At 63.2% G+C, this 224,203-nt stretch carries 219 protein-coding genes, 2 tRNA genes and 7 pseudogenes (2 of these 228 only partly in view); 113 read left to right on the top strand and 115 right to left on the bottom strand.

Going from position 1 to position 224,203, the window contains the following annotated elements:
- The 3 genes and pseudogenes from AC0V7N_RS05945 to AC0V7N_RS05935 form a co-directional block, all read right to left on the bottom strand.
- Positions 1–19: pseudogene (locus tag AC0V7N_RS05945) on the bottom strand (LON peptidase substrate-binding domain-containing protein) (it extends 652 nt beyond the left edge of the window).
- 123 nt (positions 20–142) lie between these two features.
- A complete protein-coding gene (gene trxA / locus AC0V7N_RS05940; protein ID WP_475455588.1) occupies positions 143–1,150 on the bottom strand; it encodes a thioredoxin in 1,008 nt (335 codons plus the stop codon).
- Positions 1,151–1,231: 81 nt separating this feature from the next.
- Positions 1,232–1,729 (bottom strand): prolyl-tRNA synthetase associated domain-containing protein, encoded by a 498-nt coding sequence (locus tag AC0V7N_RS05935; RefSeq protein WP_475455586.1) that lies wholly within the window; start codon positions 1,727–1,729, stop codon positions 1,232–1,234.
- A 211-nt stretch (positions 1,730–1,940) separates the two neighbouring features.
- Between AC0V7N_RS05935 and AC0V7N_RS05930 the strand changes: the two genes are divergently transcribed.
- Positions 1,941–2,015: transfer RNA gene (locus AC0V7N_RS05930), tRNA-Gly, on the top strand.
- 97 nt (positions 2,016–2,112) lie between these two features.
- On the opposite strand, the gene AC0V7N_RS05925 is transcribed toward AC0V7N_RS05930, so the two are convergent.
- Positions 2,113–2,802 (bottom strand): hypothetical protein, encoded by a 690-nt coding sequence (locus AC0V7N_RS05925; protein ID WP_475455584.1) that lies wholly within the window; start codon positions 2,800–2,802, stop codon positions 2,113–2,115.
- Complete coding sequence (locus tag AC0V7N_RS05920) at positions 2,799–2,939, bottom strand: hypothetical protein (RefSeq protein ID WP_475455582.1); 141 nt, start codon at positions 2,937–2,939, stop codon at positions 2,799–2,801. Before AC0V7N_RS05920 ends, AC0V7N_RS05925 begins: the two co-directional genes overlap by 4 nt.
- Positions 2,940–3,219: 280 nt before the next feature.
- Here AC0V7N_RS05920 and AC0V7N_RS05915 point away from each other — a divergent pair, with 280 nt between their 5' ends.
- Entirely contained in the window at positions 3,220–3,510 is a 291-nt protein-coding gene (locus tag AC0V7N_RS05915; protein WP_475455580.1) for a helix-turn-helix domain-containing protein, read from the top strand.
- A 78-nt stretch (positions 3,511–3,588) separates the two neighbouring features.
- Here AC0V7N_RS05915 and AC0V7N_RS05910 read toward each other — a convergent pair whose 3' ends face one another.
- Positions 3,589–4,392 (bottom strand): SapC family protein, encoded by an 804-nt coding sequence (locus AC0V7N_RS05910; RefSeq protein ID WP_475455578.1) that lies wholly within the window; start codon positions 4,390–4,392, stop codon positions 3,589–3,591.
- A gap of 343 nt (positions 4,393–4,735) precedes the next feature.
- On the opposite strand from AC0V7N_RS05910, the gene AC0V7N_RS05905 reads away from it, so the two are divergent.
- On the top strand, positions 4,736–5,008 hold the full coding sequence (locus AC0V7N_RS05905; RefSeq protein WP_475455576.1) for a DUF6916 family protein: 273 nt from the start codon (positions 4,736–4,738) through the stop codon (positions 5,006–5,008).
- 290 nt (positions 5,009–5,298) lie between these two features.
- On the opposite strand, the gene AC0V7N_RS05900 is transcribed toward AC0V7N_RS05905, so the two are convergent.
- The 6 genes from AC0V7N_RS05900 to AC0V7N_RS05875 form a co-directional block, all read right to left on the bottom strand.
- Positions 5,299–5,835, bottom strand: coding sequence for a GNAT family N-acetyltransferase (locus AC0V7N_RS05900; protein WP_475455574.1), 537 nt, complete (start codon positions 5,833–5,835; stop codon positions 5,299–5,301).
- 12 nt (positions 5,836–5,847) lie between these two features.
- Entirely contained in the window at positions 5,848–7,158 is a 1,311-nt protein-coding gene (locus tag AC0V7N_RS05895) for a PLL family lectin (RefSeq protein WP_475455572.1), read from the bottom strand.
- A gap of 29 nt (positions 7,159–7,187) precedes the next feature.
- A complete protein-coding gene (locus AC0V7N_RS05890; protein WP_475455570.1) occupies positions 7,188–7,712 on the bottom strand; it encodes a phage tail protein in 525 nt (174 codons plus the stop codon).
- A 9-nt stretch (positions 7,713–7,721) separates the two neighbouring features.
- Positions 7,722–8,225 carry a phage tail protein gene (locus AC0V7N_RS05885; protein ID WP_475455568.1) on the bottom strand — a complete coding sequence of 168 codons (504 nt, stop codon included), beginning with the start codon at positions 8,223–8,225 and terminating at the stop codon, positions 7,722–7,724.
- Positions 8,226–8,237: 12 nt separating this feature from the next.
- Positions 8,238–8,744 (bottom strand): phage tail protein, encoded by a 507-nt coding sequence (locus tag AC0V7N_RS05880; protein ID WP_475455566.1) that lies wholly within the window; start codon positions 8,742–8,744, stop codon positions 8,238–8,240.
- Positions 8,745–8,895: 151 nt separating this feature from the next.
- A complete protein-coding gene (locus tag AC0V7N_RS05875; protein ID WP_475455564.1) occupies positions 8,896–21,819 on the bottom strand; it encodes a right-handed parallel beta-helix repeat-containing protein in 12,924 nt (4,307 codons plus the stop codon).
- A 317-nt stretch (positions 21,820–22,136) separates the two neighbouring features.
- Between AC0V7N_RS05875 and AC0V7N_RS05870 the strand changes: the two genes are divergently transcribed.
- The gene (locus AC0V7N_RS05870) at positions 22,137–22,718 is read left to right on the top strand and encodes an invasion associated locus B family protein (RefSeq protein ID WP_475455562.1); all 582 of its coding nucleotides are present in this window, start codon (positions 22,137–22,139) and stop codon (positions 22,716–22,718) included.
- 345 nt (positions 22,719–23,063) lie between these two features.
- Entirely contained in the window at positions 23,064–24,305 is a 1,242-nt protein-coding gene (locus AC0V7N_RS05865) for a M24 family metallopeptidase (protein WP_475455560.1), read from the top strand.
- A 180-nt stretch (positions 24,306–24,485) separates the two neighbouring features.
- Here AC0V7N_RS05865 and AC0V7N_RS05860 read toward each other — a convergent pair whose 3' ends face one another.
- The 8 genes from AC0V7N_RS05860 to AC0V7N_RS05825 form a co-directional block, all read right to left on the bottom strand.
- Entirely contained in the window at positions 24,486–25,418 is a 933-nt protein-coding gene (locus AC0V7N_RS05860; RefSeq protein WP_475455038.1) for an IS110 family RNA-guided transposase, read from the bottom strand.
- 234 nt (positions 25,419–25,652) lie between these two features.
- The gene (locus tag AC0V7N_RS05855; RefSeq protein WP_496627754.1) at positions 25,653–27,026 is read right to left on the bottom strand and encodes an amidase family protein; all 1,374 of its coding nucleotides are present in this window, start codon (positions 27,024–27,026) and stop codon (positions 25,653–25,655) included.
- A gap of 240 nt (positions 27,027–27,266) precedes the next feature.
- Positions 27,267–28,211: an IS110 family RNA-guided transposase gene (locus AC0V7N_RS05850; protein WP_475450385.1), complete on the bottom strand. Its 945-nt coding sequence runs from the start codon at positions 28,209–28,211 to the stop codon at positions 27,267–27,269.
- 208 nt (positions 28,212–28,419) lie between these two features.
- Complete coding sequence (locus AC0V7N_RS05845) at positions 28,420–29,508, bottom strand: Gfo/Idh/MocA family protein (RefSeq protein ID WP_475455556.1); 1,089 nt, start codon at positions 29,506–29,508, stop codon at positions 28,420–28,422.
- 70 nt (positions 29,509–29,578) lie between these two features.
- Entirely contained in the window at positions 29,579–29,803 is a 225-nt protein-coding gene (locus tag AC0V7N_RS05840; RefSeq protein ID WP_475455554.1) for a hypothetical protein, read from the bottom strand.
- A complete protein-coding gene (locus tag AC0V7N_RS05835) occupies positions 29,740–30,741 on the bottom strand; it encodes an ABC transporter substrate-binding protein (protein WP_475455552.1) in 1,002 nt (333 codons plus the stop codon). The genes AC0V7N_RS05840 and AC0V7N_RS05835 overlap by 64 nt, the downstream gene beginning before the upstream one ends.
- A gap of 71 nt (positions 30,742–30,812) precedes the next feature.
- Complete coding sequence (locus tag AC0V7N_RS05830) at positions 30,813–31,667, bottom strand: ABC transporter permease (protein ID WP_475455550.1); 855 nt, start codon at positions 31,665–31,667, stop codon at positions 30,813–30,815.
- The gene (locus AC0V7N_RS05825; protein WP_475455548.1) at positions 31,664–32,491 is read right to left on the bottom strand and encodes an ABC transporter ATP-binding protein; all 828 of its coding nucleotides are present in this window, start codon (positions 32,489–32,491) and stop codon (positions 31,664–31,666) included. The genes AC0V7N_RS05830 and AC0V7N_RS05825 overlap by 4 nt, the downstream gene beginning before the upstream one ends.
- Before the next feature lie 311 nt (positions 32,492–32,802).
- On the opposite strand from AC0V7N_RS05825, the gene AC0V7N_RS05820 reads away from it, so the two are divergent.
- Positions 32,803–33,744: a MurR/RpiR family transcriptional regulator gene (locus AC0V7N_RS05820; RefSeq protein ID WP_475455546.1), complete on the top strand. Its 942-nt coding sequence runs from the start codon at positions 32,803–32,805 to the stop codon at positions 33,742–33,744.
- 198 nt (positions 33,745–33,942) lie between these two features.
- The gene (locus tag AC0V7N_RS05815; RefSeq protein ID WP_475455544.1) at positions 33,943–35,733 is read left to right on the top strand and encodes an NAD(P)-binding domain-containing protein; all 1,791 of its coding nucleotides are present in this window, start codon (positions 33,943–33,945) and stop codon (positions 35,731–35,733) included.
- Between the two features lie 151 nt (positions 35,734–35,884).
- Here the strand turns inward: AC0V7N_RS05815 and AC0V7N_RS05810 are convergent, their stop codons facing one another.
- Together AC0V7N_RS05810 and AC0V7N_RS05805 are read right to left on the bottom strand one after the other, a co-directional pair.
- Complete coding sequence (locus tag AC0V7N_RS05810) at positions 35,885–37,117, bottom strand: amidohydrolase/deacetylase family metallohydrolase (protein WP_475455542.1); 1,233 nt, start codon at positions 37,115–37,117, stop codon at positions 35,885–35,887.
- Between the two features lie 43 nt (positions 37,118–37,160).
- A complete protein-coding gene (locus AC0V7N_RS05805; RefSeq protein WP_475455540.1) occupies positions 37,161–37,526 on the bottom strand; it encodes a RidA family protein in 366 nt (121 codons plus the stop codon).
- Positions 37,527–37,739: 213 nt separating this feature from the next.
- Here AC0V7N_RS05805 and AC0V7N_RS05800 point away from each other — a divergent pair, with 213 nt between their 5' ends.
- Positions 37,740–38,225, top strand: a complete 486-nt coding sequence (locus AC0V7N_RS05800) for a hypothetical protein (protein WP_475455538.1) — start codon at positions 37,740–37,742, stop codon at positions 38,223–38,225.
- On the opposite strand, the gene AC0V7N_RS05795 is transcribed toward AC0V7N_RS05800, so the two are convergent.
- Positions 38,222–39,295, bottom strand: a complete 1,074-nt coding sequence (locus tag AC0V7N_RS05795; RefSeq protein WP_475455536.1) for a peptidase C39 family protein — start codon at positions 39,293–39,295, stop codon at positions 38,222–38,224. The two genes, AC0V7N_RS05800 and AC0V7N_RS05795, sit on opposite strands and share 4 nt — an antisense overlap.
- A 76-nt stretch (positions 39,296–39,371) precedes the next feature.
- Positions 39,372–40,007 (bottom strand): methyltransferase family protein, encoded by a 636-nt coding sequence (locus AC0V7N_RS05790; protein ID WP_475455534.1) that lies wholly within the window; start codon positions 40,005–40,007, stop codon positions 39,372–39,374.
- 260 nt (positions 40,008–40,267) lie between these two features.
- Between AC0V7N_RS05790 and AC0V7N_RS05785 the strand changes: the two genes are divergently transcribed.
- From AC0V7N_RS05785 to AC0V7N_RS05745, 9 genes are all read left to right on the top strand, one after another.
- Positions 40,268–40,525, top strand: a complete 258-nt coding sequence (locus AC0V7N_RS05785) for a hypothetical protein (RefSeq protein ID WP_475455533.1) — start codon at positions 40,268–40,270, stop codon at positions 40,523–40,525.
- A 145-nt stretch (positions 40,526–40,670) separates the two neighbouring features.
- Positions 40,671–41,465 carry a COG4705 family protein gene (locus tag AC0V7N_RS05780; RefSeq protein ID WP_475455531.1) on the top strand — a complete coding sequence of 265 codons (795 nt, stop codon included), beginning with the start codon at positions 40,671–40,673 and terminating at the stop codon, positions 41,463–41,465.
- A gap of 104 nt (positions 41,466–41,569) precedes the next feature.
- Complete coding sequence (locus AC0V7N_RS05775) at positions 41,570–42,253, top strand: winged helix-turn-helix domain-containing protein (RefSeq protein ID WP_475455529.1); 684 nt, start codon at positions 41,570–41,572, stop codon at positions 42,251–42,253.
- Positions 42,250–43,629, top strand: coding sequence for a sensor histidine kinase (locus tag AC0V7N_RS05770; RefSeq protein WP_475455527.1), 1,380 nt, complete (start codon positions 42,250–42,252; stop codon positions 43,627–43,629). The genes AC0V7N_RS05775 and AC0V7N_RS05770 overlap by 4 nt, the downstream gene beginning before the upstream one ends.
- Positions 43,630–43,761: 132 nt before the next feature.
- Entirely contained in the window at positions 43,762–44,367 is a 606-nt protein-coding gene (locus AC0V7N_RS05765) for a hypothetical protein (RefSeq protein WP_475455525.1), read from the top strand.
- A gap of 1 nt (position 44,368) precedes the next feature.
- Positions 44,369–45,031 (top strand): ABC transporter ATP-binding protein, encoded by a 663-nt coding sequence (locus AC0V7N_RS05760; protein WP_475455523.1) that lies wholly within the window; start codon positions 44,369–44,371, stop codon positions 45,029–45,031.
- Positions 45,024–45,707: an ABC transporter ATP-binding protein gene (locus tag AC0V7N_RS05755; RefSeq protein ID WP_475455521.1), complete on the top strand. Its 684-nt coding sequence runs from the start codon at positions 45,024–45,026 to the stop codon at positions 45,705–45,707. Before AC0V7N_RS05760 ends, AC0V7N_RS05755 begins: the two co-directional genes overlap by 8 nt.
- Positions 45,704–48,358, top strand: coding sequence for an ABC transporter permease (locus AC0V7N_RS05750; RefSeq protein ID WP_475455519.1), 2,655 nt, complete (start codon positions 45,704–45,706; stop codon positions 48,356–48,358). Before AC0V7N_RS05755 ends, AC0V7N_RS05750 begins: the two co-directional genes overlap by 4 nt.
- A 231-nt stretch (positions 48,359–48,589) precedes the next feature.
- Complete coding sequence (locus AC0V7N_RS05745; RefSeq protein ID WP_095202603.1) at positions 48,590–48,844, top strand: DUF1344 domain-containing protein; 255 nt, start codon at positions 48,590–48,592, stop codon at positions 48,842–48,844.
- A 91-nt stretch (positions 48,845–48,935) separates the two neighbouring features.
- Here the strand turns inward: AC0V7N_RS05745 and AC0V7N_RS05740 are convergent, their stop codons facing one another.
- The 5 genes from AC0V7N_RS05740 to AC0V7N_RS05720 form a co-directional block, all read right to left on the bottom strand.
- A complete protein-coding gene (locus AC0V7N_RS05740) occupies positions 48,936–49,487 on the bottom strand; it encodes a phosphatase PAP2 family protein (RefSeq protein WP_475455516.1) in 552 nt (183 codons plus the stop codon).
- Positions 49,488–49,503: 16 nt separating this feature from the next.
- Positions 49,504–50,667: a glycosyltransferase gene (locus tag AC0V7N_RS05735; protein WP_475455514.1), complete on the bottom strand. Its 1,164-nt coding sequence runs from the start codon at positions 50,665–50,667 to the stop codon at positions 49,504–49,506.
- On the bottom strand, positions 50,664–52,196 hold the full coding sequence (locus AC0V7N_RS05730) for an ArnT family glycosyltransferase (RefSeq protein ID WP_475455512.1): 1,533 nt from the start codon (positions 52,194–52,196) through the stop codon (positions 50,664–50,666). Before AC0V7N_RS05730 ends, AC0V7N_RS05735 begins: the two co-directional genes overlap by 4 nt.
- Positions 52,197–52,296: 100 nt before the next feature.
- Positions 52,297–52,449, bottom strand: coding sequence for a hypothetical protein (locus AC0V7N_RS05725; RefSeq protein ID WP_475455510.1), 153 nt, complete (start codon positions 52,447–52,449; stop codon positions 52,297–52,299).
- 168 nt (positions 52,450–52,617) lie between these two features.
- The gene (locus AC0V7N_RS05720; RefSeq protein WP_183464419.1) at positions 52,618–53,046 is read right to left on the bottom strand and encodes an Lrp/AsnC family transcriptional regulator; all 429 of its coding nucleotides are present in this window, start codon (positions 53,044–53,046) and stop codon (positions 52,618–52,620) included.
- A 124-nt stretch (positions 53,047–53,170) separates the two neighbouring features.
- Here AC0V7N_RS05720 and AC0V7N_RS05715 point away from each other — a divergent pair, with 124 nt between their 5' ends.
- Both AC0V7N_RS05715 and AC0V7N_RS05710 read left to right on the top strand, forming a co-directional pair.
- Entirely contained in the window at positions 53,171–54,274 is a 1,104-nt protein-coding gene (locus AC0V7N_RS05715; protein ID WP_475455508.1) for a saccharopine dehydrogenase family protein, read from the top strand.
- Between the two features lie 228 nt (positions 54,275–54,502).
- Entirely contained in the window at positions 54,503–55,573 is a 1,071-nt protein-coding gene (locus tag AC0V7N_RS05710) for an ISAs1 family transposase (RefSeq protein ID WP_496627753.1), read from the top strand.
- A gap of 30 nt (positions 55,574–55,603) precedes the next feature.
- On the opposite strand, the gene lpdA is transcribed toward AC0V7N_RS05710, so the two are convergent.
- The 4 genes from lpdA to AC0V7N_RS05690 all read right to left on the bottom strand — a co-directional run bounded on the left by lpdA (position 55,604) and on the right by AC0V7N_RS05690 (position 60,909).
- Positions 55,604–56,998, bottom strand: coding sequence for a dihydrolipoyl dehydrogenase (gene lpdA, locus AC0V7N_RS05705; protein WP_475455504.1), 1,395 nt, complete (start codon positions 56,996–56,998; stop codon positions 55,604–55,606).
- Between the two features lie 346 nt (positions 56,999–57,344).
- Entirely contained in the window at positions 57,345–58,658 is a 1,314-nt protein-coding gene (locus tag AC0V7N_RS05700) for a dihydrolipoamide acetyltransferase family protein (protein ID WP_475455502.1), read from the bottom strand.
- A 1-nt stretch (position 58,659) separates the two neighbouring features.
- Positions 58,660–59,673 carry an alpha-ketoacid dehydrogenase subunit beta gene (locus AC0V7N_RS05695; protein WP_027046082.1) on the bottom strand — a complete coding sequence of 338 codons (1,014 nt, stop codon included), beginning with the start codon at positions 59,671–59,673 and terminating at the stop codon, positions 58,660–58,662.
- 3 nt (positions 59,674–59,676) lie between these two features.
- A complete protein-coding gene (locus AC0V7N_RS05690; RefSeq protein WP_475455500.1) occupies positions 59,677–60,909 on the bottom strand; it encodes a 3-methyl-2-oxobutanoate dehydrogenase (2-methylpropanoyl-transferring) subunit alpha in 1,233 nt (410 codons plus the stop codon).
- Between the two features lie 334 nt (positions 60,910–61,243).
- On the opposite strand from AC0V7N_RS05690, the gene AC0V7N_RS05685 reads away from it, so the two are divergent.
- Both AC0V7N_RS05685 and holA read left to right on the top strand, forming a co-directional pair.
- Positions 61,244–62,182 carry a hypothetical protein gene (locus AC0V7N_RS05685; RefSeq protein WP_496627752.1) on the top strand — a complete coding sequence of 313 codons (939 nt, stop codon included), beginning with the start codon at positions 61,244–61,246 and terminating at the stop codon, positions 62,180–62,182.
- Between the two features lie 55 nt (positions 62,183–62,237).
- Positions 62,238–63,280, top strand: a pseudogene (gene holA, locus AC0V7N_RS05680) (DNA polymerase III subunit delta).
- A 44-nt stretch (positions 63,281–63,324) separates the two neighbouring features.
- On the opposite strand, the gene AC0V7N_RS05675 reads toward holA, so the two are convergent.
- A complete protein-coding gene (locus tag AC0V7N_RS05675) occupies positions 63,325–64,113 on the bottom strand; it encodes a DUF2182 domain-containing protein (protein WP_475455494.1) in 789 nt (262 codons plus the stop codon).
- 33 nt (positions 64,114–64,146) lie between these two features.
- Positions 64,147–64,773 (bottom strand): DUF1326 domain-containing protein, encoded by a 627-nt coding sequence (locus tag AC0V7N_RS05670; RefSeq protein ID WP_475455492.1) that lies wholly within the window; start codon positions 64,771–64,773, stop codon positions 64,147–64,149.
- A gap of 484 nt (positions 64,774–65,257) precedes the next feature.
- Here AC0V7N_RS05670 and AC0V7N_RS05665 point away from each other — a divergent pair, with 484 nt between their 5' ends.
- A complete protein-coding gene (locus tag AC0V7N_RS05665; RefSeq protein WP_475455490.1) occupies positions 65,258–65,527 on the top strand; it encodes a hypothetical protein in 270 nt (89 codons plus the stop codon).
- A gap of 126 nt (positions 65,528–65,653) precedes the next feature.
- Here the strand turns inward: AC0V7N_RS05665 and AC0V7N_RS05660 are convergent, their stop codons facing one another.
- The 5 genes from AC0V7N_RS05660 to mnmE all read right to left on the bottom strand — a co-directional run bounded on the left by AC0V7N_RS05660 (position 65,654) and on the right by mnmE (position 71,809).
- Positions 65,654–66,541, bottom strand: a complete 888-nt coding sequence (locus AC0V7N_RS05660; protein ID WP_475455488.1) for a ParB/RepB/Spo0J family partition protein — start codon at positions 66,539–66,541, stop codon at positions 65,654–65,656.
- Positions 66,542–66,622: 81 nt separating this feature from the next.
- Complete coding sequence (locus tag AC0V7N_RS05655) at positions 66,623–67,423, bottom strand: ParA family protein (RefSeq protein ID WP_080680871.1); 801 nt, start codon at positions 67,421–67,423, stop codon at positions 66,623–66,625.
- A 55-nt stretch (positions 67,424–67,478) separates the two neighbouring features.
- Entirely contained in the window at positions 67,479–68,111 is a 633-nt protein-coding gene (gene rsmG, locus AC0V7N_RS05650) for a 16S rRNA (guanine(527)-N(7))-methyltransferase RsmG (protein ID WP_475455485.1), read from the bottom strand.
- Positions 68,108–69,979 carry a tRNA uridine-5-carboxymethylaminomethyl(34) synthesis enzyme MnmG gene (gene mnmG / locus AC0V7N_RS05645; protein ID WP_475455483.1) on the bottom strand — a complete coding sequence of 624 codons (1,872 nt, stop codon included), beginning with the start codon at positions 69,977–69,979 and terminating at the stop codon, positions 68,108–68,110. Before mnmG ends, rsmG begins: the two co-directional genes overlap by 4 nt.
- Before the next feature lie 498 nt (positions 69,980–70,477).
- Positions 70,478–71,809 (bottom strand): tRNA uridine-5-carboxymethylaminomethyl(34) synthesis GTPase MnmE, encoded by a 1,332-nt coding sequence (gene mnmE / locus AC0V7N_RS05640; RefSeq protein WP_475455481.1) that lies wholly within the window; start codon positions 71,807–71,809, stop codon positions 70,478–70,480.
- A gap of 60 nt (positions 71,810–71,869) precedes the next feature.
- On the opposite strand from mnmE, the gene AC0V7N_RS05635 reads away from it, so the two are divergent.
- Positions 71,870–73,888, top strand: a complete 2,019-nt coding sequence (locus tag AC0V7N_RS05635; RefSeq protein WP_475455479.1) for a thioredoxin domain-containing protein — start codon at positions 71,870–71,872, stop codon at positions 73,886–73,888.
- 195 nt (positions 73,889–74,083) lie between these two features.
- Here the strand turns inward: AC0V7N_RS05635 and rho are convergent, their stop codons facing one another.
- The 3 genes from rho to hemE form a co-directional block, all read right to left on the bottom strand.
- Positions 74,084–75,349 (bottom strand): transcription termination factor Rho, encoded by a 1,266-nt coding sequence (gene rho / locus AC0V7N_RS05630; RefSeq protein ID WP_475455477.1) that lies wholly within the window; start codon positions 75,347–75,349, stop codon positions 74,084–74,086.
- A gap of 232 nt (positions 75,350–75,581) precedes the next feature.
- A complete protein-coding gene (gene hemJ / locus AC0V7N_RS05625; RefSeq protein ID WP_475455475.1) occupies positions 75,582–76,070 on the bottom strand; it encodes a protoporphyrinogen oxidase HemJ in 489 nt (162 codons plus the stop codon).
- A 65-nt stretch (positions 76,071–76,135) separates the two neighbouring features.
- Positions 76,136–77,167, bottom strand: coding sequence for a uroporphyrinogen decarboxylase (gene hemE / locus AC0V7N_RS05620; protein WP_475455473.1), 1,032 nt, complete (start codon positions 77,165–77,167; stop codon positions 76,136–76,138).
- A gap of 405 nt (positions 77,168–77,572) precedes the next feature.
- Between hemE and AC0V7N_RS05615 the strand changes: the two genes are divergently transcribed.
- The 5 genes from AC0V7N_RS05615 (at position 77,573) to dnaQ (ending at position 81,473) form a co-directional block, all read left to right on the top strand.
- On the top strand, positions 77,573–78,394 hold the full coding sequence (locus tag AC0V7N_RS05615; RefSeq protein ID WP_475455471.1) for a pyruvate, water dikinase regulatory protein: 822 nt from the start codon (positions 77,573–77,575) through the stop codon (positions 78,392–78,394).
- 273 nt (positions 78,395–78,667) lie between these two features.
- Positions 78,668–79,267 (top strand): Maf-like protein, encoded by a 600-nt coding sequence (locus AC0V7N_RS05610; RefSeq protein WP_475455469.1) that lies wholly within the window; start codon positions 78,668–78,670, stop codon positions 79,265–79,267.
- Positions 79,260–80,102, top strand: coding sequence for a shikimate dehydrogenase (locus AC0V7N_RS05605; protein WP_475455467.1), 843 nt, complete (start codon positions 79,260–79,262; stop codon positions 80,100–80,102). Before AC0V7N_RS05610 ends, AC0V7N_RS05605 begins: the two co-directional genes overlap by 8 nt.
- The gene (gene coaE / locus AC0V7N_RS05600; RefSeq protein ID WP_475455465.1) at positions 80,099–80,680 is read left to right on the top strand and encodes a dephospho-CoA kinase; all 582 of its coding nucleotides are present in this window, start codon (positions 80,099–80,101) and stop codon (positions 80,678–80,680) included. Before AC0V7N_RS05605 ends, coaE begins: the two co-directional genes overlap by 4 nt.
- Positions 80,681–80,774: 94 nt before the next feature.
- Complete coding sequence (gene dnaQ / locus AC0V7N_RS05595; RefSeq protein ID WP_475455463.1) at positions 80,775–81,473, top strand: DNA polymerase III subunit epsilon; 699 nt, start codon at positions 80,775–80,777, stop codon at positions 81,471–81,473.
- Here dnaQ and AC0V7N_RS05590 read toward each other — a convergent pair.
- From AC0V7N_RS05590 to AC0V7N_RS05555, 8 genes and pseudogenes are all read right to left on the bottom strand, one after another.
- Positions 81,468–82,421 carry an alpha/beta hydrolase gene (locus AC0V7N_RS05590; RefSeq protein WP_475455461.1) on the bottom strand — a complete coding sequence of 318 codons (954 nt, stop codon included), beginning with the start codon at positions 82,419–82,421 and terminating at the stop codon, positions 81,468–81,470. The two genes, dnaQ and AC0V7N_RS05590, sit on opposite strands and share 6 nt — an antisense overlap.
- 12 nt (positions 82,422–82,433) lie before the next feature.
- Positions 82,434–83,114, bottom strand: a complete 681-nt coding sequence (locus AC0V7N_RS05585) for an isochorismatase family protein (RefSeq protein ID WP_475455459.1) — start codon at positions 83,112–83,114, stop codon at positions 82,434–82,436.
- A 307-nt stretch (positions 83,115–83,421) separates the two neighbouring features.
- A complete protein-coding gene (locus AC0V7N_RS05580; RefSeq protein ID WP_475455457.1) occupies positions 83,422–84,726 on the bottom strand; it encodes a M24 family metallopeptidase in 1,305 nt (434 codons plus the stop codon).
- 327 nt (positions 84,727–85,053) lie between these two features.
- Positions 85,054–86,022 (bottom strand): GlxA family transcriptional regulator, encoded by a 969-nt coding sequence (locus AC0V7N_RS05575; protein WP_475455455.1) that lies wholly within the window; start codon positions 86,020–86,022, stop codon positions 85,054–85,056.
- A gap of 301 nt (positions 86,023–86,323) precedes the next feature.
- Positions 86,324–86,681, bottom strand: a pseudogene (locus AC0V7N_RS05570) (integrase core domain-containing protein); the annotation flags it as partial.
- A 46-nt stretch (positions 86,682–86,727) separates the two neighbouring features.
- Positions 86,728–87,908 (bottom strand): annotated as a pseudogene (locus AC0V7N_RS05565) (trans-sulfuration enzyme family protein).
- Positions 87,905–89,344, bottom strand: a complete 1,440-nt coding sequence (locus AC0V7N_RS05560; RefSeq protein ID WP_475455451.1) for a pyridoxal-phosphate dependent enzyme — start codon at positions 89,342–89,344, stop codon at positions 87,905–87,907. The pseudogene AC0V7N_RS05565 and the gene AC0V7N_RS05560 overlap by 4 nt, the downstream one beginning before the upstream one ends.
- A gap of 286 nt (positions 89,345–89,630) precedes the next feature.
- On the bottom strand, positions 89,631–90,032 hold the full coding sequence (locus tag AC0V7N_RS05555) for a RidA family protein (RefSeq protein WP_475455450.1): 402 nt from the start codon (positions 90,030–90,032) through the stop codon (positions 89,631–89,633).
- Between the two features lie 158 nt (positions 90,033–90,190).
- Between AC0V7N_RS05555 and AC0V7N_RS05550 the strand changes: the two genes are divergently transcribed.
- Complete coding sequence (locus tag AC0V7N_RS05550; RefSeq protein WP_475455448.1) at positions 90,191–90,523, top strand: hypothetical protein; 333 nt, start codon at positions 90,191–90,193, stop codon at positions 90,521–90,523.
- Positions 90,520–91,167 (top strand): isochorismatase family protein, encoded by a 648-nt coding sequence (locus AC0V7N_RS05545; protein ID WP_496627751.1) that lies wholly within the window; start codon positions 90,520–90,522, stop codon positions 91,165–91,167. Before AC0V7N_RS05550 ends, AC0V7N_RS05545 begins: the two co-directional genes overlap by 4 nt.
- A 76-nt stretch (positions 91,168–91,243) precedes the next feature.
- Here the strand turns inward: AC0V7N_RS05545 and AC0V7N_RS05540 are convergent, their stop codons facing one another.
- Positions 91,244–91,597, bottom strand: a complete 354-nt coding sequence (locus AC0V7N_RS05540) for a winged helix-turn-helix transcriptional regulator (protein WP_475455444.1) — start codon at positions 91,595–91,597, stop codon at positions 91,244–91,246.
- Positions 91,594–91,794 carry a hypothetical protein gene (locus AC0V7N_RS05535; RefSeq protein ID WP_496627750.1) on the bottom strand — a complete coding sequence of 67 codons (201 nt, stop codon included), beginning with the start codon at positions 91,792–91,794 and terminating at the stop codon, positions 91,594–91,596. The genes AC0V7N_RS05540 and AC0V7N_RS05535 overlap by 4 nt, the downstream gene beginning before the upstream one ends.
- Before the next feature lie 226 nt (positions 91,795–92,020).
- Here AC0V7N_RS05535 and AC0V7N_RS05530 point away from each other — a divergent pair, with 226 nt between their 5' ends.
- Positions 92,021–92,479: a DJ-1/PfpI family protein gene (locus AC0V7N_RS05530; RefSeq protein ID WP_496627749.1), complete on the top strand. Its 459-nt coding sequence runs from the start codon at positions 92,021–92,023 to the stop codon at positions 92,477–92,479.
- Between the two features lie 14 nt (positions 92,480–92,493).
- On the opposite strand, the gene AC0V7N_RS05525 is transcribed toward AC0V7N_RS05530, so the two are convergent.
- The 3 genes from AC0V7N_RS05525 to AC0V7N_RS05515 all read right to left on the bottom strand — a co-directional run bounded on the left by AC0V7N_RS05525 (position 92,494) and on the right by AC0V7N_RS05515 (position 95,116).
- Positions 92,494–93,837: an FAD/NAD(P)-binding protein gene (locus AC0V7N_RS05525; RefSeq protein ID WP_475455440.1), complete on the bottom strand. Its 1,344-nt coding sequence runs from the start codon at positions 93,835–93,837 to the stop codon at positions 92,494–92,496.
- Between the two features lie 31 nt (positions 93,838–93,868).
- Positions 93,869–94,345, bottom strand: a complete 477-nt coding sequence (locus tag AC0V7N_RS05520) for an RrF2 family transcriptional regulator (protein WP_475455438.1) — start codon at positions 94,343–94,345, stop codon at positions 93,869–93,871.
- Positions 94,346–94,921: 576 nt separating this feature from the next.
- Positions 94,922–95,116, bottom strand: coding sequence for a LuxR C-terminal-related transcriptional regulator (locus AC0V7N_RS05515; protein ID WP_475455436.1), 195 nt, complete (start codon positions 95,114–95,116; stop codon positions 94,922–94,924).
- 504 nt (positions 95,117–95,620) lie between these two features.
- On the opposite strand from AC0V7N_RS05515, the gene AC0V7N_RS05510 reads away from it, so the two are divergent.
- Entirely contained in the window at positions 95,621–96,265 is a 645-nt protein-coding gene (locus AC0V7N_RS05510) for a LysE family translocator (RefSeq protein ID WP_475455434.1), read from the top strand.
- A gap of 24 nt (positions 96,266–96,289) precedes the next feature.
- On the opposite strand, the gene AC0V7N_RS05505 is transcribed toward AC0V7N_RS05510, so the two are convergent.
- On the bottom strand, positions 96,290–96,886 hold the full coding sequence (locus AC0V7N_RS05505) for a hypothetical protein (RefSeq protein WP_475455432.1): 597 nt from the start codon (positions 96,884–96,886) through the stop codon (positions 96,290–96,292).
- 164 nt (positions 96,887–97,050) lie between these two features.
- Positions 97,051–98,292: a YadA-like family protein gene (locus tag AC0V7N_RS05500; protein ID WP_475455430.1), complete on the bottom strand. Its 1,242-nt coding sequence runs from the start codon at positions 98,290–98,292 to the stop codon at positions 97,051–97,053.
- A 470-nt stretch (positions 98,293–98,762) separates the two neighbouring features.
- Here AC0V7N_RS05500 and AC0V7N_RS05495 point away from each other — a divergent pair, with 470 nt between their 5' ends.
- Both AC0V7N_RS05495 and AC0V7N_RS05490 read left to right on the top strand, forming a co-directional pair.
- Positions 98,763–99,323 (top strand): hypothetical protein, encoded by a 561-nt coding sequence (locus AC0V7N_RS05495; protein WP_475455428.1) that lies wholly within the window; start codon positions 98,763–98,765, stop codon positions 99,321–99,323.
- A 3-nt stretch (positions 99,324–99,326) separates the two neighbouring features.
- The gene (locus AC0V7N_RS05490) at positions 99,327–99,989 is read left to right on the top strand and encodes a helix-turn-helix transcriptional regulator (protein ID WP_475455426.1); all 663 of its coding nucleotides are present in this window, start codon (positions 99,327–99,329) and stop codon (positions 99,987–99,989) included.
- 289 nt (positions 99,990–100,278) lie between these two features.
- Here AC0V7N_RS05490 and AC0V7N_RS05485 read toward each other — a convergent pair whose 3' ends face one another.
- A complete protein-coding gene (locus AC0V7N_RS05485; RefSeq protein WP_475455424.1) occupies positions 100,279–100,686 on the bottom strand; it encodes a hypothetical protein in 408 nt (135 codons plus the stop codon).
- A gap of 373 nt (positions 100,687–101,059) precedes the next feature.
- Between AC0V7N_RS05485 and tauA the strand changes: the two genes are divergently transcribed.
- The 9 genes and pseudogenes from tauA to AC0V7N_RS05440 all read left to right on the top strand — a co-directional run bounded on the left by tauA (position 101,060) and on the right by AC0V7N_RS05440 (position 108,648).
- On the top strand, positions 101,060–102,073 hold the full coding sequence (tauA, locus tag AC0V7N_RS05480) for a taurine ABC transporter substrate-binding protein (RefSeq protein WP_027041102.1): 1,014 nt from the start codon (positions 101,060–101,062) through the stop codon (positions 102,071–102,073).
- A gap of 115 nt (positions 102,074–102,188) precedes the next feature.
- Entirely contained in the window at positions 102,189–102,962 is a 774-nt protein-coding gene (locus AC0V7N_RS05475) for a taurine ABC transporter ATP-binding protein (RefSeq protein WP_475455422.1), read from the top strand.
- On the top strand, positions 102,959–103,819 hold the full coding sequence (locus AC0V7N_RS05470; protein WP_475455420.1) for an ABC transporter permease subunit: 861 nt from the start codon (positions 102,959–102,961) through the stop codon (positions 103,817–103,819). The genes AC0V7N_RS05475 and AC0V7N_RS05470 overlap by 4 nt, the downstream gene beginning before the upstream one ends.
- A gap of 25 nt (positions 103,820–103,844) precedes the next feature.
- Entirely contained in the window at positions 103,845–104,033 is a 189-nt protein-coding gene (locus AC0V7N_RS05465; protein ID WP_475455418.1) for a hypothetical protein, read from the top strand.
- Between the two features lie 143 nt (positions 104,034–104,176).
- Positions 104,177–104,620, top strand: a pseudogene (locus tag AC0V7N_RS05460) (transposase family protein); the annotation flags it as partial.
- Positions 104,621–104,883: 263 nt separating this feature from the next.
- Positions 104,884–105,831 carry an aliphatic sulfonate ABC transporter substrate-binding protein gene (locus AC0V7N_RS05455; RefSeq protein WP_496627748.1) on the top strand — a complete coding sequence of 316 codons (948 nt, stop codon included), beginning with the start codon at positions 104,884–104,886 and terminating at the stop codon, positions 105,829–105,831.
- Between the two features lie 75 nt (positions 105,832–105,906).
- On the top strand, positions 105,907–107,070 hold the full coding sequence (gene ssuD, locus AC0V7N_RS05450) for an FMNH2-dependent alkanesulfonate monooxygenase (RefSeq protein WP_475455414.1): 1,164 nt from the start codon (positions 105,907–105,909) through the stop codon (positions 107,068–107,070).
- Positions 107,067–107,843 carry an ABC transporter permease subunit gene (locus tag AC0V7N_RS05445; protein ID WP_475455412.1) on the top strand — a complete coding sequence of 259 codons (777 nt, stop codon included), beginning with the start codon at positions 107,067–107,069 and terminating at the stop codon, positions 107,841–107,843. The genes ssuD and AC0V7N_RS05445 overlap by 4 nt, the downstream gene beginning before the upstream one ends.
- 7 nt (positions 107,844–107,850) lie before the next feature.
- Positions 107,851–108,648, top strand: coding sequence for an ATP-binding cassette domain-containing protein (locus AC0V7N_RS05440; protein ID WP_475455410.1), 798 nt, complete (start codon positions 107,851–107,853; stop codon positions 108,646–108,648).
- A gap of 326 nt (positions 108,649–108,974) precedes the next feature.
- Here the strand turns inward: AC0V7N_RS05440 and AC0V7N_RS05435 are convergent, their stop codons facing one another.
- Positions 108,975–109,151, bottom strand: a complete 177-nt coding sequence (locus tag AC0V7N_RS05435) for a hypothetical protein (protein ID WP_475455408.1) — start codon at positions 109,149–109,151, stop codon at positions 108,975–108,977.
- Between the two features lie 310 nt (positions 109,152–109,461).
- Here AC0V7N_RS05435 and AC0V7N_RS05430 point away from each other — a divergent pair, with 310 nt between their 5' ends.
- From AC0V7N_RS05430 to AC0V7N_RS05415, 4 genes are all read left to right on the top strand, one after another.
- Positions 109,462–109,830, top strand: a complete 369-nt coding sequence (locus AC0V7N_RS05430; RefSeq protein WP_095205058.1) for a septal ring lytic transglycosylase RlpA family protein — start codon at positions 109,462–109,464, stop codon at positions 109,828–109,830.
- 233 nt (positions 109,831–110,063) lie between these two features.
- A complete protein-coding gene (locus AC0V7N_RS05425) occupies positions 110,064–111,341 on the top strand; it encodes a polyhydroxyalkanoate depolymerase (RefSeq protein WP_475455406.1) in 1,278 nt (425 codons plus the stop codon).
- Positions 111,342–111,500: 159 nt separating this feature from the next.
- Complete coding sequence (locus AC0V7N_RS05420) at positions 111,501–112,121, top strand: transglutaminase-like cysteine peptidase (RefSeq protein WP_475455403.1); 621 nt, start codon at positions 111,501–111,503, stop codon at positions 112,119–112,121.
- Positions 112,122–112,549: 428 nt separating this feature from the next.
- Positions 112,550–112,798, top strand: coding sequence for a hypothetical protein (locus AC0V7N_RS05415; RefSeq protein WP_475455401.1), 249 nt, complete (start codon positions 112,550–112,552; stop codon positions 112,796–112,798).
- A 94-nt stretch (positions 112,799–112,892) separates the two neighbouring features.
- Here AC0V7N_RS05415 and AC0V7N_RS05410 read toward each other — a convergent pair whose 3' ends face one another.
- The 4 genes from AC0V7N_RS05410 to AC0V7N_RS05395 all read right to left on the bottom strand — a co-directional run bounded on the left by AC0V7N_RS05410 (position 112,893) and on the right by AC0V7N_RS05395 (position 115,748).
- A complete protein-coding gene (locus tag AC0V7N_RS05410; RefSeq protein ID WP_475455399.1) occupies positions 112,893–113,261 on the bottom strand; it encodes a helix-turn-helix domain-containing protein in 369 nt (122 codons plus the stop codon).
- A 25-nt stretch (positions 113,262–113,286) separates the two neighbouring features.
- On the bottom strand, positions 113,287–113,817 hold the full coding sequence (locus AC0V7N_RS05405) for a Smr/MutS family protein (RefSeq protein ID WP_475455397.1): 531 nt from the start codon (positions 113,815–113,817) through the stop codon (positions 113,287–113,289).
- Positions 113,817–114,914 carry a murein transglycosylase A gene (gene mltA, locus AC0V7N_RS05400; RefSeq protein WP_475455395.1) on the bottom strand — a complete coding sequence of 366 codons (1,098 nt, stop codon included), beginning with the start codon at positions 114,912–114,914 and terminating at the stop codon, positions 113,817–113,819. Before mltA ends, AC0V7N_RS05405 begins: the two co-directional genes overlap by 1 nt.
- Before the next feature lie 126 nt (positions 114,915–115,040).
- Entirely contained in the window at positions 115,041–115,748 is a 708-nt protein-coding gene (locus tag AC0V7N_RS05395) for a Tim44/TimA family putative adaptor protein (RefSeq protein ID WP_183464464.1), read from the bottom strand.
- Between the two features lie 224 nt (positions 115,749–115,972).
- Between AC0V7N_RS05395 and AC0V7N_RS05390 the strand changes: the two genes are divergently transcribed.
- The 6 genes from AC0V7N_RS05390 (at position 115,973) to AC0V7N_RS05365 (ending at position 122,088) form a co-directional block, all read left to right on the top strand.
- The gene (locus AC0V7N_RS05390) at positions 115,973–116,482 is read left to right on the top strand and encodes an FxsA family protein (protein WP_475455393.1); all 510 of its coding nucleotides are present in this window, start codon (positions 115,973–115,975) and stop codon (positions 116,480–116,482) included.
- 359 nt (positions 116,483–116,841) lie between these two features.
- A complete protein-coding gene (gene secB / locus AC0V7N_RS05385; protein ID WP_475455391.1) occupies positions 116,842–117,348 on the top strand; it encodes a protein-export chaperone SecB in 507 nt (168 codons plus the stop codon).
- A 528-nt stretch (positions 117,349–117,876) separates the two neighbouring features.
- Entirely contained in the window at positions 117,877–119,517 is a 1,641-nt protein-coding gene (locus AC0V7N_RS05380) for an ABC transporter substrate-binding protein (protein ID WP_475455389.1), read from the top strand.
- A 230-nt stretch (positions 119,518–119,747) separates the two neighbouring features.
- Entirely contained in the window at positions 119,748–119,975 is a 228-nt protein-coding gene (locus AC0V7N_RS05375) for a hypothetical protein (RefSeq protein WP_475455387.1), read from the top strand.
- A gap of 695 nt (positions 119,976–120,670) precedes the next feature.
- The gene (locus AC0V7N_RS05370) at positions 120,671–121,261 is read left to right on the top strand and encodes a hypothetical protein (protein WP_496627747.1); all 591 of its coding nucleotides are present in this window, start codon (positions 120,671–120,673) and stop codon (positions 121,259–121,261) included.
- 35 nt (positions 121,262–121,296) lie between these two features.
- On the top strand, positions 121,297–122,088 hold the full coding sequence (locus AC0V7N_RS05365) for a pentapeptide repeat-containing protein (RefSeq protein ID WP_496627746.1): 792 nt from the start codon (positions 121,297–121,299) through the stop codon (positions 122,086–122,088).
- A gap of 2 nt (positions 122,089–122,090) precedes the next feature.
- On the opposite strand, the gene AC0V7N_RS05360 is transcribed toward AC0V7N_RS05365, so the two are convergent.
- The 3 genes from AC0V7N_RS05360 to AC0V7N_RS05350 form a co-directional block, all read right to left on the bottom strand.
- Positions 122,091–122,615 carry a hypothetical protein gene (locus AC0V7N_RS05360; RefSeq protein WP_475455383.1) on the bottom strand — a complete coding sequence of 175 codons (525 nt, stop codon included), beginning with the start codon at positions 122,613–122,615 and terminating at the stop codon, positions 122,091–122,093.
- A gap of 319 nt (positions 122,616–122,934) precedes the next feature.
- On the bottom strand, positions 122,935–123,741 hold the full coding sequence (locus AC0V7N_RS05355) for an SIR2 family protein (RefSeq protein ID WP_496627745.1): 807 nt from the start codon (positions 123,739–123,741) through the stop codon (positions 122,935–122,937).
- 47 nt (positions 123,742–123,788) lie between these two features.
- The gene (locus tag AC0V7N_RS05350) at positions 123,789–124,784 is read right to left on the bottom strand and encodes a ParA family protein (protein WP_475455379.1); all 996 of its coding nucleotides are present in this window, start codon (positions 124,782–124,784) and stop codon (positions 123,789–123,791) included.
- A gap of 613 nt (positions 124,785–125,397) precedes the next feature.
- Between AC0V7N_RS05350 and AC0V7N_RS05345 the strand changes: the two genes are divergently transcribed.
- Positions 125,398–125,664 (top strand): hypothetical protein, encoded by a 267-nt coding sequence (locus AC0V7N_RS05345; protein WP_475455377.1) that lies wholly within the window; start codon positions 125,398–125,400, stop codon positions 125,662–125,664.
- A 128-nt stretch (positions 125,665–125,792) separates the two neighbouring features.
- On the opposite strand, the gene lepA is transcribed toward AC0V7N_RS05345, so the two are convergent.
- Positions 125,793–127,598: a translation elongation factor 4 gene (gene lepA / locus AC0V7N_RS05340; RefSeq protein ID WP_496627744.1), complete on the bottom strand. Its 1,806-nt coding sequence runs from the start codon at positions 127,596–127,598 to the stop codon at positions 125,793–125,795.
- Positions 127,599–127,805: 207 nt separating this feature from the next.
- Between lepA and AC0V7N_RS05335 the strand changes: the two genes are divergently transcribed.
- From AC0V7N_RS05335 to msrA, 5 genes are all read left to right on the top strand, one after another.
- A complete protein-coding gene (locus AC0V7N_RS05335; protein ID WP_475455375.1) occupies positions 127,806–128,882 on the top strand; it encodes a TadE/TadG family type IV pilus assembly protein in 1,077 nt (358 codons plus the stop codon).
- Positions 128,883–129,128: 246 nt separating this feature from the next.
- Positions 129,129–129,455, top strand: a complete 327-nt coding sequence (locus AC0V7N_RS05330) for a hypothetical protein (protein WP_475455373.1) — start codon at positions 129,129–129,131, stop codon at positions 129,453–129,455.
- Positions 129,456–129,563: 108 nt separating this feature from the next.
- Positions 129,564–130,268 carry a DUF1223 domain-containing protein gene (locus AC0V7N_RS05325; protein WP_475455371.1) on the top strand — a complete coding sequence of 235 codons (705 nt, stop codon included), beginning with the start codon at positions 129,564–129,566 and terminating at the stop codon, positions 130,266–130,268.
- 86 nt (positions 130,269–130,354) lie between these two features.
- A complete protein-coding gene (locus tag AC0V7N_RS05320) occupies positions 130,355–130,678 on the top strand; it encodes a hypothetical protein (RefSeq protein ID WP_475455369.1) in 324 nt (107 codons plus the stop codon).
- Positions 130,679–130,815: 137 nt separating this feature from the next.
- Entirely contained in the window at positions 130,816–131,541 is a 726-nt protein-coding gene (gene msrA, locus AC0V7N_RS05315) for a peptide-methionine (S)-S-oxide reductase MsrA (protein WP_475455367.1), read from the top strand.
- Between the two features lie 38 nt (positions 131,542–131,579).
- On the opposite strand, the gene AC0V7N_RS05310 is transcribed toward msrA, so the two are convergent.
- From AC0V7N_RS05310 to AC0V7N_RS05300, 3 genes are read right to left on the bottom strand one after another with little or no spacing between them, the layout of a single operon-like run.
- The gene (locus AC0V7N_RS05310; protein WP_496627743.1) at positions 131,580–132,086 is read right to left on the bottom strand and encodes a hypothetical protein; all 507 of its coding nucleotides are present in this window, start codon (positions 132,084–132,086) and stop codon (positions 131,580–131,582) included.
- 59 nt (positions 132,087–132,145) lie between these two features.
- Positions 132,146–132,433 (bottom strand): hypothetical protein, encoded by a 288-nt coding sequence (locus AC0V7N_RS05305; protein ID WP_475455363.1) that lies wholly within the window; start codon positions 132,431–132,433, stop codon positions 132,146–132,148.
- Entirely contained in the window at positions 132,411–132,683 is a 273-nt protein-coding gene (locus AC0V7N_RS05300; protein WP_095202994.1) for a DUF4242 domain-containing protein, read from the bottom strand. The genes AC0V7N_RS05305 and AC0V7N_RS05300 overlap by 23 nt, the downstream gene beginning before the upstream one ends.
- 242 nt (positions 132,684–132,925) lie before the next feature.
- Between AC0V7N_RS05300 and AC0V7N_RS05295 the strand changes: the two genes are divergently transcribed.
- Positions 132,926–135,514, top strand: coding sequence for an ATP-binding protein (locus tag AC0V7N_RS05295; protein ID WP_475455361.1), 2,589 nt, complete (start codon positions 132,926–132,928; stop codon positions 135,512–135,514).
- A 230-nt stretch (positions 135,515–135,744) separates the two neighbouring features.
- On the opposite strand, the gene AC0V7N_RS05290 is transcribed toward AC0V7N_RS05295, so the two are convergent.
- From AC0V7N_RS05290 to AC0V7N_RS05280, 3 genes are all read right to left on the bottom strand, one after another.
- Entirely contained in the window at positions 135,745–136,749 is a 1,005-nt protein-coding gene (locus AC0V7N_RS05290) for a cytochrome d ubiquinol oxidase subunit II (protein ID WP_475455359.1), read from the bottom strand.
- A gap of 4 nt (positions 136,750–136,753) precedes the next feature.
- Positions 136,754–138,115 (bottom strand): cytochrome ubiquinol oxidase subunit I, encoded by a 1,362-nt coding sequence (locus AC0V7N_RS05285; RefSeq protein WP_475455357.1) that lies wholly within the window; start codon positions 138,113–138,115, stop codon positions 136,754–136,756.
- A gap of 466 nt (positions 138,116–138,581) precedes the next feature.
- Entirely contained in the window at positions 138,582–139,070 is a 489-nt protein-coding gene (locus AC0V7N_RS05280; RefSeq protein ID WP_475455355.1) for a MarR family winged helix-turn-helix transcriptional regulator, read from the bottom strand.
- A 59-nt stretch (positions 139,071–139,129) separates the two neighbouring features.
- Here AC0V7N_RS05280 and AC0V7N_RS05275 point away from each other — a divergent pair, with 59 nt between their 5' ends.
- From AC0V7N_RS05275 to AC0V7N_RS05265, 3 genes are all read left to right on the top strand, one after another.
- Positions 139,130–140,092, top strand: coding sequence for a quinone oxidoreductase family protein (locus tag AC0V7N_RS05275; RefSeq protein ID WP_475455353.1), 963 nt, complete (start codon positions 139,130–139,132; stop codon positions 140,090–140,092).
- Positions 140,093–140,210: 118 nt separating this feature from the next.
- On the top strand, positions 140,211–141,137 hold the full coding sequence (locus tag AC0V7N_RS05270; protein WP_475455351.1) for an ABC transporter ATP-binding protein: 927 nt from the start codon (positions 140,211–140,213) through the stop codon (positions 141,135–141,137).
- The gene (locus AC0V7N_RS05265; RefSeq protein WP_475455349.1) at positions 141,134–141,895 is read left to right on the top strand and encodes an ABC transporter permease; all 762 of its coding nucleotides are present in this window, start codon (positions 141,134–141,136) and stop codon (positions 141,893–141,895) included. The genes AC0V7N_RS05270 and AC0V7N_RS05265 overlap by 4 nt, the downstream gene beginning before the upstream one ends.
- Positions 141,896–141,922: 27 nt before the next feature.
- Here the strand turns inward: AC0V7N_RS05265 and AC0V7N_RS05260 are convergent, their stop codons facing one another.
- Positions 141,923–142,393 carry a tetratricopeptide repeat protein gene (locus AC0V7N_RS05260; RefSeq protein ID WP_475455347.1) on the bottom strand — a complete coding sequence of 157 codons (471 nt, stop codon included), beginning with the start codon at positions 142,391–142,393 and terminating at the stop codon, positions 141,923–141,925.
- 26 nt (positions 142,394–142,419) lie between these two features.
- Positions 142,420–143,457 carry a phosphatidylglycerol lysyltransferase domain-containing protein gene (locus AC0V7N_RS05255; RefSeq protein WP_475455345.1) on the bottom strand — a complete coding sequence of 346 codons (1,038 nt, stop codon included), beginning with the start codon at positions 143,455–143,457 and terminating at the stop codon, positions 142,420–142,422.
- 441 nt (positions 143,458–143,898) lie between these two features.
- Between AC0V7N_RS05255 and AC0V7N_RS05250 the strand changes: the two genes are divergently transcribed.
- From AC0V7N_RS05250 to AC0V7N_RS05240, 3 genes are all read left to right on the top strand, one after another.
- Positions 143,899–145,086: a flavin-containing monooxygenase gene (locus AC0V7N_RS05250; RefSeq protein ID WP_475455343.1), complete on the top strand. Its 1,188-nt coding sequence runs from the start codon at positions 143,899–143,901 to the stop codon at positions 145,084–145,086.
- A gap of 73 nt (positions 145,087–145,159) precedes the next feature.
- Positions 145,160–145,645, top strand: coding sequence for a MarR family winged helix-turn-helix transcriptional regulator (locus AC0V7N_RS05245; protein WP_475455341.1), 486 nt, complete (start codon positions 145,160–145,162; stop codon positions 145,643–145,645).
- A complete protein-coding gene (locus AC0V7N_RS05240; protein ID WP_475455339.1) occupies positions 145,642–146,322 on the top strand; it encodes a GNAT family N-acetyltransferase in 681 nt (226 codons plus the stop codon). The genes AC0V7N_RS05245 and AC0V7N_RS05240 overlap by 4 nt, the downstream gene beginning before the upstream one ends.
- A gap of 36 nt (positions 146,323–146,358) precedes the next feature.
- Here AC0V7N_RS05240 and AC0V7N_RS05235 read toward each other — a convergent pair whose 3' ends face one another.
- Together AC0V7N_RS05235 and AC0V7N_RS05230 are read right to left on the bottom strand one after the other, a co-directional pair.
- Positions 146,359–146,583 (bottom strand): hypothetical protein, encoded by a 225-nt coding sequence (locus AC0V7N_RS05235; RefSeq protein WP_475455337.1) that lies wholly within the window; start codon positions 146,581–146,583, stop codon positions 146,359–146,361.
- Between the two features lie 137 nt (positions 146,584–146,720).
- Positions 146,721–148,724 (bottom strand): PhoX family protein, encoded by a 2,004-nt coding sequence (locus AC0V7N_RS05230; RefSeq protein WP_475455335.1) that lies wholly within the window; start codon positions 148,722–148,724, stop codon positions 146,721–146,723.
- Positions 148,725–148,999: 275 nt separating this feature from the next.
- On the opposite strand from AC0V7N_RS05230, the gene AC0V7N_RS05225 reads away from it, so the two are divergent.
- Entirely contained in the window at positions 149,000–149,605 is a 606-nt protein-coding gene (locus tag AC0V7N_RS05225; RefSeq protein ID WP_475455333.1) for a hypothetical protein, read from the top strand.
- A 182-nt stretch (positions 149,606–149,787) separates the two neighbouring features.
- On the opposite strand, the gene AC0V7N_RS05220 is transcribed toward AC0V7N_RS05225, so the two are convergent.
- Complete coding sequence (locus AC0V7N_RS05220) at positions 149,788–150,450, bottom strand: response regulator (protein ID WP_475455331.1); 663 nt, start codon at positions 150,448–150,450, stop codon at positions 149,788–149,790.
- A pseudogene (locus AC0V7N_RS05215) lies at positions 150,447–151,837 on the bottom strand (sensor histidine kinase). Before AC0V7N_RS05215 ends, AC0V7N_RS05220 begins: the two are co-directional and overlap by 4 nt.
- A 168-nt stretch (positions 151,838–152,005) precedes the next feature.
- On the opposite strand from AC0V7N_RS05215, the gene AC0V7N_RS05210 reads away from it, so the two are divergent.
- From AC0V7N_RS05210 to AC0V7N_RS05195, 4 genes are all read left to right on the top strand, one after another.
- Positions 152,006–152,344: a hypothetical protein gene (locus AC0V7N_RS05210; RefSeq protein ID WP_027054900.1), complete on the top strand. Its 339-nt coding sequence runs from the start codon at positions 152,006–152,008 to the stop codon at positions 152,342–152,344.
- A gap of 27 nt (positions 152,345–152,371) precedes the next feature.
- Positions 152,372–153,073 (top strand): phosphatase PAP2 family protein, encoded by a 702-nt coding sequence (locus AC0V7N_RS05205; protein ID WP_475455326.1) that lies wholly within the window; start codon positions 152,372–152,374, stop codon positions 153,071–153,073.
- A gap of 306 nt (positions 153,074–153,379) precedes the next feature.
- Complete coding sequence (locus AC0V7N_RS05200; protein ID WP_063169634.1) at positions 153,380–153,658, top strand: helix-turn-helix domain-containing protein; 279 nt, start codon at positions 153,380–153,382, stop codon at positions 153,656–153,658.
- Between the two features lie 67 nt (positions 153,659–153,725).
- Positions 153,726–155,486, top strand: coding sequence for a SulP family inorganic anion transporter (locus tag AC0V7N_RS05195; RefSeq protein WP_475455323.1), 1,761 nt, complete (start codon positions 153,726–153,728; stop codon positions 155,484–155,486).
- Positions 155,487–155,558: 72 nt separating this feature from the next.
- On the opposite strand, the gene AC0V7N_RS05190 is transcribed toward AC0V7N_RS05195, so the two are convergent.
- The gene (locus tag AC0V7N_RS05190) at positions 155,559–156,281 is read right to left on the bottom strand and encodes a haloacid dehalogenase type II (protein WP_475455321.1); all 723 of its coding nucleotides are present in this window, start codon (positions 156,279–156,281) and stop codon (positions 155,559–155,561) included.
- Between the two features lie 81 nt (positions 156,282–156,362).
- Positions 156,363–157,289 (bottom strand): DMT family transporter, encoded by a 927-nt coding sequence (locus AC0V7N_RS05185; RefSeq protein WP_475455319.1) that lies wholly within the window; start codon positions 157,287–157,289, stop codon positions 156,363–156,365.
- Positions 157,290–157,497: 208 nt separating this feature from the next.
- Between AC0V7N_RS05185 and AC0V7N_RS05180 the strand changes: the two genes are divergently transcribed.
- Complete coding sequence (locus AC0V7N_RS05180; RefSeq protein ID WP_475455317.1) at positions 157,498–158,388, top strand: LysR family transcriptional regulator; 891 nt, start codon at positions 157,498–157,500, stop codon at positions 158,386–158,388.
- A 31-nt stretch (positions 158,389–158,419) separates the two neighbouring features.
- Here the strand turns inward: AC0V7N_RS05180 and AC0V7N_RS05175 are convergent, their stop codons facing one another.
- From AC0V7N_RS05175 to AC0V7N_RS05160, 4 genes are all read right to left on the bottom strand, one after another.
- Positions 158,420–159,046, bottom strand: coding sequence for a DNA-3-methyladenine glycosylase (locus AC0V7N_RS05175; RefSeq protein WP_475455315.1), 627 nt, complete (start codon positions 159,044–159,046; stop codon positions 158,420–158,422).
- Positions 159,025–159,405, bottom strand: a complete 381-nt coding sequence (locus tag AC0V7N_RS05170) for a nuclear transport factor 2 family protein (RefSeq protein ID WP_475455313.1) — start codon at positions 159,403–159,405, stop codon at positions 159,025–159,027. The genes AC0V7N_RS05175 and AC0V7N_RS05170 overlap by 22 nt, the downstream gene beginning before the upstream one ends.
- 94 nt (positions 159,406–159,499) lie before the next feature.
- Positions 159,500–159,730 (bottom strand): hypothetical protein, encoded by a 231-nt coding sequence (locus tag AC0V7N_RS05165; protein ID WP_496627742.1) that lies wholly within the window; start codon positions 159,728–159,730, stop codon positions 159,500–159,502.
- Positions 159,652–160,359 carry an SMP-30/gluconolactonase/LRE family protein gene (locus AC0V7N_RS05160; protein ID WP_496627741.1) on the bottom strand — a complete coding sequence of 236 codons (708 nt, stop codon included), beginning with the start codon at positions 160,357–160,359 and terminating at the stop codon, positions 159,652–159,654. The genes AC0V7N_RS05165 and AC0V7N_RS05160 overlap by 79 nt, the downstream gene beginning before the upstream one ends.
- A 114-nt stretch (positions 160,360–160,473) precedes the next feature.
- On the opposite strand from AC0V7N_RS05160, the gene AC0V7N_RS05155 reads away from it, so the two are divergent.
- Together AC0V7N_RS05155 and AC0V7N_RS05150 are read left to right on the top strand one after the other, a co-directional pair.
- Positions 160,474–161,268, top strand: a complete 795-nt coding sequence (locus AC0V7N_RS05155) for a helix-turn-helix domain-containing protein (RefSeq protein ID WP_475455309.1) — start codon at positions 160,474–160,476, stop codon at positions 161,266–161,268.
- Between the two features lie 256 nt (positions 161,269–161,524).
- Entirely contained in the window at positions 161,525–162,901 is a 1,377-nt protein-coding gene (locus AC0V7N_RS05150; protein ID WP_475455307.1) for an adenylate/guanylate cyclase domain-containing protein, read from the top strand.
- A gap of 80 nt (positions 162,902–162,981) precedes the next feature.
- Here AC0V7N_RS05150 and AC0V7N_RS05145 read toward each other — a convergent pair whose 3' ends face one another.
- Genes AC0V7N_RS05145 through AC0V7N_RS05135 form a run of 3 tightly spaced genes read right to left on the bottom strand, consistent with a single transcriptional unit; the run spans position 162,982 to position 165,275 of the window.
- Positions 162,982–163,809 carry a YiiX/YebB-like N1pC/P60 family cysteine hydrolase gene (locus AC0V7N_RS05145; protein ID WP_475455305.1) on the bottom strand — a complete coding sequence of 276 codons (828 nt, stop codon included), beginning with the start codon at positions 163,807–163,809 and terminating at the stop codon, positions 162,982–162,984.
- Between the two features lie 51 nt (positions 163,810–163,860).
- On the bottom strand, positions 163,861–164,805 hold the full coding sequence (locus tag AC0V7N_RS05140; protein WP_475455303.1) for a CHAD domain-containing protein: 945 nt from the start codon (positions 164,803–164,805) through the stop codon (positions 163,861–163,863).
- Positions 164,802–165,275, bottom strand: coding sequence for a CYTH domain-containing protein (locus AC0V7N_RS05135; protein ID WP_496627740.1), 474 nt, complete (start codon positions 165,273–165,275; stop codon positions 164,802–164,804). The genes AC0V7N_RS05140 and AC0V7N_RS05135 overlap by 4 nt, the downstream gene beginning before the upstream one ends.
- Positions 165,276–165,363: 88 nt before the next feature.
- On the opposite strand from AC0V7N_RS05135, the gene AC0V7N_RS05130 reads away from it, so the two are divergent.
- From AC0V7N_RS05130 to AC0V7N_RS05115, 4 genes are read left to right on the top strand one after another with little or no spacing between them, the layout of a single operon-like run.
- On the top strand, positions 165,364–166,089 hold the full coding sequence (locus AC0V7N_RS05130) for a DUF1956 domain-containing protein (protein ID WP_475455301.1): 726 nt from the start codon (positions 165,364–165,366) through the stop codon (positions 166,087–166,089).
- A complete protein-coding gene (locus AC0V7N_RS05125) occupies positions 166,086–167,039 on the top strand; it encodes an HlyD family secretion protein (protein WP_475455299.1) in 954 nt (317 codons plus the stop codon). Before AC0V7N_RS05130 ends, AC0V7N_RS05125 begins: the two co-directional genes overlap by 4 nt.
- Positions 167,036–167,956 (top strand): ABC transporter ATP-binding protein, encoded by a 921-nt coding sequence (locus AC0V7N_RS05120; protein ID WP_475455297.1) that lies wholly within the window; start codon positions 167,036–167,038, stop codon positions 167,954–167,956. Before AC0V7N_RS05125 ends, AC0V7N_RS05120 begins: the two co-directional genes overlap by 4 nt.
- On the top strand, positions 167,953–169,089 hold the full coding sequence (locus tag AC0V7N_RS05115) for an ABC transporter permease (RefSeq protein WP_475455295.1): 1,137 nt from the start codon (positions 167,953–167,955) through the stop codon (positions 169,087–169,089). Before AC0V7N_RS05120 ends, AC0V7N_RS05115 begins: the two co-directional genes overlap by 4 nt.
- 47 nt (positions 169,090–169,136) lie before the next feature.
- On the opposite strand, the gene AC0V7N_RS05110 is transcribed toward AC0V7N_RS05115, so the two are convergent.
- From AC0V7N_RS05110 to AC0V7N_RS05100, 3 genes are all read right to left on the bottom strand, one after another.
- A complete protein-coding gene (locus AC0V7N_RS05110; protein ID WP_475455293.1) occupies positions 169,137–169,457 on the bottom strand; it encodes a hypothetical protein in 321 nt (106 codons plus the stop codon).
- 229 nt (positions 169,458–169,686) lie between these two features.
- Complete coding sequence (locus AC0V7N_RS05105; RefSeq protein ID WP_475455291.1) at positions 169,687–170,664, bottom strand: threonine/serine dehydratase family protein; 978 nt, start codon at positions 170,662–170,664, stop codon at positions 169,687–169,689.
- 296 nt (positions 170,665–170,960) lie between these two features.
- Positions 170,961–171,284, bottom strand: a complete 324-nt coding sequence (locus AC0V7N_RS05100; RefSeq protein WP_475455289.1) for a hypothetical protein — start codon at positions 171,282–171,284, stop codon at positions 170,961–170,963.
- A gap of 173 nt (positions 171,285–171,457) precedes the next feature.
- Here AC0V7N_RS05100 and mbfA point away from each other — a divergent pair, with 173 nt between their 5' ends.
- The gene (gene mbfA / locus AC0V7N_RS05095) at positions 171,458–172,441 is read left to right on the top strand and encodes an iron exporter MbfA (RefSeq protein ID WP_475455287.1); all 984 of its coding nucleotides are present in this window, start codon (positions 171,458–171,460) and stop codon (positions 172,439–172,441) included.
- A gap of 151 nt (positions 172,442–172,592) precedes the next feature.
- Here the strand turns inward: mbfA and AC0V7N_RS05090 are convergent, their stop codons facing one another.
- The 3 genes from AC0V7N_RS05090 to AC0V7N_RS05080 all read right to left on the bottom strand — a co-directional run bounded on the left by AC0V7N_RS05090 (position 172,593) and on the right by AC0V7N_RS05080 (position 173,575).
- Entirely contained in the window at positions 172,593–172,937 is a 345-nt protein-coding gene (locus AC0V7N_RS05090; RefSeq protein ID WP_475455285.1) for an antibiotic biosynthesis monooxygenase family protein, read from the bottom strand.
- Positions 172,934–173,266, bottom strand: coding sequence for an NIPSNAP family protein (locus AC0V7N_RS05085; protein WP_095776169.1), 333 nt, complete (start codon positions 173,264–173,266; stop codon positions 172,934–172,936). The genes AC0V7N_RS05090 and AC0V7N_RS05085 overlap by 4 nt, the downstream gene beginning before the upstream one ends.
- A 93-nt stretch (positions 173,267–173,359) precedes the next feature.
- Complete coding sequence (locus AC0V7N_RS05080) at positions 173,360–173,575, bottom strand: DUF1127 domain-containing protein (protein ID WP_475455282.1); 216 nt, start codon at positions 173,573–173,575, stop codon at positions 173,360–173,362.
- A 68-nt stretch (positions 173,576–173,643) separates the two neighbouring features.
- Here AC0V7N_RS05080 and AC0V7N_RS05075 point away from each other — a divergent pair, with 68 nt between their 5' ends.
- On the top strand, positions 173,644–174,318 hold the full coding sequence (locus AC0V7N_RS05075; protein ID WP_496627739.1) for a helix-turn-helix domain-containing protein: 675 nt from the start codon (positions 173,644–173,646) through the stop codon (positions 174,316–174,318).
- Between the two features lie 250 nt (positions 174,319–174,568).
- Complete coding sequence (locus AC0V7N_RS05070; RefSeq protein WP_475455278.1) at positions 174,569–175,519, top strand: IS481 family transposase; 951 nt, start codon at positions 174,569–174,571, stop codon at positions 175,517–175,519.
- A gap of 35 nt (positions 175,520–175,554) precedes the next feature.
- On the opposite strand, the gene AC0V7N_RS05065 is transcribed toward AC0V7N_RS05070, so the two are convergent.
- From AC0V7N_RS05065 to ku, 3 genes are all read right to left on the bottom strand, one after another.
- Positions 175,555–176,520 (bottom strand): IS481 family transposase, encoded by a 966-nt coding sequence (locus AC0V7N_RS05065; protein ID WP_475455276.1) that lies wholly within the window; start codon positions 176,518–176,520, stop codon positions 175,555–175,557.
- A 243-nt stretch (positions 176,521–176,763) separates the two neighbouring features.
- Complete coding sequence (gene ligD, locus AC0V7N_RS05060) at positions 176,764–179,271, bottom strand: DNA ligase D (RefSeq protein ID WP_496627738.1); 2,508 nt, start codon at positions 179,269–179,271, stop codon at positions 176,764–176,766.
- Positions 179,272–179,283: 12 nt separating this feature from the next.
- Positions 179,284–180,153, bottom strand: a complete 870-nt coding sequence (gene ku, locus AC0V7N_RS05055) for a non-homologous end joining protein Ku (RefSeq protein WP_475455274.1) — start codon at positions 180,151–180,153, stop codon at positions 179,284–179,286.
- Between the two features lie 377 nt (positions 180,154–180,530).
- On the opposite strand from ku, the gene AC0V7N_RS05050 reads away from it, so the two are divergent.
- From AC0V7N_RS05050 to AC0V7N_RS05030, 5 genes are all read left to right on the top strand, one after another.
- Entirely contained in the window at positions 180,531–180,671 is a 141-nt protein-coding gene (locus AC0V7N_RS05050; protein ID WP_013892047.1) for a hypothetical protein, read from the top strand.
- Between the two features lie 179 nt (positions 180,672–180,850).
- Positions 180,851–181,321, top strand: a complete 471-nt coding sequence (locus AC0V7N_RS05045; protein WP_475455271.1) for a thiol-disulfide oxidoreductase DCC family protein — start codon at positions 180,851–180,853, stop codon at positions 181,319–181,321.
- Between the two features lie 24 nt (positions 181,322–181,345).
- Positions 181,346–183,058, top strand: a complete 1,713-nt coding sequence (locus AC0V7N_RS05040; protein WP_475455269.1) for a saccharopine dehydrogenase family protein — start codon at positions 181,346–181,348, stop codon at positions 183,056–183,058.
- 348 nt (positions 183,059–183,406) lie between these two features.
- On the top strand, positions 183,407–183,775 hold the full coding sequence (locus tag AC0V7N_RS05035; RefSeq protein WP_475455267.1) for a YciI family protein: 369 nt from the start codon (positions 183,407–183,409) through the stop codon (positions 183,773–183,775).
- Between the two features lie 7 nt (positions 183,776–183,782).
- The gene (locus AC0V7N_RS05030; protein ID WP_475455265.1) at positions 183,783–185,027 is read left to right on the top strand and encodes an RNA polymerase sigma factor; all 1,245 of its coding nucleotides are present in this window, start codon (positions 183,783–183,785) and stop codon (positions 185,025–185,027) included.
- A gap of 3 nt (positions 185,028–185,030) precedes the next feature.
- Here the strand turns inward: AC0V7N_RS05030 and AC0V7N_RS05025 are convergent, their stop codons facing one another.
- From AC0V7N_RS05025 to hrcA, 6 genes are all read right to left on the bottom strand, one after another.
- On the bottom strand, positions 185,031–185,657 hold the full coding sequence (locus AC0V7N_RS05025; RefSeq protein WP_475455263.1) for a glutathione S-transferase family protein: 627 nt from the start codon (positions 185,655–185,657) through the stop codon (positions 185,031–185,033).
- A gap of 415 nt (positions 185,658–186,072) precedes the next feature.
- A complete protein-coding gene (gene cysK / locus AC0V7N_RS05020) occupies positions 186,073–187,053 on the bottom strand; it encodes a cysteine synthase A (protein ID WP_475455261.1) in 981 nt (326 codons plus the stop codon).
- A 198-nt stretch (positions 187,054–187,251) separates the two neighbouring features.
- Positions 187,252–187,869, bottom strand: a complete 618-nt coding sequence (locus tag AC0V7N_RS05015) for a LysE family translocator (protein WP_475455259.1) — start codon at positions 187,867–187,869, stop codon at positions 187,252–187,254.
- 286 nt (positions 187,870–188,155) lie between these two features.
- Complete coding sequence (locus AC0V7N_RS05010) at positions 188,156–189,523, bottom strand: PQQ-dependent sugar dehydrogenase (RefSeq protein WP_475455257.1); 1,368 nt, start codon at positions 189,521–189,523, stop codon at positions 188,156–188,158.
- Between the two features lie 90 nt (positions 189,524–189,613).
- Positions 189,614–189,811, bottom strand: a complete 198-nt coding sequence (locus AC0V7N_RS05005) for a hypothetical protein (RefSeq protein ID WP_027041026.1) — start codon at positions 189,809–189,811, stop codon at positions 189,614–189,616.
- 40 nt (positions 189,812–189,851) lie between these two features.
- Positions 189,852–190,937, bottom strand: coding sequence for a heat-inducible transcriptional repressor HrcA (gene hrcA, locus AC0V7N_RS05000; protein WP_172221674.1), 1,086 nt, complete (start codon positions 190,935–190,937; stop codon positions 189,852–189,854).
- Between the two features lie 200 nt (positions 190,938–191,137).
- Between hrcA and rph the strand changes: the two genes are divergently transcribed.
- The 6 genes from rph (at position 191,138) to AC0V7N_RS04970 (ending at position 195,018) form a co-directional block, all read left to right on the top strand.
- Entirely contained in the window at positions 191,138–191,854 is a 717-nt protein-coding gene (gene rph, locus AC0V7N_RS04995) for a ribonuclease PH (RefSeq protein WP_475455255.1), read from the top strand.
- 182 nt (positions 191,855–192,036) lie between these two features.
- Positions 192,037–192,447 carry a VOC family protein gene (locus AC0V7N_RS04990; protein ID WP_475455253.1) on the top strand — a complete coding sequence of 137 codons (411 nt, stop codon included), beginning with the start codon at positions 192,037–192,039 and terminating at the stop codon, positions 192,445–192,447.
- Entirely contained in the window at positions 192,447–193,094 is a 648-nt protein-coding gene (gene rdgB / locus AC0V7N_RS04985) for an RdgB/HAM1 family non-canonical purine NTP pyrophosphatase (protein WP_475455251.1), read from the top strand. Before AC0V7N_RS04990 ends, rdgB begins: the two co-directional genes overlap by 1 nt.
- Positions 193,091–194,254, top strand: a complete 1,164-nt coding sequence (gene hemW, locus AC0V7N_RS04980; RefSeq protein ID WP_475455249.1) for a radical SAM family heme chaperone HemW — start codon at positions 193,091–193,093, stop codon at positions 194,252–194,254. The genes rdgB and hemW overlap by 4 nt, the downstream gene beginning before the upstream one ends.
- A 113-nt stretch (positions 194,255–194,367) precedes the next feature.
- Positions 194,368–194,691, top strand: a complete 324-nt coding sequence (locus AC0V7N_RS04975) for a hypothetical protein (protein WP_475455247.1) — start codon at positions 194,368–194,370, stop codon at positions 194,689–194,691.
- A gap of 3 nt (positions 194,692–194,694) precedes the next feature.
- A complete protein-coding gene (locus AC0V7N_RS04970; RefSeq protein ID WP_475455245.1) occupies positions 194,695–195,018 on the top strand; it encodes a low molecular weight protein tyrosine phosphatase family protein in 324 nt (107 codons plus the stop codon).
- Between the two features lie 82 nt (positions 195,019–195,100).
- Here AC0V7N_RS04970 and AC0V7N_RS04965 read toward each other — a convergent pair whose 3' ends face one another.
- Both AC0V7N_RS04965 and AC0V7N_RS04960 read right to left on the bottom strand, forming a co-directional pair.
- Positions 195,101–195,289, bottom strand: a complete 189-nt coding sequence (locus AC0V7N_RS04965; protein ID WP_475455243.1) for a hypothetical protein — start codon at positions 195,287–195,289, stop codon at positions 195,101–195,103.
- 7 nt (positions 195,290–195,296) lie between these two features.
- Positions 195,297–195,482, bottom strand: coding sequence for a hypothetical protein (locus AC0V7N_RS04960; RefSeq protein WP_475455241.1), 186 nt, complete (start codon positions 195,480–195,482; stop codon positions 195,297–195,299).
- Positions 195,483–195,651: 169 nt separating this feature from the next.
- On the opposite strand from AC0V7N_RS04960, the gene rsmI reads away from it, so the two are divergent.
- Together rsmI and AC0V7N_RS04950 are read left to right on the top strand one after the other, a co-directional pair.
- The gene (rsmI, locus tag AC0V7N_RS04955) at positions 195,652–196,548 is read left to right on the top strand and encodes a 16S rRNA (cytidine(1402)-2'-O)-methyltransferase (RefSeq protein WP_475455239.1); all 897 of its coding nucleotides are present in this window, start codon (positions 195,652–195,654) and stop codon (positions 196,546–196,548) included.
- 87 nt (positions 196,549–196,635) lie between these two features.
- Entirely contained in the window at positions 196,636–197,013 is a 378-nt protein-coding gene (locus AC0V7N_RS04950) for a YraN family protein (RefSeq protein ID WP_475455237.1), read from the top strand.
- Positions 197,014–197,288: 275 nt separating this feature from the next.
- Here AC0V7N_RS04950 and AC0V7N_RS04945 read toward each other — a convergent pair whose 3' ends face one another.
- Positions 197,289–198,095 carry an undecaprenyl-diphosphate phosphatase gene (locus AC0V7N_RS04945; RefSeq protein ID WP_475455235.1) on the bottom strand — a complete coding sequence of 269 codons (807 nt, stop codon included), beginning with the start codon at positions 198,093–198,095 and terminating at the stop codon, positions 197,289–197,291.
- 159 nt (positions 198,096–198,254) lie between these two features.
- Here AC0V7N_RS04945 and AC0V7N_RS04940 point away from each other — a divergent pair, with 159 nt between their 5' ends.
- From AC0V7N_RS04940 to AC0V7N_RS04885, 12 genes and pseudogenes are all read left to right on the top strand, one after another.
- Positions 198,255–198,947, top strand: coding sequence for a glutathione S-transferase family protein (locus tag AC0V7N_RS04940; RefSeq protein ID WP_027055582.1), 693 nt, complete (start codon positions 198,255–198,257; stop codon positions 198,945–198,947).
- A complete protein-coding gene (gene queG / locus AC0V7N_RS04935; RefSeq protein ID WP_475455233.1) occupies positions 198,928–200,082 on the top strand; it encodes a tRNA epoxyqueuosine(34) reductase QueG in 1,155 nt (384 codons plus the stop codon). Before AC0V7N_RS04940 ends, queG begins: the two co-directional genes overlap by 20 nt.
- On the top strand, positions 200,079–200,981 hold the full coding sequence (locus AC0V7N_RS04930) for an SDR family oxidoreductase (RefSeq protein WP_475455231.1): 903 nt from the start codon (positions 200,079–200,081) through the stop codon (positions 200,979–200,981). The genes queG and AC0V7N_RS04930 overlap by 4 nt, the downstream gene beginning before the upstream one ends.
- Positions 200,982–201,043: 62 nt before the next feature.
- Positions 201,044–202,152: pseudogene (gene mepA / locus AC0V7N_RS04925) on the top strand (penicillin-insensitive murein endopeptidase).
- A gap of 188 nt (positions 202,153–202,340) precedes the next feature.
- Positions 202,341–203,366, top strand: coding sequence for a glucokinase (locus AC0V7N_RS04920; protein WP_475455229.1), 1,026 nt, complete (start codon positions 202,341–202,343; stop codon positions 203,364–203,366).
- Positions 203,367–203,505: 139 nt separating this feature from the next.
- Entirely contained in the window at positions 203,506–205,365 is a 1,860-nt protein-coding gene (locus tag AC0V7N_RS04915) for an ABC transporter ATP-binding protein (protein ID WP_475455227.1), read from the top strand.
- A complete protein-coding gene (gene dapB / locus AC0V7N_RS04910) occupies positions 205,362–206,183 on the top strand; it encodes a 4-hydroxy-tetrahydrodipicolinate reductase (RefSeq protein WP_475455225.1) in 822 nt (273 codons plus the stop codon). Before AC0V7N_RS04915 ends, dapB begins: the two co-directional genes overlap by 4 nt.
- A gap of 41 nt (positions 206,184–206,224) precedes the next feature.
- Entirely contained in the window at positions 206,225–206,845 is a 621-nt protein-coding gene (locus tag AC0V7N_RS04905; protein WP_475455223.1) for a 2,3-bisphosphoglycerate-dependent phosphoglycerate mutase, read from the top strand.
- Between the two features lie 130 nt (positions 206,846–206,975).
- Positions 206,976–207,060, top strand: a tRNA-Leu gene (locus AC0V7N_RS04900).
- A gap of 86 nt (positions 207,061–207,146) precedes the next feature.
- Positions 207,147–208,349 carry a site-specific integrase gene (locus AC0V7N_RS04895; protein WP_475455221.1) on the top strand — a complete coding sequence of 401 codons (1,203 nt, stop codon included), beginning with the start codon at positions 207,147–207,149 and terminating at the stop codon, positions 208,347–208,349.
- 94 nt (positions 208,350–208,443) lie between these two features.
- Complete coding sequence (locus AC0V7N_RS04890; protein WP_475455219.1) at positions 208,444–208,659, top strand: hypothetical protein; 216 nt, start codon at positions 208,444–208,446, stop codon at positions 208,657–208,659.
- A 62-nt stretch (positions 208,660–208,721) separates the two neighbouring features.
- Positions 208,722–209,237 carry a site-specific integrase gene (locus AC0V7N_RS04885; RefSeq protein WP_475455217.1) on the top strand — a complete coding sequence of 172 codons (516 nt, stop codon included), beginning with the start codon at positions 208,722–208,724 and terminating at the stop codon, positions 209,235–209,237.
- 101 nt (positions 209,238–209,338) lie between these two features.
- Here AC0V7N_RS04885 and AC0V7N_RS04880 read toward each other — a convergent pair whose 3' ends face one another.
- Both AC0V7N_RS04880 and AC0V7N_RS04875 read right to left on the bottom strand, forming a co-directional pair.
- Positions 209,339–209,686, bottom strand: coding sequence for a hypothetical protein (locus AC0V7N_RS04880; protein ID WP_464613068.1), 348 nt, complete (start codon positions 209,684–209,686; stop codon positions 209,339–209,341).
- Between the two features lie 36 nt (positions 209,687–209,722).
- Positions 209,723–212,782 (bottom strand): adenylate/guanylate cyclase domain-containing protein, encoded by a 3,060-nt coding sequence (locus AC0V7N_RS04875; RefSeq protein WP_496627737.1) that lies wholly within the window; start codon positions 212,780–212,782, stop codon positions 209,723–209,725.
- A 486-nt stretch (positions 212,783–213,268) separates the two neighbouring features.
- On the opposite strand from AC0V7N_RS04875, the gene AC0V7N_RS04870 reads away from it, so the two are divergent.
- From AC0V7N_RS04870 to AC0V7N_RS04855, 4 genes are all read left to right on the top strand, one after another.
- Complete coding sequence (locus AC0V7N_RS04870; protein WP_475455210.1) at positions 213,269–213,811, top strand: cytochrome b; 543 nt, start codon at positions 213,269–213,271, stop codon at positions 213,809–213,811.
- A gap of 63 nt (positions 213,812–213,874) precedes the next feature.
- Complete coding sequence (locus AC0V7N_RS04865; RefSeq protein WP_496627736.1) at positions 213,875–214,246, top strand: PepSY domain-containing protein; 372 nt, start codon at positions 213,875–213,877, stop codon at positions 214,244–214,246.
- Positions 214,246–214,911 carry a response regulator transcription factor gene (locus AC0V7N_RS04860; protein ID WP_183464532.1) on the top strand — a complete coding sequence of 222 codons (666 nt, stop codon included), beginning with the start codon at positions 214,246–214,248 and terminating at the stop codon, positions 214,909–214,911. The genes AC0V7N_RS04865 and AC0V7N_RS04860 overlap by 1 nt, the downstream gene beginning before the upstream one ends.
- Positions 214,911–216,254 carry a sensor histidine kinase gene (locus tag AC0V7N_RS04855; protein WP_475455206.1) on the top strand — a complete coding sequence of 448 codons (1,344 nt, stop codon included), beginning with the start codon at positions 214,911–214,913 and terminating at the stop codon, positions 216,252–216,254. The genes AC0V7N_RS04860 and AC0V7N_RS04855 overlap by 1 nt, the downstream gene beginning before the upstream one ends.
- 1 nt (position 216,255) lies before the next feature.
- On the opposite strand, the gene AC0V7N_RS04850 is transcribed toward AC0V7N_RS04855, so the two are convergent.
- From AC0V7N_RS04850 to AC0V7N_RS04840, 3 genes are read right to left on the bottom strand one after another with little or no spacing between them, the layout of a single operon-like run.
- Positions 216,256–217,767 carry an RnfABCDGE type electron transport complex subunit D gene (locus AC0V7N_RS04850; RefSeq protein ID WP_475455204.1) on the bottom strand — a complete coding sequence of 504 codons (1,512 nt, stop codon included), beginning with the start codon at positions 217,765–217,767 and terminating at the stop codon, positions 216,256–216,258.
- On the bottom strand, positions 217,764–218,480 hold the full coding sequence (locus tag AC0V7N_RS04845; protein ID WP_475455202.1) for an FAD:protein FMN transferase: 717 nt from the start codon (positions 218,478–218,480) through the stop codon (positions 217,764–217,766). Before AC0V7N_RS04845 ends, AC0V7N_RS04850 begins: the two co-directional genes overlap by 4 nt.
- Before the next feature lie 31 nt (positions 218,481–218,511).
- Positions 218,512–219,366 (bottom strand): FMN-binding protein, encoded by an 855-nt coding sequence (locus tag AC0V7N_RS04840; protein ID WP_475455200.1) that lies wholly within the window; start codon positions 219,364–219,366, stop codon positions 218,512–218,514.
- A 248-nt stretch (positions 219,367–219,614) separates the two neighbouring features.
- Here AC0V7N_RS04840 and AC0V7N_RS04835 point away from each other — a divergent pair, with 248 nt between their 5' ends.
- Both AC0V7N_RS04835 and AC0V7N_RS04830 read left to right on the top strand, forming a co-directional pair.
- Positions 219,615–221,297 (top strand): FAD-dependent oxidoreductase, encoded by a 1,683-nt coding sequence (locus AC0V7N_RS04835; RefSeq protein ID WP_475455198.1) that lies wholly within the window; start codon positions 219,615–219,617, stop codon positions 221,295–221,297.
- Between the two features lie 70 nt (positions 221,298–221,367).
- Positions 221,368–221,676, top strand: a complete 309-nt coding sequence (locus AC0V7N_RS04830; protein WP_015314705.1) for a UBP-type zinc finger domain-containing protein — start codon at positions 221,368–221,370, stop codon at positions 221,674–221,676.
- Positions 221,677–221,887: 211 nt separating this feature from the next.
- Here AC0V7N_RS04830 and AC0V7N_RS04825 read toward each other — a convergent pair whose 3' ends face one another.
- From AC0V7N_RS04825 to AC0V7N_RS04815, 3 genes are all read right to left on the bottom strand, one after another.
- The gene (locus AC0V7N_RS04825; RefSeq protein ID WP_475455195.1) at positions 221,888–222,835 is read right to left on the bottom strand and encodes an IS630 family transposase; all 948 of its coding nucleotides are present in this window, start codon (positions 222,833–222,835) and stop codon (positions 221,888–221,890) included.
- A gap of 193 nt (positions 222,836–223,028) precedes the next feature.
- Positions 223,029–223,202, bottom strand: a complete 174-nt coding sequence (locus tag AC0V7N_RS04820; protein WP_475455193.1) for a hypothetical protein — start codon at positions 223,200–223,202, stop codon at positions 223,029–223,031.
- A 185-nt stretch (positions 223,203–223,387) separates the two neighbouring features.
- The gene (locus AC0V7N_RS04815) at positions 223,388–223,870 is read right to left on the bottom strand and encodes a DUF2127 domain-containing protein (RefSeq protein ID WP_475455191.1); all 483 of its coding nucleotides are present in this window, start codon (positions 223,868–223,870) and stop codon (positions 223,388–223,390) included.
- Positions 223,871–223,907: 37 nt separating this feature from the next.
- Here AC0V7N_RS04815 and AC0V7N_RS04810 point away from each other — a divergent pair, with 37 nt between their 5' ends.
- Positions 223,908–224,203, top strand: partial view of a phosphatase PAP2 family protein gene (locus tag AC0V7N_RS04810; RefSeq protein WP_475455189.1) — the 5' portion only. Its footprint extends 247 nt past the window's final position; only the first 296 of its 543 coding nucleotides appear in the window; the start codon lies at positions 223,908–223,910; its stop codon lies beyond the right edge, outside the window.

Here is a 224,203-nt window from a genome sequence, read left to right as displayed (position 1 = left end):
GCGCGTTTCCCGCTTGCACCTCATTCCTCCGATCGACTTCTTACGCCTCCCGCCACAGGGATCATCGGCCTGTCGAAGTCAGCTACCTAATCTGGCGCGGCCACCGCCGACGCCAAGCCCGTGCGACGAAACAGCCGCCGGCTCAGGAAAACAGCAGCGCCGACAATTTGCGCCGAGCCGCCAGCGTCGCCTCGTCGGTCATGCCCCAGGCCTCGAACAGCTGCAGCAATTGCGCCCTGGCGCCATCCTCGTTCCAGGCGCGGTCGGCCTTGATGATGGCCAGCAGATTGTCGGCTGCCGCCGTGCGCTCGCCCCTGGCGTTCTGGATCATGGCCAGATCGAAACGCGCCTGATGGTCTTTGGGATTTTCCGCCAGGCGGCGCTCGAACTCGGCCGGATTGCCAAGCGCTGCCGCTTGCGCGGCCAGCGCCATCTTGGCGCGCAAGGCGGCGAGAACAGGCGCGTCCTTCTTGGCCTCGGGCGCCGTTGCCAGCAACGCCTCGGCGCCTTCCGTGTCGCCGGCCTCGAACAACAGGTCGCCCAGCCCGGCGATTGCCTCGATCGTCTCCGGCGCCTGCGCCAGGACGGCGTCAAAAATGTCGGCGGCGGTCTGCATGTCGCCGGCATCGCGCGCTTCCGCCGCCGCCGCCAGCGCCTCGGCCACGGCCGGGGCGCCATTGCCCTTGCCGCCTACCTTGGTGATGAATTCGTTGATCTGGCTTTCGGGAATAGCCCCCATGAAGCCGTCGACCGGCTGGCCGTCCTTGAAAGCGATGACCGCCGGAATGGACTGGATGCCGAGTTGACCGGCGATCGAAGGGTGATCGTCGATGTTCATCTTGACCAGCTTGACCTTGCCGCCAGCGGCCTTGACCGCCTTTTCCAGCTGCGGCGTCAGCTGCTTGCAAGGACCGCACCACGGCGCCCAGAAATCGACCAGCACCGGCTGACGCCGCGATTCCTGGATGACGTCGGCGGCAAACGACGCGGTCGTGGTGTCCTTGATGACATCGCCGGCGGGGGCGGCGGCCGGCGCATCGCCAAGCGCGACCTTTGCCGGTGCGGGCGCGGTTCCGCCATACTGCACGGTGGTGGCATACTGGCCGCCACTGCTGCCGAATGACCCGCCAAACGGCTTGTTGTCGCTCATCTCGTCACCCTTTCGGTCGCGCCGCCGGTCCGCGGGTCGGCGCCATGTCATTGGAAGTCGGTTTCGCCATGCATGTGGCGATCATGCCGAGACTTTCAAGATAGCAGCATCATGCCCGGTTGCCTCGACGAATCTGATGAGATCTGCCGCGGCGATCGATGTCGTCGCCTCATTGGTCAGCGGATGCGCGTTGATGACGGCATGTTCCATCAAATCCTTGTCGAGCACCAGCTTCACACGCTTTGCCGTATCGTTGATGACGCCGAAGACGGTGACCGCGCCCGGCGAAACGCCCAAAAGCTCCATCAGCATCTCCGGCTTGCCGAAGGAAACACGGCTGGCGGCGCCGATCAGCTGGTGGATCTGCTTGAGATCGACGACCGCATCCTCGCCGACGGTGACCAGGAAGAAATTGTCCTTCTTGTCCTTCAGGAACAGGTTTTTGGTGTGCCCGCCGGCGATTTCACCGCGCAGCGCCTGCGAATCGGCCACCGTATAGAGCGGCGGATGGCGTATCGTCGAAACGGCAATGCCGAGTTCGGCAAGAAAGGCAAAAAGTTCGGCTTCGCTCTTCGGCATCGATCTTCTTCTCGTCCAATTCCTGCCTTGCCGTTTACGGCCAATGCGGTGGCCGACACAAGACCATCGCGCAACGGCGCGGCAAAATCCGCGCGGCGCGGGCAGTTTGCCGGCGTCGCTTGGCGTGTTGCAAAAAGCCTGCGATTTCCCTGTTGCAATCGCCGCGCTCTTCAGCCATATAGGCCCGGCTTGCGGCCAAGACGCCGTGTGAGCGGGTGTAGCTCAGGGGTAGAGCACAACCTTGCCAAGGTTGGGGTCGAGCGTTCGAATCGCTTCACCCGCTCCAATTTCCTCAGGGGAATCAAGCATCGAAAAGCCGCGGAACTCCGCGGCTTTTTCGCGTTTTGGGCGCGGGCGAAGAGCCGCCGAGAAATGCTCGGTTCTTAGAAAGAATCGATCTCCGCCAGCCGCCTCTCTATATCGGATCGCCCAATCGTGCCGCCGTGCCTATAGGCATCAAGATGTGTAAGTCGGTAGGAGTTGGAAGTGGCAAATTCGTTGATATCACTTCTCTGACGCTCGGTTCGGATCAGATCATTTACTGCCAGCAGCGTTAGGGCAGCCGGAATTTTGTTCCTGCTGACGCCTGAATAATCGTGGATTTTGTCGTAACTCAAATCCACGCAGTTCCTGTTGATGTCCCGCCGCGCAACAAACAGAAGATAGAGCTTTAGGGCGTCGAGTTCCGTTCGGCTACGGAGACTCAGCCGCCTGAAGAACGGCACGCTCCCCGCCGCACTGTAAAGCCCTTTCGCCGGAAGCTTACCCCAGCCTGGGGATTTAGGATCGAGCCGAGCTAATTGGAAGATGCTTCGGTCGAGCCTGTTTACCAACTCAGCGTCCTCCAGAATGGCTAGTCCACCCGAAATCTTTGCCCTGCTAAGTCCGGCTATCATGCCAATCTTATCATAAGTTAGACGGGCCACACCGGAGCCATCGGTGTGGTGGGCAATCAGTACCAAGCAGATGAGAGATGCGACTCTATCCGCAGCCCCCTCCTGCCACCCAAATTGCCTCAATCCACCATTTTCGATCCAGAGCGTGGGCAGCGGAACCCATGTTCTCATCATCATTTGCGACTCCGCACGACGGACAGAACGGCATAAATTGCATAGGCTGCCAGGGCGATTGCAGCCAAACCGATGAGAAAGCCTTGGTGCTCAGTCGGGATCTGAATGAGGGACGAAAGGAACTGAAAAATATCGGACATCAGGTTGCTCCAAGATTGAAACGCGATATCGAAAAATTTAGAGCAGCCCAATTGTCTTATATAGATACAGTTCCTGGCATTTTTCACAACGGAAGGCTATTAAGATACTGGAAAATATATATTTAATGGAATTTTGAGCCGTTCATAGCATATTGAAAACAGTTCATAAGGCGCTCTTTGTGAACCGTTCTATACGCCATTGACGTATACCTTAAATTGAGTTTTAGTTGCGTTGAGGCTGGCGGGCTACACGATCCATCCCAACTCTATGGGTCGCACCTTGAACCAAAAAGACGTGAAATTGATCGAGAGCTTCAAGGATCTGCTGATCCAGCCCGCCTCTGTCCCCCTCACCCCAGAACACATACGAGAGATACGGCGCAGCGTTGCCCGCTCCACTCGCGAATTCGAGCGCCTTTTCCGAATTCCGGCCCGAACCATGGAGGCTTACGAGCAGGGTCGCCGAAAGCCAGATACCGCCACACAGGCGCTGTTGACTATAATTGAAAAGGAGCCTGAAGTCGCAAAGCGAGCTCTCTCCACGACGCGACTGTGGGATGATGATTTTTAAAGTCTGAAGTCCAGGCGGCTGGAAATGCGGGCGCGGTGGCTCAAATCAGCGGCGTCTCGAACAAGAGTGGTCTGGTCGTCAGGCGCTCTTAGCCCCATCCGCCTTGCGCAGCGATGCCTGGTGCACCAGCGAGGTCCAGCTGTTGGTCGAGGCGAGGTGGCAGTAGAGCAGGCCGAGCGCGCCGGATTTTCTGAGGTCGAGGAAGGCCGCGTCGCTCAGTTTGTTGAAGGCCGGCTCGTCGATCACCTGGAAATCGGTGAGGTTGAGCACTTCGCCGCCTTCCAGCGTCACCTTGCTCTGGCGTGGCGCGAACAGGCCGTGCGCGTCGATCTTGTCGATCATCTCGCGGGTGGCGCGAAAGTCGATCTGGAACTGGTTGCAGAAGGCGAGCGCCTGCTTGGTTGCTTCGGTCGGTTCAGTGCCGCTGAAGAACGGCGCGACCTTGTCTTCGCGAAACGGCGCCATGAGTTGGTCGATCACCCGCTCGCTTGCCCTGTCCACGCACAGCGTCAGCCGGCCTGATGTGGTTGGATCCTCGGCAAGGATGAAGGGGTAGCGGCGGACATAGGCAGGAATGTAGTGGGGTGCCGTCCACCGGCCGTCGGCATCGACGAACAGGTTCTCGCCCTGGCGCACGCCGGTGATGACGACAGGTGATTTGGCCGGGCCGATGAAGACGATCGGGTAGGAGCGCATCGCCGCCGGCATTTCCGACGCCACCACCGGAATGGCATGCGCGGTGCGCGCGAAGGCAAAGTCGCCGCGCGCGGTCAGGCCCAGCGAGCCGTGCCGCGCCGGGTTGAGCGCCTCCGGCTTCGAATAGAACAGCGGCATTGCATCGGCCGCCGGCGCTGCTTCCGTCCTTGCCCCGTTGTCAGCCATGGTCCGTCGTCCCTTCTCCCGCCAGCCGATTGGGCCGGTTGCTGCGCATCAGACCCCAAGACTGGAATCGGCTCTTGTTGCGCTGATCTTGGCTCGACCAAGACTCCGGCGCAGGAACAAAGTACTACAGTGTCCGTGTCGCGCATAAAAGCACGGGCGTTGCGGTATTTTGCGCTTTGCCCCGCGAATTGTCTCGGCCAATGCCCAGGCTGGCTTCCGGGCCTATGGACAGCCTGCCGCGAAGCGGCGAGATTGCCGCCACCAGAGCAAAGGCGGGAAAAGCGCGTGGCGGTTTTCCCGCGGCAATTGCGGGCAATAAAGCAGGCGGATTGAGGCACACGGCATGATGGCGGCGGATTTCGAACAGGCGATCGGGCAGGTATTCACCATCGAAACCGCAAGCGGGCAAATCGCCCTCGAATTGAGCGCGGTCACTCGCATTGCGTCCAGCCCGCGCCCGGGCGGCGGGTTTTCACTGATGTTCTGGGGACCGCGCGACATCGCATTGCCGCAGGCGACCTATCGCCTCGCAGGCCACGGCGGGGAGCACGAGATCTTCATCGTGCCGGTCGCCGCCGACGCGGCCGGGCGGCTTTATGAGGCGGTGTTTAATTGAGATCTGGTTTTGTGCCGCATGCGTTCGGGCCTACCGCATCGTGACTGGGCCGAATGCGACAATCTTTGCCGTCGGCGCTGCCCCTCACTGTCCTGCCGGACATCTCTCCCCGTAAACGGGGCGAGAGGGGCTGGCCGCAACGCCGGCGCCTTTCTTGCAACGCTGACAATTGGCGAAATCGCCGACGACAGCGTCCCTCGCCCCGTTTACGGAGAGAGGATGCCGGCAGGCAGGTGAGGGGCGGCGCCGACGGTAACCGTCGGGACCGACCGCTGTGACGCAGCAATTGATCATGGATCACCACCCGCCGCCGGCGCACATGCCATCAAGTCATAGACACCCTTGTCCTCGACCACCGCAAAGCCGAGCTCGACATAGAGCCGCCGCGCCGGATTGTTCTTCTCGACATGGATCGACGCTGATTTGCCGGCTAACCATGCCTCGTCGATCAGGTCGCGCAGCAGCGCCGAACCGTATCCCTTGCGGCGATGCTCCGGCAGAAAGGCGATGTCGATGATGCGGTGCTGGCTTGGCCAGCGCTCGATATAGAGGCGGCCGATGTCCTGCCCGGCCCGCGCCACCACCAGCCAGTCGGCCTCGGGATAGTGTTTTCTGTAATGCGCGTGCTGCGCCTGGAACTGCATGTCGAGGAAGGCGGCCTTCTGCGCCTCGCTCCAGTCCGTCACGGCGAGCTCTTCCAGGCGCGTCGAGGCGTAGAGAAGCGACAGGAACGGCAAATCCGCCTCGGTCGACGCACGGAAACCAAGCCCGGCCTGCTGCGACCGGGACCAGACCGGAGAAGAATGTTTCAGGCCGGAGTCTGCCACGCTGCCCGCGCGTCAGACCGGCGGCGTCAGGTCGCGCACCACGATGGCCTGGTTGACGTTGCTGCTGGCAAGCGACACCCAGGCATCCTCCCACTCGGTGCTGTCGATGTTCATTTGCGACAGCGTCCACAGTGAGTTGTCGTTGGGTGCGCCGCCGCTCATCAGGCTGAACAAAGCGACGCGGCCGTCGGCATTGTAGTCGAGCGTCAGCCTTGTATTCGCGCCGGAGGCGTTGAAATCGCGCCACCCCGACCAGTTCTGCGTGGCAGCGTCATACTGGGCGTTGAAGGAGTGAACGTGTTGCTGGTCGGACGCAACAAGCATGATGTCGCCATTGCCCTCGATGCCGGCAGCCAAAGTGTATTTGGCAACCCGGCTGTATTCGGTCATGGCCCAGGGCGTCCAGCTGTCGGTGCCGGCTGGCTTCTGGCGCGTGTGCAGCACCTGCCCGCTCTGCGTCAAGGCGAACAGATTGGTGGCGCCGAGCGGGCCGACAATCGGCGCCATTTCGGTGAAGCCGCCGGTGCCTGTTGTGTCGATCTGCACCCATTGCGTCCAGTCGGCAACCTTCAGCGCTTCCGCCGTGGACTGCTGGCAGCGGTAGAGGTGAAGGCCGGAATTGATGCCGAACAGCGCGATGCGGCCATCCGCCTGGCGGATCGCCCTGACCGACACCAAGCCGCCGGGAATCTGGAGCCAGTCGCTCCACTCCTTGGCCGGCGGAACGCGTTCGTCGACAGTGACAACGATCGGCGTCTTGGTGCCCGGCGGCGTGATGGTTTTCTGCACCTGCACGATCTGGTCCGGATTCTGGTAGATCCACCAGATATTGCCCTGATTGTCGGTCACGAAAATCTCGATGCGGCCGTCGGCATCGTTCGCCATCGACAGTTTCTGGTAGCTCGTGGCGATGGGCGGTGCGCCGATGTTCTGAGGCGCACTCCACTTGTCGATCGGGCCGATCTGGTTGGCGTCTTCCGTGATGACGGAGAGATTGGTTGTCCCTGACAGCTGTGCGACAACGGCCACCCGCCCGTCCTTGGTCAGGCCGGCCGTCATCTGCACGAAGGTGCCGGGGGCGATGATCGACCAGTCCGCGGGCCACGGTCCGTTCGGCGCGGTCTGCGCTTTCTGGATCAAACGCCCCGCCGCCGTATCGATGCCAACCACCATCAGCCGCGACAGTTCGAAGAATGGCGTGCCCGCCGGCATGCTCCGCAGGCTGGGCGACGTCTGGGATGCAGCGGTCCCGGCGGAGGCCGGAGCCGGCTTCTTCGCGGTGGCGGTCGGTGCCGCCGACTTTGACGTTGCTTCCTTGGCCATTGTATCGGTCCTGCCTGTTGGCGCGGAATTCAGGTTCTCGGCGGGAACACGCCCTGCAGCGCGATGCAGAAGCTCAAGGTGATGTACGGCATCATGTTGTTGTGCGGTTGGCCGCCGCCGGCGGGAGCGATGGTCTGACCCGACAACCCCACCTGATTTGCGGCGGGTGTGTAGACATTTCCCTGAGCCGTCTTAGCGATCGCAGTGTTGGTGGGGACGTTCGAATTGGCGGCGAAATTGCCCGGCACACTCAAGACCTGATGCGGATGCGAAGGCATTTCGCTCTCCAGCAAAGTGACCGTCTCCAAGCCACCGGTCTCACCGAGATCGTGCAGCGACAGGCCCGGACCCTGGCCGGGATGCATGGGTGCATTGCCCTGCATGTCCGGCAGGGCAAAGTTCGATTTGCCGTCACCGCCATAAGTGGTGCCAAGCAGTGAAAACAGCGCGGTGTTCTGTGAGAGCGGCAAGAGTTGCCCGTCGCAGAACGCCCAGCCCTTGGGCGCAAAATTGAACGGGAAAATCCGGATTTCGGCGACGAACGGATCGGCCATGACGTCCTCTTAAGTCTGTGACGGGAAAATCCCAAACAGCGAGATGATGAAGTCCACGCACAAATAAGGCTGGAAATTGGTGTGCGGCTGATTTCCACCAACACTACTGAGTGACTGCACGGCCATTGGAACCGAAGGGACGGCATTCATGAACATGTTGACCTGAGGCGACCTGCCGATCAGGCTGTTGCTCGGATTCGGCGAATTCGCCACATCGTTTGACGCGATGAGGAGATGGCTGTGCATCGGCATCTGGTTTACGTTCAGACTGACTTCCTCCACGCCGCCAGTCTCGGACAGAATGAAGCCATTGCCCTGATGCAGTGGAAGACGGCCACGCAAATCGGGCAGAGCAAAAGTCGATTGCCCATCGCCGCCATAGGTGGTGCCGATCAGGTTGAACAAAGTCTCGTTTTCCGAGATCGGTAGAAGCTGTCCGTCGCAGAACATCCAGCCGGCCGGCGCAAAATTGCCGGCAAACATACGGATCTCACCAACATAAGGCTGTGCCACGGTGCGTCTCCGTCAGTTTGGCGAGGGGAAGATGCCCTGCAGGGCGATGCAGAAACACAATGTCAAAAACGGCTGCATGTTGAGATGCGCCTGGCTGCCACCGACATTGCTGACCGTATCGGGTCGCAAGTTGGTGAGATTTTGCGTCGGCCCATAGAGCAGATTTGGCGCGGAATTGGCCAGCAGATTGCCACCCGGAATCTGGCCAGATCCCGCATTGTTGGAAGCATTTGCCTGGTGGGTATGGGTCGGCATCTCGGAGATGGTGAGCGTATGCGCCTGTTCGCCGCCCCGCTCGCCGAGGAAATGGCCGATGCCGCCGGTATGGTTCGGCACGCGACCGCGCATGTCGGGAAGAGCAAAGTTCACGCGCCCATCACCGCCAAAGGTGGTGCCGAGCAATGAAAACAGCGCCTGGTTCTGGTTGATGGGCAAGAGCTGCCCGTCGCAAAACGCCCATCCTTTCGGCGGGAAATTGAACGACATTATCCTGATTTCCGAGAGAAAAGGCTCGGCCATCTACGCCCCCCACCGTCAATTTTGCTTGGATTTGAAAGTATCCTTCCGCAACGGAACTGTCCAGCGATTTCGACTTGCTTTGCCGGCAAGAAATCCCGGCGTTCGCTCTCCCGAATGTTCTACACGTCGGCGCAACTAGACATTGCGGCGACTACTGATTGGGGTTGCTCGGTGTAATCGTATGGCCGCCATTGTGGCCAGCCGGGATCGCGGCGACTGGATTCACGTTGAAGATGTCGACGTATGATCCCGCAGGCGTATTGCCGCGATTGTTCCAAGTCGTCACACCGTCGGTCGTAAATCCTTCCAGGTAAACGAAGGCGCCGGCCCCGCCGGTATTGGCGATGGCCAAACCAACACTGCCGCTCTGAGCGGTGATCCCCGTGACTGTGTTGTTCTGAATATTGGCGGTCATGATCGTCGCATCGGAGTTGCTGGCACCGCTGCTCAGATAGATGCCATCATTGAACGTGTTGACATCGGTGAGGTTCCTGCCAGCGAATGTGAGCGTGTTTCCAACGATCGTGATATCCATCGTCCCGTGGTCGCTAGCCCCGCCCTGGCCGACGACATCGGCCTCAATAGACGGGCTTCCACCATTGTTTATGATGGTGTTGTTCATAATCTCTATCGCGGCTGTGGCGGCGGTGCTGGTGGTGTGGATGAAGATAGGACCGCCGATGGAATTTGCCGCCGTGTTGTTGTTCTGGATATCGCCATTGTTGTTGATGCGGCCCTGGATGTTCGCGCTGTCCTGGCCGTAGATGTTGATGACCGGCCCGCCGCTGCCATAGATCTTCTTGTTGCGGTTGATGTTGAACGTCAGATGCGCGGTGTCCTGCGCATTGAGCCCAATGGCGCGGCTGAGCTGATTGATACCGGTGGGATCGAAGGTGTTGCCGTTGCCGACAGTGCCGCCGTCGGTGATGTTGACGTTCAACGTCGACGTCTGCTTGGCGAAGCCTTCAAAGCCTGAAGTCTTCATGTTGAGGAAGCTGCTGTTCGAGACATTGACGGTCGCGGTCGCGGTGCCGGTCGTGGTGATGGCGATGCCGCCGGAGCCGTTGGCGGAATCCCTGGTGTTCTGGAACGTGCTGCCGGTGACATTCAGCGTCAGCGTGCCGGTGGTGTTGCGGACTTCGAACAGGTTCTCGCCGCCCGTCGAGTCGCCGGGGACGAAACCAAATGTCGAATTGGTGACCGCCGAGGTGCCGGACAGGTTCCAGAGCTTGACGTTGCCCTCGCCCACCTCATCGCCGAATCCGGTGACCGTGCTGTTGGCAATCGTCAGGTTCGAGACGTTCTGGCCGTTGATGCCTACCTGCGCGCCGCCGGTGCCGCCATTGCCGACGACAGCGAGGTTCGTGAACGTCGCGGTCGACACGCCGCTCATGTTGATGGCGGCCATGGCCGCGCTGTTGAATGTCGCCGTGTCGATGTTGTTGACCGTGCCATCGCCGCTGTTGGCATTGGTAAAGTTCATGTTCGAGAGCGAAAGGTTGCTCGTCGACGTGAACAGCGCGCCCTGCACTGTGTTTTGTATGGTGCCGCCGGAACCTGCCGTCGTGCCGGTGCCCGTCACCGTCAGGCCACCACTGGCACCCGTAGTATTGAGGATGATGCCGTTGGTGCCGCCATTGGCCGAGATGCTCTGGAATGTCAGGCCCGAGGCGCCGATATTCGTGTTGGCGACATTGAGCGCGGTGCCGGAGCCCGAATTGATCGTGTTGCCGGTGCCTTGCACCGTCACCGTGCCGCCGCCGGTGGCATTGAAGCCGGTGCCACTGGTGGTGTTGATGACCAGCCCGCCGCCGGTGAAGTTGACGGTCGCGCCGGTGTTGGTGGTCAGGTTGACGGCGGTGTTGGCCCCGGTGGTCAGCGTCTTGGTGCCCGAGAAATTGATCACCGCCGTGCCGGAATTGCCGCTGACGTCGATGCCGTTGGCGACGGCGCCAGTGGCGCTCAGGCTGCCGCTGAAAGCAACCGTTCCGGCGGTGCGGCCACTGACCTGGGCGATGTTGCCGGCCGTGGTCTTGGTCACCGACGCGGCGATGGTGACGGCGCCCGTGCCGCCATTGATGTCGACGCCGACGCCGGTCGGGTCGTTGGTCGCGCCGATCGAGCCGCCATTCACATTGACCGCATTGGTGTTGTTGTCGACCCTGATGCCGGCCAGCGTCGTGTTGTCGATCGCCACCGTCGTAAAGGTCACCGCGCCATTGGCGCCGCTGAGCAGGATGCCATTGCCGGCGGTCGCCGCGATCGTGGCGGAGGCAAAGTTGAATGTGGCGCTCGAGCCGTTGATCTCGATACCGTCGCCGCCGGCGGACGTGCCGGCCACACTGACAGCGCCGCCATTGAACGTGCCACCGGTCACGCCGGTCAGATTGATCGCGTCGGCGGCGACCGAAGCGGTCGATTGCAGCGAGCTGAAATTGACGCCGCTGGCGCCGACGGCAACGCCGTTCCAGGTCAGGATCTGACCTGATGACGTCTGGATGGTGTTGCCTGCGCCGGTGACATTGATCGTGCCGCCGCCGGTGGCGTTGAAGCCGATGGCGCTGGTGGTGGTGATCGCCAGGCCGCCGCCGGTGAAGTTGACCGTCGCGCCGGTGTTGTTGGTCAGGTTGACGGCGGTGGTGGTTCCGGTGTTCAGCGCGCTGCCGGCGCCGGAGAAGGTGATCGTGCCGCCAGTATTGTTGCTGACGTCGATGCCATTGGCGGTGCCGACACTCTGGTCCGCGCTCAGGGTTCCGCTGAGCGTGACGGTTCCAGCGGTACGTCCGCTGATCTGGACGACGTTGTTGGCAACGGTTCCCTTCGACACCGACGCCGCGATGGTGACGTCGCCGGAGCCGCCATTGATGTCGATGCCGATACCCTGGACAGCGCCGAAGCCGCCGATCGCACTCGTATTGTCGCTGATCGTGACCGCGCCGGTGTTGTTGTCGATCCTGATGCCGCCGCCGGTTGCCGTGCCTGTCTGATTTGCGATCGTCACCTTGGCGAAGTTCACCGTTGCGCTGGTGCCGTTGAGGAACAGGCCGTTGGAGTTGGTGCCACCCGGGACGCTGAGCGTGCCGCCATTGAAGATACCGCCGCCAACATTGGTCAAATTGACCGCGTCGCCGCCGGTGACTTTGGTGTCCGCTGTCATCGTGTTGAAGGTGGCGCCGCTGGCGCCGACGGTCATGCCGTTCCAGACCAGGAGCTGGCCGCCCAAGGTCGTGTGGATCGTATTGGTGCCGGTGACATTGATCGTGCCGCCACCCGTAGCGCCGAAGCCAAGGCCCGAACTGGTGGTGATCCCCATGCCGCCGCCGAAATTGACGGTGGCGCCAACATTTGTATCCAGATTGATCGCCGTGCCGGCACCGGTGGAAAGTGTCATGGCGCCGCTGAAATTGAAGGTGCCGCCGGTGTTGCCGTGGACGTAGATGCCGTTGTCGGCGGAGGTGTTGGCGCTGAGCGCACCGGACAACGTGACCGAACCGCCAGTGACGCCGGAGATGTCGACGATCTTGCCGACGGTGGTCTTGGTGAGCGAGGCGGCGACGTTCAAGGTCGCGGCGCCGCCAACTACCTGGACAGCGGAGCCGGTCGGGTCGTTGGTCGCGCCGATCGAGCCGCCATTGATGTTGATCGTGCCGGACGTGTTCTCGACGCGCACGCCCGCGCCGACCGTATTGTCTATCGTCACCGTACCGATGGTGACCGGGCCGGTGACGGTGTTGATGACATAGATGCCGTTGGCGTTTGCCGAACTGACGACCACGCTGTCGAAATTGACCGTTGACGACGTGCTGTTCTGAACGATCAGGCCGTTGTTGCTCGCGCCGGCGACAGACAGGGCGCCGCCGTTGAAGGCGCCGCCAGAGACACCGGCGAGCTGCACGCCGGCGCCGCCGCTGACGGTTCCCGTCGCCTTCAGCGTATCGAATTTCATGCCCCCGGCGCCGATCACGGCGGTCTGAAGCGATATGATCCGGCCCGTTGCCGTGGTGATCGTGTTGCCGGTTCCGCTTACGGTGATCGAGCCGGCGGCGATGCCGAGGAAGCCGTCGCCGCTGGTGGTGTCGATGGTCAGGCCGCCGGTGAAGCTGGTGCTGCCGCCTTCCTGGAAGACGCCGCCGCCGCTCGTCGTATCGATGTTGGCGAGGCCGGTGACGTTGAGCGTGCCGGTTGCGACATGGATGCCGCCGCCGGTCGTGGCGGTGTTGTTCACCGTCACCGTGTTGAAATTGAAGGTGCCGGTGTTGGTGTTGATAGCATCGATGCCGTAGCCCGTCGTGTTGGTGATGCTTGTCGCGCCGGTGACGGTGAAGGTGCCGGCGACACCGTCGAAGATGATGCCGCTGGCGCCACCGGTGGCGGTCACGCTGCCGACGGTTATGTTGACTGTCAGCGGATCGAGATTGAACGCCGCACCGTTGGTGGTGTCGACCGAACCGCCGCTGCTGTTCAGCGTGAAGGTGGTGCTCGGTGTCTTGGTGTCGGCCAGAACGCCGGTGCCGCCATCGTTGCTGACGGTGAAGGTGCCGAGATCGAGCGTGCCGCTGGTGCTGGTGAAGCTGAGGCCATCGCCCTGGACCCGCGCCAGGGTACCGATGTCGAGCGTGCCGACACTGACGGTGCCGCCGGCGCCTGTGGAGTCAAACGTGACATTGTTGAAGGCGATGCCGCCGCCGCTGGTCACTGTATTGCCGGCAAACGACCTGATCGCGATCGAATTCTGCGTCGCACTGATGTTCTGGCCGACGAAGGACGCTGCCAAGGCGGATCCGCCCGACTTGAGCGTGTTGCCGTCGATCGAAAGCAGAAGCGTATCGGCCGGCGCGCCGGTGGTGGAGAAGTCGAGCGCCCGGCCGCCGGCGGTGATGTCGTTGTTTCGGACGAAGAAACTGGAGGCGCCGGTCGCATCGACGGCAACGCCGGCGCCGCTGCCGACATTGCGCACGATCAGGTTCTCGATGCCGCCGGTGAAGATGCCGGTGCCGCTGGTGGCAAAGTTGATCACCGAGGTGGCATTATTGCTCTGCAGCACCGGCCGCAGCGTGTCGATACCCGCCGGTGCCGAGACGATCGGCGTGTTCTGAATCGTGGTGAAGTGGAAAGCCGCGGATGCGCCGCCGCTGGCGTCGACACCGAGTTGCGAGACATCGACGGCCGAGTCGCCGCTCTTGAAGGCAAGCAGCACTTGCCCGTCATGGAGCTGGTATGAAGTCCCGCTTAGGTCGATCGTCTCCTGGCTGCCGTCGATATTCTGGTCGATCAGCACCACGACATTGGCCGTGGACGCCTGCGCGCCGACATAGCTGCCTGGATTGGCGAGGCTGCCGTCGCCGGTGCCGCCTGATGTGACATAGTAGACGCTGATTGACGACAGGTTGGCGGTGTCGCCGGTGAAATTGACGTCGTTGAAATTGTAGTCGCCCGATGCCGGCAAGGCGTCGGTGGCGTGGATGACCTGGCCGCCGGTGGTCGCGATCGACGATTCGGCAGGACCCTGGCCGTCGCCGAACACCAGCCTGGCATCGGTGGCACTGGAGAACTGCACGCCATAGCCGACATTGGCGATGGTCGAGGTCTGGCCGGCCGGGTTGTTGTTGACGGTGTCGCCGAGCTGGATGATGCCGGTGGTGCTTGTGGTGCCGGCCATGTCGATGCCGATCGTACCGGCGAAGCTGCCGCCGTCGACATCGAAATCGTTCGCCGTGATGTTGCTGGCGCCAAGCGCCGCGCCGTTGAGGTCGAGGCCAATGGCATTCGCGGCATTGAGCCCGATGGTCAGGCTGGAGAACGTCACGTTCGAGCCAAGCGTGCCGGAAATATCGACGCCGCGTGACGTGATGCCTTGCAGGTCGGTCGTGCCGAGGTTCATGGCACCACCGCTGACATTGTTCAGCGCAATGCCCGTCGCCGCACCGTTGACCGAGATGGAATCGAAGTTGATGCCGTCGGCGCCAATCGTCGCGCCGTCAAGGTCGAGCGCGGTGCCCGTGCTGGTGGTGATGGTGTTGCCGGTGCCGCCGACGCTGACCGTACCGGCGCCGAAGGTGCTGGCGGTAAAGCCGGTGCCGCTCGAGGTGGTGATGACCAGACCGCCACCGCTGAAGGCGAGCGTGCCCGTGCCCTGGCCCAGGCCCGGGTTTCCGCTGGGGTCCTTGACGACTGCATTGTTCGTGCCGGTGTCGAATGTCTTCGACGTGCCGGAGAAGGTGATCGTTCCCTCCGAGAAGCCATCGACATGGACGCCGGTGCCGCCGGTATGATCAATGGTGCTCGAAATCGTGTAGGTGCCGTCGGCGCCGGCGAAGTCGAAAGCGGTCGAGGACGTGGTCGATGTGACCGAGCCGCTGAGATTGAGCGTTGCGAGATCGGAGAAGGTGACACCCACCACGCTGCCGGCGAATGCAGTGCCGCCGCTGACATTGATCGAACCATTGTAGTTGAGCGTACCGCCGGTGTTGCCGTCGATCCCGATGGCCCGATCGATGGTGCTCGTCGTCGCGCCGATCTTGGCACTGCCGCCATTGCCGCCGATGTTGACGGTGCCACCCATCACGCCGTTGAACGAAATTCCGGTCGAGCCGCCGTCGACGGTCAGGCTGGAACCGGCGACATTGGCGATGTTGACCGTGCCAATCTGGCCGCCGAATTGGAAACCATATCCGGCGACAGCGATGTCGGTCGTTCCGGTGAAGTTGATTGTACCTGTGCCGGTCACGCCGAACACTGTGACGCCGACTGCGCCCGTATTGGTCAGGCCGCCAATGTTCACATCGCCGGCAAGGTCGACGCTGTTTAGCACCACGCCGCCACCGCCAGCCGTGGCGACCGACGAGATGCTGTCGAAGGTGATGCCCGCGCTGCCAACATTGGCGCCAAGCATCAGCAGTCCGTCGGCGCCGGAGTTGATCTTGTTGCCAGTACCGGTGACGGTGATGGTAGAGGGTGTGCCGGGCGGGAAATTGACAGTATCCCCAATAGCTTCAAAGCCCGCGCCGCCAGTCGTTGATATGTCGAGATCACCACCAGTGAAGTTGATCGCGGAGTTCGTGTTGGCGCTCGGGGTGCCGACCGGGAAGCCGCCAGGGAAGCCGATGTTGACGCCGTCGGTCGCGCCCGAGCTGATCACCTTGCTCAAGCCCGAGAAGGTGATCGTGGCCGAGTCGTTGCCGGCAATGACGATGTTGCCGCCGGCCGCGGCATTGTTGTCGGTGAGGTTGCCCGACAGCGTCACCGAGCCACCGGTCATGCTCTGGATCGAGACGGCGGCGCCGCCGCCGTTGGTGGCAATCGTGCCGCCATAGGAAATGGTCGCGTTGCCGCCGCTGCCGGCCGTCGCCGCGCCGACATTGAACGACGTGCCCGAACCGGTGTTGGTCAGCGTGCCGGTGCCGAAGCCCGCGGTGCCGCTGACTTTCTGCAGGTCGATGCCGTTGCCGGTGGCGAATGTCGCACTGGTCGAGGTGAAGTGGATACCGGCCGTGATGCCGTCGAGCGCCACCGCCTGCGCTGACGTGGCGTTGATCGTGCCGGCGGTGACATTGACCGTGCCGCCGCCGCTGGCGCTGAACGCCGTCGTGCCGTTCGTGGTGATGTCCAGATCGGCGAAAGTGATGGTGGAGCCGGCGTTGTTGGTGAGCGAAACACCATTGCCGTTGACCGTCACCTTGTCGGTGAAGTTGACCAGGCCGGCGGTGCGGTTGGCGATCGAGATGCCGCCGCCGGTCAGCGTGCCCGGTGTCGCGCTGTTGGGCAAGGTGCCGCGCGTGAGCGTGATGTTGCCGGTGCCGCCATTGACGTCGAGCAGCGTGCCGCCGACGTTGACGTTGACGTTGTTGTTGATGATCGACAGGTTGCTGTCGAGGCCGGCGACCTTGAACGCAGTGCTGCCGGTGGCGACATTGCTGACGGTGACGCCTTCGATGACGATGCCGCCGAGATTGTTGAAGCCGCCCGCGCTCTGGTCGACGGTGAAGACCGAACCGCTGGCGCCGTTGAAGTCGAAGGCGGTGTTGCGCACCTGGTTGCTGCCGAGCAGATGCAGGAAGTCGCCCGTGCCGGTGACCACGCCCTCATTGCCGGTGACGTTGCCGCCGGTGGCGCCGAGATTGCCCTGGACGTTGATCGGCTGGATGGTGCCGGAGGTGAGGATGGAGGTGTTGTTGCCGAAGCCGGTGATCGACTGGCCCGAATCGAGCGTGAACGGCGTACCACTGAGATCGACGGTGCCGACGAAGGCAAAGGTCTGCGTGCCGGCCGTGGCATCGGCGGCGGCCACCGAGATGGTCGTCACCGCGGCGCTGAGCCCGTCCGTGCCGGCGGCGATCACGCCCCCCGACTGCGAAACCATGATGACGCCGCCGACAGCGCTGGCCAGATGGGCGGGACCGGCGAAGGCGACATCGTCGAAATCATAATTGCCGAGCGCCGGATTGAGCCCGATCGTGTTGACGGTGTAGCCGCCGGCAGCGGCGCTGATGGAGGATTGCAGCACAGTCGCATCGCCGTCGCCGAAGGTGAAGTTGGCGTTGGCCGAGGTCGCGGTGGTGCCGCCCGATGACAGTTCGACGCCGATGCCCAGATTGGTGATGCTGGAGCCACGCAGGAAGGTGATGGTCTTGGTGCCTGTCGTCGACGACAGGTCGATGCCGCGCGAGGTGAGATCGCCGGTGCCGGTGATTGTGGTCAGGCCGAAATCAGCCGTGGTCGATGAACCGCTGAAGTCGATGCCGGTCTGGTTGGCGCCGGCGCCCATCGTCACGGTCGTCGTGCCGAAGGTGACGTCGGCATTGTTGCCGGCAAAATTGATGCCGGCCGCGTTGGCGGCCGAGCCAAGCGTCACATTGGTCGTACCGAAGGTGACAGCGCCATTGGTGTCGCCGTTGCCACCAATGTCGATGCCATTGCCGCCAGCGCCCGACACGGTCACCGCGCCAAACGTGACGCTGCCGCCGGCCGCGACGTTGGAGACCGACACGCCGTTGCCGGTCGCATTGGTGACCGACAGCGGCACCGAGGCATTGAATACCGAGCCATTGCCGATGCTGGTTATGATAGCGCCGCCGCCGCCGGTTGCCGTCAGCGCCGAGCCCGTGAAGCTGATCTGGGTGTTGGCTGGCGCGCTGCTGAAGCCGATGTTGAAGAGATCGCCTGTGCCGGTCGAGGTGACCGCGCCGGTGAAGGCCACCGAGCCGCCGGTGGTGCCGTCGACCTTGACCGCCGTGCCACCCGTGGTCGCGGAGCTGTTAATGGCGGCGCTGACGGTGATGGCAGCACTGCCGCCTGAGACGACGACGCCGTCGCCGGTGACGGAATTGCTGATGGTGCCGCCGATGGCGATGGTGCCGGTGTTGTTGGTCAGGCTGACATCGGCGCCGGCAACACCTGTCGTAACCAGGTTGTTGACATTGACGGTCGCCGCGCTGTTCTGCACCGCAAAGCCGGGGACAGTGCCGCCGACCGTCGCGATCGTCGTCGTGCCGTTGAAGGAGTAGATGCCACTGGCGACATTGGTGAGGCGGATGGCATCGGTGCCGGCGCGGCTGATATCGACGCCGCCGAAGGTGACATTGCCGCCACTGGTGTTCTCGATGACGATACCGGTCTGCACCGCGCCGCCGGAGCCATCGACCGTGACGCTGGCGAACGTGACGCCCGCCGCGCCGATCGTCAGGCCACTGGCGCCACCAAGATGGATGCCGTTTTCCGCCGCGCCGGCGCCGGTATTGACCGTATTGCCGGCCCCGGTCACCGTCAGCGTGCCGCCATTGATGGCACTGAAGGCGAAGCCGCCATCGGTTGTCAGATCGAGGCCGCCGGTGAAGTTGATCGCGTTGCCGGTATTGTCGGTCAGGTCGATCGCAGTGGCCGCACCCGTGCTGGCGGTGATCTTGCCGCCGAAGGTGGCGGTGCCGCCGGTCGCGTTGGCGATACTCACCGCACTTGCAGCGGTGGCCTGATCGATCGTGCCGTTATAGGTGACGTTGGGCGTCGAGCCGTTGATGCCGAAGGCGACATCGCCTGTGTTGGTGATGGAACTCGCGGCTGCGAAAGTCAGCGTTCCGGTCGAACCGCTCCAGATGGCAACGCCCCTGCCGCCGCCGGTGATGTCGAGATCGTCGAAGGTGGCCGTGCCGTCGAAATCGTTGGCGAACAGCCCGACACCGGCGGCGTTGGTGATCGTCGTGTTGCCGGTGAAGTTGACGGTCGCGCTCGAATTGACCAGCGCGATGCCGGTCTGAGACACGCTCTGGATGGCCAGATCGTCGACCGAGACCGTGCCGGTCGCGCCATTGAGGTAGAGGCCGTACGCGACATTGCTGACCGTCACGCCCTGGACGGTCAGGCCGTTGATGCCCAGGCCGTAGATCGCCGAGCCGGATCCACCCGAAATGTTGAAGTCGAGCAGCGAGTTGCCGTTGGCCAGCGTGACGACATCGCCGCCACCGGAATTGGTCAGCGTCGCCGCGCCGGCGGGATCCGAGATGGCCACGTCGTGCTGGACATTGTCGCCGGTGACATTCAACGGCACGCCGCCGAGCGAGAATTCGCGCCCATTGCCGAACGAGGCCAGCGTCTGGCCAGCGCTGAGCGAGAAGCCGCCGGAAGCATTGATGGGCGTGCCATCGTTGACCAGCACGAAGATCGCGTCGCTGTCGGTGATGGCGTTGGCCGTGGTAAACGAGGCGAGGTCCGACAGCGAGGACCCGTCCATCAGGCCGGTCGCCGTCGAGCCGACGAAAATCACATTCTGCTGGTCGAAGAGCTGCGGGCCGCTGAAGGTGGTCGAGCCGAACGCATAGTGGCCGAGCGTCTGGTTGAGGCCGCGGGCGTCGAGCGAGGCGGTGATGCCGGCGATCGAGCCGCCGCCGAAGGTGAATTCGGCATTGGCCGAATGGGCCAGCGACCCGGAAATGCCGAGGCGCACGCCGGTGTCGACGCCCGAAATGGAACCGCCATTGGTGATGATGATCGTGGCGTCGCCGGTGGTGTCGGCAAGGTCGATGCCGATGGTGCCGGCAGCATTCGGGCCGGTGATGTTGAGCGACTGCGCGGTGAAATTCGTCTGGCTGCCGGAGAAATCGAGGCCGGTGCCGACGCCGAGGCCGGAAATTACGATGTTGCCGGCCACCACGGCAGCGTTGACGCCGCTGAACGACATGCCGTCGGCGCCGGGATTGGTGATGTTGATGTCACCGAAGCGGATCGTCGCCGGCGAATCGGTAATGGCGATCGCCGGTCCCGTCGTGTTGGAAATCGTCGTCGCGCCATTGACGGTGAAGCTGCCCGAGACATGGTCGAGCACGACACCGGATGTGCCGCCGGTCTGGGTGATCGAATCCAGCACCACATGGGCAGTGATCGGGTCGATGTAGACACCGATGCCGCCATTGCCGGAGATGGTGCCGCCTGTGGTGGTGAAGCTGCCGCCGCTCGACGTGCCCTGCACGGTTATGCCGCGGTCGGTATTGTTCAGCGCATTGACGATGGCGAAAGTGTAGGTGCCCTGGCCGGTGATATCCAGACCGTCGTCGAGATTGCTCTGCAGCAATGTCGTGCCGGTGAAATTGTAGGTGCCGTTGTCTTCGATGTGCAGGCCGTCGAGGCCGTTGCCGGTCGCGGTGAAATTGGACGCGCTGACGTTGGTCGAATTGCCCTTGAATTCGGCGCCGTTGCCGCCGGCGCCCGTCACCGTGACATTGGTCAGCTTCGTGCCGGTGACGTTGTTGCCGAAGATGCCATCGGCGCCGCCGGTGATGGTGATGCCGTTCAGCGTGTTGCCGTTGCCGAGCGTAATGACGTTGTTGGCAACGTTGGTGCCCTGGATCGTGCCGTCGCTGCCGCCGAGATTGAAGGTTGCGGTGCTGCCGTTGAAAAGCTTGGCGGTGACGCTTTCGCCGCCGCCGATCAGCGTCTGGCCGGCGGCAAGCGTCTGGCCGGCGGTCTGGATGTTGCCATTGCCGCCCAGGGCAACGATGAAGCCGCCGCTGCCGGCCTTGGTGACGGCGTCGTCCAGCGTCGTCGGGTCGGCCTGCGTGCCGGTGCCCGCCAGGCCGCCATCGGCAAAATAGAATTTGCCGAACGCCGCATTGGTGGCGGCGTTGATGGCGACGCGCGTCGTCGAGCCGCCGGTCTTGTCCTGCGACTGGATCCTGACGCCGATATCGCCGCGCACGCGCTCGTTGACGCGCTTGCGCAGGCCTTCGCTGACCGGATAGACCGGTTCCGTACCGATGGCCGCGGTCGTGTCCGAGCCATGGCCGGGGTTGAACGGAATGTTCAGCCGCACGCTGCCGGCGAACTGGGTGTGGTCGCGATTGTCGTCGCGGACCTCGCCGGCGAGCACCAGTTCGGTGCCGCTGCCGAAGACGTCGCCGATCGTGTATTCGAAGCCGGCCTTGGCGCCGGTGACGCTGCCGTCATCACCATGCGGATCCTCGAAATGATAGCCGCCAATGTCGAGCCGCAGCGAATGCTTGTCGGGCAGGTTGATCGGCACCTGGGCGCCGATCTCGCCTTCGATGCCCCAGGCCGCGTAGTCGCGGTGGTCGAGCACCGATATCTGTTCGATCAGCTGGTTGCTGACCATCGACAGCGTCGAGCTGGTCGAGTGGTCGGTCGAGTCGCCCTTGATCGGCACGAAGACGTTCACATGCGCGTCGAAGTTCGGCGTGATCGCCTCGACGCCCAGCGTACCGGCAGTGAACTGCGTGCTGTTGTAATTCTCGACGTTGATATAGGCGTAGCCGCCGAGCATCAGGTCGGGATTGACGATGCGGCGAATGCCGAGGCCGATGTCCTGGCCGGAAGCATCCTTGAAATCGTGCTTGGCCCTGACGTCCAGGAACAGCACCGACTCGGCCGTCTGCTTGATCGGGATGAAGCCTTCGAGCGCGGCATTGCCGCCATTGTTGTCGGCGCCGATGATGGCACGGATCTGCGGCTGCCACAGCCCATCGGGGTCACCATGGGCAACCACGCCTGAAAGGCCGAGCGCCAGCGTCGTCAGCGCCGTCGTCTTCCAGAGATGACTTACAATTCGCGAACGCCGATAGACGGCGCGCACGCGGAAATCCTCCCCACGCGCTGCCACCCCACCAACTTGCCGAGACTTCTCGGTAGTTCCCATCCCTGGCGAGTCCTTCTGGGACTACACGTCCCGCGTGTTAATTCTTACACGCGAATTCTATTGTATAGCGAGCCCGGAATCTTGTGAGTGTTGTTGTCGACCGTCAAAGTTCTGTCCTGTGGCGAGATTGCCACAGTAGATTTGCCGGCTTGCTTGGCCGGGGACCCGGCTTTCGGAGCAGCCGCCATTGCTGTATCAAGTCTTTTCCAGGAGAATACCTGCCGGGGCAAGGAAAACTGCGGGGCGTGAAGAACATGGCAATTGTTTTAGCTGCAGCTAATCTAACCCGCATAGTCGCGGCATCGGCTGCCCTTTGGCTGCTGGCGGCTTCTGCTGGCCCGGCACTTGCCGAGGACGCCGCCAAAGAGTCCCAATCCAAACAGCCTCAAGCCAAAGAGGCCGGACCCAAGCCGGCCGACGCCAATCCATGGGCCGTGAACTGCTCCAGCGGCTCGGCGACCGGCGAGCTTCAGTGCCAGGTGTCGCAGAACCTGACCGAGGCCAAGACAGGCCAGCGTGTGCTGACGGTGACCGTGCGCCGCGACAGCAGCAATGGCGGCTTTGCCATGCTGCTCGCTTTGCCGCACGGCCTGTTCCTGCCGTCCGGCGTCAGCTATCAGGTCGACCAGGGCCAAAAGGTCGTCATCGCCATCCAGACCAGCGACCAGAACGGCGCCTATGCCGCCACCCCGCTGTCGCCGGAACTGGTCAAGACGATGAAGTCGGGAACCAACCTGAACATCGGCATGGAATCGGTCACCCGCAAGCCGGTGACCATCCCGGTGTCGCTCGCCGGCTTCACCGCGGCGATCGCCAAGCTGGAGACGATCAAGTAGGGGTTTCGCCGTTCGATTGGGTGGACTGGGTCTACCATCATCGCATGCCTCGACGATTAGCGGGAACGCCGCCCTTTCCTTCGTCATCCACGGGCGGAGCAAGGAGCACAGCGACGCAGCGCAGACCCGAGGATCCATGCCGCGACCTCAACGCGTCGCCACGGTTCGGAATTCTGCTCCGCTACACTCCGTGGCATAGATCACGGAATGGATCCTCGGGTCTCCGCGACGGAGCTTCGCTCCTGCTTCGCCCGTGGATGACGACGTTGGGGAGGCATCAAGCAATCCGCTTGATTGTCCGCGCCCGCAATGCTCCGTTGCCGCCTCGGATATCAGGAGAATCCCATGGCAGGCTTTGTCGACCGCCAGCGCGCCGCGCATTTGATGCAACGCGCCGGCATCTCGGCGCTGGTGCTCTCGGCGCCCGAGGCCTTCCATTATGCGACCGGCGCGTGGATCGGCCCGGCCGGCCTGTTCCGGCGCGCCGGTGGCGGCTTCGTCGTCATCCCGGCCCGGCAGGATTTGCCGATCGGCGTCGTCGTCGCCGACTTCAATGCGGCGCAGCTGCGGATCGCCGCGCCCGAAGCGGTCATGCGTTCGCACCCGATCTGGATCGAATCCGCGCCGGTCGATACATCTCAAGGACTTCCCCTGGCCGAGCGCATCGAGGCCGGCCTCGCCTCGCTTGGCCGTGCACCGGATTTCTCGCGGCCCGCGACCTTCGATCTCGCCACTTCGGTGCGCCAGCTGCAGGCCTTGCTGGACGAGTTCGGACTGGCGCATGCAACGCTCGGCATCGACCTCGACTTTATTCCCACTGCCGATTTCGCCGCCATCCAGGCGCTGCTGCCGGATTGCCCGATGGTCGACGGCTCACCGGTCCTGGACAGGCTGCGGGCCATCAAGTCGCAACGCGAGATCGATCTCCTGCAGCAAGGCATTTTTCTCTCGGAAGCCGGGCTGGAGCGGCTGCAGGTGGATGCGATGGCCGGCATGCGCCAGGCCGATCTCGTCGCGCTCTACCGAAAGGGCGTCGCCGACGCGGCGGCCGGCCTGTCGCATCCGGTCGTGACGGCGGAATATGTGACGCTGGGCGCCCGGGCCAAGGGCGCCGACACCAGGGCCGTGGCCGGCGATCCCTTGAAATGCGACATGGTCTGCACGGTCGGCGGCTACGCCTCCGACATGTCGCGCAATTTCATCTTCGGGCCGCCTTCCGCCGACCAGACAGAGCTGCACGCCATCGCCGAGCGCGCCTTCGAGGACGGGCTGTCGGTGCTGATCCCCGGAAACACGCTCGCTTATGTGCATCGCGTCACCACCGACAGCCTGGCCCGGCAAGGCCTGCGCTCCTACCGCCGCGGCCATTTCGGCCACAGCGTCGGCCAGTCGGTGTTTTCAGAACAATGGCCGTTCATTGCCGCCGACAGCGAAGTCGTGATCGAGGCCGGCATGGTGCTGGCTTTCGAAATCCCGCTCTACATAGACGGCCTCGCCAGCTTCAATCTCGAGGACCAGTTCCTGATCACGGCGGATCGGCCTGTTGTGATGAACCGGCTGCCGAGACGGCTGGAGGCAATTGGGTAGCAGGGGCTTCACTCCAGAGATTGGTCGAGCCTCTCCACCTTCGTCATCCACGGGCGGAGCAGGAGCGGAGCTCCGTCGCGGAGACCCGAGGATCCATGCCGCGACCTCAGCCGTGGAGTGCAGCGGTGCAGAATTCTGCTCCGCTGCGCCCTTGGCAAAGTCGCGGCATGGCAACTGTGTTTATGCGAATGCTTTTTTATCACGGATGATGGCGTTGAGGACGACGAGGAGCTTCCTTGCGACAGCGATGATGGCCAGTTTCTTTGAGCCTGAGCGGGCTGCGATGGCGCTATAGAAATCTCTGAAGCGCTCACAGGCTCGGATGGCGCCCAGCGCTGCCATGTAGAGGGCACGGCGCACGCGCGACCGGCCGCCCTGGATCTGGCTCCTGCGGTTGAGCTTGCCGCTCTTGTTGTCGAAGGGGGCAAGGCCGGCGAGTGCCGCGATCGACTTGGGTGAACGCAGGCCGAGCTCGGGCAGGTGCGCCAGCAGTGAGAACGCGGTGATCCTGGAGACACCGGGCACGGAGACCATCAGCGCATTGTCGCGGGCCGTATCCTCGGATTGACGAATGACCTCGGCGATCTGGCTCTCGAGCGCCTTGATGCGCGTGTTGAAGGTTGCGATCAGCTCTTCGAGCTCGGTGATGACGGTCTCGTCAAAGGCCTCACTGAGTTGCTTCTTCAACTTTGCCCTGATCTCGACCAGTTGGTCTCGGAGGCGGGCAAGCGATTGAAGGTGTTCACCTTCTTCGCGCGGCGCCGGCTCGGCCTCAGGGTGATAGCGACGGCCATAGCCGCTCAGCATCCTGGCATCGAGACGATCGGTCTTGGCGCGCCGTCTCGTCGACTTCGCATAGTGGTGAGTGTGCGCCGGATTGTGTCGCGAGAACGCAACGCCTGCCTTGGCCAGCGCATGGCGCAGCAGCCGGTCATGAACGCCTGTCGCCTCCATGACCACAAAATCTCGGTCGGGATAAAGGCCTGCCACATAGGCAGCGATCGCATCGGCCTGGTTGTCGATGCGCTGGGAATGCCCGCTTGTCTCATCAAAAAAATCGAGCCACTGCTTGGAGATATCGCAGCCGACGTAGTTCTGCATTATCATGTCCATGCCTCTTCCTGTGGTGCGGGGTCTGCTGCTAACAGCCCCGTGCAACTGTTCAGGTTGATGGTTCACCGGTGGGAAGGGACCGAGCCATGCCACGGCCTGTCCTCAAAAGGACGACCAGGATCCTCTCGGTCTCCTTCCCACTTCAGACATAGCATGGCACCGACACACAGGATCCTCGGGTCTGCGCTGCGTCGCTGCGCTCCTTGCTCCGCCCCAGGATGACGACGGGAGAGGTTAACCACTCACCACCGGCCTCTTATCCCTCCAAGGCATCTCCTGCTCCAGCTGCACCGATGCCGCCAGCACCGTCGCCTCGTCGCCATAACGGCCGACCAGTTGCACGCCGATCGGCACACCGCCTTTCGACCATCCCAACGGCAGCGAGATCGCCAGTTGTCCCGAAATATTAAAGGGGAAGGCAAACACCGAACCCTCCCATTTGGCGTTGTAGCGGTCGAGATCGGTCTCCGACATGTCGTAATAGCCGAACGGGCGCGGCAACTGCGTCAGCGTCGGCGTGACGAAGAGGTCGTAGGCATTGAGATCGCCGACAATGTCGCGGCCGATCTGCCTGAGCTGCTCGACATCGGCGATGTGCCTGACGCCGCTGGTCGCGCGGCCACGCTGGATGATCGCCCAGGTCACCGCTTCGACATCGCCTGGGGTCACCGGCCGGCCGATCACCGTTTCCAGATAATCGAACGTCGCCGCCGTCTGCACGCAGGTCATGTTGGTGTAGGTCGCCCAGACGGCATTGGCGTCGACAGGCATGTCGTGCTCCTCGACATGGTGTCCCAGCCGCTCGAGTGCCGCTACCGTTGCCAGCACCGACGCCTTGACCTCCGGGTCGATGGCGGTGCCGTTCGGCGGCCTGACGGTGAGGCCGATGCGCAGCTTCTTCGGCGCCCACGTCGACAGGCTGAGCCAGGAGCTGTCGGGCACCGGCGGCGTGTAGGGGTCGCCCGGCAGTGCGCCGGCCACGGCATCGAGATAGGCCGCGGTGTCGCGCACCGTGCGCGAGCAGCAGAGGAAATAGGCGCCGCCATACCAATAGTAGCCGAACGGCGCGAGGCTGACGCGGCCGCGCGACGGTTTCAGGCCCACAATGCCGCAGCAGGAGGCCGGAATGCGGATCGAGCCGGCGCCATCGCTCGCCTCGGCGATCGGCACCATCCGTGAGGCAATGGCCGCGGCCGCACCGCCGCTTGAACCGCCAGGGGTGATGCCTTCCTTCCACGGATTCTTCGTCACGCCATAAAGTTTCGGCTCGGTCGTGATCGACCAACCATTTTCGGGCGCGTTCGACTTGCCGACCAGCACCAGCCCCGCCGCCTTCATGCGGCGCACGACTTCGGTGTCGAAATCGGCGACGACGTCTTTCAGGTAGAAAGACGAATTGGTGTTGGGCGCACCGGTCCAGGACGAGGCCAGCTCCTTGAGCAGGAACGGCACGCCGGCGAAGGACGCCGATTTGTCGACCGTCTCGGCCTGCGCACGCGCCATGTCGTAGAGGCGGTGGATCACCGCGTTGAGCGCCGGATTGAGCCGCTCGACCAGCGTGATCGCCGCCTCGACCAGCTCCGCCGGCGAAACCTGGCCGCTGCGCACCAGACCGGCGAGGTCGAGCGCATCGGAGTCCGCGTAGGTTTTCAGCAGACTGTCGGTGAACGGCGGCCATGTACTTACTCCCTTTATATCGGATCTGAGTGACTCACCCTCACCCAGCCTCCGCTTCGCTCGGCTGACCTCTCCCCCGGGGAGAGGAGACTGTCACCGCCTTCGCCAGCCTCTTCTCCCCTGTGGGAGAAGGTGGCCTCGCGAAGCGAGGTCGGATGAGCAACTGTGTTTTCAGGCTTTGTCTGGATACCAGGGTTGGTTGTGTCGAAGCATGGCGCTGAGGATGGTCATAATCTTTCGGGCGACGGCGACGATGGCGACCTTTGGTTGCTTACCGTTTGCAATAAGACGCTGGTGGAAGGCTCTGAGTACGGGATTTGAGCGGCTGGCGGTGAGCGCTGCCATGTAGACCACCCTGCGCAGAGCATGCCGGCCGCCCCAGATGACGCGGCGACCTTTGAAGGTGCCGGTGTCGAAGTCGTAGGGCGCCAGACCGGTAAGCGCTGCAATCTCGCGTCGCGAGGCCTGCCCGATCTCCGGCGCCAGCGCCAGTATGGTATGGCTGAGGACTGGACCGGCCCCGTGGAAGGACTGGATCAGGCGATCCTTGGCCGCGAGCGCCGGCTGGCTGGCGACGAGTTCGGCCATACGCTTGGCGAGCAGTGCGATATCGAGTTCGATACGACGCAGCCGCTGGGTGAAGATGCGCTTCACCATCGGCTCACGTAGCTGCTCGAGTTGATTGGCGAGGCTGACCTTATCGTCGCTAAGCTGCCTGCGGGCCACGACCAGATCGGCCAGTTGCTCTGCAATTGGGTCGCAACGCACCGGCCGGGTCGGCAGTTCGGCGGTGTAGCGCGCAATCAGCAAGGCATCGATGCGATCATTCTTGGCCAATCGGCCAAGGGCGCGGGCATAGTGGCGCAATTTGTGCGGATTGACGTTCCTGGCCGGCAGGTCCGCGCTGCGCAGTGCCTTGGCCACGCCGCGCTCATAACCGCCGCTCGGCTCCATGCCGATGGCGCGCACGGTGCGGCTGCGGAGCCACTTGATCAGCTTGGCCCATCCGTCCTTGTCGTTGTCGAAACGCGCTTGTTCCTGCGTTTGAAATACCGCCACGTCGAGCCAGCCTTTGGCAACATCGATGCCGATGTCCTGAACCGTTTGCGCTACCATCTCCTCGGTCCCTTCCTTGTGTGCGGGGGCTTGCCCCTTGCAACTGTTCGGGTTCACAAAAGAAGGCGGTCGGGCCCCAGCTCATCCACGGTTTAGGCCACCTGAGGGGCGACGGGCTCTCGACCACCGCCACGGATCAGGCAAGCACCTGGTCCGTGGCACCCTCAACAATGCACGATTCCAAACACACAAGGGGGCTGGCGCGACTTCAGGCCAGCTCGACCGTCCGGCCGAGCTCAATGCTCTGTTCGGCGGCGAGCACGATGCGCAGGCTGTTGACCGCGGCGTCCATCTGCTCGGTCAGATCGAGATCCTCGCGGATGGCGCGCAGGAAGAAGGCCTGCTCGCGGTCGCACAGCTCCTGATGGCCGGGCTCGTCCTCCATGCTAACGATCTCGTCAGGCTTGGAAAAATTCTTGTCGCCGTCGACCGCGGCGTAGTGGATCTTCAGCGCATCGGTCTTGGTATGGCGGTCGATGTCGGCGGAGTTCGAGACTTCGGCATCCAAGGCTGTGCTTGCCGCCTGGCCGGCGACGATCGACACCGCGCCCTTGGGGCCGACCACGTCTTTCACGAAATAGGCCGTTTCGCTCATCATCGGCCCCCAGCCGGCCTCGTACCAGCCGACCGAGCCGTCATCGAAGGTGACATGCAGGTGGCCGTAATTCTGCTTGTCGGCCTCCGCCCAGAGCTTGGCGCCGATGCCATGCACCCGCACCGGCTTCGCGCCGGTCAGCTGGCACATGACGTCGACATAGTGCACGCCGCAATCGACGATCGGGATCAGCGAATCGATCAGGTTCTTGTGCCAGTGCCAGGCGCTGCCGCTGCTCTGCTGGTTGAGGTTGAGCCGCATCACCAGCGGCTTGCCGAGCGTCTTGCCAACCTCGATGAACTTGATCCACGAGGGGTGCACGCGCAGGATATAGCCGAGCACCAGCTTGCGGTTCTTGGCCCGCGCCGCGGCCACGACCTTTTCGGCATCCTCGATGTTGGTGGCGAGCGGCTTCTCCATGAACACATGGCAATTGGCCGCGATCGCCTTCAGCGCGTATTCGGCGTGCGTGTTCGGCCAGCTGTTGATCGAGACGGCGTCCGGCTTCGTCTCCTTCAGCGCCAGGTCGAAATCCTCATGGAGCGGATAGCCGGCTAATTCCGCCGGGATCTTGGTGTTGCTCTTGATCGAGCGGCTCATAATGCCGACGATCTCAAAACCCTCGGAGCGGTGATAGGCGCTGGCGTGCGACGCGCCCATATTGCCGAGACCCACCACCAGCACTTTTACCTTGTCGGCCACCGCCACCTCCCACGCTTTCTTCAATGGATTGCGGGCGGCAACCCTGTCGCCGCCCGGTTCTGTTGCCGGCTTACTTGACCGCCGAATCGAACAGATGCGCCTTGATCTTCTCGACATCGAGCGCGGCAAAGCCTTCCGACAGTTTTGCGCCGTCGGCATCGGCCTTGACCTTGGCCTTGTCGAAGTCGTTGGCCGCCGGGATGAGGTCGTTGGTGCAGACATCCTCGGCCTTCACCGGATTGGTGATCTGGCCGATCTTGTGGATCTCGTCGAAGAAGCCCTGCCAGCTCGCCATGTCGTGCGAGCCCCAGCCGCCGCGCTTGTCCATGTCGCCACGGAAGACGTTGATCTGCTGCAGGATCGAGGTGGTGCCGAGTTCCGGCCGAGATTCTTGGCCAGCGTCGGGAACTGCCCGAACACCGCTTCGACGGCCGCGCGCGGATTCTGGTAGCCGAATTCGAGGCCCATCGCCCAGCCGCGCAGATATTTTTCCAAAAACGCCTTCTTGTCGGGATCTTCCAGATCGGCGGCACGCACGACAAAGGTGTTGGCGGGCAGCTTCGAATTCTTCACGCCGAGCCAGTATTCGAAGTCGAGGCCCTTGGCGATCCATTCGGCGCGCAGGCCCTCCCACGACAGGGCCGCGTCGCCCTGGCCGCCGGCGAGTGCCGTGCCCCAGGTCGGCCAGCCGGCCTCGACATACTTCACCTTCTTGATGTCGACGCCTTGCGCGGCGAGCAGCGGATCAGTGATCGACTGCCAGGCGGCGGAGCCGAGCAGGATGGTCTTGCCCTCAAGCTTCTTCAGATCGTTCGATCCCTCGCCCTTGCGGAAGGCGATGCTGAACGTGTCGCGGGCGCCCATGTGGAACACCGACTTCAGCTTCATGCCGTTCTGGATGGCGAAGGAGAACACGCCGGGTGAGGGAAAGCCCATATCGGCCTGGCCGACATCGACGAACTTCACCGTCGCCGTGCCATCGGACGGTCCCGGCTGCATGTCGGTGTCGAGCCCGTCGAAATGACCGGCCTTCTTGGCCGCCCAGTAGGGATAGTCATCGAGCACTTCGAGCGTGCCGCGCGGCGAGATCCAGGTGAATTTGCCATAAGCCTCGGCCCTCGCCTTGAGGCCGGTGGCGCCGAGCGCCGTTGCCGTCACCAGGCCGGCGCCGGTCACTTGCAGGAAGTAGCGGCGGGAGATCCCCGCCCGTTGGACGAAATTGTCGTTGGTCATCGCTTTCCCCTTTTTGTTTGACGTCAGTCCACCGCCCGCCTCCCGGGCATCCTTGCTTCAAATCCTTGTCCTCAAGCCTCCCAGCTCGCCCATTTCTTGCCGATGAGGAAGAACAGCACGTAGATGAGGATGCCGAGCGTCGACAGGATCAGCACCACGGCGAAGAACTGCGGCATCTGGATCATCGACGAATAGGTGGTCAGCCGGTTGCCGAGGCCGAAGCCGCCGCCGACCATCTCGGCGCCGACGGCGGTGAGCAGGCCGAAAATGGCGCCGATCATCAGCCCGACCAGGATCATCGGCAGCGCCATCGGCGCGCGGATCTTCCAGAAGATCTGCAAGGTGCTGGCGCCATAGGACCGCGCCAGCGCGATCTTGGCGCTGTCGACGCGGCGAAAGCCGGTGGCGGCGTTGATCATCACCATCGGCCCGGCGGCCAGCGCTACCGCGATGATGCGCGGCGTGTAGCCGAAGCCGAAACGCAGGATCAAAAGGGGCACCAGCGCCAGCATCGGCGTGGTGACCAGAAGCAGAATGTAGGGCGCGACGATCTTTTCCGCGAAGGGGAACTGGGTGATGACGGCGGCCAGCACCAGGCCGACGACGGCGCCGATGGCAAAGCCCGACACCAGCTCGACCAGCGTGTAGCCGAGATGCGGCGCGATCAGCGGAAACTCGTCGAACAGCGCATAGGCGATCGAGCTTGGCGGCGGCATGATGTAGAGCGGCACATGGAACAGCCGCAAGGCCAGTTCGATGCCGCCGATGATGACCACGGCAACGGCGATGATCGCCGCCACCTCCTTGCCCGACTTGATGCCCGGACCGCTGGCGAAGGCCGACAGGTTGGTCAGGCTGACATCCTTGCCGTCGCCGGACTTGGCAGCCGATTTGGATTTGGAGAATTCGGGGATGGCGTCGCTCACGGCCTGATCCTCACGATCTCGGCGCTGGTGCGCTCCGGCGCCACCGGTCTGGTACGCTCGCCGACAATGTCCATCTTGATCCGGTTGGTGAGGTCGAAGACCTCCTTGGTCGCCATGATCTCCAGCGAGCGCGGCCGTGGAAACGGCACGCGATATTCCTTGGCGACGCGCCCCGGCCGCGCACTCAGCACCACCACCCGGTCCGAGAGAAAAATCGCTTCCTCGATGCTGTGGGTGATGAAGACGATGGTGGTCTTGGTGTCGAGCCAGATCTCCTCGACCAGCCGGTTCATCTCCTCGCGGGTAAAGCTGTCGAGAGCCCCGAACGGCTCGTCCATCAGCAGCACCGATGGTTTTAGCGCCAGCGCCCGCACGATCGCCGCGCGCTGCTGCATGCCGCCCGAAAGCTCGCGCGGGAATTTTCCACCAAAGCCATCGAGCCCCACCCGATTGAGCAGATGCGCGATCCAGGCACGATCCGGCTTCTCGCCCTTGATCTCGAAGGGAAAGCGGATGTTGGCGTCGAGATTGCGCCAGGGCAGGAGGTTCGCTTCCTGGAAGACGATGCCGATATCGGGGTGCGGGCCAGTGATCTTGGTGCCGTCGAGCCGGATCTCGCCGCTGGTCAGGCTGTGCAGGCCCGACATCGACCACAGAAGCGTGGTCTTGCCACAGCCGGACGGGCCGACGATGGAGACGATTTCATTGGCTCTGACATCGAGACTGCAGCGGTCCAGCGCCAGCAGGTCGCCTGACGCCGTGTGATAGATCTTGGTCGCTGCCTGCACGCCAAGCTTCGGCGTTGTTATCTCGCCCGCGTTCATCCGCCCCTCGGAGATTGCGTGATGATCCAGTAGGTCATCAGACTGCCAGAAATCAGTCTGTAACTATCCTACTTTGCTGTCAAGCGCTCGCGGTGGTACCCTTATCATCAAAATCCCAGGTTAGAAGTATCGCCTTGTTTTCATGATGTTTTCTCTGCCTTGAAATGCGTGTTGCTTTCCTACATACTCTGGCAAAGAGACGTGAGCATACCCTTGCGGCACGCTGCGGTTGCAGCGTGGCCGGGTGCATGGAACGACAGCGTGCAAACATGATAAGAGGTCAGGTCAAAAGGGCAGGGAAGACCGACTTCATGACCGAAGCTGACAGCCAAACAGGCAGCGCCTTAAGCAGCGATCCGGAGGGGCGCGACATCAGGCGCATCCCCGACATCATCTCGCTGGTCAAGGATTCCTACGCGGAATTGCGCCCGGCGGAGCGCCGCGTTGCCGATGTCGTGCTCGACGATGTCAAATACGCCGTCGACGCCTCCAATGCGGCGATTGCCGAACGCGCCGGGGTCAGCGAGCCGACGGTGACCCGGTTCTGCCGCGCCATCGGCTGCGAGGGCGTGCGCGATTTCAAGCTGAAACTGGCGCAGAGCCTCGTCGTCGGAGCGCTCTACCTGGCCAAGTCGCCAGCCATCAGCAACGACAATGGCATGCCGTTCTGGAACGCCGTTTTCGGCGAAGCACGCCGGGCCTTGCAGGAGGCCGAACGGCAGCTCGATCCGGGTGAGCTGCAGAAGGCGGCCGAACTGATCGCCAAGGCGCGCCAGGTCACGGTCTTCGGCCTTGGCGGCAGTTCCTCCGCGCTGGCGCAGGAAACCCAGTACCGGCTGTTTCGCTATGGCATCACCGTCAGCGCCCAGTGCGACCCCTATCTGATGCGCATGACTGCCTCGACGCTGAAGCCCGGCGACCTGGTGATCGCCATTTCGGCGACCGGGCGCACGCGCGAAGTGATCGAGGCCGTCGAACTCGCCAAACACTACCGCGCCAACGCCATCGCAGTGACCGCGCCCGACACCGATCTCGCCCGCGCCTGTGACGTCAGGCTGACCGTGGCGGTGCCGGAATATCCCGACACGCTGAAGCCGACGGCCTCGCGCTATGCCTTCCTGGCGGCGATCGACCTGCTGGCGGTCGCTTCCGCCTACAAGCTCGACGGCTCGGCACGCGAGACCGTGCGCCGCATCAAATACAACGCCCAGATCCACCGCACCGGCAAGGAGATGGAGCCGCTCGGGGATTAGTTGATATTTTTTTCCTTCTCCCCCTGTGGGAGAAGGTGGATCGGCGCGCAGCGCCGAGACGGTTGAGGGGTGGGTGACGGAGTGCCGTCGCTGCCAAGCTGGACCACCCCTCATCCGACCTCGCTTCGCGAGGCCACCTTCTCCCACAAGGGGAGAAGGAAGGACCGCGCGACGCCAACCTGAAGAAAGAGGGAAAGAATGCTCGATATGGCACCATCGAAACAGGCAGCCGCATGGCTTGGGTCATTCGCGCGCGCGCTAGAAGCCGGCGACATGGAAGCTGCGACCAACCTCTTCGTCGACGATTGCTACTGGCGCGATCTTCTGACCTTCACCTGGAACGTCACGACGATGGAAGGCCGCGAGGCCATCGCCGCCATGCTCAACACAACGCTCCCCACGACCAAGCCAACGGCTTGGCAGCTCACCGGCGAAGCGACCGCGGACGAAGGCACGATCGAAGCCTGGTTCACATTCGAGACCGCGGTGGCCTCCGGCCAAGGCATCATGCGTCTGCGCGACGGCCGCTGCCGCACTCTGTTCACGGCGATGACCGACCTCAAGGGGTTCGAGGAGCGTAAGGGCGCGGAACGGCCGCTCGGCGTGCGCCACAAGGCCGACCCCGAGCGCGAGACCTGGTCGGAAGCGCGGGCGCGCGAAACGCGCGAACTCGGCGCCTCGGAGCAACCCTATTGCCTGGTCATCGGCGGCGGCCAGGGCGGCATCATGCTGGGCGCGCGGCTCAGGCAACTCGGCGTGCCGACCATCGTCATCGAAAAGAACGCGAGGCCGGGCGATTCCTGGCGCAATCGCTACCGCACGCTCGTGCTGCACGACCCGGTCTGGTACGACCATCTGCCCTACATTCCGTTTCCGGAAAACTGGCCTGTCTTCACGCCCAAGGACAAGATGGGCGACTGGCTGGAAATGTACACGCGCGTCATGGAGCTCAATTACTGGGTCGCCACCAAGTGCCTCAGCGCTTCCTATGACGAAGCCGAGAAAGAGTGGACCGTGGTGATCGACCGCGTTGGCCGGCACATCACGCTGAAGCCGAAGCACATCGTCTTCGCCACCGGTGCCTATGGCCCGCCGCGAAAGATCGACCTGGCCGGCGCCGGTGCGTTCAAGGGCGAGCTGCTGCATTCCAGTCAGTATGCCAGCGGCGACAAATTCCGTGGCAGACGCGTCGCAGTCATCGGCGCGGCGAGCTCCGGCCATGACGTCTGTGTCGACCTCTGGGAAAGCGGCGCCGAAATCACCATGATCCAGCGCTCGCCGACGACCGTGGTCAAGTCGGACACGCTGATGGAGGTCGGCTTCGAGATCTTCTCGGAAAGCGCCCTGGCGCGCGGCATCACCACCGAAAAGGCCGACATGATCGTCGCGTCGACGCCCTTCGCCCTGGTGCCCAAGGGTCAACGCGCGCTTTACGACGTCATCCGGGCCCGCGACGCCGCCTTCTACGAACGGCTCAGCGCCTCTGGCTTCGCCATCGATTTCGGCGACGACGAGACCGGCCTGCTGATGAAGGCCTACCGCACCGGTTCCGGCTATTACATCGATGTCGGCGCCTCGGACCTGATCATCGACGGCAAGATCGGCATCCGCAGCGGCGTCGCCATCAAGTCGCTGACGCCGAACGGCATCCTGTTCGAGGACGGCACCGAGCTCGAAGCCGACGCCATCATCGCCTGCACCGGCTACCAGTCTATGAACGAGAATGTCGCGGCACTCGTCTCGCGCGAGGTCGCCGACAAGGTCGGTCCCTGCTGGGGTCTCGGCTCCGGCGTCAAGGGCGACCCCGGCCCCTGGCAAGGCGAGCTGCGCAACATGTGGAAACCGACGGCGCAGGAAGCGCTGTGGTTCCATGGCGGCAACCTGGCGCTGTCGCGGTTTTATTCGAAATACGTGGCGCTGCAGATCAAGGCACGGATGGAAGGTATCGAGACGCCGGTTTATGGGAAGCCGAGCAATTCGGGGCGGTAGATCTCCCCCTCGAGGGGGAGATGTCGCCAAAGGCGACAGAGGGGGTCGGTGCGACTGAGTGCTAACCTTCATCGGCCGCAAGGAGGTCCCATCCGGTCGGACCGACCCCCTCTGGCCTGCCGGCCATCTCCCCCACGAGGGGGGAGATCAGCTAATCGTGCCGATGTCCGAAATGCCGAGCCGCCACCTCGACATGTGTATGCGCCGCCTGCGCCTCGAAGCGCTCCGTCTCGTCGTGGTCGGGCGCCTCGTTCGGCCACCAGGTGCCGCCGATGACAATGCCCTCCGACACCAGCCGCTGATCAGCAACCAGCGAAGCGCCCACCGCGTCGACGAAGGTGAAACGGCCTGACCGCTGCCGGAGCACCGCGACATCGCCGACCGTGCCGACCGCCAGCGTGCCGAGGTCAGGCCTGGCGATCGCCTGCGCCGGCGCTTGCGTCGCGGCGCGCAAGACCTCGACCAGCGGCATGCCGAGCGCCATCAGCTTCGACATGCAGACCAGAATGTCGAAGGCAGGCCCGTCGACGCAGTAGAGATGCACGTCGCTCGAGATCACGTCGGGTGCCAGCCCTTCGGCGAGCATGGCGCGGGCGACTTCGAAATCGAACGACCCCATGCCATGGCCGAGATCGAAGATGACGCCGCGTTCGCGCGCCAACCGCATGTCGGGCCGCACCGCGCCGGAGGCAAAGACCGGCGCGTTGGGAAACGGCCGGAAGCAATGGGTGAGGATATCGCCCTTGCGCAGGCGCGGCAGCACTTCGGAGCGGCCGGGCGGCGGCTCGTCAATATGCGCCATCAGCGGCAGGCCGGCTTTGTCGGCGGCTTCCAGCGCCAGATCGACCGGCGCGATGCCGCTGGTGCCGCCGGCATGCTTGCCGGAGCGGACTTTCACGCCGACGACGACATCGGCGTGTTCGCGCACTGCTGCGACCACCTCGCGCGGCTCGCAGAGCCGGAGATCGCTGCACTCGCCGACCGACACCGTCTGCGAGAAGCCGAAAATGCCGGCAAAGGAAATGTTGACATAGGCCAGGATGCGCACCTTCGAGCGCTCCATGACATGGCGGCGGAAGCCGAGGAAATTGCCGGCTCCCGCACTGCCCGCATCGATGAAGGTGGTGGTGCCGCTCTTGGCCGCCAGCCGGTCGGCATCGACGCCGAGCGAGGTGCCACCCCAATAGACGTGGCTGTGCAGATCGACGAGGCCGGGCGCGACGATGCAGCCCGTCGCGTCGACAATTTTGGCGGCGCGATCCGCCGGAATATCGGCGTCGATCGCGGCAATCCGGCCATTGGCGATGGCGACATCGCGCGGCGCATCAAGCCCGGACGCCGGATCGATCAGCCGTCCACCCTTCAGCAGGAGGTCGAATTGCATTTTTGGGGAACCTCCGGTTCGTGCTTTGCCTTCTCAGAGACTCTCAGACCGGCCTGTACGCGACGGCCTCGACCTCGATCTTGATGTCGATCATCAGCCGCGATTCGACCGTGGTGCGAGCCGGCGGGTTCTTCGGAAAGTGCCTGGCATAGACGGCGTTGAAGCCGCCGAAATCGCGTGCGTCCTCCAGCCACACCGTGGTCTTCACCACATCGTCCAGGGTGCAGCCGGCGAGCGCCAGTGCCGCCTTCACATTGGCAAGCACCTGCTCGGTCTGTTCCGTGATGCCGCCCTTGACCACGATGCCGTCGCTGCCGACCGGAACCTGGCCAGAGACATAGACGAAGTCGCCGGCCCGCACGGCGGGCGACAGCGGCACATGGGATGTTCCAAAAGTCTGCTTGGGCAAGGCATGCCTCCTCTGATCACACGGGCAGGGCACCAGGCCCGCTTCGGCGCAGATTTACCGCGATCGGGGCGGTCCCGATAGGGCTCTTGTTGGAAAGCAACATTCTTCGAAATCCGTGTTGCTTTATTACAAGAGCGCTTGCATCGTGCGCGCCTGCCGAACGGCTTCCAGGCCGCGACGGACATATCCTATGCGAGAGCGGAGAAACTGAGAATGACCTTCGACAAGAACCCGTTTCCTTCCGGTGACGCCGACCGTCACGCGCTTTGGGAGATGCTGGTGCGCCGCGACATCGACGCCTTCATCGGCCAGGACTGGTCGATGGTCGAGAACGATTTCGTCGCCGAAAGCTTCTTCGGCATGCATGCGCATTTTCTCGCCAACGCCGATGCCTGGCGGCTGCAGTTCCCACGGCTGGAGATCTATCGCGACGAGTGGCTGCGCCAGGCCAGGGAGACGGCCGCGACCAAATTCGCCGAGCCGCTGCGCGAGGCGATTTTTCGCGTCACCAATCTGCGCGACATCGATGTCGACGGCGACCGCGCCGTGCTGCACAAGAAGTTCGACGGCTCCATCGCCAAGGCGGATGGCAGCGTCGACCGGCTGAAATGGCAGACGCTGTATTTCTGCGGGAAGGTCGAAGGCAGCTGGAAGATCGCCGGCTTCGTCGGCTACATGCCGTATCCGCTGGGAGCCTAGCCCGTCCGCGACGCGCCCGGCCCGACCAGCACCGCCGCCCTGTAGGCCGGATTGCCGTACCAGGCCATCCGGTCGAGCTCCGCTACCATCACCGGCAGGTCGACAACGTCCATCTTCTGTTCGAAACGGTCGGGCTCGATCCAGGGGTCGTTGAGGAAATAGACCCCGCCGCCATGGCCATGGACGAGCACCCAGTGCGGGCAGGTGTAGCCCATCATCGGCGCCTGATCGATCAGCACCAGCGCCGAGAAGCCGCGATCGAGCGCCTGGCCAAGCTCTTCGACGGCGAAGGCGCGGGGCTCGAGCGGCACTGGCGCGGCTTCGATCCGGCGCTTGAAACCGGCCTGCACGAAACTCATCAGGCCGCGCCTTTCCTCCGAAGCGGCGCGGTCGAGGAAGATCGGTTCCGCGCTGCTCATGAACACTTCGGCCCGCAGCCCGCGCCGGTGTGCCGCCAGCGCCAGGCCGTAGGGATCGCAGCCACCCGGCCCGCTCGGGCCGATGATGGTGGTGGCTTCGCGCCAGAGTTCGATCTCCAGCGCCCGGTCCGGCCGCAAGGCCGGGTCGATCCCGGCCATCGCCATGGCCAGCGCCGACGGCCCGCAGGTGAAGCCCGCCGTCTGCGGCCAGGACGGCGGTAGCCGCTCCTGCCGGCGGGTCGGCTCGATGCCGATCCAGCGTTGCAGAAAACCGTCGCGGCGCTCCCACTGGCCGCCGATGCGCGGCACCGTATCCTCGCCGGCGCGCAGGCAGAGCACGTCTTGCGCAAGCGCCTCCTTCTCCAGTGCCTCGAGCAGGCGCGGGCCGTCAGTCGCGATGAAGCTGGCGGCCGACCAGAACAAGGCGATGCGCAGCATCGCGGCCGCCGGCCGGCGCTGACCGATCAAGATCGCCTCGGCGCCGCCGTCGCGGTATTGCGCCACGCCGGTGACGCCGGCGTTTTTTTGCAAGGCGGCCAGGCGATCGCCAACTTCGGCCGGCACCGCCGCCATCAGGTCCGCCCAGGCGGATGCATTTTCGCCTGTGAAGACGGTCACACTGGCCCTGCCGGTCAGCAGCGAAGCTGGCATGGGGTCATCTCCGTTCAAACCAATACCGGCCGGGCTTCCGGCAACGTCATGATTTAACGGCAGCAGGCCTAAATGATCAGTAGAGCGTGACGAAGGCCGGGAACAGCATGCCGGTTTCGCGGAAATATTCGACCAGCTCGATGGCCGGGAAAATGGCGAGGAAATAGAGCCCGTCGAAGAAGGTGCGCTTCAGCGCCCGCGTCGAGAACTGCAGCTCATCATTGTCGCGGTAGAGCAGCGGGTTCGGCCAGAACCGTGGCGTTCTCTTGATGTAGGCAAGATAGGCCGGGCCGAACTTGCTCAGCAGATATTCGGCTTCCTTGCGCGCCGTGACGCGGAAGATGAAGAAGCTGGCGAGGCCGAGCGCCAAGGCGGCGAAAGCCGAGCCGTAGAGCAGGCCGATACCGACCGCGCCGACCGTCGAAAAGAAATAGAGCGGGTTCTGGCTCATCGAGAACGGCCCCGTCGAAACCAGCTCCTCGTTCTTCTTGCCGCCGACATAGAGGATGCTCCAGAGCCGGCCGGCGACGCAGGCAAGCACCAGGCAGAAGCCGAAGAATTCGAGCGTTTCGTGACCGTTCGAGCCCTCGGCGAGCGCCGGCTTGGTGAGGAACAAGAGCAACACCGCCAGCACCGCCGCCACCCGCACGAAGATCAGCCGCTTGCGCTGCACGAAGGCCTCTGAAACCGGCTTGAGCGAAGCGTAGGTCATTCGTGTTTCCATGGGGCTTGCGGGTTTCGGCACTGGGGCACGCCATTGATGGCGGATACAAGGCGGCCGCTTTCTATCAGCGCAACGCGCGGCGTTCGTAAAGGCCTTTTGCGCCAACCACGGCCATCCTTACGAATTTGTATGCCTCGGGACAGGCTGCAGTGAAGTCGCTTCCTTATCGTTCAGATGCCGGCCCGCGAATTAGGGGGCGGCTTCAATTACGGCAGCCGGGCCACCGGCATCAGATAGGGAATGGTTTCATGAGAAGATTTTCACTTGCCGTCGCAGTGGGCACCCTCGCTATCTCGGCCGCGATTTCCACCGCTTACGCGGCCCCCGCGCCTTGTGAGGAAAGTTTGAAGGCCCTTCGTGCCGCTGAAGCGGCAGCCAAGCTCAACGACGCCGACAAGAACAAGGTCTCGGAACTGGAGACCAAGGGCATCGAGCGCTGCAACGCGGATGACGACAAGCGCGCCGACGACTTCTTCGCCCAGGCCATGAAAGTCATGGGCAAGTAAATCCATGCCATCCAAAGCACCCTCGGGCCTCATCCGAGGGTGTTCAGCGATTGAGACATGACATGCATGAAATAGGGGCGGATCGCACGAATCCCTCGCGATGCGCTTTCATCCCACCGCAACCATCAACCTCAGGACTTCAGCCATGCTCCCGACCAACAAGCAGTCTGCCGGACCGAGCCAGAACAGGGTTCCGGATGTCACCGTCGATTTCTGGCTGATCAAGCTGATGGCGGTCACCATGGGCGAGACGGCGGCCGACTATCTCGCCGTCAACCTCGGGCTCGGGCTGACCGTCACCTCGCTGATCATGACCGGCGTGCTGATCCTCGCCCTTGTCCTGCAGTTCGCGCAGAAGCGCTATGTGCCCTGGGCCTACTGGCTGGCGGTGGTGCTGATCAGCGTCGTCGGCACGCTGATCACCGACAATCTCGTCGACACTTTCGGCGTGCGCCTGCAGACCACGACGATCGCCTTCTCGGTAGCGCTCGCGGCGACATTCGCGGTCTGGTACGCCAGCGAAAGAACCCTGTCGATCCACACCATCTTCACGACGAGGCGCGAGATCTTCTACTGGCTGGCGATCCTGTTCACCTTCTCGCTCGGCACCGCCGCCGGCGATCTCGTCGCGGAGAGCTTCGACATGGGATATCTGACGTCAGGCCTCATGTTCGGCGGTGTCATCGCGCTCATCGCGCTCGCCTATTATCTCGTCAATCTGGACGCCATCCTGGCCTTCTGGCTCGCCTATATCCTGACGCGCCCGCTTGGCGCCTCCTTCGGTGATCTTCTGTCGCAGCCGGTCGAATATGGCGGCCTCGGTTTCGGCACCACCTTCACCAGCCTGATCTTCCTCGGCTGCATCGCTGCGCTGGTTCTCTACATGACGCTGAAGAGAACCGCCGACGATGCCGACGAGATCCTGCTGGAGTCGGACTGATCCCTGGCAAGCGCAGCTGAGCTTGTCAGCCATGTGACCATCCTAGGAACGGACCCGTACCGGTGATAGCCTGTCCCCGATATCGGCAATCAACCGGAACAGCGATGCGACTTCTTCTTGTCGAGGACGACCAAAGGACAGCGGACTATATCGTCAAGGGGCTGACCGAGGCCGGCCATGTCTGCGATCTCCTGCGCAACGGTCATGACGCGCTTTTCGCCGCCACCCGGGACAATTACGACGTGATCATCGCCGACCGGATGCTGCCGGGTCTCGACGGCCTGTCGATGGTCAAGGCGATCCGCGCGGCGGGCGTGCGCACACCGGCGATCTTCCTCACCTCGGTCGGCGGCGTCGACGATCGCGTCGAGGGACTGGAGGCCGGCGGCGACGACTATCTGGTCAAGCCGTTCGCCTTTTCCGAACTGCTTGCCCGCATCCATGCGCTCGGTCGGCGGCCGGCGGCGCAGGAGCAGAAGACGGTTCTGCGGGTCGGCGACCTCGAAATGGACCTCATCATGCGGCGCGTCACCCGCCAGGGCCAGCCGATCGACCTGCAGCCGCGCGAATTCAGCCTGCTCGAGGTGCTGATGCGTGGCGAGGGCCGCGTCATCACCCGCACCATGCTTCTGGAGCGGGTTTGGGATTTCCATTTCGACCCCAAGACCAGCGTCGTCGAGACCCATATCAGCCGGCTGCGGGCCAAGATCGACAAGCCTTTCGAAACCCAGCTCATCCACACCGTCCGCAACACCGGCTACAGCCTGCACGCACCGCTCGCACCATGACCGGAACCTGGTCTCGCCTGCTGCGCAGCACGCCGTTCCGGCTCGCGCTGACATTCGGCTTCCTGTTCATGCTGGCCTTCGTCCTGTCGGGCGCCATCGTCTACCAGATGATGAGCGCCGATCTCGCCGAGCGGCTCGACGAGAACATCAAGGAGACCTATTCGGTCGTGGCTGCGACCTACACCCAGAGCGATATGGAGGACCTGGTCGCCACGATCGAAAGCCACGCAAAGCTCAGCTCCAAGAAGGAACAGCTGTTTTCGCTGACCGACGCGGCTGGAAACCGTCTGGCCGGCAACTTCACCGCGACGGGGCTTCCCGACGGATTCTCGGTGTTCGACACGGTGTTGCCCGGCGTGCCGCCGGATACCGAATACCGCGCCTATTCCGGCGCGATCGGCGGCAACAATCTGACGGTTGCTTTCAGCCTTTCCGAGACGGAAGAGCTGGAAACGGTGGCGATGATGAGCTTCGGGTGGGCAACCCTGATCATCACCGGGCTGGCGGTCGCCGGTGGAGCCCTGCTCGCTGCACGCGTCCAGAGCCGTCTCGACGGCATTGCCGCCACCATGGTCGATGTCTCGCATGGCCGACTCGATACCCGCATTCCGCTGACCGGCACTGGCGACGACATCGACATCGTCTCCAGCCAGATCAATGCGGCGCTCGACCGCCTGGCGGGCCTGGTCGACGGCATGAAACAGGTCAGCGCCAACATCGCGCATGATCTGAAGACACCGCTCAACCGGCTGCAGATGATCCTGGAGGGCGCCGCCGACAGGGCCGCGCGGGAACAGGACGTCTCCGATGATCTCGCCGATGCGCGCGCGGAGGGCCATCAGATCAACGAGACCTTCGATGCGCTGTTGCGGATCGCCCAGATCGAGGCCGGAGCCCGCAAGGCGCGCTTCACCGATCTCGATCTGGGCGAGGTGCTGGAAATCATAGCCGAGATCTACACCGACGTTGCCGAGGATGACGGAAAGTCGTTGGCGTCGACGCAACTGCGTGAAACGGCAGACCCGATTCATGGCGATCGGGAATTGTTGACGCAGATGTTCGCCAATCTGGTCGAGAATGCGCTGCGCCATTGCCCGCCCGGCACGACCATCAAACTGTCGGTGACGCGCCAGGGCGAGCGTGTCCTTGCCACGGTCGCCGACAACGGCCCCGGCATTGCCGCCGACGAGCGCGAAAAAGTGTTTCAGCGGCTCTACCGGCTGGACCATAGCCGCTCGACGCCGGGCAACGGCCTTGGCCTCAGCCTGGTGCGGGCGATTGCCGATTTGCATGGCGCATCCATCGCCCTTGACGATTGTCAGCCTGGCCTTGCCGTGGTGGTGAGCTTTCCGCTGGTGAGATCGGCGGCGTCATAGGGCCGAGAGCTGGCGCCGGAAAACTTACCGAAGCGCCAATAGCTTACAAAAGGGTATGAGGCTGGCGACGCGCCCGTAAGCTTGCAGCGGCATACTGAATGGACCTCACCCTCCATCGAAAGGTCGCGGACCATGAAAACCCACTTTCGCAAAACCATCGGCGTCGTGCCAATTCTCGCCTTCGCGGCATGTCTCGGCACGACAATCGTGCTGGTCCCGATGTTGGGCAGCCTGCCGGCTTTGGCCGCCGAGAAGCCAGTTCAACCGGAAAAGAACCCACCGGGCGACATTCCCGATTCGCAGGTCTTCATCGACTATACCTCGCCGCAAGGGTTCGCGCTGAAGGTGCCGGAGGGCTGGGCACGGTCGGACCGTGCCGACGGCGCCAGCTTCGTCGACAAGCTGGACGGCGTCGTGGTCTCGGTTTCCAAGGCGGACGCCGCGCCCACCGTCGACAGCACCAAGGCGGACTATGTCCCTAAGCTCGAGGCATCCGGTCGCGCTGTCCAGGTAAGCGCCGTCAAGCAGGTCAAGCTGCCGGCCGGCACCGCGATCCGCATCGTCTACACCTCGAACTCCGAGCCGAACGCGGTAACCAACCGGCAGGTTCGCCTCGAAAACGAACGCTACCTCTATTTCAAGGACGGCAAGCTCGTCGCGCTCGAACTCTATGCGCCCAAGGGCGCCGACAATGTCGACCAGTGGCAGTTGATGTCCAGCTCGTTCCGGTGGAAATGAGATGCACGCGTTGAACGCGCATGAACTCTATCGCTTTTTCCATATTGGCGACGACGAGACGGCCGCCTTGCGAGGCATCAGTTTCCATGTCGCCGCCGGCGAGATCGTCGCGCTGGTCGGGCCCTCCGGCAGCGGCAAATCCACCTTGCTGGCCTGCGTGACCGGCCTCGATGAGCCGGATGGCGGCTATGTCGAGGTGGGCGGCGTCCGGCTGACCCGGCGTCCGGAGGCGCATCGCACGCGCGTTCGCGCCGCCAGCTTCGGCATTCTGCTGCAGTCGGGAAACCTGTTCGGTCACCTGAGCGTCGAACAGAACCTTCGATTGCAGATGCTGCTGGCGAACAAGCCGGACGACCGGCGAATGGCCAGCCTGCTGGAAAGTGTCGGGCTTTCGCATCGCGCGCGCGCTTTTCCGACCGAGCTGTCCGGCGGCGAGACCGCACGCGCAGGCCTTGCCGTGGCGTTGGCCGCCGACCCGCCGATCCTGATTGCCGACGAGCCGACCGCGGAAGTCGATAGCGAGACCGAATCCCGGCTGATCGCTCATTTCGAGGCGCGGCGCGACGCCGGACTGGCAACGCTGCTGGCCACCCACAGCAAGGCACTGGCGCGGAAGGCCGATCGCATCATCACGCTGAAGGATGGGAGGATCGACCGTGGCTGAAACGCTCGTCGTCGCAAAAGGCCTCGGGCGGGACTTCCGGGACGGCAACGCCGGTCGGATCGACGTGCTGCGCGATGTCGACTGCGAGATCGCGTCGGGCGCGCGCATCGCGCTCGTCGGACCTTCGGGCAGCGGCAAGACGACACTGCTGCATATTCTCGGCGGCCTCGACCGGCCGACGGCCGGTAGCGTCGAATGGCCCGGACTCGGCGCATTCGAAACCCTGAGGCCGCGCCAGATCGGCTTCGTATTCCAGTCGCCCAGCCTGTTTCCCGCCCTCACCGCTGTCCAGAATGTCGGCCTGCCCATGCTGCTGGCCGGCGAGAATGTCGGCGCCAACGACATCGGGGCATCGCTTCTGCAATCGTTCGGTCTCGGCGAACTCGGCGACAAGCTGCCGGAGGAACTGTCCGGCGGCCAGGCCCAGCGTATTGCCATGGCGCGCGCTCTGGCCATGGGTCCGAAACTTGTGCTTGCCGATGAGCCGACCGGCCAGCTGGACAGCCGAACGGCGCTGCGGTTCTTCGACATCGTGCTCGACCGTCTGGACGGCACCGACATCGCCCTGGTCGTTGCCACACATGACGAAGCCGTGGCCAACCGCATGGCGACGCGCTGGACGATGGATCACGGCCGGCTTGTCACCGGCCGCCGGCCAGGGGCGGCCGCGGCATGATGGTCCTGCTGTGGATTCGTGGTGTGCTCGCCCGCCGTTTCCTGCGCGTGGCCGGTGCCGCCGCCGGCATCGCGCTGACGGTCGCTCTGCTCGCGGCGATGGCGCTCTTCCTCGCCAACGCCGGGGCATCGATGACCACCCGCGCCGTGTCGGCGGTTCCAATCGACTGGCAGGTGCAAGTGATTTCCGGTGCCGATCCGGACCTCGTCGGCAAGGCGCTGACGGAAGCTGCTCCGGTCAAGGCCGTGCATCAGGTCCGCTATGCGGATGTCGCCGGTTTCGAGGCCCTGACCGGAGGCACGACCCAGACCACGGGGCCTGGCCAGGCGGTTGCGTTCGACAGCCGCTATTCCAGCGATTTCCCGGCGGAAATCCGCTTGCTTTCCGGCACCCTCGACGGCGCGCTGATTGCCCAGCAGACAGCCGCCAACCTCCATGTCGGTCCCGGCGATGCTGTCTCGATCCAGCGGGTGGGCCTGCCGCCGGCGGAGGTCAGGATTGCCGGCGTGGTCGACCTCCCGGACGCCGACGCCCTGTTCCAGGCTGTCGGCCTGCCGCCCCAGGCCGCGCCGCAGGCGCCGCCCGACAATGTCCTCATCCTGCCGCAGGAGACCTGGCGGCAAGTGTTCGATCCGCAGCAGAAGGCGCGCCCCGACACCACCCGGCTGCAATTGCATGTGCGGCTTGCCCGTGAGGCGCTGCCGCCGGATCCCGTCACAGCCTATACTTTCGTCACCACCGCCCAGCACAATCTCGAGGCGCGGGTTGCCGGTCAGGCCCTAGTGGCCGACAATCTCGGCGCGCGCCTTGGGGCGGTTCGCGAGGATGCGCTCTACGCCTCCGTCCTGTTCCTGTTTCTTGGGCTGCCCGGCGTCGCCCTGGCGGTTGCGCTCACCTTTGCCGTCACCGCGTCCGGCGCGGCGCGCCGGCGCACGGAGCAGGCGCTGCTTCGTGTCCGCGGCGCGACGATGAAGGACATTCTCCTTTTGTCCGCCACGGAAGCCGCCGTCGCCGCCATCGGAGGCACCGCGATCGGCATGGCCGCGGCATCACTGCTTGCCTTCGTCGCCCCGGGCCTCAACGCGGCACTTGGCATTGACGGGCCGACACTGCTTCTTGTCGCCGTGTTCGGGCTGCTGGTCGGGTTCATCGCCTTCCTCTACCCGGCCTGGCGGGACGCGCGCTGGGCGACCGTGACCGCGGCGCGGCGCACCGTGAGCCGGCCACAGGCGCCGCTCTGGCAGCGCCTGTGGCTAGACATACTGCTGCTCGCGGCGGCGGGATTGTTGTTCTGGCAGTCGGCGAGCACCGGATACCAGATCGTGCTGGCGCCCGAAGGCGTCGCGGCGACATCGGTGGACTACAAGGCATTCATCGCGCCGGCTCTGTTCTGGCTCGGCATGGCATTGCTGACGATCAGGTTGTCGGCCGCGGTCATCGCCGGCAATGGCGCGCTCCTGCGCATGATCATTGCCCCGGTATCGGGAGCACTGGCGCCCATCGTATCGGCCGCCCTGTCGCGGCAATCGGGGCGGCTGACGATCGGCATTGCGATGACCGCGCTCGCCATCTCCTTCGCCACGTCGACCGCCATCTTCAACACCACCTACAATGCCCAGGCGCGCATCGACGCCGAGCTGACGAACGGCTCCGATGTCACCGTCTTCGGCACGGCGGACAGACCGGCCGGGGCCCACCTTGCGGCTCTCGCCTCGCTGCCCGACGCTGCGGCGGCCGAGCCGATGCAGCATCGGTTTGCCTATGTCGGCGCGGACCTGCAGGATCTCTATGGCATCGATCCCGGCCGCATCGGGCGCGCAACCAGCCTTTCCGATGCCTATTTCAGCGGCGCCAGCGCGGCTGGCACGCTCGCCCTGCTCGCCGCGACGCCGGACGGTGTCCTGGTGTCGGAAGAGACCGTACAGGATTTCCAGCTCCAGCAGGGCGACACGATCAATTTGCGGCTCATCGATGCCAGGGATCACCAGTATCATCCCGTGGCCTTCAAGTTCATCGGCGTCACCCGCGAATTTCCGACCGCACCGAAGGATTCCTTCCTGGTCGCCAATTCGGCCTATATCGCCCGCATGACCGGCTCCGATGTGTCGGAATACGTGCTCATGCGGGCCAAAGCGGAGCCTGCAGCGCTGGCGCGGCAGGCTGCGTCGGTGATCACTTCCGATCCCTCGCTGAGAGTGGCCGATATCGGCCAGGCGGCACATCTCATCGGTTCGAGCCTGACCGCGGTCGATCTCGGCGGATTGACGACAATCGAGCTGGGCTTCGCGGTCGTCATGGCCGCGGCCGCCGCCGGGCTGATGCTGGCCCTGGGGTTCCTCGAGCGTCGCCGGCCTTTCGCCATTCTCGCCGCGATCGGCGCCAAACCGCGCCAGCTCACGGCCTTCCTGTGGAGCGAAGGTCTGCTGATCCTTGTCGGCGGCATGGTGTTCGGCCTGCTTTCGGGCCTGCTGACGGCATGGATGCTGGTCAAGCTGTTGACCGGCGTTTTCGATCCGCCACCCGAAGCACTGTCGATCCCCTGGTTTTACCTGGCGGTCATGCTCGGCTTCGTGGCCGCTTCGGTGTTTGCCGCCGTTTGGTCCGCCAGGCCATCGGCGGGACAGGCGGCGGAACAGCTGCGCGACTTGTGAGCTGGGCGTCGATTACCTATTTGTAAACTTGCGGCCAGCCCATCGACAACTCCACGGCCTAGGCTCGTTTTGTCTCTCGCTAGGGCAATTCCGGGAAAAGCGCGTAGCGCTTTCCCTGAGGAATTGCGTCAGAACAAAGAGACAGATCCGGCGACCAAACGGCCCGGATACCGGAGCTGCTCCAGGCCAATGGCCAGCGGCTCCACAACCAAGTGAAACGGGAAAAAGATCATGAACAAGTCAGCTATCGCAGCCGCAATGGTGCTCGCCGTCGTATCCTCGACCGGTGCTTTCGCCAAAGCGGCCACCGGCACAATCGCCAGCATCGACAAGAAGGGCGACTCGATCACGCTTTCGGACGGCAAGACCTTCACCTTGCCGGAAGGCATCGAGGCCGAGACGCTGAAGGTCGGCGAGAAGGTGATGGTGACCTATTCGACCAAGGCCGGCAAGCTGGCGGCATCGAGCATCCAGCCGGCTAAATAAGCGAATCCACCTGGAGCAATTCCAGGAAAGGCGCATAAGGCCGGACGCCCGCCGGCAGCGATCTCGACGGCTGTCGGTGGGTCCGGCCTCTTCAAAGTATTCCGGTGATCAGACGATCGAGCCGGGTGCCTTCCCGGTACGCAAAGCGAACCAGGACGGCGGCCAGAATGCCGGTCGCGGCGCCGCCGAGGATGTCGCTGACATAGTGGGTTCCGAGATAGACGCGCGACAACGCGATCAGCAACGCGGCCGCGAGGAAGCAAAACCCGCGCCGGGACAGGCCGTGGACAAGGAAGGCGGCCGCGATGGCAAAACTTGCCGTCGCATGATCGGACGGAAACGAGAAATCGACGGTCCTGTCGATGATCAGGTGTGTGACATGGGCTTCGTAGGGGCGGGCCCGTTGCACGAACAGCAGGATCAGCTGGTTGATGCCAAGCCCGATAAGGAACGAAAGGCCGGCTGCTATCAGGACATGACGGATGGCCGGATCGGCACGCGGCACCCACCACTGCGCCACGACCGCCAGCACCAGCAGCGGCACGCCGACGGTCGAAACGCCGATCATCGCCGGATCGAGCATGGGAGCCTGGCCGGCCCATGTGTTAATCCAGGCGGTTATCCCGGCGTCGATTTGAAACATGCGCAGTCGGCCTCGGCTACTGGCGGCGCCAGGTGATGGCGGAATTGGTGATGTAGTTCCACGCCGAGCCGACGACCGCGCCGGCAAGGCCGGCGACCCACCAGCGTGAGTGACCGCTATAGAGAAGCGTCGACACGCCGACACCCGCCACGACGCCAAAGCTGCACAATGCCGCGAACATCAGCAGGCCGGTTAGGAATCGCCAGCCACGGCGGCGCTGGTCGCGATAAGTGAAGGTGTTGTTCAGCGTGTAGTTGAAGGCCATCGCCGTGAACATGGCGGCCGTCTGGGCGGCGGCAAACGACAGCCCGTGCGGCAGCAATGCATGCAGGACCGAGAGATGGACGACAACGCCGGCGGATCCGACCAGGCCAAAGGCGAGGAAGCGCGTCGAGATCAGGTCTCCCGACATTTTCGCGACCAGCAGACCGGCATATTCAAGCGCGACCAGGGAGTCGAGCTTGCTCTGTCCGTGCAGGCGTGGGCCAAACACGTAGGGGACTTCCTTGATCCTGATGGCGGTTGGCGAAGACGCGACAATGTCGAGCAGGATCTTGAATCCTTGCCGCGACAACCGGGGCGCCACCGCGTCGACGATCTCCCTGCGCAGCATGAAGAACCCGCTCATCGGATCGTCGACCGGCGTTCTCAAAAGCAGGCGCGCAAGGCGCGTCGCCAGCCGGCTGACCCTCGACCGCAGCCTGGTCAATCCGCCACTTGCACTGCCGTCGGTCTGGTAACGGCTGGCAATCACAAGGTCGGCCTCGCCGCGTTGCAGGATGGCGAACATGGCGGACAGGCGTGTTTCGTCGTGCTGCAGGTCTCCGTCCATCACGGCTACGATCGGCGCCGAGCTCGACAGGATGCCTTCGAGGCAGGCGCCGGCAAGGCCGCGGCGGGCGATGCGCCTGATGCCGCGAACACGGTGATCGGCGGCGGCAATGTCGCGAACCGCCAGGATCGTGCCGTCCTTCGAATCATCGTCGACAAAGACCACTTCCCATTCGATGTTGGCAAGCGATTGCCGCAGCCGGGCCACCAGCAGGCCGATATTGGCCCGCTCGTTCAGCGTTGGAACGACGATGGTCAATTCCGCGCCACCATGCCCGGTGACGGCGGGAAATGCGCTGTCCGTTGCCAACGCCACGGCGCCGTGATGGGAGGAGGCCGCCTGGCTCATTGCTGTCCCCCGGCTTGTGCAGGCTGGACATTGGCCTTGGACTGCGGCTGCCCCACGCGCGTCACCGGCAGGATCAGCATGTCGAAGACCGGAAATCCGGAGATCCGTTGCGTCATGTGCCGGGCGTCGCCGTCGACGACAAACAGGCCGGCGAGATTGTCGCGATAGGCTTTTTCCTGAGCGGCCTCGTCGTCGCGGAAATTGATGGCGGCGATGAAAAAGCCGGTGGTTTGGCTGGCGAGACGGCTGTTGTCCATGAACTGGAAATGGCGCGGGTCTCCAGGAAGCACCTCGATCGGAATATCCGGGCCAAGCTCGTAGGACAGCTTGGCCGCCTGCATCCAGTTCGAAGCAACGACATATCCGTTGGCGCGCCTGATCTCGTCGGCGACCTTGCTGTCCGTCAGCGCTGACCAGTCGACAATCTGCCAGTTGACGTCGAACTTCGGCGCCCTCTGGAAAAAGGGCCTGGTCAAGGCGCCGGTTGTCGCCTGCAGCGCAAATCCCGTGGCCAGAAGCGAAACCACGGCGACGGCGGCGACGAAGGACACCAGGAGCTGCGTTGGCCGACGCGTCGAATAATTGCTGCACCATTGGCCGACGAGGGGAAAGGCAAACAGAAAGCCGCTCATCGACCAGTGCGGCAGGGAGTGGGCGCTGAACAGGGCGATCAGATCGAAGAATATGATGGAAGGCGCCGAGAGCAGTACGAAGAAGCGATCATTTGTCGTGCCGCTCCAGGCGCCTCGCCACAGGCACACCATGGCGACCGGCCAGATCGTCGGCCACAGATAGCCCGCCTGACCAAGCAATGTGATGGCGAGGTTGCCGGGATGCAGGAGATGGCCCTCATTGGCGGTGCCCCGGCCGGACTGGAATGCCAGGGAAATCCACCCATGGTCCATGTTCCATAAAATGACCGGCAGCAGGCCGAGCGCGGCGACAGCGCCGGCCACCCATGGCCCGGCAGTCCGCAACTGGCCTCGTCCGGCTTTGGTCGACAGCAGCACCAGCAGGGCGGAAATGCAGAACAGACCGGCTTGATATTTCGACATCAGCGCCAGCCCGAGCGCCACGCCGGCCGCGCACCAGCGCAGAAAGGCAAAGCGTGGTTCCGTGCCGAGAAGCATCGGTGCGGCCAGGCAGGCGGCGGCCAGCAGAAAGAAATCAAGCGGCCCGTCGGGAACGACGAAATGGCCGGCGGAGATAAGAAAGAACGGGGCGACCGTATACCAGGCCACCGCCCAGAATGCGGCAACGACGCCATACGCGTATCGGGTTAGCGCAAACAGCAGCAACGCCGACGCAGAGCCGAGCAGCACATAGGGAAGCCTGACCACGAGCCGGCATTCGCAGCCGGAAATATCAGCCATGAACCGGGCAAGCGCGAAGCCAATCGGCGGATGATCGAAATAGGAAAGCGAATGGCTACGCGACACCACCACCGCATAGGCTTCGTCAATCGAAAGTGGGATGACCGATGCAAGCCCTATCCTGAAGATCAGGAAGACGACGACGAGAAGTGCCATCTGAGAGATCGGGTACGCCGGAAAGGAGCGCGCTGCGCTGGATGTGGGCCATGTGGCAGCCCCGGCATCTCGCCAGGTCTCGTCGTACTGCATCTGGGCGCTACCAGAACCAGAACAGATGGGAGCCGTAGTCCGGCATAGGCTCGTTTCCGGACATGACGATCAGCAGCAAGGCAATGACCAGCAACATGATGCCGGTCGTGATCCAGATCCACCGACCAGCCTGGACGGGAATATTGCGCGGTACGGACAAAGCCACCTCTCGGAACACGACAGGCTTTCGGCTTGGACGGTCTTAGCCGCAGCGGTTCAGGCGTGACACTGCCTCGTCAATCATACTGCCGCCTTGCCGGGTTCTTACAAATCAGTAAGGGGTGAATTGTTCACGGACGACCCGGCCCCGCACAGCCGGCCCCGACACTCAGCGGTCGATCCGCGTCGACAGGATGATCGATGACGAGGTCCGTTCGACACCGTCCATGGCGCCGATCTGGTCGAGCAGCGCGTCGAGGTCGCGGATCGACGGCGCGTCGACGATGACGATCATGTCGAAATTGCCGCTGACGGAGTGCAGCGTCCGTACAGGCGGCAGCGCCTGCAGCGCCCGCACAACCTTGTCGGCAAGCTTGGGCGTCACGGTGAGCAGCACATGCGCCTTGACCAGCCCCTGCTCATAGTCCGCGGACAGCTTGACGCCGTAGCCTGATATGATGCCGCGCTGTTCCAGCCGCTCGATCCGGCTCTGCACCGTCGTGCGCGACACGCCGAGCTGCCGTGCCAGTTCCGCTGTCGAGGCGCGCGCGTTGGAACGCAGCAGGGAAAGCAGCGCCTGTTCGGCTTCACTGAGCATTTCGACGAATCCTTTCGGCAAATCACCTAAAGATAGGGTTCACTCTGCCAGATTTCACGCTTCCTTTCGACAGGCAAGCTGCGATGATTCCCGTCAATTCGAAAATTGGCAGGGGTATTTGACCATGAACAACATCGTTATCGTCGGCGCCGGCAAGATCGGCTCGACCATCGCCGGGATGCTCGCCGCAACGGGCGACTATCACGTCACCCTCGTCGACCGCTCGGCGGCGCAGCTCGCCGCGGCCGAAGTGCCCGCCGGCGTCGAGACGCTCGAACTCGACATTGCCGCTCCCGGCACGCTTGAGGCAGCCTTGGCCGGCAAGTTTGCCGTGCTCAGCGCCGCCCCCTTCCACCTCACCACGCGCATCGCCGAAGCGGCGGCCAGCGCCGGCGTGCATTATCTCGACCTCACCGAGGACGTCGTCTCGACCAGGCGCGTCAAGGAACTGGCGCGTTCGGGCAAGAGTGCCTTCATTCCGCAATGCGGACTGGCGCCGGGCTTCATCTCGATCGTCGCCAACGATCTCGCCAGCCGCTTCGACACGCTGGAAAGCGTGCGCATGCGCGTCGGCGCGCTGCCGCAATACCCGTCCAATGCGCTGAACTACAACCTGACCTGGAGCACCGACGGCGTCATCAACGAATATTGCGAGCCTTGCGAGGCGATCGTCGAGGGCGAGCTGATCGAAGTGCCACCGCTGGAGGAGCGCGAGGAGTTCTCGCTCGACGGCGTCACCTACGAGGCGTTCAACACCTCGGGTGGGCTGGGCACGCTCGCCGAGACGCTCAAGGGCAAGGTGCGCACGCTGAACTACCGCACCATCCGCTATCCCGGCCACGCCGCAATCATGAAGGCGCTGCTCAACGATCTCGGCCTGCGCCACCGCCGCGACGTGCTGAAGGACATCTTTGAGAGCGCCCTGCCGGCGACGCTGCAGGATGTCGTCATCGTCTTCGTCACCGTCTCCGGCCGCCGCAACGGCCGCCTGCTGCAGGAAACCTACGCCAACAAGATCTATTCGCAGCGCATCGGCAACCAGGTCCGCAGCGCCATCCAGATCACCACCGCGTCGGGCATCTGCGCCGTGCTCGACATGCTGGCCGACGGCAGCCTGCCGGCGACCGGCTTCGTCAAGCAGGAAGACATAGCGCTCGACGCCTTCCTCGCCAACCGCTTCGGCCGCGCCTATGCGCAGCACGAGATGGTAAGCCGGCTGGCGAGCTGAGCGGCTAATCTCCCCCCTCGAGGGGGAGATGTCGCCGAAGGCGACAGAGGGGGTCGCCACACGTGAAGCGCCAACTTCCTTCTGTCGCAGGAGGCCGAGCCCAATCGAACCGACCCCCTCTGGCCTGCCGGCCATCTCCCCCTCGAGGGCAGGGGAATCGCATATGGCGATTTTGGACTTGAAGTCGGTTTGAGAAGGGATTCTTTGGGAAGGCAGTCCATCGAAGGAGTGACTGCCATTTCCAGCCTTGAGAGCTATTTCGGCGCGGTCCCTGATCCGCGCGCGGCCAATGCCACGCACCGGCTTGGCGACCTGATCGTGATGATGATCGCGGCGAGCCTGTGTGGCGCGACCAACGCGACGGAGTTTTCGTTGTTCGCGCAAGAACGCAAGCCGGCGCTGTCGCGTTTGATCGACTATGAGGAGGCGCCCAGCCACGACACCTTCTCGCGGCTGTTGCGGCTGCTCGATCCGGAGGCCTTCGGACGTGCGTTCGCCGCCTTTGCCGCAGGCTTTGCCCAGGCACGCCAGGGTGTGGTCTCACTTGATGGCAAGGCGCTGCGGCGGACCTATGAGAAAGGCCTTGCGGCCAGCCCGCCCCTGACGGTGTCAGCCTTTGCCAGCCAGACGCGGCTGTGTTTGGCGGCGGTCTCGCCCGGCGAGGGAGACAATGAGGTCGAGGCTGCCCTCAAGGTCGTCGAACTCATTGATCTTACTAGCCGATTGGTTACAGCTGACGCGCTCCGTTGCCACACGCGCATGGCCCAGGCCATCATTCAGCGTGGTGGCGACTATCTGCTCGCGCTCAAGGGAAACCGCCGGCATTGGTTGGCTCGGGCCAAACAACAACTGGCCCAGACCACTCCCGCCGTCACTGAGCGGACCGAGACCAACCATGGCCGTAGCGAATGGCGGCAGGCAGAGGTCGTGGTGGCGGCTGAACCAATGATGCCTGGGCACAAGGCCTTCATCCGCATCACCAGCCGGCGTGATCAGGCCGAACCGCTGACGCGCATGTTCATGGCCTCAACGCTGCTGTCGCCACAGCAGGCAATCGATCTCACCAGAGCGCATTGGCAGATCGAGAACGGGCTGCACTGGATGCTCGACGTCCATCTGCACGAGGACCTCAGCCGTGCCCGCAAGGACAACGCCCCAGCCAACACCGCGCTAATCAACCGCATCGCCAGAAATATCCTTCAGGCCGCCGATATCGACAAAGTCCCTATCAGCCACCGCATCAAAAAATGCGCTTGGAATGACGACTATCTCATCCAGGCAATCGCTCATATGCGATAGCCCTGCCCTCGAGGGGGAGATCACCTGCCCTCAAATATGCAGCGCGTGACCGAGCGCCTTCAGCGCCGCTTCCTGGAATCCCTCGCCCTGCGTCGGATGCGCATGGATCGTGCCGGCGATGTCCTCCAGCCGCGCGCCCATTTCCAGCGCCAGCCCGAACGAAGCCGACAGTTCCGACACACCCTGTCCAACCGCCTGGATGCCGAGCACCAGATGGTTGTCCGCACGCGCGACGACGCGAACGAACCCATCCTCGCCCATCTTCGTCATCGCCCGCCCATTGGCGGCGAACGGGAACAGGCCGATCTTGATCTCACCCTGGGCCTTCGCCTCTTCCGGCGACAGGCCGGCGGTCACCAGCTCCGGATCGGTGAAGCAGACGGCGGGTATGGAGCGCTTGTCCCAGCTGCGCTTGTGGCCGGCGACGATCTCGGCGACCATTTCGCCTTGCGCCATCGCCCGGTGCGCCAGCATCGGCTCGCCGGTGACGTCGCCGATGGCAAAGATGCCGCGCATCGAGGTGCGGCACTGATCGTCGATCTTGATGAATTTTCCCGCCATATCGAGATCGATCTGGTCGAGCCCCCAGCCTTCGGTCACCGGCTTGCGGCCGACCGTCACCAGGATCTTGTCGGCGGAAACCTTGGCGCTCTTGCCGTCCGCTGTCTCGACCAGCAGCGCGTCGCCTTTTGTCGACAGCCCCTTGGCCTTGGCGCCGAGCATGACCTCGACGCCGAGTGCCGCGAGCCGCTTGACCACAGGCCGGGTCAGCTCCGCATCATACTGCGCCAGCACGCGCGGCAGGGCTTCGACCACGGTCACCTTGGCGCCCATCTTGGCAAAGGCCATGCCGAGTTCCAGCCCGATATAACCGCCACCGACAACCGCAAGCTTCTTGGGCACATCACTTAAAGCCAGCGCATCGGTGGACGAGATCACTGGCCCGCCAAAGGGCAGGAACGACAATTCGACCGGCGCCGAGCCGGTGGCGATGACGATTGTCTCGGCCCGGATCACCTGGCTTCCCGTCTCGGTCTCGACCTCCACGGTCTTGCCGTCGCGGAACGTCGCCCAGCCTTGCACGGTCTTCACGCCGGCCTTCTTCAACAGGCCAGCGACGCCGCTGTTGAGCCGGCTGACAATGCCGTCCTTCCAGGCGACGGTTTTGCCGAGGTCGAGCACGGGTGCCGAGAGCGAAATGCCAAGCGGGCTCTTGCCGCCGGCCATGTGCGCGACCTTCTCGAACTCCTCCGCCGCATGGATCAGCGCCTTGGAGGGAATGCAGCCGACATTGAGGCAGGTGCCGCCCGGTTTGCCGGCTTCGACGATCACCGTATCGACGCCGAGCTGGCCGGCACGGATGGCGCAGACATAGCCGCCGGGACCGGCACCGATGACAAGCAGCTTGCAGGAGATTTCTTTCATGTTGGCACCTTGGTTATCACCGCGCCGGTTATGACGGCCTCGCAACGATGGGGGTTGGCCGAGACGACCCTCCCTTCGTCATCCCAGGGCGAAGCAGGAGCGAAGCTCCGTCGCGGAGACCCTGGGATCCATGCCGTGACCTTGGAGCGCCGCAGCGGTGCAGAATTCTGTTCCGCAGTGACCTTTGGCAGCGGGCACGGCATGGATCCTCGGGTCAAGCCCGAGGATGACGAACGCATGGAGGCCGGCCGCCAATCACGAATGTTGGTGACTGGCAACAGAAAGCTAGCTGGCAGTGGCCGTACGCTTCGCTCAGCCAGAAAACCCTGTTCTCTGTCCATCACCCTCAATCCACAAAAATCAGCGCCGGCGTTTCCAGCAGCGCCTTGATGCGCTGCACGAACACTGCGGCATCCCAGCCGTCGATCACCCGATGGTCGAAGCTCGACGACAGGTTCATCATCTTGCGCGGGATGAACTGCGTGCCGTCCCACACCGGCCGCACCATCATCTTGTTGACGCCGATGATCGCCACTTCCGGATGGTTGATGACCGGCGTGGTCGCGATACCGCCCATGGCGCCGAGCGAGGTTATGGTGATGGTCGAGCCGGATAGCTCGTCGCGCGTCGCCGTGCCTGATTTGGCCGCCTCGGCCAGCCTGTTGACCTCGGCGCCGCAATCCCAGATGTCGCGCGCCTCGGCATGCTTGACCACCGGCACCACCAGCCCCGACGGCGTCTGCGCGGCGATGCCAATATGGATGCCGCCATGCTGGTGGATGATGCCGGCCTCGTCGTCGAACAGCGAATTGAGCTGGGGCTGATCAGCGATCGCCTTGACCATAGCCCGCATCAGGAACGGCAGCAGCGTCAACTTGGGCCTGTCCTGGCGCTTCTCCCTGTTGAGTGCGGCGCGCAACTCCTCGAGCGCGGTGACGTCGATCTCCTCGACATAGGTGATGTGCGGGATGCGCGATTTGGACAGCGTCATCTTCTCGGCGATCTTGCGCCGCAGCCCCACCATTTTGATGTCCTCGATCGCGTCGTTGCGGGCGAGACCCGATGCCTTGGCGACCTGCGGCCCGCGCGCCAGGAACGCCTCGATATCCTCATGGCCGATGCGGCCGGCAGGACCGCTTCCCGCAACCTGCCTGAGATCGATGCCCGCCTCTTTCGCCCGCAGGCGCACGGCTGGTGACGCCAGCGGCTTTTCGCCCTCCGGGCGTGGCGCGCCGGAGACGGATGTCTGGCCAGTGCTTTTCGAAGCAGCCGGGGCGGGTTTCACGTCCGCAACGCTGGCCTTTGCCGGGGTCTTCGCGGCCGGCGCGGCGGTTTCGGGCTTCGGCGTCGGCAGCTTGGCCGGAGGCTCGGGCGCCACCTCGGCCTTGGCGCCGCCCTGCGGCTTTACATTGCCCTCGCCCGCCACTTTCAGCCGGACGATCGGCGAGCCGATCGCCACCGTGTCACCGATCTCGGCGCCCAGCCACAGTATCTCACCATCGACAGGTGAAGGAATCTCGACCGTCGCCTTGTCGGTCATCACGGCGGCAAGCACGGTGTCCTCGCGCACGATGTCGCCGATCTTGACGTGCCACTCGACCAGTTCGGCCTCGGCGACGCCCTCGCCGACATCGGGCAGCTTGATGATGTGCTCGCCCATGTCAGGCCTCCATGGTTTCAATCAGAGCGCGGCCGACGCGGGCGGGACCGGGGAAATAGTCCCACTCCTGCGCGTGCGGATAGGGCGTGTCCCAACCGGCGACACGCGCCACCGGCGCCTCCAGATGGTAAAAACAGTTTTCCTGCACCAGCGCCGACAGTTCGGCGCCGAAGCCCGAGGTCAGCGTCGCCTCATGCACGATGACGCAACGCCCGGTCTTCTTGACCGAGGCGACGATCGTGTCGAGGTCGAGCGGCAGAAGCGTTCTCAAGTCGATGATCTCGGCATCGATGCCGGTCTCCTCGGCCGCGGCCTGGGCGACATAGACCATGGTGCCGTAGGCGAGCACGGTGACCGCCGAGCCGGCCCGGCGGATCGCCGCCTTGCCGAGCGGCACGGTGTAGTGGCCGTCGGCGACCTCGCCGAGCTCATGCTTCGACCACGGCGTCACCGGCCGGTCGTGATGGCCGTCGAACGGGCCGTTGTAGAGCCGCTTCGGCTCGAGGAAAATCACCGGATCGGGATCCTCGATCGCCGCGATCAACAGCCCCTTGGCATCATGCGGGTTGGACGGCACGACAGTCTTCAGGCCGGAGACATGGGTGAACAGCGCTTCCGGGCTCTGGCTGTGCGTCTGGCCGCCGAAAATGCCGCCGCCGGTCGGCATGCGCACCACGATCGGGCACGTGAAATCGCCGTTCGAGCGGTAGCGCAGCCGCGCCGCTTCCTGGGTCAGCTGGTCGTAGGCAGGGTACATGTAGTCGGCAAACTGAATTTCCACGCAGGGCTTCAGGCCATAGGCGGCCATGCCGATGGCCGAGCCGACAATGCCGGATTCGTTGATCGGCGCGTCGAAGCAGCGGCTCTTGCCGTATTTGGCCTGCAGGCCGTGGGTGACGCGAAAGACGCCGCCGAAGAAGCCGACATCCTCGCCGAACACGACGACTTTGTCGTCACGCCCCATCGACACATCCATGGCGTCGCGGATGGCCTCGATCATGGTCCGTCTCGGCATGGCTCAGACTCCCGCCTGCTGGCGCTGGCGCCTGAGATGCGGCGGCATCTCGGCATAGAGGCCCTCGAACATGTCGCGCGTCGACGGCTTGCCGCCGGCATGCAGCGTGCCGTGGCTCTCCGCCTCCTTCTGCGCCGTGATCACCGTGTCGAGGATTTCCGCCTCGGCCTGCGCATGCCGCTCGTCCGACCAGACGCCGAGGCCGATCAGATGGTTCTTCAGCCGCACGACCGGGTCGCCGAGCGGCCAGGCGTCGGACTCGGTTTTCGGTCGGTAGGCCGAAGGATCGTCCGAACTCGAATGCGCGCCGGCGCGATAGGTGACATACTCGACCAGCGTCGGCCCGAGATTGCTGCGCGCCCGGTCCGCCGCCCATTTCGCCACGGCGTGGACGGCGAGATAGTCATTGCCGTCGACGCGCAGCGACGGAATGCCGAAGCCGAGCCCCCGGGCTGCGAACGTGCCGGAGCCACCGCGTGCAATGCCTTGAAAGGTCGAGATCGCCCACTGGTTGTTGACGACATTGAGCACCACCGGCGCCTTGTAGGTGGACGCGAACACCAGCGCCGAATGGAAATCGGATTCCGCCGTCGAGCCATCGCCGATCCACGCAGCCGCGATCTTCGAATCGTTCGAGATCGCCGATGCCATCGCCCAGCCGACCGCCTGGATGTACTGCGTCGCCAGATTGCCGGAGATGGAGAAGAAGCCGTGCTCCTTCGATGAATACATGATCGGCAGCTGCCGACCTTTCAGCGGATCGGCCTCGTTGGAATAGATCTGGTTCATCATGGTGACCATCGGATAGCCGTCGGCGATAAGCAGCCCTGCTTGGCGATAGGTCGGGAAATTCATGTCGCCCGGCTCGAGCGCCTTGCGGAAGGCGCAACTCACCGCCTCCTCGCCGAGATGCTGCATGTAGAACGAGGTCTTGCCCTGGCGCTGCGCCATCTGCATGCGGGCATCGAAGGTTCTGAGCGTCATCATGTGGCACAGGCCTTCCAGCAACTCCTCGCTGGACAGCAAACCGGCCCAGGGGCCGACCGCCTCGCCGTCGCGGTTGAGCACTCGGATGATCGAGAACGCCATATCGCGGATGGTGCGCGGATCGACATCGATATCGGGGCGCGGCACCGAACCGGCCGGCGCAAGGGTCACATTGGAGAAATCAGGCGTGCCGCCCGGCCGCACTTCCGGCTCCGGAACGTGAAACCGCAACATCCCAGCATCGGCCATGACCTTTGTCCTCCAATGTTGCCTGGCCCGAGGATATTTGCACATCCGTGCCGCCAGACCAGTGCGAATTCGTCGGGCAAGGCGCACGCATCGGGCCGGCCACGCCGGCCGATCCAGCCTCCCGCCCACAAGATGTAGACATGTCCGCGAAATTTCTTGTCGATGTTTCGGTGTGGCGCGCAATTTAGCAGAAGCTTGCCGGCGATTGCCGCAACAGGCGATAAACCCCGGACTGGTTTGCCTTTGGCGGGGGTGCGCGTGCCTCGGCGATTCAAGTTGCGCCTCCCGCCCCCCAAAACCTATCCTCACTGGTATCGTTCGAGAGGGGCAGAACATGGAAGGGCGATCGGGAGCTTTTATCGCTTTGGCGATTGTGGCCTTTCTGGTCGGGCTCGGTCGACCTGCGTTCGCCCAGCCGGAGTCTGAGGATTGCATGAGCATTTTCTATCGTACGAAAGATGCTGCATGCCTCGACCTTGTCGTCGCCACCCTGGACAATGCTCCGCCCAGGATCGACAACGGAACGATCATCGGGTTTTTCGCGGCGTTGTTTGACAGCGCGCCGGAGCTGCGGCGCAAGCTGCTGGATGGGGTGCGTTCCGATCGCGCGGCCGAGTTCTATCTGGTGGCACTTCGCAGAGCTGGCCTGGCGGACGAAGCGCGTCGTTTCGCGTCGGCCCGAAAACTGGAGAATGCAGCACCCGCAGACGTCGCGCCGCTGAAGACGGTGATGCCCGTCTCCGTGGCGATGGACAATGATCTGCTGATTGGCGCCTACATGGCGACCGGAGACTTGTCCTACATCGATCATGTTCTGGAGAATCTTCGAACCAGCCGTGACGGCATGGCGGCGGACGCGATCCGCATCGGTCTTGTTATGGGAAAGTTCGGGGGCGCAGGCGCTCCGGGCCGCCGCAACATCATGATTATCGCTGCCTGCCGGAAATATGGATGCCCCAAGAGTCAGGCGTCCAGGGATATGATGCGTACGATGACGATAGCATCGGCTGTATGGGCCATAGGATCGCTGGCGAAGAACGACGTTGCGATCAAACAGGAACTCGATCGGTTCTTCCAGAACGACTCTCGTTTGACCGCCATTTTCGCAAGTGAACAGAATGCCTTTGCCAATTATCTGACCTTGGTGACTTTATGGACGGTCAAGAAGGACGATTCGCTTGACGCGGCATTGACAGACTACGAGCGCCTCGAGGCTGCCGATAGCTTGTTCAAGCCCGACAGCCTCCTGCGACCCTCCCAGGACAAGAAATAGAGGCCGGCACCAAGGGCTTGTTCACCCGGCGCTCGTGCCATGCTAACCACCACTCATGGCACAGAAGAAAGCTTTCGAGGTCGATTCGTGGCTCGCGAAGCCTGACCCGCGCATCTCCATCGTCCTGCTCTACGGCCCTGATCGCGGCCTCGTCTCCGAGCGCGCGAAGGCCTTTGCCGAAAAGACCGGCCTGCCGCTCGACGATCCGTTCTCCGTGGTTCGGCTCGAGGGCTCGGAGGTCGACCGTGACGAAGGCCGGCTGCTCGATGAGGCCCGCACCGTGCCGATGTTTTCCGACCGGCGCCTGCTCTGGGTGCGCAATGCCACCGGCCAGAAGGCGCTGGCCGACGACGTCAAGGCGCTGACGGCGGAGCCGGCGCGGGATGCCATCATCCTGATCGAGGCCGGCGATCTCAAGAAAGGCGTCGGGCTGCGCGCCGTGGTCGAGGCGGCGGACGGGGCCATGGCGCTGCCCTGCTACGCCGATGAAGCCCGCGACATCGACACGGTCATCGACGACGAGCTGCGCAAGGCCGGCATGTCGATGACCATGGAAGCGAGACAGGCGCTGCGCCGCAATCTCGGTGGCGACCGGCTGGCCTCGCGCGGCGAGATCGAAAAGCTCATCCTCTACGCCCACGGCCAGAAGGACATCGGCCTGGAAGAGGTCCGGGCAATGTCGGGTGACGTCTCCGGCGCCTCGTTCGACGACGCCGTCGACGCGTTGCTCGAGGGCAAGGTCGGCGACTTCGACACCGCCTTCACCCGCCACTGCCAGTCCGGTGGCCCGCCCTTCCTGGTGCTGTCCTCGGCGATGCGGCAATTGCAGCAGATCCAGATCATGCGCGGCCAGATGGACTCTGCCGGCCGCAACGCGGCGTCGGTCGTTGCCGGCGCCCGCCCACCGGTTTTTTCTCACGGCGCAAACTGGTGGAGAAAGCGCTGGATCGCTGGAGCAGCGACGCGCTGAGCCGCGCGCTGACCCGGCTGCAGACGGCGGTGCTGCAAACGCGGCGGCGGCCCGATCTGGCTGTGGCGCTGGCGCGACAGGCGCTGCTGGGGATAGCGGTGGAGAGCGCGAGGCTGGGGCAGCGGTAGCAGAGCGATCCTCCTCTTTCGGCGCCGAGCGCTGCTTCCATTGGTCAATTCATTGTCATGGCGCCCACCGGTTGGAAGGTTGGCAGCGCCTGTGGAAAGACCAGCACCACCGCGCCATAAAGGAGCAGAGCGACACCCGACACCTTTGCGATCCCATCTCCTGACGGGAGGGTCTTTTCGGCAAAGATCAGTAGGGTGACCACGGCCATTGCGGCGACGTTCATGATCCCGAGAGGAAAGAGGGCGAGGAACAAAAGCCAGCAGCAGCCCAGGCAAAAAAGTCCATGCTCCAGGCCCATGCGAACCGCGCCGCAACAACCATCGCGCCATGAGGTCAGGATGAAGCCAATCGGCGTCCGGCATTTGGCCAGACACAGATCTTTCAGTGGCGAGAGTTGATAGGCGCCCCCAATCATCAGTAGCGCGCCGCCGATACGCGCGGCCGTCGCGGTGGACAATCCCACACGCCCGGCAAACATCTCCGCGCCCGCTGCACCGGCAAAGGCGATAACGCCCATCACGGCCCAAACCAGCATGTACCCGGCCACGAACACCCAGCTCGAGACAAAGGTCTCGCCCCGGCCCTGTTTGCCAGCCTGGACTTGGTGGAACGTCAGGATCATTGGCGCGGCCGTCGGAAACATCATGGCAATCATCATGATCATCCAGACGGCAAGAAACAGCGGCGCCTTCATGCCCATGGTGAGCGCGTACATTTCCATGCTCATGTCCGCGTCCATGCCCGTCTGTTGCCAGATAAGCAAGGTCCACGCCGCCGCAGCAATAGCGATCAGCAGCGCGAGAATGATGTATCGCTGCAACGTCGGCGCCATGGACGAGGTCGTTCCGTACTGTGCGACCAACTTCTACAGCTGGCCGGACCAATTGATCGGGGCGTAATGTCCGTTTCGGCGGGAATTGTCCCAGCTCATGCCGTGGTCGCTGAATGTACTGCCTTCCGCCCCCATCGCCAGGGCGAGCCAGTCGGGATTGACAGGATGGCCGGTGGCCGCCCACATCTGCCCGTCCTCGCGCATTGTCGGCAGCGGCTCGACCGCCATCCGCATAACGCCCGCAATCTCCGCGGACCGCTTCTTGCCCTCTATCCGGTAGTCTATCGGCACTTTCTTGGCGCCGAGGTTCGTGCCAATCATGGGTGCCAACACGGCCATAGGGCCGCCCGCGGCGCCAGTGAAGATGGCACCTAGCGCCTCTGTTTGCCTGTCATCGGCGCGTTCGTCGATATAGGCGGCGGCCGTCCAATTGCCGTTCGCCATCGGACCCGGCGTGTGCGCAACCATCACGACACTGAGCCCATCCAATCGGACGTCGCCGTAATTGCCCGCATCGATATGAAAGGCCAAACCGACGTCGCAAACACCTCTCGTCGGCTTCGATGTCAGCTGCGCGTTGGTGGACAGCAGGCAAGGACATACGACATCGCAGCTACAATTTTCGAAGTAACTTCCGGACAATTGCCAACGGACTGCCATTTGCACCTCCCACTTGCGTCAGGCGCGTCGGCATATCGCTTTGGCGAGGCGTGCCATTTCACGATTATTGTTGGAATGGCAAACAGCCCTCGCCGCGACTGACCGGCACGCCAGGGCAATTAATTTAAGCCATATCTAATTCAAGGTACGCCGTTGCCCGGTACTGTCAAGTTGCGAGCGCCAGGGCTGGCGACAGGCACTTCTGGCGATCGCCATGGAGAGCGCGAGGCCGGGGCAGCGCGGATAATCTCCCCCCTCGAGGGGGAGATGTCGCCGAAGGCGACAGAGGGGGTCGGCACGACCGGACGCCAACCTTTTCTTCATTTCTGCACAACGCCGGCGCTTGATGGAGACGACCCCCTCTGGCCTGCCGGCCATCTCCCCCTCAAGGAGGGAGATCAGCAGCCTCGCCGCTTTCACCAATCACCAGTGTGTGACGAGGGCAGGCCTAGCGGCCAGTCCTTAGTCAGGATAGTTTCGTGGCATGAAGCGTTTTACTCGGCAGCAAATAGCGGCCTACGCAGGAACACTTGCGGGATATTTGCTTGTGTCTGCAGCAGCAACGACGCTCGGTCGTTACACCTTGTCGCTGAATCACAAGGTGCTGGTCCCCTGGTGGGTCAACTATTTTGGCATTTCTCTGGGCATGTTTCTTAGCATCACCATCCTCGGTCCCGCCATTATTCGGCTGAAGACGAAGTGGCAAAAAGCGTCAATCGATCGCAAAAATCCTGACATTCGCGACGAAATCTGAACCGCTAGGGACTCAGCCGGAATTCAACCTGTTGGTCGGGGCGCAGCGGCCGTATATCACCGATATATCAGCTGCAAAACTGACCGGACCTCCATTACCCGGCAAAAAACCAAGCCGCTCAGCTGCCTACCGCTCCTGCTTCAATCTCCGGCACAGCTCATCCAGCTGCTCCAGCGAGCGATAGGACACCCTCAGCTCGCCGCCCTTGCCCTTGTGGTCGATGGCCACGATCATGCCGAGCGTATCGGTCATCAGCTTTTCCAGCGCCAGCGTGTCGGTGTCCTTTTCCGGCGCGGCTTGCGGCTGCTTCAGCTTGGCCGGCGTGGGACCGGCCGGCATTTGCGCCAGCGCTTCGGCCTGGCGCACCGAAAGGCCCTCTTCGACGATGCGCTTGGCAAGGCCGGCCGGATCCTCGGCCGTCACCAGCGTGCGGGCGTGACCGGCCGACAGTGCGCCGTCGACCAGCATGTCGCGGATCACGTCCGGCAGCTTCAACAGCCTGAGCGTGTTGGCGACATGGCTGCGGCTCTTGCCGATGACATTGCCGAGGTCAGCCTGGGTGTAGCCGTGCTCGTCGATCAGCTGCTGGTAGCCCAGCGCCTCCTCGACCGCATTGAGATCGGTGCGCTGGACGTTCTCGATGATCGCCAGCTCGAGCGCGGTGCGGTCATTGACCTCGCGGATGATGACCGGGATCTCGGTCAGCCCGGCGCGCTGCGCGGCCCGCCAGCGCCGCTCGCCGGCGATGATCTCGTAACGCCCGGCCTGCGTCGGCGACGACCGTGCCACCACCGGCTGGACCACGCCATGTTCGCGGATGGACTGCGCAAGATCGGTCAGTTCGGCATCGCCAAAATGCCGGCGCGGATTCTTCGGGTTCGGGCTGAGGAACTCGATCGGCACCTTGCCGTCGGCGCTCATGCCGGGCTTTTCCGGTGCGGCCGGCCGATCGATCTCGCCGATCAGTGCGGCCAGCCCGCGGCCCAGTCTTTTTCTCGAAAGGTCTTCGCTCATCTTTATTCCAAGTTTATTTTAGATAATTGTCTTTGGATCGTTTCGGTATCGAATCGGCTGTTAATTATGCATCCGGCCTAATCAAGCGGCGCGCAATTTGCGCTCGCGGCGGATCACTTCCGAGGCCAGTTGCAGGTAAGCCTGGCTGCCCGAGCACTTCAAATCGTAAAGGATCGCCGGCTTGCCGTAGGACGGCGCTTCGGACACCCGCACATTGCGCGGAATGATGGTCTCGTAGACCTTGTCGCCCATATGCGCCCGTACATCCTGCACCACCTGGTTGGCGAGGTTGTTGCGGCCGTCATACATGGTCAGCACGATGCCCTGGATAATGAGGTCCGGATTGATCGACCGACGCACCTGCTCGACGGTCTCCAGCAACTGGCTGAGGCCTTCGAGCGCGAAGAACTCGCATTGCAGCGGCACAAGAACGGAATCCGCTGCTGCCATTGAATTCAAAGTCAAAAGGTTGAGCGAAGGCGGGCAATCGATCAGCACATAATTGAACGGCGCCCCGCGCTCCGTCGCGGCGCGCAGCGCATTGCGCAGCTTGAGCACCCGGTCAGGCGCCGAGGCGATCTCCATTTCGATGCCGAGCAGATCGAGTGTCGACGGCACGATCGACAGGCCGGGCACGGCGGTCGGAATGGCCGCGGCTTCCAGATCCAACTCGCCCGTCAGCACATCATAGGACGAGACCGTACGGTCCTTGCGGTCGATGCCGAGGCCGGTGCTGGCGTTGCCTTGTGGGTCGAGATCGACGATCAGCACCTTTTCGCCGATTGCGGCGAGCGCGGTGGCCAGATTGATGGCGGTGGTCGTCTTGCCGACACCGCCCTTCTGGTTGGCTACGGTGATGATGCGGGGGCCGTTTTTCATCATGGATCTATGCCAGAAATTCATTTTTGGGTCGCCAAATAACCCGACACGTCGAAGCTCAGACAGGCCTGATGTCGGACAGTTCGAGGATGACGCCATGAGGGTCGGTCACACTGGGATGTTCTACCAGATCGAAGGCCCATCGGTTAATGCTTTCTTGCACTTCGGCGCGATAATCCCGGCCTTTGTGGAACAGCCCGCGGGCGCCTGATGTCAGCCAGGGCGCCGACAGATCGAGCAGCACCGAAAGCGAGGCCAGGGCCCGCGCCGTGACGATTTGTGGCGCCGAAACAAGTGCATGGCTGTCCTCGATGCGGCGCGCCACGACCCGCGCCGGCAGGCTGAACTGGCCGATGACGGTCTGCAGAAACGACGCTTTCTTGCGGTTGCTTTCCACCAGATCGATGCTGGCTCCCGCACGCTCGGCGAGCAGGAAAGCCATGACTAGGCCCGGAAATCCGCCGCCCGAACCGATGTCGACCCAGCGCGTGGCGCTGGGTTCTATGCGCGCCAGCTGCGCGCTGTCCAATATGTGGCGCTGCCAGACATCGCCCGCGGTCGACTGCGCCACGAGGTTGATGCTGCGGTTCCATTTCTGGAACATCTCTTCGAACGCCACCAGACGATCGAATGTTTCACGTGAAACCGGGCCGGCCGCATCCCGCAGGCTCTCTAGGGAAAAAGAGCTCACGCAACGTCTCTCTGCGCACTCTCATGATGCCGGACATGCGCGACAATGATCGCCAGCGCCGCCGGCGTCATGCCCTCCATGCGCTGGGCGTCAGCAACGGAGCGCGGCCGCCGCGTCTGCATCTTCTGCTTCAATTCATTCGACAGTCCGGGCACGTCGCCGAAATCGACCGTCTCGGGGATCAACCGGCCCTCTTCATGGCGGATCTGCGCCACATCCGTCTTCTGGCGATCGAGATAGACTGAATATTTCGCTTCCGTTTCGAGCCGCTCGGCGGTCTTGGCATCGACCGCAGCAAATTTCGGCTCGACCCTGGCCAGCCAGGCGACATCGACGTCGGGATAGGACAGCAATTCATAGCCGGACCGGCGCACGCCGTCCCTGTTGATCTCCAGCCCATGCCGCGCCGCTTCATTGGGGGTCATCGCCACCGCCTTCGCCAGGTCCCGCGCTGCGTCGAGCCGTTGCATGACATCGCCGTAGCGCTGCAGCCGTTGCGCAGAAGCAATCCCGAGCCTCTCCGCCAGCGGCGTCAGCCGCTCATCGGCATTGTCGGCGCGCAGCGACAGCCTGAATTCGGCCCGCGAGGTGAACATGCGGTAGGGTTCGCTGATGCCGCGACTGGTGAGGTCATCGACCATCACGCCGATATAGGCCCCGGTGCGGCTGAGCACGATCTGTTCGCCGCCCGCCGCCCGCCGCGCCGCGTTGAGGCCGGCGAGCAGGCCTTGGCCGGCGGCTTCCTCATAGCCGGTCGTGCCGTTGATCTGCCCAGCGAGGAACAGGCCACCGACGCGCTTCGTCTCAAGCGTCTGATGCAGTTCGCGCGGATCGACGTGGTCGTACTCGATGGCATAGCCAGGCTGCAGCATGACCGCGCGCTCCAGCCCCGGTATGGTTTTCAGGATGTCGAGCTGCACATCCTCGGGCAGCGAGGTCGAAATCCCGTTGGGGTAGACGGTGTCGTCGTCGAGCCCTTCCGGCTCCAGAAAGATCTGGTGGCCGTCCCGGTCGCCGAACTTGACGATCTTGTCCTCGATCGACGGGCAATAGCGCGGCCCGACACCTTCGATCGAGCCGGAATACATGGCCGAGCGGCCAAGATTGGCGCGGATCAGCTCATGCGTGGCTGTGGTCGTGCGGGTGATGCCGCACTCGATCTGCGGCGTCTCGATGCGGTCCGTCATCAGCGAGAACGGTACTGGGTCTTCGTCCGCTGCCTGGCTTTCCAGCGAGGCCCAGTCGATCGTTTTCCCATCCAGCCGCGGCGGCGTGCCGGTCTTCAGCCGTCCGAGCTTGAAGCCCGCACGGTCCATCGTCGCCGACAGACCAAGGCTCGCTTGCTCATTCATGCGGCCGGCGACGATCTTCTTTTCGCCGATATGGATGAGCCCGCGCAGGAATGTGCCGGTCGTCAGCACCACCGCGCCGCAGGCGAGCCGACGGCCGTCGGCCAGCAGGACGGCGGCGATTCGCCCCTCGACGATCTCGAAGTCCAGGACCTCGCCCTCGACCACGTCGAGATCGTTCAGCTGCCGAATCGCTTCCTGCATGGCCAGGCGATAGAGCTTTCTGTCGGCCTGGGTGCGCGGTCCGCGCACCGCTGGGCCCTTGCGGCGGTTGAGCAGGCGGAACTGAATGCCGGCCGCATCCGCCACCCGGCCCATCAGCCCGTCCATGGCGTCGATCTCACGCACCAGATGGCCCTTGCCGAGGCCGCCGATCGCCGGATTGCACGACATCACGCCAATCGTGTCGAAGCGCAGCGTCACCAGCGCGGTTTTGGCGCCGGCGCGCGCGGCCGCACTGGCCGCCTCGCACCCAGCATGGCCGCCGCCCACCACAACCACATCATAGCGATCGGCCATTTCCAAATCCTGGACTCAGCAGAGATTGAGGGACACATGTCCCCCCGGGGCGAAGCTGTCAAGAAAACTTCGCTGCAAGTTTCACGTGAAACAGGGTGAGAGCCATGTTCGGCGGTGTTTCACGTCAGTCATGGTCGTCGCGATTGTTTCACGTGAATCACCTTGTTGTTCTCAGTGGCGGTGCATGTTTCACGTGAGTCAGCGTTAAGGATTGCTGAAGCGTCCCCAACTTCGTCATCCACGGGCGGAGCAGGAGCAAAGCTCCGTCGCGAAGACCCGAGGATCCATTCCGTGACTTTGCCAAGGGGGCAGCGGAGCAGAATTCCGAACCGTGGCTACGCTTTGAAGTCGCGGCATGGATCCTCGGGTCTGCGCCGCGTCGCTACGCTCCTTGCTCCGCCCGTGGATGACGATGGTTGATGTCTCCGCTAATCGACAAGCTATGCCGCATCACCGAACACTTGGCTCAGTATCAGCCAAGCCATTGTTTCACGTGAGTCATTTCCCGATGCAGAACTGCCCGAAGATCACATCCAGCATGTCCTCGACATCGATGGCGCCAACGATTCGGCCCAGGCGGTCAGCGGCCAGCCGCAATTCCTCAGCCCGCAACTCCTGGCCAGAGGCGTGGCCTTCGATCGCTCTAACCAGGTGGCGATTCGCTTCGCTGAGCAATTCGACATGGCGCAGGCGCGAAGGCAGAACATCGCCAACGTCACCGGCCGCACTTGCTGCGCGCCGGCCGATCTCACCCAACAAAGCGTCCACACCGGTTCCGTTTACAACTGAAATGACGAGGTCATATCCACTGGACGCCTCCCGAGCGGTCTGCTCATCCAACAGGTCGAGCTTGGTGCCGACGCGCAGCAAACCTGCCGTATCCGGCAACGGACCGATGTCCCTGGGCGACAAAATGTCTTCCAGTAGCAGCAAAAGATCGGAGCGGTCCGCCTTGGCCCTGGCCTTCTCAATGCCGATGGCCTCGACCTTGCCCGGCGCGTTACGCAATCCAGCCGTATCCGTCAGCCTGACGCGCAGCCCGCCGAGATCCAGCGTCACCTCGAGCAGGTCACGAGTCGTGCCCGGTTCATCCGTTACAATAGCTGCATCCCGGCGCGCCAGGGCGTTGAACAGACTCGATTTGCCGGCATTCGGCGCGCCGAGAATGACGACCTCGAAGCCGTCACGGATGATCTCGGCGGCGTGAAATCCGGCGATGTGGCGATCGATCTCGCCGATCATCGCCGTCACATCAGACCAAACCGTATCCGAAACGGAACCGGGCACATCGTCCTCATCGGCAAAGTCGATCTCCGCCTCGATCATGGCGCGCGCATGGATCAGCCGGCGGCGCCAGCTCATATAAAGATCGCTCTGGGCGCCCTCGGCATTCCGAATGGCGAAGCGCCGTTGCGCCTCGGTCTCCGCGTTGACCAGATCCGCCAGTGCCTCCGTCTCGACCAGGTCGAATTTGCCATTGAGAAAGGCGCGGCGGGTGAATTCGCCGGGTTCGGCGTGCCTGACGCCGTCAAATCCGGCGATCACCTCCAGCATCCTGGCCACCACCGCCCGCCCGCCATGGACATGGAATTCGGCGACATCCTCACCAGTGAAGCTGGCTGGGCCAGGGAAGAAGATGACCAGACCGCTGTCCAGCACGGTTCCGTCCGGCGCTCGGAACTTGCGCAGAACCGCCGCACGCCGCTTAACCATGCCGCCGGCGATCGTTTCGACCACGAATCGAGTCTGCGGGCCGGAAATACGCAGCACCGCGACCCCGGCTGGAAGACGGCCGCTCGACAGCGCAACGATTGAATCGCCTGAAATCATTTGCCCGCTCTGTTGAACCGCCCTAGCCTCGCGCCTTCAAACAACCCGAGTGTGCCCATCGTGACGCTGCCCGCGCAAAACCTGCTTGCCGACGAAGCCAGCCCCTATCTGCAGCAGCACAGCGGCAATCCCGTCCATTGGCGGGCCTGGTCGCCGGCTTCTCTGCAAGAAGCAAAGACGCTCGATCGACCGATCCTGCTTTCCGTCGGCTATGCCGCCTGCCACTGGTGCCATGTCATGGCGCATGAGAGCTTCGAGAACGACGACGTCGCGGCCGTCATGAACCGTCTGTTCGTCAATATCAAGGTCGACCGCGAGGAGCGCCCGGACATCGACCAGATCTATATGGCCGCCCTCTCCTCGATGGGCGAGCAAGGCGGCTGGCCGCTGACCATGTTCCTGACGCCGGATGGCAAGCCATTCTGGGGCGGCACCTATTTTCCACGCGAACCGCGCTATGGCCGTCCGGGCTTCATCCAGGTGATGGAGGCGGTCGACAAGGCCTGGCGCGAGAAACGGGCCAGCCTGCATCAGAGCGCCGACGGCCTGACCTCGCATGTCGAGGCGCGGCTGTCAGGCACGCATGCCAAGGAAAGCCTTGATCGCGGCACGCTCACCGACCTCGCCGGCCGCATCGACGGCATGATCGACCGTGACCTTGGCGGCCTGCGCGGCGCACCGAAATTCCCCAACGCGCCGTTCATGCTCACGCTCTGGCTGTCCTGGCTGCGCGACGGCAACGCTTCCCATCGCGACGATGTGCTCGTCAGCCTGGAGCAGATGCTGAGCGGCGGCATCTATGACCATATTGGCGGCGGGCTCAGCCGCTATTCGACCGATGCCGAATGGCTGGTGCCGCATTTCGAAAAAATGCTCTACGACAATGCCGAGCTGATCCGCTTCTGCAACTGGGCTTTTTCGGCGAGCGGCAATGATTTGTTCCGGGTACGAATCGAAGAGACCGTCGAGTGGCTGCTGCGCGAAATGCGCGTCGATGGCGGTGCCTTCGCCGCCAGTCTCGACGCCGACAGCGATGGCGAGGAAGGGCTTTTCTACACCTGGAGCAGGCAAGAGATCGAAGCCGTCCTTGGTGACGATTCGGCCTTGTTTTTCAAGTACTTCACGCTCTCCAGCCCGCATGGCTGGGAAGGCAAGCCAGTTGTCCACCAGACCCGCGCCCGGCAAGCCCAAAGTGTGGCCGATCGCGAACGGCTGGTCCCGCTCAAAGCCAGGCTTCTTGCTGCCCGCGAAGAGCGGGTCCGGCCAGGCCTCGATGCCAAGACCCTGACCGACTGGAACGGCCTGATGATCGCGGCGCTCGCCGAGGCGGGCCGATCGCTGGGGCGGCCCGACTGGATCGAGGCCGCGGCCAAGGCCTTTGCTCATATCAGCGGTTCCAGCCGCGACGGCCGCTTACCGCATTCCATGCTCGGCGCCAGGAAACTGTTTCCTGCTCTGTCGATCGACTACGCCGCCATGGCCAATGCGGCGATCTCGCTGTTCGAGGCATCGGGCGAGTGGAACTATGTCGGCCAGGCGAAGCAATTCATCGAACGGCTCGACCATTGGCATGCCGACGCCGCGGGCACGGGCTATTATCTCACCGCTTCGGACAGCACCGATGTCCCGATCCGCATCCGAGGCGATGTCGACGAAGCCATTTCCTCGGCCACCAGCCAGATCATCGCAGCGCTGGTGCGGCTCGCTTCCGTCACCGGCGATCTCGACCTCGGGGAAAAGGCCTGGAAGGTCGCCGAGCACGCCGCCGGCCGCGCGGCGCACCAAGCCTATGGCCAGGCCGGCATCGTCAATGCCTGCGCGCTGGCGATCGAGCCGCTGAAGCTGGTCCTGATAGACGAACTGGCCAATCCCAAGCTTGTTCCGGTTGCGAATCGATGCCCCGACCCGCGCCGCATGGACATTGTTGTCGCAATCGGTTCGGAAACGAACCGACCCTTGCTGCCCGGGGGGATTCTACCGCCGACTGACAGGCCGGGCGCCTGGCTTTGTACGGGGCAGGTCTGTTTGCCGCTGGTGACCGATGCAGGGGAGTTGGAGCGGCTGTTGCGACGAAGCTAGTTTCGTCATCCTATGGCGAAGCAAGGAGCGAAGCGACGCGGCGCAGACCATAGGGTCCATGCCGTGACGTTTGGGCGCTGCAACGGTGCAAGTTCTGCTCGCGCCGCGTCTTCCGACCGATGCCGCGGCATGGATCCTCGGGTCAAGCCCGAGGATGACGAAGGCGGAGATACGCCCCCGCCCTCACTCGCCCAATTACGTATTCATCGAGTCGAAGAAATCGCTATTGGTCTTGGTCTGCTTCAGCTTGTCGATCAGGAACTCGATCGCGTCTGTGGTTCCCATCGGCGCCAGGATGCGGCGCAGCACGAAGATCTTCTGCAGGTCCGAGCGCGGCACCAGCAGGTCTTCCTTGCGGGTGCCCGACTTCAATATGTCCATGGCCGGATAGATGCGCTTGTCGGCAACCTTGCGGTCGAGCACGATTTCCGAGTTACCCGTACCCTTGAACTCTTCGAAGATGACTTCGTCCATGCGGCTGCCGGTGTCGATCAGCGCGGTGGCGATGATGGTCAGCGAGCCGCCTTCCTCGATGTTGCGCGCGGCACCGAAGAAACGCTTCGGCCGCTGCAACGCGTTGGCGTCGACACCGCCGGTCAGCACCTTGCCGGAGGACGGCACCACGGTGTTGTAGGCGCGGCCGAGGCGGGTGATCGAATCGAGCAGGATGACGACGTCGCGGCCATGTTCGACCAGGCGCTTGGCCTTTTCGATGACCATTTCGGCGACCTGCACGTGGCGAACCGCCGGCTCGTCGAAGGTCGAGGAGACAACCTCACCCTTCACCGAGCGCTGCATGTCGGTCACTTCTTCCGGCCGCTCGTCGATCAAAAGCACGATCAGGTAGCATTCGGGGTGATTGGTGGTGATCGAGTGGGCGATGTTCTGCAGCAGAACGGTTTTACCCGTACGCGGCTGCGCGACGATCAAAGCGCGCTGGCCCTTGCCGAGCGGCGCCACCAGGTCGATGACGCGGGCCGAGATGTCCTTGGAGGTTGGCACCTCCATCTCCATCTTCAGCCGCGAGGTCGGATAGAGCGGCGTCAGATTGTCGAAGTGGATCTTGTGACGGATCTTTTCGGGATCGTCGAAATTGATGGTGTTGACCTTGAGCAGCGCGAAATAGCGCTCGCCCTCTTTCGGGCTGCGGATCGGCCCTTCGACCGTATCGCCGGTCTTCAGCGAAAAGCGCCGGATCTGCGACGGCGAAATGTAGATGTCGTCGGGACCTGGCAGATAGTTGGCATTGGCCGAGCGCAGGAAGCCGAAACCGTCCTGAAGCACTTCGACCACGCCGTCGCCGATGATCTCGACGTCCTGGGCGGCCAGCTTCTTCAGGATCGCGAACATCAGCTCCTGCTTGCGCATGACGCTGGCATTCTCGACCTCGAGCGATTCGGCATAAGCGATCAGCTCTGGCGGTTTCTTGTTCTTGAACTCGGCGAGTTTCATTTCTTGCATAAACGGACCTTGAATAGATGGAGTCTGGGCAGGCTTTGGGAGGATATCGACGGGATGCGACAAATGCCGGGCGCGGCCGAAAGCAATGAGGGGCGGCGCATGACGGGAAGGAAGACCCGTCTTTTATCGTCGGTCGGGTGAAAGAGCAAGCCGCGTTTTGCGAGGGTGTCTCTTAGTTCCGCATCGTACTTTCCAAAAACCATTCCGGTTTTCGGGTCGATGCAGGGAGACCCTAGAGCGGCTTGACGACAACCAGGATCACGATTGCGATCATCAGCAATGTGGGGATCTCATTGACGATCCGCCAGTGCCTTTCGGACTTTTCATTGCGGTCCTCGGCAAATTTCCGCACCGCGCCGGCCAAATAGCCATGAACGGCGGACAACAAAAGCACCAAGCCAATCTTGGCGTGCAGCCATCCGCCGTGGAATCCGAAAACCTTCCAGGCGAGCCACAGCCCGAACACCCAGGTGACGATCATTGCCGGATTGATGATGCCGCGCAGCAGGCGCCGCTCCATCACCTTGAAGGTCTCCGACTGCACCGAGCCTTTCTCGGCATCGACGTGATAGACGAACAGCCGCGGCAGATAGAGCATGCCGGCCATCCACGAAATGACGGCAAGGATATGGATCGCCTTTGCCCAGGGATAGAAACTTTCCGGCGCGAAGAAAAACAGAACTGCCGTCAGCACGATCAGGACAGCGATCCCGATAGTCATGCGCATCATCGCCTGGCCCGTGCTGTTCGTGTTGCCAGCGTCTTTCGTGTTATCTGACTGAGCCATCAGCGTGTCGCGCTCCGAACCTGTTTCACCATCGCCTCGACATGCGCGATCGGCGTCTCTGGCGTGATGCCATGGCCGAGATTGAAGATCAGCGGTCCATCACCCAGCGCTTTCAGGATCGACTCGACGCCATCGGACAGGGCCTTGCCGCCAGCCACGAGGCGCAAGGGATCGAGATTGCCCTGGACGGCACCCGAGCGCTGCAAGTCCTTCGCTGCTGCCAGCGGCACCGTCCAATCGATCCCCAGGCCCGTTACACCGGTCTTCTGGCGATAGGTGCGGTAGCGAGCGCCGGCACCCTTGGGAAAGCCGATGATCGGGACATCGGGATGGACGGCGCGAACCTGCCTGACGATCTCTGCCACCGGCCAAACACAGAACTGGTCGAACGACGCATCGTCGAGCACGCCGGACCAGGAATCGAAAATCTGCACAACATCGGCGCCGGCCTCTATCTGCCGGATGAGATAGGCTGCCGAGTGATCGGCCAACACTTTCAGTAGATGTTGAAACGCTTCCGGCTCACGGTAAGCAAACAGTCGCGCCGGCGCCTGGTCAGGCGTTCCATGGCCGGCGATCATGTAGGTCGCCACCGTCCATGGCGCCCCGCAGAAGCCGATCAGCGTGGTTTCATCAGGCAATCTTGCCCGCAACCGGCGAACCGTCTCATAGACCGGTTCGAGATTCACGTGAAACACATCGCTTTCCAGAGCCGGAATCTCGGCCACGGTAATCGGTGTCAAAAGCGGCCCTCTTCCCTCCTCGAAGCGCACGTCGCGGCCAAGCGCATGCGGAACGACAAGGATGTCCGAGAACAGGATCGAGGCGTCGAAGCCGAAGCGCTCGATCGGTTGCAGCGTCACTTCGACGGCAAGGTCGGGATCATAGCAAAGGTCTAGGAACGAACCGGCGCGCCTGCGGGTCTCTCGATATTCCGGCAGATAACGCCCGGCCTGACGCATCATCCAGAGCGGAGGCGGGAAATGAGCTTCGCCCTTGAGGACGTCCAGCATGATCCGGCTTTTGGGCATCGAGCGCTCGCCTCTCCCAGCCTGCCTATAATCTTAAAGATTCTTATATCTAAGATTCTTCTGATTCTAAGAGTCTGTTGGTTGTGGTGGTTGTCACCTGTCCCGCTTTGCCCCGAAAAACACCAGCAAGCATATTGTCGCGCGCTTCGTTCTCCCGGATGTAGGGTTCTGGGGATAGTTTGGAATCCGCCACTGGTTACAAAGCCTTAGGATGCTCCGGGAAAAGTCGGCCCTGTGGACAGCCGAGGCGCAAAAAACCGGTCCCCAGACTTGTCCCCAGCCACCCGATGAGACTGACAGCACAGCGAATTGTGGACAAACTGCCATCTGATACAGTCGCCTCCGACCGGCCTCGCTTTCTATCCCGGTTTATCCACACAAGCCCACAGCCCCAGGTGTCTCCCTGTGAACAAACCCCAGAGCTTCTTTCACCTGCACCTGATTTCCGACGCGACCGGCGAAACGCTGCTCGCCGCCGGGCGCGCGGCTTCGGCGCAATACAAGGACGCGCGCGCCATCGAACACATTTACCCGTTGATCCGCACCGAAAAGCAGGTGGCCAAGGTGTTCGAGGATATCGAGGAGGAGCCGGGCATCATCCTCTATACCGTCGTCGACCAGAAGCTGGCGCGCGGCATCGACGAGCGCTGCGCCACGATGGGCCTGCCCTGTGTGTCGGTGCTGGAGCCGGTGCTGACGGTGTTCCAGTCCTATCTCGGCACCCCGGCCGGCCGCCGCGTCGGCGCCCAGCATGTCCTCGACGCCGAATATTTCCGCCGCATCGATGCGTTGAACTTCACCATGGAACATGATGACGGCCAGCTGCCGGCCAATATGGACGATGCCGATATCGTGCTGATCGGCATTTCACGCACCTCGAAGACGCCGACCAGCATCTATCTCGCTAACAGGGGCATCAAGACCGCCAACATTCCGATCGTGCTTGGCGTGCCGGTGCCGGAAAGCCTGGTCGCCGCCTCGAAGCCGTTGATCGTCGGGCTTATCGCCACCGCCGAGCGCATCTCGCATGTCCGCCAGAACCGCATTCTTGGTAACAGCAGTTCCTATGAGGCCGGCGACTATGTCGACCGCGCGGCCATCACCGAGGAGCTCGCCTACGCCCGCCAGATCTGCACGCGCCATGGCTGGCCGATGATCGACGTCAGCCGCCGCTCAATCGAGGAAACGGCGGCGGCGATCGTTGCCCTGAGGGGGAAGACTAGGTAAAATGTTGCGACCCCTCGCGCGCGCTCATCTGTTGCAAGAAGGTCGCACCCAGTCGAACCGACCCCCTCTGGCCTGCCGGCCATCTCCCCCTCAAGGAGGGAGATCAAGCGCTTCATTGCTTTCGCCAACTTTCAACGATGCAAATATGGCGAGGCGCCGATGCTGCCGATCTCCCCCCTTGAGGGGGAGATGGCCGGCAGGCCAGAGGGGGTCGGTTCGACCGGACGGGACCTTCCTGCCGCAATCAACGGCGATCAACCAAGTGCACAAACCATGACCGAAAAAATCATCCTCGCCTCAGGCAGCACGTTCCGCAAAGCGATGCTCGTCAATGCTAGCGTCCCTGTCGAAGCCGTCCCCGCAGATGTCGACGAGCGCGCGCTCGAGGCGCCTTTGCAAAACAGCGGCGTTTCGCCCGAGGATGTCGCTTTGGTGCTGGCCGAGGCCAAGGCCACGGAAGTGAGCGAGCGCCGGCCGGGTGCGCTGGTGCTCGGCTGCGACCAGACTTTGTCGCTCGGCGATGAAGTGTTCCACAAGCCAGCCGACATGGAAGGCGCGCGCCGTCATCTCTTGGCGCTGTCGGGCAAGACCCATCAGCTCAACAGCGCCGCCGTGCTCGTCCGTGACGGCAAGGTGTTGTGGCGGCATGTCGGCATCGCTTCGATGACCATGCGCAAGCTCGAGCCTGGCTTTATCGGCCGCCATCTGGCCCGTGTCGGCGCCAAGGTGCTGGCCAGCGTCGGCGCCTACCAGATCGAAGGCGAAGGCATCCAGCTCTTCGACAAGATCGAGGGCGACCATTTCACCATTGTCGGCCTGCCGCTTTTGCCGCTGCTGGCGGAACTGCGCACGCTGGGAGCGATCGATGGCTGAGGCGATCAAAAAGGCCTTCGTCACCGGCCACCCGATCAAGCATTCGCGCTCGCCAAAAATCCACGGCCATTGGTTGGCCAAACACGGCATCGACGGCAGCTACGAGGCCATCGACGTGGCGCCGCAGGATTTTGCTGAATTCATCGCGACATTGCAGGCAAACGGGTTTCGCGGCGGCAATGTCACCATTCCGCACAAGGAGGCCGCCTTCGCGCTGGCCGAACGCCGCGACCAGGCCGCGGAAGAAATCGGTGCCGTCAACACGCTGTGGTTCGAGGACGGCGTCCTGTGGGGCGGCAACACCGATGGTCACGGCTTTGCCGCCAACCTCGATGATTACGCGCCGGGCTGGGCGAGTACAGGCCCGGCGGTCGTGCTCGGCGCCGGCGGCGCGTCGCGCGCCGTCATCCAGGCGCTGAAGCAGCGCGGTGTCGCAGACATCCGCATCGTCAACCGCACGCTGGCCCGGGCGGTGGAATTGCGCGATCGTTTCGGTGCCGGCGTCTCGGCGCATGGCACGGCGGCAACCAACGAACTGCTGGCCGACGCCGGCCTGCTGGTCAACACCACGGCGCTCGGCATGGTCGGCAATGAAGGTCTCGCCGCCGATCCGGCCCTGCTGCCGGACCACGCCATCGTCACCGACCTCGTCTATGTGCCGCTCGAAACCCCGTTGCTCGCCGCTGCGCGCACGAGGGGCCTGAAGACGGTCGACGGCCTTGGCATGCTGCTCAACCAGGCCGTGCCCGGCTTCGAACATTGGTTCGGCGTCAGGCCGCAAGTCACGGCTGAGCTCCGCGCACTTATCGTTGCCGATCTGGTGCCGAAACCATGATCGTGCTCGGCCTCACCGGCTCGATCGGCATGGGCAAGTCGACCACGGCGAAGATGTTCGCCGAGGCGGGCGTACCGGTCCACGATTCCGACGAGACGGTGCATCGCCTCTATTCCGGCAAGGCGGCACCTTTGGTTGAAGCCGCCTTTCCCGGAACGACCGTTGCGGGCGTGGTCGATCGCGCGAAGCTTGGCGCGCGCGTGCTCGGCGATGCCGGCGCGCTGAAGCAGCTGGAAGCGATCATCCATCCGCTGGTGCGCGCCGACGCCGACGCCTTCCTGGTCAGGCATCGTAACGCGGGCGAATCGATCGCGGTGCTCGACATTCCGCTGCTGTTCGAAACCGGCGGCCGTGGCCGCGTCGACAAGGTCGTTGTCGTCACAGCGCCCGCCGAAGTCCAGCGCCAGCGCGTCCTGGCGCGGCCGGGCATGACCGAGGAAAAGCTGGCGTCGATCCTGGCCAAGCAGGTGCCCGACGCCGAGAAACGCAGGCTGGCAGATTTCGTCATCGACACCGGGCACGGGTTGGATGCAGCGCGTGCAGAGGTCGATGCGATCATTGCGGGACTCTCGCGCTGACGCTTTCCTTCTCCCACAAGGGGAGAAGGCAAAACAGGCATTGCCATTGCCATTTTGCTCCGTTGTATGATTCTGCTCGCTTAGGACTGATTCGATGCGCGAGATCATCTTCGATACGGAAACCACCGGCCTTGATTCGCGCGACGACCGCGTGATCGAGCTGGGCGGCGTCGAGCTGGTCAATCGTTTCCCGACCGGCAGGACGTTCCACCACTATATCAACCCGCAAGGCCGCGCGATCCACGCCGAGGCGCAGGCCGTGCACGGCATCAGCGCGGCGGATCTCGCGGGCAAGCCGACCTTTGCCGACATTGTGCAGGAGTGGCTGAACTTCACCGACGGCGCCAAGCTGGTCGCCCACAACGCCACCTTCGACATCGGCTTCCTCAATGTCGAATTCGGCCGGCTCGGCCATCCCGTCGTCGATCCCGGCCTTGTCGTCGACACGCTGGCGCTGGCGCGCCGCAAGCACCCGATGGGGCCCAATTCGCTCGACGCGCTCTGCCGGCGCTACGGCATCGACAACACCAAGCGCACCAAGCACGGCGCCCTGCTCGATTCCGAACTGCTGGCCGAGGTCTATATCGAGCTGATCGGCGGCAAGCAGGCCGCGCTTATCCTCGACAGCGCCACCGCGCCGGCGCAGGGCGAAAATGTCAGGCATATCGAAATCATCGTCGCCCAACGCCCGGGGCCCTTGCTGCCGCGCCTGACCGAAGCGGAGCGCGCGGCGCACGCCGCCATGGTCGCCACGCTCGGCGAAAAGGCGCTGTGGCTGAAAGCTTCCTCATAGATACGGCCACTCACCCCGCCCCAGTGCCGCGACCGCCGCGATGATGCGGCCAAAGGCTTCTGCCGCTGCCGGCACGGTCGTGCGGGCGCGCAGGAAGCTGTGCACGAGACGGGGCTCCTCATGCCACCAGGCCTTGCCGCCGGCCTCAACAATGCGGTCGCGATAGGTCTCGCCGTCCGACGACAGCGGATCACATTCGGCCGTGATGATCACCGTCAGCGGCAGGTCGGAAAAGTCGCGGTCGCGCAGTGGCGAAAATGTCGGATCGTCAGGCGATTGCCGCTTGGCCGAGCGGACATCGCGATAGAAGGCGATGTCGCCGACGGACAGCAGCGGCGCCTCCGCATGCTCGACATAGGAGCCTGAACTCTCGTCGCCGCCGAGACCGGGATAGATCAGCACCTGGCCGATCGCGGCCCTGATATGCCGGCGCGTCGCCTGCGCGACCGCGGCCGCGAGATTGCCGCCGGCGCTCTCGCCGCACAGCACGAGCGGCAGGCTTGATGTCGCAGCCGCCCACTCGAAGGTTGCCATCGCATCGTCGAAGGCAGCGGGATGCACATGTTCTGGCGCCAGCCGGTAGTCGACCGACAGCACGTCGAAGCCGGTGCCGGCACAGATCTCGGCGCAGATGTCGTCATGGCTGTCGAGCCCGCCCAGGATAAAACCGCCGCCATGGAAGTACAGCACCATCGCCCGCGCGGCCTTGCCGGCAAGCTGATAGTGGCGGATCGGGATGCCGTGACCCGCAGCGGCGATCAGGCCGTCACTGGCCTTGACCCCAGGCGGGCGCCCCTGGTGGAAGGCCCGGCACATCCGGTCATAGACATCGCGCTGCTTGTCGATCGGCAGGCCGATGATTTCGGGCGGATACCAGGCGTTGACGCTGTCTATGTAGGCCCACAGCGCCGGATCGAGCCGTGTTTCGTATTTGCCGCGGCCGCTCATGTCAGACTGCTGTCATAGATCGGCGTAGAGCGAGGCCGCATTGTCAAAACTGAAGCGCAGCGGCACCGAGCCCTCGACCTGCCAGACGGTAACCGTCTCGCCTGCCAGCAGCCGGCAGGCGCCATCCGTGTCGGTGACGGCGCCGCCATAGAGCCGGTTGGCAAGGTTGAGGATACCGGTCTGGTGCATGGCCGCACTGCCGCTGCCGCAGGCATCCTTGACCAGCAGCACGCGGAAGCCTTTGGCCACGGCTTCCTTGACCGAGGCGTCGATGCAGGCCTCGGTCCACACGCCGGCAACGACCAGCCATTCGATGCCGGAAGCCTTGAGCTGATCGGCCGCCGGCCCCGACCGGAAGGCGCTCGCCTCTGCCTTGATCAGCAGCGCCTCGCCGTCCGCCGGCGCCACCTCATGGCAGATTTTCGTCAGCGGATCGCTCTTGTCGGAGAAAGCCGATTTGCCATCGGCTCCGATCGGGTGAAAGGGCCGGTCTTGCTTGTCGAGATCGACGATATAGGCCCAGTGCTGGAGCGGCACGTGGTTGGCGCGCGCCGCTGCCTGCACGCGCTGGACATTGGCGAGGATGCCGGCAAAGCCCTCGACCAGATAGCGCGGGTCCTGCCGGTGCTCTTCCTGCAGGTCGATGAAGACAGCGGCCACGGTGCCGCGTTTGAGGGAGATGGGGGTTTTCATGCGGATGGTTTTCCGGCGAGCGCTGTCCCGTTTAGTGAGCTGGCGCAAACAGTGGTGATTGACCGAAGCCTCCCCACCTTCGTCATCCACGGGCGAAGCAGGAGCGAAGCTCCGTCGCGGAGACCCGAGGATCCATGCCGTGACGTCGATCGAATGGTGCAGCGGAGCAGAACTTGCACCGTTGCGGCGCCGGGAAGTCGCGGCATGGATCCTAGGGTCTGCGCCGCGTCGCTGCGCTCCTTGCTTCGCCCTAGGATGACGAAGCGACGGGAGGCTGCGACAGTCACCAGGGAACGCGGACCCGGCATCAAACCTGCTTCTCCAGAAACTCGTCCTCATAGGGAAAACGCGACAGAAGCTCCGTCCCGGTCTCGGTGATCAGGATCTCATCCTCCAGCTTGACGCCTTCGCGGCCGCCCTTCTCGCCGATATAGCTTTCCACGCTCACCACCATGCTTGGCACGATATGGCCGTCGCGGCCATAGGTCTCGTAATCCATGGCATGGGCGATGAACGGCGTCTCGCCATGCATGCCGACGCCGTGCATCACCGAGGTGTAGCGTTGGTCGACAAAGCGGTCCGGAATCTTCCAGGCCCTCTCCGCAATCTCGCGAAACGCCATGCCGGGTTTGACGATCGATATGTTGTGCTGAACCTGGTCATGCGCCATGCGGTAGAGCGATTTCTGATAGGGCGTCGGCTTGCCTGGCCCGCAGCGAAAGGTGCGCGAGAAATCCGAATAGTAGCCGTAGCAGCCGATCGTGTCGGTATCGAGCGCCAGCAATTCGCCCGGCCGGATCTTGCGGCCGCTGGCCTCGTTGAACCACGGATTGGTGCGTTGGCCTGATGTCAGCAGCCGCGTCTCGATGAACTCGCCGCCCTGACGGATGACCTCGCCATACATGATGGCGAACAAATCGTTTTCGGAGACGCCGGGCTTGATCGCCTCGCGCACGGCGTAGACGGCGGCTTCGGCGCCCGCCATCGACACTTGCAGGCATTTCACCTCCTCGGGCGTCTTCACCGCGCGCACCGCCAGGATCTCGCCCTGGCAATCCCGCACCTCGCAGCCGCGCTTTTCCAAAGCCAGCGCCTGCAGATGGCTGCAGCGGTCGAGCCCGAGCTTCATCGAGCCGCCGCCATGTTTCTTCAAAAGCTCGGCGATCTCGTCGGCGAACGGGCCGGCGGTCTCGTCGTCGCGGCCGGAGACAGACGACCAGACCAGCTTGGATGGCCGCGCCTCGTCGATCGTGTCGAGCACCATGGAGACATGGTAGCTCTGCGGATATTCGAACAGCACGATCGGCCCAACGGTGGGAATAAAGAAATAGCGGGTCGAGTTGCGCAGGAAATAGCCGAACATGTTGCGCGAGCCGGTGGCGTAGCGCTGATTGTAGGGATCGAACAAGACGATGCCGCCATAGCCGGCCTCGCGCATCCAGTCGCGCAATTTGGCCAGCCGGCCTTTGCGCAAGGCGTCGGCATCGATGAAGGACGGTTCGGTGTCCGACAGCCACATGCCGCCGGCAGGGTCGGCCGCCGCCGGGTGGCGCATGCGATCCTTGAAGTCGACGTCCTCGGTGCTGTCGGGTTCGAATACGACGATGCTCATGGGTGCCTGGCCTTGGGTCGGTTGCAAGGTCAGACCATGGCGCAGGAGGCGTGGAAGGATTGTGCGGAAAACCGCGTGTGTTGTGCGGAATGCCGCTGAGCCCCTTACCTTCGTCATCCACGGGCGGAGCAAGGAGCGAAGCGACGCGGCGCAGACCCGAGGATCCATGCCGGGGCGCCTGTTCCACACGAAAGCGGTTTAGAACCAGGCATTCTCGCGGGGACGACACATCTTGGACCGCTGCATATTTCGGCCGATGTCGCGGCATGGATCCTAGGGTCTCCACGCCGCTTCGCGACGCTCCGCCCTAGGATGACGAAGATAGCCCTAATGCCTTCTCGCCAGCTTCGGCGGATGGCCATGCTCCTCGCGAAACGCCCGGGCGAAGCTCGACATCGAGGCAAAGCCGCAGGCCAGCGCCACGTCACGCACGGCGAGCGTCGAATGCGCCAGCAGATCGGCGGCGCGCCTCAGCCTGAGCCGCCGGTAATAGCCATTGGGCGAGATGGCGAGTTCGGACCTAAAACTGCGCTCCAGCTTGTCGGAGGAGACGCCGAGCCGCGCCGTCAGCTCCGCCATGCCAAGCCGCTCTTCCACCGCGTCCTCCATGATGGCGATGGCCGACAGCACCAGCTCGTTCTGGACGCCGGTGCGCAGGCGCAGCGGCATCAGCTTGCGGTCGACGCTGGAGCGCAACTGGCTGTGGACGAACCATTCGGCGACGCCGGCGGCAAGCTCGGCACCGTAATCCCGGGTGATGATCTCCAGCATCATGTCGAGGCTGCCGACACCGCCGGCCGAGGTGAAACGCTTGCGGTCGATGACATAGAGATCGCGGCGCAATTCGATTGTCGGAAACGCCTCGGTGAAGGCGGCCTGGCTGGTCCAGTGCAAGGTGCAGGCGTGGCCGTCGAGCAGGCCCGCGCGGGCCAGGAAGAAGGCCGCATCCGCCACCGCGCCGATATGGGCGCCATTGCGCAGGCTGCGGCGGATCCAGCTTGCCGCATCCTCGGCGACAAGATGGTCGGCGTCACCGCCCGAGCACACCACGATGCGGTCGACCTTCGGCGCATCTTCGGCATAAAAGCCCGGCTGGATGACGACGCCGTTCGAGGCCTCGACCGCCCCTCTCGTGCCGCCGACGATGATCCAGCGATAGCACTGCCGCTTCGCCAACACATTGGCGGCGCGCAGCGGCTCGATGACGGAGCTGAACGCCATCATCGGAAAGCCGGGGAACACCAACACCGCGAAGGTGAGGGGTTCGGTGGGCTTTGGGGGTTCGCGCGTGGCCATGGGCGCTACATCTCGGGCGAATGGGGTTTGGGGTCAACGCCAATTGGGCAAATCAGCTTTGACCGTCGCGACGCTCCGATGTCGCGGCATGGATCCTAGGGTCTCCGCCCTAGGATGACGAACGCATAGTAGCTTAGGCTAATTCCAAATGCCGGAGATTGGCGGTTGGGTTGCCGCACAGCGGACTGCGACCACTGTCAGTTCGAGTCTCGGAAAGGACCAACTTTGAAGATTGGCCGAAACAAACCCTCGCTTCGTCATCCTAGGGCGGAGCAAGGAGCGTAGCGACGCGGCGCAGACCCTAGGTGTTTAGTCCCGGCATTTGATGGGTTGGATCGAACTGGAACCGTTTTGGCTCTTTTTCCCAGATTTTGCAGATGAACTCATAGGACGTTAGGCCTTTGAGGGTCTTTAGCCTGCGCGCGAAATTGTAGGCCGTGATGAAGTCGGCGAGGTGCCGGCGCAATTGATTGTGATCGTCATAGTGGAAGCGCTTGACGGTCGCCTCCTTGATGGTTCGGTTCATCCGCTCGACCTGGCCATTGGTCCAAGGATGGTTGATCTTTGTGAGCCGGTGCTTGATGCCATGCTTGTCGCAAATTTTCGTCGAAGACATGTTGGGGAGCGTGCCGGTCACAGCTGCGATTGGTGAACTGGATGCTTGCGCCTTGTCAGCGCGCCGCCCTCGGCCATGCTGAACCTCACTCAGCCCCCCAGCGCCTGCTCCAGATCCGCGATCAGATCATCGCCATCTTCGATCCCCGCCGACAACCGCACCAGCGAATCCGAAATCCCAATCTCCGCCCGCTTCTCGGCGGGAATAGACCCATGCGTCATCAGCGCCGGATGCTCGATCAAGCTTTCCACGCCGCCGAGGCTTTCGGCCAGCGTGAACAACTGCGTGCGCTCGAGGAAGCGTTTTGTCCCGGCAAGGTCGCGGTCGAGCACGGCTGATATCATGCCGCCGAAGGCGTACATCTGCTGGACGGCGATGGCGTGCTGCGGGTGGCTGGCGAGGCCGGATAGATCACCCGGCGCACGTCCTTGCGGGCTTCCAGCCACTGCGCGATCTTCAGGCCGTTCTCCGAATGCCGCTCCATCCTGAGCGCCAGCGTCTTCAGGCCACGCAAGGCGAGAAAACTGTCGAATGGCCCCGATATGGCGCCGATGGCGTTCTGCAGGAATTTCAGCTGGGCGGCCAGCTCCTTGTTGTCGCCGACAACAGCCACGCCGCCGACCATGTCGGAATGGCCGTTGAGATATTTGGTCGTCGAATGCACGACGATGTCGATGCCGAGCTCCAGCGGCCGCTGGATGTAGGGGCTGCAGAACGTGTTGTCGGCGACCGACAGGATGCCCTTGCGTTTGGCGACAGCCGCGACGCCTTCGAGGTCGACGATGCGCAGCAGCGGGTTGGTGGGCGTCTCGACCCAGAGCAGTTTCGTCTCCGGCCGGATCGCGGCCTCGACCGCCGCAAGGTCGGTGAAGTCGACGAAGGAGACCTGCAGATTAGCCGAGCGCTTGCGAACCCGCTCCATCAGCCGGAACGAGCCGCCATAGATGTCGTCGGTGGCGACGATATGGGCGCCGCTGTCGAGCAGCTCCAGCACCGTCGAGATCGCCGCCAGGCCGGAAGCAAAGGCGAAGGCCGTCGTGCCGCTTTCGAGATCGGCCACGGCGCGCTCGAAGGCAAAGCGCGTCGGGTTCTGGCTGCGGGCGTATTCAAACCCCTTGTGCACGCCGGGCGACTGCTGGCCGTAGGTCGAGGTGGCATAGATCGGCACCATCACCGCACCGGTCAGCGGATCGTGGCTCTGGCCGCCATGGATGGTGCGCGTCGAGAAGGCCAGGCGGTTCTTGCCGGCCGGCGGGGTATGTTTGGTCATCGGGCGCGCCTCAGATGGTTGATCAGGTCGATGCGGGTAATCAGGCCGACGAACTCGTCGCCGTCGAAGATGATGGCGACCTCGTTGCGGTCGAACACCGGCAAAAGCGCATCCAGCGTCTGGCTGGCCTGTAGCGTGTGCAGGTTGGAGGTCATCGCCGTGCGCACCGGGCCGTTGAAGCGCTCCCAGCGTCCGTCATAAGGACCGTCGACCTTGGCCAGGATGTCGCTTTCGTCGACGATGCCGACGAGCTTGCCATCGTCGAGCACCGGCAGTTGCGACACATCCGAGCGGCGCATGCGGCCGTAGGCGTTGAGCAGGCTTTCGTCCGGCCCGACAAAGACCGTGTCGCCGGTGCGGTGCGAGCGCATGACCAGGTCGCGCAGATCGCCATGCTGCTCGTGCTCGGCCAGGCCCTGTTCGGCCAGCCAGAAATCGTCGAACACTTTGGACAGGTATTTGTTGCCGCTGTCGCAAACGAAGGTGACGACGCGCTTGGGCGAAGTCTGCTCGCGGCAATAGCGCAGGGCGGCCGACAACAGCGTGCCCGACGACGAGCCGGCCAGAATGCCTTCGCGCGACAGGAGATCGCGCACCGCCAGCATGCTCTGCTTGTCCGTGATGGAATAGGCCTTCTTGACCAGCGACAGATCGGCATTGGGCGGCACGAAATCCTCGCCGATGCCTTCCACCGTCCAGCTGCCGGCCTCTTCCATCTTGCCGGTCTTGATCAGCGGCGCCAGCACCGAGCCGACCGGATCGGCCAGCACCATTTCGGTCTTCGGCGACACTTCGGCAAAGTAGCGGCCAAGCCCGGTCAGCGTGCCGCCCGAACCGACCCCGACCACCACCGCGTCGACATCGCCATCGAGCTGCGAAAAGATTTCCGGGCCGGTCGTCGTCTCATGCGCCAGCGGGTTGGCCGGGTTGGCGAACTGGTTGGCATAGAAGGCGCCCGGCACCTCGGCCGCGATCTTCTCGGCCATGTCCTGGTAATATTCCGGGTGACCCTTGCCGACATCCGAACGCGTCATGCGCACTTCCGCCCCCAGCGCGCGCAGATGCTGGATCTTTTCACGCGACATCTTGTCGGGCACGACCAGCACGATGCGATAGCCCTTGGGAATGCCGACCTGCGCAAGCCCAAGGCCGGTATTGCCCGCGGTCGCTTCGACGATGGTACCACCGCGCTTGAGCTTACCTTGCTTTTCGGCGGCGGCGATCATCGACAGCGCGATGCGGTCCTTGATCGAGCCGCCCGGGTTCTGGCTTTCGAGCTTGATGAACAGCCGGCATTTTCCGGTGTCGAACTTGGTCAGCTCGACCACCGGCGTCTGGCCGATCAGGTCGAGAACCGACGCATAAGGCGGACGCAGGCGCGAAGATTGGCCGTCCGAGGGGGTGCTGCCTGGCGCAGCTTTTCCGTGCTCGCTCATATCGAAGCTCCCTGATCAAGCGACCGGCTCGGGGGCGGAGCGGCAGCGTAGCCTCTTTTCCAGCCGTTTGTCGCTGGAAAGAAGATAGATCATGCCAATCAGCCGGCCAGACGAGGAATGAAATTCCAAGAGGCGCTTAATCTCCCCCCTCGAGGGGGAGATGGCCGGCAGGCCAGAGGGGGTCGGTTCGACTGGGCTCGGCCTCCTGCGACACAAGGAGGTTGGCGCTTCACGCGCGGCGACCCCCTCTGTCGCCTTTGGCGACATCTCCCCCTCGAGGGGGAGATTATGCTTCAATAGCCGCCTGCCCTTCGATCTCGATCAGGAAATCCGGATTGGCGAGGCCGAGCACGCGCACGCCCGTCACCACCGGCGGCGGCCCGCGATCCGCCCAGAACGCCATCCAGACGCCGAAGGCCGGCCTGATATCGGCATCGCCGACAATGTAGATCGACAGCCGAACAAGGTCTTCCAGCCTGGCGCCGCCGGCCTCGAGCACCATCGCCAGATTGGCGAGCGCCTGCTTGGTCTGCGCCGCGATGTCGCCCTTGCCGACGATCTGGCCATTGGCATCGATACCGTTCTGGCCGCCGATCAGCACGATGCGTGCCGAGGCCGGCAGCGCCACCCCCTGCGAATAGGCCGGGTTGCTGTGCATGCCCTTCGGGTTCAGCCGCTCGATAGTCATTCTCTGTCTTCTCCCCGCGCCACGAAAGGGCATTCGGCCTACCGCTTCAACGAACCATCTCGTTCGTTGAAGCCGCCATTTTCATCATGCTAGCCGAACGGGATGCCAGCTGAAACAAGCGGGCCGCGCGATCCTGACATCCCAAGAGGAGACAGCCGATGAAGATCCTTGCGTACGACAACTTCAAACCCGGCGTCACCCTCGACGACCTCAAACCCTATCTGCGCGACGAAGTGTCGAATGTCTGGCGGCTGTGGAAGGCAGGCATCGTGCGCGAAAACTATGCGCGCGCCGATGTCGGCGGCGTCATCATAGTCTTCGAGCTCGACAGTGTCGATGAAGCCAGGCGCTACACCGACGACTTTCCGCTCTCGAAAGCCGGCTTGCTGGAATGGCATTTCCTCGCCTTCGACTCGGCACCCTTGCCGCTCGAATACCTGTTCGACCCTACCATCGACATCGCCCAACCCTGGGACCGGACGGCAGCATGATCCGGTCGAGCGAGGGTATAGAAATCCCGACCAGCCCAGCGGAGTGGTGCGATCCCAGCCGCATGGCGCTGGTGGTCTACGACATGCAGGTCGGCATCTGCCGCCAGGTTGCCGGCGCGGCCAGTATCGTCGAGCGCACCGGCATCGTGCTCGAAGCCGCCCGCTCGGCCGGCATGCGGGTGGCGTTCACGCGCCATCTCTCCTTGCCGCGCAAATGGATGGGCGCCACCCAGCTGCGCACCGCCATGGCCTGGCAGCGGCGCGACAGTCCGGACATGGTCGAGCCATGGTTCTTGCGCGACGCCGAAGCGACCGGGATTGTGCCCGAACTGGCGCCACGCCCTGATGAAGCCGTGTTCGACAAGCTGACCATGTCGGCCTTCGATTCCACCGCGCTTGGCTTTGCGCTCAGCGATTGCAGCGTGCGCGCAATAGCCCTTGCCGGCATCGCCATGGAGATCGGCATCGAGCCAACCGTTCGCCAGGCGACCGACAATGGCTTTACGGCTGTCGTGATCGAGGATGCCTGCGGCTTCGGCAACCGCGAAGCGCGCGACCGCTCGATGGCGACGCTGCGTTACCTCGGCGAAGCGGTCATCACCGATGTCGCGGGCTTTTGCGGCGCGCTCGCCGGCGCGGCCTGAGGGGCGAAAGTTGCTAGAGCAATTCCAGGAAAAGTGTGAACGGTTTTCCGTCCGGAATTGCGCCAAAACAACAACTCTAGGCGGCGGCGTCGATGTCGGTGCGGAAGCGCACGCCCTCGGCGCGGCCATGCACGCTGCCCCAGTCGTAGAGCGCCTGCAGTGCTGCGGCGAGATCGCGGCCGCGCTCGGTCAAGGCGTAACGTGCCTTGCCGTCGGGCGAGGTCTCGAGCCCGACGAAGCCGATCTCGACGAGGTCGGCAAGGCGCTGCGTCAGCATCTTGTCGGAGAGCGAGGGGATCAGCCGGCGCAACTCGGAATAGCGCAACGGGCCTTGCTTGATCCGCGCGATGATCACCGTTTTCCACTTGCCGCCGAGCGCGTCGAGCGCGAACTCGACCGGGCAGCCATAGAGTCTTCCGCGTTGGGTCATGCACCGATCCTAGGCAAGGCGCCGCCGCGGCGAAAGCGGTTTTTGCCCGGCCATATGGCCAGATTGCAGAGCCCGGCTTTGTCGACGACAGTTTCATAAAGGAGAGCAAAGATGAGTGTCAGGGATGCCAATCCGGTCAATGCACTGAGGCCGAAAAATGTCGCGATCGTCATCGCCAATCCGGCCATCTCGACCACGACCGGCTGGCCGGTCGGTTTCCTGGTGGAGCGAGCTGACGCATCCCTGGTTCGCCTTCACCGAGCGCGGCTACGCGGTGGAGATCTTTTCGCCCGATGGCGGCAGATGCGAGGCCGACGCGCTGAGCGACCCGCGCGACCCGTCGGGTTACTCCGAAACCGATCTCATCTCGCTCGGCTTCCTGTCGAACCCGAAACTGGCGGCTCTGGTCAAAACACACGGTCGGTGGCGGAGATCGAGATCGACAGTTTCGACGCGATCGTCGTCGCCGGCGGCCAGGCGCCGATGTTCAGCTACGACCGCGCGGAAGCCCTGCAACAGATATTCGTCGCCTTCCATGAAGCCGGCAAGGTGGCGGCAGCGCTCTGCCACGGCACCGCGCTGCTGCGCTACGCCAGGCGCGCGGATGGATCGCTGCTCGTCACCGGCAAGACGGTGACCGGTTTCGCCAATGCCGAGGAAGATTTCGCCGACAGGGCGACCTGGGAGATGGGCGCGCTCGAGCGCGGAAAACATCTGATGCCCTGGCGCATCGAGGATGAGTTGAAGGCAATCGGCGCCAATTATGTGCAGGCCGGGCTGTGGCGCGGCTTTGCCATACGCGACGGCAATCTGATCACCGGCCAGCAGAATTTTTCCGGCGCCGAGACCGCGCGCCTGGTGTGCGAGGCACTGGGCGGCTGAGCGCCAACCAGCGCCTACCCCAGCAATTGCTTGCTCAGCCGCGCGCACTGGACGCGGATGTCGGGAATGGCGTCGATCTCGAAAAAGGTGCCGCGGGTCAGCGGGCCGACGGCGAGGATCTTTCGCGAGACCGTGCCGTCGCCGGCGATGATCTCGCAATTGGCCGACACGTCGAGGCCAATGCGCATCGGATCCGGCCGCCCGAGCCCGCGGTCGACCAGCGAGCGCACCACGCTGTTCGACGAGGTCGAAATATCCCGCACGATCCCTGAGCAATCATAGATACGGGCGACGTCGAAAGTCTCGACAAGCTGGCTGTGGCGCGACTGGACGTCGACACTGAAAGCCTCGCCCGGCGTGATGCCGACGACGCGGCCGGCGACAAGCCGGATGCGGCCGGATTGCACGGCTTGCGTCACCTTGGCGTAGACTTCCGGCGCCATGCGATGGCGATGGATGTCCCACCAGGCCTTGGTGTGCTCGACGAAGCGGCGCTTGGCCGAAGCCGGCCAGTTCTGCCAGATTTTCTGGTTGAACGGCCTGAGACCGTCGACCACGTCGCGCCAGTCGATGCCGGCCTTCTGGTTTTCGCGGATCAGGTCGCGGAACCAGCCGACGAAATAGGAAAGCTGGGTGCCGAGCGGAATGTCGGCGACGTCGAGCTTGATCGGATTGCCCTTGCGGTGCGGCGACGGCAGCAGGCCGCGCCGGGACACGGCGACGATCTTGCCCGTGTGGCCGCGCTGTTCCAGCGCCAGGAACGCGTCGACCATGCTGAGGCCGGTGCCCAGCACCATCACAAGGCTGTCCGCATCGAGCGCGGTGTCGGCCTCCGAACCCATGCGGACCGCATGGCCTTGCGCCGGCTGTTCGTCATGACCGGTGGCCAGTATGGCCAGATGGGCAACGACACTGGTGCCGTTGGCGAGCGCCACCTCGACGCCGGACGCGGTCGGCGTGATCGACAGGCTCTCCTCATGGATTAGGCGCAGCCGCCCGGTCGGCTGTTCGCGCGCTTCGAGTTCGTCGAGCAACGCGCCGAGGTAGCGGGCATAGATGCTGCGCGGCGCGTAGAAGGGTGTCTGGGGCGTCTGCTCCTGGTCCACCAGGCCGCGCCCCTGCAGCCAGCGCCAGAAATTGCCGGGATCGTCGGCATAGGCGCTCATGCCGGCGGCGCTGACATTCAGCACATGCGCCGACAGCAGTGTCGAATAGGCGATGCCCTGGCCGAAATGCGGGCGCTTTTCGATCAGCGTGACGCGCAGATCCGGATTGGGCGATTTCAACAGATGCGCGGCCATCACAACGCCGCTGGCGCCGCCGCCGACAATGATAATCGAGTTCGCGCGCCCGCTCATGCGCAGGGCCGCCTTGTGCGGAGCGCCAGCGTCAGGCCTGGACCTTCACCACGACCGGCAGGTCGGTGATCCCCCTCGCGACCGCAAGGTCGTCGAGGCCGATGTCGCGCATATCGGCGAGGCTGCGCTGATCGAGCACCTCGGCAATCGCCTGCCGGACCTCGAGCATCAGATGTCGGACTTGGCATGTCGCCTCGTTGCAGTCTTCACAGCGCTGATATTGTGTGCGGCTGGCGCAGGGAATTGGCGCCAGCGGCCCGTCGAGGACGCGCACGACATGGCCGACCTTGATTTCGTCGGCCGGCCGCGCCAGGCGGTAGCCGCCATCCTTGCCCTTGCGGCTCTGGACGAAACCGGCATTGCGCAGCTCGCCCAGGATGGCGTCGAGAAATTTCTTCGGGATGTTGTTGCCGGTGGCGATATCGCCAACGAAAGCGAGCTGCCCGGCCGGTATCTGCGCCAGGTGGACCAGCGCCTTGAGGCCGTACTTGCCTTTTTTGGTGAGCATAGACCCAACGCTTCTCTGTCATGCGATGGCCGGGCCATCCCTGCGAAACGCCTGGCGAGCCTCCCCGCCGCGCCCAAGCATCCATGACACATAAATTCTAGTGACATGATATACAAGCCGAGAAACGTTGAATTTGCTTCGTTTTCAAGCCACTGTAGCCATTTTAACCGGCCTTTGTGCCATTAAGAGCACAGAAATGCGCTCCGACGACAAGAAGGCGACAAATGGTTTCCCGCAGGAGGCCCGTGTAGCGTGCCGACTCATGCGAGATCGGAAGCCGATGCATGCCGAGAGCGATCATGGTGCCGGGGTACCCGCTCATTGTCCAATTCGCTCATGTCGATAAGGATACTATACTTACCCTCGAACACGCGGAACGGCTTGTCAATTCCGCAGCTGTTTGAGGCATGGTTTTTGCCTGGTGTCGGCAAAATAGGAAATTGTCGTTCGCAACCGGAGGCGATCAGCTAACCCGGCCGATCTCTCGACGTCGTCACTCTCCTATTCGTCTTATCCACCAAATGGCGCATCGCGTGATCGCGCAGCCCTACCAGCGTGCCGTGATATTTCGCTCCCTCAGAGCGGCGATGCCAGGAATGCGACAGGCCGGACGAGGTCGACCTGGCGCCGAACATCGGTCTTCTCGAAAACATGCAGAAGGTGCGTCTTCGCCGTGGCGCTGGCCAGGCCAAGCGATTTTGCGATCTCGCGCTGGGTGCAGCCGGCGGCCACTGTCAGACATCGCGTGCTGCTGCGCCGATATCGCTTCAACGGGATCAATCCTCGTTCGACTTCGCGACTTGTATGTCTGGAGTCGACATCGAGGTGGGGGGCGCACCGAAAGCCAACTGAAAGTCAGTAGAAAAAAATAGAAGCTGGGAGTCAAGCCTAATCCAAATGGTGGACGCGGCGACGACCATTTCGTGATTGGGTGCGCCGGCTTGAGGTTGGACTGAGTTCAAAGCATGTGACGCGCATCAGGAGAATTCTAGATTTTCTCCGCCGCCAGTGAATGCGCCGGCACATCGGTCACGTCTTCAACTCACGGGAAAAACGACGTCTCTATAGCGTAAGACGGAAGATTACATTCCGCTAATACTGGGAGAGATTCAAGACGACTTGCTTGTCAGCCCCGCCAACGGCCGTCCTACCGGAAGAATGTCGAAGCAGCTCACGAAAGCGGGTGACCGTTGCCAGCCACGGTTGGCATCTGGCCGAGGCTGTTGCCCGGCCGGGGCCCCCCGACGACGTGCGGTCAAAGGAAGATCTGTCAGCATGTCGGGCACGTCGGAACTTCTCCTCAACATGATGCGAGGCGCCTTGCTGGGGTTCGCGGTCGCCGCGCCCATCGGTCCCACCGGGCTCTTATGCGTGCAGCGCACGATCGCCGGCGGCATCGTACCCGGTCTGGCGACCGGCTATGGCGCGGCGACCACACATTCGGTCTATGCCTCCGTTGCCGCCGCCGGGCTCGGGGCGGTGGCGCACATGCTGATGGGCTGGCACCTGCTGCTGCAACTCTGCGCCGGTATGTTCCTGCTCTACATGTCGGTTATGGCGGCGCGGCTGACACCGTCGCTGGACACGTCCTTGCAGCGCCGCATGCCGTCGGGCCGGGCCTATCTGACGGGGCTGATCTGGACGCTGGGCAACCCGATGACGCTGCTTGGTTTCCTCACGCTCACGCCGGGGATCCTGGGGGCCGGCTTGCCGTCCTGGCAAACCTTGGCGCTTGTCTCGGCCGGCGTGCTGATCGGTTCGGCGAGCTGGTGGACAACGCTGACACTGGTCACCAACCTCCTGCGCAAGCGGCTGAGCGCGCGCGGGCTGCGCGCCGTCAATCTTGTCTTCAGTTCGGGCCTGTTCGTCTTCGCGCTGTCGCTGCTGGCCAGCGCCCTGCGCCTGGAGTTGTTGTCGTAGTGGCGGCTGAATGCGCATGCCGTTTCAAGGTTTTGCTGCCTTCTTCGGCTGGACGGCCATCGAGGGCGCGTCAGGCGGCGGGCCGGCATCGTCCGGTTTCTGCTGTTCGGCGACGGGCGTGTCGGGCGCCTGCGGCGCGCCGGAGGAGAGGTTGACCGACACACCGTAGATTTTCCACTGCCGGTTCGCCGGCTCGAACAACAGCTCGAAATTGACCTGCATTGGCACCGACGGGAAAAACCCGACCATGTGCAGCATGCCGTTCGGCTCGATCTGCGGCAGCAGGGTCAATTGCGGATCGAGCACGGCGACGGCGCCGAAGTCGAGCGCCTGCTTGCGCTGGTTGGCGAAGATATCGCCGAGCCCGGCTGCGCTGTTGGCCTGGAAATTCGGCGAGCCGAGATCGCGCAGCACCGTGTAGTTGCCGGTCTTGTTGGCCTGGTCGAGCGCCAGCAGCGTGCCGCGGATCAGGATCAGAACGCCGTTGCGGTCGATGCTGGCCGGATGGGGGGCATGGACCTTGTCGCCCTTCTCCGCCTTTTTCGTCTGCGCCATTGCAACGCCCAGGGGCGCTGCCATCAAACCGGCCGCCAGCAAGGCGGTCACGGCGACTTGCGTCATCCACCTTGTCGATGAAGATTGCGAGCGCTTCATGTGGCCTCTGGAGTCTTATCCGAAATCGAGCCTCCGGCAGGCGGGACAGGCGGCCGCGTCCGTGGGTGGAACGCAGCCGCCAGCGGCTCTTTCAAGCCAGCCCCCTCGCACTCCGGATCACGGTGACCGCCTCAATTCAGCGTCCATGACGCCCCGACGCTGACGCCGACATCGCCTTGGTTGGTGGTGGCCGACAAAGCGGCGTTGAGGCGGAAGTCCTCGCTGGTGTTGTAACCAAGGCCAAGCGCCAGGCCCGATTGGCCCTTGAAATAGCCAAAGCCGCCGGCCAGCGACAGTTTTTCCGGCCTGTCGTCGTAACGCAGCCCCGCCGTCGCCAGCGCCAGCGCGGTGCCGGCACGGGCTTCGGTGCGGGTTTCGCTGATCTGGTCGCCGAGATTCTGGACACCCGCCTCGAGCGCGCCGACGCGGCCGTCGAGCTGGGTGATGTTGGTGGTGTTGGTGGTCACCCTGGTGTCGAGGTCCGCGATCTCGGTGGTGTGCACCGCAATCGCATTGGTGTTGTTGGTGATGCGCGTCTCATGGTCGGCGAGCTCGGTGGTGTGGCTGCTCACCGTGCTGTTCAGATTGCTGATATCGCTGCTGTTCTGGGCGACCTGTGCCGGCAGGTTCGCAAGCGTCGCGACATCGAACGTCGACGCCGCCAGATTGCCGCCGCTGTCCGTCGTCATCAGATAAGTGGTGCCGACCTGTGCGGCCTTGCTCGCCTGCGAAGCAACACCGGTCAGCGTGTAGGTGTTGAGGCCATTGCCAAGCATGACCTGATTGTCGTGCGTCGTTGTCGCGCCCACGCCGATGGCGATGGAGTTGTTATAGTTGGCCGTCGTATCGGCGCCGAGGGCAACGGCGTTCACGGCATTTGCCTTGGCCGCGTTGCCAAGGGCCGTGGCGTTGCCGCCGTTCGCTTGCGCCGAGCTGCCAAGGGCCGTGGCGTCCCCGGCATTCGCCTGAGCCGAAGTGCCAAGCGCCGTGGCGTTGGCCTGGCCAATCGCGCTGGCGCCGGCCTGGGCTCCGGTGCCGATGGCCGTTGTATTCGTATTGTTATAGTCGGTGGTTAGGCCACCCGCGTTCACGTCATAAACAAGTCCGCCAGCGCTCGCGTTGAGGCCGAGCGCTACGCTGTTGTCCCCGAAAGCACCCGCGGCATCGCCGATCGCAGTCGAGAGAGCACCATCGCTATTGGCGGATCTTCCGCATGCCGTGCCGCCGGCTGACGTCTGCGCGAAAGCCGCTCCACCATCCGCACCATTGAAATCCTGGCAGATGACTCCTGCCGCGCGTGCTGTGCCTGGCGCGAAGGCAACAAAGCCGGCGGCCGCCACCACCATGATGGCTGCGGTCCCGAGGGTTGGCACTTGGGAGGATGCCAGCCCACCAAAAACCGCCGTCGCGGCGGATCCAATGCCTTTTCGCAATTGGCCCCTAATCGCGATTGTTCTGCTTTTTGTTCCAGCCCCAGCGTCTTCCGATACGCTCTCGCATCCAATCGTTTCTGCAATCACGCTCAAAGCCCTCGCTTCATTGCCAATTGATCGACCCCTGCCGGCGGCTGGCGGTCCCGCGCGATGGCCGGGCGGGAGGTGCTCCGGCCATGGCTGGGCTGACAATCAAGCAGTTGCGCACTCGGCGGTTGTGCTGCCGTCCCCGAACAGCACTCGCCTTGCAAACACCGATGTCCCCGAATTCCGCGCAGGACCGCAGCACCCGACGGGCGCAAACGAACACAAAGAAAATGCCGCGTCTTCCACCATTCGGTGGATAGCGGCTGCCAGAGTTCGATGGTACCGCCCAAGGCTGGATCTCCATCTTCAGGAGATGATGGGGCTTGCCCAATCCGGGTCATGTGTTCATTTTGTTGCGATGCAACAAAGATTTTGTTGCCGTGCGGCAAGGGAATGGTGCGATGCGGTCTCCTCTCTCCACGGCTCAGTTGTCCGAACTGATCGGGCTGATCTACGACGCCGCGATCGATCCCGCGCGCTGGCCCGTCGCGATCGAGGAGATGCGCATCGCGCTTGGCTTCGGGACCGCCGCCATCCGCCTGCAAGCGTTGCCGTCGGGCGAGTTGCTGGTCAACGTAACCAGCAACATTCCGCAGCCCTATGTTGAACGGATGGTCAGCTACGGCGCTGAAGTGCTCGAGCTATGGGGTGGCATGGCGGTGGTAGGCTCGCTGCCGATGGATCGGCCGGCGGTGTTGAGCCAGCTCAATCCCGACCTCGACACCACGACGAACCGCTATTTTGTGGAGTTCGGCAAACCGCAAGGCATGGTCGATTCCCTGGCACTGCCGCTCGCGCGGGATGGGCGTGGTCTCGGCTCGCTGTCCTTCAGCCGCCATGTCGATGCCGCTCCCATCAACGATCTGCAGATCGAGGCCGCCTGATTGTTGATCCCGCATCTCCAGCGCGCCGCGACGATCAACCGGCTGCTCGACATCGCGGCGATCGCCCGGTCGACCTTCGAGTCGGTGCTCGACACGCTGACGGCGCCGATCTTCCTCACCACCGCCGATCTGCATGTCGTGCATGCCAATCCGGCAGCGCATGCGATTGTCGCCGGGGGCGAGCTGCTGAACATCCGCAACGGGATTCTCACCCCCAGCGTTTCCGCCGTGTCCAGCGCGCTGGCCGTCGCGGTGTCCCAGGCGGCGCAGGACGAGAGTGCGATCGACCGCAAGGGGCTGGGGGTTCCGATACGCTGGCAGGACGGCTCGGCCGGGGCCCTGCATGTCCTGCCGCTGCGCCCAGGGCGCGGGGCGTTCGATGCCAGCGTGGTGGCGGCGGTGTTTGTCGCACGCGCGGATACGCCCTTTGTCGCGCCGACCGCGCTGGTCGCGGCATTGTTCGGCCTGACGCCGGCCGAGGCACGTGTCTTCGAGCAGATCGCAGCCGGCCGCACGGTTGAGGAGACGTCCGATGCTCTCGACATCGGCCGCAGCACGGTCAGGACGCATCTGCTGCGGCTGTTCGAGAAGACCGGCGTGCGGCGGCAGGCCGAGCTGGTTCAGCTCGCCGCGTCGCTGGCGTCGCCCGTGGCTGGCATGGTCTAGCGCAGAAAGCAGTCCAGCCCGGCAATGGGACGCGCGCGGCCGGTTTCCAATAGACAGACAAGTGGCCCTGTCGCGCGGGTTCATTTCAACCGGGCAGTCCGATCCGCAGATCAAGCCGCTCGTTCACGCTGCCGAGCGATGCCTTCTTTACCCGCTGGGAAATCTTTGTCTTGGCGCGTGCGGCGGGAACGAACAGTTCCGCTTCACAGAGGTAAGTGGCGGCGCGTGGATGGGTCGCGTGCCGCTCGCCCCCACATAGGGGGCAGAGCGTTGCTCGAGCGCACTGTAGTTATTCAGGCTTCCCAAGCCAAAAGAGCTTTTCTTTTTCCTCATTGCTTAGTGAATCGTAGGAAAATCTATGCTCTATCCTATGATGGGGGGCGTGATCCGAGTTTTCATATTTCCAGACTGGCATCCAGCCTCGTGGCGTGTATAGTATTCCCAACTTCGCGTTCTTATCTGCTCTCGCCTCTTGTGTTTTTCGAAACAGCTCGTTGATGTTCTCTGTTAATTGAGCTAGATATTTTGCAAACAACGCGCCATTCTGATCTGGAGAAACGAAATAGTCGACATTTTCCCTGGCGGAAGCTACACGATGTATTACGATACATCCTCCACCGGGTTGCTCACATATTACGACAAAACCTCCGTTTCCATCTGGTGCGAATTCAGGTAATAAATTTTCTATCGGCATCATCTACCCTTTTTCTTTACGGACACCATGTCCAGCTGAGTTTCGATGACTTTCCGCTTAGCGTTGCCTAGCGGGAAACCAACGCCCTGCCATTGGATCGGGGACAGAGGTAGACCAAAGACCACCACAAAAGGGATTTCGCGTCGTCCACCGTTCGGTGGACGGGTTCGAACTCGATAATTTCGCCGCCCGACGCCGGTGCTGCGATGTGACAGCGGGCGCGCCACAGCCGCCCCATCCGCCTTGGCGGCAAGTCGTCGACAGCTTTTTTCCAACAAACCCGCCTTCGTTGGAAGGATTTAACTCTACAAGAACGATAGAATTAGCTGACTATTATAGGGCAATCCGGTTTTCTCTGTTTTCATGGAGCCCTTTGATGTCCACCATTTCGCGACGCATTCTCCTTCTGTCGTCGGCCGCCCTTGCCGGCGCCGCCTTCCTCAGCCCGGCCCTGGCCGAAGATTTGAAGATCACCATCGGCTACCAGACGGTGGTCGAGCCCTCGAAAGTGCCGCAGGCCGACGGCGTCTATGAAAAGGCCACCAAGGCCAGCATCGACTGGCGCAAATTCGATTCCGGCGCCGATGTCATCGCCGCGGTCGCCTCCGGCTCGGTCGATATCGGCTATGTCGGTTCGAGCCCGCTGGCGGCCGCCGCGAGCCGCGAGCTGCCGATCCAGACCATCTTCGTCGTCGGCCTGATCGGCCCGTCCGAGGCGCTGGTCGCCCGCAACGGCGCCGGCATCGAGAAGGTCGCCGACCTTGCCGGCAAGAAGGTCGCGGTACCCTTCGTCTCGACGACGCATTACAGCCTGCTTGCCGCGCTGAAGCACGAGAATGTCGATCCGAAGTCGGTTGAGATCCTCAATCTGCGGCCGCCGGAAATCGCCGCCGCCTTCGCCCGCGGCGACATTGATGCGGCTTACGTCTGGGATCCGGCGCTCGGCCAGATCAAGACGACAGGCAAGGTGGTGCTGGATTCCTCGCAGGTGGCCGCCTGGGGCGCGCCGACCTTCGACGCCTGGATCGTGCGCACCGATTTTGCCGAAAAGAACCCGGAAGCGGTGCGTGACTTCGTCAAGGTGACGGGCGCCGCCTATGCCGAGTACCTCGCCAAGCCCGACGCCTGGTCGGTGTCCTCGCCGCAGGCCGGCAAGATCGCCAAGCTCACCGGCGCCAAGCTGGAAGAGGTGCCCGAATTGTTGAAGGGCTATGTCTTCCCGACGCTCGAAGAGCAGGCCTCCGACAAATTCCTCGGCGGCGGCACGGTCAAGGCGGTCGCGGCGGCATCCGCCTTCCTCAAGGAGCAGGGCAAGGTCGACGCCGTGCTGCCGGACTATTCGAAATACGTGACATCGAAATACGTCACCGAGGCGCTGGCCTCGAACTGAGCGCCTGACCCACCTGAACGCGCGGATCTCCTTCCCTGACGCCGCGTGCTGACTGCCCCGGAACTGCTGACGAGGAGCCGTTTCGGGGCAGTCGGATTTCCCTCTGAGAGGCCCCATGCCGCATCTCGTGCTCGACAAGATCTCGATCCATTATGACGGCCAGCCGGAGCCGGCCGTCGAGCGTGTGTCGATCGACGTCGCCAAGGATGACTTCGTCGTGCTTGTCGGCCGTTCCGGCTGCGGCAAGACCTCGCTGCTCAACGTCGCCGCCGGGCTGGTTACGCCGTCGCGCGGCAGTGCCACGATCAACGGCCAGCCGATCACAGCCCCCGGTTCCGACCGGGCGGTGGTGTTCCAGAACGATGCCTTGTTTCCCTGGCTGACCGCGCGCGAAAACGTCGCTTTCGCGCTCAGGCTGCGCGGTGTCAGGCCGGGCGAGCGGGCGCGGCGCGCCGACGAGCTTCTGGACCTGGTGAAGCTCGCCGACGCCGGCGACAAGCGCATCTGGGAGCTGTCCGGCGGCATGCGCCAGCGTGTCGGCCTCGCCCGCGCGCTCGCCGCCGAGCCCGAATTCCTGCTGCTCGACGAGCCGCTCGGCGCGCTCGATGCGCTGACGCGCGAACGCATGCAGACGACATTGCTCGACCTCTGGACGGCAAGCCATGCCGGCGTGCTGATGGTCACTCACGGCATCGAGGAGGCGCTGGTGCTTGCCACCCGCATCGTCGTGCTGGCGCCAGGCCCGGGCCGCGTGGTGCGCACCTTCGAACCGGGCTTCTCCAGGCGCTACGCTTCGGGCGAGGCCATCCGCGCCATCAAGGCCGATCCGGCCTTCGCCGCGGCGCGCGGCGAACTGACCGACGCCATCTTCGAAGGAGAGGCGGCATGACGGTGACGTCCTATACCGAACGACCGAGCCAGAAGATCGACGAGGTCGATGGTCTGCCGGTGCCATGGTCGCCGGCCACCCCGAAGCGTAAAGGCGTCTCGGCGCGCATGATCAGCGCGGTCACCATTCTGGTGGTTCTGGCGGTATGGGCGTTGTCGGCTCGCCTGCAACTTGTGTCGCCGGTCTTCCTGCCCTCGCCTGCCGCCGTCTGGAACAAATTCTTCGTTGTTATCAATGACGGCTTCGTCGATGCAACCCTGCTGCAGCACGCCGTCGCCAGCCTCGGCCGCGTGTTTGCAGCACTCGTCGCGGCCCTTCTCATCGGCGTTCCGGTGGGGCTCGCCATCGGCATCAGCACTGTTGGTCGCGGCATCTTCGATCCGCTGCTGGAATTCCTGCGGCCGATCCCGCCGCTCGCCTATCTGCCACTGGTCATCATCTGGTTCGGCATTGGCGAGCCGTCGAAAATCCTGGTGATCGCCATCGCCATGCTGGCGCCGGTGGCGCTGTCGACCGCCTCGGGCGTTCGCGGCGTCTCGCAGGAGCGTATCAACGCCGCGCGCTCGCTCGGCGCGACCAAGCGCCAAGTGGTCCGCCACGTCATCCTGCCCAGCGCACTGCCATCGATCCTGACCGGCCTGCGCATCGCGCTCGGCGCCGGGTGGTCGACGCTGGTCGCGGCCGAACTGGTGGCGGCGACGCGCGGGCTTGGCTTCATGATCCAGTCGGCCGCCCAGTTCCTGGTCACCGATGTGGTGATCATGGGCATTCTGGTGATCGCGGCCATCGCCTTCGTGCTCGAATTCATCATCCGCCGGATCGAGCGCGTGCTCGTCCCGTGGGCGGGACGCGAATGATCAAACCAAGCGCAGGAGAATGACGATGACCCATTCCACCGCCGTGCTGTTTGCCCATTTCGGTGCCTGGCTGCTGGGCCTTGCGTCCGATGACAAAGCGGCGAGGCAGGACAGCCAGCGCTCGCCGGCGCCGGTCCAATTCCAGGCCAGCCGCGACCGCCTGCCGCCACGCGACGAGAGTTTTTACTGGGCCTGGCAGTATTGGTCGCAGTGAGGGGCGGCTCGACTTTGCGCCAGCCCCCGTGTCTTCGTCATCCTAGGGCGGAGCAAGGAGCGAAGCGACGCAGCGCAGACCCTAGGGTGTTTGATCCCGAGCTTTAATGGTGCGATATTTTCTTCCGAATGGAAGGATGCGCTATGGGACAAGTTCTACACGGTCGCGCCACGACGACAGAGGCAATCCGTCGAGCAATACAAAATAGTCAAGAGAGCCTGAGGACGCTGGCCAAGCGCTACGGGATCAACCAGAAGACAGTTGTGAAGTGGAAGAACCGGACGTCGGTTGCCGATCTTCCTACGGGTCCCAAAGAGCCAAAGTCGACGGTGTTGTCCGTCGAGGAGGAGGCCGCCGTCGTCGCCTTCCGCAAGCATACGTTCTTGCCGCTCGATGATTGCCTCTATGCCCTACAGCCAACGATCCCGCATCTGACGCGCTCGTCATTGCATCGCTGTCTGCAGCGCCATGGCATTTCGAAGCTGCCGGAGGTGGACGCTGACAAGCCGGGCAAGAACAAATTCAAAGCCTATCCGATCGGCTATTTCCACATCGATATCGCCGAGGTGCAGACCGCCCGGGGTGAGTGGGCGTGCAAGCGCCGTTTCTGATCCGTCGCATTCTACGACCAACGTCACGGCATGGATCCTAGGGTCTGCGCCGCGTCGCTTCGCTCCTTGCTTCGCCCTAGGATGACGAACGATGGGTTGCCGCAGAAAATATTTCCACGTCATATCGACAACTCGCAAAATCATTCCTCTACTAAATTTATAGAACTACCTAGCCTAACCTCTCATCCAACCGGCGAGGACATGTTCCCGGCGCCGATCCGCAGTGAAGGAGAGGGATCATGTTCAATCTGACGAGACGCATTTTCGGCATCGGCCTTGTGGCCGCGACGCTTGCCCTGTCGTTCGGCGCTTCGGCGCAGGAGCTGAAGCAGCTCAGCATCGGCTATCAGAAGACCAGCCTGCCGGTGATCGCCAAGCAGCAGCAGGTGATCGAAAAGGCGTTTACCGGCGTCACCGTGAAATGGGTCGAGTTCACCGCAGGTCCGCCGCTGGTCGAGGCGCTCAATGTCGGCGCCATCGACGTCGGTTGGACCGGCGACGCGCCGCCGATCTTCGGCCAGTCGGCCGGCGCCAACATCGTCTATGTCGCGGCCCTGCCGTCCAATGGCGACGGCGAGGCGATCTTCGTCAAGCCGGCCTCGCCGGTCCAGTCGGTCGCCGACCTCAAGGGCAAGCGCGTCGGTGTCGGCAAGGGCACCTCCGCGCACAATCTTCTTGTGGCGGCGCTGGAGAAGGCCGGCGTCCCGTTCGATCAGATCACGCCGATCTATCTCAGCCCCGCCGATGCCGCCGCCGCCTTCGCCAGCGACCAGATCGATGCTTGGGCGGTCTGGGATCCGTTCTTCGCCATTGCCGAGACGCGCTACCAGCCGCGCGTGCTGGCCCGCTCCAGCGAGGTGCTCAAGGTCAACACCTATTTCCTCGCCAACAAGGATTTCGCCAAGGCGCATCCCGAAACCATCACCACGACCGTCGCCGCGCTTGGCGAGGCGGTGAAATGGGCCGATCAGAACCGCGACAAGGTGGCCGCGGCGCTGCATGAGGTGACCGGCGTGCCGCTCGACGCCCAGATCATCGCCGCCAACCGCAGCAAATTCGGCATCTTTCCGATCACCGACGAGATCATCGCCAGCCAGCAGGCGACCGCCGACCGCTTCTTCAAGCTCGGCCTGATCCCGAAGGCGGTCCGCATCTCCGACGCCGTTTGGACCGCGCCAGGCAATTGATCTTTTGTCTCGCGGCGCCGGGTGAGACCGCCCGGCGCCGTTACCGTTTGTGCCTGCATCTCCAGGAAGTCCGCCATGACCACGCCAGCCAGCACTGCGCCACTCGATTTCTTCTGGTTCATCCCGACGCATGGCGACGGTTCCTATCTCGGCTCCGAACAGCAGCAGCGGCCGCCGGAGTTCGGCTATTTCAAGGAGATCGCCCAGGCGGTCGACCGGCTCGGCTTTCCCGGCGTGCTGCTGCCGACCGGGCAGAATTGCGAGGATTCCTGGATCACCGCGACGGGCCTCGCGACGCTCACCGAAAAACTCAAATTCCTGGTGGCGCTCAGGCCAGGCGTGACGCTGCCGACCTTCGCCGCGCGCCAGACCGCGGCGCTCGACCGGCTGAGCAATGGCCGCCTGCTGCTCAATGTCGTGGTCGGCGGCAATCCGACCGAGCTCGCCGGCGACGGCGTCTTCCTGCCGCATGACGAGCGCTATGCGCAGGCGCATGAATTCCTCACCATCTGGCGCGCCCTGGTGTCCGGCGAGCGCGTCAATTTCGACGGCAAATATTACCGCGTCGAGAATGGCCGCCTCGATCTTTTGCCGAGCCAGGAGCGGCCGCCGCTCTATTTCGGCGGATCGTCCGATGCCGGTCAGGATCTCGCCGCCGACCTCGTCGACATGTACCTGACCTGGGGCGAGCCGCCGGCCCAGGTCGCCGAGAAGCTCGCCTCGGCGCGCGCGAAGGCAGCGCTGCGCGGCCGAAAACTGCGTTTCGGCATCCGGCTGCATTTCATCGTGCGCGAGACCGAGGACGAAGCCTGGCGCGCCGCCGAGCGGCTGATCAGCCATGTCACCGACGCCCAGATCGAAAATGCCCAGGCGCGCTTCCTCAACCAGATGGATTCGGTCGGCCAGCACCGCATGGCCGAACTGCATGGCGGCCGCCGCGACAAGCTTGTCGTTTCGCCCAATCTGTGGGCCGGCGTCGGCCTGGTGCGCGGCGGCGCCGGCACAGCACTTGTCGGCACGCCGGAGCAGATCGTCGAACGCATCCGCGAATACCAGGCGATCGGCATCGACACCATCATCGGCTCCGGCTATCCGCATCTGGAGGAAGCCTATCGCGTCGCCGAGCTCTTGTTCCCAAAGCTTGGGCTCGGCACCAGCCGCCAGCGGGCGCATCAGAACATCGCCAATGAATTCTCGGTCGGCTTCCATGGCGCCACCCGCCTGCAGGCCTCCTCATGAATTTCGGCGCACTTCTCGGTCGCAATAGCATCGGCTGGCTGTTGCCTGTGCTGATCGTCGTCGGCTGGGAGATCGCTTCACGCGCTGGCGTGATGTCGCCGAATGTATTGCCGGCGCCAAGTGCGGTTGCCGAGGCCTTCTGGCGGCTGACGCTGTCGGGCGAGCTGATCCGCAACATCGGTGTCTCCACGGCGCGCGCGCTTGCCGGCTTCGCTGTCGGCGGCTCGATCGGCTTCGCGCTCGGCCTCGCTAACGGCCTGTCGCGGCTCAGCCGCGGCCTGACCGACACCACGCTGCAGATGATCCGCAACATCCCGCATCTGGCGCTGATCCCGCTTGTCATCCTGTGGTTTGGCATCGACGAGGAAGCAAAACTGTTCCTGGTGGCGCTTGGTGTGTTCTTCCCGATCTACGTCAACACGCTGCTCGGCATCCAGAGCGTCGATCCGCAACTGGTCGAGATGGGTCGCGTCTACGGTATGGACCGGCGCGCGCTGTTCTTCAGGGTGATCCTGCCCGGCGCGCTGCCGGCGATCTTCGTCGGCCTGCGCTACGCCCTGGGCATCATGTGGCTGACGCTGATCGTCGCCGAGACCATCTCGGCCAGTTCCGGCCTTGGCTACATGGCCATGCAGGCGCGCGAATTCCTGTTGATCGATGTCGTCGTGCTGTCGATCCTGATCTACGCGCTGCTCGGCAAGCTCGCCGACAGCCTCGCCCGCCTGCTCGAGCGGCTGTCGCTCGGCTGGCATCCCGCCTTCCAGAACGGATGAGTCTTCGATGCCAGCCGCCAGCCTGACCTCCGTCCGTTCCTTCGTCGCCTCGCCCGCGCCGGCGCGCCCGGCAATATCGGTCGAAGGCCGCCGCGCCTTCGCCTTCAAGGGCGTCGAAAAACGCTTCGGCGACAAGACCGTGCTCGACGGCATCGACCTCGACGTGCCGGCCGGGCAGTTCGTTGCCGTCATCGGCAAGAGCGGCTGCGGCAAGAGCACGCTGCTCAGGCTGCTCGCCGGGCTCGACCGGCCGACATCGGGATCGCTGACGCTGGGCGCCGAGGAAGAAGGCCACAGCCGCACGCGCTTCATGTTCCAGGAGCCGCGCCTGCTGCCCTGGGCCAGCGTGGTCAAAAATGTCGAGGTCGGGCTGACCGGCATCGTTGCCGGCGCGGACGCAAGGCAACGCGCGCTCGACATTCTGGGCGAGGTCGGCCTCGCCGATCGCGCCGATGAATGGCCCTCGGTGCTTTCCGGCGGCCAGAAGCAGCGCGTCGCGCTCGCCCGCGCGCTGGTCGGCCAGCCGCAGATCCTGGCGCTCGACGAGCCGCTCGGCGCGCTCGACGCGCTGACCCGCATCGAAATGCAGCAATTGCTGGAGCGCATCTGGCTCGCCCAGAAATTCACCGCCGTGCTGGTCACGCATGATGTCGCCGAGGCCGTCGCGCTCGCCGACCGGGTGGTGGTGATCAGCGCCGGCCGGATCGCCCTCGACCTGGAGGTGCCGGTGGCCCGGCCGCGCCGGCGCGGCTCCGCCGAGCTCGCCCGGCTTGAGGGCACGATATTGGACCGGCTGTTCGGGTAGGGTTGTCGGGGGCAAGGCAAGGCTTTGGCTGGTCGCTTGGGTTGACCTTTGCGAAGCGCTCCACCCCTTCGTCATCCTATGGCGGAGCAAGAAGCGAAGCGACGCGGCGCAGACCCCTGGAGCTGCTCTGCAGCCCAAGGGATCCATGCCGGGACTCCTGAGCGCCGCTACGGTTCATCATTCTGCACCGCTGCACCCTTCGACGTAGGTCGCGGCATGGATCCCAGGGTCTCCGCGACGCCGCTTCGCGGCTGCTCCGCCCTAGGATGACGAAGTTGAGGGTGGGTCGACCAATCGCGAATGCGCTCGTTCGCGCCACTCACCCCCTACCGGTTCGCCCACACCAGCCCGGCCAGCCCAACCAGCATCGCGACCAGACCAATATAGAGCCATTGCGACTGGCCGGTCATGAAGCTGCCGCCGACCACGCCGATGCCTTGCAGCGACCACACCGCGCCGATGGCCAGCACAATCAAGGCCAGCAGATTTTTGGTCAGTCTCATTGACGGATCTCGCTTTTTGAAGTCGATCGTTTGCGGCGCTGTAAGCGTGATGAAAGAGCCAAAGGAAATGGGCCAATCACGCCGAATTCTACTTGGATATTAATCCGATATCTTGTCAAATCGATCTCAGATATCGGTCCGAAGATCATCGAGAATTGATCAGTTATCGCCGGAAAATCCCTGACAGACTGTTACCCGCTGACTCCAAACGTGTGCTCTTGCCACGGAACTGCCAGATCACTGCCGCATTTCCTGCCTTATTCGACACCTAACGGCTGGGGTCTGTCAAAAACGGAGCCACCCCCTAAAGATGAAGAACCTAAACCAGACCGCGCTTGTCGCGGTAACGATCGCTGCTGGCCTGATGGTCGGCGCCTCTGCTACCTCGGCAACCGCCGCCGCCGGCCAGTGTGGCCGCGCTTCCTGGTACGCGCTGCACTCGAAGACCGCATCGGGCGAGCGCATGAACCCTTCGGCGATGACCGCCGCCCACCGCACTCTGCCTTTCGGCACCAAATTGCGGGTCACCAACCAGCACAACGGCCGCAGCGTCATCGTGCGCATCAATGATCGTGGCCCGTTCATCAGGGGTCGCATGCTCGATTTGTCGAAGGGTGCCGCCGGCCAGCTTGGCTTTATCAGCTCCGGCCAGACCGCTGTCTGCGTCGCGCGCGTCTAAGCCTACTCCTGTGTCCGGCAACAGGGCCGGACACATTTCCTACACATTTCGGCACTGCACATTGAGCCGGCTCGGCCATTCCAGGCGGATTTGCAAGCCTTTGGACGAAAGAACCATTGGTCACGCAACGTGACGTATTGCGTCGCAGCAATTAGTTGTTAACTTCGCCGCGAGACATTTGAGGCTCGGCGCTGCTCGTCGTCCCTTCGGTCGAGGCAGCAGCGGGGTTCTTGATGTTCTACCAGCTCTACGAAATGAACCACGCCGCCTTGCAGCCTGCGCGCCTCTATGCCGACGCGGTGCGGATGTTCTACTCCAACCCGCTCAATCCGATCTCGCACACCGCCTGGGGCCGTTCGATCGCGGCGGGCGCCGAACTGTTCGAACGCACCACGCGCCGCTATGGCAAGCCGGCCTTCGGCCTCGACAAGACCGTCGTCGACTGGAAGAGCGTCGCGGTCACCGAAAAGACCGTCTGGTCGAAGCCGTTCTGCAATCTCGTCCGCTTCGAGCGCGCTCTCCCCGCTGGCCGCAAGCCGGATCCGAAGCTTCTGATCGTGGCGCCGATGTCGGGCCACTATGCCACGCTGCTGCGCGGTACCGTGGAAGCCATGCTGCCCTATGCCGATGTCCACATCACCGACTGGGTCGATGCCCGCATGGTGCCGCTGGCCGACGGCAGCTTCGATCTCGACGACTATATCGACTACATCATCGACATGTTCCACGCGCTCGGGCCCGACACCCATGTGATGGCGGTGTGCCAGCCTTCCGTGCCGGTTCTGGCGGCTGTGGCGCTGATGGAGACAAAGGGCGATCCCTTCGTGCCGTCGACCATGACCCTGATGGGCGGCCCGATCGACACCCGCCGCAACCCGACCGCGGTCAATCTGCTAGCGCAGGAAAAGGGCATCGACTGGTTCCGCGACAATGTCATCATGCACGCGCCCTGGCCGGTGCCGGGCTTCGGCCGCGAGGTCTATCCGGGCTTCCTGCAGTTGTCCGGCTTCATGAGCATGAACCTCGACCGCCACATCATCGCCCACAAGGACTTCTTCATGCACCTTGTGAAGCATGATGGCGACAATGCCGAGAAGCACCGCGACTTCTATGACGAATATCTGGCTGTCATGGACCTGACGGCGGAGTTCTACCTGCAGACCGTCGACACCGTCTTCGTTCGTCAGGTCCTGCCGAAGGGCGAGATGACGCATCGCGGCACGAAGATCGATCCCTCCGTTATTCGCAACGTCGCTCTGTTCACCGTCGAGGGCGAGAACGACGACATATCGGGCCTTGGCCAGACCAAGGCGGCGCAGGATTTGTGCGTCAACATTCCGGCCGACAAGAAGGCGCACTACATGCAGCCGGCGGTCGGCCATTACGGCGTCTTCAACGGCTCGCGCTTCCGCTCCGAGATCGTGCCGCGCATCGTCGACTTCATCACCAGCTATGGCCGCCAGAACCGCGTCGCGGTGAGGCCGAGGCTGGTCCGCACCGCCAAGCGATAAGTATTTCAGGGACAAAATCGGCCGCTGGCCCGATTCTGTTGCACAATAGACGCTGTCCCTCCCCGCGGGTAACCATGCTGCCAATCAGGCCGTCGTCGTAATTGACACGGACTGTCAATCGCCCTTAACGTTTCGTTAACAACAGGGTGAGCGGGGACAATGAATTCCTCAACAATGGCGAGAAGGCTGCGCTTGTGCGCGGCTGCGGCCGGTCTGGCAGCCACGGCAGGCTGGATGACACCGGCAATGGCAGCCGGAGCGATGGCGACCGGGGGGCTGACCTCGCAGCCGATCGGCCACTATGATTTCTGCAAGCTCCACCCCGGCGAATGCTCGATCCGTCCGAGCAATCTGGCGCCGGCCAGGATGACCAACGGGCTGATGAGCAAGCTCGCCAGCGTTACCGCCAGGGTCAACGCCGCCGTCAAGCCGATGAGCGACATGGACATCTACGGCAAGGACGAGGTCTGGGCCTATCCCGACAAGGGCGTCGGCGATTGCGAGGACTACGTGCTGGAAAAGCGCCGCCGGCTGTCCCACATGGGCATCTCGCTTGCCGATCTGCTCATCACCGTGGTGCGCAAGCCCGACGGCGAAGGCCATTCCGTGCTGACGGTGCGCACCGACAAGGGCGACTACGTGCTCGACAATCTGACCGACAAGGTCAAGGCCTGGGACCAGACCGGCTACCGCTTCCTCAAGCGGCAGGCGATCGACAACACCGGCCGCTGGGTCTCGATCCGTGGTGGCCAGCAGGTCCTGGTGGGGTCGGTGGAATAGGGACTGGGCTGCGGCTCGGTTCGTGCGGCGCCACCCCCAGCGCTTCGTCATCCTAGGGCGGAGCAAGGAGCATAGCGACGCGCGCAGACCCGAGGATCCATGCCGTGACACCAACATAGAACACGGCGGCCCAGGAACAGGCGTCGTTTTCATCCGAGCATCGTTAGATTTTGCACCGCTGCGGCGCTCGCAAGTCGCGGCATGGATCCTCGGGTCTGCGCGTCCGCTTCGCTTCCGCTCCGCCCGTGGATGACGAAAGTGAGGAGGCTCCGCCAATCTCGTAGAGTTCCGCCGCCCGCTCCGTTGCAAGGCGTCGCGAACGCACCTCGCGCATCCCACCAAAAATTTCCGCATCTCTCCGTGAACCATTTCCGTCCGCCCGGCGACACACAGCCGTGAATGACGAAACCCAACCATGGAGACTTCAAATGGCTGCTTTCCTGCGCAATACCCTTCTCGCCGTCGCTGCCGTATCGGCCCTGGGCGGATCCGCAATGGCCGACCAGACGGTCAGCTGCTCCCACACCAACCTCAATGACCTTTGGGCTGGCCGTTGTTGTGGTACTGCCGGCGCCTCGGACTGCCTGGGCGGTGGCCACGACCGCGACCATCATGACAATGGCCGCCCGGGCACCAACGGCGGCAACCCCAATGGCAGCCCGACCGGCAAGCCCTGATCTCACCACAGCTGCCCGCTGGCGGTTCGCCGGCGGGCACTGGTTTTGCGATCAGGCAGACATCCGGTCGTCGAAAAATCCGGGCAAAAACCTGTTACTTCAGCCGGCCAAGTGCTGCGCGGATCAATGCCGTGATGCGGCGCAGTTCCGCCTCGTCCAGTTTTTCTATGTTCTCGGCCAGCAGATTGGCGAGTTCGGTGGCGGCGGGATTGAGGCCCGACGTATCGAGTTTCACGCGTGGATGCGAGGCTTCGGCCAAGCGCGCCAGTTCCTCGGCATCGTCCCAGATGATGTTGAAATAGCCGATGATCTTCTGGATCAGCGTCCAGGTCGGCGCGCCGCGCCTGCCATGTTCGAGCGCCGAGAGATAGGCGGCGCTGACGCCGATCGCCGCCGCCATGTCCTTCTGGCTGACGCCGCGCTCGCCTCGCAGCGCCCGCAGCCGCTCGCCGAACGGCGTCATGCGCCCGGCCTCCCGGCGTCAGCCCTCATGCGCGCACCCGCCGCAGCCTGATATAGAGCGCGCCCGAGCCGCCATGGTTGCGGGCGGCATGGTCGTGGCTGGAGACCAGCGGCCGGAACGCCGGCGTCGACAGCCAGGCCGGCACCGCGCGCCGCAAGACGCCGTCGCCGCCGGAGGACGACCCCTTGCCGGTGATGACCAGCACATAGCGGATGCCGCCGGCATGCGCGCGATGCAGGAACGAGAACAGCAGCGAATAGGCCTCGTCCTGCGTCATGCCGTGCAGGTCGACGCGGCCCTCGATCGGCAGCCGGCCTTTCGACAATTTGTCCAGCGTCGGCTCGTCGAGGCGGTGTGTCACATGCTGCACCTTCGGCTTCACCGCACCCGGCGCATTGGCGGCGGGCTGGGCCGCCTGCGATGGCGCCGGCTTGGCCTCGATGGCCATGTCGGGAATGTCGACCGAAATCCTGCCCTTCAGCGGCTTGGCCGTGCGCGCCACCAGGTTCCACAGCACCCGGTCGTCTTCGCTCAGCCTGTCCGGGCGCTTGCTCATCAGGCGCCCCCGGCCAGCGCGCGCGGCACCAGCGCATAAAAATCCGCAGCGTTGCGCACCACGCCGGCGATCTCGCCGGCGGCATCGCCCGAACCAGCAAACAGATCTCCCCGCGCCGGCCCGGTGATGGCCGAGCCGGTGTCCTGCGCGATCATCAGCCGCCGGAACGGTTTTGCGTCGAAGGCAATGAGCGTCGGCGCGTCGATATGGAAAGGCGTGCCGAATGTGTGCAGCAGCCGGTCGACGGCGACCGAGCGGCCCGGCGTCAGCGGCACCTTGGCGGCGGCGATCGGGCCGAGGGCGGCGTCGTCGACATCAGCCTCGCGGAAGAAGATGTAGGAGCGGTTCTGCCACAGGATCTCGTCGATGCGGTCCGGATGCGCCTTGAACCAGGCGCGGATCGACTGCATCGTCACCTCTGCCAGCGGAATTTCCCCCAGCTCGCTCAGCACCTTGCCCGGTCCGGTGAAACGCTGGCCTGACTTGGCGGCATAGGTGACGCGGCAAAGCCGGCCGTCGGTCATGGCGAGCCGTGCCGCCCCTTGCACATGGATGAAGAAGGCATCGACCTTGTCGGCCAGCCAGGCAATCTCCAGCCCTTGGCCGGCGAGCGCGCCGCGCTCGATCGCGCCACGGTCGAAATACTCGGCCAGTCCGTTGGGGGTTCGGTGTGCGAAAGCGAGATAGGAATCCATCTCGGCGGGCCGGTTGGCGTCGTCGACATCGACGAGATCGGCCGGCCGCGACAAAAGCGGCACGGCAAAACCCTCCGTCCGCACCGGCGAGGCCTCGACTTGCGGCTCGTAGAAGCCGGTGACAAGCCCGGCGCCTGTCTCGGGCCGCACCAGCATGGGGACAAAATGGCGCTCGAAGAAGGCGCGGGCTTCCGAGCGGCTGGCGGCAGGGACTTCGCGCGCCTCTGCATAGGCATCAGTGAACGCGCCGAAATCGACGCCGAGCGCGCCGCTGCGATAGGGTTTTACCGGCACATGGAAGGCGGAGCGGCGAAAGGCCTCGAAGGCCGGCAGATGGTCGTCGTCGCCCCAGCCGGGGAGATCATCGAAAGACTTTGCCAAAAAAAGAGGCGATAGCGACACCGGAGCCCCGTCGCTTTAAAGCGCGTCGTGTTTGAAGAGAGTCATGCGACGCGCTTCGAGCCTTGGTTTTGATGCAAGTCGTTGTCCCAAAACCGCTTCGCACTTTTGGGCGACATGCATCGGGGCTCAGTCTTCTTCTTCGGTGGCGACGAGCTTCCAGTTCGGATCGCGCGAGCGCGTGTCGCGGGCGAAGGTCCAGACATCCTTGACCTCGGCCACGGTTTCCGGATCGCCGTCGATGACGGCACCCGCCTTGTCGCGCGTCGCCGAAATCAGCTCGCTGATGATGCGCAGCGTCACATGCGCCTCGCCGCCCTTCATCTCGGCCGAGACGATGTCGGCCTTGTCGATGCCGACGAAGGAGGACTGGATCTTTTCCGCCTTGGCCTCGCGTTCGCCGATCGCGGCGACGAAACCGTCGAAAACCTCGCGCGACAGCAGGTTCTTCAGCGTTTTGCGGTCGCCGTCGGCATAGGCCATGACGATCATCTCGTAGGCCATCTTGGCGCCGTCGACGAAACCCTTCGGATCGAAGGACGGATCATTGTCCTTGATCGCGCGCAGGCCCTTGTTGAGGTCGGTGTCGGGCTTGGCGAAAGCGTCGATCGCCGTATAGGCGTCGGCCGGCGCCGGTTCGCCCGGCAGCCGCTTGCGCGGCAGCGAAACGACATTCTCGGGCTTCTGCGTGGCGTCCTTGTCGGTGCGCGCCGCCGTGTAGGGATCGAAGGGCGGCCGCTCGCTACCGGTCCGACGGCCCAGCACGTTGCGCAGCTGGAAGAAGATCACCACCGCCGCGATCAGGAAGAAAATCGTGCCGAAGTCGAAGAATCCCATATCTTCCGCCAATCAATCCCTGCCTCGAGGCCGGACCATCCAGCCAACAGGCCGCGGTCGCATAGCGTTCAACATTCAAAGCATATAGAACGCAAGGTGCAATCATTCAAATCAAAGGCAGGCATACCTATCTAACAGCCTCAGGGCCAGCGGCGATTGGCCGCCGACGGGCCAAAACAATCGAAACGGCCAAAACGACCGAAAAGGTTGCCCAAAGATAAAGGTTGCCAAGACTTGCGCATTTCGCTGCTTCCCTTTTTCTTCTCGCACTGCCGCTGCTGGAAATCGCCGGTTTCGTCATCGTCGGCCGTGAGGTCGGCGCGCTGGCGACGGTCGGCCTGGTGCTGGCGTCGAGCATTGCCGGCGTGCTTTTGCTCAGGCACCAGGGTTTCGGCGTCATGGCGCGGGTGCGCGCCGAGATGGATGCCGGCCATGATCCCAGCCGCCATCTTGCCCATGGCGCCATGATCGTGGTCGCGGCGATCCTGCTGATCATCCCCGGCTTCATCACCGACATTATCGGCCTGCTGCTGTTCCTGCCGCCGGTGCGCGACCTCGCCTGGCGCCGCTTCAAGGGCCGCATCGTCGTCGCCACCGATTTCTCGGCCGGCGGTTTTCGCGGCCGCCAGCGCGACAAGGTCATCGACCTCGACGACGGCGACTATTCGCGCGAGGACGATTTCAAGCGCGGTCCGGATCACAATTCGCCGTGGCGGCGTCTGAAGGATGATTGAGGCCGGCCATCCGTCGCCTCGTCATCCTAGGGCGGAGCAAGGAGCGAAGCGACGCGGCGCAGACCCCTGGAGCTGCTCCGCAGCCCAAGGGATCCATGCCGCGACCTCTGAACGCCGCTGCGGTGGAGGATATTCACCCCGCCGAGCGGTTGTGAGCATTGAGCCGCTGTGCATCTGTCGGCAAGGTCGCGGCATGGATCCCAGGGTCTCCGCGACGCCGCTGCGCGGCTACTTCGCCCTGGGATGACGACATGAGGAGCCCCAAGGCGGCAAACCTTGTCTTGTCATGCCGGCCATGCTAGCCAACGCCCGATTTCAATTCGGTCAGCAAAGCTGCCCAGGGGAAAAGGAAACGGCTCATGGCCAGCAATGATGACGCGCCGGTCGGCGCGGCCAACGGAAACGGCAACACGGCGGCGCAGCCGTCGCTCAACGTCCTGGCCCAGTATGTGAAGGACCTGTCCTTCGAAAGCCCCGGCGCGCCGAACTCGCTGCGCGGCCGCGACAAGGCCCCCGGCATCGCCATCAACGTCAATGTCAACGCCAACCCGCTCTCCGACAAGCAGTTCGACGTCAATCTGACGCTGAACGCCAAGGCCTCCTTCGACCAGGAAGTGCTGTTCAACGTCGAGCTGGTCTATGGCGGCGTCTTCGCCATTTCGGGCTTCCCGCAGGAGCACATGCTGCCGATCCTGTTCATCGAATGCCCGCGCCTTTTGTTCCCCTTCGCCCGCCAGATCATCGCCGAAGCGACCCGCAATGGCGGCTTCCCGCCGCTGATGCTCGACCCGATCGATTTCGCGCAGATGTTCCAGCAGAAGATCGCCGAAGACCAGGCCGCGGCCTCGAACGTCAAGGTGAGCTGAGGCTCGGCCTGAACGGATGTTCTGAAAAACCCGGCCTTGCGCCGGGTTTTTTGTTGGGCGCCGCTTTATCGCTGGCAGAGGGCAATTCTCTGCAATGCCGGAGGGGCACTGCCCCCCTCTGTCCTGCCGGACATCTCCCCCTCAAGGGGGGAGATCGGATGTCGTGAATGCCTTCGCCAACGGCGAACGCCGAAGAAAGAGTGCTAAGGCAGAAGCTGCCAATCTCCCCCCTTGAGGGGGAGATGTCCGGCAGGACAGAGGGGGGCGGTGACAGAACTCGGCGTGGGACGTTCTGGACAACCCACTTGCAGCCACCCCCCTGCGGAGCGCCGCACAACTCCTGCGGATTCCAGAACACTCCCCAGCGTCACCCCCCTCTATCATCGCCACCTCAGGCAAAGGCGTCCCGGCGGTCGCAGCCGCCCCCGCGTTGGCGATTCGTCGGGACGAGTTCTTTCTGTGCATGCCGTCTTCCCAAAACCGCTGGGCACTTTTGGGCGGCATGCACCAACAATCAGGGGAACGACGATGAAATTCATGCTGACCGACCGCAAACTGCACCCGCGGGCCAAGCCCGTTGCCGACGATTTCAAGAAGGGCGGCATCAACCGCCGCGAATATCTTGCGCTGATGGCCGGCCTCGGCGTCTGCGCCGCCGGCGCGCTGGCGCTCGGCGGCCTGACCGCGACCCCGGCCCGCGCCGCCGAGCCCAAAAAGGGCGGCACCTTGCGCGTCGCCATGAACGTCAAGGGTTTCAAGGACCCGCGCACTTTCGACGGCGTCGAAATGTCCAACGTCGCCCGCCACTGCAACGAATATCTGGTGCGCTGGAACACTGATTTTTCGTTCGAGCCCTGGCTGCTCGAAAAATGGGAGATGAGCGACGATGCCAAGACGCTGACGCTGCATGTCCGCAAAGGCATTTCCTGGTCGAATGGCGATGCCTTCAACGCCGACGATGTCGTCCACAACCTCACCCGCTGGTGCGAGGCCGGTGTCGCCGGCAATTCGGTCGCCGCGCGCATGGGCGCGCTGGTCAATGCCGACACCAAGAAGGTGGTTGACGGCGGTATCGAGAAGGTCGACGACTTCACCATCAAGCTGAACCTGCCAAAACCCGATATTTCGCTGATCGCCGGCATGGCCGACTACCCCGCCTTGATCATGCACCGCTCCTATGACGGCGCCGGCGATCCGATGAAGGCGCTCGCCATCACCACCGGCCCCTGCGAACTGGTGAGATGGGACGCCGAGACCGGCGCCGAGGTGAAGCGCAAGGACAAGCCGTGGTGGAAGGGCGAATTCTATTTGGATGGCATCCAGTGGATCGACTACGGCTCCGACCCCAACGCCATGCTGTCGGCCTTCGAATCCGGCGAGATCGACACCGACCACGAAACCGCCACCGATGCCGTCTCGCAGACCGACAAGATGGGGCTGAAGAACTCCGAGATCGCCACCGGCTCCACCATCGTCGCCCGCTTCAACATCGGCAACGCGCCCTATGACGACGTCAAGCTGCGCCGCGCCGCGCAGCTCGCCGTCGACAATTCGGCCGTGCTGAAGCTTGGCCTCGACGGGCGCGGCAAACCCGCCGACAACCACCATGTCGGCCCCATGCACCCCGAGTATGCCGATATCGGCCCGGCCAAGCGCGACATGGAGGAGGCCAAGAAACTGCTCGCCGCCTCCGGCAAGGCGGACCATGAATATGAGCTGATCTCGGTCGACGTCGAATGGCAAAAGAGCACCGCCGACGCCATCGCCGCGCAAATGCGCGAGGCCGGCCTCAAGATCAAGCGCACCGTGCTGCCCGCCGCCACCTTCTGGAACGACTGGAGCAAATATCCTTTCTCCTGCACCGAATGGCTGGGCCGGCCGCTCGGCGTCCAAGTGCTGGCGCTCGCCTACAAATCGGGCGCCGCCTGGAACGAAAGCGCCTACGCCAGCAAGGAGTTCGACGACCTCCTCGACAAGGCGCTCGCCACCCCCGACGCCAAGGCGCGCAAGGAGATCATGGCCGGCATCGAGAAGAATTTGCGCGATAGCGGGATCATCATCCAACCCTACTGGCGCTCGGTGTACCGGACCTATCGCAAGGGCGTGGAAGGCTGTGAGCAGCACCAGGCGCTGGAGCAGCATTTTGAGAAGGTATGGATTGAGAGTTGAGGCTTCGCCAGTCTTGGGTTCCTCGCCCCCACTCCGTGGGGCGAGGAACCAGCGCCCTACCGCCCAATCCTCACACCAGGCCCAACATTTCATGTACGACGCAAAGCGTGCGCCGGCGGGCGGTGGACCGCCGCCGCCACAGGGCGCATGGTTGCGCTGTCGCTGGCCACTCAATGGGCGCTGGTGCTTGAGAGTGTCAGCGTGCTCCCGCCCCCTAAGGGAGCAATGCAATGGAAGACCCCACCGGGCCGCCACTCACTTTCCATGCGTTGCGCAGGGCGTTCCAGACATCCATTGCCGAACACCTCATCCCTGAGGCGCAATGGGCGGACCATTGCAAGGCGCTGCTGCGCGAACGCACGCGCAAGGCGCATGTCGACAGCGGCCTGGTCAACTGGATTGTCCGCGGCGAGATGACCGGGCGCGTGCGGGGAAGTGGCCGGCGCGCATGCCGGTGAAGACAATTGCCTGAGTCCCGCGCCGGCCACTGGCGACCTGATAAAGGTCCGCCGCCCGATTTTTGTAGCTGGCTGCGGGAGCCCGATCAACCAAGCCGAACCGTTGGTACGGTTTCGTACAAAGCCGACAGGCTGGAAGCGTGGAAGACAGCGCTGTCCAGCGACAGCGCCCGGTGACCGCCCCGGCAGGGCGAGCCTTTAAGCAGACCCTATTTTCCGCAGGGCTGCGATATCGGACAGGGCATTGCCGTCACGGCCGAAAGCTTCTCGCGCCTGTTCAGCGTCGGCTTTGCATAGATCTTTTTCACGGATGGTCCCCTGAGCCCCCAATGGCCTGGGTCCAATGGCGCGGGTATTCGCGCGATGTCAATGCGGGGCGCGCTTCGGCGGATGCGGGCATTGGAGTGAGTGAAGCGGAAAGCAACTGAAGTATCGGGCAGTTGCCCTGCCGGTCGTCAATCGGCGTAGGCCAGCTTGTTATTGCAAGACTGCGGCTACTGCAAAACCGGATCAACACCGCCTCAGAAACGATCTCGCACGTGGGGCATGTCCGAGCGATGCGAAGTGAACTTCAATAGAAAGCAAGAATACTCGGTTCGATTTCTGTTCTGAACATTTTGCCAAAATGTTGGCTTCTTGGTTTCATCAGGAATATCATCGGGGGAATTAGAGGGGGAATTAGAAGGGGAAAACACATGCTCGGTTTGCTGGGGTGGCTGTTGGTTTTCGGATTCGTTCTGATTGCACTGGCTGGAATGGCCTGGATATTTCTGCCGAATTGGCTGTCCAAGACGTTCGGCTCTATTGAGCCTGGGAACCCCTATCGAGACGGCCTCCCCCGAATACTCGGATTTCCTATCGTCGCCATCGGCGCTGCCGGCGCAATCGTCACAGCACTTCAAGCAATAGACGCATTTAGCCGAGCGCAAGAGAGTGCATACCAGGACCAATACAGGAAAGGATTCGATTCGATTGGCAGTGAGAATATTGCTGTGCGTATCGGTGGGCTTTATGCCCTCGAGGACTTACTTGGTAGGAAAACCGTCCATGCCAGTGACGAAAAGTCTACCAGTCCCGCTATAATAATCTTGAGAGCCTTGGCTGCTCTAGCGGTGGACAGCTCACGGAAATCTAAACATGCTGACGGAGCTATTCCAGCGGATGTGTCAACGGCGCTCGGAATTATCGGGAGTGGAATCAAGGAGATAGAGAGCGATCACGAGGTAACGCTATGGCCGAGCCTCGATCTTCGCGGGGGAAATTTTCGGGCAGTGTGGTTGTGTTGAGGGACTTGTCTCACACGGATTTCAGAGGCGCCGACTTGCGAGGCTCGGATTTTTACAAGACGAAATTCTATGGAAGCAATCTGCGGTTTGCGCATATGCAGGGCATAAATGGTTCCGGCGCGGATTTCTCCCATGCTGGGCTCTCCAATGCTTCTTTTGAAAAAGGCCGGAACTGGGCAGTGCCAGCCATGGAGACTGGGGAGCCCATTGGCAGCCAGCTTTCCGGATCCACGTTTTACAATGCGTCGGGAGAAAATATTAAATTCGGTGGAGCTTGCTTGGCCGGCGTGTTCTTTAATAATGCGGATATTAAGAGCAGCGACTTTACTGAGGCGAATCTTTACCAGGTGCATTTTAAATCCGCCAAATTAACCGGGATCTCGTTCGCACGCACAAATATTATGCGAGCGGAGTTTACTATTGACGATAAGGTGACCGCCCTTATCGATGTGTCTTTCGAAAGCGCGGACCTGCGTAAAGCGGATTTCTCGGGCGCGACCCTGACGAACGTAGACTTCCATCGGGCAAATCTCACCGATGCCCATTTCGACGGTGCTGTTCTCACCAATGTGCATTTCGATGACGCTGTTCTTGTTCAGGCGACGTTCAAGGGCGCAAAGCTTGCGGGAACGTCGTTCAAAGGTGCCCTTATGCAAGGTGCCGTCTTCAACGGCACCACTCTGGACGGTGCCGACATGACAAGCCTTTGTGGCACCGCCTTACCGGACGATCGGATCGCGGTCGGCTACTGTGAAGCGCCGCCCACCAACCCTCCGCCGGTTGACCCGGTTGAGCCGCACAGCTGTCTTAACCAGGAAGCCAGATAGGTCTACGCCCCCGCTCCCGCCGCGGGCCTCAGCAGCGTCCAGATCCACCCAACAAAAGTCAGCACCAGGAACGGATAGCCGGCGGCGGGCAGTGGCGCCGAGGTCGGCAGCAAGGGCGCGCCCCAGATAATCATGCAAGCCGAGACGACAAACAGCACGGCGGCCATGAGCGCGGTGAGCCGCATCCACAGCGCAAAAGTCTTCGGCGCGCTGACCATGACCAGCGCCGCCGCCCAAAGCGTGATGCCGCCGACATAGGAGGGCACGCTGGCCTCCAGCCCCGCCGCATTGCCGGCCAGCAGCAGCGTCTCGCCGGCGAGGAAGGTCAGGAAGCCCGCGGCGACGCAGTCATCGCCCAGCCGCTGGTATTTCATGGTCAGCAGCGCGGTCGCCACCACGAGCGCCGCGCCGTCGATCGTCCAGAGCGTTTCGCGCAGCGGAGCGCTGGTGACGAAGGTGCCGGCCAGGCCGAAGGCGCCACCGATGGCGAGGCCGAGAGAGGCAATGGTGTCAGAAGTGGTGCGCATTTGATGTCCCTCCAAGCCGTGCGGAGGATACTCTAGGGTTGGGCGTTTTCAATGGGTGGTCCGTCGTCTAGAGAGCACCGGCTCCGGTCAGCGGATGGTCTCGGAAGGGACCCCGGTCAGCGCGAAATCGACGAGCCCTGGCCGCCGTCACCAGAATAAACCGCGCGCGGTGTGGGGCGGAAACGCTCTGACCGGCGGCCCATCGGTAACAACGGCGCTCTGACAAAGGCGCGAACACCTAGAGCATTATACTGGACGCGCTGTTACGAATCTCGACGGGGGATGAGCGAGGCGACCCTCCCCCGGGACTCGTGTCTGGTTACCAGTTCCTCCGGTCCACGATCAAATCCCTTCTCTCAGAGGCTAATACAGACAAGGTCTTAATACTCTCGTTCAGTTCCTTATGGTTATCTCTTGGGGAGTACGGTAAAATGTTAATCCCACGAGTATCGCGGATAAAGGTTGAGACTTCATGTGGGATCGGCTTGGGCATTGTTTGGTAGTGGGGGCTTTCATTTAATGAATGACGGTAATCCTCAAACAATAGTCTAACGTCAGGATCACTCAATCCGCACCCAATCAAAAGGCACGTGTGCGTATGCAACAAGGATTGGACGACTTCATAAAACTCTCGATGCCTGGTCCTAGCATTTGCATAATCCTTCGCAGTGAAAATCATACGTGATGGAGTATCCATACTCCCATGCATTTTTATTAAATAACGATCTGGTCCTGCCACCGATTGTCGGATGTCGCCATCGTCATATTTCTTAACTATGAACGTCCCCTCCGTTAATCCCGTCGCGTATTTATCATATATGCTATCGAAATTGAGAGATATCGTCGTTCTAAGGTCGAGTTCGAATATTGCCTTGTGTAAATCAGAGGGTTTATATTGTGGGTCAAGAAAGCGCTTCTTTAGCAGGGACAGCCACTCCTCACCCAGAGCACTCTTGATGTACTGGCATGCTTCTAAATAGCTTTTTTCCTTAATCGCTCGATTTATAAAGGCAGGCTTTGGGTCTAACTTGGCCAAGCCTTCTGCTAAGAACTCACTCCAAGTGGGTGGACGAACCCCCGCGTCGGTCATTGCACCCGCCGAAACCCCGGCACCGAGAATCAACACGCATCGCCTCCGGGCTCCAGCGTCCACGACCTGGTCTGGCCAAGAGATCATGATAGAGCGCCCAAATTCTCGATCATCCTCGAGGCGACACTCTCGAATATCGCTTCTGCATCTTTGACCTTGTTAAAGTGAGCGCCTCTAACGCCGTCCTTTGCCTTGAGGCCAAATATTGGCTTGTGTGCAGATTGAGACATAGGAATAAGGCTGTGAAGATTCGGAATAGTTCCAATGCGATAATTAACACTGCTAAATGTTGGCTGTAGCTTCTTAACGAAGTTAGTTTCAATATGCCGAGGTATCCGCTTCATAATTTTTTCGTAAGCGTCAACCGGTCGCTTCACCCCCTGCCTTGCTTTCTGAATGTACTGCTGGGCCACATAGCCGAGAAATTTTATTCCAAAAGCACCGTGGTCTGGGAGGTCGTCCTTGAGGCTTGGATCGACTTGCTCAACGCCGTGGGTCAGTTTGCGACGCCATTCCGCTATAGAGACGGAAATGTTTTCAATCGCACGCAAACTGAATATGTCGATGGACATAGGTGAAAGGAAAAAATCGCATGCAAGAAGGACTGCTCGGTTTATGGAACCAAGTGATGGCCCCATGTCAAATAGGACTAGATCATAGTGCGCGCACTTTCCAAGTAGTTCTGAAAAAAGGAACGACGTCCTCAAGCCGCGTATGTCGCCGGCGATCGAGTCTTGCCAGTCTTTGGACAGCAAATCCTCTTTTAGAGCGAGACGGGGATCCCCTGGAATTAAATCGATGCCGTAGTCACTAACCTTTATTACCTCTATCTCTTTCGCATAACCCTTCCCTATCGACAGGGGGTGAACAACGCTATGGATAGTAAACGTATCAAAGGTGTCATACATTCTCTCAACGCGATCCTCCGGTAAGAGAAGTTGGGTGGCGTTGCATTGTGGATCGGCGTCTATAAGAAGGACCTTCAGTCCATCGTAACTCGCAAGATAGGACGCCACATTACAGATGAGCGTCGTTTTTCCAACGCCGCCTTTATTGTTAAAAAAAGCAATCGATTTCATCTTGAAGTCCCCAGCACGGCAATTAGCATATATCTAGCGAGTCGTTGCCCATGACACTTATGGTTTTCAACACCAAGTTTGGCAATCTGTTTTGAAAATTCATAACTTCTGTCGGTCAGATGCAGGCTGAATGGCCCACAAGCACTTGCTCAGAGCAACAGCGCGGATTTCATGTTATATATGGCGACGCGAGTCGCCAAGTCGCGGGGATGAACATATCATGCCAGCTTTTGGAATTTCTGCTTTCTTGCGAATTGTCCATATGAACGTTCGGCCTCAGCGAAGCGAGCTGCGCCGAAGATCTCTACCACGCGAGGGCGGCTACGATTTCCACAGCAGCCTCCGCCGATTGTGCCAACGTCTAATGGCTGGAGATCCCTTGGAGATTTTGCTGACAGCGACGGCAACAATCGCACAAGAACCGGAGAGACGGTCCGCTCAGCTTGGTCTACAGCGGTTGGGTGCTTGGAGAGCCCTAAATCCAGGCGGAGTTTTGGAGTTTCCAGCCGTCACGGTACGAAGCCCTGACCAGATATTTTCGGTTACGTTTACGTCGAACTTTGGTCTCCGAACTGGGAGCCAGTCTGTCGCTATCCACGTCTGGAATACAGCAATGCCGCGACTGGAGACAAGACTAGTTCGAGCAGTCCTGTCTTCGTTCACTGCCGCCTATCAGGCAACCGAGAATCCGCCTGATGACATTGCCGTTTTGTGCCTGCGGACCATGCGCTTTATCCGGCTAGGCGACGCATCAGACGTTACTGAATTAGGCCGGCTGATCTTCACCAATATCGATGGCATTTTTCGAGAGATTGCCGCCGATTTGGGAGAGCCACCGCCTGCGCCCGGCGATCATCCCGCGCCGCCACCCGGAGAATAATCTCCACCGTGCAGCTTCAGCGTCGCGCTGGCGGGGGCCCGCTGCCTCCGGCAGCTCCCCCGCTTTCGAAGCCTGTCATCGATCCACTGGATCGATGACTTGGCGCGCTCTGCGCGCCAACCGGCTTCTCAATCCCCCATCTTCAGCGCCTGGATAAACGCCTCCTGCGGGATATCGACCTTCCCAAACTGCCGCATCCGCTTCTTACCCTCTTTCTGCTTGTCCAGCAGCTTGCGTTTGCGCGAGACGTCGCCGCCGTAGCATTTGGCGGTCACATCCTTGCGCAGGGCGGAGATGGTTTCGCGGGCGATGACCTTGCCGCCGATCGCGGCCTGGACCGGGATCTTGAACAGATGGTTGGGGATCAGCTCCTTCAGCTTCTCGACCATCTGCCGGCCGCGCTTTTCCGCCGCCGTGCGGTGCACCAGCATGGACAGCGCATCGACCGGCTCCTCATTGACCAGGATCGACATCTTGACGAGGTCGCCTTCCCTATAGTCGGTGAGGTGATAGTCGAAGGAGGCGTAGCCCTTGGAAATCGACTTCAGCCGGTCATAGAAATCGAAGACCACCTCGTTGAGCGGCAGATCGTAGGTCAGCATGGCGCGCTTGCCGACATATGACAGGTCGGCCTGGATGCCGCGCCGGTCCTGGCAGAGTTTCAATATGCCGCCGAGATAGTCGTCAGGCGTCAGGATCGTGGCGCGGATCCACGGCTCCTCGATCGACGCGATCTTCACCACGTCGGGCATGTCGGCCGGGTTGTGCAGCTCCTTCTCCGTGCCGTCATTGAGCTGCAGCCGGTAGACGACGGATGGCGCCGTGGCGATCAGGTCGAGGTTGAACTCGCGCTCCAGCCGCTCCTGGATGATTTCCAGATGCAGCAAGCCAAGGAAGCCGCAGCGATAGCCGAAGCCGAGCGCGGCACTGGTTTCCATCTCATAAGAGAAGGAAGCGTCGTTGAGGCGCAGTTTGCCGACGGCGGCACGCAGATCCTCGAAATCGGCGGCGTCGACCGGGAACAGGCCGCAGAACACCACCGGCTGCGCCGGCTTGAAGCCGGGCAGGGCCTTTGCCGTCTGGCGCCTGTCCTCGGTGATGGTGTCGCCGACGCGGGTGTCGGCCACTTCCTTGATCGAGCCGGTGAAGAAGCCGAACTCGCCGGGGCCGAGCTCGTCGACATTGATGCGGGCCGGCGTGAACACGCCGGTGCGCTCGACAAGATGCTTGGCGCCGGTGCCCATCATGCGGATGGTCTGGCCCTTTTTCAGCACGCCGTCGATGACGCGCACCAGGACGATGACGCCGAGATAGGCGTCGTACCAGCTGTCGACCAGCATCGCCTTCAAGGGTGCTGACGCATCGCCCTCGCGCGGCGGCGGCAATTGGTGGACAATCGCTTCCAGCACATCGGGAATGCCAAGCCCGGTCTTGGCCGAGATCAGCACGGCGTTGGAGGCGTCGATGCCGATCACCTCCTCGACCTGCTCGCGGATGCGCTCCGGCTCGGCGGCCGGCAGGTCGACCTTGTTCAGCACCACGACGATCTCGTGGTTGTTGTCGATCGCCTGGTAGACATTGGCCAGCGTCTGCGCCTCGACGCCCTGCGAGGCGTCGACCACCAGCAGCGAGCCCTCGCAGGCGGCGAGCGAACGCGACACTTCATAGGCGAAGTCGACATGGCCGGGCGTGTCGATGAGGTTGAGGATATAGTCCTCGCCATTGTTGGCGCGGTATTTCAGCCGCACTGTCTGCGCCTTGATGGTGATGCCGCGCTCGCGCTCGATATCCATCGAGTCCAGCACCTGCTCCTTCATGTCGCGCAGCTCCAGCCCGCCGGTGGACTGGATCAGCCGGTCGGCAAGCGTGGATTTGCCATGGTCGATATGGGCGACGATGGAGAAGTTGCGGATATGGTCGAGGGGCGTGCTCATCCGCGCGCTTTAGCAGGGGCGGCCTGCCCCGGCAAGGCTTGGCGCCCAAGGGCGCCGCCTTCGATCACAAAGCGGTGAGCGGCGCCAAAAAAACGAGAATACCGGCCTTGGGGTGGCAAATGCATAAACTTTGATCGATCCCATTAGACCTTGGTTTGCCGGCTGCGTGGTATCTGCACGCCCACTAATGTCTCTGGGGGTAAGAAAATGTTCAAAGTAGCAGGCGGGTTCGCCCGTTCGCGCAGCGGCTCGATGATGCCGCTGTTCTTCTTGAGTCTGGTGCCGCTGATCACCGCTGTCGGCTTCTCCGTCGATTACACCGACGCCGTCCAGACCCGCTCCGACATGCAGGAAGCGCTGGATGCCGCGACGCTGGCCATCACCACGCTGCCGACGACGACATCGCTCAGCGACCGCCAGGTGGCGCTGCAAAACAATTTCGTCGCCAACAATGGCCAGGGCACGGCGACGCTGGCGAGCTTCAACGTCTCCGCCAACGGCACCGTCACCGCCACGACCTCGGCGAGCTTTGCCATGCCGACCGATTTCATGACCATCGCCCGGATCAACACCGTGCCGGTCGCCGTCACCTCCGCCGTCAACAAGGCACCGGCCCTGGTGCAGGCCACCTTCCAGGTCACCAAGGTCTCCGGCTACTGGAACAAGACCATGAAGCTTTACGGCACGCAGTTCAACGCGACCACGGCCAAGTCGCTGATGCAGATCGACTATACCTACAACGGCTATGGCGATCCCAAGGGCTACGGCACGAGCAACGTGTACACGATCACCAACAATGGCGGCGCCGACATCAAGACCCTCGTCCAGTCTCAGGTCTGCACGACCACGACGGTGAACAACTTCAACAACCTGCCCGCCGGGGCGATCACGCAGACCAGTGGCACCAAGAAATATGTCACCACCTGCGTCAACACCATGTATCCGGCCAACAGCCCCGGCGCCGTCATCGATGTCAGCCAGATGGGGCAGCTCTATCTCGAGATGGATGTGCCCTCGGGCAACCCGACCGTGCTGAAGTCGAACGACCCGGCCACCTCGGACCGGCTCTACATCGGCACGAGCGCAACGGTCATGCCCGAGGTCGCGGCCGGCCAGATCGTCGACATCTTCTCCGCCGTGCCTTGCGGCGCGACGGGTTACCAGGCCTGGGAAGACGGCGGCAACGCCGTGCCGGCCGATGTCAGCAACGCCGACTTCTTCTACAATGTGACCGGCAAATGCGATTTCAACCAGCGCCCCTCGCTGACCGCGCTGACTCAGTAAAAGGGCGCTGCTGATCTCCCCCCTCAAGGGGGAGATGTCGCCGAAGGCGACAGAGGGGGTCGCCGCGCGTAGAGCGCCAGCCTCCATCCGCCGCAGGAGGCCGCACCCAGTCGGCCCGACCCCCTCTGGCCTGCCGGCGTTCGTCGTTCGAAAAGCCAAGCAATTGGCTTTCCGTCCGCTACACGGACCACTCCTCAACCCCCTCGAGGGGGTGCTATCATGGCGGCCCTCAGGAGGAAGAACGCAATGTCAGACCCCGTGCTGCGTGTGTCCATCTTGCGCTGCGACGCCACGAAGTTCGCGCTGTTGCGAGAGATGATGCTGGAGGCGGAGGCAGCTCTTCGGCCCGGCATCGAGGCCATGCCAGGGCTGCTCACCTTCTACGCCGGCGCCGACGAGGCGACACTGTCGCTGATCAACACCAGTGTCTGGGACACGCTGGAGCACGCCAGGCAGCTCGATATCTTCCAGCCCATGCTGGATGCAGGAAAGCGATTTGTCGCCGAAGGCGCAACGTTCGAGCGGCCGATCATGCACTACACCTCACTGTGGCGTTTCGGGCAGCGCGCATAAGTCTGGCGCCGTGATCACAAACCGGTGAGCGCTGTAACGAAGCGGCAAACGGCAGCGAAGTGGGGGAATGACAGGCGCGTCGCAGCGCCGTCCACACGGAGTCAGCCGATGCCGAGATCGTCTTCCAGAAAATTCGCCGCATTGTCCAGCCTGGGCGCGCTGGCGCTTGGCCTCTCGCTCGGTGCCGCTGCCGCGCAGCCGCTCAGTGTCGTCGAGCTGTTCACCAGCCAGGGCTGCTCGTCCTGCCCGCCGGCCAACGCCAACCTGATCAAGGTCAAGGACCAGCCCGGCGTGCTGGCACTGTCCTTCAACGTCACCTACTGGGATTATCTCGGCTGGAAGGACACGTTCGGCAAACAGGAATTCACCCAGCGCCAGGTTTCCTACGAGCCGCCGCTCGGCCATGACGGGCCGTTCACGCCGCAAGTCGTGGTCAACGGCCATGCCGATGTCGTCGGCGCGGCACCCGGCGAGATCGAGCATCTTATCGCGGCAACGGCCAAGACCGGCGGCCCCTCGCTGTCGCTTGGCGGTGGCAAGGTCGCGGTCGGAGCCGGCGCCGCGCCGGGCGGCAAGGCCGATGTCTGGCTCGTGCGCTACACCAAGGGCGTCGTCCAGGTGCCGGTGGCGCGTGGCGAAAACACCGGCCGCACGCTGCCGCATGCCAATGTCGTGCATGCGCTGACAAAACTCGGCAGCTGGACCGGAGGCGCCACCGCCTATGCGCTGCCCGCCGCGCCCAGTGGCCTCAGCACCGCCGTGCTGGTGCAATCACCGGGCGGCGGACCGATCCTGGCCGCTGCCACCAACTGATTTTTCTTTCCCTTCGCGCGGGGCCGCATGCAGCGGCAACGCATCACCCGGCCCGCTTCCGCGCGCCAAAACCCAAGGAGACTCTCATGACCAAGTACCTGACCCTGCCGGCGCTCGCCTTCGCCCTTTCGGCCGCCGTTTTCGTCGCTGGCGCCCGCGCCGACGACACGACCAACGCGATGAAGCCGGCCAATGCGATGGCCACCGACGCCATGAAGCCGGCGACGGATGCCATGAAGCCCGCGACCGACGCGATGAAGCCTGCCGACGCGATGGCCACCAATTCGATGAAGCCCGCCGCCGATGCCATGAAGCCAGCTGCGGATGCTATGAAGCCCGCGGCGGACGCCATGAAACCGGCGACCGATGCGATGAAGCCGGCGGATGCTATGGCTGCTCCTGCGAACTAGGCTCGATCCCGGCGGCGCAAATGGCGTGCGACCATGCGGTCGCACGCGCATTTGAGCCACCGCCGCAACTCGCGCATCGCGCTATCGTAGCTGATCCAATAGACTGATCCCAAATGGAAGCCATGAGGAGTGCAACCATGACCAATACCAAGAACCGTTCAACCGGCTTTGTCAGGGGCGCGCTGGCGGCGATGGCCCTTGCCGCCGCGGGCGCCGCTTTCTGGCTGACACCGGCCGTCTCGGCGGAAGATGCCGTCGTCATTCCGCCGCCGGCGCTCGACGAAAAGGCAGCCTCGGGCAGCGAGACGGCGATCTTCGCCGGCGGCTGCTTCTGGGGCGTGCAGGGCGTGTTCCAGCACGTCAAGGGCGTCAGCCAGGCCGTTTCCGGCTATACCGGCGGCGCCAAGGATGACGCCGTCTACGAGACGGTCGGCACCGGCCGCACCGGCCATGCCGAATCCGTCGAGATCACCTACGACCCTTCCAAGGTCACCTACGGCCAGCTGCTGCAGGTCTATTTCTCGGTCGCCCACAATCCGACGCAGCTGAACTACCAGGGTCCGGACTCCGGCACCCAGTACCGCTCGACGATCTTCGCCGAAAACGACGCGCAGAAGAAGATCGCGCAGAGCTACATCGACCAGCTCGACAAGGCCAAGCTCTATCCGGCACCGATCGTCACCACGATCGAGACCGGCAAGACCTTCTACCCGGCCGAGAATTACCACCAGGACTTTCTGACGCTGAACCCGACCTATCCCTACATCGTCTACAACGACCTGCCCAAGGTGGCGAACCTGAAGCAGCTGTTCCCGGCGCTGTACAGCGACAAGCCGGTGCTGGTGCTGTCGGCGAGCAATTGAGGCTTGGTTATCTCCCCCTCGAGGGGGAGATTCGCGCGCTACATGCCGCCGGCCTTCATCGCGTCGCACGACACGTCGGGGTTCATGTCGGCGAAGGTGCCGGTCGGGTTTTTCTTCCAGGCCCAGACATGCAGCTCATAGAAGGCGCCCAGGCCATAGCGGTTGGGCGCGCTGTCGAAGTTGAACAGCTGCCCTTCGAGCGAGGCCGGGCCCTTCGATGTGATGTACTCCACCGCCACCAGCTTCTGCGTGCCGTCAGCCATCGGCTCGTACATCACCGCTTCCGGTTTCGCCAGATCGACAACATCGTCTTTCAGGTAGGCCGCGTTGACATAGTGGATGCCCATGGCGCCGCCGGTGATACCGCTGGCGCAAGGGATCGGCGCATAGCCTTCCGCGGTCGCCATCGCCACGTTCTCGAAACGGCTGTTGGCCGCCCGCACTTTCTCATCCAGCGTGCCCGTATCATGGGCATTCGCCGCCGTGGCCGCGATCGACAGGATCGACAGGTTGATGAGGTGTCTGGTCCACAGATGGATATTCATTTTCTCTCCTCGTTGTTGATGCGCGGAAGCAGCCGCTCCCGCTGCGAAGTCGATGGCTGTCAGTCGTACCGGGTGAAGTCCCAGTAGTGCGGCAGCTCCCCGCGCCCCGGCAGGCCGATGTCGCGTCTCAGATAGTCGTCCTGCGGAGGCAGCCGGCGCCGGCTCTTGCGCAATGGTGCGAACAGCAGCGAGGTGAGCCACCGGAGAATCCGGCCCAGTATCGGGCCTCGTCCGACTGGTCTCGAACCCGCCAACACCGCGCTGGACGCGTTGTCAGGCAAGCCGCCACCGCGGCGAAGGGCAGTTGCATAGTCATGGTCGGGATCAACGGTAAAAGTAGGGATCAAGGACCCGCACCTCCGTGATCTTGTCGACCGGCAGGGCGTTCTTCTGGGCGGTGCTGCGGATCGCTTCCGGCGACGGCGCATCATAGATGCAGAAGCTCTGCTTCTTGTCGGGCGAGACGAAGGACTGCACCCAGGTCACGCCTTTTTCGGCGTTGCGCATGATGACGCCGCCCAGCGCATCGGCGCCGGCATCGTTCATCGGTACGCTGAGGCCATTTGGAAATGTGCGTTCAACTACATAGCGAGGCATATCGGGTTTCCCTTTGGTGTTGATTCACGCTCGATTTGAGCGCGGCTGGACATTGATCACGCTCGCAAACGGCGCACATCGGAACCTTTCCCTATATTTTGTGGGAAGATTCCCTATATTGGGGTCGTTATGTGGAGAATGGCACCGAAATGTGTGGAGGGTCACATATCGGGCAAGCACCTTGGACAGTCGTGGCGGATGTCCAGTGCGGTGGCGAAACCGACCCCATTTGAGCGATGACGATGCTTCTGGAACGGCAGGCGCAGCTGGCGCAACTGGACGAACTTTTGGCGGAAGCCGGCCGCGGCCGCGGCCACGTCGCGGCGTTGTCGGGCGAGGCCGGTGCCGGCAAGTCGGCGCTGGTCGAAGCCTTTACCAGCCGCGCCGGGCCAGATGCGCGCATCTTCCGCAGCGCCTGCGAGGACCTGTCGATACCCGACCCGCTCGGGCCTCTCTACGACCTGGCGCGCGAGGCGCAATGGGCGATGCCGCAGGCGGTCGACGCCCGGCGGGGACAGCGGCTGCCGCTGTTTTCCGATGCGATGGAGGTTTTCGAGGCAAGGTCGGGTGCGACGCTGCTGGTGATCGAGGACCTGCACTGGGCCGATGACGCGACGCTCGACTTCGTCCGCTTTCTCGGCCGCCGCATCGCCAGCACCCACATCCTGCTGCTGCTGACGGCGCGCACCGACCGCAGCGAGGGACAGGCGCGTGTGCGCCGGGCCCTGGGTGAAATCCCGTCGGGCAGCGTTGCGCGCATCGACGTGCCGTTTCTGAGCGAAGCGGCGGTGGTGTCACTCGCCGCCGCCGTGGGGCGCGACGGCGACGCCATCTACCGGGCGACGGCCGGCAACGCCTTTTTCGTCACCGAATTGCTGAGCGCCGAGAATGAAACGGCGCTGCCGGCCAGCGTGCGCGATGCCGTGGTCGCGCGCGCCGACCGCCTGTCGGCCGGTGCCCGCTCGATGCTCGACGCGGTGTCGGTGTTTCCAAGGCGCGCCGACGCCTGGGCCTTGCAGGGCCTTTGCGGCGTGGCCGCCGCCGGCCAGCTGGCGGAATGCGTCTCGAATGGCCTGCTCGACGATCTCGGCGACGGCTACGCCTTCCGGCACGAGATCGCCCGCCGCGCCATCGAGACGATGCTGACGACAAGCCAGCGGCGCGAGTTCAACCAGCGCGCCCTTTCCGCGCTGCTCGAGAACGGGTCCGTTGCGACAGCGCGCCTGGTCCACCATGCCGTGGAGGCAAATAATCTGCAGGCGGTGCGTGAATTCGCGCCGATCGCGGCGCGGGAGGCCTCGCGTGTCGGCGCCCATCGCGACGCCGCCGGCTACTATGAGGTGGCCTTGCGCCAGGCCGATACCTTGCCTGAGGAAGAGCGCGCCGGCCTCTACGAGCACTATGCCTTCGAGTGCCATTTGATTGCGCGCATCGACGAGGCCATCAAGGCGCAGGAACAGGCGCGTGTCTTGCAACAGGCGCTTGGCAATACGCTGAAGGAAGGCGACAGCCTCAGATGGCTGTCACGCTTCGCCTATCTTCTGGGCGACCGAGAAGCCGCCGACATGTTCGGCGCCCAGGCAGTCGCGTTGCTGGAGACCGTGCCAGTCAGTGCCGAGCTTGCCATGGCCTATTCGAACCTGTCTCAACTGGCGATGCTAGCCGAAAGGCTGGACGAGACCTTGTCGCTGGGCGCCAGGGCGATCGAGCTCGCCGAACGGTTGAACAAGCAGGAAGTCGTTTGCCATGCGCTCAACAATGTCGGCGCCGCCGAGCAGTGGCTGGACCTGGACTCAAGCCGGCTGCATCTTGCCCGCAGCCTCGAAATCGCGCTGCAAGAGAATTTCCAGGAACATGCGGCCCGCGCGTTCACCAATTGTGCTTGTGGTGAAATGAACCAGCTGGGCTACAGCCAGGCGCAATCCTTCCTTGATCGCGGCATCGACTATTGCGTCGAGAACGATCTGGCGACGTGGCGCGATTACATGCGTGGTGTACGGGCACAGTTGCTGCTGCGTCGGGGATGCTGGGATGAGGCGGCAGCCGAGGCGCTGGATGTGATTGCCAACGAGCGGGCGACCGCCCTGGTGCGCTATCCGGCCTTGGTGGCGCTGTCGCGGCTAAGGGTCCGCCGTGGCGACCCATCGGCGGAGCCGCTTCTGGCCGAGATGAAGCAATTTCTGGAAAAGGGAGCCGAGCTGCAGCGGCTGTTGCCTTATGCCGCGGTGATTGCCGAACAGGCTTGGCTGGGCGAGGCGGACAGGGACGAGGCGCTGCGGCTGATCGGCCTTGCCGAAAGCCTGTCGCCGACGCGGGCGGTCTTCGCCGAGTTGGCCGGTTGGCGGCGGCTGCTGGCACCCGATGTCGATCCGGGCGACACCACAGGCATGGCCGCGCCCTACCGGATGCTGCTGGCTGGGGACTGGCGCGGCGCGGCCATTGTCTGGGCGGAACTCGACGCTCCTTACGAACGTGCGCTGGCGCTCGCCCAGGGCGACGAGGCCGCACAGCGGGAGGCGCTGGAGATTCTCGAGGCGCTCGGCGCCCGTCCGGTCGCAAACCACGTGCGTGAACTGATGCGGCAGAACGGCGTCATTCGCATTGCCAGGGGGCCGCGCCGTACCACCCGCGCCAACAGCGCCGGCCTGACCCAGCGCCAGATGGAAGTGCTGCAGCTGATCGAGCGCGGCCTGTCCAACAAACGGATCGCCGAGCATCTCACCATTTCACCGAAGACGGTCGACCACCATGTCTCGGCGGTCTTGGGCAAGCTGGATGCAGTCTCGCGCGGCGAGGCAACGGCCGCCGCGCGTGACTCGGGGCTGATCTGAACCTTCGCTATGCCTCGGCGATTGGCGCGCCCCCACTTCGTCATCCACGGGCGGAGCAAGGAGCGTAGCGACGCAGCGCAGACCCGAGGATCCATGCCGCGACTTCAATGCGTTACAGCAGTCCGGAATTCTGCTCCGCTACACTCTTCGATTAACGTCCCGGCATGGATCCCAGGGTCTCCGCGACGGAGCTTCGCTCCTGCTTCGCCCAGGGATGGCGACGCTGGATCTCAGTCGTAAGTCAGGTCCGTCGCCTTGCCGCCGAACACACGATAGGCATAGAAGGAATAGAAGATGATGACTGGCAGCACGACGACCGTGCCGGCCAGAATGATAGCCAGGCTCTCGGTCGCCGACGCCGCCTGCCAGATGGTCAATTTATCCGGCACCACATACGGGTAGAACGACCAGGCGAGACCGGCAAAGCCGAGTGCGAAGATGGCGGCCAGCGTCAGGAACGGCGTCAGCGCATGGCGGTCGTCGGGCTTCGGCAGATGGAAGGTCTGCCGCCACAGCCACAGGAACAGCAGCGCCGACAGGATCGGCAGCGGCGAGAGATAGAGCATCTGCGGCCAGACGAACCATTTGTCGAAGATGCGCGGGCTGGCGAAGGGCGTCGCCAGCGATACCGCCGCCATGCCGAGCGCGGTCAGCACCAGCGCGGTGCGCAGCCAGAGCACGGCCTTCTTCTGCAACTCGCCTTCGGTCTTGTAGATCACCCAGGCGGCGCCCATCGCCGCGTAGGCCGCGGCCAGGCAGAACGCCACCAGCGCGCCGAACGCCATGCCGCCGAAGCCGACATCGAGGCCGAGCACATAGACGCCCAGCATATAGCCCTGCGCCAGCGAGGCGATGACCGAACCCAGGAAGAAAATGCGGTTCCAGCGGTGCTTTTTGCCGCTCGGCACCTTGGCGCGGAAATCGAAGGCGACGCCGCGCAAGATCAGCCCGACCAGCAGCACGAAGACCGGAATATAGAGCGCGGTCAGGATGACGCCATGCGCCAGGGGAAAGGCGACCAGCAGCAGGCCGACGGCCAGCACCAGCCAGGTCTCGTTGGCATCCCAGAACGGACCGATGGCGGCAATCATGGTGTCCTGCTCGGCATCTTCGGCGACCGAGAACAGGATGCCAATGCCGAGATCGAAACCGTCGAGGATGACATAGATCAGGATGGCGAGCCCCATCAGGCCGGCGAAGATGAGGGGGAGCAGGGTTGGCCAGTCGAAGGTCATTTTCTTACTCCCCCGCCGCTGGCTGCGACATTGCTGCCTTCATGACACCCGGCAGCGGCGAGGTGTCGCCATCCTTCGCCGCCTTCAGCGCCAGATGCACCAGCACGCCGAGATAGGCGATCAGCAACAGCACGTAGAGGACGAGATAGATGGCGAGCGTCAGCGCGACATGGCTGCCCGCCACCGGGCCGACGGCGTCGGCGGTTTTCAGCACGCCCGTCACCAGCCAGGGCTGGCGGCCGATCTCGGTCGTATACCAGCCGGCCAGCGTCGCCAGCCAGCCCGAGAGCGCCATCGGCACCATCAGCATGGCGAGCGGCCTCGGCAGGCTGTGGCGGCGCTTGAGGAAAAAGGCGGCCGACCAGGAGACGGCGAGCATCAAAAGGCCGGTGCCGACCATGATGCGGAAGCTCCAGAACAGCGGAAAGACCGGCGGGTGGTTGCCGGGATAGTCGTTGAGCCCTGGCACCACGCCGCTGGTCGAGTGCCGCAGCACCAGGCTAGCGCCGTCGGGAATGGCGATCTCGAACCTGTTCTCCTTGGCCGCCTCATCGGGCAGCGCGAACAGCACCAGCGGCACGTTGGGGCCGGTGTTCCAGTTGGCCTCCATGGCGGCGATCTTCTGCGGCTGGTGCTCCAGCGTGTTCAGCCCGTGCTGGTCACCGGCAAAGATCTGGATCGGGATCAGGACGGCGGCGGTGAAGACGCCGGTGCGCAGCGCCTTCCACATCGATTCCGAGCGGTCGCCGTTGAGATAACGCAGCGCCGACAGGCCGGCAATGAGGAACGATACCGTGAGACCCGAGGCAAGCAGCATGTGGACCAGCCGGTAGGGCATGGACGGGTTGAAGACGATCGCCCACCAGTCGACGGCATGCGCCACGCCATCGCGCATCTCGAAGCCGGCCGGCGTCTGCATCCAGGAATTGAGCGCGATGATCCAGAAGGCGGACAGCGTGGTGCCGCCGGCGACCAGCACCGTTGCCAGCGTGTGGACGCGGTTGGAGACGCGGCGGAAGCCGAACAGCATGATGCCGAGGAAGGCCGCTTCAAGGAAGAAGGCGGTCAGGATCTCGTAGGCCAGCAGCGGCCCGGCGATGTTGCCGACCTTTTCCATATAGCCCGGCCAGTTGGTGCCGAACTGGAAGCTCATGGTGACGCCCGACACCACGCCCATGGCGAAGGACAGCGCGAACACCTTCACCCAGGTGAAATAGGCGCGCATCCAGGCGGAATCATTGGTCGCGTTGTAGCGCAGCTTGAAGAACAGCAGCACCCAGCCAAGTGCAATGGTGATCGTCGGAAACAGAATATGAAACGAAATATTCGCGCCGAACTGGATGCGCGACAGTATGAGCGGGTCCATGGCGGGCTCCGGCTGCTGGCTATTTCTTTTGACGCAAATCCGGACGGAAAACCGCGTCACACTTTTCCTGGAATTGCTTCAATACTGGCGGAGAGTAGGCCCGAAGCGGGTTCAGGTCAAAGCGGCGTCCTGCCGCGAGGCTGAACGCCACAGGACAATTTTACCGGTTGCGGCCTGGAAACTGGGCGAAGCCTCCCCACCTTCGTCATCCACGGGCGGAGCAGGAGCGAAGCTCCGTCGCGGAGACCCGAGGATCCATGCCGTGACTTTGGCCGAGGAGTGCGACGGAGCAGAATTCTGCACCGTTGCGGCGCTCAGGAGTCCCGGCATGGATCCCGGGGTCTGCGCTGCGTCGCTTCGCTCCTTGCTCCGCCCCAGGATGACGAAGCGACGGGCGTTTCAATCAATCGCCAAGGCATGCGATCCGTCAACCCAAGCAACCCACCAAGACTTCTGTGCCGACGAACTAAGCGCCGGTCTCCGGCACCGCGCCAAGCGCATCCGCGAATTTGCGCATCAGGCGCACCAGCTCGTCGATGTCGTGCGCCTCCCAGCTCTCGAAAATGGTGCGGCCGATCTTTTCGCGCGCCGCGTCGACGAGGTCGGTCATCGCCTTGCCCTTCGGGCTGATCACGGCCTCGCGCACGCGCCGGTCGGCGGCGCTGGCCTGGCGCTGCACCAGGCCGAGGCTCTCCAGCTTGGCGACCTGGCGGCTGACGGTCGTGTAGTCACGGCCGACACGGTCGGCCATCTCGACGACGCCGATCGGCCCGAACCGCTCGATGCCGACAAGCAGCGGGAACAGCGCCCGGTCGAGCGGAATGCCGGCCGCCTTGATCAGCAGCTCGTCGCGCTGCGGCCGGTTCATCACACCGATAATATCGAGCACCGCCCCATGAATCTGCCGTAGCTGATCGGAGATATGTGTATTTTGCACGGTTTTTGTTGACGGCACGCCACGACTCCTTATATGTGCATTATACACATAATATGGAAGCCAGAAAGGCAAACATCATGAAAGCCGCGATTGTTTCGAGCGCCGGGCAGGCGCCCATCTACGGCGATTTCCCCGAACCGGTGCCGGCGGCGGGCGAAAACCGCGTCACGGTCACCGCCGCCGCCGCCGCCATCAGCCATGTCGTCAAGAGCCGCGCCTCGGGCTCGCACTACAGCTCGTCCGGCCAGTTCCCCTTCGTCGTCGGCATCGACGGCGTCGGCCGGCTCGAGGATGGCTCAAAGGTCTATTTCGCGCTGCCCAGGGCGCCCAATGGCAGCATGGCGGAGCGGACCGTCGTGCCCGGGTCGCATTGCGTGGCGCTGCCCGACGGGCTGGACGACATCACCGCCGCGGCCATCGCCAATCCCGGCATGTCGTCATGGGCCGCCTTCACCGAGCGGGCGAAGCTCAAGCCAGGCGAAACCGTGCTGGTCAATGGCGCCACCGGCACGGCGGGCCGCCTCGCCGTCCAGATCGCCAGGCATCTCGGCGCTAAGAAAATCATTGCCACCGCCCGCAACGCAGCGTCACTCGATGCGGTCGCGGCGCTCGGCGCGGATGTGACGATCCCGCTGATCGAGGACGGGGCGGCCCTGGAGGAAAGCTTCAGGCGACAGTTCAAGCAGGGCGTGGATGTCGTCATCGACTATCTCTGGGGCAACAGCGCCGAGCGTCTGCTCATCGCCGCCGCCAAGGCCAGCCTTGAAGCCGTACCAGTCCGCTTCGTCCAGATCGGCGCCGTCAGTGGCTCCGACATCACCTTGCCGGGCGCGGTTCTGCGCTCATCCGCGATTGCCCTGATGGGCAGCGGCATTGGCAGCGTGCCGCTCGACCGCTTCATCGCCTGCACCGGCGACCTGCTGCGCGCCGTGGTGCCGGCCGGCCTTCAAATCGCCACCACGCCGGTTCCGCTGGCGGATGTCGAACAGGCATGGGCCAGGGATGACAGCACAAGGCGTACCGTGTTCATGCTGGGCTAAAGCAATGGCCGCCGCGCACCGGCTGTCCAGAACTGTCAGCAGCACCATTGACTTGCGGTTGCGCGCACCGACATTCGGCCTATATCAGGGGACCTCTTTCAGGCAGCCGTTTTCAGCCATGCCCTCCATTCTGTCCATTTCCGGGGTCTCCAAGACCTACGCCACCGGTTTCACCGCGCTCAGGGAAGTCGATCTCGACATCCAGCGCGGCGAGATCTTCGCGCTGCTTGGCCCCAATGGCGCCGGCAAGACGACGCTGATCTCGATCGTCTGCGGCATCGTCAACCGCTCGACCGGCACCGTCACCGTAGACGGCCACGACATCAACAAGGACTACCGCGCCGCGCGCAGCCTGATCGGCCTGGTGCCGCAGGAACTGACCATCGACGCTTTCGAGAGCGTCTGGGCAACCGTCAGCTACAGCCGCGGCCTGTTCGGCAAGCCGGCCAACCCGGCCTTTGTCGAGAAGGTGCTGCGCGACCTGTCGCTATGGGACAAGAAGGACGCCAAGGCGATCACGCTGTCAGGCGGCATGAAGCGGCGTCTGATGATTGCCAAGGCGCTGTCGCATGAGCCCCGCATCCTGTTCCTCGACGAGCCGACCGCCGGCGTCGATGTCGAGCTGCGCCAGGACATGTGGGAGATGGTGCGCCGGCTGCGCGAGGATGGCGTCACCATCATCCTCACCACCCACTATATCGAGGAAGCCGAGGCGATGGCCGACCGCGTCGGCGTCATCAACCGCGGCGAGATCATCCTGGTCGAGAACAAGGCCGAGCTGATGCGCAAGCTCGGCCGTAAGCGGCTGGTGCTGGAGCTGCGCAATCCGCTGACGGCCATTCCGGAAGCCTTTTCGCGCTATGCGCTGGAGCTGTCGCCCGATGGCGGGCAGCTGACCTACACCTACGACAACCAGGCCGAGCGGCCGGGCGTCGCCTCGCTGATCCGCGACCTCGAGGCATCAGGCATCCAGTTCCGCGACATCGACACGCAAAACAGCTCGCTCGAGGAGATCTTCGTCAATTTGGTGAGGAAAGACGCATGAACCTGCGTGCAGTCTGGGCCATCTACCGGATGGAAATGGCGCGTGCTTTCCGCACCGTGCTGCAGAGCATCGTCTCGCCGGTCATCTCGACATCGCTCTACTTCGTCGTCTTCGGCTCGGCCATCGGCTCGCGCATCACCGAGATCGACGGCATCAGCTACGGCGCCTTCATCGTGCCGGGGCTGATCATGCTGTCGCTGTTGACGCAGTCGATCTCCAACGCCTCCTTCGCCATCTACTTCCCCAAATTCGTCGGCTCGATCTACGAATTGCTGTCGGCGCCGGTCTCCTACCTGGAGATCGTCATCGCCTATGTCGGCGGTGCCGCCACCAAGTCGATCATCCTCGGCCTGATCATCCTCGCCACCGCCTCGCTGTTCGTGCCGCTCACCATCCTGCATCCGTTCTGGATGGTCGCCTTCCTGGTGCTGACGGCAGTGACCTTCAGTCTGTTCGGCTTCATCATCGGCATCTGGGCGAAAAGCTTCGAGCAACTGCAACTGGTGCCGCTGTTGATCATCACGCCGCTGACTTTCCTCGGCGGCAGCTTCTATTCGATCAACATGCTGCCCGGCATCTGGAAGACGATCACGCTGTTCAATCCGGTAGTGTACCTGATCAGCGGCTTCCGCTGGAGCTTTTACGGCAAGTCCGACGTCTCGGTCGGCATCAGCCTCGGCATGACGTTGGTGTTCCTGGCCGTCTGCATCGCAATCGTCGCCTGGATCTTCAAGACCGGCTACCGGCTGCGGAACTGACGGCCAAACGTCCTCGCCGTAACCTTGTCAATTCGCGTCGTTGATTTTTTGATACCACCGCTGTGCCTGGGCTTCATCCTTGGCGACACCCTCTCCGACATTGTACATATCGCCGAGCGCATTCATTGCGGCTGGGAAGCTTTGGTCTGCCGCTTTGCGGTACCAGAAAAGGGCCTGGGCTTTGTCCCGGCGAATGCCGTCTCCGCTTCGGTACATATCGCCAAGATAGGATTGAGCTCGGGCGTATCCGCGCTCTGCTGATATTCGATACCATTTGAACGCGTCGGCCCGGCTCTTGGTAACCCCATATCCTTGCAAATACAGATCACCGATATTGGACGGAGCCACCCCGTCGCCTTTGTCGGTTTGGTCGCGCCATAATCTGAGTGCGGTTATGTAGTCATCGCGATAGTAAGCATCCCATGCTTCATCGGCAGCAGACCTCGCTGCTGAGAAAAATAGCAGTCCAATTGTCGAAATAACAACAGCCAGGCGCATCTCTGTCCCTACCTCGGTTGGAATCCTCAGATGGCCTTGACCAGTCGTAGCAGCCCCAGCATCTCGATATAGGTCCCCTCGCGAAAAGCGATGTAGACGGGCTCTTCCATGCCATGAAAACGGCGCTTGAACGCCGCCTGGCCTTGCAGGTTGAACCGGCGGCGGTTGACCCATGGCGAATCGTAGGCGCGCTGAAAAGCGTTGCGCCAGAAGTCGCTTTCGGCAAATCCGCTCGGGTCGACGTCGACGAGCGGCGACAGGCCAAGCGTGACCACCTCCATGCCCTCTTCGCGAAACCGGTCGACGGCAAATTTGGTCAGCCCGATCTCGGCGTGCGGCGAGGCATCGATATGCTTGCGCTTGAAGGCGGTGGTGTAGCCGATGACCTTGCCGTCTCGAAATATCGGATCGAAATCGAGCAGGGCGATCAGCTCGCCATCGGGACCATGCAGGACGAAGCGGCGCATGTCGGTGCCGAGTTGATCGTTGAAGGGGCGGTTGAGAAAACCCATCTCCCAGCGCTTGACGATGCGATCGCCGCGCCAGTTTTCGGAAAGCCGGGCGATCTCGTCGAGGAACACCGTTCGCCTGTCTTCCTCGAACGAAAAGCCTTTCTTCAAGAGCCAGCGCTCGGAATAGCGCACGGTCTCGTTGCGCTTGCCGGAAAAATCATGCTCGGGCAGGACGAGCCTTGTGTCGATACCCAATCGGTTGACCTTGTAGCCGAGCCCGGCCAGTACGCGCGCGGTCTCCTCGCCGATCTGCACGAACCATGGGTCGCCGGCGGTCTCGACGAAGCGTCTGATGTAGTCGGGCCGCCGGGCCGGCGCCGCCACCGGGTCGCCAAGCGCGAAATGGTGTTTCATCTTGGTGCCGAAGGCGATGTAGCCATCGGCGTCGCCAAAATAGGAAAGCTTCTGCTGTACAGCGGTGGAATAGGCGAGCGAGAAATCGCCATGGCGGCGGACAATCGCCAGCCGTTCGACATGCGTCAGCGCAAGGCGCTCGACCTTGGGCGAGGCACCCTCGAGGATTTTGTCGAAATAGATCCGCAAGGAGGGCATGGTCGAGATTCCGCGTGCCGTCTGTGGCGCGACGTGCCTTTCGACACGCTGGACGCGCCACGGCGTCCTGATTTTTCCAGGGAAGCCGAAATCGCTGCGACTTCGAATTCCTGCGTCGGTAACGAGATCCGCCAGCCCCCGGAGCTCGAATCAATCACATTGCCGCGACCTGATTATCGCCGATGCCGCGGATATGCCATATAGGGCTGCATGGTTTCGGACAGAAGCGGGCATCCTGCTTCATGTCGTTGTTTTGGCCGCATTTCCGTGATGCGAGTTGTTTCCGCTTGGCGGCGCAATGCTCTGGAGCGCAAGCGCGGCCCGGCGCGGGCCTCGGCAATCGGTACCGATCCGCTGCATGGGTTTGCGCGCGATCAAACGGTTACAGCGTCCTGCGAAGCTGTCGGGATGCTGCGGCGGTTGAATGGGTTTTGAGAGTGAATGGCTGATACGACGACCAGACCGATGGTGGAGCAGTTGGTGGCGATCGAGCCGGCGATCGTCATTGGCGCCGGTGCTGCCGGACTGGCCGTCGCCCAGGCTTTGATCAAGGCCGGCGTGCCGGCGGCGATCCTGGAAAAGGAGAGCCGGCTGGCCGAGCCCTGGCATCGGCGGCACCAGCAACTGCATCTCAACACCCATCGCGATCTCTCGGCACTGCCGGGCCTTTCCTATCCCGGGGATACGCCAGCCTTTCCGCCCAAGAGCGTCGTTATCCGCCATATGAACGATTTCCGGGAGGCGAACCGGCTGCCGGTGGAGTTTGGCGTCGCCGTCGAGACCATCGTGTTCAGGGGCGACCACTGGGCGGTGCGCACCAGCACCGGCTCGCGCCTGACGCGCCATGTCATCGTCGCCACCGGCCGCGACAAGGAGCCCTTCACGCCGCAGTGGAAGGGCATGGAGGCCTTCGCCGGACGGATCATCCATTCGGCGGATTTCGGCGACGCCAAGGCCTATGCCGGCAAGAAGGTGCTGGTCGTCGGCGCCGGCAATTCGGGCTTCGACGCCCTCAATCATCTGGCCGGCGTGGACACGGCTTCTCTCTGGCTGTCGGCCCGCAGCGGTCCAGCCCTTCTGCCCAAGCGCATCGGCCAGATCGCCGTGCACCGGCTCTCGCCGCTCATGGCGCGTTTGCCGCTGCGCGTCGCCGATGCGGTGATCGCCGCGACGCAGCGCCTGGTTTTCGGCGATCTGACCAAATTCGGCATGCCGCCCGCGCCTTCGGGCGGCGCCAGCCGGCTGACCTCCGACTACACCGCGATCGCCGCGGATGACGGCGCCGTCGATGCCATCAAATCGGGCAAGATCACCGTGGTGCCGGCGATACGCGAGTTCAGCCGCGACGGTGTGGTCCTGGCCAATGGCCGCCTGATCGATCCCGATATCGTCATTGCCGCAACCGGCTACCGCACCGGGCTGGAGCGCATGGTCGGCAGCCTCGGCGTGCTCGACAGCAAGGGTGTCCCGCTCTTCAACGGCGGTGACGCCGATCCGAAACTGCCCGGCCTGTGGTTCACCGGCATGCGGCCGAGCATTCGCGGCTGCTTTGCCAATGCCGGCATATTGGGGAGGGCGATCGCCAGGCGGATCGCCGGCTCCTCTCGGCCCTCGGGTGGCTCACGCTGATTTGAGCGGAGACGGCTTTGACTCGTTCCTTGCCGTATTATATAACATGTTATGGATTGAGGGCGAATTGATCATGGAAGACGTTATCCGGTCGCTTGGCTATCTCTGCCTGGGCAGCAGGCTGAAGCGCATCGGCGAACAATTGCAGGCCGACGCGCAGCATCTGCTCGACGGCCTGGAGGTCCCGCTTCAATCGAGCCAGTACCCGCTGCTTGCCGCGCTCGACAGGCTGGGGCCCTTGGCCGTCGGCGAACTGGCGCAATCGCTCGGGCTGACCCAGCCAGGGGTGACGCGAAGCGTGTCGCTGCTGGCCGAGTTGGGGCTGGTCGAAGCCGTCCAGTCGGATGGTGACCAGCGCCGCAAGATGGTCTCGCTGACGGGCAAGGGCCAGCGCCTGGTCGACGTGGCGAAGCGGGATGTCTGGCCGCGCATCGAGAGCGCCGTCGCGGATCTGTGCCGGGACCTCTCGGGGCCGCTTCTCGATCAACTCGCCGCTATCGAGGACGGCCTTGCCGCCGCTCCACTCGATCGCCGTGTGAAAAAGGGTGTCGCGCAATGAAACATGCCCTCGACCGGCCCATCTGGAGTGCGCTTGCGACGCGCCATCAAGCCCTCGCGCAAGGTGGCGAGCTCGCCAGGCGCTATTCGCCGTCATTCGCCCTTTTCGCCGCCACCGCCGCGGACGATGCCGAAAGCCTGCAGGCTTTCGCGGACCTTGTCGGCCCCGGTGACAGCGTCATCATGGCTCAGGCCGACCCCATTGCCCTTCCGGCCGGCCTCTCGGCAATCTCGACCGCCGCCGCCGTGCAGATGGTTGCCGGGACGCCGTTACAGCTGGTGTCGGATGAACGGGTGCAACGCCTGACGCAAGACGATTTGGCGGAAATGGTGGCCCTGGCGTCGCTCACCAAGCCCGGCCCATTCACGTCTGGAGCATTGAGCCTTGGCGACTTCTGGGGCGTGAAGGCCGGCGGCCGGCTGGTGGCGATGGCCGGCGAGCGGATGAAGCAGCCTGGCTACAGCGAACTCAGCGGCGTCTGCTCGCATCCGGATGTCCGCGGCGGCGGCCTCGGCCGGCTCTTGTCCCTGTTCGTGGCAAACCAGATTTTTGCGCGCGGCGAGCTGCCATACCTGCACGCCTACGCCACCAACGCCGGCGCGATAAAGCTGTACGAATCCATCGGCTTCAAATTGCGAAGCGCGATCAATGTGGCTGTCATCCAACGTCCCGGATAGCGGCAGGAGATAGCGGCTGGAAGCGGCTCTTCAATCTCAGGCCGATTTCGGCTCCAGCCGGCGGAAACCGACGGCGTCCGTCAGCATCTCCTCGTCGACCATGCCGGCATTGTGGAGGGCGAGCAGGGTCAGGGCGATTTCGCGCGCCTCAGGCGAATCGGGGTGTGCTTCGCGCTTGAGGCAGGCTTCGTCAAAGACACGCTGCAGCCTGGCGATGTCGCCGGGCTTGAGCAGGCCACGATCATAGACGGATTTCGACATGGCGGTCTCCTAAGGAGGAGTTAGGGCGCCACCTGTAAATTGCCAATCTTTCCCGGAGCTTGAATGGCCTTCATGCCGCGAAGGAGGGGCGTTCGGGAACCGAAACCCCTCCCAAGGCTGCAAACCGGCGCCCGAGATCAGACCGCGATCTTGCCGCCGCCCTGCCTGGTGATGGCGACGACCGACGGCCGCACCGGCATGTCGGGCTTGAAGTCGGGCCAGCGGGTCGACAGGTCTTCATAGTAGGACGGGCGGCCAAAACCCTCCCAGTCCTCGCCGCCATCGCCCGGATGCTGGACGGCGACGAAGGCGGTCTGGTCGTCAGGCGCAAACAGCGGACCGCACATTTCCGCACCGATCGGCACGCGGAAGAACAGCTTTGACGTCGCCCGCGCCGCACCTTCCGTGTCGACAGTCCACAGGCCGTCGGTGCGGCCGGTCGCCTTCGGTCCCTGGCCGTCGGTGGCGACCCACAGGCGACCGGCCGAATCGACCGCGCAATTGTCGGGCATGCCGAACCAACCATTGGCCGTCGTTGCCGTCGAGAAGGTGGCGCCGACATCGGCAACCGAGGGATCCCCGCATTTCAGGAGCACTTCCCACTTGCCCTTGGTTGACGTGAAATCGCCATCGGTCTCGGTGATCTCGATAATGCGGCCGAAGGCATTTTCGGCGCGCGGGTTGGCGGCATCGACCTGTTCGGTCTTGCGCTTCGAATTGTTGGTCAGCATGACATAGACCTTGCCGTTGACACCATTGGGCTGGATGTCCTCGGGCCGGTCCATCTTGGTGGCGCCGAGCAGATCGGCGGCGCGCCGCGCCTCGATCAGCACGTCGGCCTGGCCAGCAAAGCCATTTTCCGTCGTCAGCGGCCCCTGGCCGAAGACGATCGGCAGCCAGTCGACCGTGCCGTCCTCGGCGAATTTGGCGACATGCAGCGTGCCGTCGTCGAGCAGGTCCTTGTTGGCGGCAGGATCGTTGGCGTTGAACGTGCCCTTGGTGACGAATTTGTAGACATAGTCGAAGCGCTCGTCGTCGCCGAGATAGAAGACGACGCGGCCGTCCTTGGCGACGATCGATTCGGCGCCCTCATGCTTGAAGCGGCCCATGGCGGTGCGCTTCCTCGGCGTCGAGGTCGGATCGTTGACGTCGACCTCCACGATCCAGCCGAAGCGATTGGGCTCGTTCGGCTCCCTGGCGAGGTTGAAGCGGTCGTAATGTGCGCCCCATTCATAGGCGCCCTCCGGAATGCCGAGACGCTTGTAGTTGGCGGCTTCCTTGTGGCCCTCCGGCAGTTCGCCGGAGAAATAGCCATGGATGTTCTCCTCGGCCATTACATAGGTGCCCCACGGCGTGACGCCGCCGGCGCAGTTGTTCATGGTGCCGAACACCTTGGTGCCGGACGGATCGGCATTGGTCTTGACGCGGTCATGGCCGGCGACCGGACCCGACAGCGCCATCTCGGTGGTCGAGGTGATGCGGCGGTTGAGCTTGCCGTCGCGCACCACTTGCCACTTGCCGCCGTCCTTGCGGATTTCGACGATGGTGCCGCCATGCGCCGCCATTTCGACATCGACCTGCTCCTTCGAGAGCGGCGCGACCTCGGCCTTCTTCTTCCCATCCTTCTCGACGATCGAAACGATGCCCGGGAACATCAGATGCGGGTTGGTATATTCATGATTGACCACCAGCAGGCCGTGCTCGGCCGAGCCGTCGATCGCGATGTAGCCGACATAGTCGTTGTTGTAGCCGAACTGCCTGGCCTGCGCCTGCGCCGACTGCTTGGTCGGATCGAACTCCGGCGAGTCGGCAAACAGCGGATCGCCCCAGCGCAACAGCACGTCGGCGTCGTAGCCCGGCGCGACATGATGCTTGTCGTCGATGCCGGCCTGGAGCTCGTCGAATTTGAAGGCTGAGCCTTCCGCGGCGCGGGCATCGTCTGCAGCGATCATGGCCAGCGGGCTGACGGTGGCGGCGATCGCCGAGACGGCGAGCGATCCCTTCAGGAAACCCCGGCGCGAGAACCGTGCGGCGATGATTTCGCCCATGGTGCGGTTGTCGGTGGGGTTGATGGCCGGTCCGTCGTTTTCCTCGAGCAGGCTGGTGCGGAATCGGGCGTCGGGAGCGCGATGTTCGGTCATGAGAGCCTCTGGCTTTGGAGTGGCTGGAGCTTGTTGCCTGTTCGACCCCTTACGTCAGGCCGATCACATTTTCGTGACATCATACAAGCTGCAATGCCCGGGGCGAGGCGACTTGTTCGCACCTACCTCGGACTTTGGTCCAATCTTGCGCTTGCAAAGGTCCTGGAGGACAACCGCAGCGGTCGGAGGTCGCTTCCGGTCACTACATCTTTCGGCGATGTTGCTGGTTGCAACGTTGGGGTGGGCGCGCCGGCTCAATCGACGGAGAATCAGGAATGCACGGTTCGATCACGGCCCGTTGTCGCCGGCTGACGCTCGTTTCGGCGGCGGCTCTGGCGCTGACCGTCGTCCCTTATCGAGTTTCCCTGCACGGCTCCGCCCCCGGAATCGACGCTGTCACCGCACAAGCCGGCAAGGGCGGGAATGGCGGTGGCAACAACGGTAACGGAAACGGCAACGGCGGTAGCAAAGGCGGCAATAGCGGCAACGGCAACGGCAACGGCAACGGAAACAGTGGCGGCGGTAACAACGGCAACGGCAATGGAAACGGCGGCAATAGCGGAAACAGTGGCGGCAACAACGGCAACGGCAACAGTAACAGCGGTAACAGCGGTAACAGCAGCGGCGGCAATTCCGGAACCGATGACGGTGGCGGCGATACGGGATCCGGCAAGGGCCAGAACGACCAAGGCGCCAGCCATGTCAACGCAGCGACTGGCGACAAGGTCGAGATGGACGGCAACAAGATCACCGTCACGCATCCCGACGGCATAACTGAAAACATCGAGAACGGCCGTTTCAGGATGAAGGATGCGCTAGGGCGCACGATCATCGACCGTCAGGCCACGCCGGCCGATGTCAGCCGTCTCACGGCCTTGTGAGGCTGGTCAACAGGCAACGACCAGCTTCACAAGTCATCTCCGCCGCCCCCGGCGGAGGTGACTTCTTTTTGTCCGGCCACCGCGCGGTTCGGCGATGGTCTGACTCTTTGTTTTGGCGAAATCCTCGGGGGAAAGCGTGCTTTCCCCGGGAAAAACCGCTTCATACTTTTCCTGGAATTGCCCTAAGAGCGGTTCCCGTCCCGGTCGCGCAGCTCGCGCATCATCAGAGCCGCTTCAGTGCGGTTTCGCACATGGAGTTTCGACAGTACCCCGGTCATGTGGTGCTTGACCGTCTTCTCCTGCAGCTCCAGGCGCAAGGCAACCTCCTTGTTGCTGAGGCCTTCCGCCACCAGCCGCAGGATTTCCGTCTGTCGTTCGGTCAGGTGCCGCAACCGATCCGCCACGCCGTCGACAGGGTGCGGCGACTGGAGATCGGAAAGCAGCCGCGCCGACAGCGTCGGCGTAAGATAGCTCTCACCGGCCGCCACGTTGCGCAGGATGTCGGCGAGCGCGCGCGACCCGACACCCTTGAGGATATAGCCTTGCACCCCTGCGTTCAGGGCCTTGGTTACATCGGTATTGGCCTCCGAAACGGTCAGCATGACGATCTTCTGCGCGGGATGGTCGGCAAGGATGCTTGCAACCGCGGTCAGGCCGCCGCCCGGCATGGAAATGTCGAGCAGCAATATGTCGGGCTGCACGGTCGAGGCGATGCGTTCGGCGTCCTGCGCCGTCGCACCCTCGCCGACGATCTCGAAACCTCCGATCTCCGACAGGCTGCGCGACACGCCTTCGCGAAACAGCGGATGATCGTCGACAATAGCGATGCGAATGGTGCCGATCATGCTTGCTCCTCGACCGAAAGACTGATCACCAATCGCGTGCCGTGCGCTCCGGTCAGGGTCTCGAAGTGGCCGCCGATACTTTCGACCCGCTCCCTGAGGCCGGCGAGCCCCAGCCCCTCTGCCCGCGCCGGATCGAAGCCCGGCCCGCCATCCGACACCTCGACAAAAAGCCTGCCATTCTTCATCCCGGCACGCACCGCCTGGTTCTGGCCCGCCCGTGGCGATAGGCATTGTTCAGCCCTTCCTGCACGAAACGATAGATGCTGATCTTCTCGGAGGCGCCGGGTTCCGGCAAATGCCTGGGCAGTGTGAGCGTCACCGACGTTCCCGTCCGGCGCTGATGTTCGTCGACGGCCAGCCGCAATATGTCCATTGCGGCGGCCGTCTCTATCTGCGGCAGCACGAGGCCGGTGCAGATGCCGCGTATTTCGCGCATCGCATCCTCCAGCGTCTTGCGGATCATCGCGACCTCTGTCGAGCGGCTTTCGCCCCAATCGCCCTCGCCGGAAAAGATCGGGCTGTCCATGCGCAGCGCCGCCAGGGCCACGAGTTGCGCCGGTCCGTCATGCAGGTCGGCGCCGATCCGGCGCAAATATCGTTCGTTGAGTGCGGTGGCGCGGCGGGACGCCCGCTGCACACGCTGGCGCAAGGCGCTGTTTTGCGTCACCAGGCCCTGCAACTCCGACACCTGGCGGCGCAGTGCCCCGCGCTGATCGTCGATGGTGCGGCTGGCGCGCAGCACGATGCCCGACAAGAGCAGAAACGCCGCCAAAGTGGTGCCGGCCACGACCAGCCAGCTCGACAGCAGGGCGGAAGCCAGCGTGGCCTTGAAATCGCTGGCGATCTCGTAGAATTCGGTGACGGCCACCACCTCGCCGGACCAGGGCGCGCGCACGGGATTGTAGATCTCCAGCAGCGGCACGCCGATAGCCTGCTCCTTCTCCTCCTCATCGTCGAACGTATCGAATTGGGCGGTGACGTTGCCCTGGAAGGCGGACCGCAGATTGTCGGTCAGATCGAAGCGGCGGCCGATCAGGGTCGCGTCTTTCGCATAGAGCACGGTGCCGTCGCGCCGCCAGAGCCTGAACGAGAGCAGGCGCTTGCCGAGCGCGCCCTGGCCGAGCGTCTCGTCGAGCGCCTGCTTTGCGGAATCGCTGAGCTCCTCGCGCTTGCGCAGGTCGGGCAGCAGCGGCGCGATCACGCTATCGACATAAAGCGCCGTCGTGGCGGCCGAATTGCGGATGACGCCTTCCCGGATCTGCGACGTCACCCAGGAGCCCACCACCAGCATGACGGCCAGAAGGCCAAAGCCGCCGGCAACGAGGAATTGCAGGGCAAGAGAAAGCTCGCTCCAGCGCCGCGCCAAGTTCTGCAGAATACGACTCATTAACCCCCCGCCGCCCTTCCATCGACAGCTGGACGACAGCGGCACATTGAGCCTCAGTCTTGCCGTTGCCAAGACCTTCGTTAGAACGAGGTCGCTTGACGTCTCGGCGTGCTTCGGAAACAAGGTCCGCGGCACACGCGGCGGCAGCCGCTTCGAGAGGGACGGACGTTGAGTTTTTCGGGATTGCTGCAGCTTGGCTTTTCGACGGTGATCTTCCTTTTGGCGGCGACCGCCGCCAAGCAATGGGGACTGGCGCCGAGCCTGGGCAAGATCCTGTTGACGCTCGCGCTCTATTCGCTGGGCAATCTGATCATGCTGCGGCTGATCCGCGAATTCGGCATGTCGGTGTCGTTCAGCCTCTCGGCGGTCATCCAGCTGGTCTCGGTCAACGTGGTGGCGCTGGTGTTTTTCGGCGAGCGCGTCAACGCGCTGCAGGCCAGCGGCATCGTGCTGGCGATTGCCGCGGTGGCGCTGATCACGCTCGGGCCCTATTTACAGGGGCGTTGATAGAATGAAAGCTGCGACACCGATCCGATGAAAGACACCGCAAGCACCCTGCTCAGCCGCATCGAATTCCCGGTCCTGCTGGCCGGCCTGGTCATCGCTGGCGGGATGTGGGGGTTCGAGGAATTGATGGAGGTGGCACGGGCCACCACGCCGCACGCCTTCGACACCGAAATCCTGCTTGCCTTCCGCCAGGCGGGGCAACCCGGTGTTCCGATCGGGCCGCCATGGCTGGAAGGGGCGATGCGCGACATCACCAGTCTCGGCAGCACCAGCGTGCTGGTGCTGATCACGACGGCGACGATCATCTATATGCTTTTGATCCGCAGGCCCGGCACCGCGCTTCTCATCTTCGTCGCCGTGGCGGGCGGGCAGGTGCTGTCGAGCCTGCTCAAGGTCGGCGTCGACCGGCCACGCCCAGAACTCGTTTCGCATCTGGTCAACGAGACGTCGCTCTCGTTCCCGAGCGGCCACGCCATGCTGTCGGCGGTGACCTATCTCACGCTCGGTTCGCTCGCGGCGCGCTTCCTGCCTGGCCGGACGACCAAGGTTTACGTCTTGTCGCTGGCCGTGCTGACGACGGTGTTGGTCGGCGTCAGCCGCATCTATCTCGGCGTCCACTGGCCGTCGGACGTGCTGGCCGGCTGGTGCGCCGGCTTCGCCTGGGCGATGTTGTGCTGGTTGGTGGCGCGGATGTTGCAGCGGCGCAAGGTGGTCAGCGACGATGCCTGATGGCGCCTGACCGCGCCGCTCAGGCTTGCGCTCAGATCAATCTGTTGATCAGGTGTCCACCACAGCCTGCCAGAGCCAGAACCATCGACAGCAAGCATGCCGATGTCATCAAAGCCTTGAAAATGCTCAACCGCGTTACCCCCTGCCTCAGACGGACGAAACCCTAGCTCGTATTCCTCGGGAAGTATCGAAAAATGGACAATCAGGCGACGGCGCTTACGTCTCAGGCATTCATATTGATGCTTGAAACATCATGATAATGGTATTATACGTTATTTCAGCAGACTCAGACATGGGTTCCGACCGATGATCACTGCCGCGCAGATGCGCGCCGCAAGGGCGCTGGCCGGCATCGATCAGAAGACGCTCGCCGAGCGAGCCGGTGTTTCGCTTCCAACCATCCAGCGCATGGAAGCGAGCGACGGCGTGGTCCGGGGCGTGGTCGATACGCTGATGAAGGTCATCCAGGCGCTCGACGAGGCCGGGGTGGAGTTGATCGGCGAGAACCAGGCCAGCGAGCGTGGCGGCAGGGGCGTGCGCCTCAAGTCCGCCGTGCCGCCAGATCCCAAGGCTGAGCCGGCATAAGTCGCGACGGCGACCGCCGACAGTCCTGCCGACGATCCCGCCGCCTTTCAGGTTCGGAAGGCAGTCCATGGATCAGGCCCGTCAGGCAGTGCATCAACCGGCCCACAAATCGGCCCACAAATCGGCCCAGGGGTCGGCAAAAAAGTCGGCTCAAAAGTCGGCAAAGCCGACATTTGCCGAACTGTTCACGCCCAAGCTGGTGACGGTCTGGCGCGAGGGCTATCACCTGCCGCAGTTCAAGGCCGACTTCATGGCCGGCCTGACCGTCGCCATCGTCGCGCTGCCGCTGTCGATGGCGATTGCGATTGCCTCGGGCGTGACGCCGGAGCGCGGCCTGTTCACCGCCATCGTCGGCGGCTTCATCATATCGGCGCTCGGCGGCAGCCGCTTCCAGATCGGCGGCCCGGCCGGCGCCTTCATCGTCCTGGTGGCGGCAACCGTGCAACGCGAAGGTGTCGACGGGTTGCTGCTGGCGACGATGATGTCCGGGGTCTTCCTGCTCGCCATCGGTTATCTCAGGCTTGGCACCTACATCAAATTCATTCCCTATCCGGTGACGGTCGGCTTCACCGCCGGCATTGCGATCATCATCTTCTCCGGCCAGATCGTCGAATTGCTCGGGCTGAAGCTTGGCGGTCCGGAGCCTGGGCCGCTGCTGCCGAAACTGATGGCGATCGGGCATGCAGCCGGCACGGTCAACATCTCGGCGACGCTGGTGGCGGTGCTGACCATCGGCACCATCGTCGCGGTTAAGCGCTGGCGGCCGGGCTGGCCGGGCATGCTGATCGCCGTTGGGCTCGCCTCGCTGGTGGTGGCGCTGCTGGCACTGCCGGCGGAAACCATCGGCACGCGCTATGGCGGCATTCCGCGCAGCCTGCCGTTTCCGGCCCTGCCGGCGCTCAGCCTGGGCAAGGTGGTCGCGGTGCTGCCGGACGCCATTGCCTTTGCCTTGCTCGGCGCCATCGAATCGCTGCTGTCGGCCGTGGTCGCCGACGGCATGACCGGACGGCGGCACCGCTCCAATTGCGAACTGGTGGCGCAAGGCTTCGCCAACATCGCCTCGGCGCTGTTCGGCGGCATCTGCACCACCGGCACCATCGCCCGCACCGCCACCAATGTGCGGGCCGGCGCACATGGGCCGGTCTCGGGCATGCTGCACTCGCTGTTCCTGCTGGTCTTCATGCTGGTGGCGGCGCCGCTGGCCAGCTACATCCCGCTCGCCGCTCTTGCCGGCGTGCTGGCGGTGGTCTGCTGGAACATGTTCGAGAAACAGGCTTTTGCCACGCTGCTGCGTGCTTCGCGCGGCGACGCGCTGGTGCTGATGGCGACCTTCCTGATCGTCGTCTTCCGCGACCTGACCGAAGGCATCGTCGTCGGCTTCGCGCTCGGCTCGATCCTGTTCATCGACCGCATGGCCAAGTCGATCGCGGTCGAGGCGGACGTGCCGCTGGTGCAGGACGATGTCGCCGACAGCAGCGGCCGCGCCTATGATGCCAGCGAGGCGAGCGATACCGACACCGTCGTCTACCGTATCTCCGGCGCCTTCTTCTTCGGCGCCGCCTCGACCGTCGGCACCGTGCTCGACCGCATCGCCGACCAGCGCAGGAATTTCATCCTCGACTGTTCCGCCGTGCCGCTCTTCGATTCGACGGCCGCCAATGTCATCGAAAGCGCGGCCCACAAGGCCAGCCGCGCCGGCGTCCGCTTCATCATAGCGGGCGCCTCGCCGCAGATACGGCGCACCCTGATCAACCATGGCGTCAAACGCCCGCTGGTGACCTACGCCGCCTCGATCAAGGACGCGCGGGCGCAACTGGCGGCGAAATGAGGCGCGGTGGCGATCGGGATCTGCCCGGCCGGCGCGTGCTGTCACGCAACAGGCTGCCTGGCGGCTCGGATATCAGCTCCGCAATTCTTCAGCGTGCGCCTTCACCAGCTCGGCCATGCTGTCGAAGCGGAAATCCACCGCCGGCACGTCGCCCGGGTTCATCGTCGCGCCGAAGCCCTGATCCGCATGCCGGCGATAGATCCAGCACGATGTCAGGCCGAAGCGTTTGGCGGGAGCGTGATCGTGGAACATGCTTTCCGCGGTGTGCAGGATCTGTCGCTTCTCGACCCCGATTGTACCGAGCTTTTCGAGCATATAGTCGAAGTTGCGGTCAGAAGGCTTGTAGGAGCCGATATCTTCCGCCGTATAGATCGCATCGAAATCCACGCCGAGCTTCTTGTTGCTGAACGAGAAGCTTTTGTTGTCGACGTTGGAGAGGATGATCAGCTTGTAGTGTTTTTTGAGATACCGCAAGGCTTCCGCGGAGTCGGCAAAAGCCGGCCAATCCTTCACGCTTTCGCCATACGCCACGCATTCCTCAGGAGTGACGATGACACCCCACTCCTCCGCAAGTCGTTTGTAAACGATAGGCAGGAGGTCGCGGTAGCGTTTCCCCGGCGTCCATTTCTGTTGGCTGGATTCGTGCCGGGCGTGCGCCTCGAGTATCTCGTTCCGGCCTAAGCTGTGGGCAGCCCTTTCTGTCAGCGGCTTCAGGCCGGCGATCATGCCGGATTCCCAATCGATAAGGGTGCCGTAGCAGTCGAAGGTCAGGGCTTTGAAATCTGTGAGTTTCATGGGTTACCTCCTTGATGTCCGTGAGTGAAGCGACGCCGGCGTGGATCGCGATCAATCATGAGGCCGATCTCGCCTCGGTGATTAGCCGACATGATGCTGACTGAGCTGAAAGTCCTTCGACGCCGCGCTGCCCGACGCGGCGAACCAGACGCCGAACAGTGTCACCGCAAGGCCAACCAACATCGCCTTCGAAAGCGGCTCGCCGAACATCGACCAGCCCCAGAGCATCGTCACCGGCGGGCTGAGATAGATCACACTGCTGACCTGTGAGGCCGTGTAGAGGCGCAGGCTTGCATAGTACGTGCCGTAGCAGAAGAAGGTCGAAAACAGCGTCAGCCAGGCGATGCCGAACCCGAAACGGGTATCGAGGGGCGGCATCAGCCCGCCATTCCATTCGGCGCAAGCGGCGAAAAGGATCGCCGCCGTCAAGCATTGAATGCACAGGCTCTGATGGATGGGCAAATGGATCGTCCCCATCCGCTTCTGCACCACCGTTGCCAGCGCCAAAACCGTCATGGAAGCGACTGTCGACGCATATGCCCAGACCGGGGCCGTCCCAAGGGTCAAATTGTCCAGCGAGACGATGAGCACGCCGGCCACTCCGAGAGCCGTTCCGATCCATTGTCTCCTGCTCAGTCGGTGTCCCAGCACCGGCTGCGACAAGGTGGCAATGGCGAGAGGCACAAGATCGGAAATCAGCGCGACAAGGCCAGTCGGCACGCGCTGGCCGATGGCAAGCGCGAATCCGCAGAGATAGAGGAACATCATCGCCACGCCGAAGACCATCTGCTGGATCAAGGCACGCGCGCTTATGCGGGGTCCGATCAGGAGAGCAAATGGCAAGAGGACCAATCCGGACATCAAGGTGCGCCAGAACAGCACCAGCATGACATCGGCATTCTCGCTGGCATAGCGGATGCCGACGAAGCCGGAACTCCAGCTTACGACCAGCGCCGTCGCCATTATCGGCCATACGAGGCGATGGGTTTTGGTTTGCCGGAGCGTCATGGGATCTCTTTGTTCAGGCCGCCCATGGCCCCCGAAGCGGAGCACGGCCGATGTTGGCTCGGACTATTGGAGACGCCAACACTCGTTTGCACATGACAAATTTCGATACATTCATGACATAGCCGCTAAAACGAGCATACAATGTTGCTTGAGAGGCGCCTGTGGATCAGAAATCGGCGCCTTGCTTTTGTTTCGAACGAGGATTGTCATGGCCGGACTGATGAGCCGCCGCCTGGATGTCGACGCCCTACGCGCACTGGTCGCGATCGAAAAGCATGGCGGCGTGACGCGCGCGGCCGAAATTCTCGGCCTGTCGCAGTCGGCCGTCAGTCACAAGATCAGGAGACTTGAAACGAGTCTCGACTGCGAAATCCTCAGCCGGAAAGCAAACACGCCGATGTTCACCACGGCCGGGCAGGATCTGCTTGGCTATGCGCGGCGCATTCTGGGCATCCATGACGAGGCGGTGCTGAGCCTGTCGAAAAGCCCGTTGCAAGGCAAGATCGCGCTGGGAATGACCGAGGATACGACCTGCACGGACCTTTCGCGCATTCTCGGCCGGTTTCGCCGGCTCCACCCGGAGGTGAGCGTCCGCACGCAGGTGCGCATGAGCCTGGTGCTGCAGGAGCAGCTCAGCCAGGGAGCCCTTGATGCCGCCATCATCCAGGTATTCCAGCACGAGGTCCGCCCCGCCGACATCCTCCTGTTCCGCGAGACGCTGCATTGGGTGAAATCGCGCGACCTGGTTCTGTCGAGCGGGAAGCCGGTTCCGTTTCTTTCCTTCGATGAAAATTGCTTTTACCGGCGCTGGGGCATCGACGTCGGGCAGGACGAGGATACGGTGTTCGAGACCGTGTTCGAATGCTCCAGCGCAGCCGGAATCGTTGCGGGCGTGACCGCCGGGCTCGGCGTCGCACTCTTGAGCCAGCGCTACCTGCAGCCCGACATGGAGATCGTCGACAACAAATTCCCCAAGCCTCCAGACCTTGCCTATGTCATCAGACGCGCGCGTGCCCCCAGAAATCCCGCGCTAGAAACGTTGGTCCGGGAGATCGAGGCCGAGGTCAAGCGCTACGGAACGCTTCAAATCGCCGTCTGAGCGCGTCGCGCCGCGAAAGCTGGCTGGTCTCTTATTCCTGAAGCGATCTCGGACCGCTGACGAACGGGCTGCCCCTGACATAAAATCGCAGCGGCCGGTCGGCATCCCTGGAAATGCCGATCCTGGTGCTCTGCCCGATCTCGCCGGGGTCGTGGTCATCGCTTGCGAGCCATAGTGGGCCTTTCCGGCAGAGGTCGAGCCCGTCGAGCGAACGATCGATCCGCAACGCCGCCGCCAGCCGTCCCGGCCCGCGCGCCAGGTCGCGCAGGCGCTCGACGCCGCGGTTCTGGCGCATGATGGCAATGCCGTCGAGCGGCTCAAGCGCCCGGATCAGGACGCCGGTGCCGATACCTTCCATCTCGCTGGAGACATTCAGCATCATGGAGGTGCCATAGGCGAGATAGACATAGGCGTGGCCGGACTCGAGGAACAGCGAACGGTTGCGCGGGGTCATCCCCCTGAAACCATGCCCGGCGGCATCGCCGACGACATAGGCCTCGGTCTCGACGATGCGGCCGCTGACGATGCCTTCGGGCAAGTCGCGCATCACCAGCTTGCCGATGAGGTAGCGGGCGAGAGCGGCCGTATCGTCAGGCAGCTCCGAACGAGCGATCGGCGGATGATCGTCCCTGTGGCTCAAGGTATCCGCTCGACCCATTGCGCGCGCGACGGTCCCGGTTCGAACGGATCGCTGAAATACTGGGTCTCGCGGGCCACCTTGCCGTCGAGGAATTCCATGATGCTGACCGTGTAGGAGGGCCGCCCGTCATAGGTCAGGACATATTCGGTGACCCAGAGGTCTTCAGCGCCGACGATCCGGCGCACGGCAAAACGCTTGCGGTTAGGCTGCGCGGCGCGCGACGACTGGATGTTGCGCCGCCCGCGGATGCGCTCGCCCGATTGCGGATAGTCGAGCACCGCATCCTCCTGGTAGATCTCGTGCTCCGTCTCGAAGTCATCGGCATCGGAGGCAGCCCAGTGGCGATCCAGGGCGGCGCGAATCTCCCGATCTTCCATGGCAAGCCTCCTTGACCGTCGCCGTCGATGGACGGTGATATCACGGTCCATCGACGGCTGTTAGCGAAGGCCTCGCGGATCGACGCGCCAGCTCTCAATCGAGCTTCAGCGCCGCGACCTCGCCCTCATTCATCAGCGGCACGTAGAGGATCGACTTGCCGTCGGTGCCGATGTCGGCGCTGCCCGGCTTGAAATGCGCCACCGCTTCCGGCGTTCCGCCGGCTTTGTAGCGGTAGAGCGTGCCGGTCATGTAGGCGGTGGCATAGATGCTGTCGCCGAGGACGATGACGCCGTCGAGGTCGGCGAATTTTTGGGCGCCGGGCAACGGTGAAATCGCCTTGCTGGCGAGGTCGACGGCCAGCAGCCCGCCCGGCTCGGCCGTGCTGAAGTCGGGCTTGATGCCCTTGCCCAGGAGGCGACGATCAGCCTGTTGCCATCGGCGAAGACGCCGTTGGGCGAGGCGAGCAAAGCATCCCTGACGAACAGCTCCGGTCTGTCGCCGTCGATGCGGTAGATCGTGTCGGCCAGCATGTCGCTGACATAGACCTTGCCCGTGTCGTCGGAGGTCATGTCGTTGAGGAAGACGGCATTCGGCACCACGATGCTGGCGATCAGCTTGCCGCTGGCGAGATCGACGATTCGGACCTTGGTGATGTCGGCGACGTAGAGCTTGCCGCCCGATATCGCCATGCCCTTGGGCGCGTCCATGCCGTCGGTCCAGCGCTGGGTGACAATCTTGCCGTCCAGGGACAGCACACTGAGATAACCGTTGCCGTCTACATCGCCGGCATTACCGACGATGTTGGAGACAATGATGCGGTTGTTGGCAGCGTCGAACAGAGCCGATTCCGGCTGTTCGAGGCCCGTCGCGCGCCAGAGCTCGCCGGCCTGGGCGGCTGGTGCGGCCGCGATGCCGATGGCGGCGGCAAAGGCTGAGAGGATGAGACGTTTCATGGCTGTTCTCCTGTGATGACAGGCGGAGAGCTAGGATTGTCGATACTTTTCTGGAAGCTCGATTACCGCTAGTATCGAATATCGATACGAAACCGCCGGCAAGAGGTGCACGCCATGAACGCTCTGATCTTCGAGGCGCTGAAGCGGACGCTGAAGGCCAGGGGTGTCACCTATCGCGAACTCGCCGAACGTATGGGCGTTTCCGAGCCGACGGTGAAGCGCATCTTCCACGAGAAGAACTGCAAGCTCGACCGGCTGGTGGAGATCTGCGTCGCCGCCGGCGTCGAACTGGAAAACGTGCTCGGCTCGATGAACCGCGGGCCGGGGCCGGTCAACCACATCGCGCCGGAGATCGAGCGCCGGCTCGCCGGCCGGCCGGCGCTGCTGTTCATCTTCGTCATGCTGTCGGAAAAGTTCACGCCTGAAGGCATCATGCGCTCGCAAGGTTTGAGCGAGGCCTCGATGTTCCTGTATCTGCGCGACCTTGAGGAGCTCGGGCTGATCGCGCTCGGCCGGGGTCTCACGGCAAGATTGCTGGTCGAGACGCCGATCCAGTGGAATTTCGAAGGGCCGCTCAGGCCGCTGTTCGAGATGACCAACAAGAATTTCATCGGCTGGGCCATCACCCATATCGAGAAGGAGGCGACCTTCCTCAGCTTCTCCAGGCGGATGCGGCCGGAGACGGCGGAAATGGTGCGGCGCGAGGCGGAAGATCTGGCCGAGCGCGTGAAACTGCTCGCCCATCATGACCAGCACACGACGCCGGAGGACGGGCTCACCGGCTACAAATTTACGTTTGCCTTTGGCGCGACGCCGTTTCCCGCGATCATGCCGATCGGCCCGCACCCGCGCGATGCGGGTGCACGGCCCGCCGTGACCGCAAAGGGACGGCGGCCGCTGCCGGCCTGACCAATCATCCCGAGCAGGAGTGCATCTGGCGGCTGAGCTTGTCGCGCACCGCTCCGGCGGCGGCGACTGCCACCATTCGCCACCAGCTTGCCGCCCGGACCAGCCATGCGGCCAGCGATGCCGACCGCGCCTGTAGGGCGCGTTGGGATAGAACAGATCCGGCACCTCATGATAGAATTCGCACACTGATTTGCCAGGCTGTAGAGGGCGGGTTTGCCGAATGCGTGACACGTCCCCGTCAAATCGAAGTGATCCTATGCCGACCGCACCAACGCTTGAACTTCGCCGCTATTCGCGCCTGAAAAATTTGCGGGCGCGCGCAGAACGCCAGGGCGCTGCATTGCAGTTCTGGGCGCGTACGGCATCGCTCGCTGTGATCTCCTGCTTCTTTTCATTGATCAGCCGCTGGGATGCCTCACTGCTCTTCGTGCTGGCGGGCCTCGTGCTGTTCCAGCTCGTCGGCCTGATCCAGTTTCTCTTTGCGCGCCGTCGCACGGCGCCATGGTGGATCGGTTACCTCGTCGGTACGCTGGACATCATTCTGTTGACCATTCTGCTGGTAACGCCCAACCCGTTTTCCCAGGAGGTCGCGCCGGCCGCGATGCAACTGCGCGAGGGCAGCTTCAAATTCCTGATGATTTTCGTATGCCTTGGCGCGCTGACCCTTTCGACACGATTGGCGCTCTATCTCGGCGCGCTCGCGGCCTTGACGTGGACGATCGGCGTGGGATGGGTGATTTCTCACCCAGGAACCGTCATTCCGGCGACGAACCTCTATTCGCTGCCGGTGACGGAGCGACTGAACCTCTATCTCAACCCCAATTTCGTCGATACATTCGCGCAGGCGACCAACGTGTTGGTTGTCCTGATTATCGGCGCGATCATGGCGCTGGTCGTCTTTCGTTCCCGACGTCTGTCGGAAGACTATGTCAAGGCAGAGCGCGCACGCGCCAATCTCGCCCGGCATTTTTCGCCCAACGTCGTCGACCAGCTCGCCACGGATGACGAGCCCTTCGGCCCGGTCCGCCGGCAGGATATCGCGGTGCTGTTCGCCGACATCGTCGGCTTCACACACTATTCCGAGGATCATCCGGCCGAAGCAGTGTTCGAACTTCTGCGTCAGTTCCACCGTCGCATGGAGCAGGTCGTTTTCGATCACCATGGCACCGTCGATAACTATATCGGCGATTGCATCATGGCGACATTCGGGGTTCCGCTAGCCAGCCAGGACGACGCGACTCGCGCCATCCAGTGCGCTGAAGCGATGATCGCCGCTCTCGAAGACTGGAATGTCCAGCGTGTGTCCAGGGGATATCCGCCGCTGGACGTTCGCATCGGCGCGCAATATGGCGCAGTCGTCATCGGCGCGGTCGGCAGCGAGCGCAATCTGTCCTTCGCGGTGGTGGGCGACACCGTCAACGTCGCCAGCCGTTTGCAGTCGCTCTGCCGGGAGCTTCAGGCGAATATTTGCTTTGGGTCACGACTGATTGAGGCCGCGAAGGCGGAATCGCCCACGACACAGTTGAATGCGCGCGATCATGGACCGGTGAGCATCCGCGGCCGGGACGAACCGGTCCACGTCTGGGTCGAACACAGAGCCGAAAACCAGGGCGCTGTTGCGGTTTCGGCATGATGTAGGCCGCCATTTGAGACGCCTGCGCCTCGGCCGGATAGGCCGCGCTATAGGGCATGTCCTGACCCAGGCCGAAGCCATCACGTGTCTGAGGCGATTGCTCCAGCCTTTGCGGCTTCGGCGTCTGTGCTTGCCTTGTCGTCCCAGGTCACCGCCCTGTAGTCGAAACCATATTCCAGCGTCGGCTTGACGATGCGGAAATAGGGCGACAGGTCGAAATCGCGCGGCGTGTACAGCGAGTGGTGGCGGATGTGCAGGATTTCCTTGCGCGAATAGTTTGACTGCGCCGAGGCACGGCCGGGCGCGCGGGCGATCTCGGGCAGGATCGGATAGCGGATCTGGCCATAGGCCTCGGCGATCAGCGTCGAGCAGATGGCGCGTGTCGGGTCGCCGGAGCCGAAGGCCAGCATGCGGCGGCGCCAGCGCACCGGCACCGGCGGCGTCGGCAGGAAATAGCGCAGCATGTCGAAAATGTTCTTGAGGTCGTATTTCAGGCCGAGCTTGCCGACCATGAAGCCGACGACCTTGTCGCGGTCTTCCGGTGTCAGGCCATTCGCCCGGCAGATACGGGTGTTGTAGGTGCGGTAGCGCGACAATGGCACCGCCACGCAGCCTTCGCCGATCGTGACCTCGATCAGCCGCGGCCGCTCCGCGCCGTCTTCCGGCTCGGGCAACGTGTCGCCGATATAAAAGGCTGCGTGCGACCAGGTCGACTGGGTGAGATACTTGATCGCCGCCGAGATCTTCTGGTTGCCCTCGATCAGCAGGATGTCGCCGGGTTCCAGCGTCCGGCGCAGCGTTTCAGGGTCCGACGGGGTGTAGGGTTCATAGCCGGAGGACTCTTCCTGCAGCCGGCCGGCGAGCCAGCGACCGAGTCGGTCCAGGAGCGTGTCGCTGGGCGCAGTCATGCCATACGGCGAATACCATATACTGACGCCTGGGCGCCAGCCGAACATCCGTCAGTTGGCAGCGGCGGCCAAATCGTCCGAAGACGGAGCGCCGGCAAGGTCATCGCGCGCCTTGCGGGCGAGCTTCTTCGTCGAGTGCTTGGGGCTGTCGCCGAACAGTTCGGCGGCCTCGGCAAGGCAGGATTTCCTCAGGCTCTTTTCCGAGCGCTTCAAGAGCTTGCCGAGAAGCTTTGTGTCCTCGTGCGGCCCAAGCGGCTCGTCGTCGGCCTCGAGCAGCGCGCGCATGACGAACAAGTCATGCAGTTCGCCGAGCCGCTCGCCGAGTTCATCGACCGCCTTGCGCCGCGCCTTGATCGGCGTCGGCCAAAGCCTGCCCAGCAGCGACAGGTGCATGCCATGCGTCTTGGCCGCCTTGCGTAAATCGTGGAAATCATTGGCTTCGCCGCGCACGCCGGCCCTGTCGAGCGCTTTCCTGGCACGGCGCAAGGTGACGCGGGCGCCTTCGGCAAGCACGTCGGCCGCCTGTTCCGGTTGGTCGGGCAAGCCAAGGCTTTCGATCCGCTTCATGCCGTCTTCGCAGGCGGCGGCCGCCGCGCCGATCGCCGCTTCGAGGCCGGCGCCCTCATGCAGATCGTGCTGACGGGCGACGAGCCTGTCGCGCACGGCATCGAGCCCGCCATCGGCGCTCTCCTTGGGAAAAGCTGCCGCCAGCCGGTCGACGGTCTCGATCAGCGCCGTCGCCTCGCGCGGGCCGGCCAGCAGCGCCGCCACGTTGCGATAACACTGGTTTTCCGTCGTGCAGAATGTTTCGTCTCCGGAATGAACCAGGCGCAGCAAGGCTCGCGCGCTCTTCAGCCGCTTGCGGCATTTGTGCAGCCCCTGTTCCGGCCGGCTGCGCGCCGCATCCAGATGCTGGAGCGCCTTGCCGATTTCCTCGGCCAGGATGCGCCTGACCTCGCCGGTCAGCGGCAGGCGCGGGTCGATGCGAAAGCTCATGCGGCGATCTCCGGTATCCCCCCGAGGGCGAGCGACGCGTTGTAGAATTTCTGCTCGCCGGTCACTTCACGGCCGAGCCAGTCAGGCAGCATTTCGTCCGGCACATCTTCCGGAGTCTCGAGTTCGGCCACCACAAGTCCCGCGAGTGCACCGCCAAAGACATCGACTTCATAGAGATAGCCGCGATGCCTAACATGGTGACGTGTCTTCTCGATGACACGTCCGATGGCGAAATCCAGCATCTCCACCGCCTCGGCAAGCGGGATCGGATATTCGAATTCGTCACGCTCGCGCGCGGCTCGGCCGAATTTGAGCGTCAGCCTGGCGGAAGCGCCGTCGCTGATGCGGATGCGGACGGTTCGCCCAGGTGCGGTGGCGAGATAGAACTGGAGGATGCGGATATCCGCCTCGACCAGGCCCCGCCATGCGGTGCTGGAGACCAGGAACTTGCGCTCGACTTCCTTGCCCATGGCCGCGCACTAAAGCGTTTGCCGAAGCCGATGGCAAGACAGTCACGCACAAGTTGACTTTAATCAATCGATTGATTAAAGTTCGGTGATGATCAAATCGCCTGACCCCAAAAGTCCCCGTCGCGACACCTCTCCGGCGGATCTGACCCGCGACGCACTCGTGCGGGCGGCGCTGAAGCTGTTCGGGCGGCAGGGGTTCGACGGCACCTCGACCCGCGAGATCGCGGCGGAGGCGCAGGCCAATATCGGCTCGATCGCCTATCATTTCGGCGGCAAGGAAGGCCTTCGCGCCGCCGCCGCCGATTTTATCGTCGAGACCATCCAGACAATTGCTGGCCAAGCGCTGGGCGCCGGCCAAGTGCCGGCCAATGGTCAAGCCGCGGCGGCAAGCGATCCGGAGGCGGCGCGTTTGCTGCTCTTCGCGGCGCTGGAACGGATGGTCGGCTTCATCGTGGTGCAGCCGCAGGCCGGCGAGATCGTGCAATTCGTTCTGCGCGAGCTGTCGCATCCGACGGCGGCGCTCGACCGCATCTACAACGGCGTGTTCGAGCCGACACATCGCCGGCTGTGCCAGATCTGGGAGCAGGCGACCGGCGAACCGGCCGAAAGCGAGCGGAGCCGGCTCACAGTGTTCACGCTGATCGGCCAGGTAATCTATTTTCGCATCGGCCGCGAAGCGGTGATGCGCCGCATGGGTTGGCACGACATCGGCGCCGCCGAGGCGGCCAAGGTGGTGTCCGCCGTATCAGACAATCTCAGCGCCATACTGGCCGCCCGAATGGGATCAAAACCCCCAAGGGGATCAAAACAATGAGTTTCCTCTGTTCCTTGCCGCTTGCCGCTCAGCTCTTCGGTGCCTGTGCCCCCGCCGCGCCGCTCGCCGTCGGCTATGTCGAAGGCGATTATGTGCTGCTGGCGCCCATCGAGGTGGCACAGGTCGACACGGTTACCGTCAAGCGCGGCGATCGCGTCACCCCGGGCACGCCGGTGGTGACGCTGGAAAGCGCCGACGCCAGGATCGCGGTGGCGCAAGCCGAAGCCGGCCTTGCGCAGGCGCAGGCGCAGCTCGCCGATCTGCAGGTCGGCAAGCGGCCGGAAGAGATCGCCGTGCTGAAGGCCGAGGTCGACATGGCGAGAGCCCAGGCGGCCGACGCCAAGCGCAAATACGACCGCGCCGCCGATCTGTTCAAGCGCGGCGCCGGCACGCAGGCCGACTACGACACCGCCTCGGCGACGCTGGAGACCGCAGACGCCCAGGTCGGCCAGGCCGAGGCCAATCTCGCCGTCGGCGGCCTGCCGGGGCGCCCCGAGACGATCAAGGCCGCCGACAACCAGGTCAAGCAGGCGCAGTCGACGCTGGAGCAAGCGCAATGGCGATTGTCGAAACGGGTGTTGGCAGCACCCTCGCCCGGCCGCGTCAACGACGTCATCCGCAATCCCGGCGACACCGCCGGCCCGACCGCGCCGGTCATCTCGATGCTGCCTGACGGCGCGGTGAAGCTCAGCGTCTATATACCGGAGGCCGCCTTCTCCTCCATCAAGATCGGCAGCCTGCTCAGCGTTCATTGCGACGGCTGCGGTCCAGACGTGAAGGCGCGCGTCAGCTATGTCTCGCCCGATCCCGAATTCACCCCGCCGGTGATCTACTCGCTCGAGAACCGGCAGAAGCTGGTCTATCTGGTCGAGGCACGGCCGGAGGGCGATGCCGGCCTGCTGCAGCCTGGCCAGATCGTCGACGTCGATCTTGCGGAAACGGCAAAATGAACGCCATCGACGTTCACGGCCTGGTCAAGCGCTTCGGCGACAAGACCGTCGTCGACCATGTGACGATGTCGGTCGCCGAAGGTGAGATCGTCGGCTTCCTCGGCCCCAACGGTTCGGGCAAGACGACAACCATCCGCATCATGTGCGGCCTGCTGACGCCGGATGAGGGCGAAGGCACGGTGCTGGGCTTCAACATCCGCACCGACTCGCTCAGCATCAAGCGCGAAGTCGGCTACATGACGCAGAAATTCTCGTTCTACGAGGATCTGACCATCGGCGAGAACCTCGAATTCGTGGCGCGGCTCTACCAGTTGAAGCCGGTCGGCGAATACGTTGCGAGGACGCTGGAAGAGCTCGGCCTGACCTCGCGGCGCAACCAGCTGGCCGGCACGCTGTCCGGCGGCTGGAAGCAGCGGCTGGCGCTGGCCGCCTGCATCATGCACAAGCCGAAGCTGCTTTTGCTCGACGAGCCGACGGCTGGTGTCGATCCAAAGGCGCGGCGCGAGTTCTGGGACGAGATCCATCGCCTCGCCAGCGGCGGGCTGACCGTGCTGGTCTCCACCCACTACATGGACGAAGCCGAGCGCTGCCACCGCATCAGCTACATCTCCTATGGCAAGATGCTGGCCACCGGCACCGTCGCCGAGGTGGTGAAGAATGCCGGCCTGACCACCTTCGTGGTGCAGGGTCCGCAGCTCGCCAAGGTGGCCGAAGAACTGCAGGGCCGCGCAGGCGTCGACCAGGTGGCGCCGTTTGGCGCCACGCTGCATGTCGTCGGTTCCGACAGGAAGAAGCTCGAAGCAGCCCTTGCCGGTGTCGAGAAGGAGCACGAGGGCGTGACGGTGGCGCCCGGCGAAACCAGCCTGGAGGACGTTTTCATCCAGTTCATGTCGGGGTCGAAGGACAATATGGCATGAACAGCGTCTTCTCCTTCGCCCGGCTCGGCGCGCTGCTGATCAAGGAGTTCATCCAGATGCGGCGCGACCGCATCACCTTCGCCATGATGCTCGGCGTGCCGCTGCTGCAGCTGGTTCTGTTCGGCTTTGCCATCAACAACGATCCGAAGGGCTTGCCGACGGCGCTGGTGGCGATGAGCAACGACCAGTACACGCGCGCCATGGTCTCCGCGCTGCAGGTGACGGGTTACTATCGTTTCAACCATGTGACGGCGAGCGCCGAAGAGGCTGAATTCCTGATGGCGCGCGGCGACGTCTCCTTCGTCGTCACCATCCCGGCCGACTTCGCCAACCGTGTCGAGCGCGGCGACAATCCGCAGATCCTGATCGAGGCCGACGCGACCGATCCCTCGGCGGCGAGCGGCGCCATTTCCACGCTGAGCACGGTGGCAAGCCAGGCGCTGCTGCGCGCCCAGGGCATGCAGGCGGCGGCCGCCGAGAACGCCAGGCAGCAGCTGCAGGTGGTGGTGCACCAGCGCTACAATCCCGAAGGCATTTCGCAATACAACATCGTGCCTGGCCTGCTCGGCGTCATCCTGCAGATGACGATGGTGATGATGACGGCGATGGCGCTGACCCGCGAAACCGAGCGCGGCACGATGGAGAACCTGCTCGCCATGCCGTCCAGCCCGGCCGAGATCATGCTGGGCAAGGTGCTGCCCTTCCTTGTCGTCGGCGCGGTGCAGGTTGCCGTGGTGCTGGTGGCGGCGAAGCTTTTGTTTGATATCCCGTTCGTCGGCAGCCTGACGCTGCTGCTGTCGTCGGTGCTCGTCTTTGTGCTGTCGCTGGTGCTGCTCGGCTACACCATCTCGACCATGGCCCGCTCGCAGATGCAGGCGATGCAGCTCACCTTCTTTTTCTTCCTGCCGTCGCTGCTCTTGTCCGGCTTCATGTTCCCCTATCGCGGCATGCCGGGCTGGGCCCAGGCGCTGGGCGAAATCTTCCCGCTGACGCATTTCCTGCGCATCACCCGCGCGGTGATGCTGAAGGGTGCCGACTTCCATGCCATCGCCGCCGAGATCGGCTGGCTGGTCGTGTTCGTGCTGGTGTTCGCGGGCACCGCGCTTTTGCGCTTCAGGCGCACGCTGGACTGATCGGCGCTCGCACGGAGGCAGCCCGCCGGGCTGTGTCGGGTCACTGTTCACTGCTGATTGATGTACAACGCGTGAAAGAAGCTATCTCGGTACCTGTCGAATTTGACGCCGGCCCATGCAGCGATGGCGATCTCCTCATCCGTAACCGGTCGTCGATATTCCTTTGTTTTCTTGACACCCCCACCCTCAAGGACTTCGTCGCATTCGGTTATTTTGGGCGTGCCGTCGGAAAAATACACATACATGTAGGCAAAAAGCGCTATCTGCGGTTTTCCAATGGATTTTGCGTATGCCTCAATGGCATGAACTGCCGTTTCGACGGCATCAAAGTATTTCAGCCGCTGCGCCCGTTCGAGTTTGACGAACAAAAGAAATAGTCTCTTGTCGATAAGGGTGAGGCGGCCGTCACTCGTGTTTCTCACGCCATGCCCGAACAGTTTTTGCCTCGTAGTCTGGTAAATCGAAGAGCCCATAATGTACCCAATTTTCCACTCAAACTAAGGTACGGGCGCTCACAAACTTTGCAATAGATCAAGCGTGAGCCGTAGCGGTCGATTGCCCTATTCCGCTCAAAAAGTTTGCTGGCGCCCCGGCTGTTCAGGCGGCCGCCATGATCTCCGCGTATGTGCTGAAATCGACATTGCCGCCGGACAGCACGACGGCAACGCATTTGCCGGACAGCTCGATCTCGCCCGATGACAGCGCGGCAAACGCGACGCAGCCGCCGGGTTCGACCACCAGCTTCAGATAGGCCATGGCGTCGCGCATCGCCTGCGCCGTCGCTTTGTCGGAGACGGCGATGGCGCCGGCGAGGTTCTTGCGGTTGATCTCGAAGGTGATGGCGCCCGGTTCGGCGGTCAGGATCGCGTCGCAGATCGAGCTGTACCCCGGGTCGTTCGAAACCCGGGCGCCGGCGGCGAGCGAGCGGCGCGTGTCGTCGAAATGCTCGGGCTCGACCGCCCAGACCGCGGTGCCGGGCGAGGCATCCTTGACCGCGACCGAAATGCCGCTCGACAGGCCGCCGCCACCGCAGGGAATGACGACGGCATCGAGGCTGACGCCGAGCGCCCTGGCCTGCCTCGTCAGTTCAAGGCCGATCGTGCCTTGCCCGGCAATGATGGCCGGATCGTCGAAGGGCGGCACCAGCACCATGCCCTTTTCGATGTAGGGGCGAACCACGCTCATGCGGTCATCGCGAAAACGGTCGAAGGGCACCACCTCCGCGCCCATCTTGCGGACATTGCCGATCTTCATCGCCGGCGCGTCGGCAGGCATGGCGATGACCGCCTTGACGCCGAACATGGCCGCCGAAGCGGCGACCCCTTGCGCATGATTGCCCGAGGAGAAGGCAACGACGCCCCGGCTGCGTTCCGCCTCGCTCAGCGACGACAGCTTGTTATAGGCGCCGCGGAACTTGAACGAGCCGGTACGCTGCAGCGTCTCCGGCTTGAACAGGATACGCCCGCCGAAGCGCTTGTTGAGTTCCTGCGATTCGATCAATGGAGTTTCGACGATCAGGCCGGCAAGCCGGGCTGCGGCGGCATGGATGTCGGCGATGCCGGGAGGGGTAGTCATGGCGGGTCCTGTAGCGATGTGATCCGGCCATGGTGCACGCAAAGGGCCGTGCGATGCCAACGAAAAGATGTGATGGTTACAAAGTTTGGCGGGGCGGTCGCCAACGCCACGGCTGCACGCCCCCCTCTGTCCTGCCGGACATCTCCCCCTCAAGGGGGGAGATTGGCAGGTTCGAAGTGCCGCTCGTTTCTGCAAGCTTTGAGATTGGCGAAGGCCTCTGAGCGCCTAATCTCCCCCCTTGAGGGGGAGATGGCCGGCAGGTAGAGGGGGGCGATGCCCCGCCGACATCTCTTGTTTCACCCAAGCAACGTCCGCTCCCTCTTCGACCCACCCAGCTTCCGCCAATTGTTGAACCGATGCGTGGCGGCGGCAAACGAGATCTTCATCTGCTGGGCGACCGAATAGCGTGACTTGCCTTCGTCGAACATGCGGTAGCAGCACTCGACGCCTTCCTCGGTCAGCTTGCCGTCCGGGGCCTTGTTGTGCGGGTTGGCGGGGTCGAATTTCTCGACCTGCTGCTCGACCAGGCCCTTCAGCCGCTGCAGATCGGCCTCGATGCTGGCGATGAGATCGAGAATGGGTTTGGGGTCATAGCCATGCGGGGGCTGTTTTGCCGTCATCTACGGATTCCTTTCTCTCGGGGTTGGCCCATATATAGGTGAACATTCGCTGATAATGAAGGGCACCCCTCGCGCGCTGGCTTCAACATTTCTTGACCCGCGACCTCAGCGCGGTTGACCCGGGCGATGCGAAATCCTAGTTTAGAACTATTCTAAACTAGGGTGATTTCCTCATGCTTTCCCGTGTTTTCGGCTTCGGCCGCCGCCCCTTCGAGACGCTCTCCGAACAGGAAATCCTGGCGCTGGCCATTTCATCCGAGGAAGATGACGGCCGCATCTACCGGGCCTATGCCGACGGGCTGGCGGAAAGTTTTCCGCAATCGGCAAAGGTGTTCGAGGAGATGGCCGAGGAAGAAGATGGCCATCGCGACGCTCTGATCGAACTCTTCCGCACGCGTTTCGGCGAGCGTATCCCGCTGATCCGGCGCGAGCATGTGAAGGGTTATTATGAACGCAAGCCCGACTGGCTGGTCAGGCCACTCGGCATCGATGCCGTGCGCCGCCAGGCCGAAGCGATGGAGCAGCAGGCCTATCTTTTCTATGTCGAGGCGGCCAAGCGCACAACCGACGCCTCGACCCGTAAACTGCTCGGCGGTCTGGCCGCCGCCGAACAGGGTCACGAAAGCTCGGCACATGCGTTGGAGCAGAAACATGTGCCCGGCGCGGTCAAGGCCGAGGAAGCCAGCGCCGAACAGCGTCAGTTCATCCTCACCTATGTGCAGCCGGGCCTGGCCGGACTGATGGACGGCTCGGTGTCGACGCTGGCGCCGATCTTTGCCGCTGCCTTTGCCACGCACGATACCTGGCAGACGCTGCTGGTCGGCCTTGCCGCCTCGATCGGCGCCGGCATTTCGATGGGCTTCACCGAGGTTGCCTCCGACGACGGCAAATTGTCGGGCCGCGGCTCACCGATCAAGCGCGGCCTGACCGTCGGCATCATGACGACGCTCGGCGGTCTCGGCCACGCGCTGCCCTATCTCATCCCGAGATTCTGGACGGCAACCGCGGTGGCCGCCGTGGTGGTGTTCTTCGAACTGTGGGCCATCGCCTTCGTCCAGAACCGCTACATGCAGACCCCGTTCCTGCGCGCCGCCTTCCAGGTGGTGCTGGGCGGCGCCCTGGTGTTCGCCGCGGGCGTGCTGATCGGGAATGCGTGAGGGCCAAGCGCCCCCTCACCCAGCCTCCGCTTCGCTCGGCTGACCTCTCCCCCGAGGGGAGAGGAGACTACGAGCGCCAGCGCCAGCCTCTTCTCCCCTCGGGGAGAAGGTGGCCGCGCAGCGGCCGGATGAGGGGGCTGGCGCGACGCTGTCACCCATTCACCGCTCGGCTGTCCGCCGGCGCCTCATCCCTCTCGGTCAGCCCATAATCCCTCACCACATGGGCAATCCGCAAACGATAGCCGGCAAAGATGCCACCCCGGCCAGCCTGCTGCGCCTGCCGGTGTTCTTCCGTATTCCGCCAGGCCTTGACCGCCTCCTCGTCGCGCCAGAATGACAGCGACAGGATGCGGTTCGGGTCGGCCAGGCTCTGAAAACGTTCGATCGAGATGAAGCCGTCAATGCCGTCGAGCAAGGGGCGCAGTTTGGCGGCGATGGCGAGATAGGCATCGCGTTTGCCCTGTGCCGGTTCGACCTCGAAGATGACGGCGATCACGGCAGCACCAGTTTCGCGTGTGGTCCGGAGACGTGTTTCAGGAACATGCGGTCCTCCTTGAGGATGAATCGTTCACGCTTGGCGAACTCATAGTTTGCCTTGCCGGCGGGATCGGCGGCAAGCCGCGCCCGATAGGCTTCATAGGCGGCCAGGCTTTCGATGTTGTAGGCGGCATAGGCCGTCGTCGCCGAGCCCTCATGCGGCGCGTAATAGCCGATCAGATCGGCGCCGCAGCGCGGAATGGCCTGGCCCCAGTTGCGGGCATATTCCTCGAAGGCAGCCTTGCCAAACGGGTCGATCTCATAACGGATGAAGCAGGTGATGGTCATGGTAGTCTCCTTGAGGGTTGTATTTTCGCGTCCATAGTTCGAGCGGCGGCGAAACGTTGTTCCGCCCGATCTGCTAGGCAATTCCCTTCCGGGTCATGCCTGCCAGAACGACTTTGCGCATTCGCGGCGCACATCTTCCGGCGTCAGGCCAAGGTCACGCAGCAGGTGGTCGTCGATCTCCGAGAGGTCGCGGCGCTGCAGATGGCGGTCATACCAGTGGGCCAGCAGCCGTGAGCGGACCCAGATGATGAACGGGAACGATCGACGGCCGGGGAACGGTGCGGGGGTGAAGGTGGGTCTTGCGGTCATCGTCGTCTCCTTGATCTGACCGGAGAATAGTGGTTATCTGACAAGAATGCTTCGATGAGGAACGAACTATGCGTGAAGGACCTGACATCGCCCGCATCGCCAGCCTGGTCGGCGATCCGGCCCGCGCCAACATGCTGAACGCGCTGATGGGCGGCACGGCGCTGACGGCGAGTGAACTGGCGCTGGAAGCTGGCGTGTCGCTTCCGACAGCGTCCTCGCATCTGTCGAAACTGATGGAGGGCGGGCTGCTGACCCTGGCCAGCCAGGGAAGGCACCGCTATTACAGCCTCGCCAGCCCGCAGGTGGCCGGCATGATCGAGGCCATCACCGGTGTTGCGGAAGCTGTTGGCCCCAAGCGCGTGCGGCCGGGTCCGCGCGACGGCGCCATGCGCGTGGCGCGTGTCTGCTACGACCACCTCGCCGGCGAGCAGGCGGTGGCGATGCTCGATCGCCTTGTCGATAAAAACGTACTGGTCCGCGACGACCAGGAGATCAGGCTCGGGCCGTCAGCGGCATCGCATTTCGCCGCCATCGGCATCGATGTCTACACCAAGCCGCGGCGGCCGGTGTGCCGCGCCTGCCTCGACTGGAGCGTGCGCCGCTCGCACCTCGCCGGCACGCTGGGCGCCGCCATCCTCGACAAGATTCTGTTGGAGAAGTGGGCGCGCCGCGAGAAGGACAGCCGCGCGGTGATTTTCTCACCACCGGGCAAGCAGGCGTTCGAGAGGGTATTTCTGAGTTGAGGGGCCGGCGCTCACCCACACCTTCGTCATCCTAGGGCGGAGCAGCCGCAAAGCGGCGTCGCGGAGACCCTAGGATCCATGCCGCGACCACAGAGCGCCGCAACGGTGCATATCATTGCTGCCACCACGGCGGGGAAGATCGCTTGATTCTGTGCCGCCGCGTTTTTCCTTGGCGTCCCGGCATGGATCCTAGGTGTTTGATCCCGAGCTTTAATGGTGCGATGTTTTCTTCCGAATGGAAGGATGCGCTATGGGACAGATTCTACACGGTCGCGCCACGACGACAGAGGCAATCCGTCGAGCAATACAAAATAGTCAAGAGAGCCTGAAGAAGCTCGCCAAGCGCTACGGCATCGATCCGAAGACGGTTGCGAAGTGGCGGCACCGAACCTCGACCGCCGATCTTCCGACCGGCCCGAGCAAACCAAGGTCGACGGTGCTGTCCCTCGAAGAGGAAGCAGCCATCGTCGCCTTTCGCAAGCATACGCAGCTGCCGCTGGATGATTGCCTCTACGCCCTGCAGCCGACGATCCCGCACCTGACGCGCTCGTCATTGCATCGTTGCCTTCAACGCCACGGCATTTCGAGACTGCCGGAGGTGGACGCCGACAAGCCGGCCAAGAAGAAGTTCGAGGCTTATCCGATCGGCTATTTCCACATTGATATCGCCGAGGTGCAGACCGCCGAGGGCAAGCTACGTCTCTTCGTTGCCATAGATCGAACGTCCAAGTTCGCTTATGCGCAATTGCACGAGACAGCGGGTAAGATGCTGATGGTCCAGTTCCTTCAGGATCTGATTGCGGCCGTGCCCTATGCCATCCACACCATTCTAACCGACAACGGCATCCAGTTCACCAATCGGACCTGCGATCAGCACGCCCCTCAGCACGTCTTCGACGACATTTGCCACAAGCATGGCATCAAGCACCGGCTCACAAAGATCAACCATCCTTGGACCAATGGCCAGGTCGAGCGGATGAACCGAACCATCAAGGAGGCGACCGTCAAGCGCTTCCACTATGACGACCACGATCAACTGCGTCGGCACCTCGCCGACTTCATCACAGCCTACAACTTCGCGCGCAGGCTCAAGACCCTCAAAGGCCTCACGCCCTATGAGTTCATCTGCAAAATCTGGGAAAAAGAGCCAAAACGGTTCCGGCTCAATCCAACCCATCAAATGCCGGGACTAAACACCTAGGGTCTCCGCGACGGAGCTTCGCTCCTTGCTTCGCCCTAGGTGTTCAGTCCCGAGGTCAAGTGGACCGGATCGATGCGGAAGCGATCTGGCTGTTTGGCCCATGCCGTGCAGATAGCTTCGTAAGGTGTAAGGCCATGAAGGGTCTTGAGCCGCCTGGCGAAGTTGTATCCATCGAGGAAGGCGGCAAGGTGATTTTCAAGTTGCCGGTGGGTCTCATAGTGATATCGCCGGACGGTTGCCTCCTTCAGCGTCCGGTTCATCCGTTCGACCTGGCCGTTGGTCCATGGGTGGTTGGGCTTGGTGAGACGGTGATCGATGCCATGCCTCCAGCAGGTCCGGTCGAAGGGGTGGCCGCGCCAGCGCGCGGTCGGGCCATCCCGGTTCTTGGGCAGGTCGGCGAACTGGATGCCGTTGTCGGTGAGCACGGTGTGGATTTTGTAGGGGACGGCTTCGACCAATTCGTCGAGGAAAGCTCTGGCGGTGACTGTGGTCGCCTTCTGCATCAGCCGAGCGAAAGCGAACTTCGAGGTCCGATCCACTGCCACGAATAGGTAGAGCTTGCCCTCCTCGGTTCGGACCTCGGCGATGTCGATGTGGAAATAGCCGATTGGGTAGCGCTTGAAGGGCTGTTTGGCTGGCTTGTCGCCAGCGACCTCGGGCAGGCGGCTGATACCGTGGCGCTGAAAGCAACGATGCAAGGACGACCGCGTCAGGTGCGGGACCGTCGCCTGCAGAGCATAGAGACAGTCATCCAGAGGCAGTAGCGTATGCTTGCGGAAGGCGACGATTGCCGCTTCCTCCTCGGCAGTCAGAACGGTGGAGCGTACGGTCTTCGGGCCCATTGGCGCATCATGGACGAAGGTCCGCTTGCGCCACTTGGCGACAGTTTTCCGATTTAGACCGTGCTGCGTGGCGAGTTCTTTGAGCGGAGCTTTCGATCGCTGTATCGCTGTTCGGATGGCGTGCGTGGTCGTGGCGCTGCCGTGGAGTATCTGTCCCATAGCTGATCCCTGAATGAAGGGGCAGCTTGACTGATTCCCCCACACTCTGGGACCAGACACCTAGGATCCATGCCGCGACCACAGAGCGCCGCAACGGTGCATATCATTGCTGCCCCCACGACGGGGAAGATCGCTAGATTCTGTGCCGCCGTGTTTTTCCTTGGCGTCCCGGCATGGATCCTAGGGTCTGCGCCGCGTCGCTTCGCTCCTTGCTTCGCCCTAGGATGACGAAGTCGAGTAGGCTCACCCCCGCTTCAACACCTTCCCCTGCTCGAAAAACCCCTTCCAAGGATCGGCTTCCGCCAACTTCGCCAGCGTCGTCTTGTCGCCGATCGGGAACGCGTTCGGCGCCAGCCCGACCTCGATCTCGGCCCAGGTCACCGGCATCGATACGGTGGCGCCCTTCTTGGCCCGCGACGAATAGGGCGCGACTGTCGTCGAGCCCCTGCCATTGCGGAGATAGTCGACGAAGATCTTTCCGGTGCGCGCCTTTTTCGACAGCGTCGCCGTGTAGCGGTCCGGGGCACCTTGCTCCAGGGCCTTGGCGAAATCATGTGCGAAGGTTTTTACCGCCTCCCAGTCCGCGGATGGCTTCAGCGGCACCAGCACATGATAACCCTTGCCGCCCGACGTCTTGACGAAATTCAGCAGCGACAATTCGTCGAGCTTGTCCCTGATATCGAGCGCCGCCTCGCGCACCGCTTTGACGTCGACACCTTCATCGGGGTCGAGATCGAAGATGATCTGGTCGGGCTGCTCCAGCTTGTCGATCGTGCAGCCCCAGATGTGGACCTCGACCACGCCATACTGGACGAGCGCCGCAATGCCATCGAAATCCTTGATGAACAGGATCTCCTCGCCATCGGTTGGGTCTTTCATCCGGGCGATCTTGTCGCTCATGCCGGCCGAGGCATGTTTCTGGAAGAAGCGCGGGCCGCCGACGCCATCCGGCGCCCGCACCAGGCTAAGCGGCCGGTTGACGACGAACTGCTCCATGCGCGGCCACACCTCAGCGTAATGGTCGAGCAGCCTCTGCTTGGTGATCTTTTCCTCGGGCCACAGCAGCTTGTCGGGGTGGGAGAGTTTGACCGTGGTCGTCATCGCCCCGGCGGATTTACCGGCGCTGCTTGATGCCGGTTCGGCCTTGGCCGCGCTCCTTGCTGTCGATACCTTGGGCTTTTCCTGCACCACATCCTCCGCCGGCTTGTCCTCGCGCAGCCCCTGGAACGAGGCATGGCGTATTATACGGTCCGAGGTCCAGCTGCGAAACTCCACTTCGCCGACAAGCTCCGGCTTGACCCAGACCAGCCCCTTGCCCTTGGGCACGGCCTTGTCGAAAGGCGAGTCCGTCGCCTTCAGCGCATCGAGTTTTTTCTTGAGCTCCGTCGCACCCTTGGCGGAGAAGCCGGTTCCGACGCGTCCGGCATAGTGCAGTTTGCCGGCCTCGTAATAGCCGACCAGCAGCGAGCGCAGCCCGCGCCCGGTCTTGTCCGAGGGCAGATAGCCGCCGATGACGAATTCCTGCCGCGCCGTGCATTTCGACTTGACCCAGGTCGGACCGCGCCCGCTGCGATAGGGCGCATCGGCGCGTTTGGAGACGACGCCTTCCAAACCCATACGGCAGGCATGCTCAAGCATGATCTTGCCGGGTTCGGAAAAGTGGTCGGAGAAACGCACCGCCGGATTGTCCGACTGCTTGCCGAGCAGCTCCTGCAAGGCCTGCTTGCGCTCGACCAGTGGTTCTGCGCGCAAATCCTTGCCGTCGAGCCGCATCAGGTCGAACACGTAGTAGATGAAGCGATCTGTCCGCTTCGCCGATAGATCCTGCTGCAGCAGCGCAAAGGACGAAACACCGCTGTCGGCCAGCACGACGATTTCGCCGTCGATGATGGCGTCGCTGCATTTCAGCGCTGCCAGTTCCGCGACGATTTCGCCGCCGAATTTCTCCGTCCAGTCGAGGCCGGTGCGGGTCAGCTGCCGCACATCGGTGCCGGCGATCTGCGCCTGCATGCGATAGCCGTCGAACTTCACCTCGTGCAGCCAGTCCTTGCCCGGCGGCGCGTCGCGTTCCAGCGTGGCGAGTTGCGGTTCGACGAAGTCGAGTTTCCGGGCTGCGGCCTTCGCCTTGCCGGCGGCCGGCTTGTTGGAATGCCAGACCTTCGCCTTCTCGCCTTTGGCCGCCTTGCCCTCGCCGACCTCTTCGATCGTCAGCCCGGACTTCACCGATTTCGGCGCTTCCTTCAGGATGTCCTCGCCCGGACGCGCCGCGGCATCGTCCGACTTGATCAGCAGCCAGTTGTCGCGCTTCTCGCCCGCGCGCGGCTTCAGCCGCACCAGATGCCACAGCCCATGCAGTTTGTGGCCCTTGAGCTCGAAGCTGATATGGCCCTTCTTCATCGCCTTGGCCGGGTCGATCTCGGGCTCCCATGTGCCCTCGTCCCAGACAATGACCGAGCCGCCGCCATATTCGCCCTTGGGGATCGTGCCCTCGAAGGAGGCATAATCGATCGGATGATCTTCGACATGCACCGCGAGCCGCTTTTCGTGCGGATCGAGGCTCGGGCCGCGCGTCACCGCCCAGCTCCACAGCACGCCGTCATGCTCGAGGCGAAAATCGTAGTGCAGTCTCGTCGCGGCATGTTTCTGGATGACGAAGATGCCGCCGGCTTTCGCGCCGCGAACAACCTTGCCGGCCGGCTCCGATGTCTTCTTGAAATCGCGCTTGGCTTGATACGGCTCAAGGCTTGCCATGGTTTGGTGTCCTCAGGCCGATTTGCGCTTGGGCGCGGCGGCTTTCGCCTTGGCGCGTTTGGCTGCCGGTTTGGCTTTCGCCGACGAAGACGGTTTCGATGACCCGGAGTCCGACAGGCTCTTCTTCAGCGCGTCGAACAAATTGACGACATTTGAGGGTTTGGGCGCCGCCTTGGCCTTCAGCGCCTTGTGGCCGGCCTTCTTGGCGCGGATCAGTTCGAGCAGCGCGTCCTCATATTTGTCGTCGAATTTCGAAGGATCGAAAGTGGCCTTCTTCTTGTCGATGATCAGTTCGGCCAGCTCGGTCATTTCCTGGTCGGTCTTCACCGCCTTGATCTCGCCGAACACGCTGTCCGGCTGACGCACCGTGTTGTCGTAGCGCAATGTCGTCAGCACCATGCCCTTGCCGAGCGGCTCGATCACCACGGGCCGTTCTCGGCTGTAGAGCACGATACGCGCCAGCCCAGCCATCTTCTTGCCCGCCATGGCGTCGCGGATGACGGCAAACGCCTCCTCCGAGACCTTGTCGGCCGGCGCGACATAATAGGGCGTGTCGAGATAGATCTGCTGGATCGAGGCTTTGTCGACGAAACCGTCAAGGCTCATCGTGTGCGAGGACTCGATCTGCACCGCCTCGATCTCGTCCTCCTCGACATGGACAAAATCGCCGGCGTCGAGTTCATAGCCCTTGATCTCGTCGCCATCGCCGAGCGGCTTGCCGGTCTCGGCATCGACATAGATGCGCTTCACCGTGTTGCCGGTCTTGCGGTTCAGCACCCGGAACGAGACCTTCTCGGTATGGGTGACGACATTGGTCAGCTCGACCGCGCAGGTGACCAGCGACAGCTTCAAATAACCCTTCCAGGCTGGACGCGGCGCCATGGCAATTCCCCTTCAGCAATCAGATGAAGATGAGAACGGCCAGGGCCCGCTCCAGTTCCGCCGGCGCGTGACATCAGGCATGCCAGGGCCGCCTGAGCCATTATGGCGGCCAGAACGGAAATTTCACTGGCGCGGAAGAAATTGAAACAGAACCGCGCGCAGGCGACATTCAAACGAAACATATGTGATGCAAAAGTCACACTGGGCGGAATGGCGACAGAGAGCACTGAAAGACCCCGAATCAGCCGCATTCCGGCCACGAAGCAACGGGTTTTCGACCAGATATTAACATCGTGTTCACCGACTATTCACGCCTCGGCGCTATGATGTCCGTCAATCGGAAGGGACATCCGAAAATCGGGACAGGGACAGGGTAAATGAACTTCCTTACGCACCTCATCGGCTATGCCGCCGCCATCCGCGAATTCGTCGCGCCGACCTACCGGCCCGAGCGCTACTACATGCGCGGCCCCGGTCCGGCTTGCGCCCGTCGCGGCACGTCGCTGGGCGCGCATTGATCATGACGTTCGAGAGCCGCCACAACAGCCGTATCTGCAGGCCGGGTGCCAATACCCGCGCCACCACCTATCGTTCCGAGCGCCCGGCTCTGAGCGACAGGCGTCGTGCGACATCGCCACGTCTTTGATCCCGCCTCCGGCTGGCCTAGTGTCCCAGGATACGAGCAGCCGAGGCCCGCGTGACCGACCTTCCCCAGTCGCCCAAGTCAAATCTGGCCAATCCCAGTCCTCCCGCTGAACCATCTTTCGATGCCAGCCATCCGCTGATCGTCTTCGACGGCGTCTGCGTGCTGTGCTCCGGCTTCGTGCGCATGGTGGTCAGGCTCGACCGCAAAAACCGCTTCCGCTTCGCCACCGCGCAATCGCCCTTCGGCGAAGCGCTGTTCCGGCAACACGGGCTGCGGACCGACAGTTACGAAACCAATCTCGTCCTTGTCGACGGCATCGCCTTCACGAAGCTCGACAGCTTTGTTGCCGTCATGTCGGAACTCGGCTGGCCGTGGCGGGCGGCCAGGGCGCTGTTGCTGCTGCCGCGCCCGCTGCGTGACTGGCTGTACAATCGCATCGCCAAAAATCGCTATGCCCTGTTCGGCAGAAAGGACAGTTGCGACATTCCTTCCGCCGAACTGAGGGAGCGGTTCCTTGGCTAAATGTTGCTCCAGGGGGAGCAGCGCATGAAGCTTCTCATCGTCGGCGGCTACGGCACCTTCGGCGGACGCATCATCCAGTTGCTGGAGAACGAACCGCGCCTGACGGTGATCGTTGCCGGCCGCTCTTTGGCCAAGGCCGAGGCCTGGTGCGCAAGCCGTGGTTCGGTCGCCGCGCAATTGAAACCGGCCGCGTTCGACCGCGATGGCGATCTCACCGCGCAGCTGGCGTCGCTATCGCCAGACACGCTGGTCGACGCCAGCGGCCCGTTCCAGGCCTATGGCGAGGGCCGTTATCGGCTGATCGAGGCCTGCATCGCCAAGCGCGTCAACTATCTCGATCTCGCCGATGGATCGGATTTCGTCGCCGGCGTGCCGGCCTTCGATGCGGCCGCGAAGCGAGCCGGGCTGTTCGTGCTGTCCGGCGTCTCCAGCTTTCCCGTGCTGACGGCGGCGGTGGTGCGCCGGCTGTCTTCCGACATGGCGCGGATCGACACGATCAAAGGTGGCATCGCGCCGTCGCCCTATGCCGGCGTCGGCGAAAACGTCATCCGGGCGATCGCTGGCTATGCCGGCCAGTCGGTCGCGCTGATGCGCGACGGCGGCAAGGCGCAAGGTCATCCGCTCACCGAGCAGATTCGCAATACCATCGCGCCGCCCGGCCGCGTGCCGCTGAAGAACACGCTGTTCTCGCTCGTCGACGTGCCGGACCTGCGCGCGCTGGCGGAACTGTGGCCACAGGCGAAAACCGTCTGGATGGGTGCCGGGCCGGTGCCCGAAATCCTGCATCGCGCCTTGATCGGCCTTGCCTGGCTGGTACGCATCGGGCCGATGCGCTCGCTGTCGCCGCTCGCCCCGCTGATGTATTGGGCAACCAACCGGCTGCGCTGGGGTGAGCATCGCGGCGGCATGTTCGTCGCGGTCGAAGGTGCCGACCAGACCGGCAGGCCGCTCAAACGCTCATGGCATCTGCTGGCCGAAGGCGATGACGGGCCATTGATCCCGTCGATGGCGGTCGAGGCGCTGGTGCGCAAGGCGCTCGACGGCCGTGTGCCCGCGGCCGGTGCCCGTGCCGCCGTGAACGATCTCGAGCTTGCCGACTACGAGGCCCTGTTCGCGGGCAGGGCGATCTATCCCGGCTTTCGCGACGACACCGCCGGCGGCCCGGACAAACCGCTCTATCAGGCTCTGCTCGGCGATGCCTGGCAGGGCTTGCCCGAAAAAATCCGTGCCATGCATGACCGCGCGAAAATGGCGGAAGGCCGCGCCAGCGTCGAGCGTGGATCAAACATCCTTGGCCGGCTAACGGCATGGCTGGTCGGCTTTCCCGAGCCAAGCACCGACATTCCGGTGCAGGTCCGCTTCGACGTCGACGAGGGCGAAGAAACCTGGACGCGGACATTCGGTACGCACAGCTTCTCCAGCCGCCAATTTGCGGGGCGAGGCCGCTCTGAGCGCCTGTTGTGTGAGCGCTTCGGCCCGCTGACCTTCGCCATGGCGCTGGTGACCGGGGAGGAAAAGCTGTCGCTTGTCCTGCGCGGCTGGAGCGTTCTTGGCCTGCCCTTGCCGATGTTGCTCTGCCCGCGCTCGACCTCCTTCGAGACGATCGAGGATGACCGCTTCCGCTTCCATGTCGAGATTTCGCACCCGCTCACCGGGCTGATCGTGCGCTATCGCGGCTGGCTCGAGCCGGTGGATACTCATGTCGCGAAAATGTCGCCTGATGCAGTCGCGAGCTAGCCGCAAGCGTCGGTGATTGGCGGAAACATCAATAGCTTCGTCATCCTGGGGCGGAGCAAGGAGCGAAGCGACGCGGCGCAGACCCCGGGATCCATGCCGCGACATCAACAACATCACAGCCGGTGCAGAATTCTGGTCTGCCGCGCACGTCACCTCCCGTCACGGCATGGATACCAGGGTCTCCGCGACGCCGCTTCGCGGCTGCTCCGCCCTGGTATGACGAAAGGCTTGCGTCGTGCCCGATCAGGGCCGAAGATTTTTTCCGCAGTCTGTCGAAATCGGTTGCCGCCGCGCGACATCCGTCTGGCCCCGCAAGGACGCGGCCTTCGAAACCACGGGAGAAGACCCATGCGATACATACTTTTGATCAACAGCGACGAAGCCGCACTGGCGGCCATGCCGATCGAGAAGACCCAGCAGATGAGCGCGGCCTATACCGCCTATACCGAAGCGTTGAAGAAATCCGGTGCATGGCTCGCCGGCGAAAGGCTGCGCCCGACCCAGGCGACCACCTCGGTGCGGATCGCCGACGGCAAGACTAACGTCATCGACGGCCCCTATGCCGACACCAAGGAACAGCTTGCCGGCTTCTACATGATCGAGGCGGCCGATATCGACACCGCCATCGAATGGGCGGCACGCTGCCCGGCGGCCAGCACCGGCACGGTCGAGTTGCGGCCGATCTGGGAAATGGCCGACTACATGCCCAAGAAATGACAGCGTAATGGACAGTCGCCCGGAGATCGCCCGGGCGGCCGCGGAGGCCGCCGCCCGGCAGAGCTACGGCAAGCTGGTCGCCTGGCTCGCGGCGCGCACGCGCGACGTGGCCGCCGCCGAGGACGCGCTGGCCGACGCCTTTGCCGCGGCGCTCGAACGCTGGCCGAAGTCAGGTGTGCCTGAAAAACCGGAAGCCTGGCTGCTGGCGGTGGCGCGGCGCCGCCGCGTCGATGCGGTGCGGCGGCGGCTCACCCGGGAGGCGGCCCGCGATCATCTCCAGCTGATCGCCGAAGAGATGGAGGCGCCTATGACCGACGAAGATCTGCCCGACGAGCGGCTGCGGCTGATGTTCGCCTGCGCGCATCCCGCGATCGAGCCGGGTGTGCGGGCGCCGCTGATCCTGCAGACCATCCTTGGCTTCGATGCCGCGACGATCGCCTCCGCCTTCCTCGTCTCGCCGGCAACGATGGGCCAGCGCCTGGTGCGCGCCAAGACGCGCATCCGCGAAACCGGCATTCCGTTCCGCGTGCCGGAGCGGGCCGAACTCGGCGAGCGGCTGGATGCCGTGCTGGAGGCGATCTATGCGGCTTTCGCCGAAGGCTGGTCCGATCCGGCCGGCACCGAGACGCGGCGCCGCAACCTCGCCACCGAAGGCATCTGGCTTGGCCGCCTGGTGGCCACGCTGATGCCGGACGAGCCGGAAGCGCTTGGCTTGCTGGCGCTGATGCTGTTTGCCGAGGCGCGCCGCGCCGCCCGGCGCAGCGCCGAAGGCGACTTCGTGCCGCTGGCCGAACAGGATTGCGATCTATGGGACCGCGCTCTCATCGATGAGGCGGAGGCGCTGCTTTCCCATGCCGCGGCGGGCGGCGTCGTCGGCCGCTATCAGCTCGAGGCGGCCGTCCAGTCCGCCCATGCGGCGCGGCGGCTGACCGGCCGCACCGACTGGCCGGCGATCCGCGCGCTCTACGACGCGCTGTTTTCGATCGTCGGATCGCCGGTGGTGGCGATCAACCGCGCCGTCGCACTCGCCGAGACGGAGGGCGCCATGGCCGGGCTGGCAGCGCTTTACGTGCTGGGCGACGACAAGCGGCTCAATGAATATCAGCCCTATTGGGCGGCGCGGGCTGGTCTCCTGGCCAGGCTGGGTCAGGTGCCGCAGGCAAGCGAGGCCTATGACAGGGCGATCGGCCTCGAGCGCGATCCGGCGGTGCGCCGGTTCCTGCAGGGTAAAAGGGCTGCGCTGCGAAACTGACCTTCAGCTCGGCCACATCTCGTGCGAAATGTTGAGTGTCTTCATCAGCGGATGGCCGCGCAACTTGGCCCACAAGCGCTCAATATCAGGCCATGTTGCCCGCGCGGTTTCGATGTCGGGATGCCACGCAATGAGCATGACGAGATAGATGTCGGCCAGCGACATGGTCTCGCCGACCAGCCAGTCACGGCCTTGCAGCGCGGTATCGAGAACGGTGAAGCCGCGGTCCATCTCGGCGACGGCCGCCTGCTTGACGGCTTTCGTGCCGTCGGCGTCGGCCGTGTAGCGATGGGCGTAGTACAGCCGCAGCACCGCCGGATAGAGCACCGATGACATGAAGGCCATCCAGCGCAGGAAATCGGCGCGGGCCGGCGCGTCGACCGCCGGCGCCAGGCCGGCGTCGGGATGGCGTTCGGCAAGCAGGATGCAGATTGCGGCGGATTCGGTCATCGAGCTTCCATCCGGCAAGGTCAGCACCGGCACCTGATTCAACGGGCTGATGCCGAGGAAGGCCGGATCGGGAAGGTCGGACTTCGGCACGTCGATCTGCTGGAACGGCGCGTTGGCCAAGGCGAGCGCTGCCTCGACGACGAAGCCGCCGCTGCCCGGACGCGTATAGAGCTTGTACATGAAATCCTCCCCGGCCCGCGCAAAGCAGGCCGGTGGCGATATGAACCGGAAGCAGGGTGCTGCTCAAGCCGGGTCGCGGTGGCCACGGACGCCTTTTGAACGGTCCAGCGAGGAGAAGACACTACCGACTTCGTCATTCTAGGGCGGAGCAAGGAGCGAAGCGACGCGCGCAGACCCTAGAATCCATGCCGTGACGCCTCCGTGTCACAACGTTGGAGATATTGTCTCGAAGAACAGCAGCTCCGTTAATTTCGACAAGATGCAGCGACGGAAGACAAGCATTCTGGACCGTGGCATTCCTCGGCCACGGTCACGGCATGGATCCCAGGGTCTACGCGACGGAGCTTCGCTCCTGCTTCGCCCTGGGATGACGACCGTGAGGGGCCGCTGAGGCCAATCTTCGAGGTATGAACGCCTACGCCCCCAGCCCCTCGAACAAAATCGTCGACAGATAGCGTTCGGCGAAATCCGGGATGACCACGACCAGGGTCTTGCCCTTGTTCTCCGGCCGCGAGCCGACGACGATTGCCGCCTGCAGGGCAGCACCCGACGAAATGCCGACCGGCACGCCTTCGAGGCGGGCGACGAGGCGGGCATTGGCAACCGAATCCTCGTTCGAAACCTTGACGATCTCGTCATAGATCGTGGTGTCGAGGATCTTTGGCGCGAAGCCGGCGCCGATGCCCTGGATCTTGTGCGGGCCGGGCTGGCCGCCCGACAGCACCGGCGAGGCTTCCGGCTCGACGGCGACGACATGCACAGATGGCTTGAGTTTCTTCAGCACCTGGCCGACGCCGGTGATGGTGCCGCCGGTGCCGATGCCGGCGATGAAGATGTCGACCTCGCCCTGCGTGTCGTTCCAGATCTCCTGGGCTGTCGTCTTGCGGTGGATTTCCGGATTGGCGGGGTTTTCGAACTGCTGCGGGATGACGGCGTTGGGGATCGTCGCTGCCAGCTCGTCGGCCTTGGCGATGGCGCCTTTCATGCCTTTCGGGCCTTCGGTCAGCACCAGTTCGGCGCCGAGCAGCGCCAGCATTTTTCTGCGCTCGACCGACATCGTCTCGGGCATGGTCAGGATCAGCTTGTAGCCCTTGGCGGCGGCGGCGAAGGCAAGCGCGATGCCGGTGTTGCCCGAGGTAGGTTCGATCAGCGTGGTCTTGCCGGGTGAAATCTTGCCGGACGCCTCCAGCGCCTCGATCATCGCCACGCCGATGCGGTCCTTGACCGAGGCGATCGGGTTGAAGAATTCGAGCTTGGCGACGAGATTGGCGACGATGCCCTTCTCCTTGGCGAACTTGTCGAGCCGTACCAGGGGCGTGTCGCCGATCGTGTCGGTGATGGAACTGTAGATGCGGCCGCGGCCGGGGACGCGGGCGGAGGTGACGGGCTTGTTCATTGGTTTCGCTCCCAGAATTTCAGGCAAGTGGAGAATTTCAGGCAAGTGGCATTGCAACCGGCAAGATAAGGCTTTCAGCCGCGCAACATAAGCTGTCGGCCGGAAATATCCGAGTGGGGCCTGTGTCTAAAACGCCCTTGTCCCGGAAAAGCATTTCGCGGGGAAGCCTGGCCCCGGAATGTTTTGGCTGAAAGGGTGCTACTGGCGGGCCGCGATCGCTGCCGCGGCGCCGACCATGAAGCCGGCGGCGGTGCGGTTCAGCACCTTCAGGGCGCGTGGCGATTTCAGGAACCAGCGCGCCTTGGCGGCGAGCGCCAGGTAGGGCACCAGCACGACGAACAGGACGACGACCGTCAGCGCGACGAGAATGCCGTAGTCCGCAAGCGTGATCGTCTTCAGGTCGACGATGGTCGGCGTGATGGCGAGATAGAAGATCATCGTCTTCGGATTGCCGAGCGTGACGGTGAGGCCGGCGACAAAGCTCGAAACCAGTCCGCCCTTGCCCTTCCGGGCCTCGACGGTTTCGGGTGTGATGCCGGCGGTCCAGAAGCGCCAGCCGAGGAAAGCGAGATAGGCGACACCCAGCCACTTGATGGCGAGGAACACCATGCCGAAGGTCTGCGCGACGAAGGCGAGGCCAAGCACCACGGCGGTCAGATAGGTGAGGTCGCCGAGCATCAGGCCGAACGACATGGCCAGCGACGAGCGAAAGCCGGAGCCGAGCGCACGCGCGACAAGCGCGGTGACGCCGGGGCCGGGAATGGCGGCGGCGATGCCGAGGGCGGCACTGTAGGCGAGGAAGCCGGTGAGGGTCATGGATGCGGTCTCAGATCAGAGCGTCTTATCGCATGGAGCGGGCCACGATTGAATTCCCTGCGGGGCGGAATCCATTGCACCAGCTATCGGGACACTTGGAGAAGGCCCCTCATCCGTCTCGGCGCTGCGCGCCGATCCACCTTCTCCCCGAGGGGAGAAGAGGAAGGCGCCGGCGCTGAACGGCTCCTCTCCCCGCCGGGGAGAGGTCGGATTGCCTCGAATTGCCCTTCGCAATTCGGTTTCGGCAATCCGGGTGAGGGGGCCTGCGCTGCCCAAGCAAGCCTCCTCAGGACCGCCCGCCGCCATAGGTCACGCGCCAGATGGTGCCGTTGCCGTCCTCGGTCATGATCAGCGCGCCGTCGGCCGCCACCGCCACGCCCACCGGTCGGCCCCACACCTCGCCATTGGAAACGACGAAGCCGGTCATGAAATCCTCGTATTCGCCGGTCGGCTTGCCATCCCTGAACAGCAGGCGGATGACCTTGTAGCCGGTCCTGTTGCCGCGATTCCACGAACCGTGCAGGGCGACGAAGGCGTCGCCCCGGTATTCCCTGGGAAACCCGCTGTCGGCCGGAAAATCCTTGCGGTCGTAGAAGGCGATGTTGAGCGGCGCCGAATGCGCCTGCATCAGCACGTCGGGAATGCTTGCCTTGCCGGCGAGATCGGGGCGCGCGCCCTTGTGGCGCGGATCCTCATGGTTGCCGATATAGTACCAGGGCCAGCCATAGAAGGCGCCGTCCTTGACGGAGGTAGCGTATTCGGCGGGCACATTGTCGCCCAGCGCGTCACGCTCGTTGACGACGCACCACAGCGCGCCGGTCGCCGGCTGGACGGTCATGCCCGAACAGTTGCGCAGGCCGGTGGCGACGATGCGGCCGTTCTTGCCGTCCGGGTCGAAGGCCTGCACGTCGGCGCGGCCTTCTTCGGAGCCCCAGGTGGCGCCCAGCGGCTTCGCCTTGACCCACGCTTCCAAGCCGCCATCCGGCGCCTTGCCCATGTCTTCTGCGGCATTCGAACCCGAGCCGACCGACAGATAGAGCGTCTTGCCGTCAGGCGAAAAGACGATGTCGCGCGTCCAGTGATGGTTCGAGGGGATGTTGTCGACAATGGTTTCCGGTTCGCCCGATGCCTTCAACTCGCCCTTGCGGTAGGCGAAGCGAACGATGCTGTCGCTGTTGGCGACATAGACCCATTTCGGGTCATCGCCCGGTGGGTAGAAGGCGATTCCATAGGGTTGGTTGAGATTGCCGGCAAAGATGCCGTCTTCGGCGGGTTTGGCGCTGTCCTTGGCCAGGCGGTAGACGCGGACCTGGTTGGCTTCGCTGTCGGCGACGAAGAGGTCGCCGTTGGGTGCCACGCGCACGACGCGCGGATTGTCGATGCCTGAGGCGATCAGCTCGGCCGAGAAGCCCGGCGGCAATTGCGGTTTTGCGCCTGCCGGCATGTCGGCAAGGCCGGCGCTGTTCGAGGCCGATTTGGTGACATAGGGCTTCGGCAGGTCTTCCGGCCTGATCAGGCGCCGAACGCCCGGTCTGTCGGCGCGCCAGTCGCCGAAGGCGGCGGCCCCTTTCAGCACCGGCTGGTCCGACTGCTGGGCGAATGCCGCGCTTGCGAGAAAGAGGGCGGGGATCACCAATCCGGCCAATCGGCTCATTTTATCCTCCATCTGGTCGCGAAGGAAATTAACGGCCGGCTTGTCCCTGGGTTCCGCCTCACGCGACGAGTTGAGGGAAGGCTTCCCTGTTTATGTACCGGCAGCTAAAAAATCGTCGTCGAGGCGTTTTTCCAGCGCGACGAGATCGGCCGGCAGCGGCAGGCCCATGGCGCGCATTTCCTGCAGCTTTTCGCGCAGCTGTTCCTGGATCTCGTGCTGGTCTTCCGGCTGGTTGACCATCTCCTCCAGCAGCAGGCTGATCCGGGCCTTGAATTCTTCGAGCGCCATTCTTTTTCTCCTTGCTGCCCGTCTCTTGCTGTCCGGGGCGCTACCTTAACATGCGCGATATCAACTGCGCCGTATAATCGACCATCGGCACGATACGGGCATAGTTGAGCCGGGTCGGACCGATGACGCCGAGCGCGCCGACGACGCGGGCATCCTTGTCGCGATAGGGCGCGACCACCAGCGACGAACCCGACAGCGAAAACAGCTTGTTTTCCGAACCAATGAAGATGCGCACGCCCGATCCCTGCTCGGCGAGATCAAGCAGCTGGATCAGCCCGTCCTGCGTCTCCATGTCCTCGAACAAATGCCGCAACAATTCGATATCGGCCTGGGCGGTGACGTTTTCGAGCAGATTGGCGCGGCCGCGCACGATGAGCCGTGCCGGCAGGCCGCTGTCGGCGCCCGCCCACACCGCCAGGCCCTTCTCGACCAGATCCTGCGACAGCGTGTCGAGAGCGGCTCTCGTCTCTTCCTTGATGCGCGCGATCTCGACCCGCGCCTCGGCCAGCGTGCGGCCGCGAATATGCGCATTGAGGAAATTCGAGGCTTCGTGCAGTTGCGAGACGGTGATGCCGGCGGGCAACTCGACGACGCGGTTCTCGACATCGCCATTCTGCGACACCAGCACGGCAAGCGCCTTGGTCGGCTCCAGCTGGATGAATTCGATATGCTTCAGCGCCACCTCGTTCTTGGCGGCGAGCACCAGGCCGGCGCCGCGCGACATGCCCGACAGCATCTGGCTGGCCTCGGTCAGCATGTGCTCCAGCGTGGCGCCCGAGCCGGAGGCCCGCACCTGCGCCTCGATGGTGCGGCGCTCCTCGTCGGAGAGGTCGCCTAGCTCCATGAAGGCATCGACGAAGAAACGCAGGCCGGCCTGGGTCGGCAGCCGACCGGCGGAGATGTGCGGCGCGTAGATCAGCCCGAGATGCTCGAGGTCGCTCATCACGTTGCGGATGGTGGCCGGCGACAGCGAGGAAGGCAGGATGCGCGAAAGGCTGCGTGAACCGACGGGCTCGCCATCCCTGAGATAGGAATCGACGATGCGCCGGAAGATGTCACGCGAGCGCATATCCAGCGATTGCAGAGCGGGTGACAGCAAACTGGGTTCGGCGACTGCTTTGGTCATGTGGCCAAAAACCTCCGGCCCGAGGATATAGACTTACACTGGGCTCGCGCAACCCGGTGTCTGTCTCAGATCACCCCGGCGTCTGTGTCAGATCACCCGGTGTCGCGTTTGCGGCCGCCAGGCCATTTTCCTTTGCGCCGTAGGCCCCATGCGGCTACAAGCCGGCCAAGATTCCAAAAAGTGACAAGAAAGTAGCCTGAATGCGCCCCTCCAAACGCCAATTCGACGAAATGCGCGCCATCTCCTTCGAGCGCGGCGTCTCCAAGCACGCCGAAGGCTCGTGCCTGGTGAAGTTCGGCGATACCCACGTCCTGTGCACCGCCAGCCTCGAGGAGAAGGTGCCCGGCTGGATGCGTAATTCCGGCAAGGGCTGGGTCACCGCGGAATATGGCATGCTGCCGCGCTCGACCGGCGAGCGCATGCGCCGCGAGGCCTCCGCCGGCAAGCAGGGCGGCCGCACGCTGGAAATCCAGCGCCTCATCGGCCGTTCGCTGCGTGCCGTGGTCGATTTGCAGGCGCTGGGCGAGCAGCAGATCACCGTCGACTGCGACGTCATCCAGGCCGATGGCGGCACCCGCACCGCCTCGATCACCGGCGGCTGGGTGGCGCTCTATGACTGCCTGCGCTGGATGGAAGCGCGGCAGATGGCCAGTGTTTCGAAGGTGCTGAAGGACCATGTCGCGGCGATTTCCTGCGGCATCCATGACGGCCAGCCGGTCATCGACCTCGATTATCTCGAGGATTCCTCGGCCGGCACCGACGCCAATTTCGTCATGACCGGTAAGGGCGGCATCGTCGAGATCCAGGGCACCGCCGAGGGCGAGCCGTTTTCCGAGGATCAGTTCGGGGAATTAATGGGCCTGGCCAAGAAAGGCATCCAACGCCTGGTGAGTTTGCAGCAGATGGCGGTGGCTTAGGTTTTAATGTCGAGCCAAGGCACCCCCCTCTGGCCTGCCGGCCATCTCCCCCTCAAGGGGGGAGATCGGATGCTGTCTTGGCCTTCGCCCACTGCCAACGTCGCAAGAGGGATGCCGGCGCAGCCACAGCCAATCTCCCCCCTTGAGGGGGAGATGCCCGGCAGGGCAGAGGGGGGCGCCTCGTGATACCCTCTGCAATCCTGGAATCCGCTCTCTACGTCACAGACCTGCAGGCGGCGGAAAGCTTCTACACCGACATCCTCGGCCTCACCCTCCTCGGCAAGGTCGACGGCCGCCATCTCTTCTTTCGCTGTGGCCCCGGCGTGCTGCTCATCTTCAACGCCGAAGCGACCAAAGTGTCGCCGGCGCCGGACGCCCGGTTGCCGGTGCCGCCGCATGGTGCGGTTGGCGAAGGTCATCTCTGCTTTGCGGCCAGCGCCGACGAAATCGCCGGCTGGAAAGCGCATCTGGCGGCAAAAAGAATTGCCATCGAAAGCGAATTCGAATGGCCGCAAGGTGGCCGTTCGATCTATATACGCGACCCCTCGGGCAATTCGATCGAGTTCGCCGAGCCGAGAATCTGGGGCCTTTGATGCATACTCTTGATGGCAAGAAGATCGTCGTCGCCAGCCACAATGCCGGCAAGCTGCGCGAATTCGCCGATTTGATGGGGCCGTTCGGCTTCGAGGCGAAGTCGGCCAAGGATTATGGCCTGCCGGAGCCCGACGAGACCGGCACGACTTTCGAGGAAAACGCCTACATCAAGGCGCTGGCCGCCGCACAGGCGACCGGCCTGCCGGCGCTTTCGGACGATTCCGGCCTCTGCGTCGACGCGCTCGACGGCGCGCCCGGCGTCTATACCGCCAACTGGGCCGAAACCCCTGACGGATCGCGCGATTTCGCCATGGCCATGCAACGCACCGAAGTGGCGCTGCAGGAAGTTGGCGCCGCCGCGGCCGAACAGCGCAAGGGCCGCTTCGTCGCCGTCATCTGCCTCGCCTTCCCCGATGGCGAGGCCGAATATTATCGCGGTGAGGCTGAAGGCACGCTGGTCTGGCCGCCGCGCGGCGAGCTTGGTTTCGGCTACGATCCGGTGTTTTTGCCCAACGGCTTCGAAAAAACCTTCGGCGAGATGAGCGCCGAGGAAAAGCACGGCTGGAAACCCGGCCAGGCCACGGCGCTCTCACATCGCGCCCGTGCTTTCCAGAAATTCGCCAAAGCGAGATTGGGCTCGGCATGAGCATGCTGCTCGACCGGACGCCCGGCTTCGGCGTCTACATCCATTGGCCGTTCTGCGCGGCCAAATGCCCCTATTGCGACTTCAACAGCCATGTTCGCCACCAGCCGGTCGACCAGGAGCGCTTTGCCGCCGCCTTCGAGGCGGAACTGGCGACCATGCGCCAGCGCACCGGGCCGCGCGAGGTGACCAGCATCTTCCTCGGCGGCGGCACGCCCTCGCTGATGAAGCCGGAAACCGTGGCCAGGGTTCTGGACGCGGTGGCGAAGAACTGGACGGTGCCTGACGGTATCGAGGTGACGCTGGAGGCCAATCCGTCCTCGGTCGAGGCCGAACGGTTTCGCGGCTACCGGGCGGCGGGCGTCAATCGCGTCTCGCTCGGCGTGCAGGCGCTGAACGACAAGGATTTGCGCTTCCTCGGCCGCCTGCACAATGTCGACGAAGCGCTGCATGCCATCGGGCTGGCGCGGGAAATCTTTCCGCGCCTGTCCTTCGATCTGATCTATGCCCGGCCCGGCCAGACGCCGGAGGCTTGGGCAGGGGAGCTTGAACAGGCGATCGGTCACGCCGCCGACCATCTGTCGCTCTACCAGCTGACCATTGAGGAAGGCACGCCGTTCCACGCGCTGCATGCGGCGAAGAAATTCATCATCCCCGACAACGACCACGCTGCCGACCTCTATGCGCTGACGCAGGATATCACCACGGCGCACGGCCTGCCGGCCTACGAGATTTCCAACCACGCCAGGCCTGGCGCCGAAAGCCGGCACAATCTGACCTATTGGCGCTATGGGGAATATGTCGGCGTCGGCCCCGGCGCGCATGGCCGCTTCGTCGAGCATGGTCGCCGCACGGTGACGATCGCCGAAAGAATGCCGGAAACCTGGGCCAATCTCGTCGAGGCCAAGGGCCATGGCGTCACTGGCGGCGAGATCCTGACGCGTTCGGAGGAGGCCGACGAATTCCTGCTGATGGGGTTGCGTCTGGCCGAAGGCATCGACCTCTCGCGCTACGAGGCGTTTTCCGGCCGCGGCCTGTCGAGCGCACGGCTGTCGGTGCTGCAGGGCGAGGGGCTGGTGGCGCCGATCGGCAATGCACGGCTGCGCGCCACGCCGGCCGGCATGATCGTGCTCGACGCCGTGGTCGCTGATCTGGCGCGGTAAACCGAGACGGCAATGGACTACGGTGGACGATTTATCGGATCGAGCAAGGATGCTAGAAATTCGGCTTGTTGAGCCGAAGGCGCGCCCGCGCCGCATCCGAGATGGGTCCTGTGATGAAGTTCCTGATCCACGAGACCTTGCGGACATTGAACACGGATGATGTGTTCGAGTTTGGATTGACCGAGATCTTGAGATCTCCAGAACATGACGACCTCTATGAGGCTCAGGCGATTTTCATCAGGAATGAAAAGGTCACATCAAAATTAAAATTGACCCACTTAAGCGAATTCAGAGTTACCCTCAGCTTCATAACATATATCGGAAGTAAACTTCGAGGGATTACCAAGGATGAGCTGATAGAGTTTGATCTGGACGGACTTACATTTGATCAGTACATCCCTATGAGCAAGAATATGCGTGAGATCTGGGATGAGTGATCGGTGAAGAACGTCCTCTTTGTCTGCAGCCAGAACCGTTTGCGCAGCCCGACCGCCGAGCAGGTGTTTTCCACGCGCCGGGATATCGAGGTTGCGTCGGCGGGAACCAATCATGACGCCGACACGCCGCTGACGCATGAGTTGGTGGAGTGGGCCGACATCATCTTCGTCATGGAAAAGGCGCACCGCACCAAACTGCAGAAGAAATTCAAGACGAGCTTGAAAAAGGCCCGAATCATCTGTCTCGATATACCGGACGATTACGAATTCATGGACCTGGAGTTGATTGAGCTTCTGAAGGCGCGTGTTTCACGGTATCTGGGCTGAACCAGACCTTCGTCATCCTCGGTCTACGCCGCGTCGCTCCGCCCAGGATGACGTAGCGAGAGCAATCGCGGAGGTCGCAGGGTCAAGCGTCGTGCTTGAAACGGCGCTTGCCGCGATCCTTCTCGGCATGCGCCTCTCCGTTCCGGGCCGGCTTGGCGTCGGCCTTTTCGCGGCGAACGCTGTGCTGGTCGTTCATTGGATGTGGGGGCACGCCTTCTCTGGCGTTTTTTGTTTCAAGACGGGTGATGAATATGTCGAAGCGATTGGGCATCGTCCGGTCAGTGCTCCGTCGTGTTGTCTGGTTTGTTGTCGGAAAGCCTGACATTGGTGGGCAGGGCCCTGACGGCCCGCCTAGTCAGGCTGGTGTCGGTCTCGGCAGGCGGGCGCTTATCCCTGGACAGGGAGGCGCTGTTGCGGCCGGCATAGTAGGGCGCGAAAGCGTCCTGTATCTTCAGGCTGTCCATCCTGTCCTCCCAGCGGAATCAGGGGCTAAATCTGCCAATGCCGGTTTGGTTCCTTACTGTGGCGAAGGCATGGCGGTTACCTTACATCGGCGTGAGCTTTTGCAAGGCCGCGCCAGCCATGCCAAACAAGATTTGGCAGGCCAAACAGGGCTGAACGGAGACTTGATCAGTGACCGATGAGACGAGCAGGCGCAGCTATGTGGTCGGGCAGACCGAGATCGCGGCCCGCCCGCTCGAGCCGGCGCTCTATCTGGTGGCCACGCCGATCGGCAATCTCGCCGACATCACGCTGCGCGCGCTGGAGACGCTGGCCGCCGCCGACATCGTCGCCTGCGAGGACACAAGGGTGTCGCGCGTGCTGCTCGACCGTTACGGCATCCGCCGCCGCACCACGGCCTATCACGAGCACAATGCCGGCGAGGCCGGGCCGAAGCTGATATCGGCCCTTCAGGCCGGCCAGAGCGTGGCGCTGATTTCCGATGCCGGCACGCCACTCGTGTCCGATCCCGGCTATCGCTTGGTCGGCGAGGCGATCGACCACGGCATTCGCGTCGTGCCGATCCCCGGCCCATCGGCACCGCTTGCCGCGCTGACGGCATCCGGTCTGCCGTCGGACGCCTTCCTGTTCGCCGGATTTTTGCCAGTCAAATCAGGCCAGCGGCTGACGCGGCTGGAAGCCCTGAAAGCCGTGCCGGCGACGCTGATCTTCTTCGAATCGCCGCGCCGGCTGGCAGAATCCCTCGGCGCCATGGTCGAAGCCCTCGGCGGCGAACGCAAAGCCGCCATCGGGCGCGAATTGACCAAGACCTTCGAGGAAATGCGCACCGGCACGCTGCAAGCGCTCGCCGACCACTATGCAGCGGCCGACACGCCGAAGGGCGAGATTGTCGTCTGCGTCGGGCCGACCGAGGCCAAGCCGGACGAGCCGGCCGATATTGACCGCCTGCTGTTGTCGCTGGCCGCCGAAATGCCGGCCTCCAAGGCGGCGGCGGAGGCCGCCAAGATGACCGGTGGCCAGAAACAGGCGCTCTACCGGCGCCTGCTCGAGCTTAGGGACAGACCATGATCCCGAAAAATGGAAACCGGTTTTCCCCGACAAACGGTTCCGTTTGTCCAGAGATCATGGTCCAACAAAGTTCAGGAGAAGGCGACGGTGGCTGAGCGGCCGAGCGCCAGCCGCCAAAAGGCCTATCGGCGCGGCCATCGCGGCGAATGGCTGGCGGCAGCGGCTTTGATGCTGAAGGGCTACCGCATCCTCGCGCGCCGCCACCGCACCCGCTTCGGCGAGATCGACCTGATCGCGCGGCGCGGCGATCTCGTGCTGTTCGTCGAGGTCAAGGCGCGCCGCACGCTGATGGAAGCCATGGAGGCAATCGGTCACGAATCGGAGCGCCGCATCGAGGCCGCCGCCGACATCTGGCTGTCGCGGCAAGCGGACTATGGAAAGCTGTCGATGCGGTTTGACATGGTCGCGGTGCTGCCCTGGCGCTGGCCGGTGCATGTCGAGAACGCGTTTTATGGACGGAATTGAGAGGGAGAACCGTTCCTCGCTTCGTCATCCACGGGCGGAGCAGGAGCGCAGCTCCGTCGCGGAGACCCGAGGATCCATGCCGCGACCTCTAAGCGGCTTCTGCGGTGCAGGAAATGGAGGACGTTTCACCGGATTTGACGAGCTTGGCGATGGCTATTCTCGACCGCCGAGCCCTTCGATCCACGTCACGGCATGGATCCTCGGGTCTGCGCTGCGTCGCTACGCTCCTAGCTCCGCCCGTGGATGACGAAGTCGAGGAGGTCGCGGAACACTCCTCACCCCCAGATCATCAACGCCACCAGTCCGACAATCCCCACCACCAGCCGCCACCAGCCGAACAGCGAGTAGCCGTTGCGCGAGACGTAATCGAGCAGGTAGCGGACGACCACCAAGGCCGTGATGAAAGCTGCGACGAAGCCGATGGCGATGATGGGCAAATCGGCCGTGGTCAGCACGTTGCGGTTCTTGAACAGGTCGAAGGCAAAGGCGCCGACCATGGTCGGTATGGCGAGGAAGAAGGAAAATTCCGCCGCCGCCCGCTTGTCGACGCCCAGCAACAGCGCGCCGACGATGGTCGAGCCGGAGCGCGAGGTGCCGGGGATCAGCGACAGGCACTGAAACAGCCCGATCTGCAGGTAAAGCCGGGTCGGAAAGCGCTCGACGTCGCGGTAGACCGGCTTCAGGTTCATACGGTCGACCGCCAGCAGGATGACGCCGCCGATGATCAGCATGATGCAGATCAGCCTTGGCGATTCGAACAGCACCGTCTTGATGAAATCATGCGCCAGCGCGCCGATGATCGCCGCCGGCAGGAAGGCGATGAGGATGCCGATGACGAAATGCCGCGTCAGCCGGTCATGCGGCAGGTCGAGCAGCATCTGCCACAGGCGGCGGAAATAGACGCTGAGGATCGCCAGGATGGCGCCAAGCTGGATCAGGATCTCGAAGGCCTTGCCGGTCGAGTGGAAGCCGAGGAAATGGCCGGCGAGCAGGATATGGCCGGTCGAGGACACCGGTATGAACTCGGTCAGCCCCTCCAGCAGGCCGAGCAGCAGGGCTTCGACGATGGTCTGGCTTTCCATGGCTACCTCGGCTTTGCGCGACGGCTAACAGAACGGCTTGCTTGTCATGGCGTTGAAGTCCCCCTATAGGTCGCAACACCCTGACGGCCCGCTAACCGGGCGGCCAAGACTTACCGGTGCGCCCGGCGATTCGCCAGTGCGCTTTATCATCGCGGAACCATGCTGACGCTTTTCCACCACCCCATGTTCGCCACCTGCCGCTTCGTCCGCCTTGCCTTTGGCGAGTATGGCGAGGAGCTGGCGCTGATCGAGGAAAAGCCGTGGACGCGGCGCAAGGAGTTTTTGGCGCTGAACCCGGCCGGCACGTTGCCGATCCTGCTCGCCGAAGGCGATGTGCCGATCGTCGGCGCAACCGTCATCGCTGAATATCTCGACGAGACGCGCGGGGTGCTCAAGCGCGACAAGCGGCTGTTCGCCGAAGACCCGATGCAGCGCGCCGAAATCCGCCGGCTGACCGACTGGTACCTCAACAAGGCCGAAAGCGAAGTGACAAGGCATCTGGTGCGCGAACGCGTGCTGAAGCCGGTCATGCCGGAGACGGCGGGTGGCGGCTCGCCCGATTCGGGCGCCATCCGTGCCGCGCGCGCCAACATCCGCCAGCATATGAAATACACCAATTGGCTGGCCGGCACCCGCCACTGGCTGGCCGGCGGCAGGGTCACCTATGCCGACCTCGCGGCCGCAGCGACGCTGTCGGTGCTCGATTATCTCGGCGAGATCGACTGGCGCGAACATGCCGCGGCGCGCGAATGGTACACGCGGGTGAAGTCGCGGCCCTCGTTTAGGCCGCTCTTGACCGACCGCGTGCGCGGCCTGTCGCCGGTGTCGCATTATGCGGACCTCGACTTCTGACGCCGCAAAACTGCGCGCGCTGATCGACGCGGAGGCGCATCGCGCCGGCTTCGATGCCATCGCCGTGACCACCCCCGATGCGATCCCGCTGGCGCCGGCGCGCCTTGCCGAATTCGTCGCCGACGGCTTTCACGGCTCGATGGACTGGATCGCGGAGACGATTGCGCGCCGGGGTAAACCGACAGCGCTGTGGCCGCTGGTGCGCTCGATCGTCGTACTGGCGATGAATTACGGCCCCGACCATGATCCGCGCGATCTGTTGGCCAAGCGCGACCGCGGCGCGATCTCGGTCTATGCGCAAAACCGCGACTATCACGAGGTGATGAAGGGGCGGCTGAAGGAAATCGCCGGCAAGATCGTGGCGCGCGCCGGCGGCGACGTGAAGGTGTTCGTCGACACCGCACCCGTGATGGAAAAGCCGTTGGCCGAAGCCGCCGGGCTCGGCTGGCAGGGCAAACACACCAACCTGGTCAGCCGCGAGCACGGCTCCTGGTTATTTCTCGGCACCATCTTCACCACGGCCGAACTCGTGCCCGACCGCACCGAGATCGACCATTGCGGCTCCTGCCGCGCTTGCCTCGACGCCTGCCCGACCGATGCCTTCCCGGCGCCCTACCGGCTCGACGCGCGGCGCTGCATTTCGTATCTGACCATCGAGAACAAGGGACCGATCCCACATGAGTTCCGGGAAAAGATCGGCAACCGCATCTATGGCTGCGACGATTGTCTGGCCGCCTGCCCTTGGAACAAGTTCGCGAAGACGGCTTCGGAGGCAAAGCTCGCAGCACGCGTCGATCTGCGCGAGCCGGCGCTCGCCGATCTGTTGCAACTGGACGACGCAGCCTTCCGCACCTTCTTCTCCGGTTCGCCGATAAAACGCATCGGTCGCGATCGCTTCGTCCGCAACGTGCTGATCGCTGCCGGCAATTCCGGCGAGGCCTCGTTGACCGATACCGTGCGCACCTTGCTCGGCGACGCCTCGCCGCTGGTGCGCGGCGCGGCAATATGGGCGCTGGCGCGGCTGGTGTCCGATGCGGAATATGCCGAAAGGGCCGCGACCGGCCTGATGACCGAGAATGATGCGGCGGTGCGTGACGAATGGCACCTGGCGCGGCCAACCAGGGCACATGCATGAGCGAAAAGCAGATATTCATCTTCGGCGCCGGCTATTCCGGCAAGGCTTTTGCCAGCGCCAAGGCGGGTTCCGCCACCATCCTGGGCACGACGCGCTCGCCCGACAAATTCGAGGCGCTGCGTCAGGCTGGTATCGCCCCGCTGCTGTTCGACGGCGTTCTGACTGGTGAAATCGCCGAAGCACTGAACAAAACGACGCATCTGGTGATTTCAATCGCCCCGGAAGAGGCGGGCGATCCCGTGTTGAATGCCGCCCGCGCCGCGATCGCCCAAATGCCGGCGCTGGAATGGATCGGCTATCTCTCGACCGTCGGCGTCTATGGCGATTATGGCGGCGCCTGGGTCAACGAAAAGACCACGTGCCGGCCGGTGTCGAAACGTTCCGTCATGCGGGTCGAGGCCGAGCAGGCGTGGCTGAAGCTCGGCGAGGAGATCGGCCGGCCGGTGGCGATCCTGCGCCTGTCGGGCATTTACGGGCCGGGCCGCAATGCGCTGGTCAATCTGGAAAACGGCACCGCAAGGCGGCTGGTCAAGCCCGGCCAGGTGTTCAACCGCATCCATTGCGACGATATTGCCGGCGCTTTGTGGCAGCTCATCGAGGGTAACAAAGGCGGCATCTTCAACGTCACCGACGATGAGCCGGCGCCGCCGCAGGACGTCGTTACCTATGCCGCGTCGCTGATGGGCGTCGAGGCGCCGCCGGAGATTCCTTTCGACACCGCCCAACTTTCGCCCATGGCGCGGTCCTTCTATGGCGAGAACAAGCGTGTCGCCAATGCGGCGATCAAGGCGGTAGGCTATTCCCTGCGCTTTCCGGACTACCGCGCCGCCTTCGACCACATGTGGGCAAGTGGCGACTGGCGCGACGGTGAGGCCCGCAGCCCGATGAAGGGCGGATGATCGAAGCCTAGCGGCTGGCGTGCTATGATTCGGTTTCGGGATTGCGGTGGGGATCCGGTTTCATGAAGACAGCGACGCGGTCATCCTTGGGCAGGAAATCGCTGCTGGCGGCACTTGGTCTGCTTGGCCTGACCGGCCTCGCCATACAGCCAGCGATGGCCGAGGAACGGGCAAAGGACCTGTTCGGCGCGGAAAAACTGCCGACCGCGACCGCCGCGCAGTCGATCGGCTTCTATTCCAGGGGCTGTTTTGCCGGTGGTGTCGCCATTCCCATGGATGGCCCGACCTGGGAAGTGATGCGGCCGTCGCGCAACCGCCGCTGGGGCCATCCGGCGATGATCGCTTTGATCGAGAAACTGTCGCGCGACGCGGCCGCCGATGGCTGGCCGGGCCTTCTGATCGGCGACATCGCCCAGCCGCGCGGCGGCCCGATGCTGACCGGCCACGCCTCGCACCAGATCGGGCTCGATGCCGACATCTGGCTGACGCCGATGCCCAGCCGTCCGCTGTCGATGGCGCAGCGCGAATCGATGAGCGCCACCTTGATGGTCGACGAGAAGACGCATCTGGTGAAGGACGCGTTGTGGACGCCGCAGCATACGGCGTTGCTGAAACAGGCGGCGAGCTACGCGGAGGTCGAGCGCATCCTGGTCAATCCGGGCATCAAGAAAAGCTCTGCGACACCGTCAAGGGCGACCGCACCTGGCTGCGCAAGATCAGGCCGTTCTGGGGCCACGACTATCATTTCCACATGCGCATCGGCTGCCAGCCGGGCTCGCCCAACTGCAAGGCGCAGGAAGCGACGCCGGATGATGACGGCTGCGGCAAGCCGCTGGCCTGGTGGTTCACCGAAGAACCGTGGCGGCCCAACAAGAACCCGGATGCGCCGAAGGCGCGCGATGTGATGACGATGGCGAACCTGCCCAAGGAGTGCCGTGCCGTCCTCGACGCGCCTGGCCCTGCCTCGGCCGAGGCGGCGACCTATCACGGCGGCGCCATGCCGGTCGTGGTCGCCGCACCCGAGCCGGAAGCGCCGCCCCAGCCTGCCACAACGGCCAGTGGCGGCGGCGATTTGCCAGGCGCGGCAAATGCTTTCGCGGCAACGCCCCGAATGGGCGCGCCCGTTCCCCGGCCACGGCCGCCTGTGAACTCACGGCCGCCCGTGAACTGATCGCCGCTGCGCCATCGCTAGGCTCAATCGGTTTAGCGGCCCGTTTTTCGCGAAACAGTGGCCGTTTGGCCGCAGAAGCTCACTGCGCGCGCACCCGGGTTCGAAAACCGTTTCCCTTTTCAAACTCATGCGCTAGTCAACGGAAGAACGGCGAGACGCCGTCAGGGGCGCCGGGGACGGACGAGAGCATGCCAAGCGTAAGCGATACCGACACGTCGTTGCGGTTTCCGATCCTGATCGGCGACATTGGCGGCACCAATGCGCGCTTTTCGATCGTGCTCGACGCCAATTCCGAGCCGACCGAGCCGCAAATCGTCCAGACCGCCAATTTCAACACCATCGACGAGGCGATCCAGGCGGCGGTGCTCGACCGCTCGTCGGTCCGCCCGAATTCGGCGGTGCTGGCGGTGGCCGGTCCGGTCGACGGCGACGAGATCGAACTCACCAACTGTCCATGGGTCGTCAAGCCGAGGCAGATGTTCGCCAGCCTGGGCCTGAGCGACATTGTCGTGCTCAACGATTTCGAGGCGCAGGCGCTGGCCGTCGTCGCGCTCGGCGAAGAGCATATGGAAAAGATCGGCGGCGGCACGCCGGAGCCCAATGCCGGCCGCGTCGTGCTCGGGCCTGGTACCGGTCTCGGCGTCGCCGGGCTGGTCTACGCCTTGCGCCACTGGATTCCGGTACCCGGCGAGGGCGGCCATATGGACATCGGCCCGCGCTCACCGCGCGATTTCGAGGTTTTTCCGCATATAGAGAAGCTCGAGGGCCGCATTTCGGGCGAACAGATCCTGTGCGGCCGCGGTCTCGTCAACGTCTACCGCGCGGTGGCCAAGGCGGACGGCAAGCCGTCGCCCTTCACCACGCCGGCCGAGATCACCGGCGCGGCATTGGCCAAGACCGATCCGGTGGCTGAGGAAGCGCTGGAAACCTTCGTCACATGCCTCGGCCGCACCGCCGGCGATCTTGCTTTGGTGTTCATGAGCCGTGGCGGCGTGTTTTTGACCGGCGGCATCGCGCAGAAGATCGTGCCGGCACTGAAGCAAGGCAATTTCCGCGCTGCCTTCGAGGACAAGGCGCCGCACAGCGCGCTGATGCGCACCATGCCCGTCTATGTCATCACCCATCCGCTGGCGGCACTTCTGGGCCTTGCCGCCTATGCCAAGAACCCGTCGCTGTTCGGCGTCCAGACGGCAGGCCGGCGCTGGCAGGCCTGAAAGCCAGCGCGAAGCGCTCGCGCGCCCGCGACGAAGTTAATCAGGTGCCGGCATAGGCAATCCGGCCGCAGGGCGTTAAGAGGGGTGCCGAATTTGCAGCCCGGTCCCACGAGGCGGAAAACCACAAAGCGCTCCCGATTTGACACTTCAAGCTCCAAACAAACAAAAAGCCCGGCCCGGCGAGGTCACAGCGGTGCTCCGCCGCATCCTCGCTGAAAACGGCGATGAGTATCGCTGGACCTATGTCGTTGCCGTCACCTGCTTGCTGATCGTTTCCGGCACCACTGCCTTCACGGCGTGGATCATGGCCCCGATGATCAACCAGATCTTCTACGAACGGCGCGGCGATATGCTCTGGTTGATCTGCGCCGGTTTCATGGGAGCCTCCCTGCTGCGCGGCTTCGCCGGTTACGGCCAGGCAGTCGCGTTGGCCAGTATCGGCAACAATCTGGTCGCGCGCTACCAGAAGCGCAGCTTCGACCATCTGATGAAGCTCGGCGTCAACTTCTTCAACGATACGCGTTCCGGTCGGCTGGCGGCGCAGGTCAGCGAGAATGTCGGCGGCGTTCGCGATCTGCTGTCGCTGACACTGACCTCCATCAGCCGCGACGCGGTCACGCTGGTCGCTCTCGTCGGCGTCATGATCTACCAGGATCCGGTGTTGTCGCTCAGCTCGCTGCTGATCGGCCCTCCACTGATCTGGGCCGTCGTCTACATCACCCGCCGACTGCGGCGTATCAACCGGGAATCCGTCCTGATCAATTCGCGGCTGAACGGGTCCGTGCAGGAGGCCACGCAAGGCATCGCCATCGTCAAGGCCTTCACCTTGGAGGCCGAGCTGGCGCGCCGCATCGGTATCATGGCGGACACGGCCGAGCAGCGTAACAACAAGATCGCCCGCGTCTCGGAGCGGCTGTCGCCGATTTCCGAGATTCTGGGCGGTCTGGCCATTACCTCCGTGCTTGCCTATTCCGGCTACCGGGCGCTGTATCTTGGGCAGCCGCCGGGCGCGGTGTTTTCCTTCATCACCGCGCTGATCATGGCCTACGACCCGGCAAGACGCCTGGCGCGCACACAGGTGGGCATGGAACGTGCGTTGGTCAATGCGCGCATGATCTACGAGTTGCTCGACCTGGAGCCGAAACAGGGCGACGCGCCCGATGCTGTCGAGGCCAGGATCACCACCGGCGAGGTGCGCTTCGACAATGTGACGTTCAGCTACAACACCGACATGCCGGTGCTGAGGGATCTGAGTTTCACCGCCGCCGCCGGCAAGGTCACGGCCATCGTCGGTGCGTCGGGCGCCGGCAAATCGACGCTGGTGGCGCTCTTGCAGCGCTTCTACGACGTCGACCAGGGCAGCATCGAGGTCGATGGCCAGGACATCTCGAAGGTGACCAAGCATTCGCTGCGGCAGTCGATCGCCTATGTGGCGCAGGCGCCCTATCTGTTCGAGGGCACGATCCGCGACAACATCCGCTACGGCCGCCTGTCGGCCACCGACGCCGAGATCGAGCAGGCGGCGAAACAGGCTGCAGCCGACGAGTTCATCCGCCAGCAGCCGCAAGGTTACGACACGCCGGTCGGGGAAGGCGGCTCGACCCTTTCCGGCGGCCAGCGCCAGCGCGTCTCGATCGCCCGCGCCATCGTGCGCCAGGCACCGATCCTGCTGCTCGACGAGGCGACATCGGCGCTCGACAATGAGGCGGAGGCCCGCGTCCAGGAAGCGCTGACCCATGTCATGCAAGGCCGCACGACCATCGTCATAGCGCATCGGCTGTCGACGGTGGTCAATGCTGACCACATCATCGTGCTGGAAGAGGGACGGTTGGTCGAGGAAGGCACCCATGCGACGCTGATGGCCGACCCGGACAGCATCTATTCCCGCTTCCACCGCATCCAGGGCAAGAAGGGGCTGGGGCTTGTCGATGACAGCAAGCCGATCCAAACTCCGGTCCGGGCCACGCGTGCGAAGAAGACTGCTGTGAGGAGCACATGAGCGAAGCAGGCGATATGGGCCTGGTGGTGGTCGGCGCTGCCGGCCGCATGGGCCAGACGCTGATCCGCGCCATCCACACCATTCCGGGCGCCCGCGTCATTGGCGCGGTCGAGCGCGCGGATTCAGCCTATCTGGGCAAGGATGCCGGCGAGCTGGCGGGTATCGGCATCATCAATGTGCCGATATCAGGCGATCCGCTGCCGGTTTTCGCCAAGGCCGATGGCGTACTCGACTTCACCACGCCTGGCTCATCAGTCGAATTCGCCGGCTACGCGGCGCAGGCGCGCGTCGTCCATGTCATCGGCACGACGGGCTGTTCGGCCGACGACAATGCCAAGATCGCAGCGGCAGCGCGCCATGCCACGATCGTCAAGTCGGGCAATATGAGCCTCGGCGTCAATCTGCTGGCGGTGCTGGTCGAACAGGCGGCGCGCGCCCTCGACGCCGACGATTTCGACATCGAGATCCTCGAAATGCACCACAAGCACAAGGTCGACGCGCCGTCGGGTACCGCGCTGCTGCTCGGCGAGGCCGCCGCCACCGGGCGCGGCGTAGCACTTGCCGGCAACGACGTGCGTTCACGCGACGGCCATACAGGTGTGCGAAAGACCGGCTCGATCGGCTTTGCGACGCTGCGCGGCGGTTCGGTGGTCGGCGACCACAGCGTGATCCTGGCAGGCACCGGCGAGCGCATCACGCTGTCCCACCATGCCGAGGACCGCGCCATCTTCGCCCGCGGCGCCGTCAAGGCGGCACTTTGGGCGCGTGGCAAGAAGCCGGGACTGTATTCGATGCGGGACGTGCTCGGCCTGAGCTGAGGCGGACCATCCAAACCTTGTAGGGATTGTAGGGAGCTAACATGTCGAGAACCCTCGTGCTCGTGCGCCATGGCCAGAGCGAATGGAATCTGAAGAACCTGTTCACCGGCTGGCGCGACGTCGACCTGACCGAGCAAGGCCACGCCGAGGCCAAGGCCGCCGGGCAGAAACTCAAGGCGCGCGGCCTGAAGTTCGACATCGCCTTCACCTCGGCGCTGACCCGAGCGCAGAAAACCTGCCAGCACATTCTCGACGCCGTCGGCCAGAGCGACCTGAAGACCATCCGCGACCAGGCGCTGAACGAGCGCGACTATGGCGACCTCTCCGGCCTCAACAAGGACGATGCCCGCAAGAAGTGGGGCGAGGAGCAGGTGCATGTCTGGCGCCGCTCCTATGACGTGCCGCCGCCCGGCGGCGAAAGCCTGAAGGACACCGGCGCTCGCGTCTGGCCCTACTATTTGCATGATATGCAGTCGCACGTGCTGGGCGGCGGCACCGTGCTGGTCGCAGCCCACGGCAATTCGCTGCGCGCGCTGATCATGGCGCTGGACGGCAAGTCGGGCGAGGAGATCGTCAAGCTGGAACTCGGCACCGGCGTGCCGGTCATCTACCAGCTCAACGCCGATTCGACCGTGGCGTCGAAGGAAGTGCTGGAGAGCTGAGCCGGCAAGCGGCGGGCTGTTCTTGATCGCGCATGATCTTTTCCGAAAACCGGTTCCCACTTTTCGGGATCATGCTTTGAAAAAAGCGCGTTGACAGCAATCGCTTGCCCGCTTACATGAGCCCGCACCAGCCCAGATGGCGGAATTGGTAGACGCGCACGGTTCAGGTCCGTGTTCCGCAAGGAGTGGAGGTTCGAGTCCTCTTCTGGGCACCATTTTTTCCCGACTACCAACGGGATCAAGAAGATAAGCCTTTTCAATTCATTGCGCTCACCCCTATGTGTTACAAAGGTGTGCGACAATGCATTTCCGGCTGGTCAAACCCGTGAAACGAAAAGGCACCATCAATCAACAATTCAACCAGCGTATCCCGGCTGACGTGCGGAACCGTGCGGTGGGCGTTACGCTCCACATTCCGGTTGGATCGGACATTGTAAGGAAGACGATCACAGCCAAGGACCACGCTATCCGCGTGTCCCTGCGTGCCGCCACTCCAAGCGAAGTGAAGACCCGGCAAGCACTGGTGTTGGCTTATCTCGAAACCGTATGGCAAGGGCTCCGAGAACCGCCCTTGGTCTTGTCCCACAGACAGGCTGTTGCGCTTTCCCGCGATGTCTACGCATGGGGCTCTCTGGCGGAGATTGACCCAGACCTGTCGGACGCGGAAAGCGCCTTCACGGGAGAGATCGGCGGCGGAGTCTACAAGAATGCAATGGCAAGGCTAGAGGCTGGGACAAACCCCTTGGTTGGCGACCCCGCCATGCTGACTGCTAGGCAAATTCTCACCCGTCGCGGCCTCCTTAATGTCTCACCAGAGTCGGTCGACTTGTTGGCGCGTGAAGCGCTTCGCTCCCTCAAGGATGGTTTTGCGCAGGCAGATCGCGAGACAGCGGGCGACTATACGCCCGACCCAAAGGCCAGCCGTTTTCCCGCATTTGAGATTGCGAAGCCCATCACCACTACCACCGGGCGGGGAGCAGCGGTCTCCTTACGGGGGCTGGTGGAAGACTGGTGGACTGAGGCGAAGACGGCTGGTCGGACCATAAGCACCTACGAAAGCTACAAGAGCGCAGCGGCCCGCCTCATCGAGTTCCTTGACAATGACGATGCGGTGGCGACTACCCCTTCTAAGCTTGTAGCCTTCAAGGACCATAGGCTTGCACAGGGTCTCAGCCCCAAGACGGTAGGTGACAGCGACATTGCCGGTCTCCGTTCGGTCTTCAAGTGGGCGGTGGCTAACCTCAAGCTGCCGAGCAACCCCGCTGAGGCCATCACTGTGACCCGCCCGAAGGTTGTCCACACACGCGACAAAGGCTTCGCCCGGAGGAAGTACAGGCGATCCTTGCCCATAGTCTCCATCAGCACCGGAAGGGTCGGGAGTCTGACAGGCTGGTGGCCGCCAAGCGCTGGGTGCCATGGCTCTGTGCCTACTCAGGGGCTCGCCTTGGACGCCCGCCGAGTTGCTGCGACATTAAGGTCCACACACAGGCCGAGGCGATGCTGAAGGCGGGAAGCAAGGGGCAGCCGGTGAAGGCCAGCCCAAGACCGCTCTTGAACGCTACCAATGGGCGACACGACGAGTTGCCGAGTGGGGGCCGATGACTGCCGACGCGGCTGAGGCGTTGGCCGACCATCTGGAGGAGACCGGGCAGGGCGACCTATACCGCGCCTTGGTTGTGCCCGACCGGAAGCCCGAGCCGACGCTCGCCGACGCCGTGAAGCTCTACCTGAAGACCGGGTCGATGGGACGACTGACGAGACCAAGAAGCGGCAACGTGTCGACCGGGTGCAAGGCCACGTCGAGAAAGCACTGAACCGAGGTGATCCGCAGATCAGATCGCTGACGCGGACTGACGCCAGAGAGGTTCGGGATCACATGCTCGCTGACGGTGACATGTCCCCCGCGACCGTGCATCGCTACTTGAACGACCTACGGGCGATCATCACCCACGCCATCAAGGAGATTGACGACCTCAACGGCGCGACCAATCCGTTCAACGGGCTGGAGGTCAAGAAGCAGACGCTGGCCGCGGAAGACCGAAAGCCGTTCTCCGAGGCTCAACTCAAGGCAGCAAGGGCGCGGGTTCTGGGTCACGCTTCGGTCGACCTTCAACGCATCTGGCGGATGTTGGAGCAGACCGGGTGCCGGCTGGCCGAGGTCACCGGTCTCATGGTCGAGGACGTTCACGTTGACGGCCTTGCCTATCTCGACCTCAAGGTTCACCCACATAGGCGCTTGAAGAACGCCGGGAGTGTACGCCGGGTGCCGCTCTCGCCGGAGATGCGCTCAAGGCCGCTCAGGAGGCGCTCAAGACGGCTGGCGAAGGCGTGTTGCTGTTCGAGAGCTACGCCCGCGAAGGAGGAGCTACAGCAGTCTCACAGGTTCTCATGAAGCATGTCCGCAAGGTGGTGACCGACCGCAAAGCCAACGGAGAGGGGGGAAAGCCTTCCCGGACTCGTCTAGGAACACTTCTCAGATTTCTGACCCACAATCTAGTCAGAGGGGTACGGACCACAGATGATGACCGTAATAGCTCGCGTGCTCCCCGATGTTGAATGGGCATCCCAAGCCGAAATACTAAAATCGTAGGCTGGATGCCACACCATTTGCACAGGAACTTTCGGGTCGCTGTTGTAAGCGGTCTTATAGATCGCGGTTAAGCCATTCACCAATGTGTCAGGCCACTGGTTCAAGTACTGCAACTCCGCCGGGGTTTGAACAATTCCTGCCGCTTGCGCCAGTTCGACGAATGAGCCTCCTTCGGGCCATACGAAGCTCGCAAGACCCTGCCGCGAGAAAATTTGGTTCGCTCTTTCACACATGGCCTGGAATGCTGGCATAGCCGAACTCCTCCTGTATTAATGATCGCAAATCCTTCAAGTCACACGATGACCAACGCCCACCCCACCTAATTGATATGCGTATGCGCCTGTCTCCTCAATCAACTTGTCTGCAGCTCGTCTAAATCTTACTGCTCGCTGCTGAACACGGTCCAATCGGCTTCGAGAAAGCACTGAAGACAACGTGATGAGTGAGCGACATTGAGGAACACGCGCTCCTCGCTTTTTCGCATTCGAATACGATGCTCGGCACGCGATTTCTGCCAGTTCATGATGACCGCTGAGGCAATATACCTCACCTATTGTTGCAAGTATATCTGATTCAAATTCGAGCCCTGTTCGCGTAGTGCGGGCTGTTCGCAGAGCGTCTTCGAGCGAGGCAAGGGCCGCTTCCTGACGACCCGCCAGGCTTTCTGCCATGCCTTGGCACGCCTTGGCATAAACCGAAACATAGGAACTTTCTGTCCTTCGCATTATCTGTTCGATTTTATACGCATGCAGATGAGCAACATCCGGCTCATCACATAGCCAGGCTAGTTCAACAAATGCGAGATGCGGAATAAATTGCAACGTTGGATCACGATTTTCTGCGTCTTCTGCAACCAGGCTATCGAGATTCCTCTTGGCAGCGTCGAAGTCGCCAGTGCGTATCCTTATTCTTACGTCCAAGCAGCGAACCCACTGTTCAACGTCGAATCCCAACATCTGTCGATGGAATTTGGTGACGCTGTCGATTGACCTGAGCGCTGCCTCACCGGCTCGACTCGCGTTGTTCAATCTTCCGGCGAGGCAAAGGGCATGGCAGAGTATCGCTTGAAGTAAAGCTTCGTGATTTGGATTGCCTTCTGATAAAATAATCGCGTTTTCCACATGAGCAACATAGTCATCAGCGGAACCTGTCGCGGCAATTATCCTACCCAACGCCGCGACAACAAGTATTTCAGCCTCTACATTTTTTCCCTCTCGCGCCAACTGCAAAGCTTCATTGGCGAACGGCTCGGCTTCGTCTTTGTTCATTCCGTCGCGCCAGCCAGTGTTGATAACTTGGCCGGCCGCCATAATTCGAAGGGGATCGGTTGCAGCGGAACGAGGCTGGCGGCCCAGCAACGCGTGCACCCTCTTCCACGCATTCGCCGCCTGGTTGGAATGAGCTCCAATCCATAGAGCGGCGCGAGACGCATATTGAGTTGCCTCAGGCAGTTGTCCCGCTGCCTCGAAATGGCGAGATATGCTGTCAGCATATTCGTCCAGTCGATTGCGATGATGGGCCTCAATGGCCTTAGCGACGGACGCGTGAAGAACAGCGCGGCGTGCCATTATCAACATGGTGTAGGCGACTTCTTGGATCAACGGGTGGCGAAACGAGATGACTGCGCCACCAGCCGCAACATAGTCGCGTCTGAAGAGATCTGATTGACAAAGGCGATCTAGAACGTTGCCGAGCTCCTCATCGGGCATCTCAGCGACCTGTTTCAGAACGGCAACGGGAAATTCTCTGCCAATCGTTGCTCCCATCTGTAGAACAGACTTCTCCAGAGACGGAAGGCGGTCAATGCGCGTCTCGATGACGGCTTGCACAGTGGGAGGAAGTGAATCGAACGCAGCCTCACCCGTCATCGAATAGTGCTGTGGCGCTCCCTGAAGGATACGGCGATCTACCAAAGACCGCACCAGCTCCTCCGCAAAGAACGGACTTCCCGCGCTTCGCTCAGCGATTCGATTGCTAGTTGACTGCAACGACGGGTCTTTCCCGATCAAACGCGTCACCAGGATGAGCATCTCCCGCTCACCGATCTCTGGCAGAAGTATCTCTTCAAGCTTGGCAGAGCGTCGCCAGGAGGCTTCTAATGTTGGCCTATAGGTGATCAAAAGGAGGATATGCGTTGTTCGAACGGCCTCAATCAAAGCCGAAACAAATTCGTGACTGTCGTCGTCGAGCCAATGGGCATCCTCAATCACAAAAACGGAAGGCGACCGGCCAGCCTGATGGACCAAGTTCATCACCGCTTTCAGCAATCTGGACTGATTTGCCTTTGGTTCCGCAGCGATGGTCGGGGCCTTGCGGCCAGCGGCACCAAGTATGCCCATTAACACTGGTATTTCATCTGAGAGTTCCGGATCGAGCGAACTCACTTTCGAAGTCACCTTTGCCTTCGTTATCTCGTCGCTATCTGTCGGCACTATGCGAAAATATGCTCTTAGGAACTCCAACAGCGGCTGTAAGGGTCCAGAGTATCCGTACGGGGACGCCCTTGCCTCTATTACAGGGACCGCTTCTTGGCGAAGACGTTCCAGAAACTCAAAGCAGAGCCGGCTCTTTCCGAGACCGGGCATCCCAGCAATACCGATGGCTACACCATCTCCCTCACGAGCCCGATGATGTGCCTTTTCGAGATAGCTCAGTTCAGATTCTCGACCTGTATACGTAGTGAGACTTTGCCCCCGAAATTGCTCGCTGGTCGGAGCTACCTTTAGGCCGACCAACTCGAACACATTTACGGGGTCCGCGAAGCCTTTTACTGGCATGCCCCCCAGCAACTTGGCATCGCAGAAGGTGCGTACGAGGGCGAATGTATCTCCAGTTAGGCAGATACCACCAGGTGTCGCTATGTGCTCCAGCCTGCTGGCTAGGTGAATTGCCGCACCATATGCGGTTTGTTCATTTGTCACCTCGTCAACTACGCCTGAAAGAACAACTCCTGTGTGAATTCCTATTCGGATCGTTACGCCGCTACTTGCCAAACTGTCTCGCATGCTAAGTGCGGCCTGGCACGCCATCAATGCGTGGTTTTCCTGAGCCTGAGGGACGCCGAATAGAGCCATGAGGCCATCCCCCATGGTGCGCATTACTGATCCACTGAACTGATTTACGACTCTCCCCATTCTCGCTACCGCAGGCCCGAGATAGGCAAATGCGTTTTCTGGATTGAGGTCACCGATCGTTGAAGTCGAGTTGACGATATCGGCAAAGAATACCGTTATTATCTTCAGCTCAGGGGGTCGTTGGACATCTAGAGCCTCGCCACAGTAGCTACAAAATCTTCCGTCCGCCTGATTAGGCCGAAGGCATTTCGAGCAGACTTTTGAGCTGGCCATGGGCAAATCTCAACGGGTTCACTGGGGTATCTAACATCCGGCGACGTGGACCGCGACTAGCATCTGGCCATCGCCTCCTTAAGGTGTTGCTCGATATGTGTCACGTGAGTGTGCTACAGTACCTCGACTACGAGCCAAATTTGCTTTATGAATCAATGCAGAAGAGGCCTAAGAGCGCAATCCTCTTCTGGGCACCAAATTCCCGTTTCGAACCGTTCGATGGTTCAGAGACTACGAAGAAAAAGCCCGGTTCGTCCGGGCTTTTTCTTGTCCGGCATATCGGCATTGTCCCGTGCCGGCTGTCAGCGAATTGACAGGTTCCTTCAGCCAATGTCCCGCCAGATCACGATCGCCAAAGCCCGGTTCCAGGATCGCGCTCGTCGGGCGAACGACTGTTGACTCGCCGAACGCGATCGAAAGGGCCGCCCGACAAAGCTTTGACATGATCGCGGCTAGTTTAGAAACATTCAAAACTGGAATTCGCGGATGAATCCTACCTACACGAGCGCACAGAAGGCCATTCATTGGGCGGTGTTTCTGCTGGTCATCGGCCTCTACGGCTTGACGTATGTCGCGGACATCTTTCCACGCAATGACCCCGGCCGTGTGCTCGTCTGGTGGTTCCATATCTCGTTCGGGATGCTGCTGTTCGCGCTGGTCGTCATCCGCATTGGCCTGCGCCTGACCTTGGGAACGCCGGGGGTGCCGCAGGAAATGTCCGAACTGGAACGGTGGGCGGCCAAAATCGCGCATCTCATGCTCTACGCGCTGCTTGTCGCCATTCCGGTTCTCGGCATCCTGCTGACCTGGTACCGGGGCGACGCCTTGAGTTTCTTCGGCCTTTTCACCATCCCGGCTCCGGTGTCCGCGGACAGCGCCACGGCCCGAACCATAAGGGAACTGCACAGCCTCTGCGCCAATCTGATCCTCATCCTTGCCGGACTGCATGCGGCGGCTGCGCTCTGGCATCATTATGTCCGCAAGGACGACGTGCTCAAGCGAATGCTGCCGGGGACAAGTGGCTCCTGATCACCAGTCAAACGCTGGCGGCCCGATGCCCTTTGTCGTGTTTCCGGACCAGCGACTGACCAGATGACGAGCCGGATTGAAACACAAGGTCTGCTATATGGCCTTTGGATGAAACCGATACTGAAACGTTTGGCGACGGCGAGCCTGGTCGGGCTTGTCCTGCTTCGACCGCTCCACGCCCGCGCGGACGAGGATGACGACGGCGATCACGACCGGGCGCGGGACCTTTACGAGCGTGGCGAAATAAAGGGCTTGGCCAACATCCTGGGCGTGGTCCACGCCGATGCTCCCGGCGACATCGTGGCTGTCGATTTTATCCGGATGGGCGACCGGTGGGTCTATCGCTTCCAGGTCGTTGCAGCTGACGGACGCCGCAGGATCGTTGACGTGGACGCCGGCGCCGGGGTGCTGATGCGCGGCAGGGGCGGCGACTGATGAAGATACTCCTTGCCGAGGATGAACCCCGTATCGCCGGCGACATAGCGGCGGTGCTCAAGGCCGCAGGAATGGCCGTCGACACCGTGCGCGACGGCGAAGCCGCCTGGTTCGCGGGTGATGTCGAGAACTACGACGCGGCGATCCTGGATCTCGGATTGCCGAAACTCGATGGCCTGACGGTGCTGAAGCGCTGGCGGGCCAACACGCGCCGCTTTCCCGTTTTGATCCTGACAGCTCGGGGCCTTTGGACCGAGCGCGTCGAAGGCATCAATGCCGGCGCCGACGACTACCTGCCCAAGCCGTTCGAAATGGACGAGCTGCTGGCGCGGCTGCGCGCGATCCTGCGTCGTTCAACGGGCCAGGCGGCACCGGTGCTGAAATCCGGACCGCTGCTTCTCGACACGCGCCAGATGCGCATTTCGCTGCGCGGCGTTCCCGTCGCACTGTCGCCGCTGGAATACCGGCTGATGGCGTTCCTGATGCATCATGCCGGGCGCGTGGTGGCGCCGACCGAGCTCGCCGAGCATCTCTATGATTCCGGCAATGACCGTGATCCGAACGCAATCGAGGTTATTGTCGCGCGCCTGCGCCGCAAGCTTGGCAACGACGTCATCGAGACACGGCGCGGGTTCGGGTATTTCGTGCCCGACGAGCCGTCCTGATGGGCAATTCGATCCGCTTCAGGCTCTGGTCGGCGGCAACCATCTCCATCCTCGTCGCCCTTGCCATTGCCGGGGTCGGGCTGCGCTATCTGTTCGAAAAGAATGTCGAGCGGCGCATCGTCGGCGAACTGACCGTCGATCTCAACGAACTGATCGGCGCGACCAGCTTCGCGGCCGACGGCCGGCTGTCGGTCAAATCCGACCTGACCGATCCGCGCTTCATCAGCCCGCTGTCCGGCCACTACTGGCAGGTGGAAGACCTGGCCAGCCATAGCCTGATACGCTCGCGTTCGTTGTGGGACGCAACGCTTGCGTTGCCCGACCAGGGGGCGAGCGGCGAACTGAGAAAGATCGAGGAGCTCAAGGGGCCTGGCGGCGAACTCACCGTAGCCGTCGTGCGCACCATAACCGATGCCGACGGCCGGTCGTTTCGCGCCATCGTGGCGGAAGACCATCGCAGCGTCACAGTGTCGGTGCACGAATATGTTCGCGATCTCGTCCCGGCGCTCATCCTGCTGGCCGCCGCCCTCATGGCGGCATTCTTCATCCAGATCACCGTTGGCCTTGCGCCGCTGGAAAACCTGCGGGTCGCCGTTCGAAACGTGATCGCGCAGCGGACGGCACGACTGGACGTGGCGGCGCCGAGCGAGGTGCAGCCGCTCGCCGACGAAATCAACCGCCTGCTCGATGCGCAGGGGAAGGCCCTTGCACGCGCCCGGTCGCGCGCCACCGACCTGGCGCATGGCCTCAAGACGCCGCTGCAGGTGCTGTCGGCCGACATCCGGGCCTTGCGCGGGAAGGGCGAAACCGAGCTGGCCGACGAGATCGAGAAGAGCGCCGGAGCGATCCGCCGCCATGTCGAGCGGGAATTGGCGCGCGCCCGTCTGGCGCCCGGCGTTTCCGGCAAGGCATCGTGCCGGGTCAGGGAAACCGCGGCCGGCGTCATCGCCGTCATCAAGCGCACGCCAGGCGGCAAGCAGCTCTCGTTCCGGATCGATGTCGCGGAGGATTTTGTGGCGCCGGTCGAGGAAGGCGACCTTTCGGAGATCCTGGGCAATCTGGTGGAGAACGCGGCGCGCTTCGCAAGATCCTCGGTCCAGGTCAATGCGTGGGCAACCGAGGGCGAGGTGTCGATCGCCGTCGCCGACGACGGCCCGGGCATCCCTGATGCGGACCGGGAATCCGCACTGTCACGCGGCGTGCAGCTGGACAGCAAGGGTGGCAGCAGCGGGCTGGGCCTGGCCATCGTCTCGGACATTGTCGAAGCCTATGGCGGACGCCTGACGATGACCAATGCCGATCCCGGCTTGGTGGTGACCATAGCCTTGCCCCGGCACGGCTGACTCAGGCAAAGCCCGGGAAATAATCGACCTTTATCCTCGAACGGCGAACGCCCATGGCCAGCAGCGTGTCGCGCAGCGCCTGGACCATGGCCTGGGGGCCGGAAATGTAGAAGGTCCGCTCCAGATAGTCGGGGATGGCGAGGCGCACCAGCCGCGCGTCGATATAGCCGGCATACTGGCCGCGCTCGGCCCCCCGGGCCACGGCAAAGACTGTCCTGATGCCCAGTTCCCGCCTCGCCGCGCCGAGCACATCGCGATAGGCGATGTCCTGCTGGGTCTCGGCTCCGTAGAGGACGACGATCGGCCGCTTTTCATGGCTGTCAATGAGATATTGCAGCATCGAGCGGAATGGCGTGATGCCGATGCCGCCTGCCAGGAAGGCAATCTTGATCTGGGGATTGGCCGGCAAGGTGAAGTCGCCCGCCAGTTGGGAGGCGTGGATCGTGCTGCCTGGCTTCATCGTGCCTAGCATCTGCTTGAAAGCGCTCGATTGCGGATAGAACTTGACGCCAAGTCGTATGGATTGCTCCGTGGGCGCCGATGCGACCGTGAAATAGCGGCGGTTGCCGCGATTGTCCGATCGGTCGAGACCAAGCGTCCATTCCAGATACTGTCCAGCCTGGAAGGCAAGCTTTCGCGGTGAGCTGAAGATGAAATCGTAGCTGTCTACGGCCGATTGCTCGATGCGTTCGAGCGTCAGCACGAAACGCCCTTTCGGGCTCACGGCGTAGGCGAAGAGGTTGCCCGCCAGAAGTGCCAGCTCGGGCGTGAAGTAGAGCGAGCCGACATGGATGTTGGGAGCGAACAGAAAGCCGACGATGGCGGCGAAGGCGATGCGCGGCCACCGTGTCGTCGGCGCCGTCAGCGGCTCGGTCAGCATCACGAAGGCGAAGAACAGCAGCGGCGATGAGCCCAGCGTCTCCGTCAACGCGGTGGCGTATTGCGACGGCTCGGTGGTTGCCAGGATTGTCGCCAGCGCGACGACACCGAAGGTGACGACCAGATCGAGCCGGCGCAGCTTGCGCACGATGAGGATGCCGCCGGCAAGCACGACGGGAAGCAATGGCAAATTGCCGCCCACCCACCAGGTAGCCGGCTGGTCGAGAAGCAGCGCCGTCAGCGCCACACCCAGCGCGGCCGGATTGAACAGGTGCGTCCTGCCGATGGCGAGGATGAACTTGGATGAAATCGCCCAGACGCAGGCGAACACCACTGCGCAAATCCCCTTGAAATCCGTAGCGGCCACCGGATCGAGGATGAGTGCCAGGATGAGGGCTGTGATGTAGACGGACTCGTTGTTGGCCGGAACCTTGAAGACGGCAGCAAAAACCCTGTTGGTGATCCAGCAGGCGGCCAGCATCAGCCCCGTCGTGAAGGCGAGCGCGACCGGATCATGCGGCACAAGTTTGAAGAAGCCGAGTACAAGAGCCGTACCCAGCAAGGCGATTAGATAGTAGAGGACCAGCCGATACATGGTCTGGTGGTCGAGAAATCGGTCGATGGACTTGATCATGATTGGCAAAAGGCTCCGAAGCCGCTTGTCGGCGTGGCACGGCCGTTGCTGCCGACGACGTAGCCCTCAAGGCCAGGCGTCTGTTCGAGAAAGAGAATGCCATCCTGGCCCATGGCGAAGGCGGCGGTGGCGAAACGGTCGGCCTCGAACACATCCGCGCCGATAACGGTCAAGCTGACGATCTCGCTGATGGGGCCGCCAATCCCAAGCGGATTGTAGATGTGCTGCCCGCGCACATAGGTGCCTGACGTCGCGATGCCGTGCCCACGCGGATAGACGATCTTGATGATCTCATCGGCCTTGAAGGGGTTGCGGATGCCGACGCTCCAGTCGAGGCCCGAAGCATTCCTGCCGCGGGACTGGATGTCGCCGCCCGCCTCGATGAAGAAATCGCCGACGCCGGCCTCGCGAACGATCCCGGCCGCATTGCGGATAGCCCAGCCCTTGACGATGCCTGATGGGTCCAGCGACCCGTCAGGCTTGCGAATGTCGAAATATCCATCCGTCTCATTTTTTGTCTTTGCTGCGAGAGCCATCACTTCCATCATCTCGCCGCTCCAGTCGCGGACAGGAAGGTCGCCACGGTTGATGGCCGAAATCTCGCTGTCGGTCCTGTAGGTGCTAAAGCGCCGGTCGATGTGCTCGAAGTAGTCGAAGACCGTGTCGACAAGGCCGCTGTCTGAGGCGCCGCCGATGTCGACGGTGATGGGCATGCCCATCAAGATCCTGGTGTCGCGCATGGAACTAGGAGGATGCTTGCTTCAATGCGCCGCCGAGCGACTGTCTGAAGGCCCTGCTGGTCAGCGTGGCGCCCGAAATGATGTCGACATTGGCGCTTTGCGCGCTGATCGCCTCGTCACGCAACATCGGCAGCGCTTGCCTGTTGATGCTGATCGAGGTGCGGCGGTCACTCGGGTATTTCAGCACCTTGAGCGCGGTGAGACGGCCGCCTTGTATGGATGCTTGAATCTGAATGAGGCCGTAATAGGCATCGGTGACAGGACCGGTGTAGGTGCCATCGGCAAAGCCATGCCCCGCCGGCTTTGTGCTATTACCCACGGTCGTCTTCATGCCGGCTTTGATGACGCGGGCGGCTGCTTGCGGATTGTTCGGCCTCGGTTGGGGAATGGGGATGTAGACGGCCGGGGTTACGGCGAAGGACGCTGCTTGCGGCGCGGCATCGGCGACGAGCTGGGCCGGCGTCTGTTCTGGCGCTGGCGCGGTCGAAAACTGCGGCTGGCTGGCTGCAATTGGCTGCTCCCCGGCGGCTGCCGGCTTTGCCGCTTGCTGCTTCGGGGCGGGCGCGGCGATCGCGCCGGTGATTTCGCTGCCGACTGTGGCCGGTCGGGTTGCCGGCGGCTCAAGCCGCACGCCCTGCCGTTCGATCGCGGGAGCGGTCAAGGCGAATGGCGCAACGGCGCCGGCCCGAGCAGGTGCTGGATCGAGCGGCGTCTGCAACACGCTGTCCTTGGTGGCATTGGCGGGCCCAGCAGCGTCGATCAGGTCGCCGGCAGGACCCTTGCCTGCCTGGTCCCATACATAGGCTACATAGGCGCCTGAGGACGCGATTACGAAAAGGGACAGGGCAATCTGTTTCATGGGCTCGTTCCACCTTGAATCCCGTGCCTGCGAATCGGCTTCGCGGCAATTCGGCGACAATGTCTCACGACGCAGCTGACAATTGGCTGTCAGGCGCTGACGACCCGTCGACAGGACCGATCCTTGAGCCCCCAGTCGTCATCTCGGAACGAACAGGGCGACGGCGGCCGTCCACCAAACCTGCCCTCGCGGCTAGTCCCTGAACAAACCGCTTCAAACCGAGCCACGGCTTCGCTACGCTTGCGGCCATGTCTCAATCCAGCACAGCAATCTTCGGCGCCCGTCGCGACCAGGCCTTTCCAACGCTCACCGAGGCCGACATCGAGCGCATGCGCCGGTTCGGCGAGGCCAGCGCCTATGCCGCCGGCGAGCACATCATCAAGGCCGGCGATGTCGCGCCCGGCCTGATCGTCGTGCTGTCTGGCAAGGTCGACATCACCCAGGATGGCCTCGGCCGGCGCGAGACGATCGTCACCCATGGTCCGGGCAGCTTCGTCGGCGAGCTGGCCCAGCTTTCTGCCCGCCCATCTTTGGTCAATGCCGAGGCCGCCGAACCGGTCGAGGCCTTCGTCATCCCCTCGCAGCGCGTGCGCGACCTGATGGTACAGGAGGCCAATCTCGGCGAGCGCATCATGCGGGCGCTGATCCTGCGCCGTGTCGGGCTCCTGGAAAGCGCCACCAGCGGGCCGATCATCATCGGACCATCAGGCAATGCCGACGTGTTGCGGCTGCAAGGTTTTTTGGCCCGCAGCGGCCAGCCGCACCGCGTGCTCGATTCCGGCAGTGACCCCTGCGCCAAAACCCTGGTCGAGCGCTTCGACGTCGACCCGCATCATCTGCCGGTGGTGTTGTGCCCCAACGGCCGGCTGCTGATGAATCCCGGCGAGAAGGACCTCGCCCGCTGCATCGGCCTGCTCAGGCCGATCGATGCCGATACGCTGTATGACGTGGCGATTGTCGGCGCCGGTCCGGCGGGGCTGGCGGCCGCCGTCTATGCGGCCTCCGAAGGGCTGTCGACCATCGTGCTCGATTGCCGGGCCTTCGGCGGGCAGGCCGGCGCGTCCTCGCGCATAGAAAACTATCTCGGCTTCCCCACAGGCATTACCGGCATGGCGCTGATGGCACGTGCCTACAACCAGGCCCAGAAATTCGGCGTCGAAATGGTGATCCCCGACGAGGCGAAGCTGTTGAGCGCCGCGACCGACAATTCTGGCGCCCGCTACCTGCTCGATGTCGGCGATGGCGAGACCGTGCGCACGCGCAGCGTGGTCATCGCCAGCGGCGCGCGCTATCGGCGTCTCGATGTCGCCAACCTGTCGCAGTTCGAGGGAACGTCGGTCCACTATTGGGCCTCGCCCATCGAAGGGCGGCTTTGCGCCGGGCAGGAAGTGGCACTGGTCGGCGCCGGCAATTCGGCGGGCCAGGCGGCGGTCTACCTCGCCAGCCATGCGCGCAAGGTGGCGCTGTTGGCGCGCGGCGGCAGCCTCGATGCCTCGATGTCGCGCTATCTGGTCGAGCGCATCAAGGCACAGCCCAACATCGAGGTGCTGACCGAGACCGAAATCGAGGCGCTGGAGGGCGAGGACGGCAATCTTGCCACGGTGCGCTGGCGCAACCGCGTCAGCGGCGAAGAAACGACGCGCCCGATCCGCCATCTCTTCCTGTTCATCGGCGCCGACCCCAACACGGACTGGCTGGCGCAATGCAACGTGGCGCTGGATGCCAAGGGGTTCATCCGCACCGGATCGGAGCTGGGGCCGGAACACGGCCTGATGGAGACCAGCCGCAGCGGCGTTTTCGCCATCGGCGATGTGCGCTGCGGTTCGGTCAAGCGCGTCGCGGCGGCCGTCGGCGAGGGTGCCCAGGTTGTCGCGGCACTGCATGCTTATCTTGCGCAGGACGGCAGCCAGGCCGTCGCGCCTCAAGTATGATCCCGAAAAGTGGGAACCGGTTTTCGGAAAAAGATCATACTTCAACAGAGAAATAGTTCGGGAGAGTGTGATGGCGGATGAATGCAAACATGCGGCTGGAATCAAGGACGTCACGCCGAGCGCGCTCGGCTGCGAGGAATGCCTGAAGAGCGGCTCGTGGTGGGTGCATCTGCGGCTCTGCCGCACCTGCGGCCATGTCGGCTGCTGCGACGACTCGCCCAACCGTCACGCAACAAAACATTTTCACGCCACCAGCCATCCCGTCATCGAGGGCTACGATCCGCCGGAAGGCTGGGGATGGTGCTATGTCGACGAGGTCTTTCTCGACCTCGGTGATCGCACGACACCGCAGAACGGTCCGATCCCAAGGTTTTATTGAGGGAGCGTACTCCAGTCGGAACCACGCTTCGTCATCCTAGGGTGGAGCAGTCGCGAAGCGACGTCGCGGAAACCCTAGGATCCATGCCGTAACCTAGCGGCCGTGCTCCAACGGTTAAGAATGATCGCTGCTGGCGAGAGCTCATCGATCAGCGTAACATATTGATTCGTAGCGCTTTTGACCGACGTCACGGAATGGATTCTAGAGCGTTTCACGTTTTGACGGAAGCGTAGCCGGCGTTTACGAAGTAGTTCCTGCATTCGGCCGCCTCGATGGTTTCGACGAGGTGGCCGATGTGGCGCCATGTGTCCTCAACGGTGCGTTTCTGAGCTTGGCGCATCCAGTGTTTGATCTTGGCGAAGGCCTGCTCGATCGGATTGAGATCCGGAGAGTAGGGCGGCAGGTACCAGAGCCTGGCACCGGCAGCCTTGATCATCTGCCTGATAGCCGCCGACTTATGGCTTCCCAGATTATCCATGACGACGATGTCGCCGGGCTTCAGCACGGTGATGAGTTGCTGCTCGACATAAGCGCGGAAGCATTGGCCATTGATCGGGCCGTCGAAGACGCAAGGCGCTGTGAGCCGATCCCAGCGCAGCGCGCCGAGGAAGGTCAGCGTGCGCCAGTGACCGTGCGGAGCCAAGCCGCGCAGCCGCTTGCCCTTCGGCCCCCAACCTCGCAGCGGAGCCATGTTGGTCTTGATCCAGGTCTCATCGATGAAGACCAGGCATTGTGGATCGAGGCCGGTCTGCCAGGATCGCCATCGCTGACGCCTGCGGGCAATATCGGCGCGTGCCTGCTCAAGGGCGAACAGCGTTTTTTTGAAGCTTAGGCCCTCGCGGCGCAGGAACATCCAGACCGTATTGTGCGAGACCTTGATCCCGCGCGCATCCAACTCGTCCTTTAGCCGATGCAGCGTCAGTTCAGAGGTCTGATTGATCCGCTCCACGATGAAGGCCCGATGCGGCTCCAGAACGCGCTTGCGGTGCCCGCCCATCTTGCCCGGCGCCACCGAGCCGCTGGCACGGTAACGCTGCGACCACTTCACTACAGAGGAAACCGCAACGCCAAAGCGCGATGCCACCGCACGGCAGTTCTCGCCGGCGCCAACTGCCTCAACAACACGCTCACGAAGATCGTTTGAAAGCGCTCGCGTCATCAGATGCTGGCCTCCATCCAGCCAGCATCTTGAATCACAAACCACCTTCTTTGGGAATCCTACGATTCTCTCAAAATAGGAAACGCTCTAGGGTCTCCGCGACGGAGCTTCGCTCCTGCTGCGCCCTAGGATGACGAAGTTGGGGAGGCCTCGGTCAATCGCGAATCGCATGCGCCGCGAATCGCATCTGCGCTCAGCCCCGCTTTGGCGTCACCGGCGCGGGTGTCGGATTGTCGACGCTGTTTTCGTTCACCTGGAAGGCTTTGCCATCAACCTTCTTTTTCTTCAGGTCGTCACCGGTCTCGGGCTGCGGCGGGTGCTTGGGATTTTGTTCGGTGTTGTCGTTGATATCGAAAGCTCTGGTCATCATGTCCTCCAGGGGCTGTCCTGGAAGACAATGTTCGACGGCGCGCAGGGTTCCGCCGGCAAAGCAGGGCGCTTGTGATCAGCCGTTTGTAGCCGGACCGCAGCAGCGCCTACCGTCGATCCGTCGGTCCATTTTGTGCCGGCGTTCAGGAAACAGGGATATTAACAATGCCGGCGGCTCAACCGTCATGCCGGCTTGTGCTGCCGCACGATCCTCCACTCATGCCAGATCAACACCATGACGACCGCATCGAAGACGGTCAGGACCAGCAGGCCGAATGAATGGGTGTATGAGTAGCGGTAGACTTGATAGATCATGAACAAGCCCAAGGCCGCGAGCGAGGCTGGGTAAGACCAGAGCTTGCCTCTCAAAAGCCCGACAACCAGGGCCAGCTTTATCAGACCGTGGCTGAGCAGGTAGAAGGCGTAGAACTCCTTGCTGGCGATCGAAAAATGGCTTGCCATCTGCGACAGATGGCCGGCTATGAAATCGTTCGGATCTTCGATCAATTCCTCTGCGGTGAGGGTATTGACCCAGGAGGCGATGGTATCGGCCGTGACGACATAGAGCAGAACCCCACCCAGGCATTCGATCAGGGCATGCGCGCCCTTAAGCCATACGCTGACTTCGAAGATCTGATGGATGCGGTATTCATCGACGGGTTTCAAAATCCACCTCACGATCGACTAAGGAAACCGACGCTAAATGGATGCAGCTTTAACGCAATGGATAAACGCCGGGGCCGGGATCAGCCCATTTCTTGATAAGGCAATGATCGGCGTCTCACAAATCGGCGTTCCGCTCATGGTGCTGGCGGTGGTCTTGCAATGGTGGGCCATGGCCGACCGGTACCATGTCCGTCATGCGGCAGTATCAGCCGGTCTGGCGTTCCTGCTGGGGCTTGCGGTCAACCAGTTCATTCTGCTCTTCGTGCATCGGATACGGCCCTACGATGCCGGCGTGATACATCTGTTGATTGCCCCAAGCGCCGACTGGTCATT

The organism is Mesorhizobium kamtschaticum, from assembly GCF_056174585.1.
Note: the sequence above shows the minus strand (reverse complement) of the source record. Positions and strands in the feature narration are given on the sequence as shown.

Excerpts from the sequence above, each read along its gene's own strand:
- trxA (WP_475455588.1), bottom strand. The coding sequence starts at position 1,150 with ATGAGCGACAACAAGCCGTTTGGCGGGTCATTCGGCAGCAGTGGCGGC.
- AC0V7N_RS05935 (WP_475455586.1), bottom strand. The coding sequence starts at position 1,729 with ATGCCGAAGAGCGAAGCCGAACTTTTTGCCTTTCTTGCCGAACTCGGC.
- AC0V7N_RS05925 (WP_475455584.1), bottom strand. The coding sequence starts at position 2,802 with ATGATGATGAGAACATGGGTTCCGCTGCCCACGCTCTGGATCGAAAAT.
- AC0V7N_RS05920 (WP_475455582.1), bottom strand. The coding sequence starts at position 2,939 with ATGTCCGATATTTTTCAGTTCCTTTCGTCCCTCATTCAGATCCCGACT.
- AC0V7N_RS05910 (WP_475455578.1), bottom strand. The coding sequence starts at position 4,392 with ATGGCTGACAACGGGGCAAGGACGGAAGCAGCGCCGGCGGCCGATGCA.
- AC0V7N_RS05905 (WP_475455576.1), top strand. The coding sequence starts at position 4,736 with ATGATGGCGGCGGATTTCGAACAGGCGATCGGGCAGGTATTCACCATC.
- AC0V7N_RS05895 (WP_475455572.1), bottom strand. The coding sequence starts at position 7,158 with ATGGCCAAGGAAGCAACGTCAAAGTCGGCGGCACCGACCGCCACCGCG.
- AC0V7N_RS05890 (WP_475455570.1), bottom strand. The coding sequence starts at position 7,712 with ATGGCCGATCCGTTCGTCGCCGAAATCCGGATTTTCCCGTTCAATTTT.
- AC0V7N_RS05880 (WP_475455566.1), bottom strand. The coding sequence starts at position 8,744 with ATGGCCGAGCCTTTTCTCTCGGAAATCAGGATAATGTCGTTCAATTTC.
- AC0V7N_RS05870 (WP_475455562.1), top strand. The coding sequence starts at position 22,137 with ATGGCAATTGTTTTAGCTGCAGCTAATCTAACCCGCATAGTCGCGGCA.
- AC0V7N_RS05865 (WP_475455560.1), top strand. The coding sequence starts at position 23,064 with ATGGCAGGCTTTGTCGACCGCCAGCGCGCCGCGCATTTGATGCAACGC.
- AC0V7N_RS05860 (WP_475455038.1), bottom strand. The coding sequence starts at position 25,418 with ATGGACATGATAATGCAGAACTACGTCGGCTGCGATATCTCCAAGCAG.
- AC0V7N_RS05850 (WP_475450385.1), bottom strand. The coding sequence starts at position 28,211 with ATGGTAGCGCAAACGGTTCAGGACATCGGCATCGATGTTGCCAAAGGC.
- AC0V7N_RS05840 (WP_475455554.1), bottom strand. The coding sequence starts at position 29,803 with ATGGCGAGCTGGCAGGGCTTCTTCGACGAGATCCACAAGATCGGCCAG.
- AC0V7N_RS05835 (WP_475455552.1), bottom strand. The coding sequence starts at position 30,741 with ATGACCAACGACAATTTCGTCCAACGGGCGGGGATCTCCCGCCGCTAC.
- AC0V7N_RS05825 (WP_475455548.1), bottom strand. The coding sequence starts at position 32,491 with ATGAACGCGGGCGAGATAACAACGCCGAAGCTTGGCGTGCAGGCAGCG.
- AC0V7N_RS05820 (WP_475455546.1), top strand. The coding sequence starts at position 32,803 with ATGACCGAAGCTGACAGCCAAACAGGCAGCGCCTTAAGCAGCGATCCG.
- AC0V7N_RS05815 (WP_475455544.1), top strand. The coding sequence starts at position 33,943 with ATGCTCGATATGGCACCATCGAAACAGGCAGCCGCATGGCTTGGGTCA.
- AC0V7N_RS05810 (WP_475455542.1), bottom strand. The coding sequence starts at position 37,117 with ATGCAATTCGACCTCCTGCTGAAGGGTGGACGGCTGATCGATCCGGCG.
- AC0V7N_RS05800 (WP_475455538.1), top strand. The coding sequence starts at position 37,740 with ATGACCTTCGACAAGAACCCGTTTCCTTCCGGTGACGCCGACCGTCAC.
- AC0V7N_RS05795 (WP_475455536.1), bottom strand. The coding sequence starts at position 39,295 with ATGCCAGCTTCGCTGCTGACCGGCAGGGCCAGTGTGACCGTCTTCACA.
- AC0V7N_RS05790 (WP_475455534.1), bottom strand. The coding sequence starts at position 40,007 with ATGACCTACGCTTCGCTCAAGCCGGTTTCAGAGGCCTTCGTGCAGCGC.
- AC0V7N_RS05785 (WP_475455533.1), top strand. The coding sequence starts at position 40,268 with ATGAGAAGATTTTCACTTGCCGTCGCAGTGGGCACCCTCGCTATCTCG.
- AC0V7N_RS05780 (WP_475455531.1), top strand. The coding sequence starts at position 40,671 with ATGCTCCCGACCAACAAGCAGTCTGCCGGACCGAGCCAGAACAGGGTT.
- AC0V7N_RS05775 (WP_475455529.1), top strand. The coding sequence starts at position 41,570 with ATGCGACTTCTTCTTGTCGAGGACGACCAAAGGACAGCGGACTATATC.
- AC0V7N_RS05770 (WP_475455527.1), top strand. The coding sequence starts at position 42,250 with ATGACCGGAACCTGGTCTCGCCTGCTGCGCAGCACGCCGTTCCGGCTC.
- AC0V7N_RS05765 (WP_475455525.1), top strand. The coding sequence starts at position 43,762 with ATGAAAACCCACTTTCGCAAAACCATCGGCGTCGTGCCAATTCTCGCC.
- AC0V7N_RS05760 (WP_475455523.1), top strand. The coding sequence starts at position 44,369 with ATGCACGCGTTGAACGCGCATGAACTCTATCGCTTTTTCCATATTGGC.
- AC0V7N_RS05750 (WP_475455519.1), top strand. The coding sequence starts at position 45,704 with ATGATGGTCCTGCTGTGGATTCGTGGTGTGCTCGCCCGCCGTTTCCTG.
- AC0V7N_RS05745 (WP_095202603.1), top strand. The coding sequence starts at position 48,590 with ATGAACAAGTCAGCTATCGCAGCCGCAATGGTGCTCGCCGTCGTATCC.
- AC0V7N_RS05740 (WP_475455516.1), bottom strand. The coding sequence starts at position 49,487 with ATGTTTCAAATCGACGCCGGGATAACCGCCTGGATTAACACATGGGCC.
- AC0V7N_RS05735 (WP_475455514.1), bottom strand. The coding sequence starts at position 50,667 with ATGAGCCAGGCGGCCTCCTCCCATCACGGCGCCGTGGCGTTGGCAACG.
- AC0V7N_RS05730 (WP_475455512.1), bottom strand. The coding sequence starts at position 52,196 with ATGGCACTTCTCGTCGTCGTCTTCCTGATCTTCAGGATAGGGCTTGCA.
- AC0V7N_RS05720 (WP_183464419.1), bottom strand. The coding sequence starts at position 53,046 with ATGCTCAGTGAAGCCGAACAGGCGCTGCTTTCCCTGCTGCGTTCCAAC.
- AC0V7N_RS05715 (WP_475455508.1), top strand. The coding sequence starts at position 53,171 with ATGAACAACATCGTTATCGTCGGCGCCGGCAAGATCGGCTCGACCATC.
- lpdA (WP_475455504.1), bottom strand. The coding sequence starts at position 56,998 with ATGAAAGAAATCTCCTGCAAGCTGCTTGTCATCGGTGCCGGTCCCGGC.
- AC0V7N_RS05700 (WP_475455502.1), bottom strand. The coding sequence starts at position 58,658 with ATGGGCGAGCACATCATCAAGCTGCCCGATGTCGGCGAGGGCGTCGCC.
- AC0V7N_RS05695 (WP_027046082.1), bottom strand. The coding sequence starts at position 59,673 with ATGCCGAGACGGACCATGATCGAGGCCATCCGCGACGCCATGGATGTG.
- AC0V7N_RS05690 (WP_475455500.1), bottom strand. The coding sequence starts at position 60,909 with ATGGCCGATGCTGGGATGTTGCGGTTTCACGTTCCGGAGCCGGAAGTG.
- AC0V7N_RS05685 (WP_496627752.1), top strand. The coding sequence starts at position 61,244 with ATGGAAGGGCGATCGGGAGCTTTTATCGCTTTGGCGATTGTGGCCTTT.
- AC0V7N_RS05675 (WP_475455494.1), bottom strand. The coding sequence starts at position 64,113 with ATGGCGCCGACGTTGCAGCGATACATCATTCTCGCGCTGCTGATCGCT.
- AC0V7N_RS05670 (WP_475455492.1), bottom strand. The coding sequence starts at position 64,773 with ATGGCAGTCCGTTGGCAATTGTCCGGAAGTTACTTCGAAAATTGTAGC.
- AC0V7N_RS05665 (WP_475455490.1), top strand. The coding sequence starts at position 65,258 with ATGAAGCGTTTTACTCGGCAGCAAATAGCGGCCTACGCAGGAACACTT.
- AC0V7N_RS05660 (WP_475455488.1), bottom strand. The coding sequence starts at position 66,541 with ATGAGCGAAGACCTTTCGAGAAAAAGACTGGGCCGCGGGCTGGCCGCA.
- AC0V7N_RS05655 (WP_080680871.1), bottom strand. The coding sequence starts at position 67,423 with ATGATGAAAAACGGCCCCCGCATCATCACCGTAGCCAACCAGAAGGGC.
- mnmG (WP_475455483.1), bottom strand. The coding sequence starts at position 69,979 with ATGGCCGATCGCTATGATGTGGTTGTGGTGGGCGGCGGCCATGCTGGG.
- mnmE (WP_475455481.1), bottom strand. The coding sequence starts at position 71,809 with ATGATTTCAGGCGATTCAATCGTTGCGCTGTCGAGCGGCCGTCTTCCA.
- rho (WP_475455477.1), bottom strand. The coding sequence starts at position 75,349 with ATGCAAGAAATGAAACTCGCCGAGTTCAAGAACAAGAAACCGCCAGAG.
- hemJ (WP_475455475.1), bottom strand. The coding sequence starts at position 76,070 with ATGACTATCGGGATCGCTGTCCTGATCGTGCTGACGGCAGTTCTGTTT.
- hemE (WP_475455473.1), bottom strand. The coding sequence starts at position 77,167 with ATGCCCAAAAGCCGGATCATGCTGGACGTCCTCAAGGGCGAAGCTCAT.
- AC0V7N_RS05610 (WP_475455469.1), top strand. The coding sequence starts at position 78,668 with ATGACCGAAAAAATCATCCTCGCCTCAGGCAGCACGTTCCGCAAAGCG.
- AC0V7N_RS05605 (WP_475455467.1), top strand. The coding sequence starts at position 79,260 with ATGGCTGAGGCGATCAAAAAGGCCTTCGTCACCGGCCACCCGATCAAG.
- coaE (WP_475455465.1), top strand. The coding sequence starts at position 80,099 with ATGATCGTGCTCGGCCTCACCGGCTCGATCGGCATGGGCAAGTCGACC.
- dnaQ (WP_475455463.1), top strand. The coding sequence starts at position 80,775 with ATGCGCGAGATCATCTTCGATACGGAAACCACCGGCCTTGATTCGCGC.
- AC0V7N_RS05590 (WP_475455461.1), bottom strand. The coding sequence starts at position 82,421 with ATGAGCGGCCGCGGCAAATACGAAACACGGCTCGATCCGGCGCTGTGG.
- AC0V7N_RS05585 (WP_475455459.1), bottom strand. The coding sequence starts at position 83,114 with ATGAAAACCCCCATCTCCCTCAAACGCGGCACCGTGGCCGCTGTCTTC.
- AC0V7N_RS05580 (WP_475455457.1), bottom strand. The coding sequence starts at position 84,726 with ATGAGCATCGTCGTATTCGAACCCGACAGCACCGAGGACGTCGACTTC.
- AC0V7N_RS05575 (WP_475455455.1), bottom strand. The coding sequence starts at position 86,022 with ATGGCCACGCGCGAACCCCCAAAGCCCACCGAACCCCTCACCTTCGCG.
- AC0V7N_RS05560 (WP_475455451.1), bottom strand. The coding sequence starts at position 89,344 with ATGAGCGAGCACGGAAAAGCTGCGCCAGGCAGCACCCCCTCGGACGGC.
- AC0V7N_RS05555 (WP_475455450.1), bottom strand. The coding sequence starts at position 90,032 with ATGACTATCGAGCGGCTGAACCCGAAGGGCATGCACAGCAACCCGGCC.
- AC0V7N_RS05550 (WP_475455448.1), top strand. The coding sequence starts at position 90,191 with ATGAAGATCCTTGCGTACGACAACTTCAAACCCGGCGTCACCCTCGAC.
- AC0V7N_RS05545 (WP_496627751.1), top strand. The coding sequence starts at position 90,520 with ATGATCCGGTCGAGCGAGGGTATAGAAATCCCGACCAGCCCAGCGGAG.
- AC0V7N_RS05540 (WP_475455444.1), bottom strand. The coding sequence starts at position 91,597 with ATGACCCAACGCGGAAGACTCTATGGCTGCCCGGTCGAGTTCGCGCTC.
- AC0V7N_RS05525 (WP_475455440.1), bottom strand. The coding sequence starts at position 93,837 with ATGAGCGGGCGCGCGAACTCGATTATCATTGTCGGCGGCGGCGCCAGC.
- AC0V7N_RS05520 (WP_475455438.1), bottom strand. The coding sequence starts at position 94,345 with ATGCTCACCAAAAAAGGCAAGTACGGCCTCAAGGCGCTGGTCCACCTG.
- AC0V7N_RS05510 (WP_475455434.1), top strand. The coding sequence starts at position 95,621 with ATGTCGGGCACGTCGGAACTTCTCCTCAACATGATGCGAGGCGCCTTG.
- AC0V7N_RS05505 (WP_475455432.1), bottom strand. The coding sequence starts at position 96,886 with ATGACGCAAGTCGCCGTGACCGCCTTGCTGGCGGCCGGTTTGATGGCA.
- AC0V7N_RS05485 (WP_475455424.1), bottom strand. The coding sequence starts at position 100,686 with ATGATGCCGATAGAAAATTTATTACCTGAATTCGCACCAGATGGAAAC.
- tauA (WP_027041102.1), top strand. The coding sequence starts at position 101,060 with ATGTCCACCATTTCGCGACGCATTCTCCTTCTGTCGTCGGCCGCCCTT.
- AC0V7N_RS05475 (WP_475455422.1), top strand. The coding sequence starts at position 102,189 with ATGCCGCATCTCGTGCTCGACAAGATCTCGATCCATTATGACGGCCAG.
- AC0V7N_RS05470 (WP_475455420.1), top strand. The coding sequence starts at position 102,959 with ATGACGGTGACGTCCTATACCGAACGACCGAGCCAGAAGATCGACGAG.
- AC0V7N_RS05465 (WP_475455418.1), top strand. The coding sequence starts at position 103,845 with ATGACCCATTCCACCGCCGTGCTGTTTGCCCATTTCGGTGCCTGGCTG.
- AC0V7N_RS05455 (WP_496627748.1), top strand. The coding sequence starts at position 104,884 with ATGTTCAATCTGACGAGACGCATTTTCGGCATCGGCCTTGTGGCCGCG.
- ssuD (WP_475455414.1), top strand. The coding sequence starts at position 105,907 with ATGACCACGCCAGCCAGCACTGCGCCACTCGATTTCTTCTGGTTCATC.
- AC0V7N_RS05445 (WP_475455412.1), top strand. The coding sequence starts at position 107,067 with ATGAATTTCGGCGCACTTCTCGGTCGCAATAGCATCGGCTGGCTGTTG.
- AC0V7N_RS05440 (WP_475455410.1), top strand. The coding sequence starts at position 107,851 with ATGCCAGCCGCCAGCCTGACCTCCGTCCGTTCCTTCGTCGCCTCGCCC.
- AC0V7N_RS05435 (WP_475455408.1), bottom strand. The coding sequence starts at position 109,151 with ATGAGACTGACCAAAAATCTGCTGGCCTTGATTGTGCTGGCCATCGGC.
- AC0V7N_RS05430 (WP_095205058.1), top strand. The coding sequence starts at position 109,462 with ATGAAGAACCTAAACCAGACCGCGCTTGTCGCGGTAACGATCGCTGCT.
- AC0V7N_RS05425 (WP_475455406.1), top strand. The coding sequence starts at position 110,064 with ATGTTCTACCAGCTCTACGAAATGAACCACGCCGCCTTGCAGCCTGCG.
- AC0V7N_RS05420 (WP_475455403.1), top strand. The coding sequence starts at position 111,501 with ATGAATTCCTCAACAATGGCGAGAAGGCTGCGCTTGTGCGCGGCTGCG.
- AC0V7N_RS05415 (WP_475455401.1), top strand. The coding sequence starts at position 112,550 with ATGGCTGCTTTCCTGCGCAATACCCTTCTCGCCGTCGCTGCCGTATCG.
- AC0V7N_RS05410 (WP_475455399.1), bottom strand. The coding sequence starts at position 113,261 with ATGACGCCGTTCGGCGAGCGGCTGCGGGCGCTGCGAGGCGAGCGCGGC.
- AC0V7N_RS05405 (WP_475455397.1), bottom strand. The coding sequence starts at position 113,817 with ATGAGCAAGCGCCCGGACAGGCTGAGCGAAGACGACCGGGTGCTGTGG.
- AC0V7N_RS05395 (WP_183464464.1), bottom strand. The coding sequence starts at position 115,748 with ATGGGATTCTTCGACTTCGGCACGATTTTCTTCCTGATCGCGGCGGTG.
- secB (WP_475455391.1), top strand. The coding sequence starts at position 116,842 with ATGGCCAGCAATGATGACGCGCCGGTCGGCGCGGCCAACGGAAACGGC.
- AC0V7N_RS05380 (WP_475455389.1), top strand. The coding sequence starts at position 117,877 with ATGAAATTCATGCTGACCGACCGCAAACTGCACCCGCGGGCCAAGCCC.
- AC0V7N_RS05375 (WP_475455387.1), top strand. The coding sequence starts at position 119,748 with ATGGAAGACCCCACCGGGCCGCCACTCACTTTCCATGCGTTGCGCAGG.
- AC0V7N_RS05370 (WP_496627747.1), top strand. The coding sequence starts at position 120,671 with ATGCTCGGTTTGCTGGGGTGGCTGTTGGTTTTCGGATTCGTTCTGATT.
- AC0V7N_RS05360 (WP_475455383.1), bottom strand. The coding sequence starts at position 122,615 with ATGCGCACCACTTCTGACACCATTGCCTCTCTCGGCCTCGCCATCGGT.
- AC0V7N_RS05350 (WP_475455379.1), bottom strand. The coding sequence starts at position 124,784 with ATGAAATCGATTGCTTTTTTTAACAATAAAGGCGGCGTTGGAAAAACG.
- AC0V7N_RS05345 (WP_475455377.1), top strand. The coding sequence starts at position 125,398 with ATGCCGCGACTGGAGACAAGACTAGTTCGAGCAGTCCTGTCTTCGTTC.
- lepA (WP_496627744.1), bottom strand. The coding sequence starts at position 127,598 with ATGAGCACGCCCCTCGACCATATCCGCAACTTCTCCATCGTCGCCCAT.
- AC0V7N_RS05335 (WP_475455375.1), top strand. The coding sequence starts at position 127,806 with ATGTTCAAAGTAGCAGGCGGGTTCGCCCGTTCGCGCAGCGGCTCGATG.
- AC0V7N_RS05330 (WP_475455373.1), top strand. The coding sequence starts at position 129,129 with ATGTCAGACCCCGTGCTGCGTGTGTCCATCTTGCGCTGCGACGCCACG.
- AC0V7N_RS05325 (WP_475455371.1), top strand. The coding sequence starts at position 129,564 with ATGCCGAGATCGTCTTCCAGAAAATTCGCCGCATTGTCCAGCCTGGGC.
- AC0V7N_RS05320 (WP_475455369.1), top strand. The coding sequence starts at position 130,355 with ATGACCAAGTACCTGACCCTGCCGGCGCTCGCCTTCGCCCTTTCGGCC.
- msrA (WP_475455367.1), top strand. The coding sequence starts at position 130,816 with ATGACCAATACCAAGAACCGTTCAACCGGCTTTGTCAGGGGCGCGCTG.
- AC0V7N_RS05310 (WP_496627743.1), bottom strand. The coding sequence starts at position 132,086 with ATGAATATCCATCTGTGGACCAGACACCTCATCAACCTGTCGATCCTG.
- AC0V7N_RS05300 (WP_095202994.1), bottom strand. The coding sequence starts at position 132,683 with ATGCCTCGCTATGTAGTTGAACGCACATTTCCAAATGGCCTCAGCGTA.
- AC0V7N_RS05295 (WP_475455361.1), top strand. The coding sequence starts at position 132,926 with ATGCTTCTGGAACGGCAGGCGCAGCTGGCGCAACTGGACGAACTTTTG.
- AC0V7N_RS05290 (WP_475455359.1), bottom strand. The coding sequence starts at position 136,749 with ATGACCTTCGACTGGCCAACCCTGCTCCCCCTCATCTTCGCCGGCCTG.
- AC0V7N_RS05285 (WP_475455357.1), bottom strand. The coding sequence starts at position 138,115 with ATGGACCCGCTCATACTGTCGCGCATCCAGTTCGGCGCGAATATTTCG.
- AC0V7N_RS05275 (WP_475455353.1), top strand. The coding sequence starts at position 139,130 with ATGAAAGCCGCGATTGTTTCGAGCGCCGGGCAGGCGCCCATCTACGGC.
- AC0V7N_RS05270 (WP_475455351.1), top strand. The coding sequence starts at position 140,211 with ATGCCCTCCATTCTGTCCATTTCCGGGGTCTCCAAGACCTACGCCACC.
- AC0V7N_RS05265 (WP_475455349.1), top strand. The coding sequence starts at position 141,134 with ATGAACCTGCGTGCAGTCTGGGCCATCTACCGGATGGAAATGGCGCGT.
- AC0V7N_RS05260 (WP_475455347.1), bottom strand. The coding sequence starts at position 142,393 with ATGCGCCTGGCTGTTGTTATTTCGACAATTGGACTGCTATTTTTCTCA.
- AC0V7N_RS05255 (WP_475455345.1), bottom strand. The coding sequence starts at position 143,457 with ATGCCCTCCTTGCGGATCTATTTCGACAAAATCCTCGAGGGTGCCTCG.
- AC0V7N_RS05250 (WP_475455343.1), top strand. The coding sequence starts at position 143,899 with ATGGCTGATACGACGACCAGACCGATGGTGGAGCAGTTGGTGGCGATC.
- AC0V7N_RS05245 (WP_475455341.1), top strand. The coding sequence starts at position 145,160 with ATGGAAGACGTTATCCGGTCGCTTGGCTATCTCTGCCTGGGCAGCAGG.
- AC0V7N_RS05240 (WP_475455339.1), top strand. The coding sequence starts at position 145,642 with ATGAAACATGCCCTCGACCGGCCCATCTGGAGTGCGCTTGCGACGCGC.
- AC0V7N_RS05235 (WP_475455337.1), bottom strand. The coding sequence starts at position 146,583 with ATGTCGAAATCCGTCTATGATCGTGGCCTGCTCAAGCCCGGCGACATC.
- AC0V7N_RS05230 (WP_475455335.1), bottom strand. The coding sequence starts at position 148,724 with ATGACCGAACATCGCGCTCCCGACGCCCGATTCCGCACCAGCCTGCTC.
- AC0V7N_RS05225 (WP_475455333.1), top strand. The coding sequence starts at position 149,000 with ATGCACGGTTCGATCACGGCCCGTTGTCGCCGGCTGACGCTCGTTTCG.
- AC0V7N_RS05220 (WP_475455331.1), bottom strand. The coding sequence starts at position 150,450 with ATGATCGGCACCATTCGCATCGCTATTGTCGACGATCATCCGCTGTTT.
- AC0V7N_RS05205 (WP_475455326.1), top strand. The coding sequence starts at position 152,372 with ATGAAAGACACCGCAAGCACCCTGCTCAGCCGCATCGAATTCCCGGTC.
- AC0V7N_RS05200 (WP_063169634.1), top strand. The coding sequence starts at position 153,380 with ATGATCACTGCCGCGCAGATGCGCGCCGCAAGGGCGCTGGCCGGCATC.
- AC0V7N_RS05195 (WP_475455323.1), top strand. The coding sequence starts at position 153,726 with ATGGATCAGGCCCGTCAGGCAGTGCATCAACCGGCCCACAAATCGGCC.
- AC0V7N_RS05190 (WP_475455321.1), bottom strand. The coding sequence starts at position 156,281 with ATGAAACTCACAGATTTCAAAGCCCTGACCTTCGACTGCTACGGCACC.
- AC0V7N_RS05185 (WP_475455319.1), bottom strand. The coding sequence starts at position 157,289 with ATGACGCTCCGGCAAACCAAAACCCATCGCCTCGTATGGCCGATAATG.
- AC0V7N_RS05180 (WP_475455317.1), top strand. The coding sequence starts at position 157,498 with ATGGCCGGACTGATGAGCCGCCGCCTGGATGTCGACGCCCTACGCGCA.
- AC0V7N_RS05175 (WP_475455315.1), bottom strand. The coding sequence starts at position 159,046 with ATGGGTCGAGCGGATACCTTGAGCCACAGGGACGATCATCCGCCGATC.
- AC0V7N_RS05170 (WP_475455313.1), bottom strand. The coding sequence starts at position 159,405 with ATGGAAGATCGGGAGATTCGCGCCGCCCTGGATCGCCACTGGGCTGCC.
- AC0V7N_RS05160 (WP_496627741.1), bottom strand. The coding sequence starts at position 160,359 with ATGAAACGTCTCATCCTCTCAGCCTTTGCCGCCGCCATCGGCATCGCG.
- AC0V7N_RS05155 (WP_475455309.1), top strand. The coding sequence starts at position 160,474 with ATGAACGCTCTGATCTTCGAGGCGCTGAAGCGGACGCTGAAGGCCAGG.
- AC0V7N_RS05150 (WP_475455307.1), top strand. The coding sequence starts at position 161,525 with ATGCCGACCGCACCAACGCTTGAACTTCGCCGCTATTCGCGCCTGAAA.
- AC0V7N_RS05145 (WP_475455305.1), bottom strand. The coding sequence starts at position 163,809 with ATGACTGCGCCCAGCGACACGCTCCTGGACCGACTCGGTCGCTGGCTC.
- AC0V7N_RS05140 (WP_475455303.1), bottom strand. The coding sequence starts at position 164,805 with ATGAGCTTTCGCATCGACCCGCGCCTGCCGCTGACCGGCGAGGTCAGG.
- AC0V7N_RS05135 (WP_496627740.1), bottom strand. The coding sequence starts at position 165,275 with ATGGGCAAGGAAGTCGAGCGCAAGTTCCTGGTCTCCAGCACCGCATGG.
- AC0V7N_RS05130 (WP_475455301.1), top strand. The coding sequence starts at position 165,364 with ATGATCAAATCGCCTGACCCCAAAAGTCCCCGTCGCGACACCTCTCCG.
- AC0V7N_RS05125 (WP_475455299.1), top strand. The coding sequence starts at position 166,086 with ATGAGTTTCCTCTGTTCCTTGCCGCTTGCCGCTCAGCTCTTCGGTGCC.
- AC0V7N_RS05120 (WP_475455297.1), top strand. The coding sequence starts at position 167,036 with ATGAACGCCATCGACGTTCACGGCCTGGTCAAGCGCTTCGGCGACAAG.
- AC0V7N_RS05115 (WP_475455295.1), top strand. The coding sequence starts at position 167,953 with ATGAACAGCGTCTTCTCCTTCGCCCGGCTCGGCGCGCTGCTGATCAAG.
- AC0V7N_RS05105 (WP_475455291.1), bottom strand. The coding sequence starts at position 170,664 with ATGACTACCCCTCCCGGCATCGCCGACATCCATGCCGCCGCAGCCCGG.
- AC0V7N_RS05100 (WP_475455289.1), bottom strand. The coding sequence starts at position 171,284 with ATGACGGCAAAACAGCCCCCGCATGGCTATGACCCCAAACCCATTCTC.
- mbfA (WP_475455287.1), top strand. The coding sequence starts at position 171,458 with ATGCTTTCCCGTGTTTTCGGCTTCGGCCGCCGCCCCTTCGAGACGCTC.
- AC0V7N_RS05085 (WP_095776169.1), bottom strand. The coding sequence starts at position 173,266 with ATGACCATCACCTGCTTCATCCGTTATGAGATCGACCCGTTTGGCAAG.
- AC0V7N_RS05080 (WP_475455282.1), bottom strand. The coding sequence starts at position 173,575 with ATGACCGCAAGACCCACCTTCACCCCCGCACCGTTCCCCGGCCGTCGA.
- AC0V7N_RS05075 (WP_496627739.1), top strand. The coding sequence starts at position 173,644 with ATGCGTGAAGGACCTGACATCGCCCGCATCGCCAGCCTGGTCGGCGAT.
- AC0V7N_RS05070 (WP_475455278.1), top strand. The coding sequence starts at position 174,569 with ATGGGACAGATTCTACACGGTCGCGCCACGACGACAGAGGCAATCCGT.
- AC0V7N_RS05065 (WP_475455276.1), bottom strand. The coding sequence starts at position 176,520 with ATGGGACAGATACTCCACGGCAGCGCCACGACCACGCACGCCATCCGA.
- ligD (WP_496627738.1), bottom strand. The coding sequence starts at position 179,271 with ATGGCAAGCCTTGAGCCGTATCAAGCCAAGCGCGATTTCAAGAAGACA.
- ku (WP_475455274.1), bottom strand. The coding sequence starts at position 180,153 with ATGGCGCCGCGTCCAGCCTGGAAGGGTTATTTGAAGCTGTCGCTGGTC.
- AC0V7N_RS05050 (WP_013892047.1), top strand. The coding sequence starts at position 180,531 with ATGAACTTCCTTACGCACCTCATCGGCTATGCCGCCGCCATCCGCGAA.
- AC0V7N_RS05040 (WP_475455269.1), top strand. The coding sequence starts at position 181,346 with ATGAAGCTTCTCATCGTCGGCGGCTACGGCACCTTCGGCGGACGCATC.
- AC0V7N_RS05035 (WP_475455267.1), top strand. The coding sequence starts at position 183,407 with ATGCGATACATACTTTTGATCAACAGCGACGAAGCCGCACTGGCGGCC.
- AC0V7N_RS05030 (WP_475455265.1), top strand. The coding sequence starts at position 183,783 with ATGGACAGTCGCCCGGAGATCGCCCGGGCGGCCGCGGAGGCCGCCGCC.
- AC0V7N_RS05025 (WP_475455263.1), bottom strand. The coding sequence starts at position 185,657 with ATGTACAAGCTCTATACGCGTCCGGGCAGCGGCGGCTTCGTCGTCGAG.
- cysK (WP_475455261.1), bottom strand. The coding sequence starts at position 187,053 with ATGAACAAGCCCGTCACCTCCGCCCGCGTCCCCGGCCGCGGCCGCATC.
- AC0V7N_RS05015 (WP_475455259.1), bottom strand. The coding sequence starts at position 187,869 with ATGACCCTCACCGGCTTCCTCGCCTACAGTGCCGCCCTCGGCATCGCC.
- AC0V7N_RS05010 (WP_475455257.1), bottom strand. The coding sequence starts at position 189,523 with ATGAGCCGATTGGCCGGATTGGTGATCCCCGCCCTCTTTCTCGCAAGC.
- AC0V7N_RS05005 (WP_027041026.1), bottom strand. The coding sequence starts at position 189,811 with ATGGCGCTCGAAGAATTCAAGGCCCGGATCAGCCTGCTGCTGGAGGAG.
- hrcA (WP_172221674.1), bottom strand. The coding sequence starts at position 190,937 with ATGACCAAAGCAGTCGCCGAACCCAGTTTGCTGTCACCCGCTCTGCAA.
- rph (WP_475455255.1), top strand. The coding sequence starts at position 191,138 with ATGCGCCCCTCCAAACGCCAATTCGACGAAATGCGCGCCATCTCCTTC.
- rdgB (WP_475455251.1), top strand. The coding sequence starts at position 192,447 with ATGCATACTCTTGATGGCAAGAAGATCGTCGTCGCCAGCCACAATGCC.
- hemW (WP_475455249.1), top strand. The coding sequence starts at position 193,091 with ATGAGCATGCTGCTCGACCGGACGCCCGGCTTCGGCGTCTACATCCAT.
- AC0V7N_RS04975 (WP_475455247.1), top strand. The coding sequence starts at position 194,368 with ATGAAGTTCCTGATCCACGAGACCTTGCGGACATTGAACACGGATGAT.
- AC0V7N_RS04965 (WP_475455243.1), bottom strand. The coding sequence starts at position 195,289 with ATGCCCAATCGCTTCGACATATTCATCACCCGTCTTGAAACAAAAAAC.
- AC0V7N_RS04960 (WP_475455241.1), bottom strand. The coding sequence starts at position 195,482 with ATGGACAGCCTGAAGATACAGGACGCTTTCGCGCCCTACTATGCCGGC.
- AC0V7N_RS04945 (WP_475455235.1), bottom strand. The coding sequence starts at position 198,095 with ATGGAAAGCCAGACCATCGTCGAAGCCCTGCTGCTCGGCCTGCTGGAG.
- AC0V7N_RS04940 (WP_027055582.1), top strand. The coding sequence starts at position 198,255 with ATGCTGACGCTTTTCCACCACCCCATGTTCGCCACCTGCCGCTTCGTC.
- queG (WP_475455233.1), top strand. The coding sequence starts at position 198,928 with ATGCGGACCTCGACTTCTGACGCCGCAAAACTGCGCGCGCTGATCGAC.
- AC0V7N_RS04930 (WP_475455231.1), top strand. The coding sequence starts at position 200,079 with ATGAGCGAAAAGCAGATATTCATCTTCGGCGCCGGCTATTCCGGCAAG.
- AC0V7N_RS04920 (WP_475455229.1), top strand. The coding sequence starts at position 202,341 with ATGCCAAGCGTAAGCGATACCGACACGTCGTTGCGGTTTCCGATCCTG.
- dapB (WP_475455225.1), top strand. The coding sequence starts at position 205,362 with ATGAGCGAAGCAGGCGATATGGGCCTGGTGGTGGTCGGCGCTGCCGGC.
- AC0V7N_RS04905 (WP_475455223.1), top strand. The coding sequence starts at position 206,225 with ATGTCGAGAACCCTCGTGCTCGTGCGCCATGGCCAGAGCGAATGGAAT.
- AC0V7N_RS04895 (WP_475455221.1), top strand. The coding sequence starts at position 207,147 with ATGCATTTCCGGCTGGTCAAACCCGTGAAACGAAAAGGCACCATCAAT.
- AC0V7N_RS04890 (WP_475455219.1), top strand. The coding sequence starts at position 208,444 with ATGACTGCCGACGCGGCTGAGGCGTTGGCCGACCATCTGGAGGAGACC.
- AC0V7N_RS04885 (WP_475455217.1), top strand. The coding sequence starts at position 208,722 with ATGCTCGCTGACGGTGACATGTCCCCCGCGACCGTGCATCGCTACTTG.
- AC0V7N_RS04880 (WP_464613068.1), bottom strand. The coding sequence starts at position 209,686 with ATGCCAGCATTCCAGGCCATGTGTGAAAGAGCGAACCAAATTTTCTCG.
- AC0V7N_RS04875 (WP_496627737.1), bottom strand. The coding sequence starts at position 212,782 with ATGGCCAGCTCAAAAGTCTGCTCGAAATGCCTTCGGCCTAATCAGGCG.
- AC0V7N_RS04870 (WP_475455210.1), top strand. The coding sequence starts at position 213,269 with ATGAATCCTACCTACACGAGCGCACAGAAGGCCATTCATTGGGCGGTG.
- AC0V7N_RS04865 (WP_496627736.1), top strand. The coding sequence starts at position 213,875 with ATGACGAGCCGGATTGAAACACAAGGTCTGCTATATGGCCTTTGGATG.
- AC0V7N_RS04860 (WP_183464532.1), top strand. The coding sequence starts at position 214,246 with ATGAAGATACTCCTTGCCGAGGATGAACCCCGTATCGCCGGCGACATA.
- AC0V7N_RS04855 (WP_475455206.1), top strand. The coding sequence starts at position 214,911 with ATGGGCAATTCGATCCGCTTCAGGCTCTGGTCGGCGGCAACCATCTCC.
- AC0V7N_RS04850 (WP_475455204.1), bottom strand. The coding sequence starts at position 217,767 with ATGATCAAGTCCATCGACCGATTTCTCGACCACCAGACCATGTATCGG.
- AC0V7N_RS04845 (WP_475455202.1), bottom strand. The coding sequence starts at position 218,480 with ATGCCCATCACCGTCGACATCGGCGGCGCCTCAGACAGCGGCCTTGTC.
- AC0V7N_RS04840 (WP_475455200.1), bottom strand. The coding sequence starts at position 219,366 with ATGAAACAGATTGCCCTGTCCCTTTTCGTAATCGCGTCCTCAGGCGCC.
- AC0V7N_RS04835 (WP_475455198.1), top strand. The coding sequence starts at position 219,615 with ATGTCTCAATCCAGCACAGCAATCTTCGGCGCCCGTCGCGACCAGGCC.
- AC0V7N_RS04830 (WP_015314705.1), top strand. The coding sequence starts at position 221,368 with ATGGCGGATGAATGCAAACATGCGGCTGGAATCAAGGACGTCACGCCG.
- AC0V7N_RS04825 (WP_475455195.1), bottom strand. The coding sequence starts at position 222,835 with ATGACGCGAGCGCTTTCAAACGATCTTCGTGAGCGTGTTGTTGAGGCA.
- AC0V7N_RS04820 (WP_475455193.1), bottom strand. The coding sequence starts at position 223,202 with ATGACCAGAGCTTTCGATATCAACGACAACACCGAACAAAATCCCAAG.